Annotated in this window: 200 protein-coding genes, 10 tRNA genes and 10 pseudogenes (2 of these 220 cut by a window edge); 69 read left to right on the forward strand and 151 right to left on the reverse strand. The window is 58.9% G+C overall.

Features of this window, described 5'->3' with window-relative positions:
- From FQ185_RS08105 to FQ185_RS08115, 3 genes are all read right to left on the reverse strand, one after another.
- Positions 1-792: the 5' portion of a VOC family protein gene (locus tag FQ185_RS08105; protein WP_032904513.1), read on the reverse strand. Its footprint begins 159 nt before the window's first position; only the first 792 of its 951 coding nucleotides appear in the window; the start codon lies at positions 790-792; the stop codon falls past the left edge of the window.
- Positions 793-858: 66 nt separating this feature from the next.
- Entirely contained in the window at positions 859-1,617 is a 759-nt protein-coding gene (locus FQ185_RS08110) for an SDR family NAD(P)-dependent oxidoreductase (RefSeq protein WP_020300796.1), read from the reverse strand.
- Positions 1,618-1,669: 52 nt separating this feature from the next.
- Positions 1,670-1,906, reverse strand: a complete 237-nt coding sequence (locus tag FQ185_RS08115; protein WP_020300797.1) for a ferredoxin — start codon at positions 1,904-1,906, stop codon at positions 1,670-1,672.
- Positions 1,907-2,267: 361 nt separating this feature from the next.
- On the opposite strand from FQ185_RS08115, the gene FQ185_RS08120 reads away from it, so the two are divergent.
- The 4 genes from FQ185_RS08120 to FQ185_RS08135 all read left to right on the forward strand — a co-directional run bounded on the left by FQ185_RS08120 (position 2,268) and on the right by FQ185_RS08135 (position 6,053).
- Positions 2,268-3,530: an MFS transporter gene (locus FQ185_RS08120; RefSeq protein WP_020300798.1), complete on the forward strand. Its 1,263-nt coding sequence runs from the start codon at positions 2,268-2,270 to the stop codon at positions 3,528-3,530.
- Between the two features lie 27 nt (positions 3,531-3,557).
- Entirely contained in the window at positions 3,558-3,878 is a 321-nt protein-coding gene (locus tag FQ185_RS08125; RefSeq protein WP_020300799.1) for a 2Fe-2S iron-sulfur cluster-binding protein, read from the forward strand.
- A gap of 20 nt (positions 3,879-3,898) precedes the next feature.
- A complete protein-coding gene (locus FQ185_RS08130; RefSeq protein ID WP_020300800.1) occupies positions 3,899-5,134 on the forward strand; it encodes an NAD(P)/FAD-dependent oxidoreductase in 1,236 nt (411 codons plus the stop codon).
- Positions 5,135-5,219: 85 nt separating this feature from the next.
- The gene (locus tag FQ185_RS08135; RefSeq protein WP_020300801.1) at positions 5,220-6,053 is read left to right on the forward strand and encodes an oxidoreductase; all 834 of its coding nucleotides are present in this window, start codon (positions 5,220-5,222) and stop codon (positions 6,051-6,053) included.
- 43 nt (positions 6,054-6,096) lie between these two features.
- On the opposite strand, the gene FQ185_RS08140 is transcribed toward FQ185_RS08135, so the two are convergent.
- From FQ185_RS08140 to FQ185_RS08165, 5 genes are all read right to left on the reverse strand, one after another.
- Positions 6,097-6,447, reverse strand: a complete 351-nt coding sequence (locus tag FQ185_RS08140; RefSeq protein ID WP_020300802.1) for a nuclear transport factor 2 family protein — start codon at positions 6,445-6,447, stop codon at positions 6,097-6,099.
- 23 nt (positions 6,448-6,470) lie between these two features.
- Complete coding sequence (locus FQ185_RS08145) at positions 6,471-7,772, reverse strand: MFS transporter (RefSeq protein ID WP_057005043.1); 1,302 nt, start codon at positions 7,770-7,772, stop codon at positions 6,471-6,473.
- A gap of 32 nt (positions 7,773-7,804) precedes the next feature.
- The gene (locus FQ185_RS08150) at positions 7,805-8,593 is read right to left on the reverse strand and encodes an SDR family NAD(P)-dependent oxidoreductase (RefSeq protein ID WP_020300804.1); all 789 of its coding nucleotides are present in this window, start codon (positions 8,591-8,593) and stop codon (positions 7,805-7,807) included.
- A 166-nt stretch (positions 8,594-8,759) separates the two neighbouring features.
- On the reverse strand, positions 8,760-9,791 hold the full coding sequence (locus FQ185_RS08160) for a hypothetical protein (protein WP_020300805.1): 1,032 nt from the start codon (positions 9,789-9,791) through the stop codon (positions 8,760-8,762).
- A gap of 51 nt (positions 9,792-9,842) precedes the next feature.
- On the reverse strand, positions 9,843-11,120 hold the full coding sequence (locus tag FQ185_RS08165) for a cytochrome P450 (RefSeq protein ID WP_020300806.1): 1,278 nt from the start codon (positions 11,118-11,120) through the stop codon (positions 9,843-9,845).
- A gap of 182 nt (positions 11,121-11,302) precedes the next feature.
- Between FQ185_RS08165 and FQ185_RS08170 the strand changes: the two genes are divergently transcribed.
- Positions 11,303-11,968, forward strand: coding sequence for a TetR/AcrR family transcriptional regulator (locus tag FQ185_RS08170; protein ID WP_020300807.1), 666 nt, complete (start codon positions 11,303-11,305; stop codon positions 11,966-11,968).
- A 99-nt stretch (positions 11,969-12,067) separates the two neighbouring features.
- On the opposite strand, the gene FQ185_RS08175 is transcribed toward FQ185_RS08170, so the two are convergent.
- The 8 genes from FQ185_RS08175 to FQ185_RS08210 form a co-directional block, all read right to left on the reverse strand.
- Entirely contained in the window at positions 12,068-13,672 is a 1,605-nt protein-coding gene (locus FQ185_RS08175; RefSeq protein WP_020300808.1) for an NAD(P)/FAD-dependent oxidoreductase, read from the reverse strand.
- 97 nt (positions 13,673-13,769) lie between these two features.
- Entirely contained in the window at positions 13,770-14,591 is an 822-nt protein-coding gene (locus tag FQ185_RS08180) for an SDR family NAD(P)-dependent oxidoreductase (RefSeq protein WP_032904481.1), read from the reverse strand.
- A gap of 30 nt (positions 14,592-14,621) precedes the next feature.
- Positions 14,622-15,440 carry an enoyl-CoA hydratase/isomerase family protein gene (locus FQ185_RS08185; protein WP_057005042.1) on the reverse strand — a complete coding sequence of 273 codons (819 nt, stop codon included), beginning with the start codon at positions 15,438-15,440 and terminating at the stop codon, positions 14,622-14,624.
- Complete coding sequence (locus tag FQ185_RS08190; protein ID WP_020300811.1) at positions 15,437-16,408, reverse strand: hypothetical protein; 972 nt, start codon at positions 16,406-16,408, stop codon at positions 15,437-15,439. Before FQ185_RS08190 ends, FQ185_RS08185 begins: the two co-directional genes overlap by 4 nt.
- A 46-nt stretch (positions 16,409-16,454) precedes the next feature.
- Positions 16,455-18,986, reverse strand: a complete 2,532-nt coding sequence (locus tag FQ185_RS08195; protein WP_020300812.1) for an RND family transporter — start codon at positions 18,984-18,986, stop codon at positions 16,455-16,457.
- 35 nt (positions 18,987-19,021) lie between these two features.
- A complete protein-coding gene (locus FQ185_RS08200; RefSeq protein WP_020300813.1) occupies positions 19,022-20,152 on the reverse strand; it encodes a YCF48-related protein in 1,131 nt (376 codons plus the stop codon).
- Positions 20,153-20,247: 95 nt separating this feature from the next.
- Positions 20,248-21,615 carry a DUF1329 domain-containing protein gene (locus FQ185_RS08205; protein ID WP_020300814.1) on the reverse strand — a complete coding sequence of 456 codons (1,368 nt, stop codon included), beginning with the start codon at positions 21,613-21,615 and terminating at the stop codon, positions 20,248-20,250.
- Positions 21,616-21,645: 30 nt separating this feature from the next.
- On the reverse strand, positions 21,646-23,307 hold the full coding sequence (locus FQ185_RS08210; protein ID WP_149417026.1) for a DUF1302 domain-containing protein: 1,662 nt from the start codon (positions 23,305-23,307) through the stop codon (positions 21,646-21,648).
- Positions 23,308-23,726: 419 nt separating this feature from the next.
- On the opposite strand from FQ185_RS08210, the gene FQ185_RS08215 reads away from it, so the two are divergent.
- A complete protein-coding gene (locus tag FQ185_RS08215) occupies positions 23,727-24,572 on the forward strand; it encodes an SDR family oxidoreductase (RefSeq protein ID WP_020300816.1) in 846 nt (281 codons plus the stop codon).
- Between the two features lie 64 nt (positions 24,573-24,636).
- Positions 24,637-25,521 carry a DMT family transporter gene (locus tag FQ185_RS08220; RefSeq protein WP_020300817.1) on the forward strand — a complete coding sequence of 295 codons (885 nt, stop codon included), beginning with the start codon at positions 24,637-24,639 and terminating at the stop codon, positions 25,519-25,521.
- Here FQ185_RS08220 and FQ185_RS08225 read toward each other — a convergent pair.
- The 8 genes from FQ185_RS08225 to FQ185_RS08260 all read right to left on the reverse strand — a co-directional run bounded on the left by FQ185_RS08225 (position 25,518) and on the right by FQ185_RS08260 (position 35,268).
- A complete protein-coding gene (locus FQ185_RS08225; RefSeq protein WP_020300818.1) occupies positions 25,518-26,303 on the reverse strand; it encodes a tyrosine-protein phosphatase in 786 nt (261 codons plus the stop codon). The two genes, FQ185_RS08220 and FQ185_RS08225, sit on opposite strands and share 4 nt — an antisense overlap.
- A 2-nt stretch (positions 26,304-26,305) precedes the next feature.
- A complete protein-coding gene (locus FQ185_RS08230; RefSeq protein WP_082643858.1) occupies positions 26,306-27,493 on the reverse strand; it encodes a phosphotransferase in 1,188 nt (395 codons plus the stop codon).
- On the reverse strand, positions 27,490-28,527 hold the full coding sequence (locus FQ185_RS08235) for an amidohydrolase family protein (RefSeq protein WP_020300820.1): 1,038 nt from the start codon (positions 28,525-28,527) through the stop codon (positions 27,490-27,492). Before FQ185_RS08235 ends, FQ185_RS08230 begins: the two co-directional genes overlap by 4 nt.
- Positions 28,528-28,736: 209 nt before the next feature.
- A complete protein-coding gene (locus FQ185_RS08240; RefSeq protein WP_020300821.1) occupies positions 28,737-30,098 on the reverse strand; it encodes a DUF1329 domain-containing protein in 1,362 nt (453 codons plus the stop codon).
- Positions 30,099-30,125: 27 nt separating this feature from the next.
- The gene (locus FQ185_RS08245; protein ID WP_020300822.1) at positions 30,126-31,793 is read right to left on the reverse strand and encodes a DUF1302 domain-containing protein; all 1,668 of its coding nucleotides are present in this window, start codon (positions 31,791-31,793) and stop codon (positions 30,126-30,128) included.
- Positions 31,794-31,857: 64 nt separating this feature from the next.
- Complete coding sequence (locus FQ185_RS08250) at positions 31,858-33,348, reverse strand: aldehyde dehydrogenase family protein (protein ID WP_020300823.1); 1,491 nt, start codon at positions 33,346-33,348, stop codon at positions 31,858-31,860.
- Positions 33,345-34,964, reverse strand: a complete 1,620-nt coding sequence (locus FQ185_RS08255) for a GMC family oxidoreductase (RefSeq protein ID WP_149417027.1) — start codon at positions 34,962-34,964, stop codon at positions 33,345-33,347. The genes FQ185_RS08250 and FQ185_RS08255 overlap by 4 nt, the downstream gene beginning before the upstream one ends.
- 52 nt (positions 34,965-35,016) lie before the next feature.
- Complete coding sequence (locus FQ185_RS08260) at positions 35,017-35,268, reverse strand: ferredoxin (protein WP_154220403.1); 252 nt, start codon at positions 35,266-35,268, stop codon at positions 35,017-35,019.
- Between the two features lie 294 nt (positions 35,269-35,562).
- On the opposite strand from FQ185_RS08260, the gene FQ185_RS08270 reads away from it, so the two are divergent.
- The gene (locus FQ185_RS08270; RefSeq protein ID WP_032904483.1) at positions 35,563-36,186 is read left to right on the forward strand and encodes a TetR/AcrR family transcriptional regulator; all 624 of its coding nucleotides are present in this window, start codon (positions 35,563-35,565) and stop codon (positions 36,184-36,186) included.
- A 5-nt stretch (positions 36,187-36,191) separates the two neighbouring features.
- Here the strand turns inward: FQ185_RS08270 and FQ185_RS08275 are convergent, their stop codons facing one another.
- Positions 36,192-37,103 carry a LysR family transcriptional regulator gene (locus tag FQ185_RS08275; RefSeq protein WP_020300825.1) on the reverse strand — a complete coding sequence of 304 codons (912 nt, stop codon included), beginning with the start codon at positions 37,101-37,103 and terminating at the stop codon, positions 36,192-36,194.
- Positions 37,104-37,245: 142 nt separating this feature from the next.
- Here FQ185_RS08275 and FQ185_RS08280 point away from each other — a divergent pair, with 142 nt between their 5' ends.
- On the forward strand, positions 37,246-38,151 hold the full coding sequence (locus FQ185_RS08280) for an AraC family transcriptional regulator (protein ID WP_020300826.1): 906 nt from the start codon (positions 37,246-37,248) through the stop codon (positions 38,149-38,151).
- 39 nt (positions 38,152-38,190) lie between these two features.
- On the opposite strand, the gene FQ185_RS08285 is transcribed toward FQ185_RS08280, so the two are convergent.
- From FQ185_RS08285 to FQ185_RS08320, 8 genes are all read right to left on the reverse strand, one after another.
- On the reverse strand, positions 38,191-39,117 hold the full coding sequence (locus FQ185_RS08285) for a zinc-binding dehydrogenase (RefSeq protein ID WP_020300827.1): 927 nt from the start codon (positions 39,115-39,117) through the stop codon (positions 38,191-38,193).
- A gap of 94 nt (positions 39,118-39,211) precedes the next feature.
- Positions 39,212-40,459 carry an MFS transporter gene (locus FQ185_RS08290; RefSeq protein WP_020300828.1) on the reverse strand — a complete coding sequence of 416 codons (1,248 nt, stop codon included), beginning with the start codon at positions 40,457-40,459 and terminating at the stop codon, positions 39,212-39,214.
- 11 nt (positions 40,460-40,470) lie between these two features.
- Positions 40,471-41,292, reverse strand: a complete 822-nt coding sequence (locus tag FQ185_RS08295) for an SDR family oxidoreductase (RefSeq protein ID WP_149417028.1) — start codon at positions 41,290-41,292, stop codon at positions 40,471-40,473.
- 59 nt (positions 41,293-41,351) lie between these two features.
- Complete coding sequence (locus FQ185_RS08300; protein ID WP_020300830.1) at positions 41,352-42,716, reverse strand: phosphotransferase family protein; 1,365 nt, start codon at positions 42,714-42,716, stop codon at positions 41,352-41,354.
- Positions 42,717-42,754: 38 nt separating this feature from the next.
- Positions 42,755-43,204: a nuclear transport factor 2 family protein gene (locus tag FQ185_RS08305; RefSeq protein ID WP_020300831.1), complete on the reverse strand. Its 450-nt coding sequence runs from the start codon at positions 43,202-43,204 to the stop codon at positions 42,755-42,757.
- Between the two features lie 33 nt (positions 43,205-43,237).
- The gene (locus tag FQ185_RS08310; RefSeq protein WP_020300832.1) at positions 43,238-44,056 is read right to left on the reverse strand and encodes an SDR family NAD(P)-dependent oxidoreductase; all 819 of its coding nucleotides are present in this window, start codon (positions 44,054-44,056) and stop codon (positions 43,238-43,240) included.
- A 64-nt stretch (positions 44,057-44,120) separates the two neighbouring features.
- Positions 44,121-45,473, reverse strand: coding sequence for a DUF1329 domain-containing protein (locus FQ185_RS08315; RefSeq protein ID WP_057005036.1), 1,353 nt, complete (start codon positions 45,471-45,473; stop codon positions 44,121-44,123).
- Positions 45,474-45,539: 66 nt separating this feature from the next.
- Positions 45,540-47,210 carry a DUF1302 domain-containing protein gene (locus FQ185_RS08320; protein WP_090234955.1) on the reverse strand — a complete coding sequence of 557 codons (1,671 nt, stop codon included), beginning with the start codon at positions 47,208-47,210 and terminating at the stop codon, positions 45,540-45,542.
- A gap of 229 nt (positions 47,211-47,439) precedes the next feature.
- Between FQ185_RS08320 and FQ185_RS08325 the strand changes: the two genes are divergently transcribed.
- The 3 genes from FQ185_RS08325 (at position 47,440) to folE (ending at position 52,290) form a co-directional block, all read left to right on the forward strand.
- Complete coding sequence (locus FQ185_RS08325; protein WP_082643857.1) at positions 47,440-47,889, forward strand: hypothetical protein; 450 nt, start codon at positions 47,440-47,442, stop codon at positions 47,887-47,889.
- Between the two features lie 195 nt (positions 47,890-48,084).
- On the forward strand, positions 48,085-51,648 hold the full coding sequence (locus FQ185_RS08330) for an indolepyruvate ferredoxin oxidoreductase family protein (protein WP_057005035.1): 3,564 nt from the start codon (positions 48,085-48,087) through the stop codon (positions 51,646-51,648).
- 84 nt (positions 51,649-51,732) lie between these two features.
- Positions 51,733-52,290 carry a GTP cyclohydrolase I FolE gene (gene folE, locus FQ185_RS08335; protein ID WP_057005034.1) on the forward strand — a complete coding sequence of 186 codons (558 nt, stop codon included), beginning with the start codon at positions 51,733-51,735 and terminating at the stop codon, positions 52,288-52,290.
- Positions 52,291-52,318: 28 nt separating this feature from the next.
- Here the strand turns inward: folE and FQ185_RS08340 are convergent, their stop codons facing one another.
- The 5 genes from FQ185_RS08340 to FQ185_RS08360 are packed head-to-tail and all read right to left on the reverse strand — an operon-like array spanning position 52,319 to position 58,487.
- Positions 52,319-53,074 carry an SDR family NAD(P)-dependent oxidoreductase gene (locus FQ185_RS08340; protein WP_126588869.1) on the reverse strand — a complete coding sequence of 252 codons (756 nt, stop codon included), beginning with the start codon at positions 53,072-53,074 and terminating at the stop codon, positions 52,319-52,321.
- Between the two features lie 18 nt (positions 53,075-53,092).
- Positions 53,093-54,145: a phosphotransferase family protein gene (locus FQ185_RS08345; protein WP_126588868.1), complete on the reverse strand. Its 1,053-nt coding sequence runs from the start codon at positions 54,143-54,145 to the stop codon at positions 53,093-53,095.
- Positions 54,142-55,437, reverse strand: coding sequence for an acyl-CoA dehydrogenase family protein (locus FQ185_RS08350; protein ID WP_057005031.1), 1,296 nt, complete (start codon positions 55,435-55,437; stop codon positions 54,142-54,144). The genes FQ185_RS08345 and FQ185_RS08350 overlap by 4 nt, the downstream gene beginning before the upstream one ends.
- A gap of 24 nt (positions 55,438-55,461) precedes the next feature.
- Complete coding sequence (locus FQ185_RS08355; RefSeq protein WP_126588867.1) at positions 55,462-56,199, reverse strand: SDR family NAD(P)-dependent oxidoreductase; 738 nt, start codon at positions 56,197-56,199, stop codon at positions 55,462-55,464.
- A 50-nt stretch (positions 56,200-56,249) separates the two neighbouring features.
- On the reverse strand, positions 56,250-58,487 hold the full coding sequence (locus FQ185_RS08360) for a CoA transferase (protein WP_057005029.1): 2,238 nt from the start codon (positions 58,485-58,487) through the stop codon (positions 56,250-56,252).
- 192 nt (positions 58,488-58,679) lie between these two features.
- Here FQ185_RS08360 and FQ185_RS08365 point away from each other — a divergent pair, with 192 nt between their 5' ends.
- Positions 58,680-59,087 carry a VOC family protein gene (locus tag FQ185_RS08365; RefSeq protein WP_057005028.1) on the forward strand — a complete coding sequence of 136 codons (408 nt, stop codon included), beginning with the start codon at positions 58,680-58,682 and terminating at the stop codon, positions 59,085-59,087.
- Here FQ185_RS08365 and FQ185_RS08370 read toward each other — a convergent pair.
- From FQ185_RS08370 to FQ185_RS08380, 3 genes are read right to left on the reverse strand one after another with little or no spacing between them, the layout of a single operon-like run.
- Positions 59,084-59,863 (reverse strand): SDR family oxidoreductase, encoded by a 780-nt coding sequence (locus FQ185_RS08370; RefSeq protein ID WP_057005027.1) that lies wholly within the window; start codon positions 59,861-59,863, stop codon positions 59,084-59,086. The genes FQ185_RS08365 and FQ185_RS08370 overlap by 4 nt on opposite strands.
- 24 nt (positions 59,864-59,887) lie before the next feature.
- Positions 59,888-60,916 carry an aromatic ring-hydroxylating dioxygenase subunit alpha gene (locus tag FQ185_RS08375; RefSeq protein WP_057005026.1) on the reverse strand — a complete coding sequence of 343 codons (1,029 nt, stop codon included), beginning with the start codon at positions 60,914-60,916 and terminating at the stop codon, positions 59,888-59,890.
- 17 nt (positions 60,917-60,933) lie between these two features.
- On the reverse strand, positions 60,934-61,875 hold the full coding sequence (locus tag FQ185_RS08380; RefSeq protein ID WP_126588865.1) for a Rieske 2Fe-2S domain-containing protein: 942 nt from the start codon (positions 61,873-61,875) through the stop codon (positions 60,934-60,936).
- A gap of 376 nt (positions 61,876-62,251) precedes the next feature.
- On the opposite strand from FQ185_RS08380, the gene FQ185_RS08385 reads away from it, so the two are divergent.
- Complete coding sequence (locus FQ185_RS08385) at positions 62,252-63,433, forward strand: HlyD family secretion protein (RefSeq protein ID WP_057005024.1); 1,182 nt, start codon at positions 62,252-62,254, stop codon at positions 63,431-63,433.
- The gene (locus FQ185_RS08390) at positions 63,426-64,952 is read left to right on the forward strand and encodes a DHA2 family efflux MFS transporter permease subunit (RefSeq protein WP_057005023.1); all 1,527 of its coding nucleotides are present in this window, start codon (positions 63,426-63,428) and stop codon (positions 64,950-64,952) included. The genes FQ185_RS08385 and FQ185_RS08390 overlap by 8 nt, the downstream gene beginning before the upstream one ends.
- Here the strand turns inward: FQ185_RS08390 and FQ185_RS31010 are convergent.
- The 11 genes and pseudogenes from FQ185_RS31010 to thrS form a co-directional block, all read right to left on the reverse strand.
- Positions 64,940-65,785, reverse strand: a complete 846-nt coding sequence (locus tag FQ185_RS31010; protein ID WP_371926605.1) for a methyl-accepting chemotaxis protein — start codon at positions 65,783-65,785, stop codon at positions 64,940-64,942. The genes FQ185_RS08390 and FQ185_RS31010 overlap by 13 nt on opposite strands.
- Positions 65,786-65,803: 18 nt before the next feature.
- Positions 65,804-66,592, reverse strand: a pseudogene (locus FQ185_RS31015) (HAMP domain-containing protein); the annotation flags it as partial.
- A gap of 757 nt (positions 66,593-67,349) precedes the next feature.
- A tRNA-Pro gene (locus FQ185_RS08400) sits at positions 67,350-67,426 on the reverse strand.
- Positions 67,427-67,515: 89 nt separating this feature from the next.
- Positions 67,516-67,872 (reverse strand): MerR family transcriptional regulator, encoded by a 357-nt coding sequence (locus tag FQ185_RS08405; protein WP_003179985.1) that lies wholly within the window; start codon positions 67,870-67,872, stop codon positions 67,516-67,518.
- Positions 67,853-68,155 (reverse strand): integration host factor subunit alpha, encoded by a 303-nt coding sequence (gene ihfA, locus FQ185_RS08410; protein WP_002553164.1) that lies wholly within the window; start codon positions 68,153-68,155, stop codon positions 67,853-67,855. The genes FQ185_RS08405 and ihfA overlap by 20 nt, the downstream gene beginning before the upstream one ends.
- 3 nt (positions 68,156-68,158) lie before the next feature.
- Positions 68,159-70,540: a phenylalanine--tRNA ligase subunit beta gene (pheT, locus tag FQ185_RS08415; RefSeq protein WP_149417030.1), complete on the reverse strand. Its 2,382-nt coding sequence runs from the start codon at positions 70,538-70,540 to the stop codon at positions 68,159-68,161.
- A 26-nt stretch (positions 70,541-70,566) separates the two neighbouring features.
- The gene (gene pheS / locus FQ185_RS08420) at positions 70,567-71,583 is read right to left on the reverse strand and encodes a phenylalanine--tRNA ligase subunit alpha (protein WP_149417031.1); all 1,017 of its coding nucleotides are present in this window, start codon (positions 71,581-71,583) and stop codon (positions 70,567-70,569) included.
- Between the two features lie 109 nt (positions 71,584-71,692).
- Entirely contained in the window at positions 71,693-72,049 is a 357-nt protein-coding gene (rplT, locus tag FQ185_RS08425; protein WP_007905879.1) for a 50S ribosomal protein L20, read from the reverse strand.
- 27 nt (positions 72,050-72,076) lie between these two features.
- Positions 72,077-72,271 (reverse strand): 50S ribosomal protein L35, encoded by a 195-nt coding sequence (gene rpmI, locus FQ185_RS08430; RefSeq protein WP_008145659.1) that lies wholly within the window; start codon positions 72,269-72,271, stop codon positions 72,077-72,079.
- 60 nt (positions 72,272-72,331) lie between these two features.
- Positions 72,332-72,883, reverse strand: coding sequence for a translation initiation factor IF-3 (gene infC / locus FQ185_RS08435; RefSeq protein WP_172435341.1), 552 nt, complete (start codon positions 72,881-72,883; stop codon positions 72,332-72,334).
- The gene (thrS, locus tag FQ185_RS08440; protein WP_149417032.1) at positions 72,883-74,805 is read right to left on the reverse strand and encodes a threonine--tRNA ligase; all 1,923 of its coding nucleotides are present in this window, start codon (positions 74,803-74,805) and stop codon (positions 72,883-72,885) included. The genes infC and thrS overlap by 1 nt, the downstream gene beginning before the upstream one ends.
- Positions 74,806-75,179: 374 nt before the next feature.
- Between thrS and FQ185_RS08445 the strand changes: the two genes are divergently transcribed.
- Positions 75,180-75,482, forward strand: coding sequence for a hypothetical protein (locus tag FQ185_RS08445; RefSeq protein ID WP_149417033.1), 303 nt, complete (start codon positions 75,180-75,182; stop codon positions 75,480-75,482).
- Between the two features lie 280 nt (positions 75,483-75,762).
- Positions 75,763-75,975 (forward strand): cold-shock protein, encoded by a 213-nt coding sequence (locus tag FQ185_RS08450; RefSeq protein WP_007905882.1) that lies wholly within the window; start codon positions 75,763-75,765, stop codon positions 75,973-75,975.
- 74 nt (positions 75,976-76,049) lie between these two features.
- On the opposite strand, the gene FQ185_RS08455 is transcribed toward FQ185_RS08450, so the two are convergent.
- Positions 76,050-76,370: an I78 family peptidase inhibitor gene (locus FQ185_RS08455; RefSeq protein WP_149417034.1), complete on the reverse strand. Its 321-nt coding sequence runs from the start codon at positions 76,368-76,370 to the stop codon at positions 76,050-76,052.
- 166 nt (positions 76,371-76,536) lie between these two features.
- Positions 76,537-76,842 carry a hypothetical protein gene (locus tag FQ185_RS08460; protein ID WP_149417035.1) on the reverse strand — a complete coding sequence of 102 codons (306 nt, stop codon included), beginning with the start codon at positions 76,840-76,842 and terminating at the stop codon, positions 76,537-76,539.
- A gap of 133 nt (positions 76,843-76,975) precedes the next feature.
- Here FQ185_RS08460 and FQ185_RS08465 point away from each other — a divergent pair, with 133 nt between their 5' ends.
- Positions 76,976-77,188, forward strand: coding sequence for a hypothetical protein (locus FQ185_RS08465; RefSeq protein ID WP_149417036.1), 213 nt, complete (start codon positions 76,976-76,978; stop codon positions 77,186-77,188).
- 32 nt (positions 77,189-77,220) lie between these two features.
- Here the strand turns inward: FQ185_RS08465 and FQ185_RS08470 are convergent, their stop codons facing one another.
- The 8 genes from FQ185_RS08470 to FQ185_RS08505 form a co-directional block, all read right to left on the reverse strand.
- A complete protein-coding gene (locus tag FQ185_RS08470; RefSeq protein ID WP_149417037.1) occupies positions 77,221-78,249 on the reverse strand; it encodes a nucleoside hydrolase in 1,029 nt (342 codons plus the stop codon).
- A gap of 43 nt (positions 78,250-78,292) precedes the next feature.
- The gene (rbsD, locus tag FQ185_RS08475) at positions 78,293-78,697 is read right to left on the reverse strand and encodes a D-ribose pyranase (protein WP_149417038.1); all 405 of its coding nucleotides are present in this window, start codon (positions 78,695-78,697) and stop codon (positions 78,293-78,295) included.
- Positions 78,694-79,611 (reverse strand): ribokinase, encoded by a 918-nt coding sequence (gene rbsK / locus FQ185_RS08480; protein WP_149417039.1) that lies wholly within the window; start codon positions 79,609-79,611, stop codon positions 78,694-78,696. The genes rbsD and rbsK overlap by 4 nt, the downstream gene beginning before the upstream one ends.
- A gap of 57 nt (positions 79,612-79,668) precedes the next feature.
- Complete coding sequence (locus FQ185_RS08485) at positions 79,669-80,688, reverse strand: LacI family DNA-binding transcriptional regulator (RefSeq protein WP_149417040.1); 1,020 nt, start codon at positions 80,686-80,688, stop codon at positions 79,669-79,671.
- 3 nt (positions 80,689-80,691) lie between these two features.
- On the reverse strand, positions 80,692-81,669 hold the full coding sequence (locus FQ185_RS08490; RefSeq protein ID WP_149417041.1) for an ABC transporter permease: 978 nt from the start codon (positions 81,667-81,669) through the stop codon (positions 80,692-80,694).
- Entirely contained in the window at positions 81,666-83,219 is a 1,554-nt protein-coding gene (locus FQ185_RS08495; RefSeq protein ID WP_149417042.1) for a sugar ABC transporter ATP-binding protein, read from the reverse strand. The genes FQ185_RS08490 and FQ185_RS08495 overlap by 4 nt, the downstream gene beginning before the upstream one ends.
- A 56-nt stretch (positions 83,220-83,275) precedes the next feature.
- A complete protein-coding gene (locus FQ185_RS08500) occupies positions 83,276-84,232 on the reverse strand; it encodes a sugar ABC transporter substrate-binding protein (protein WP_149417043.1) in 957 nt (318 codons plus the stop codon).
- 193 nt (positions 84,233-84,425) lie between these two features.
- Positions 84,426-84,884: a hypothetical protein gene (locus FQ185_RS08505; protein WP_149417044.1), complete on the reverse strand. Its 459-nt coding sequence runs from the start codon at positions 84,882-84,884 to the stop codon at positions 84,426-84,428.
- A gap of 350 nt (positions 84,885-85,234) precedes the next feature.
- Between FQ185_RS08505 and FQ185_RS08510 the strand changes: the two genes are divergently transcribed.
- The 3 genes from FQ185_RS08510 to FQ185_RS08520 all read left to right on the forward strand — a co-directional run bounded on the left by FQ185_RS08510 (position 85,235) and on the right by FQ185_RS08520 (position 87,467).
- Entirely contained in the window at positions 85,235-86,323 is a 1,089-nt protein-coding gene (locus tag FQ185_RS08510; RefSeq protein ID WP_149417045.1) for an asparaginase, read from the forward strand.
- Between the two features lie 159 nt (positions 86,324-86,482).
- Positions 86,483-86,773: a DUF1654 domain-containing protein gene (locus FQ185_RS08515; protein ID WP_149417046.1), complete on the forward strand. Its 291-nt coding sequence runs from the start codon at positions 86,483-86,485 to the stop codon at positions 86,771-86,773.
- 4 nt (positions 86,774-86,777) lie between these two features.
- Complete coding sequence (locus FQ185_RS08520) at positions 86,778-87,467, forward strand: endonuclease (protein WP_149417047.1); 690 nt, start codon at positions 86,778-86,780, stop codon at positions 87,465-87,467.
- Positions 87,468-87,534: 67 nt separating this feature from the next.
- On the opposite strand, the gene FQ185_RS08525 is transcribed toward FQ185_RS08520, so the two are convergent.
- Both FQ185_RS08525 and FQ185_RS08530 read right to left on the reverse strand, forming a co-directional pair.
- A complete protein-coding gene (locus FQ185_RS08525; protein ID WP_256730389.1) occupies positions 87,535-87,717 on the reverse strand; it encodes an SIP domain-containing protein in 183 nt (60 codons plus the stop codon).
- A 115-nt stretch (positions 87,718-87,832) separates the two neighbouring features.
- Positions 87,833-88,201: an SPOR domain-containing protein gene (locus FQ185_RS08530; RefSeq protein ID WP_149417048.1), complete on the reverse strand. Its 369-nt coding sequence runs from the start codon at positions 88,199-88,201 to the stop codon at positions 87,833-87,835.
- Positions 88,202-88,451: 250 nt separating this feature from the next.
- Between FQ185_RS08530 and csrA the strand changes: the two genes are divergently transcribed.
- Positions 88,452-88,646 (forward strand): carbon storage regulator CsrA, encoded by a 195-nt coding sequence (gene csrA / locus FQ185_RS08535; protein ID WP_007938114.1) that lies wholly within the window; start codon positions 88,452-88,454, stop codon positions 88,644-88,646.
- A 219-nt stretch (positions 88,647-88,865) separates the two neighbouring features.
- Here csrA and FQ185_RS08540 read toward each other — a convergent pair whose 3' ends face one another.
- The 4 genes and pseudogenes from FQ185_RS08540 to FQ185_RS08555 form a co-directional block, all read right to left on the reverse strand.
- On the reverse strand, positions 88,866-89,321 hold the full coding sequence (locus FQ185_RS08540) for a DUF2214 family protein (protein ID WP_149417049.1): 456 nt from the start codon (positions 89,319-89,321) through the stop codon (positions 88,866-88,868).
- A gap of 196 nt (positions 89,322-89,517) precedes the next feature.
- The gene (locus tag FQ185_RS08545) at positions 89,518-89,712 is read right to left on the reverse strand and encodes a hypothetical protein (RefSeq protein WP_149417050.1); all 195 of its coding nucleotides are present in this window, start codon (positions 89,710-89,712) and stop codon (positions 89,518-89,520) included.
- A 64-nt stretch (positions 89,713-89,776) separates the two neighbouring features.
- A pseudogene (locus FQ185_RS30850) lies at positions 89,777-90,050 on the reverse strand (serine protease); the annotation flags it as partial.
- 384 nt (positions 90,051-90,434) lie between these two features.
- Positions 90,435-90,511: transfer RNA gene (locus FQ185_RS08555), tRNA-Val, on the reverse strand.
- 183 nt (positions 90,512-90,694) lie between these two features.
- Here FQ185_RS08555 and FQ185_RS08560 point away from each other — a divergent pair.
- Positions 90,695-91,978, forward strand: a complete 1,284-nt coding sequence (locus tag FQ185_RS08560; RefSeq protein WP_149417051.1) for an FAD-binding oxidoreductase — start codon at positions 90,695-90,697, stop codon at positions 91,976-91,978.
- 24 nt (positions 91,979-92,002) lie between these two features.
- Here FQ185_RS08560 and FQ185_RS08565 read toward each other — a convergent pair.
- The 3 genes and pseudogenes from FQ185_RS08565 to FQ185_RS08575 form a co-directional block, all read right to left on the reverse strand.
- A pseudogene (locus tag FQ185_RS08565) lies at positions 92,003-92,119 on the reverse strand (XdhC family protein); the annotation flags it as partial.
- A pseudogene (locus FQ185_RS08570) lies at positions 92,118-92,891 on the reverse strand (xanthine dehydrogenase family protein molybdopterin-binding subunit); the annotation flags it as partial. The pseudogenes FQ185_RS08565 and FQ185_RS08570, both read right to left, overlap by 2 nt.
- 223 nt (positions 92,892-93,114) lie before the next feature.
- The gene (locus FQ185_RS08575) at positions 93,115-94,056 is read right to left on the reverse strand and encodes a LysR family transcriptional regulator (protein ID WP_149417052.1); all 942 of its coding nucleotides are present in this window, start codon (positions 94,054-94,056) and stop codon (positions 93,115-93,117) included.
- Between the two features lie 125 nt (positions 94,057-94,181).
- Between FQ185_RS08575 and FQ185_RS08580 the strand changes: the two genes are divergently transcribed.
- From FQ185_RS08580 to aldA, 4 genes are read left to right on the forward strand one after another with little or no spacing between them, the layout of a single operon-like run.
- A complete protein-coding gene (locus FQ185_RS08580; protein ID WP_149417053.1) occupies positions 94,182-95,477 on the forward strand; it encodes an MFS transporter in 1,296 nt (431 codons plus the stop codon).
- A gap of 17 nt (positions 95,478-95,494) precedes the next feature.
- A complete protein-coding gene (gene rhmD, locus FQ185_RS08585; protein ID WP_149417054.1) occupies positions 95,495-96,679 on the forward strand; it encodes an L-rhamnonate dehydratase in 1,185 nt (394 codons plus the stop codon).
- Between the two features lie 14 nt (positions 96,680-96,693).
- Complete coding sequence (locus tag FQ185_RS08590) at positions 96,694-97,494, forward strand: aldolase/citrate lyase family protein (protein WP_149417055.1); 801 nt, start codon at positions 96,694-96,696, stop codon at positions 97,492-97,494.
- A 20-nt stretch (positions 97,495-97,514) separates the two neighbouring features.
- Positions 97,515-98,948: an aldehyde dehydrogenase gene (gene aldA / locus FQ185_RS08595; protein ID WP_149417056.1), complete on the forward strand. Its 1,434-nt coding sequence runs from the start codon at positions 97,515-97,517 to the stop codon at positions 98,946-98,948.
- A 10-nt stretch (positions 98,949-98,958) separates the two neighbouring features.
- Here the strand turns inward: aldA and FQ185_RS08600 are convergent, their stop codons facing one another.
- The 35 genes from FQ185_RS08600 to leuC form a co-directional block, all read right to left on the reverse strand.
- Positions 98,959-99,591, reverse strand: coding sequence for an RraA family protein (locus FQ185_RS08600; RefSeq protein ID WP_149417057.1), 633 nt, complete (start codon positions 99,589-99,591; stop codon positions 98,959-98,961).
- The gene (locus FQ185_RS08605; RefSeq protein WP_149417058.1) at positions 99,582-100,367 is read right to left on the reverse strand and encodes an IucA/IucC family C-terminal-domain containing protein; all 786 of its coding nucleotides are present in this window, start codon (positions 100,365-100,367) and stop codon (positions 99,582-99,584) included. The genes FQ185_RS08600 and FQ185_RS08605 overlap by 10 nt, the downstream gene beginning before the upstream one ends.
- Complete coding sequence (locus FQ185_RS08610; protein WP_149417059.1) at positions 100,364-101,155, reverse strand: ABC transporter ATP-binding protein; 792 nt, start codon at positions 101,153-101,155, stop codon at positions 100,364-100,366. The genes FQ185_RS08605 and FQ185_RS08610 overlap by 4 nt, the downstream gene beginning before the upstream one ends.
- Positions 101,156-101,167: 12 nt before the next feature.
- Positions 101,168-102,199: an iron chelate uptake ABC transporter family permease subunit gene (locus FQ185_RS08615; protein WP_149417060.1), complete on the reverse strand. Its 1,032-nt coding sequence runs from the start codon at positions 102,197-102,199 to the stop codon at positions 101,168-101,170.
- Positions 102,192-103,181 (reverse strand): iron ABC transporter permease, encoded by a 990-nt coding sequence (locus FQ185_RS08620; RefSeq protein WP_149417061.1) that lies wholly within the window; start codon positions 103,179-103,181, stop codon positions 102,192-102,194. Before FQ185_RS08620 ends, FQ185_RS08615 begins: the two co-directional genes overlap by 8 nt.
- Positions 103,178-104,101, reverse strand: a complete 924-nt coding sequence (locus FQ185_RS08625) for an ABC transporter substrate-binding protein (protein WP_149417062.1) — start codon at positions 104,099-104,101, stop codon at positions 103,178-103,180. Before FQ185_RS08625 ends, FQ185_RS08620 begins: the two co-directional genes overlap by 4 nt.
- Complete coding sequence (locus FQ185_RS08630; RefSeq protein ID WP_149417063.1) at positions 104,091-105,932, reverse strand: IucA/IucC family siderophore biosynthesis protein; 1,842 nt, start codon at positions 105,930-105,932, stop codon at positions 104,091-104,093. The genes FQ185_RS08625 and FQ185_RS08630 overlap by 11 nt, the downstream gene beginning before the upstream one ends.
- 4 nt (positions 105,933-105,936) lie before the next feature.
- Positions 105,937-106,710: an HpcH/HpaI aldolase/citrate lyase family protein gene (locus FQ185_RS08635; RefSeq protein ID WP_178113510.1), complete on the reverse strand. Its 774-nt coding sequence runs from the start codon at positions 106,708-106,710 to the stop codon at positions 105,937-105,939.
- A complete protein-coding gene (locus FQ185_RS08640; RefSeq protein ID WP_371926603.1) occupies positions 106,704-108,569 on the reverse strand; it encodes an IucA/IucC family siderophore biosynthesis protein in 1,866 nt (621 codons plus the stop codon). Before FQ185_RS08640 ends, FQ185_RS08635 begins: the two co-directional genes overlap by 7 nt.
- 24 nt (positions 108,570-108,593) lie before the next feature.
- Positions 108,594-110,021 carry a DHA2 family efflux MFS transporter permease subunit gene (locus tag FQ185_RS08645; protein ID WP_149417222.1) on the reverse strand — a complete coding sequence of 476 codons (1,428 nt, stop codon included), beginning with the start codon at positions 110,019-110,021 and terminating at the stop codon, positions 108,594-108,596.
- Positions 110,018-111,229: a type III PLP-dependent enzyme gene (locus FQ185_RS08650; RefSeq protein WP_149417066.1), complete on the reverse strand. Its 1,212-nt coding sequence runs from the start codon at positions 111,227-111,229 to the stop codon at positions 110,018-110,020. The genes FQ185_RS08645 and FQ185_RS08650 overlap by 4 nt, the downstream gene beginning before the upstream one ends.
- Complete coding sequence (locus FQ185_RS08655) at positions 111,222-113,003, reverse strand: IucA/IucC family siderophore biosynthesis protein (RefSeq protein ID WP_149417067.1); 1,782 nt, start codon at positions 113,001-113,003, stop codon at positions 111,222-111,224. The genes FQ185_RS08650 and FQ185_RS08655 overlap by 8 nt, the downstream gene beginning before the upstream one ends.
- A 211-nt stretch (positions 113,004-113,214) precedes the next feature.
- Positions 113,215-114,591: a diaminobutyrate--2-oxoglutarate transaminase gene (locus tag FQ185_RS08660; RefSeq protein WP_149417223.1), complete on the reverse strand. Its 1,377-nt coding sequence runs from the start codon at positions 114,589-114,591 to the stop codon at positions 113,215-113,217.
- A 356-nt stretch (positions 114,592-114,947) separates the two neighbouring features.
- Positions 114,948-117,371, reverse strand: a complete 2,424-nt coding sequence (locus tag FQ185_RS08665; RefSeq protein ID WP_149417068.1) for a TonB-dependent receptor — start codon at positions 117,369-117,371, stop codon at positions 114,948-114,950.
- Positions 117,372-117,438: 67 nt separating this feature from the next.
- Positions 117,439-118,389, reverse strand: a complete 951-nt coding sequence (locus FQ185_RS08670; protein ID WP_149417069.1) for a FecR domain-containing protein — start codon at positions 118,387-118,389, stop codon at positions 117,439-117,441.
- Positions 118,386-118,895 (reverse strand): sigma-70 family RNA polymerase sigma factor, encoded by a 510-nt coding sequence (locus tag FQ185_RS08675; RefSeq protein ID WP_149417070.1) that lies wholly within the window; start codon positions 118,893-118,895, stop codon positions 118,386-118,388. Before FQ185_RS08675 ends, FQ185_RS08670 begins: the two co-directional genes overlap by 4 nt.
- Before the next feature lie 391 nt (positions 118,896-119,286).
- A tRNA-Asp gene (locus tag FQ185_RS08680) sits at positions 119,287-119,363 on the reverse strand.
- A gap of 92 nt (positions 119,364-119,455) precedes the next feature.
- Positions 119,456-119,532: transfer RNA gene (locus FQ185_RS08685), tRNA-Asp, on the reverse strand.
- Positions 119,533-119,586: 54 nt separating this feature from the next.
- Positions 119,587-119,662 (reverse strand) — tRNA-Val (locus FQ185_RS08690).
- 158 nt (positions 119,663-119,820) lie between these two features.
- Complete coding sequence (locus FQ185_RS08695) at positions 119,821-120,597, reverse strand: SDR family oxidoreductase (protein ID WP_149417071.1); 777 nt, start codon at positions 120,595-120,597, stop codon at positions 119,821-119,823.
- Complete coding sequence (locus tag FQ185_RS08700; protein WP_149417072.1) at positions 120,594-121,805, reverse strand: O-succinylhomoserine sulfhydrylase; 1,212 nt, start codon at positions 121,803-121,805, stop codon at positions 120,594-120,596. Before FQ185_RS08700 ends, FQ185_RS08695 begins: the two co-directional genes overlap by 4 nt.
- Before the next feature lie 64 nt (positions 121,806-121,869).
- Positions 121,870-123,375 (reverse strand): amidophosphoribosyltransferase, encoded by a 1,506-nt coding sequence (gene purF / locus FQ185_RS08705; RefSeq protein WP_149417073.1) that lies wholly within the window; start codon positions 123,373-123,375, stop codon positions 121,870-121,872.
- 41 nt (positions 123,376-123,416) lie between these two features.
- The gene (locus tag FQ185_RS08710; protein WP_149417074.1) at positions 123,417-123,977 is read right to left on the reverse strand and encodes a CvpA family protein; all 561 of its coding nucleotides are present in this window, start codon (positions 123,975-123,977) and stop codon (positions 123,417-123,419) included.
- A 98-nt stretch (positions 123,978-124,075) separates the two neighbouring features.
- Entirely contained in the window at positions 124,076-124,747 is a 672-nt protein-coding gene (locus tag FQ185_RS08715; RefSeq protein ID WP_149417075.1) for an SPOR domain-containing protein, read from the reverse strand.
- Positions 124,731-126,038: a bifunctional tetrahydrofolate synthase/dihydrofolate synthase gene (gene folC, locus FQ185_RS08720; protein WP_149417076.1), complete on the reverse strand. Its 1,308-nt coding sequence runs from the start codon at positions 126,036-126,038 to the stop codon at positions 124,731-124,733. Before folC ends, FQ185_RS08715 begins: the two co-directional genes overlap by 17 nt.
- Positions 126,035-126,955, reverse strand: coding sequence for an acetyl-CoA carboxylase, carboxyltransferase subunit beta (accD, locus tag FQ185_RS08725; protein WP_149417077.1), 921 nt, complete (start codon positions 126,953-126,955; stop codon positions 126,035-126,037). Before accD ends, folC begins: the two co-directional genes overlap by 4 nt.
- A gap of 208 nt (positions 126,956-127,163) precedes the next feature.
- On the reverse strand, positions 127,164-127,787 hold the full coding sequence (locus FQ185_RS08730) for a phosphoribosylanthranilate isomerase (RefSeq protein WP_149417078.1): 624 nt from the start codon (positions 127,785-127,787) through the stop codon (positions 127,164-127,166).
- Positions 127,788-127,850: 63 nt separating this feature from the next.
- A complete protein-coding gene (gene truA / locus FQ185_RS08735; protein WP_149417079.1) occupies positions 127,851-128,705 on the reverse strand; it encodes a tRNA pseudouridine(38-40) synthase TruA in 855 nt (284 codons plus the stop codon).
- 258 nt (positions 128,706-128,963) lie between these two features.
- Positions 128,964-131,666 carry a FimV/HubP family polar landmark protein gene (locus FQ185_RS08740; RefSeq protein WP_149417080.1) on the reverse strand — a complete coding sequence of 901 codons (2,703 nt, stop codon included), beginning with the start codon at positions 131,664-131,666 and terminating at the stop codon, positions 128,964-128,966.
- Positions 131,667-131,874: 208 nt separating this feature from the next.
- Complete coding sequence (locus FQ185_RS08745; protein WP_149417081.1) at positions 131,875-132,885, reverse strand: aspartate-semialdehyde dehydrogenase; 1,011 nt, start codon at positions 132,883-132,885, stop codon at positions 131,875-131,877.
- A gap of 269 nt (positions 132,886-133,154) precedes the next feature.
- Entirely contained in the window at positions 133,155-134,267 is a 1,113-nt protein-coding gene (gene asd / locus FQ185_RS08750; protein ID WP_149417082.1) for an aspartate-semialdehyde dehydrogenase, read from the reverse strand.
- Between the two features lie 69 nt (positions 134,268-134,336).
- On the reverse strand, positions 134,337-135,419 hold the full coding sequence (gene leuB / locus FQ185_RS08755) for a 3-isopropylmalate dehydrogenase (RefSeq protein ID WP_149417083.1): 1,083 nt from the start codon (positions 135,417-135,419) through the stop codon (positions 134,337-134,339).
- A 61-nt stretch (positions 135,420-135,480) separates the two neighbouring features.
- On the reverse strand, positions 135,481-136,248 hold the full coding sequence (locus FQ185_RS08760) for a class I SAM-dependent methyltransferase (protein WP_149417084.1): 768 nt from the start codon (positions 136,246-136,248) through the stop codon (positions 135,481-135,483).
- Positions 136,249-136,391: 143 nt separating this feature from the next.
- Complete coding sequence (leuD, locus tag FQ185_RS08765; RefSeq protein ID WP_149417085.1) at positions 136,392-137,036, reverse strand: 3-isopropylmalate dehydratase small subunit; 645 nt, start codon at positions 137,034-137,036, stop codon at positions 136,392-136,394.
- A gap of 10 nt (positions 137,037-137,046) precedes the next feature.
- The gene (gene leuC, locus FQ185_RS08770; RefSeq protein WP_149417086.1) at positions 137,047-138,465 is read right to left on the reverse strand and encodes a 3-isopropylmalate dehydratase large subunit; all 1,419 of its coding nucleotides are present in this window, start codon (positions 138,463-138,465) and stop codon (positions 137,047-137,049) included.
- A 147-nt stretch (positions 138,466-138,612) separates the two neighbouring features.
- On the opposite strand from leuC, the gene FQ185_RS08775 reads away from it, so the two are divergent.
- Complete coding sequence (locus tag FQ185_RS08775; RefSeq protein ID WP_149417087.1) at positions 138,613-139,503, forward strand: LysR family transcriptional regulator; 891 nt, start codon at positions 138,613-138,615, stop codon at positions 139,501-139,503.
- A gap of 66 nt (positions 139,504-139,569) precedes the next feature.
- Entirely contained in the window at positions 139,570-142,848 is a 3,279-nt protein-coding gene (locus tag FQ185_RS08780; protein WP_149417088.1) for a PAS domain S-box protein, read from the forward strand.
- A gap of 46 nt (positions 142,849-142,894) precedes the next feature.
- Here the strand turns inward: FQ185_RS08780 and FQ185_RS08785 are convergent, their stop codons facing one another.
- The 10 genes from FQ185_RS08785 to gltX all read right to left on the reverse strand — a co-directional run bounded on the left by FQ185_RS08785 (position 142,895) and on the right by gltX (position 148,825).
- On the reverse strand, positions 142,895-143,341 hold the full coding sequence (locus FQ185_RS08785) for an Hsp20 family protein (RefSeq protein WP_149417089.1): 447 nt from the start codon (positions 143,339-143,341) through the stop codon (positions 142,895-142,897).
- 118 nt (positions 143,342-143,459) lie between these two features.
- Positions 143,460-144,419, reverse strand: coding sequence for a tRNA-dihydrouridine synthase (locus FQ185_RS08790; protein WP_149417090.1), 960 nt, complete (start codon positions 144,417-144,419; stop codon positions 143,460-143,462).
- 51 nt (positions 144,420-144,470) lie between these two features.
- Positions 144,471-144,908, reverse strand: coding sequence for a thioesterase family protein (locus tag FQ185_RS08795; RefSeq protein ID WP_123365482.1), 438 nt, complete (start codon positions 144,906-144,908; stop codon positions 144,471-144,473).
- A gap of 48 nt (positions 144,909-144,956) precedes the next feature.
- On the reverse strand, positions 144,957-145,790 hold the full coding sequence (locus tag FQ185_RS08800; RefSeq protein WP_149417091.1) for an alpha/beta fold hydrolase: 834 nt from the start codon (positions 145,788-145,790) through the stop codon (positions 144,957-144,959).
- 31 nt (positions 145,791-145,821) lie between these two features.
- The gene (locus FQ185_RS08805) at positions 145,822-146,361 is read right to left on the reverse strand and encodes a TetR/AcrR family transcriptional regulator (protein ID WP_122838200.1); all 540 of its coding nucleotides are present in this window, start codon (positions 146,359-146,361) and stop codon (positions 145,822-145,824) included.
- Positions 146,362-146,545: 184 nt separating this feature from the next.
- Positions 146,546-146,621 (reverse strand) — tRNA-Glu (locus FQ185_RS08810).
- 80 nt (positions 146,622-146,701) lie between these two features.
- Positions 146,702-146,777 (reverse strand) — tRNA-Ala (locus FQ185_RS08815).
- Positions 146,778-146,830: 53 nt separating this feature from the next.
- Positions 146,831-146,906: transfer RNA gene (locus FQ185_RS08820), tRNA-Glu, on the reverse strand.
- A 79-nt stretch (positions 146,907-146,985) separates the two neighbouring features.
- Positions 146,986-147,061, reverse strand: a tRNA-Ala gene (locus FQ185_RS08825).
- A gap of 282 nt (positions 147,062-147,343) precedes the next feature.
- Positions 147,344-148,825 carry a glutamate--tRNA ligase gene (gltX, locus tag FQ185_RS08830; RefSeq protein WP_149417092.1) on the reverse strand — a complete coding sequence of 494 codons (1,482 nt, stop codon included), beginning with the start codon at positions 148,823-148,825 and terminating at the stop codon, positions 147,344-147,346.
- A 219-nt stretch (positions 148,826-149,044) separates the two neighbouring features.
- On the opposite strand from gltX, the pseudogene FQ185_RS08835 reads away from it, so the two are divergent.
- Positions 149,045-149,921: pseudogene (locus FQ185_RS08835) on the forward strand (HlyD family secretion protein).
- A gap of 61 nt (positions 149,922-149,982) precedes the next feature.
- Positions 149,983-151,461: pseudogene (locus FQ185_RS08840) on the forward strand (MDR family MFS transporter).
- A 66-nt stretch (positions 151,462-151,527) separates the two neighbouring features.
- Here FQ185_RS08840 and uvrB read toward each other — a convergent pair.
- A complete protein-coding gene (gene uvrB / locus FQ185_RS08845; protein ID WP_149417093.1) occupies positions 151,528-153,543 on the reverse strand; it encodes an excinuclease ABC subunit UvrB in 2,016 nt (671 codons plus the stop codon).
- A gap of 353 nt (positions 153,544-153,896) precedes the next feature.
- Between uvrB and FQ185_RS08850 the strand changes: the two genes are divergently transcribed.
- Together FQ185_RS08850 and FQ185_RS08855 are read left to right on the forward strand one after the other, a co-directional pair.
- The gene (locus tag FQ185_RS08850; protein WP_149417094.1) at positions 153,897-155,093 is read left to right on the forward strand and encodes an amino acid aminotransferase; all 1,197 of its coding nucleotides are present in this window, start codon (positions 153,897-153,899) and stop codon (positions 155,091-155,093) included.
- A gap of 235 nt (positions 155,094-155,328) precedes the next feature.
- Entirely contained in the window at positions 155,329-155,529 is a 201-nt protein-coding gene (locus FQ185_RS08855) for a hypothetical protein (RefSeq protein ID WP_149417095.1), read from the forward strand.
- Here FQ185_RS08855 and FQ185_RS08860 read toward each other — a convergent pair.
- Positions 155,526-155,756 (reverse strand): hypothetical protein, encoded by a 231-nt coding sequence (locus FQ185_RS08860; RefSeq protein WP_008007186.1) that lies wholly within the window; start codon positions 155,754-155,756, stop codon positions 155,526-155,528. The genes FQ185_RS08855 and FQ185_RS08860 overlap by 4 nt on opposite strands.
- 227 nt (positions 155,757-155,983) lie before the next feature.
- Between FQ185_RS08860 and FQ185_RS08865 the strand changes: the two genes are divergently transcribed.
- The 4 genes from FQ185_RS08865 to FQ185_RS08885 all read left to right on the forward strand — a co-directional run bounded on the left by FQ185_RS08865 (position 155,984) and on the right by FQ185_RS08885 (position 159,718).
- Positions 155,984-156,059, forward strand: a tRNA-Asn gene (locus tag FQ185_RS08865).
- 171 nt (positions 156,060-156,230) lie between these two features.
- Positions 156,231-157,553 carry an integrase arm-type DNA-binding domain-containing protein gene (locus FQ185_RS08870; RefSeq protein ID WP_149417096.1) on the forward strand — a complete coding sequence of 441 codons (1,323 nt, stop codon included), beginning with the start codon at positions 156,231-156,233 and terminating at the stop codon, positions 157,551-157,553.
- A 912-nt stretch (positions 157,554-158,465) separates the two neighbouring features.
- The gene (locus FQ185_RS08880) at positions 158,466-159,446 is read left to right on the forward strand and encodes an integrase domain-containing protein (RefSeq protein ID WP_149417097.1); all 981 of its coding nucleotides are present in this window, start codon (positions 158,466-158,468) and stop codon (positions 159,444-159,446) included.
- Positions 159,443-159,718 carry a hypothetical protein gene (locus FQ185_RS08885; protein WP_149417098.1) on the forward strand — a complete coding sequence of 92 codons (276 nt, stop codon included), beginning with the start codon at positions 159,443-159,445 and terminating at the stop codon, positions 159,716-159,718. Before FQ185_RS08880 ends, FQ185_RS08885 begins: the two co-directional genes overlap by 4 nt.
- Before the next feature lie 242 nt (positions 159,719-159,960).
- On the opposite strand, the gene FQ185_RS08890 is transcribed toward FQ185_RS08885, so the two are convergent.
- Positions 159,961-160,971, reverse strand: a complete 1,011-nt coding sequence (locus tag FQ185_RS08890; protein WP_149417099.1) for an NAD(P)-dependent alcohol dehydrogenase — start codon at positions 160,969-160,971, stop codon at positions 159,961-159,963.
- Between the two features lie 179 nt (positions 160,972-161,150).
- Here FQ185_RS08890 and FQ185_RS08895 point away from each other — a divergent pair, with 179 nt between their 5' ends.
- Positions 161,151-162,065 carry a LysR family transcriptional regulator gene (locus tag FQ185_RS08895; protein WP_149417100.1) on the forward strand — a complete coding sequence of 305 codons (915 nt, stop codon included), beginning with the start codon at positions 161,151-161,153 and terminating at the stop codon, positions 162,063-162,065.
- Positions 162,066-162,093: 28 nt separating this feature from the next.
- Positions 162,094-162,189 (forward strand): annotated as a pseudogene (locus FQ185_RS30505) (integrase); the annotation flags it as partial.
- A gap of 308 nt (positions 162,190-162,497) precedes the next feature.
- Here FQ185_RS30505 and FQ185_RS08905 read toward each other — a convergent pair.
- Complete coding sequence (locus FQ185_RS08905; protein WP_256730390.1) at positions 162,498-164,504, reverse strand: YncE family protein; 2,007 nt, start codon at positions 164,502-164,504, stop codon at positions 162,498-162,500.
- A gap of 70 nt (positions 164,505-164,574) precedes the next feature.
- Positions 164,575-170,322 (reverse strand): manganese-oxidizing multicopper oxidase MnxG, encoded by a 5,748-nt coding sequence (gene mnxG / locus FQ185_RS08910; RefSeq protein ID WP_256730396.1) that lies wholly within the window; start codon positions 170,320-170,322, stop codon positions 164,575-164,577.
- 281 nt (positions 170,323-170,603) lie between these two features.
- On the opposite strand from mnxG, the pseudogene FQ185_RS30510 reads away from it, so the two are divergent.
- From FQ185_RS30510 to FQ185_RS08950, 8 genes and pseudogenes are all read left to right on the forward strand, one after another.
- Positions 170,604-170,776 (forward strand): annotated as a pseudogene (locus tag FQ185_RS30510) (integrase); the annotation flags it as partial.
- Between the two features lie 653 nt (positions 170,777-171,429).
- The gene (locus FQ185_RS08920; protein ID WP_178113511.1) at positions 171,430-171,849 is read left to right on the forward strand and encodes a CsgE family curli-type amyloid fiber assembly protein; all 420 of its coding nucleotides are present in this window, start codon (positions 171,430-171,432) and stop codon (positions 171,847-171,849) included.
- 11 nt (positions 171,850-171,860) lie between these two features.
- Complete coding sequence (locus tag FQ185_RS08925) at positions 171,861-172,286, forward strand: curli assembly protein CsgF (RefSeq protein ID WP_149417103.1); 426 nt, start codon at positions 171,861-171,863, stop codon at positions 172,284-172,286.
- A 68-nt stretch (positions 172,287-172,354) separates the two neighbouring features.
- Entirely contained in the window at positions 172,355-173,344 is a 990-nt protein-coding gene (locus tag FQ185_RS08930; protein WP_149417104.1) for a hypothetical protein, read from the forward strand.
- A gap of 55 nt (positions 173,345-173,399) precedes the next feature.
- Positions 173,400-174,299, forward strand: a complete 900-nt coding sequence (locus FQ185_RS08935) for a CsgG/HfaB family protein (RefSeq protein WP_149417225.1) — start codon at positions 173,400-173,402, stop codon at positions 174,297-174,299.
- Entirely contained in the window at positions 174,283-174,792 is a 510-nt protein-coding gene (locus FQ185_RS08940; RefSeq protein WP_149417105.1) for a curlin-associated protein, read from the forward strand. Before FQ185_RS08935 ends, FQ185_RS08940 begins: the two co-directional genes overlap by 17 nt.
- Before the next feature lie 41 nt (positions 174,793-174,833).
- Entirely contained in the window at positions 174,834-175,118 is a 285-nt protein-coding gene (gene csgH, locus FQ185_RS08945; RefSeq protein WP_306108875.1) for a curli-like amyloid fiber formation chaperone CsgH, read from the forward strand.
- 147 nt (positions 175,119-175,265) lie between these two features.
- Positions 175,266-175,484, forward strand: a pseudogene (locus FQ185_RS08950) (IS3 family transposase); the annotation flags it as partial.
- Between the two features lie 417 nt (positions 175,485-175,901).
- On the opposite strand, the gene FQ185_RS08955 reads toward FQ185_RS08950, so the two are convergent.
- From FQ185_RS08955 to FQ185_RS08970, 4 genes are all read right to left on the reverse strand, one after another.
- The gene (locus FQ185_RS08955; RefSeq protein WP_149417107.1) at positions 175,902-176,237 is read right to left on the reverse strand and encodes a cupin domain-containing protein; all 336 of its coding nucleotides are present in this window, start codon (positions 176,235-176,237) and stop codon (positions 175,902-175,904) included.
- Between the two features lie 948 nt (positions 176,238-177,185).
- Complete coding sequence (locus FQ185_RS08960; RefSeq protein WP_149417108.1) at positions 177,186-178,703, reverse strand: nucleobase:cation symporter-2 family protein; 1,518 nt, start codon at positions 178,701-178,703, stop codon at positions 177,186-177,188.
- A gap of 483 nt (positions 178,704-179,186) precedes the next feature.
- On the reverse strand, positions 179,187-180,014 hold the full coding sequence (locus FQ185_RS08965) for an arylamine N-acetyltransferase (RefSeq protein WP_149417109.1): 828 nt from the start codon (positions 180,012-180,014) through the stop codon (positions 179,187-179,189).
- Positions 180,015-180,126: 112 nt separating this feature from the next.
- A complete protein-coding gene (locus FQ185_RS08970) occupies positions 180,127-180,921 on the reverse strand; it encodes an exodeoxyribonuclease III (RefSeq protein ID WP_149417110.1) in 795 nt (264 codons plus the stop codon).
- A 127-nt stretch (positions 180,922-181,048) separates the two neighbouring features.
- On the opposite strand from FQ185_RS08970, the gene FQ185_RS08975 reads away from it, so the two are divergent.
- Complete coding sequence (locus FQ185_RS08975) at positions 181,049-181,447, forward strand: hypothetical protein (RefSeq protein WP_149417111.1); 399 nt, start codon at positions 181,049-181,051, stop codon at positions 181,445-181,447.
- Positions 181,448-181,546: 99 nt separating this feature from the next.
- Positions 181,547-181,882 (forward strand): hypothetical protein, encoded by a 336-nt coding sequence (locus tag FQ185_RS08980; RefSeq protein WP_149417112.1) that lies wholly within the window; start codon positions 181,547-181,549, stop codon positions 181,880-181,882.
- A gap of 59 nt (positions 181,883-181,941) precedes the next feature.
- Here FQ185_RS08980 and FQ185_RS08985 read toward each other — a convergent pair.
- The 4 genes and pseudogenes from FQ185_RS08985 to FQ185_RS09000 all read right to left on the reverse strand — a co-directional run.
- Positions 181,942-182,995, reverse strand: a pseudogene (locus FQ185_RS08985) (DUF1254 domain-containing protein); the annotation flags it as partial.
- A 136-nt stretch (positions 182,996-183,131) separates the two neighbouring features.
- Positions 183,132-184,703 (reverse strand): GGDEF domain-containing protein, encoded by a 1,572-nt coding sequence (locus FQ185_RS08990; RefSeq protein ID WP_149417113.1) that lies wholly within the window; start codon positions 184,701-184,703, stop codon positions 183,132-183,134.
- Between the two features lie 65 nt (positions 184,704-184,768).
- Positions 184,769-185,560 carry an aldolase gene (locus FQ185_RS08995; protein ID WP_149417114.1) on the reverse strand — a complete coding sequence of 264 codons (792 nt, stop codon included), beginning with the start codon at positions 185,558-185,560 and terminating at the stop codon, positions 184,769-184,771.
- 17 nt (positions 185,561-185,577) lie between these two features.
- The gene (locus tag FQ185_RS09000; RefSeq protein ID WP_149417115.1) at positions 185,578-186,282 is read right to left on the reverse strand and encodes a haloacid dehalogenase type II; all 705 of its coding nucleotides are present in this window, start codon (positions 186,280-186,282) and stop codon (positions 185,578-185,580) included.
- A gap of 108 nt (positions 186,283-186,390) precedes the next feature.
- Here FQ185_RS09000 and FQ185_RS09005 point away from each other — a divergent pair, with 108 nt between their 5' ends.
- Positions 186,391-187,233, forward strand: a complete 843-nt coding sequence (locus tag FQ185_RS09005; RefSeq protein ID WP_149417116.1) for a LysR substrate-binding domain-containing protein — start codon at positions 186,391-186,393, stop codon at positions 187,231-187,233.
- Between the two features lie 125 nt (positions 187,234-187,358).
- Here FQ185_RS09005 and FQ185_RS09010 read toward each other — a convergent pair whose 3' ends face one another.
- Together FQ185_RS09010 and FQ185_RS09015 are read right to left on the reverse strand one after the other, a co-directional pair.
- Positions 187,359-187,769 (reverse strand): hypothetical protein, encoded by a 411-nt coding sequence (locus FQ185_RS09010; RefSeq protein ID WP_178113512.1) that lies wholly within the window; start codon positions 187,767-187,769, stop codon positions 187,359-187,361.
- Positions 187,770-187,858: 89 nt separating this feature from the next.
- Positions 187,859-189,628, reverse strand: a complete 1,770-nt coding sequence (locus tag FQ185_RS09015) for a murein L,D-transpeptidase (protein ID WP_149417117.1) — start codon at positions 189,626-189,628, stop codon at positions 187,859-187,861.
- A gap of 81 nt (positions 189,629-189,709) precedes the next feature.
- Between FQ185_RS09015 and FQ185_RS09020 the strand changes: the two genes are divergently transcribed.
- The 3 genes from FQ185_RS09020 (at position 189,710) to FQ185_RS09030 (ending at position 191,964) form a co-directional block, all read left to right on the forward strand.
- The gene (locus FQ185_RS09020) at positions 189,710-190,411 is read left to right on the forward strand and encodes a murein L,D-transpeptidase catalytic domain family protein (RefSeq protein WP_149417118.1); all 702 of its coding nucleotides are present in this window, start codon (positions 189,710-189,712) and stop codon (positions 190,409-190,411) included.
- Between the two features lie 233 nt (positions 190,412-190,644).
- The gene (locus FQ185_RS09025; RefSeq protein ID WP_149417119.1) at positions 190,645-191,112 is read left to right on the forward strand and encodes a hypothetical protein; all 468 of its coding nucleotides are present in this window, start codon (positions 190,645-190,647) and stop codon (positions 191,110-191,112) included.
- 60 nt (positions 191,113-191,172) lie between these two features.
- Positions 191,173-191,964, forward strand: a complete 792-nt coding sequence (locus FQ185_RS09030; RefSeq protein ID WP_149417120.1) for a transporter substrate-binding domain-containing protein — start codon at positions 191,173-191,175, stop codon at positions 191,962-191,964.
- 127 nt (positions 191,965-192,091) lie between these two features.
- Here the strand turns inward: FQ185_RS09030 and FQ185_RS09035 are convergent, their stop codons facing one another.
- On the reverse strand, positions 192,092-192,310 hold the full coding sequence (locus FQ185_RS09035) for a hypothetical protein (RefSeq protein WP_149417121.1): 219 nt from the start codon (positions 192,308-192,310) through the stop codon (positions 192,092-192,094).
- Between the two features lie 473 nt (positions 192,311-192,783).
- Here FQ185_RS09035 and FQ185_RS09040 point away from each other — a divergent pair, with 473 nt between their 5' ends.
- From FQ185_RS09040 to tal, 3 genes are all read left to right on the forward strand, one after another.
- The gene (locus FQ185_RS09040) at positions 192,784-193,053 is read left to right on the forward strand and encodes a short-chain dehydrogenase (RefSeq protein WP_149417122.1); all 270 of its coding nucleotides are present in this window, start codon (positions 192,784-192,786) and stop codon (positions 193,051-193,053) included.
- A gap of 238 nt (positions 193,054-193,291) precedes the next feature.
- Positions 193,292-194,287 carry a tRNA dihydrouridine(20/20a) synthase DusA gene (dusA, locus tag FQ185_RS09045; RefSeq protein WP_149417123.1) on the forward strand — a complete coding sequence of 332 codons (996 nt, stop codon included), beginning with the start codon at positions 193,292-193,294 and terminating at the stop codon, positions 194,285-194,287.
- A 178-nt stretch (positions 194,288-194,465) separates the two neighbouring features.
- Positions 194,466-195,392 (forward strand): transaldolase, encoded by a 927-nt coding sequence (tal, locus tag FQ185_RS09050; protein ID WP_149417124.1) that lies wholly within the window; start codon positions 194,466-194,468, stop codon positions 195,390-195,392.
- A gap of 72 nt (positions 195,393-195,464) precedes the next feature.
- Here the strand turns inward: tal and rssC are convergent, their stop codons facing one another.
- The 3 genes from rssC to FQ185_RS09065 all read right to left on the reverse strand — a co-directional run bounded on the left by rssC (position 195,465) and on the right by FQ185_RS09065 (position 198,165).
- The gene (gene rssC / locus FQ185_RS09055; RefSeq protein WP_007935262.1) at positions 195,465-195,947 is read right to left on the reverse strand and encodes an anti-sigma factor antagonist RssC; all 483 of its coding nucleotides are present in this window, start codon (positions 195,945-195,947) and stop codon (positions 195,465-195,467) included.
- Positions 195,947-197,128 carry a two-component system response regulator RssB gene (gene rssB / locus FQ185_RS09060; RefSeq protein WP_149417125.1) on the reverse strand — a complete coding sequence of 394 codons (1,182 nt, stop codon included), beginning with the start codon at positions 197,126-197,128 and terminating at the stop codon, positions 195,947-195,949. Before rssB ends, rssC begins: the two co-directional genes overlap by 1 nt.
- A 347-nt stretch (positions 197,129-197,475) precedes the next feature.
- A complete protein-coding gene (locus FQ185_RS09065; RefSeq protein WP_149417126.1) occupies positions 197,476-198,165 on the reverse strand; it encodes a VacJ family lipoprotein in 690 nt (229 codons plus the stop codon).
- A gap of 199 nt (positions 198,166-198,364) precedes the next feature.
- Here FQ185_RS09065 and FQ185_RS09070 point away from each other — a divergent pair, with 199 nt between their 5' ends.
- Positions 198,365-198,985, forward strand: coding sequence for an HAD family phosphatase (locus FQ185_RS09070; protein WP_149417127.1), 621 nt, complete (start codon positions 198,365-198,367; stop codon positions 198,983-198,985).
- A gap of 109 nt (positions 198,986-199,094) precedes the next feature.
- Entirely contained in the window at positions 199,095-199,358 is a 264-nt protein-coding gene (locus FQ185_RS09075) for a DUF4404 family protein (protein ID WP_149417128.1), read from the forward strand.
- Positions 199,359-199,530: 172 nt separating this feature from the next.
- On the opposite strand, the gene queF is transcribed toward FQ185_RS09075, so the two are convergent.
- Positions 199,531-200,361: an NADPH-dependent 7-cyano-7-deazaguanine reductase QueF gene (gene queF / locus FQ185_RS09085; RefSeq protein ID WP_149417129.1), complete on the reverse strand. Its 831-nt coding sequence runs from the start codon at positions 200,359-200,361 to the stop codon at positions 199,531-199,533.
- Between the two features lie 61 nt (positions 200,362-200,422).
- Positions 200,423-200,947 (reverse strand): plastocyanin/azurin family copper-binding protein, encoded by a 525-nt coding sequence (locus FQ185_RS09090; RefSeq protein WP_149417130.1) that lies wholly within the window; start codon positions 200,945-200,947, stop codon positions 200,423-200,425.
- 155 nt (positions 200,948-201,102) lie between these two features.
- On the opposite strand from FQ185_RS09090, the gene FQ185_RS09095 reads away from it, so the two are divergent.
- The 3 genes from FQ185_RS09095 (at position 201,103) to FQ185_RS09105 (ending at position 203,720) form a co-directional block, all read left to right on the forward strand.
- Positions 201,103-201,783, forward strand: a complete 681-nt coding sequence (locus FQ185_RS09095) for a heavy metal response regulator transcription factor (protein ID WP_149417131.1) — start codon at positions 201,103-201,105, stop codon at positions 201,781-201,783.
- On the forward strand, positions 201,783-203,135 hold the full coding sequence (locus tag FQ185_RS09100) for a heavy metal sensor histidine kinase (RefSeq protein ID WP_149417132.1): 1,353 nt from the start codon (positions 201,783-201,785) through the stop codon (positions 203,133-203,135). Before FQ185_RS09095 ends, FQ185_RS09100 begins: the two co-directional genes overlap by 1 nt.
- Before the next feature lie 129 nt (positions 203,136-203,264).
- On the forward strand, positions 203,265-203,720 hold the full coding sequence (locus FQ185_RS09105) for a hypothetical protein (protein WP_149417133.1): 456 nt from the start codon (positions 203,265-203,267) through the stop codon (positions 203,718-203,720).
- A 107-nt stretch (positions 203,721-203,827) separates the two neighbouring features.
- On the opposite strand, the gene FQ185_RS09110 is transcribed toward FQ185_RS09105, so the two are convergent.
- From FQ185_RS09110 to FQ185_RS09120, 3 genes are all read right to left on the reverse strand, one after another.
- Positions 203,828-205,072, reverse strand: coding sequence for a lipoprotein-releasing ABC transporter permease subunit (locus FQ185_RS09110; protein WP_149417134.1), 1,245 nt, complete (start codon positions 205,070-205,072; stop codon positions 203,828-203,830).
- Between the two features lie 66 nt (positions 205,073-205,138).
- Positions 205,139-205,822, reverse strand: a complete 684-nt coding sequence (lolD, locus tag FQ185_RS09115) for a lipoprotein-releasing ABC transporter ATP-binding protein LolD (protein WP_178113513.1) — start codon at positions 205,820-205,822, stop codon at positions 205,139-205,141.
- Between the two features lie 7 nt (positions 205,823-205,829).
- Complete coding sequence (locus FQ185_RS09120; RefSeq protein ID WP_149417136.1) at positions 205,830-207,080, reverse strand: lipoprotein-releasing ABC transporter permease subunit; 1,251 nt, start codon at positions 207,078-207,080, stop codon at positions 205,830-205,832.
- Positions 207,081-207,174: 94 nt separating this feature from the next.
- Between FQ185_RS09120 and FQ185_RS09125 the strand changes: the two genes are divergently transcribed.
- Both FQ185_RS09125 and FQ185_RS09130 read left to right on the forward strand, forming a co-directional pair.
- A complete protein-coding gene (locus FQ185_RS09125) occupies positions 207,175-207,756 on the forward strand; it encodes a PilZ domain-containing protein (protein ID WP_149417137.1) in 582 nt (193 codons plus the stop codon).
- A gap of 14 nt (positions 207,757-207,770) precedes the next feature.
- On the forward strand, positions 207,771-208,493 hold the full coding sequence (locus FQ185_RS09130; RefSeq protein WP_149417138.1) for a glycerophosphodiester phosphodiesterase family protein: 723 nt from the start codon (positions 207,771-207,773) through the stop codon (positions 208,491-208,493).
- A gap of 42 nt (positions 208,494-208,535) precedes the next feature.
- On the opposite strand, the gene sthA is transcribed toward FQ185_RS09130, so the two are convergent.
- Both sthA and FQ185_RS09140 read right to left on the reverse strand, forming a co-directional pair.
- Complete coding sequence (gene sthA, locus FQ185_RS09135) at positions 208,536-209,930, reverse strand: Si-specific NAD(P)(+) transhydrogenase (protein ID WP_149417139.1); 1,395 nt, start codon at positions 209,928-209,930, stop codon at positions 208,536-208,538.
- A 206-nt stretch (positions 209,931-210,136) separates the two neighbouring features.
- Positions 210,137-211,123 carry an FAD:protein FMN transferase gene (locus FQ185_RS09140; protein WP_256730393.1) on the reverse strand — a complete coding sequence of 329 codons (987 nt, stop codon included), beginning with the start codon at positions 211,121-211,123 and terminating at the stop codon, positions 210,137-210,139.
- A gap of 204 nt (positions 211,124-211,327) precedes the next feature.
- Between FQ185_RS09140 and FQ185_RS09145 the strand changes: the two genes are divergently transcribed.
- The gene (locus tag FQ185_RS09145; RefSeq protein ID WP_149417141.1) at positions 211,328-212,626 is read left to right on the forward strand and encodes an MFS transporter; all 1,299 of its coding nucleotides are present in this window, start codon (positions 211,328-211,330) and stop codon (positions 212,624-212,626) included.
- Between the two features lie 188 nt (positions 212,627-212,814).
- Here FQ185_RS09145 and FQ185_RS09150 read toward each other — a convergent pair whose 3' ends face one another.
- A complete protein-coding gene (locus tag FQ185_RS09150) occupies positions 212,815-214,278 on the reverse strand; it encodes a glyceraldehyde-3-phosphate dehydrogenase (protein WP_149417142.1) in 1,464 nt (487 codons plus the stop codon).
- A 365-nt stretch (positions 214,279-214,643) separates the two neighbouring features.
- Here FQ185_RS09150 and mfd point away from each other — a divergent pair, with 365 nt between their 5' ends.
- From mfd to FQ185_RS09165, 3 genes are read left to right on the forward strand one after another with little or no spacing between them, the layout of a single operon-like run.
- Positions 214,644-218,093, forward strand: a complete 3,450-nt coding sequence (gene mfd, locus FQ185_RS09155; protein ID WP_149417143.1) for a transcription-repair coupling factor — start codon at positions 214,644-214,646, stop codon at positions 218,091-218,093.
- 10 nt (positions 218,094-218,103) lie between these two features.
- Positions 218,104-218,670, forward strand: coding sequence for a CsiV family protein (locus FQ185_RS09160; RefSeq protein ID WP_149417144.1), 567 nt, complete (start codon positions 218,104-218,106; stop codon positions 218,668-218,670).
- A gap of 11 nt (positions 218,671-218,681) precedes the next feature.
- On the forward strand, positions 218,682-221,372 hold the full coding sequence (locus tag FQ185_RS09165; protein WP_149417145.1) for a DEAD/DEAH box helicase: 2,691 nt from the start codon (positions 218,682-218,684) through the stop codon (positions 221,370-221,372).
- A 108-nt stretch (positions 221,373-221,480) separates the two neighbouring features.
- Here FQ185_RS09165 and FQ185_RS09170 read toward each other — a convergent pair whose 3' ends face one another.
- The 3 genes from FQ185_RS09170 to FQ185_RS09180 form a co-directional block, all read right to left on the reverse strand.
- The gene (locus FQ185_RS09170) at positions 221,481-222,218 is read right to left on the reverse strand and encodes an S-methyl-5'-thioinosine phosphorylase (RefSeq protein ID WP_149417146.1); all 738 of its coding nucleotides are present in this window, start codon (positions 222,216-222,218) and stop codon (positions 221,481-221,483) included.
- Positions 222,219-222,230: 12 nt separating this feature from the next.
- On the reverse strand, positions 222,231-223,229 hold the full coding sequence (gene nagZ, locus FQ185_RS09175) for a beta-N-acetylhexosaminidase (RefSeq protein ID WP_178113517.1): 999 nt from the start codon (positions 223,227-223,229) through the stop codon (positions 222,231-222,233).
- A 168-nt stretch (positions 223,230-223,397) separates the two neighbouring features.
- The gene (locus FQ185_RS09180) at positions 223,398-224,105 is read right to left on the reverse strand and encodes a TetR/AcrR family transcriptional regulator (RefSeq protein WP_149417148.1); all 708 of its coding nucleotides are present in this window, start codon (positions 224,103-224,105) and stop codon (positions 223,398-223,400) included.
- Positions 224,106-224,334: 229 nt separating this feature from the next.
- Between FQ185_RS09180 and lexA the strand changes: the two genes are divergently transcribed.
- Both lexA and sulA read left to right on the forward strand, forming a co-directional pair.
- On the forward strand, positions 224,335-224,943 hold the full coding sequence (lexA, locus tag FQ185_RS09185; protein WP_007907770.1) for a transcriptional repressor LexA: 609 nt from the start codon (positions 224,335-224,337) through the stop codon (positions 224,941-224,943).
- Between the two features lie 10 nt (positions 224,944-224,953).
- Positions 224,954-225,427 carry an SOS-induced cell division inhibitor SulA gene (gene sulA, locus FQ185_RS09190; protein WP_149417149.1) on the forward strand — a complete coding sequence of 158 codons (474 nt, stop codon included), beginning with the start codon at positions 224,954-224,956 and terminating at the stop codon, positions 225,425-225,427.
- A 94-nt stretch (positions 225,428-225,521) separates the two neighbouring features.
- Here the strand turns inward: sulA and FQ185_RS09195 are convergent, their stop codons facing one another.
- The 5 genes from FQ185_RS09195 to fadA form a co-directional block, all read right to left on the reverse strand.
- Positions 225,522-225,755: a hypothetical protein gene (locus FQ185_RS09195; protein WP_149417150.1), complete on the reverse strand. Its 234-nt coding sequence runs from the start codon at positions 225,753-225,755 to the stop codon at positions 225,522-225,524.
- Between the two features lie 155 nt (positions 225,756-225,910).
- Positions 225,911-226,435: a DUF6586 family protein gene (locus FQ185_RS09200; RefSeq protein WP_149417151.1), complete on the reverse strand. Its 525-nt coding sequence runs from the start codon at positions 226,433-226,435 to the stop codon at positions 225,911-225,913.
- Positions 226,436-226,574: 139 nt separating this feature from the next.
- On the reverse strand, positions 226,575-229,202 hold the full coding sequence (gene topA / locus FQ185_RS09205) for a type I DNA topoisomerase (protein WP_149417152.1): 2,628 nt from the start codon (positions 229,200-229,202) through the stop codon (positions 226,575-226,577).
- Positions 229,203-229,316: 114 nt separating this feature from the next.
- Entirely contained in the window at positions 229,317-229,553 is a 237-nt protein-coding gene (locus FQ185_RS09210; protein ID WP_046047845.1) for a DUF1653 domain-containing protein, read from the reverse strand.
- A gap of 88 nt (positions 229,554-229,641) precedes the next feature.
- Positions 229,642-230,686: the 3' portion of an acetyl-CoA C-acyltransferase FadA gene (gene fadA / locus FQ185_RS09215; RefSeq protein WP_010456360.1), read on the reverse strand. Its footprint extends 131 nt past the window's final position; 1,045 of the gene's 1,176 nt are visible here — the last part of the coding sequence; its start codon lies off the right edge, out of view; it ends in the stop codon at positions 229,642-229,644.

Consider the following 230,686-nt stretch of genomic DNA (forward strand, 5'->3'; position numbering starts at 1 on the left):
AGCAATGGTCTCGAAGGCGAACCCGGACGGATTGAAATGGTAGAACGACAGATGGGGGTCCTGGGCATGTTGGCCGAGGGTCATCATCATCGGCAGTTCACGCTGACGCACGATGTCGTAGGTCTCACCGACATCACGCACGTTGCGTACAAACAGCCCGACATGCTGCACGCCCATGCGACCCGGTCCGTGACCATAAGCGATGTCATGGCTGGTGTGATGGTTGAGTTTGGAGCGGAAGAAACCGGTTCGTCCCTTGCCCGCACCAGCGCCATACCAGCTGAAACCCATGACATTAAGCAGGAAGTCTTCCAGTTCCGGAGTGTAGTCCGGGGTGATCAGCACCACATGACCCGCACCCCGTTCGTCGGCAAGGAAACCACTGTGCGGGCGGCCCGGCTGGAACGAGCGCGGCAGCCATTTTTGCCCGTAAAACAATTCGTGCTGATACCCCACCGGGTCACGAAAACGCACTAATTCACGCACGCCACGCTTTTCGCACAGCTCAGCATCACCGCGAGTGAAGTCGACATTGGCGGCTGCCAGCTTCTTGATGCCGTCCTCGAACGCCATGCGCCCCACCGCTTCCCAACCGATGTAGACAATGCGGTCTACCTTGCCAGGATGAAAAGCGAAGCGATGCCGACGATCATCGATCTTGAAGTACAGCGAATCGGGATCACTCTCGGGGTTCTTGCCTATGCCAAAACCCATCACCTGAGGGCCGTACTCACGCCACGCTTGGAGATTGGGGGTCTCAAAGCCCATGTAACCGATACCGATGATGTCCACGTTATTCACCTTGTTATTGTTCGAGATGAAAGGGTGCCGGTAGCCCATGCCAGGGCGCCGCGCGTGCTAGATCGCGAGTAACCCGCCATCGATGACGAAGTCCGAACCGGTAATGAATGAAGCCTCATCCGAGGCGACAAAGACCGCCATTGCCACCACTTCCTCGGGTTCGCCGGGGCGATCCATCAATACGCCATCCAGCAGCATGGCGCGCATTTTGGGGTCTTCCAGAAAAGGCCGGGTGCCAGGCGTCGCGACAAATCCCGGGCTCAAACTGACCGCACGTATACCGAACGGCGCCCCTTCTACCGCCAACTGGCGAGTGAAGGACACCACAGCGCCCTTTGCAGCCGAATGCGCGGAAATGCCGGCCACTTTCGAGCCACCCCATGCAGCGGTGGACGATACATTGATGATCACTCCGCGCTGTTCGGCCAAGTGGTGCCATGCATATTTGGTGGTATAGAACAGCAGGTCGATTTCGTTGCGCATGGTGTACTGCCAATCTTCGATCGACAGCTCGCTGACCAGCCCGAAGCGTGCGGCGGAAGCGTTGTTGTACAGGATGTCGATGCGCCCGTGTTCAGCCACGGCGGCATCGATCCAGGCCTTGGCCTGTTCATGATCACCCAGGTCCACGGGTGCCGAGCCGTACAGGGTAAAACCCTCGGCCTGCATCAACGCTGCAGTCTCCTCGTGACCTTCGGCATTGAAATCGCAACCGACCACAATCGCCCCTTCACGGGCAAAACGTAGCGCCGCAGCCCTGCCCTGGCCGCCGCCTGTACCGGTTATCAGCGCGACCTTGTTTGGTAATCGACCCATTAGCACATCCTCACCTCAGTGGTTATCACGTTTGCGGCAGGCGCTCACGCCATCAAACGGCTTCGTCATCCGGGGTGATGGGCTCAAGCCAGATGGCCTCCGCGGGGCAAGCGGCTGCACCCTCACGAGCCTCCTCCTCCAACTCCGGCGGCACGCGGGCATCGTCGAGGTACACCATGCCATCGGCATCAAGCTTGTACAGGCTGGGGCAAATCGCAGCACACAAACCATAACCACAGCAGCGGCTTCGGTCGGCCACCGCTTTGAACTGCGCTTTTTCTGAACTCATTTTTTTCTCCTTTATCAGGTTCAGCTTTTGCAAATTATGAACACTTATTTATTTTATGTGCAATTAATTTTTAACGCGGATATGCTGAGGCTCATCCGCTGTCCCTGATCATTGCCTTGGCTTAAAAAAAGGGAATCGCAGCAGGATGTTGAACACGGCTGGCTTCAGAGTGATTCAACCGTGGGTGCAACGCATGAAATTCGTTTGTCCGTTAGTCAGATAGCTGCGCTGGACAAAGCCGAATTTCTGATTTTATTCTGATTAAAAAACCAGATTCTGTTCAAAGAATCTGCTGGCGGTGATTCACATCACCACTTGTAGCAGTGCTTGGCTCAACAAAACCTATAAGGAAGCCAACTCCATGCACCCGTCTAGAAACGAAGCGGCAATCGATCTGCGCGAATTCCGCCAAAGCTGGAAAATCCTGATTTTGTCGGTCGCCGGAGTGGCCATCAGCATCAACGCCGCCCTGCTCTATGGTTTCGGCACACTGGTCGTGCCGCTCGGCGATGCCTTTGGCTGGAGCAAAAGTGAGCTGCAAGCCTGCATCACCTTTCTGTTTGGCGGCGCGGTGGTGTCATTGCAGTTGGTGGGTTGGTTCAACCTGCGCTACGGCATGAAGCGCGTTACCGTTATTTCCCTGCTGTTGTTGTCACTCGGTTACCTGGCAACCACGCAGCTGACCCAATCGATCTGGTCGATGTACATCGCCTTTGCACTGCTGCCCATCGTCGGCATGGGCGCGCTGGCCGTAACCTGGACCCAGCTGATCAGTCTTTGGTTCGACAGCAATCGCGGCCTGGCGCTCGCCATTGGTCTGTCCGGGACTGGTGTCACTGCCGCCATCATTCCCCGGCTGATGGCCTGGGGCATCGAGCAATGGGACTGGCGCGCGGCCTTCGTGATTCTCGCGCTGCTCAATCTGTTGGTGCTGCTGCCGCTGATTCTGCTGTGGTTCAAACTACCCTCTGTTGCCGGTCACCGTGACGGCGGGCGTGCGCTGGAGCAATTGCCCGGCATGTCTTTTCGTGAAGGCATGGGCTCGCTGAAATTCTGGACCTGTAACCTGGCGCTCAGCCTGGTGATTTCTTCGATTGTCGGCATGGTCACCAGCACCGTGCCCATGCTGCAAGCCCGAGGCCTATCCGCGGGGGACGCGGCCACCATTTTCAGCTGCTTTGGTATTTCGCTGATCTTCGGCCGCATGCTTATCGGCTATCTGCTCGATCGTCTGTGGCCGCCGATTGTGTCTGCGATCAGCCTGGTGCTGCCCGCTATCGGTTGTTTCATCTACCTGAGCCCGACCACCGAATTTGCCCCGCTCATGCTGGCGGCGGTGCTGGTTGGTTTTGGCGCCGGGGCGGAGTTCGATATTGCCGCGTTCCTGATTGCCCGCTACTTCGGCTTGCGCGAATACGGCCGCCTGTTCGGCGTGCATCAGGGCCTCAATACCGTGGCTTCGGCGCTGGCGCCGTTGCTCTTTGCGTACATGCTGGCGCGCACCGGATCGTATAACGCCATGCTGGTTTATAGCGCCGCCTGCTGCCTGATCGGTCCGCTGTTGCTACTGACCCTTGGGCGAGTGCCGCACTTCAACGTGCAAACCATTCCCAGCCAATCCTGAGCCCCCTAACAAGAATCGGAGCAGAACATGCCCACATTGACATTTATTGAACACAACGGCACCGCCCATCAAGTCAAAGGCGACATCGGCCAGTCGGTGATGCAAGCCGCGACCTTCGCCTCGGTGCCGGGTATTTCTGCCGACTGCGGTGGTGCCTGCAGTTGCGCCACCTGTCACACCTATGTCGACGAGGCCTGGCTGGGCAAGGTGCAAGCGGCGGAAGGCATGGAGAACGACATGCTCGAGTACGCTTTCGAACGTCGCGACAGCAGCCGCTTGAGCTGTCAAATGATCATCAGCGAAGACATGGACGGCATGGTTTTGCACCTGCCGTCGTCGCAATTCTGAATGCGCGTGAAGGAGTTCCCATGACCCTCGCCTCAGTCGTTATCGTCGGTGCTGGCCAGGCCGGATTTCAGGTCGCTGCCTCCCTGCGCCAGGAAGGCTTTGACGGGCGCATCACCCTGATCGGCGATGAGCCAGGCCTGCCCTACCAGCGCCCGCCATTGTCCAAAGCCTATCTGCTCGGCAAGATCCAGGCGACCAATCTGCTGTTTCGTCCTGCTGATTTCTACACCACCCAGCGCATTGAACTGCTGCATGACCAGGCGACCGCGATCGACCGCCTGAACCGACGCGTGGTGTTAGCCTCGGGTGCTGCTGTCAGTTACGACCATCTGGTACTGGCGACCGGAGCCCACAACCGCCCCCTGCCGGTTCCCGGCGCAGAGTTGCCGCAAGTGTTCGGTATCAAAACCAAAGCCGATGCCGACGCCCTGGCGCCGCTGGCGAAAGAAGCGCGCAACGTGGTGGTGATTGGAGCCGGGTTTATCGGCCTCGAGTTTGCGGCGGTGGCCGCTGCCCTAGGGGCTAATGTGCACGTACTGGAGCTGGGCGAGCGTCCCATGGCTCGTGCCGTGTCGCGGGAAATGTCGGAATTGTTTCGCCAGGCCCATGAAGCGTGGGGCGTCCATTTTGACTTCCGCCAGGGTTTAAGCCGCATCGACGGCGATAACGGCAAGGTGTGCGCGGTACAAACCGGTGACGGACGTGCACTCCCTGCTGACCTGGTGGTGTTTGGTATCGGTGTGATTCCCAATGCGCAGCTGGCGACTGAAGCCGGTCTGGACATCGAGAACGGCATCAAGGTGGACGCCAGCCTGCTGACCTCTGACCCGCAAATTTCCGCGGTAGGCGATGTCGCCAGCTTCCCGTGCCTGCAAAACAATGAGTTACACACCCGCCTCGAGTCGGTGCAGAACGCCATCGACCAGGCCCGCACAGTGGCTGCACGCTTGATGGGTAAACCGGCACCTTATAGCGCCCTGCCCTGGTTCTGGACCGATCAAGGCAACTTGAAACTGCAGATCGCCGGACTCTCGCATGGCTATGACAGTACCGTCGTGCTCGGTTCAGTCGAAGAACATCAAGCGTCTGTGCTGTGTTTCCGCAATGACCGTCTGGTGGCCGTGGAGTCCTGCAATCGCATGGGCGATCACATGGCGGCGCGCAAGATTCTTGCTCGCGCGCCCAAGCTGACGGCAGTTGAGGCCGCCACTGACGGGTTCGATCTGAAAGCTTGGGAAGCGGCCAACCGCGACTGAACGTCGTACTGATCTTTCACACCCGCTGCCGCGCCCGCCTTAAAGCTGACGCGGCATTTTTTTGCACAACGACTGGAGCGATGCAATGAACAAAGTCTGGTTTATTACCGGTGCGGCCCGAGGCTTGGGTGCTGCCATTGCCAAAGCCGCATTGGCTGATGGTGACAGCGTGGTGGTCAGCGCCCGGCGTATCGAACCGCTGGAAATTGTCTTTGCCGAGTACGGCGAACGCGTGCTGGCAGTGGCCCTGGATGTGACCGACGAAGCCCAGGCACTGGCTGCCGTAGAAACTGCCGTGGCGCGTTTTGGCCGAATCGATGTGCTGGTCAACAACGCCGGTTATGGACAACTGGCGCCGTTTGAAGACAATTTCGCCAGCGACGCCGACCAGCAGTTCGCGACCAATGTGTTCGGTGTGTTCAACGTCTGCCGCGCCGTGCTGCCTGTCATGCGTCAGCAACGCAGTGGCCGGGTGTTCAACGTGTCTTCAATGGGTGGCATGGTCGGGATGGGTGGTGCGGCGCTGTACTGCGCGTCTAAATTTGCTGTGGAAGGTTTTTCCGAATCCCTGGCCCAGGAAGTGGCGCAGTTCGGGATCAAGGTCACGCTGGTGGAGCCCGGGGTTTTCCGTACCGACTTTCTCGACCCCAGCTCCGCGGTCTTCGGTACACGCGGGTTGGAGGATTACGCTGCATTCACCGCCAAGGTCAAAGGCGCTTCGGCCGCCTACAACCATCAGCAAACCGGCAACCCGGCTAAACTGGGCGATGCGCTGGTGCTCCTGGCCAACAGCGAACATCCACCGTTGCGTTACCTGGCGGGTTCAGACGCTTATCAGCAGGTCAGCGACAAGCTCAACAGGATGCTCGCGGAAATCGAGCAATGGCAGCAGCTGTCCCATTCCACCGATGGCGTCTAGGCGACGACGCGCACAGCCTTTCTGACAAGGCTGTGCGCAACGATTACTGGTTGATGAAGTAACGTACGGACAACTTTCCTTCTTCAAACCGATACAACTCGATCGTCTCGATACCGCCTTCCTGCTCGCGAAAGGCGTTCAGGTGATGGCACGCCGCTTCATTGCCATTGACGATGCACTGGCGCACTTCAACGCGAATCTTCGGTTGCTGCTGCGCCCACATGCCTTCCAGTACCTGCCAGGCATCGGCCTGGGGCTTGCCGACGTATTCGATACTCAAGCCGTTGGCCGAGACGCTGCGGTAGTGAGCGAAAAAGCCGTCTTTGTCGCCCCGGTTCCAGCAGTCGATCTGCCCGTGCAGAAAGTGCTCGATGGTGTGTTTGTCCATGCTCATTTCACGTTCATCCTCAAGTGGGTTCAGGCATGTGGTCGTAGCTGGAGGTTTTGCTGACGGGCGAGGAATTTTGGCTCCATTCTCAACCACAGCAGAATGGTCGGGCCGACAATGGCGCAGCAGAAACAGCACACCAGCACAGCGGAATAGCTGCCGTACAGGTCATAGAGATGGCCGAACAGCATGGGTACCAGACCGGAGACAATGGTGATCAGGCACAGGTGCAGACCAAATATCCGCGCGTAGTCTTTCAAGCCGAAATAGCGCGCCATCAGGAATGCCGCCAGATCGAACTCAGCTCCGGCACTGGCGCCGATGCACAGGGTCGCCAGCACCAGCAACGGTGTGTTTTGCGCCCCGCCAAAGAGAAAGATCGCGCAGCCCAATGCGGGTAGCGCCAGGCTCACGGCGGCCACTACTGAAGGTGAATAGCGGTCCAGCAGATAACCCACCAACAAGCGCCCGCCGATGATGGAAATACCAAAGGTACTGAAGATCTGACTGGCTTGCTGCGCACTCAGGCCCTTGCTTTGCAGCATCGGCACCATGTTGGTGACCATGCCGACGGTCAACGACACCGACAATATCAATGCAACGTTAAAGCCCCAGTACATCCCTGAGCGCACTGCTTGTTTGAAGGACATGCCGGACAGCTCCGGAAGTTCCTTCTGCGTTGTCGCGTCAGGACTGGCGAGCAGCGCCGGCATGCGCAGCCACATCAATGACAAGGGCAACGTAAACAACAAAGGCATCGCCCCCAGCGCAATAAACCCGGCTTGCCAACCGTAGGCGGCAATCAGCCGCGACAACAGCGGTGGCAGAATCATCGCCATCAGCCCGGTGCCACACAGAATCACGGCCAGCGCCAAACCACGGTTACGCTCGAACCAGAGGTTGACCAGTTGCGTCCAGGTGATCGCAATGGTTCCGGCACAAATGATCGGCATGCTGAAAAACGCCAGGTACAACCAGCCGATCGAACCCTCAATCCGCGTGATCGCAAAGTAACCGACGATCTGCAGCACGATCGAAACAATCGCTACCCGGCGCAGCCCGAACCGACGGTACAGCCAGCCGACCAGTTGCGTGGAAATCGCCACACCGGCGAACAGAAAGGTGATGGAGGCCTGCAAGTCGCCCCGGCTCCAGCCGAACGCCTGTTCCAGCGGAATCACCAGGGTGCCGAAGGCGTACAGCAACGCAGCGGTAATACTGGTGCAGATGCCAAACAGGCCCAGGACAACCACGCGCCAGCCGCGCTTGAACTCGGAAAAATCATTGCCGGCGTGGGCCGTGGTGTTGCTACTGCGTGTATCCGATGTCATGACCTGACTCCCATCGCGGACGTGCGGGTTGATTAATGGCCCTTGAGGATTTCTTCGACCTTGGGCAGCGCGATCATGGTGGCGCCGCCATCCACCAGCAGCGAAGTGCCAGTGATATAGGAAGCCTCGTTGGAGGTCAGAAACAGCACGGCGTTGGCAATGTCGGCGGACTCGCCCAGACGCCCTACCGGGAAATGTGCAGCGAGTTTATGCGGCAGTTCATTGCCCAGGGTTTCGAGCATGTGATCAGTGCCGATCAGTCCGGGCTCGACGACGTTGACCAGAATATTCATGGCACCGAATTCCACCGCCAGGCCGCGGGCGAAGGCATTCATGAAGGCTTTGCTGGAACCATAGGCAATCAGGCGAGGGGTGTATTTGCGGTTGGCTTCGCCGGACGAGATGAAAATCAGCCGGCCTTTGTCGGCTGCTTTCGACAGATAAGGTGCGCAGTCCTTGGCCAACCAGAACAACGATTGAATATTGCTGCGAACGATGTGATCAAACGTATCATCGGCCATTTCGGCGATCAGCCCGTGACTGGTATCGGCAGCGCAATGCACCACGATGTCCAGGCCACCAAAGTGCTCTACACCATCTTGCACCATTGACTTGATCGCCTCGCGGTCGGCGATGTCGCCACCGACCAGGCAGGCTTGCGCGCCCAGGGCCTTGATCTGTGCGATCGTTTCTTCACCGTATCGAGCGGTGCGTGCCGACACCACCACCTTGGCGCCTTCTCGGGCATAGGCCAGGGCAATGGCGCGACCCATGCCTCGACCTGCACCGGTGACCAGCACGACTTTGTCGCGGAATTTCATCGTGATTCCTCATTGTTGTTATTGGTGGAGGCTACTGATACAACGCGTACGCTCCCCTGTAGGAGCTGCCGAAGGCTGCGATCTTTTGATCTTGCCTTCAAAAGTCAAAGTCAAAAGATCGCAGCCTTCGGCAGCTCCTACAGGGGTAAAGGTTTCGGTCAACTGTTTACAGGTCTTTGCCTGGCACATTGCGGGCCGAGCCATTACGCCGGTCCGATTCACCCCAGCCCAGCCAGTGTGAAGGCTCACGGGTATCGCCAACCCGACGCCAACGGCCTTCCTGCTGCGCAGTGATCGGGAAGCCACCGACGAAGTCGATCATCTCGCCCTTCTCATCAGGCAAAAACTCCCACTCTTCCTTGCCTTCCAGCACGATTTTCGCGGATTTGAGGAAGTAGCTTCCGTCCTTGTGTTCGGTGTTTCCTTCGATATCGGTGGTGACCCGAACCTCGCCTTTTTCATTGTTGAAAATGGCGTAGCCCAAGTGGTCGTGACCGACCATGAAAGAGCCGGTATCCCAGGTGCCATCTTTATAAACGGTGACGAAGGACCACCAGATCACATGCTTGTTGTTGTTCACCACCAAGTCTTTCTTGAAGTGAATGGCGCCGCCTTCGGCCATGTAGAACTGGTCCAGCGCCATGGCGCCTTTCACCGGACGCCCCTCGCAGACACCGGCGATATCCCACAACTGCGAAACATAAAAGGTGCCCCATTCCACGCCTGGCAGGTACCACTGCAAACCTGGGCCAAGCAGTCGGCCTTCGAGGTGAAACAGGCCTTCTTCCTTCCAGGTCAGGCGTTCGCTGCTGGCGGTGATCTCCCAAGAGTTGCCGGGTTCGCCCGGGTGGCTGGCCCAACGTGCGACATCGCCTTCCAGGCTGTGTACCGGCAGTGGTGTCAGCGCCTGGCGGGCCATTTTTTCGTGGTCCATGCGCAGGTTGACGTTATCGACGTGATTGTTCAGGTAGAAGAACTTGGTTGGGTTGGGGGTGCCATTGGGCGCCATCAGCGACCGTACGAATGAGTAAATGTTGCCTTGCTCATCGCGCACAGAACCGAACGGCGAACTTTTGCTCAGGTGCAGGCCGAAGAAGCCGCGTTCGGCTGACATCGAAGCGCCGGTGACCTTGTGCGGCCCAACCAGTTGTTGAAAGCCGAAATCACCGCGTTCTGGAATGGTTTTAAACGTTCTCATGATGCCCTCTGTTGTTTTTGTTGAGGCAGGGAAACGGGATTACAGCGTGATTCAGTCCCAGATCACCGGGAGCGTGGACACGCCTCGCAATTGCGCTCCGCCGATCTGCGGGACGGGTTGGCTCGGGTCGAGTCGCAAGTTGGGAAAGAGGTCGAGGATGGCGTTGACAGCGCAGCTGATTTCCACTTTGGCGACGAACTGACCGATACACATGTGCGGGCCGAAGCCAAAACCAAAGGAGGGTTTTGGCTTGCGATCAATGTCGAATACCTCAGGGTTTTCAAACGCATCTTCGTCGCGGTTGGCGGACACCACCATGCACTGGACGAACGAACCCTTGGGGATTTTCACGCCGTGAAATTCCACTTCCCGGGCGGTTTCGCGCACCTTGAAAGTGGCCACGGGTTCAAAGCGCGTGGTTTCGTCCATCAGCTTGCCGATCAATGAGCGGTCGGCCTTGACGCGTTCCAGCAAGCCGGGCGTGGTCAAGAGCAAAGTCATTACCGAGCCAAACATGCGCGTGGTGGTTTCGCCCGCGGCTGGCAAAAGCGAGCGAGTGAAGGTGATCACCTCGTGGTCATCCAGCGTGCGCCCTTCGTACTCCGCGCGCAGCAAACGCCCGACCACATCATCGCCCTGGCTGCCCTCGGCACGACGTTGCACCACCACCTCGGCAAGCGCGTCGTACAGACCTTTGACAGCGATGCCGGCCTGACGTCGCGCTTCAACCATTTTGCTCGGGTCAATCTGGTTGCCGCCGACAATGGCCAAGGCCCACGCGGCGTATTGCTTGTACTTGGAGGGCTCATCCGAGGGGAAGCCCATCAAAGCGTACATGACGCGAATCGGCAGCTCGAGGCCGAACTTCATCAAGTCGGCCTTCTTTGCCGGCAACATCGGCTGGATGTACTCCTCGCGAATCACTTGATCGATCTGCGGGCGCCACTTGTTCACGGTCTCCGGCATAAAGGCCGGTTGCAGCAAGGCGCGCACCTTACGGTGCTCGTCACCGTCCATGGCAAGAATGATCAAACCATCGAAAAACGCGCCAAGACCTTCGGCAATAAAACCGCTGGTATAGGTCGCACCATCGCGCAGGACAGTCATTACATCCTGGTATTTGAACAAGGCGAAGGTCGGGCGAGTGCCCTGCTGGGTGCCGGCATTCGTCGGCACGCCAAACTGGGTGATGAAGTCGCCTTCATAGATGGGCGATTTCAGCCGTTGCTCGCGGCACACCGCGTGAATATCCAGGTCGGTGCCCCGATACATTTCCGACACAGCGGAGTATGCGGTTGCCAGGTCCAGTGCTGCGCTTTCGTTGCTCATCAGGAGCTCCTGTCTTGTTTTTATTCTTCTTGCACACCAAGATTGTCCGGCTGCCGACCCATGGTATGTGGTTGTGTCTGCGCCGGTAGTCCGCTTCGTTTGACTTGGGGTCAAACGAAGGCCCCCGGGGAAATGCTTCAAGGTGTGAATAACCTGGCCAAAACTGGCATGAGGAGGACGAGGTGGCGGTAAAGGCAGGAGAAGGTGGCGAACAGGGCAAACGCAATACGATGAATCGCCTGCTCGCGGCAGCGCGCGTGGAGTTCGCCAGAAAAGGCCTGGCCGGTGCGCGCGTGGAAGAAATTGCCCGGGAAGCCGGCGTTACCAAACAGCTGGTCTACCACTACTACAACTCCAAGGAAGGCCTGTTTGTAGCGGTACTGGATGAGTCTTCGGACAACATCATGTCCGAGCTGGTCAACCTCAATGTCGAAGAGCTTTCACCGCCAGTGGCGATGCGCGCCGTGCTCAACCATTTTTTTGACCAGTACCGTCTGGACCCCTTCCTCGGCAGCCTGGCGCTGGAAGGCATTCGCTACCATGACACCCACGAAACACCTCGCAACCATTTTCTGGAAATGGCACCGAAGCTGATCGCCAAGCTCGACGCGATTTTGTTGCGGGGTGCGGCCAGTGGTGATTTTCGCGCAGACATCAACCCGCGCCTGTTGTTGGCCAGCGCTTCGCTGGTGACTACTGGCTGGTTCACCAACCGCTATTCGATGTCGGCACTTGCCGGGCTGGATACGGACTCGGAGCAAGGCATGGCCACCTGGCGTCAGTACTCGGCGGATTTTGTGCTGGCGAGTATTTCGCTGGGCGCAGAAAAAAACGTCGACGGCGTTTAAGCACCGTTCACACACTCTCGCCCAATGAGCTTTCCCTGTGGAAGCAGGCTTGTTCCCACAGGGGGGGGTTGCTTAGGGGCTTGGAATCAGCGACCCGCTTCAGTCAGCCTTTTTACGCAAATACTTGCTCACCCGCTTGGCCGCCAACCGCCCGGCCATGCCGTTTACCCCACCGCCCGGATGAATGCCGGCACTCCCTAAATACAGTCCCGCCACCGGCAAGGTATCGCCTCCCAAACCGTACGCCGGGCGCATGGTGCTCGAGCGCATCGAGGTGGTGTCGATATGCACCACGCAGCCATTCACCGTGTTCAAGCGCGCAGTAAAATCCGGAGCAGCCTCGATATGTCGGCCAATCACCTGCCCCTCGATCCCATCGATGTAGTCATACAGCTGTTCCTGCACCTGGTCGGCCACCCGCTCACGCAGCGCGTCCCAACCTTCATTGGGATTCACCGGCATCACCGGCGGATAGATGTACAACACATCCTGCCCGGTTGGCGCTTGTGAAGGGTCGGCCGCACTGGGTGCGGCCACGGTGATATAGGGCAACTTCGGTACTTCACCACGGGCGCAGGCGGCGAAGTTTTCCAGCACGGCTTCTTCGGTGCCGATCAGCATGACGGTTTTACGCAAATCCACGCCATCGCCGCGAATGGCAGCAAAACGCGGCAAAGAAATCTGCCCACGCAGGGCAACATCCACCTTCAATGGTCCCGACCCTCTGCCGTTAGCAGGTGCCATGGCGATACGGGTCAGCAGGTGTTGAGGGATTTCACCACGGGTAACCATGTCCAACGCCGGCTTGGGGTGGCAGCCGGCAATGACCGCACGTGCGGTGAACTGACGACCATCAGCCAGTTTCACGCCTTTGATCAGACCGTCCCTGGCAACGATTTCACTGACGCTGGCCGACACCAGCACTTGCCCGCCCAGCTCTTCCAGTCGAGTCTGCATGGCATTGCTCAACTGCTGCATGCCACCCAATACCCGGCCCACGCCAAAACGATGAAGGAAACCGAGCAAGGCGTAATAGATGCCACCGCCATCGGCGCTGATATCCCCTGCCAGCCCAGTGAGTGCACACATCGCGGAAATGGTCACCGGATGCTCGAAGCGCTCACGTGCCGCCTGCAACGCGGAGCCTGTCATCAGCGCCATCAGCTCGGGTTTCAGCGCTTTGTGTTTGATGGCGGTGCCAAGCATTTTCAGCTTCACGCCGAGGTTTGTTTTGGCCGGGTCGACACGCATCATCGGCAGCGCGATATCGAGGAACATGTCGATGACTTTCATGAACTGCAGAAACGCCTCGGCATCCTTGCTGCTGAACCGGCGGATCTCGGCGGCGGTTTTCTCGCGATCGCGCCAGAAGATCAGAGATTGGCCATCCGGATGCAAGTACACATACCCCGGCGCAAGCTCTATCGATTTGAAACCGTGTCGATCAAGTCCCAGCTCCGCTGGCACATGGGAATGCACGCGCATCGACATCATGTCCAGGGCACAGGGATGAACCAGATGCTGCGGCGCTTCGGGTATCAGGTAACCCGAGGAGGCCATCCCGCCGACCTTGTCCAATGCCTCCAGAACCAGCACCTTCTTGCCTTCCAGGCCCAGGTAGCAGCCAGCCGAAAGGCCATTGGTGCCACCGCCGACGATGATCACATCAAAATCCGTAGTGCTCGCATTTTGGTTCTGGTTCATCAATTAATTCCAAGTCGAGTTCAACCACAGCGGCGCGCGGCGGCTATGGCGGCAAAGATCAGCCGCGGCGCACCGCACGGGATGCGCCGGGCAAGGGTTACATGCCGGTGCGGCCCATCTGCGCAAACAGCGCGCGCATCGCCACCAGGGAGGGGGTGTGGCTGCTGAAACCACCATCAGCGACCAGCGTGGTGCCCGTGACAAATGAGGATTCGTCACTGGCCAGGAACGCCACCACATCGGCAATCTGCCGAGGCGTGCCCAGCTCGGCAGTGCAGTGGTTGTCGCGCAGGATGTCGAGCAAGGGTTCAGGCATGGCGTGTTCCGAAGGCGCCAGGCCGATCTGCACGGCGTTGCCGCGAATGCCTTGTTTGCCGTATTGCGAGGCGACCATGCGCGGCAGCATCATCAGCCCCGCCTTGGAGGTGGCGTAGCCGGTCAGGGACATATCGCCCTGCATGCCCAGACCCGAGGTGGCGAAGATAATCGAGCCCTTGCCGTTCTCCAGCATGACCGGAATCACATGCTTGGTGCACAGCACCGCGCCACGCAGGTTGACGGCGATGGCGCGGTCCCAGGCCTGCATGTCGAGGTTGACGAAATCGCGGTCTAGCTGACGTTGCTCGGCGTTCAGGATCGCCGCGTTGTTGTGCAGAATGTCGATACGGCCGAAATGCTGTTTAACCTGAGCAACCATCGCGCGCACGGCGTCTTCCGAGGAGACGTCGGTGGCGATCGCCAAGGCTTGATGCCCCTCGGCGAGGAGTGACTGGGCCACAGCTGTGGCCCCCTCGAAATTGATATCGACCACCGCAATACTTGCACCATGCGACGCCAGCACCCGTGCGCACTCAGCGCCCAGGCCGCCACCGGAGCCGGTAATAATGGCCACTCGTCCTGCCAGTTTTCCTGTGCTCATGCTCTGTTCCTTATTGTTTTGAGTGGCGCTTTACTCGCCGGTAAATCGCGGTTCGCGCCGTTCACTGAACGCCTGGGCCGCCTCGCGGGCATCCTTGGTCGGGGCCAGCAAGGCGAACAGATCAAGCTCCAGGTCCAGGCCACGTTTGAGGTCCATGTCCAGCGCCGCCCGTGCTGCCTGTTTGACAAACGCCGACGCGGTGGGTGGTTTGACGGCGATGCGCTGAGCAAAGGCCCGTACTTCGTCCAGCAGGCTGGCGTTGTCGCTGGCCAGGCGGCTGACCAGACCAATGCGCTGCGCTTGTTCGGCGCCCACCCGGTCACCGGTGAGCAACATGTCCAATGCCTGACCCGGCGCCACCACTCGGGACAGTCGTTGCGTACCGCCGCCGCCGGGAATCAGCCCCAGGCCGGTTTCCGGCAGGGCGAACACGGCATCGGGCGCGGCGAAGCGGATGTCACACGCCAGCACCAGTTCCAACCCACCGCCCATGCAATAACCATGAATGGCAGCGATCACCGGTTTGCTGATGCCATCCAGCGCTTCGATCCAGCGCACCTGTTCCATGCGCTGCCGCACTTGCAGGCTCGATTCCGGGCCACGACGCTCCTTGATATCAGCACCCGCACAAAAGCCTCGCTCACCTTCCCCGCGAATCACGATCACGCGAATGTCCGGGTCTTGCTGCAACAGCGCCAGTGCTTGCGGCACGCCCTGACGAATATCGTCGTTGATGGCGTTGATCTGCCGGGGCCGGGTCAGTACCACCCAACCCACCATGGCATCACGCTCAAGGCGCACCGCATCGTTGATCAAAACGGGAGACTGCGGTTCTTGCGCTGTGCTCATACAGGGCACTCCTCGAACTCGAAGACCTGGCCATTGAGTTCTTGTGGGTCGATCTTGATCAACGCACGGCCGCCGACGGCCTCGGAGGATTCGATCCACTGGAACCGCGTGCCGCGTGACCGCAGATCCTCGGCCTTGGCAGCCAGATCGTTGACACCGATGCGGATGTAGTACGGACCCGGCCCCCAGTTATTGACGTAGTGGCCGGCGTCGGTGTTCCAGTAGGTCGCCTCGAGGACATCGAGGGTGGCACTGTTCGGCACGGTGAAACCCATACGCGCACGGCGGTAACCTTCGCTGCCGATGCTCTCGACCGGCCCGCTCGGTTCCCAATCGAGGTTGGTCGAGACCTTACGCAGGGTTTCATCGAGGTCGCGTACCAGGAAGCCACGGGCGGTGACGCGGACCATGTCGCCGGGCTTGAGATCACGCGGCTGCATCGGTGGCAACTGATACGTTTCCGGCGGCATCTGCAAAGGCTCGGTCGGCATGATCTCAATGCACAAACCGCCATCCACCGTGGGCTGGTAATACGGTTGCTCGGGAGTGGCACCCAGCCATAAGCGGTCGAAGGGCATTTCCGGGGTGCGCTGCGCCATGCGGAAAGGCAAGCGACGACGCATCAGTTTGTCTACCAGCGCGTCGAACTTGTCCCCGTGCAGGGCCAGCACGATGGAGTGCGTGATCATCGGCCGATGATGCCCCTGGAAATCCTTCAGGCTTTCCAGAAAGTCATGGAACAACGGATCACCGGGGTTCGGCCGATCCAGGTGCCACTGCGGTTCGATGCGCGTAGGCGACACCGCGAGGGATTTGTGTACCCGCAGGAAATGCGCAATATACGGGTGATTATCGAACGCCTGGCGCCAGCGTTCGTGTTTGTAGATGCCGAGCTTGTCGACCAACATTTCCGTCATGCCGTCCGGGTCCGGAACCATCATGTCGGCACTCATCAATAACTCGAACATTGTTCTCTCCTTGCAGTTGCCAGCCAGGTCTGTGCCCGGCTATTAGTCAGCGGACACGCCGGGGTAAGGCGAGCTCGGTCAATTGGGGTGCAGGTGCGCTGGCCGCGGGTTTGCGCGGTTCCTGTTGGGCGCGCGCGTCCTCCAGATCGAGGGTCACGCCGGCCTTGGAGTTGCCTTTCGGGTTGAGCAGGTAATGCGAGAGGGCCGGGATCAGCACCAGCGCACCGAGCATGTTCCACAGGAACATGAAGGTCAGCAGAATGCCCATGTCCGCCTGGAACTTGATCGGCGACCAGGCCCAGGTAATCACCCCGGCGGCCATGGTCAGGCCAACGAGCGCCACGACCCGACCGGTGAAATCCAGCGAGCGGCGATACGCAACCGCCAGGCTTCCACCGCGTTCCTGCACCGCCAGTTGCACACTGAGCAGATACAGCGCGTAGTCCACGCCGACACCGACACCCACGGCGATTACCGGCAAGGTGGCTACTTTCAGGCCGATCCCCAACCAGACCATCAGCGCCTTGCAGATGATCGTAGTCATCAGCAAAGGAATCAGCGCCACCAGGGTTGCGCGCCAACTGCGGAAGGTCAGCAGGCAGAGCAAGGCCGTAGCGCCATACACGGCCAGGTACATGGTGATGATGCCCTTCTCTACCTCAATGTTAGTGGCGGCCTCGATCCCGGCATTACCCGCAGCCAGGAGGAATTCCACAGGCTGCTCGGCGCCAGCGGGTGTGTTGTTTTCCTTGGCGAACTCTTCAGAAACTTTCAACACCCGGCTCAGTGTGTCGGCTTTGTGATCAGCCAGGTAGGCGATCAATGGAGTGACCGAGCACTGCTGGTTGGTGATGCCCGGTGCAGAAATCATCGCGGCATCCACCGCCGAGTTGGTGATCGCCTGGTCGCGGCTGATGCTCAACCATTTCGGGCTGCCTTCAGCCATGCCGGAGCTGATCATGCGCACGGTTTCGGCCAGCGACTGGGTGGTTTGTACACCAGGCGTCTGGCGCAGGCGCCAGGCCAGTTTGTCCATGCTTTGCAGCGACTGGTACAGACGGCAGCTGTCTTCGTTGGTCTTCATGATGACCACGAACTGGTCACTGGAAAGTCCGTAGTGGCTGGTGATGTAGGCGTTATCGCGGTTATAGCGCGAATCCGCACGCAACTCCGGTGCACCGGGATCCAGATCACCGACCTTGAGGTGCATCATCACCACGCTGCCAATCAGCGTCACCACCAGCGATACGGCAATCACCGCCGTGGCCATCGGCCGTTCGGTGAAGCGATCCAGGCCGCTCCACAGACGCCCGAGAAAACCGCGGTTTTCTGCGCCGGCCTGATCTTTGGCGATGGCGATACGCGCGGCTTTCTTACTGACGCCCAGGTACGACAACGCCACCGGAATCAGCAGCAACTTGGTGAAAATCAGCACGGCGACACCAATGCTGGTGGTCAGTGCCAGGTCGCGAATCACCGGAATATCAATGATCACCAGCACGGCAAAACCAACGATATTGGTCAGGAGCGCAGTCAAGCCAGTGAGAAACAAGCGGCGGAAGGTATAGCGCGCAGCAATGTATTTATGGGTGCCACGGCCAATGTCCTGAAGAATGCCGTTCATTTTTTGCGTGCCGTGGGAGATCCCGATGGCAAAAATCAGGAACGGCACCAGGATGGAGTAAGGGTCCAGTTCGTAGCCGAGGAGTTGCATCAAACCCAGCAACCACACCACCCCCGCCACTGCCACGCTCACCAGCAGCAAGGTACTGCGCAGGCAGCGTGTATAGAAATAGACGAACAACCCGGCGATCAGTACCGATGCGCCAAAGAACAGCATGACCGAATACAGGCCGTCGATCAGGTCGCCCACCAGCTTGCTGAAACCCACAATGTGGATGCCCACTTTGTCACTTTCCAGCGAGCGAATCTGCGCTTCCAGTTGCTTGGAAAAATCACCGTAATCCAGGGGTTGTCCGGTCTGCGGATTGGTATCGAGCAGCGGCGCGACAATCATGCTCGACCGGCCGTCGTTCGCCACCAGGTTGCCAATGATCCCGGAACGCATAATGTTGCGGCGCAAGGCCGTGATCGATTTGTCACTGCCGTCGTAATCCGATGGCATGACCGCACCGCCATCAATGCCCTCCTCCGTCACTTCTTTCCAGCGAACGATGGGCATCCACAGCGATTTCATCCAGGAGCGGTCGATGCCTGGAATCAGGTACAGGGTGTCGTTGACCTTTTGCAGCGCCAGCAGATAGTCGGCGTCGTAGATATCACCGGATTTGTTTTCCACCACGACGCGAATGCTGTTGCCCAGGCCTGGCAACTGGTTTTTATACGCCAGGTAATTCTTGATGTAAGGGCTGGAGCTGGGAATCATTTTTTCGAAGCTGGCATTGACTTGCAGCCGTGTAGCGAAGAAGCCCAGCACCACAGTGGCGAGCAAGCAGGCAACGACGACCACCATGCGATGACGGAATATGACCCGTTCAAACCAGCCACCGGAGTTTTTGTCAAAGTCCTCCAGGTTGGCAATCACTGGCATCCCGCTGTTGAATTTTTGCTCGACCATTTTTTCTTTCTCGTAGGGGAATCGTGCCGGGGGCTTTAGTTGGCCTGGGCGATATCGATGACCTTGGCGCCGCTGAAGCGCGTGACAAGCAGGCTCCCAGCCTGTTTGGTGGCACTGGCTGCATACACCTCGCCTACCCGCGCATCTGCCAGCGGGGTGACCTGCAAACTCTGCCGGTCAACGCTGACCAGTTGCCCACCCTGGCTCACGACGATCAAGGCATCACCCTGCTCGACAATGCTGACCAGGCTGCTATTGAGATTGGTTGCCACAGGCTGCCATTGCTGGCCGTCATCACGGCTGGCAAACAGGTTGCCGCGCAGCCCGTACGCCAGCAGCAGACCGTCGAAGGCGCGGACGCCGAAGTAAGTGCCGGTGTAGGGCGTATCGATTTTCACGAAACGTTGTTGCGGACCATCCAGACGCAGCAGCAAACCCTGCTCCCCGCCGATGTAAAAAGTGCCCGCTTGTTCCGCCAGTCCATACAGGTGCATGCGCCGATCGTTATCACTGCGCTCGGTCCACGGCTGCCAGTTCTGGCCGTCATCCGTGCTGTGCAACAACATGCCGAAGGCACCCACGGCAAATCCGTTGCCGTGCTCATCGAACATCACATCGAGAAAGGGTGCGGCCAACACGTCCGGCGTCGCCGAGGTACTGGCGGCCATAGCCACTTCCTTAAGCATCTGGGCTGCGGCTTCATCACCTTGTTCGGCCCGTGGGCCGTAGTAAGCGTTGAGCAAGGTCAACAAGCGGCGCCCGTCGAGCTGCACTTGCCAGCTTTGACCGCCATCGGTGGTGTGCATGACCACCGCATCGTGACCGACGATCCAGCCATGACGCTCGTCGCGAAACCGCACTTGCACAAGATCGCTGGACACCGGGCTATCGACCTGTTGCCAGGTGCGGCCCTCATCGATGGAGCGCTGGATCAACCCGTGCAGGCCGACGCCAATCATCGCGTCGCCCGCTGTGGCGACCGACAGCAAGGGTGCGGGCAGGTGTTCATCGATCCGCTGCGCCGGCACGTCGAGCGAATCGGCCGACAACGCGACGGCGCTGTAGGCAGGCGTCGTCAGCAATGAGCTCGCGCCGACCGCAAACGCGACTGCCAGGAGCAGACGCGAAGTGCAGAGAAGAAAAGAAGCAGGGCAAGGGCTAGTCATTATTTTTATTCCTTAACCATCCCGCGTGGCAAACACACCTGTTCTGCCTGCCCGGCTTGATGCGCAAACCGGCAGGCAGAACAGGCGAAATCACATCAGCGCTGGGTGACCCGAGCCACAATGGCTTCAGGATTCATGTCACGCTCGGAGAGTGGTTTGTCGATGAACTTGTAGCCGCCCTTCAAACCATCGTTGAGCAACGCGTACATGCCTTTGTTGAAGTCATACACGACGTTTTTCACGTTATAGGGAATGTTTTTGTCGTAGAGCTGGACGCCGCTGAGGAAGATCGAGCGATACAACGCGCCGCTCTTGTCCCAGGCGTCATACAGGCCGACGCCGAAAGTATCTTCATCCAGGTAGTAGGTGCGTTTGCTGTAGACATGGCGCATACCCGGCTTCAACGTGGCTTCCACGACCCACACCCGATGCAGCTCCCAACGCTCGTTCGCCGGGTTGGCGTGGTGCGGCATGAACTGGTCTTCCTGCTTGCCGACGCCGAAGTAGAATTTGTAGGCGTTGTACGGGATGTACATTTCCTTGCGACCGACCAGCTTGTAGTCAAAGCGGTCCTGGCTCCCGGAAAACATTTGCAGTTCGTCGAACAGCGTCACGCCACCCTGGCTGGCAACGGGTGTATCAAAGGCAAATTCCGGTGCGAGTTTTACCCGGCGCTGGCCTGGGGAATAACTGAACGAACGACGGGCCTTCGCCAATGGATCGAGGAAGTCAGTGAGCACCACCACTTCACCGGAGCGCCGCGCCGGATAGTCGTTGCGCGAGAACACTCGTGCGTACATCAGTGGATCGCGATCCGCCTGAGTCACCTGGTAGTACGGGGTTTCTTCGAATGTCGCCTGTTCAGCGGTCTTGGTGATCGAGCCGTTGGCGTCGACTACCCAGCTGTTGGACGAAGTCGTGGTCGAGTAGCCGGTGCCGATTTTGTAGCGCACCTGCTGGTTCCACATCACTTCATTGCCGGTCTTCGGAATCGGGAACGGCAGGCCGCCACGGCAAGATGGATCAACGGCCAGGCCATCTTTCTGGATCGCGCAGCTGCTGGCGTTTCGCACGGTGGCATCGAGTACCGCTTTGGGATAGGCAGTCGTGCGATGGCTTGGGTAAATGTCGATGTAGTAAGTCGGGTATTTCTTGATCAGGGTTTTCTGCCCCTCACTGAGCTTGTCCGCATACTTGTCGACGTTTTTGGCGTCAATGCGAAACAGTGGCTTTTCATCTTTGAACGGATCAACCCAAAACCCGCTGTCGGGCTTGAAACCCGCCGGAGCGGTGGTAAGGCCGCCCTCGTAAGCGGGGATCGTGCCATCGGCGTTACCGGCCTGAATCGCTCCGAACTGCGTCAGGCTCTTACCCAGGTCCGAGGCGTCGCCAGCAGCGGCGGCTGTGAGGCTACAGGTCGCAAAACTCATCAGGACGGCAGTTAATGCAAGTGGACGTTTCATGAACACGTTCTCCGATTCTTGTTTGATTTATCAGAAGGAGGTCTTGAAGGTAAAAGCCAGCCAGCCGCGGTCTTCACCGCCTACGTTGCCGTTACCGGCGACGGTGCCATTGGCCAGGTTCTTCGGTTGGGCCGCTGTGTCGGCATAACGCAGGCCGAACTCATACAGCTGGGCATAAGTGAGTTTGACGCCGACGGAGTAAGCCAGCGCGCCTTCGCTGCCGCCACCGGCTGTTGGTGCGTTGCCATGCAGGCCGTAGTTGACGGTGAGAGGTACATCCATGTCCCAGGAGGGGAAGATCGAGATGTATTGCGGAGTGTAGTTGACCGCGACCGCATAATAATCTTTCGAGGAGCAGCCATCCGACTCGCTGCCGGACCCGGCGATACCTGGCGTTCTGGCATTGGTACAAGCGGCTTTTCCGACACCTTTATAGAGCTCTTCGTGTTCAGTCACGCGATCCAGGTGGCTGTAGGCGAACTCACCCACTAGGGTCGCGTTGTTCGAAATGAAGTTACGCGGCACGCCGTAAACGGCGTTGGCAATAAAGTGAATGGTGTCGCCGCGCGGGCCTTCGTCGTCCAGCGCGCTGACGCCAGTGGCATTCAAGGCACCGTTCATGCGGTAGGACAGTTCAGAGCCGACCGCAACCGTGTTGAAAACCCGAGCAAAACTGACGCCTGCCAGCTTCACGCCACGCGGGTAAACAACCCGGTACGAACCCAGCGCTGCCTTGACCTGTGGGGCCAGCCAAGGCTGGTAGTCGTCGAACTGGCGATAGTAGGCGCCGAACGTCGATTCGACATCTTCAACGTTGAGTTTGGCCATCACGCCCCAGTTTTTGCCATCGCGACCGAAGCGCGAATCCTGACGCTGCAACGTCGCTCCGTTAGGCGCTACCGGCAGTTGGTCCGGACCTTCGAACAAAGGGTCGGCCGCGCCGAAATAGGTACCCCCATAAGGAATGCGCGTGGGCTCCCATTCGTAGAAGTATTGACCGGCAACCGAAAGGTGATCAGTGACCTGGGCCTTGGCCGAGATCTGCCCCACCGGCAGAAACACTTCCTTGGTTTCGATACCCGGGCTGGTCGAGGCTTTCACGCCATCGCTGGGGGCCTGGGAGTAGGACACGGCGTGAGCGCCGAACAACAGGCTTTCACCCCAATAGTTGGTGTGACGACCGACTTTCACGTTGACCGGTGTGTCGCCGATGTTGAAGTTGCGCCAGACAAAGGCATCGAGAATCTCTCCCGACGGGCCGTTCATGTAGCGCTTCACTTCGTCGCTGTAACGATTGTTGTGATAGCTGGTGGCGTAGCCGGGAACGTTACTTTTCACATCGTGATCGTTATAGGCCTGGTCAAACCAGCCGGCACCACTGAGGCGTCCACCCCACTCGTTGAGGTAGGAAAAGTCGAGTTCGCTCAACACATCGAGACGATTTGTAACAATGTCGCCTTTATCGAACTTGCCGTCGGACTCGTCGAAGTTCGGCGTGTTCATGATGCGACTGTCCTGACTGTCAGTCCGCATGCCCAGGTTGTAGCGGACCGTGTTGTCCCAACGCAGGCGATAATCAGGGTTCGGCAGATCGAAAGAGAGCGCCATGACGCCTTGAGAGCCGCCAACCATCATCAGCGTAAGCGCACCTTGAGCCAGTACCAGCCGACTCTGCTTGGTCTTATGATTCATACACACTACCTTTTATTGTTATTTTCAGTCGCTATGTGCGTTCAAACGGTCGCTCCAGCGATATGCGCTACCCCACAATATCGTTGAATGTCTCGCCTGGACAGTCCGCTGAAGAGGTCTGGCACGCATCCAGACCCACTTTCCTCCTCAGTTGAAAGTCACCGTAACGGATCACAAAATAAAATTCCACATAAAGATTTGCATTCTCCATATAGAATTTCACACCCGTCAAGGTGAAGAATCGTTCCAGCAAAGGCGTTTCGCCGGTAAATACTGCACACAAAACAGATAAACGTTCAAATAAACTTTGACGCTTTTGTGCTTTGGGCTTTCAATAGCCCCTGCCATCCCACAGAACGCCTGGCGTTGCGCGGGTAAAACGGCAGTGAACCGCCAGAAGAAAAACAAGAGGAGCCACCATGAATATTGATTTGAGTGCCAAACGCGTGATCATCACGGGCGCTTCGCGGGGCATTGGTCTGGCCATCGCCCGGGCATTCGCAGCTGAAGGGGCGCGGGTAGCGATATGCGCCCGTAGTGCGTCAGACGTCCGGGAAGTCGGCGCGCAACTTGCGGAACACGCCCAGGCGGTGATTGCCCGGGCTGTCGACGTGACGGACAGTGAGGGGGTCAAGGCGTTTGTTGCTGAAGTTGCACACGCGTGGGGCGGGGTCGATGTGTTGGTGAACAACGCCGGTCAAGGCCGTGGCGGCAACCTCGACACCCTCACTCCGGAAGTCATCCTCGAACATGCCAACATTCTGCAGATGGGGCATTTCCGATTCGTGCAGGCGGTGGTGCCGTTCATGCGTGAACAGCGCTGGGGACGGATCATCGAAATCAACGCCTTGGCCGGGGTGATTCCGACGCCCGACGGAATTCCCTCAGTAATCAATCGCGCATCGTGCATCGCCCTCTCCCGCTCATTGGGCATGTCACTGCCCAAAGACAATATCCTGGTCAACAGCCTGAACATGGGTTGGATCGATACCGGTCAATGGGATCGTCACTACAAGGAAATGGGACCTGGCGTCAGTCGCGAGGAGTTCGACGCCATGGTGATGAAGGTGGTACCGCTCGGGCGTTATGGCAAACCTGAAGACGTTGCCGGTATGGCGCTGTTCCTGGCCAGTGAATATGCCAGCTTCATCAGCGCCGCCTCGATTGACATTGCCGGCGGCATGGGTGGGCAGATTGCCTACTTTCCAACCCTCAAACGCGATTTTGCCGCGACGATTGCGGCACGTAACGCTGCCAGCGAATAACACCAAAACATATCGACAAACTCTCCGGTGCGTAGTGCGCACCCTCAACGTTGGCGCCCCCGTGATGAACTTGCTGTTCCCTGTTCTTGCCACGCTGATCTGGGCCGCCAGTACCGTGGTCAATCGCCTTTCGGTTGGGGTGATTGACCCCGCAGCCATTTCCTTTTACCGCTGGCTGGTCGCGTTGCTGGTGTTGTCACCGGTGATGTTGCCCAAGGTCTGGCGGTTGCGGCAGCAGATTCGGCCGCACCTGCCCAAGTTGTGGCTGCTGGGCTTGCTCGGCATGTCGCTGTACCAGTCGCTGGCCTATTTCGCCGCGCACACTGTCAGCGCCACTTCCATGGGCCTGATCCTGGCGACCATGCCCCTGCTCACCGTGCTGCTCGCCTTTCCCCTGCTCAATACCCAACCGACCGCGACGTTATTGGTCGGTGCTCTGGTGTCGTTTGCCGGGCTGACGTGGTTGCTGGCCGCAGGCGACCTGCCCTCGCTCTGGGCACACGGGGTTGGCCAAGGGGAATTGATGATGTTGCTGGCCTCGCTGTCGTACGCGTTGTACTGCGTGCTGGTCAAGCGCTGGCAGATTCCCCTGCCGACCTGGGAAAGCCTTTACGTGCAAATAATCTGCGGCACCCTGCTGTTGGTGCCGCCCTTTGTGCTGGCCCCTTCGATAGCCCTGACAACCGCAAATGTCCCGCTGGTGTTGTTCGCGGGTCTGTTTGCCTCAGCGCTGGCGCCCGGCTTGTGGATGCGTGGTTTGCAAACCCTGGGGCCAGAAAAAACCGCCGTGCTGATGAACCTGGTCCCGTTATTTACCGCGGTGTTGGCGATTGTGTTGCTGGGGGAAACATTGCACCTGTACCACGCGGTCGGAGGCGGATTGATTTTACTGGGAATTGGATTGGCGCAATGGAAACCCGCGCGGGTAGTGACCGAAGTCGTGACCTAGGCGACCAGCAAGGTATCGCGCAATGTCTGCAAGCCTTTCTGGCTCAAACCACTGAAGCGCTGCAGGTAAAGATCCAGTCCACCGTACTCGGCGTCGATCACTGCATACGCAGCATTCAAGTACTCGGGACGGGCATCCAGCACTGCATCAATGGCCGCCTCGCTGACCGCTTGGCCGACCAGGTGGCTCACCGTGGTGCTCATGGCCTGCTGACGCGCCACCTCCAGCTGACTGAAGCGACGTGCCGAGAGCACATAGTCGGCCATGATGTGCTCCGGTGCGACGCCCAGTGCGTGCAGCAGCAACATCACCGCGACCCCGGTGCGGTCCTTGCCCGCCGTGCAATGAATGAGCACCGATGCATTGCGGGTAGAGAACAGCTCGAACAGCGCTGGCAACAACGGCGCCAACAGGTGCGGAAGTTGCCGGTAGACCTCCAACATCATGTTTCGCGCGCCCTGAGTCTCTGGATTATCAGCGAGCATGGCGGCAATCCGTGGGTCGGCACGAACATCACCAAGCACCTCCAGGTGGAGTTGCGCGATAGCCGAATCGGGTACGCCGCTCGGGTAACGCTCACGCTCTGCGGCGCTGCGTAAATCGCAGACGGTTGTCAGGCCGATCCGCCGCAAGGTCTGCCAGTCTTCAGCGGTCAGTCGATCCAGCTGTTCTGCCCGTAACAGGTAATGGTCGCCGATACGACGACCACAACCGGTGGGAATACCTTTGAGGCTGCGAAAGTTATCCGCACCCTGCAAGCGCAACTCTTCCTGCCCGACCATTCTCAATCCTCCAGTAGATGTTGATAGGCCTGCGTTAACGGACGCGCGCCCTGCCCCAGTGTCGGCGTACGGCGAGGCTTACGCCCATGTGTGAGCAAACGCACGGTATCAAAATCTTCTGCAGCGGCGAAGAAACGTTCCACCATCGGCAAACCGTCCTGCCCCCAGTCATCCATATTCGACATCCAGGTCTGCATCCCCCAAACCGGCCAACGGCGAAACTGTTCCCAGGCAGCGTCCTGGTCAAGCACGCCTTCGGCACCGAGGCTGATCAGTTTTTCGCGGTACACCCGCAGCAGGCGTTGCGCATCGGCGCGCCGTTCCTCGACGGTTAAGGCCCCCAGCATAAAATAGGCGATATCGCGCCATGGCCGGCCACGCCTCGACAGTTGCCAATCCAGCCAGATACGTTGGCCGTCGCTGCGTAAAAAACTGTTGCCCTGATGCGAATCACCATGGATCAGGCAGCTGGGTGACGACTGTTCGCGCTCGAAAGCTGCCAATTCATCAAACGCATGGCTGAACAACTCCGGTGTCTCATACATCCATTTCGGCAACAGGCGTTGGTACTCCGGTTTGCGCAGATTGACCTTGATGTAGTTGTACATACGCAGCAGGCCGTCGCAGTCCACCGGGTTGGCCATCGACACCGGCAGCCAGCCCTGGCCCCGTAGCTGCGGACTGTTCCAGGTGGCAGCATGCAACGTCGCCAGTGACTCCAGCCCCCGAGCGACGCCATCCACGCCCAGGTGATCGGTGCTATGGCCAAATTTCCCGGCGGCCAGACCAAGGTCTTCCATCATCACCACGCCTCGACCGCCGCCATCGGCGTCCCAGTCGGTGAGATAGGTGTCTGGCAGTGGCGCATCGGACCAGCCGTGCGCCAAATGATAAAAGCGCGCTTCCAGCTCACAGATATCGCCGCTCTCGAAACCCTCGGACCAATTCGACTTCAGGCACACGTGCGCAGGAATACCCGCGTGCTGACCGACCTCATTCAACTCAAGCCTGACGCGGAATTTGGTGGTGTGACCGTTTCGAACTTCCACTGCCGTTAACGCCAGCACCTCGACGCCCGGATAACGCGGCTGCAATAGCTGAGTTAGCCAGGCTGCGGTAATTTCGCTCAGGTGCCGTGGCAACCGTCCGCTGCGCTGCGGGTAGGGCCGCCCCAGCGAGCTATCCGTCACGGCGTCAGCACCCGACCAGCGTTGGCCGGCACCTTCAGCTTGAGCAGTTCGATCGCGTTACCGCTGCGAATCCGCTCGCGGTCTTCAGCGGACAAGCCGATGCCTTCGGTCAGATCGCCATGGTCGTAGGCCCCGCCAAAGTTAGTGCCGTACAACAGGCGCTCCGCCCCCACCACCTCGGCAACGCCACGACGCAAGCCCGGCGCATGAACGTCAAGGTCGAAGTAAAAGTTCTGCAGGTAATCCATCAACGGACGCTGATTGCGCGAGTCCGGTGCCATGGCCCGGTTCAGTTCGCTCAGGCGCCCCAACTGGAAAACCGCCATGCCACCGGCATGGGTGATGTAGGTTTTCAAGGTCGGGAAAACATCCAGCGCGCCACCGCAGATCAGGTACCAGAAGAACAGTGTTTCATCGACGCAGTCACCGACGATGGAGGTGGTTTCAAACTTGTCGTCCGTGTGTTTTTCGCCCCAGTAAATCGACTGATTGAAGCCATGCACCATGATCGGTACATCCAGCTGGGTGAGTTTTTCCCAGACGGGGAACAGGCGTTCGTCGTGAGCCTCCAGGCCATTGAAGTTGGCCCCGCCGACGCACACACCCTTGGCGCCCAACTGAGTCACTGCGCGTTCAATTTCCTTGGCCGCATTCAGCGGATCCGCGAGGTTGGCGTGGCACCAGAAATCGAAGTGGTCGGGATCAGCCCGACAAAATGCCGACAACTCGTCATTGCAGATGCGCGCGTATTCGTTAGCGAAATCTCCCGCCCAATACATAAAGCAATGAGACGGCGTGGACATCACCAGTTTGTCGACACCCCGCTCGGCCATCAGCTGGCGACGGCTGGCGTGGCTCATGCGCGCGAGGATATTGGCCTGCGCTTCGGCATCCGTCGCGGCTTTGACCGGTTGCTTGGTGCCGAGGGAAAAATGCCCCACGGTCAGCCCCTGCACTTTCATGAATGGCCCCCAGAACTCGTGACGGTTCAGCATGCCCTCAGTCAGCAAGTGGGCGTGGACATCAATCAGCATGGCGTTCTCCTTGTTGTAATTAGCCAGCAGACCGAACGACCCGCTCGCAGGGCATCCGGATCAATTTAAGGGATAACTGCACCCTCAATAATATAAACACATTTCTAATATGTGTTCATTTAAATATGAGTCGCAGGGCTACCTTTTATAAAATCCGCACAAAAAAAAGCGGCCCTCTCAGGCCGCAAATGCGTGTTCAACCGATGAAATCAGCGTTGGGTCTCCTGGGAAACAATCGACTCAGGCTTCATGTCACGCTCCGATAACGGCGTGTCGTGCACCCGATATCCGCCCTTGAGGCCATCGTTGAGCAAAGACCACATGCCTTTGTTGAAGTCATAGCTGACGTTTTTTACCGTGTACGGCAGGTTTTTGTCGTACAGCTGCACGCCACTCTGGAACAGCGCGCGATACAGCACCCCGCCCTGGTCCCAGGCGTCATACAGGCCGGCACCAAACGTGTCTTCGTCGAGGTAGTAGGTGCGCTTGCTGTAGACGTGGCGTTTGCCCGGTTTCAGAGTCGCTTCCACCACCCACACCCGGTGCAGTTCCCAGCGCTCGCAAGCCGGGTTGGCATGATGCGGCTTGAACTGTTCTTCCTGGCCGCAACTGAAGTAGAACTTGTAGGCGTTGTACGGGATATACATCTCCTTGCGGCCCACCAGTTTGTAGTCGAAACGGTCCTGGCTACCGGAGAACATCTGCAATTCGTCGAACAGGTTCACACCGCCCTGGTTGGGCACCGGCGTGTCGTAGGCGAACTCCGGCGCCAACTTGATGCGGCGCATGCCTGGGGTGTAGCTCCAGGCACGCCGTGGCTGGCTTTGCGGGTCGAGGTAGTCAGCGAGGATGATCAGTTGCCCGGCGCTGCGGGCCGGATAACTGTCCAGTGCCCAGGCGCGGTAGTACAACTGCGGATCGCGATCGGTCTGTTGAGTCTGGTAGTACGGCGCCTCCTCCATGGTCGCGGACTCGGCGGTCTTGGTCACCGAACCCTGAGAATCCACTACCCAACTGTTGGACGAAGCCGTGGTGGTGTAACCCGTTCCCTTGTAGCGCAGTTGTTGATTCCAGATGACTTCATTGCCGTTCTGCGGAAGCGGGAACGGCAGCCCGCCTCGGCATGCCGGATCGACTGCGAGGTTGTCCTTGGTCGTGCGGCAGTTACTGGCGTTGCGCACAGAGGCATCGAGCAACGCTTGCGGGTACGCCGCGGTCCGGTGGGTCGGGTAAATATCCAGGTAGTAGTCGGGAAATTTACTCAGCAGCATTTTTTGCCCGCCGCTCAAGCGGTCGGCGTATTGCTCCATGTTTTTCGAGTTGATCCGCAGCAGCGGTTTTTCATCCTCGAAGGGGTCGGCCCAGAAGCCGCTGTCGGGCTTGAAGCCTGGCGGGCTCTGCGTCAGGCCGCCGGTATAGGGAGGAATGCTGCCATCGGCATTGCCCGCGATAATTGCGCCGAACGGCGTCAGGGTTTTTCCGATCTGTGCAACCTGGTCGGCCGGTGCCGCAGCCAGGCTGGCGGTGGCGATGCTCAACAGCGCCACCGCCCATGCAAATTGTCCTTTCATAAACAGATACTCCGCTTCTTGGCTTTTTTAGATGGAGGTTTTGAAGGTGAAGGCCAGCCAGCCACGGTCGGTTCCGCCCACGGCGCCGTTGCCCCCGACGGTGTCCCCGGGAATGTTCTTCGTTTGAGCGTCTGTATCGGAATAACGCAAACCAAATTCATAACGCTGGGCATACGTCATCTGCACGCCGGCAGACCAGGTCAGCGCGCCTTCGTTACCACCGCCGGCACTGGCTGCGTTGCCCGACAGGCCATAATTGACGGTCAACGGTACGGTCATGTCCCAGGACGGGAGTACCGACAGGTATTGCGGTGTGTAATTGACGGCGATGGCCGCGTAATCCCGGGTCGAACAACCGTCGCGCTTGTCCCCTGAACCGGGTGTGCCGACGCGGGGGTCAACGCAGTTATTGTTGTTTTCACCCAGATAAAGCTCTTCGTGCTCGGTCACTTTGCGCAGGTGGCTGTAGGCGAACTCGCCGATCAGCGTGGCGTTGTTGGCGATAAAGTTACGCGGCACGCCATACACAGCGTTGGCGACGAAGTGGTACGTATCGCCACGCGGTCCTTCGTTGTCGGAAGGATCAACGCCGACCGCGTTCAACGCACCGCCCTTGCGATAGGAGATCTCGCTGCCGATCGACACCGTGTCGAGCACGGTCGAAAGACTCAGGCCGACCAGTTTGACGCTGCGCGGGTACACCAGGCGGTAGCTGCCGGTAGCGGCCGAAACTTCTGGCGCCAACCAGGGTTGGTAGTCATCGAACTGGCGGTAGTAAGCGCCCACCGTCGATTGAATCGCCTCGACGTCGTATTTGGCCATTACGCCCCAGTTGGCGGAGTCACGACCGTATTTGGACTTCTCCCGGTTAAAGGAAAAACCAGGTGCTACAGGCAAACGGTCCGGGCCTTCGAAGAACGGGTCCGCTGCGCCGAAGTAGGTGCCGCCGTACGGAATGCGCGTGTAGTCCCATTCGTAGAAATATTGAGCGGCCAGTGTCAGGTTGTCGGTGGCCTGAGCTTTGACGGATATCTGCCCGATGGGCAAGAACACTTCCTTGGTTTCAATGCCAGGACTGGTCACTGCCTTGGCACCATCCAGAGGCGCTTGCGAGTAGGAAATCGCATGGGCACCGAACAGTAGCCCCTCGCCCCAGTAATTGGTATGCCGGCCGATCTTGACGTTCACCGAAGCATCGCCCAGGCGCAGGTTTTTCCAGACGAAGGCATCGAGGATTTCCCCTGAAGGGCCTTCGACGTAACGCTTCACTTCAGAGCTGTAGTGGTCGTTGTCGTAGCTGGTCTGGTACCCGGCAACATGACTGCGCACCGTGTCATTGTGGTACGCCTGGTCGTACCAGCCGGCGGCGCTGAGGCGTGCCCCCCAGTCTTTACGGTAGGCAAAATCGAGTTCAGTGAGCAAGTCGATGCGGTTGGTGACGATGTCACCCTTGTCGAACTTGCCGTCCGATTCATCGTAGTTAGGGTTGTTCATGATGCGCCGGTCTTGCCCCTCCGTTCGCATCCCCAGGTTGTAGCGCAGGGTGTTATCCCAACGCAGATGAAAGTCTGGATTAGCCAGTTCGATCGGCGCAGCCATCACCGCTCCACCGTAACCAAACGCCATTTTCCCTACCGCCAGCAGTACCATGGCCCGCTGGGCTCGCATGCGTCCCTGTTTGCTCATCTTTTTCATGCAAACCACCTTTTGTTTTTATTGTCAGTCGTTTTGTCTGCTCCCCGCTCGCGGGGTGTCATGGCTAGCGGCCGATGGGGTAGATGATGGATTTCTCCTGGGTGAATTCTTTAAGCCAGTTCGGCCCGAACTCACGGCCCAGTCCTGAACGTTTGAAGCCGCCGATGGGCGCATAAGGCAAGCTGCCGCTACCCCCATTGAGGTACACACTGCCGGCACGAATTCGTCGAGCCATGGCATAGGCGGTGGCGGCATCTGCAGAGGAAACAGCGGCGTTGAGGCCAAACCGCGAATCGTTGGCAATGGCAACCGCCTCGTCATCACTGTCGAAACCGATCACCACCCCCACCGGCCCGAAGATTTCCTCCTGGGCGATGAGCATGTCGTTGCTTACGTCATCGAACAGGGTGATGTCGCTGAAGAAGCCCTGGCGCAGATGCGCAGGTCGTCCACCACCGCAGACCAGCGTGGCCCCGGCGTCGCGGCCGCTGGCGATGAAATGCTCGACCTTGGCGCGCTGCGACTCGCGGATCAGCGGGCCCATCATCACGCTCGGGTCCGCCGGGTCACCGACCTTCCACTGCCCGGCAATGGCTTTGGCGCACTGCACGAATTGCTCGCGTACCGAGTGATGCACAACGAAGCGGGTGAGCAATGCACAGCCCTGCCCCGCGTTGACCGCCAGCCCGGCGACAGCTCCCAGCGCGGTGGCCTGAATGTCGGCATCGGCGCGCACGATCAACGCCGATTTGCCGCCCAGTTCCAGATGCACGCGCTTCAGGGTCGGCGCCGCCTGACTCATGATGCTCATGCCGACCGTTTCCGAACCGGTGAACGAGACCATGTCCACCCGCGGGTCGCTGCTCAACAAGCCGCCCACTTCAATACCGCCGGTGACAATGTTGAGTACGCCCTGGGGCAGGCCGATTTCTTCAGCGATCTGACCGAACAACAGCGCCGAGTACGGGGTAAATGGCGAAGGCTTGAGCACCAGGGTGTTGCCGGCCAGCAAGGCCGGAAACACCTTGGCCAGGTTAAGAAGAAACGGAAAGTTATAGCCGGTGATGCCGGCCACCACGCCGATGGCCTCACGCTCCACCGTGCCGCTGCCGAGAATCATCGGCCCTGCCGGGTTGAACGGATTGGGATTGGCCTGCACCGGAATCTGCAAGCTGTCGCTGTGCACAGACTGCTCGATCGCGGTCAGCACATGGCCCAGCGGCATGTCCACCTGCATGGCATAAGTCACGCCTTGGGAACAGCCGACCTCAGCGATAATCAGCGCGGCAATTTCCTCCCTTTTTGCCACCAAAGCTGCGTGCATCCGCCGCATGTACCCGGCCCGTTCGGCCATGCTCAACCAGGGCCAAGGGCCGTTATCAAAGGCGTTGCGTGCGGCGGCGATGGCTGCGTCGGCGCTCTGCAGATCACCATTCGGTGCATGACCGATGACCGCTTCGGTGGCCGGGTTGAGCACTGCTTCGCGCGGACCGTCAACATCCACCCACGCGCCATCGATGTACAGCTTGTCCAGCTGGGTAAAGGGAACACTCATGGTGTTGGATCTCCTGAGACTTTGCCGGTGATAATTTCTGCAGCGCGCATGGCAATGGCCATGGCCGGGGCATTGGTGTTACCGGAAACCAGGCACGGCATCACCGAAGTGTCGACCACACGCAGGCCCTCGACGCCGCGCACACGCAGTTGCGGATCGAGCACCGACGCGCTGTCGGCACCCATGCGACAGGTCCCGGAAACGTGATAGGCGGTCTGGCCGAAGCGGCGGAACGCAGCAAGAATTTGCGCGTCGCTTTCTACCTCCGGTCCCGGTGTCAGCTCGCCGACAATGAATGGCTTGAGCACCGGCTGTGCAGCCAGACGGCGGAACCAGCGAAACAAGGCAATTGCGGAAGTGCGATCGATCTCGGCGCTCAAATAATTGGCGTTGATCCGGGGTGGAACCGTGGCGTCCGCCGATTGAATGCGCACCTCACCCTGGCTCTGCGGACGCAGGAAATAGCCACCGATGGTCAGGCCGGGCTCCTTGTCGATTTCGACCTTGTTACCGTCGCCATCCATGGAATAGAGGCTGACGCCGATTTGCGCGTCCGGACGATCCAGCTCCGGGCGCGTCTTGATGAAACCACCGGCCTCGTGAGCGGCGTGGGTCATCGGTCCTTTCTTGCGCAAAAAGTATTGGGCCACTGCACCGAGTAACCCAATCCCATGGAAGCAGTGATTGAAGCTGCCACGGGTGACCCGATACTGCATGGCCATGTACACGTGCTCACGCAGGTTACGCCCGACCTCGGGGGCGTCGTGCAGCACACTGATACCCAGCGAGTTCAACAGTGCGGCCGGGCCGATGCCAGACAGTTGCAACAGCTTCGGCGATTCAATGGCACCGGCGCACAACAACATCTCGCGGCGCACTTCGAAGCGTTCCTTGCCGGCGCTGTTGTTGACCTGCACGGCACAGGCACGGTGATTGCTGAACTCGATGCGTTGAACATCCGTGCCGGTCATTAACGTCAAATTCGGACGTGCGCGCACCGGATCGAGAAAGGCCTTGGCGGCACTGAATCGCTGGCCTTTCCAGGTGGTTTGCGGCTGATAGCCGAAGCCACCCTGAGTGACCGAGTCGATATGATTGGTGTCTTCAGTGCGCGCCACACCCAGCTCACCGGCCGCGCTGATGACGGCATCGCACAGGGCGTGGCCCGATGGGTGCACCGTGACTTTGAGCGGGCCACCGACTCCGCGCCATTGGCTCTTGCCCAACTGGTGGTCTTCGAGGGCGACAAACTGCCGGCCCATGTCTTTCCAGCCCCAGCCCGCGCAGCCTTGCGCTTCCCAATGATCATAATCAGCGGGTGCTCCCCGTACATAGACCATGCCGTTGACCGAACTGGAGCCGCCAATCGTTTTGCCTTTGAGCCATTGCTCATCGCTCATACCCTCACCGCGTGCAGCCTTGTAGCTCCACACATGCGGATTGCCGGGGCTGAGCAGTTTGCCAATGCCACGGGGCATGGCAATCAACGGACTGGTGTGATCCGGTCCGCTCTCGATCAGCAGCACCGAAACGTTCGTGTCGGCAGACAAGCGATTGGCCAGGACGCAGCCGGATGACCCCGCACCGATGATGATGTAGTCGTAGGTTTTGCTCATTGTTGTTCTTCTTTTGCGGGTTGCTGAAAGTCTTCCATTACCAAGGCGGCACTCACCGGTGTTCGTCGGATGTATCGCGAACCTCGATGACCCGTTCCGGGCAGGCACGGGCACCGCGGGTTGCCAGCCGCTCTTGCCCAATCGGCACACTTAAGCCGTTGCTGGCGATGTAGCCGTTGTTATCGAGTGGATAGAGCGCGGGCGCGACGTTGTTGCAGCGGGCATGACCTACGCAGCCGGATTGGTTGATAGGCGTTTTCGCCGTGGGCGGTGAGCTCTGCCCATAGATCGAAATCGCGGGCAAGGTGCTTGGGAATGTGCGCAGGAACAGGTGCAGGCGTTTCAGGAGCGTTATTCATTATTGTTCTCCAGGTCTCTATCGGACTGGAGAAACGGTAAGGCCGCAGACGCAAAGCCACAACGAACAGAAGCGCAAATCTGTACGGCATAGACGGAATTAATTAACACTTTCGCCGAATATGTTCTAAAAATAATCCTGCTGGTGCAAAAAATCCTCTGTCATTGTGTTCTGATCACCGCCGGGAAGCTCTTGTACCCGCCGTCATGAAACCAATAAAAAGCGCTGCCGAGGTTAAGAATGTCTCACCTAGCTTCCGTGCAAACAGCCGATAAAAATCACGCCAGTCAACGCCACGCCTTGCGTTCCCAACGCACCCGGGAATTGTTGCTGGACCACATGTATCGCCTGGCGCTGGAAAAGGGCTACGAAGGAATTACGGTCCAGCAATTACTGGACAGTACAGGGGTCGCGCGCTCCACCTTCTACGCGCACTTTCGCGACAAGGAGGACCTGATCGTCGCCGGGTACGAAGCCATTGGCGTTCCCTCGACCAAGGTCACCGAAGTTGATGGCGACCGCCGTGTCCTGCTGGATGTTTCGGCCTGGCTGTTCAGCGCCACCGAACGTCATGCGGCACTGACAACGGCGTTCTTCAGCGGCCCGGGACAGAACGTGATTCTCGCGCACCTGGAAAATATCCTGATCATCCAGGTCCGGGAACACTACCGGAAACAGGGCCTGTACCAAATCGATCAACTGCGTGGCGAGGCCGCCGTGCGCTGTTTCGTCGGTGCCCTGGTGGGGCTGTGGTTGTGGTGGGTGCGCCACGACTATCCGAACCCGGCGCGGGAAATGACCGAAACCTTCGACAGCCTGATGAACAACGGCACCTGGCCGCCTGACAACAACGTGCGCCAGTAGCGGGATCAAGAGGCGCAGGCCATGATCAGAAACTGTCGGAATGCCTGGGTCGGTGCCGACAAACAGTTATCCGGCAGCCAGATCAGCCCCAGTTCCATGGGTGGAATCACATCCACCAGCGGCCGGATTTCAATCTTCTTGCCTTCCAGAGACCAGGCCCGGTACAGCATGTCCGAGAGAATGGTCACACCGAAACCATGCCCCACCAGCCCGCGCAATGCCTCCATGGATGAGGTACGAAAAGCCACCTTGGGTGCCAGTCCGCGGGATTCCCAATAGCGCATGGTCGAGGTCTCCCCCTCATCGACCGTGGCCAGGATATAGGCATGCTCGGCGACGTCTTCGAGATTGATCGAGGTGGCAGACATCAATGGGTGCTGACTTGCCAGCCAGAGTTGGCGGCGCGAACGAATTAGCACATGGTGAGCGAAACCGTGCAAGTTCGGCGTATTGGAGACAATTGCCAGGCCCAAGTCGAGGTCGCCATTGCTCAGGGCCGCTTCAATGCTCTGGCGGTCCATGTCGATCAGGTCGATCTCTACCTGAGGGTAGCTACGTTTGAAGCGTGCCAGCAGCGCTGGCAGAAAGTAACCGAGCACCGTGTAGGAGGCACCCACACGCACGGTTCCTTGCATCGCATGGCCGAGAAACAGCGGTTCACTGAGAGCGTCCTGCAGCGTGTCGAGAATGTGCCGCGCATGCTGGGAAAACTTGTTGCCTTCAGCGGTCAGCGCCACGCCATGGGGCAAGCGGTCGAACAAGCTGACGCCCAAGGACTGTTCCAGATGCAACACCGCCGCAGTAATCGCCGACTGCGATACATGCGCCTTCAGCGCCGCCTGGGAAAACTGGCCGGCGTCGGCGGCGGCAACGAAATAGCGCAGTTGGCGCATGGAAATATCTTTGCCTTTCGTCATCTGATTTTCTGATACCTGCCGCCTGAATATATGAAACAGCTCGGTCCACGGGCTGGTTACACTCGAGACCGGGTAGCTGCCCTGACGTATCGTTATCCTTCGAATTTCAGCGCCAATAATAAAAATGGCTGAAGGTTGAAAAATGAACGCGATCCACTACAGCGAGTACGACTGTGAAGCGTCAGGTAATTTCCTGACCGAAGCTTCATTGGCCAGGCAAGGCTTCGACATCCGGGTTGAACACGCGCAATGGTCCAACACTGGCACTGCCTTGATAGAAACCGGCGACAGTTGCCTGTTGCGCTTGATGCTGCCGGCCAGCTCGCAGATCAAGCCTAACTGCGGCGGTTTTTCCAGCCACGGTGCGCCTCAATTCCAACCCCTGGGCAAGCTGTTGTTCATTCCCCATGGCACCGAGTTCCACCTGCGTCACGATGCCGGAGAGCAAAAGGCCCTTGTGTGTCTATTCGACCCCTCCTCACTCGGCGTCCTGGGCAGCTATCGCTGGAACTGGCAGGACAACGTCAGCGCAGCCATGCTCAACCTGCAAAGCGGCTACTTGCACGCCTCGTTGCAACGGCTGGCCGAAGAAGTCGCCAACCCCGGCTTCGCCAGCGAGCTGCACACCGAGTGCCTGCTCACCAGCATTGCCCTGGACCTGCGCCGCGAATTTATCGACGCGCCCGACGATGCCACTTGTTCCTCACACTGCGCTGAAAAACTCAGCCATCGTCAACTCAACATCCTGCGTGAATTGCTCGACAGCGCCAGTGACGAAGGCCGCTCACTGGGCCACTTGGCGCGGGCCTGCGAACTGCCGTTGCGGACCCTGTCCAGTCGCTGCAAAAACACCACCGGCATGACCTTGCGCCAGTACGCCGCGCAAACCCGTTTGCAAAAAGCCGTGGCGCTGTTGGCTGACCCACGGTTGCTGATCAAACAAGTGGCCTATCAGGCCGGCTTCAACAACGCCGCCGCTTTCAGCGCGGCCTTCCGTAAAGAGCTCGGTGTCACACCCGAGGAATTTCGCCACCAGCGCCAGCGCTGAAAGGCACCCGGACAAGGGCGCCTTCCAGCAATACGGGCTTTAACGACGAATCGTGGCGGTGATTTTGGCGTGTGGCCCATTGACCTGCGCGGCCCAGGCTTCAGCCGCCTGATCGAGGGTAAAATCCAGGTAATCCACCTGAATCTGCTGCTCTTTGGCGATCTTCAGCAGACGCAGCCAGATCTGTTCACGGTCTGCGGGCGGGCGCTGGCCAGTGCCGATGCACGACAGATTGCGAAACAACAGATCGGCAATATCCAGATTGAGCTGGCGGCCGGCTCCCGTGCCAATGGTCATGATCCGTGCGCCCCAGTTGGTGGCCTTCAGCGACGTCAACATCGGTTGACCGCACACGAGGTCGAGCACCACATCAAATCCGCCATCGGCCGCATCCTTGAGCGCCGCGACGTCATCGCTGCCACCCAGGGTCACCACTTCATCGGCAAGGCCTCGCGACTTCAACCGCCCCAGTGCTTCAGCGGACCGGGCAGCACCGACCACTTTGCCTGCACCCAGACCGCGCGCCAGTTGCAGGGCGATCTGGCCGAGCGTGCCGGTGGCGCCCAGGATCAGCACCTTCTCACCCTTCTGAATCGCGGCTTTTTCCAGGGGCACGATGGCGCCGGTCGCAGCGATGCCCATGCTGATCGCGGTTTTATCGTCCACGTCGTCCGGCACATTCCATACTTCGGCTTGCGGCACCAGGGTGCGCTCTGCCCAGGCACCAAACGGCAACACCGAGCGCTCGCCGAAATACACCCGGCGGCCATCCGGCGCACGGCCAACGCCTTCTCCGCGAATGACACAGGGATATTCAACACCCAGACGGTAGGCGCCGAGTACATCCCAGCCACCAAGGCCAGCGGTATCGACATCGATCAGCACCGAGCCGTCTAGCGGCTGCGGATCACGAAACTCGCCCACTACCGGCGGCGCATTGCGCTCGGAAATGATTGCTGCACGCATGGCATTCTCCTTGTCTGTTTTATTGTCAGGCTGCACTCGAGGCAATAATTGAACATTATTCTGTTATTTGTCTATATTTACTTCGGCAGCTTCTCTAACTGGCAACTAATGGCTCGGACTGATATCGCGGATACCCACCCAATGTCAGCAGCAGCAATGGGCCGACGACAAAGCAGATAAAACTGAACAGCAGCATGGCCGAGTAGCCACCGGTGAGCTTGAACAACCCGGCGAACAGTAACGGCGAGATCGCCGCACCTGCGGTAATCAAGCCCAGGTGCGCGCCAAACAAGCGGCCGTAGTCGCGCATGCCGAAGTAACGGGCGATCAGGAAAGCAGCGATATCGAACTCGGCACCGGCACCCACGCCGACCAGCAACGTGGCGAGGGTGTACATCGCAATACTGGAATCCCCATAGGCAAAAATGCCGCAGGCAAATGCCGGCATCAGCAGCGCGACAGAGGCAACACCGGGCGCCCACAACCGGTCAATCAGGTAGCCCACCAATAGTCGGCCAAGGATCAGCGACACGCCGAAGCTGGCGAAAATCTGACTGGCCTGCAGGGCGCTCAGGCCACGGTCCTGCAGCAACGGCACAATGTTGGTGACCATGCCCACCACGCACGACACCACCAACGTCATCGACAGGTTGCACACCCAGAAACGCCAGGAGCGCATCGCCTCGCGCAGCAGTAGACCGCCGGTTTGTTCGCTGGTGGCGGGGAGTTGCGTCGAGTTGTGGCTGACATTGGTGGTCGGCAACAACCAGCGTAAGGCCAAGGGCAACGCCAGCAGCACCGGCAATACACCCAGCGCGAGGAATCCCGCCTGCCAATTCCACCGGCTGATCGCCCAGGCGGTGATCAGCGGAAGCATGATGGCCGCCAGTCCGGAGCCACTGAGGATGATCGCCAGCGCCAGACCACGGTTTTCCTCGAACCACAAGTTCACCAGGTGCGACCAGGTCACCTGCAACGTACCCAGCCCGGCTAGCGGCACCAGGAAAAAGCCAAGGTAGAGGGTCCAGATCGAGCCATTGATACAGGTCAGGGTGAAGACACTCAGGGACAACGCGAGCAGCGACAGCAACGTGACCCGGCGCAAGCCGTAGCGCGAGTTGAGCCAGCCGGCCAATTGCGACGCGACGATGGTGCCCAGCGATAACGCGGTGATCGCCGCCTGCAACTCCGCCCTGCCCCAGCCCATGGCCTGTTCCAGCGGAATCACCATGGAGCTGAAGCTGTACAGCAGCAACGAACTGGAACTGGTGGCAACGCCCACCAGCGCCAGAATCAGCACCCGCCAGCCGCGTTTGAATTCTGCGTTATCAAAGCCTTTCATGGTGTGTGACCTCAGTCGTTGCCAATAAACACAGCCGCTTGCGCGCTCTTGCTCAGTACCTGGGCACGACGTGCCGGGCCAGGTGCGGTCTCGACCTGAACAAGGGTGTCTTCGGGGTGAATCAGCGTCGGGCCATTACCCAGTTGCTCAAGCGCCAGAAGCGCCAAGTCATCTGCTTTGGGCAAGGTCATGGTCAGGGCGTCGGCAATGTTCAGTTTGACCATGGCATCGCGCATGGTGGGTGTGTCGACAGTGCCGATGACCAAATTGAGCACGTCGACGCCACAGTCTTTCCACTCCGCCCATAACGATTCGCCGAGGTTCAGCGCAAACCCTTTGGTGGCGGTGTACATCGCCAGTTTGCGAATACCCCCCAATGCAGCCTGGGAACCCACCAACAGCAAGCCGCCCTGCCCGCGCTCCAGCATCGCGGCACCAAAGGCATGGCTGCATTGCATCACGGTCAAGCAATTGAGGCGCAGCAACGCGCCCCAGTCCTCGGTCGAGGTATCGAGGAAGCGCGTGATGTAGGGATCGCCACCCGCGTTGTAGATAAACAGACCAACTTGACGTTCACCGACAGCCGCGAGCAATCGCTCACAGGCATCGGGCTGAGAAAGGTCCTGGATTACCACCAGCACTTCGATGGCGTAACGTTGCTCCAATTCGCCTTTCAATTGCGCCAGGGCGTCGCCACGGCGCGCCACCAGGACGCAGTTGAGGCTACGCTCGGCGAGGGCACGGGCAAACGCCGCGCCCACACCATGGGAGGCACCGGCAATCACCGCCCACGGACCATACCGATGCAGGAAGGCATTATCAGGAACAGACATAAACACTCCGAATACGAAGGCCCGGCGACCAGCCACCGGGCGAGAAAGGTTTCACCCTGTCAGGCCACGGGTGGCAGGTCGATGTGGCGGGCGGAGGCGCCAATGGCGGTGCTGCCGTAGACCAGGACGCGCCGCTCGATGTGCGCCATGAACAGGCGCAGCAAAGGCCCGTCGTATTCAGGCCCGGCGCTTTTGACAAAGGCTTCCAGCGCTGCATCAATCTCGCTGTAGTCACTGAAGGTGCGGTCCAGCAGGACTTGCGCCTCCTGTTGTTCCAGCTCGCGCAAGTGCAATTCCATGGCATCGCCACGGCCCAGGTACTCCACCAGTTTGCTCACGGCGCGCAGCTTGGTTTTCTGGAAGTCACTGCCGACTTCCACCTGCGCCAGGGCATCGGCGAGCATGGTCAGCAACTGGGCATTCGGGCCGCTGCTGACCATGTCCAGTTTCGGCGTTTGCAGAGGCACACCCATGGCTTCGGCCAGCGCATGCACCACCACCCGGCGCAGGGCGATGTCAAACTCGGTGTAGGTGTCATGTGGGTCGCCCGGTTGTGGCGTGGCCACCGACGCCGAGAACTGCATCGTGCTGACGGTGGCAAACAGTGCCGTGTGGTAACGCACCACATCGGGCTCCGCCGGTTCGCCGGTTACTTGCTGGTAGTAGCGATACAGGGCGGCGAAGCTGTCCCCGAGCGGCTCGTAATTGTCACGCATGCGCGCCGACGCCAGGTCGGCCAAGGGATCGCCGATCATGGCAAATTCGAAATCGTAGAGACCCTGTACCTGTCCGCTCTCGAACAGATATTGCCCTGAATCGTACTGCACGAAAGCAGGCCGGATACGGTGCTGCGGCACATTGCGGCGCAACCAGCCGAGGGCGAATTCAACCAGCGGCTGAGGCCTGGTTTTATTGCGTGCATACAGCGGGTAGTAAGCTTCCAGACCTGCGAGGGTAATGTCCTCGGCACTGGTCGGCAGGTGAATGCCCTGCTCAATGAAGGGTTGCAACGGCAATTGGTGCATGCGCGCCATGGCGTCGACCCACTGGCGTGCGACAGCATGGCGCTCGGCATCACTGATCGCCGTGCTGATATCACGACTGCCCGGCACTAACTCCATCACGATGGCTTGCGGGTCTTCGCAGAAGCCGTAGATACGCGGCACCGGCACACCTTGCTGGCCGAGCAAGGTGAGAATATCCGCCTCCCGGCGCAGATCCGGGAATGGGCTGACATCACCACCTCGCTCGCCACGAATATGCAATTGAAGGGTTTCGCCATCGCGTTGCAGTTCAAGGTTCCACGCCGGACGCCAGCGCAGCAGGCGTTGCATGGCCGTGATGTTTCCGCCCAGCAGCCCTTCGACAAAGGTGCGCAGCTTTTCTTCGACCGGATCAACAGTCGTATTTATTGTTGTTGGCATACGGGGTCTTCCTCAGGCGCTGATGTCCAGCGCCGCTCTCAATGGGTGCTGGTGCTACCAGCGTTCGGCCCGCCTACCTGCTCCAGCGGCACGCCCTTTTTCTTCGCCAGGTCGGCGGTGTCCAGGTACTCGCGCCAGGCACAGATCAGTCCGTGTTCGTCCAGCTCATACACCGCCACCATCGAGTGCGGCATGGGGACGCCGTTGCTGACGCAGTAATCGTCGCGTTCGGTCATCACCACGCGCTCCGAAGAGACGATGTGGCGCGTGGTGCAACGGTTATGCGTGACATAACTCATCTGTCGCTCTATCTCCCGGCGTAACGCATCGCGCCCCCGGATCACGGGACCACCGGGCACCCACAGTTGCCAGACGGCGTCGTCGGCGAAGGTGGCCATGATGCGTTCGATATCGGGGCGGCTGCCGTCGCTGCCATCGCCCCAGGCGGCCAGCATGTCGAGGATGAAGCGTTCCTGTTCGAGTGCCATGAAACGGGCTCCAGTGCAGTGAATGGATCGGGATCAGACCGAGGTTTGAGGCAGCAGGAAGTTGCGCACCACCGGCACCATCGGTGTGCCGCAACTCATACCGCCGTCCACGCGCATCAGCGTCCCGTTGACATAGGCGGCGTCGTCGCTGGCGAGGAAAGCGGCCATGGCGGCGATGTCTTCCGGCTCGCCCAGTTGCGGTACGTTTTGCAGGTCGAGAAAGGCCGACTTCATCGCCTCGTTGGCCCAACTTTCCATGGCTGGCGTGCGAATCACTCCCGGCAGGATGCCGTTGCAACGAATGCCGCGTTTGCCAAAGGTGGCGGCAATGCTTTGCACGTACCAGTTGAGCGCGGCCTTGGAGGCGCCGTAGCTGAACTGAGAAATTTCGCCGGCAATCGAGCTGGTGGACGAGGTGAACAGAATCGAACCGCTGCCCTGGGCGAGCATGTGCGGCAAGGCGTATTTGCACGCCAACACGCCACCCAACACGTTGACCCGCATGCAGTTGTGGAACAGCTCGGTGTTGAAGTTGATGAAGTCGATATCGCGGGTGGTGGCCGGGTTTCTGTACACGGCGTTATTGAACAACACGTCGATACGACCGAAGGTCTCGACAGTCTGCTCGACCATCTCCCGCAAGGCGCCTTCCTCACCAACATCCACTTGCATGGCCATTGCCTTGGCACCTATTTCAGCTGCCACGGCCTGCGCCGATTCGGCGAAAAGGTCGGTGACCACTACCGTGGCGCCCTCCCGGGCAAAACGCAGTGCCGAGGCGCGGCCGATGCCACTGCCGGCGCCTGTGATGACGCAGACCTTGCCGTCTAAACGTTGCACAATCTCGCTCATAAAAGGGTCTCGGGACGGATAAAAAAATCGGCGCCTGTGACAAGCGCCGAAAAGGAGCATGAGGTCAGCGGGTCTGGCCACCGGCAATGGTCTGCGGATTGGCTTCACGCTCGGCGACCGGTTCCTGGCGGTAGCGCGTCGGGCCGTTGCCGAACATGCCGTACTGGTCACGGGTGAAGTCGTACAACGAGTAGGAATCCTGTTGCGGGTTATTGGGAATGCCATACGCCTCGATGTTGTATTGCGAGCCGGTACGGAACAGCGCGCCGCTGTCGTCCCAGGCGTCGTAGACCGCAGCACCAAAGGTGTCCTCGTCGATGTAGTAGCGGCGTTTTTTCTGCGCGTGGCGGACGCCGTCCTTGCGGGTCGCTTCCACCACCCAGACACGGTGCAGTTCCCAGCGTTCACACGCGGGATTGATGTGTTTGGGCATGAGTTTCTTGTCCATGTCGCAACCCCATTTCAGCGTGTAGTTGCTGTAGGGGATGAACATTTCCTTTTTACCCACCAGCTTCCAGTCGAAACGGTCCATCTTTCCGGAGAACAGGAAGATTTCGTCGTAGAACGCCACCCCGCCGAACGCCGAGTTGGGGGTGTCGTAGTTGAATTCCGGAGCCTTGCGCACGCGGCGCTGGCCGGTGCTGTAGCTCCAGGCGTAGCGGGAGTCGGCGACCGGGTCGAGATAATCCCAATACCCGGATGCCTGGCCGGCCGTACGGGCCGGCGCGACGATGCGCGACCAGATACGCTGGGCGATTTTCGGATCACGCCCGGGAACATCCATCTGGTAGAAGGGTTTTTCGCCGGTGGACCGATTGGTGTTGGTTAGCGTCGCGTGGCCTTCATTAACCACGTAGGCACTGTGGTTCCAGTCCCAGCCATTCACGCCCTGATAGTTGAGGATGTAGTTCCACATCAATTCCCGGCCATCTCGCGGCAGCGGGAATGGCAGGCCGCCCCGGCACCCTTCGCTGATCGACAGCCCGTCGTTCTCGGTTTTGCAGTCCTTGCGGCTGGCGTTGCGCTGGGTGGCTGCCAGGAAATTCGCCGGAAAGGTTGCCGTCCTGTGGGTGGGGTACACCTCAAGATAATAAGTGTCGGGGTTCTGCTTGAGCAGTTGCAGCTGCCCGGCCGCCAATTGGTCGGCGTACTGGTCGGCGTTAGCCGCCGTAATGCGCAAGCGGGGTTTTTCATTGGCAAACGGGTTGGGCCAGTTGCCGTCGCCGGGCACCAGCCCTGCGGGCACTTTCAGGCCACCGTCGTAGGGCGGAATAGTGCCTGCCGCGTTACCCGCCACAATCGCGCCAAAGCTCGTGAGCTTACCGCCCAGGTCGGCGGTGGTAGCGCCCTCATCGGCCACAGCCGCCCCCGCCAAAGCAATGGCCACAAGGCCCATCGCATATGCATTAACCGTCATAACGTTCTCCATTCAGATGGGTGATCGCCGAGTCCGGTGATCACTGCATTGCAGTTCAGGCGCGGCTCAGAACGCAGTGCTGAGGGTCAGCGAGACCCAGTTGCGGTCGGTCAGGCCGACGTCGCCGGTGCCCCCGACGACGGTTTTTCCGACGCCGGCAACGTCTGCATATTTGCGTTCGCTGCCGTAGCCGATGTACGACAGAGTCACGTCGACGCGCTCGTCGTAGGTGCCCTTCACACCTGCTTTCCAGGTGTATTTGCCTTCGTTGCCACCGCCCGTGGCGGCATTGCCGTTGACGCCGTAATCCACACTCATGGGCGTGGAAATATTCCAGCCAGGGAACACCCCAAGCCATTGCGGCGCAAAGCTAACGGCCAGGCCGACATAGTTCTTGGTAGCGCAGCCGTAATGCTTGTCCTGCCCCGCCGGGCAGCCGCCATAGCCTTCTCCTTTGAACAGTTCCTCGTGCTTGGTCACCCGTTGCACATGACTGAACGCCATTTCGGTGATCAGGCTGCCGGTGTCGAAGTAATCGGTGCGCGGCAGCAACCACAGGCCGTTGACCACCATGTGCCACGTGTCACCGCGAGCGCCCTGATTGTCGGCAGTGCTGATGTTGCTGGAGACCAGCGAGGTGTTCTGGCGATACGACAGGTCGACGCCGAGGGAACCTCCGCCCAATACCGGACCTGCGGAGTAACCCAGGCCATAGAGCTTGACGTTCTCGGCGTACACGTAACGGGCGAAGGTCGGCGCTACTTGCAGGCCCCACGGGTTGTAGTCATCGAACTCGCGATAGAACGCGCTGACCTCCGAATGCAGGAAGTCGAAGCTGTAGGTGCCCATCACGCCCCAGTTGCCCCTGTCCTTGGGTTTGACCGGATCAATCAACGGCCGCGAAACACCGCTGAACAATGGCAAACGGTCCGGCCCTTCCAGGGCGACGTCGGCGGAGGCCAGATAGGTACCGCCTTCAGGCGCGCGCGTGGTGTCCCATTCGAAGAAGTATTGCGCTGCCAGCGACAACTTGTCGGTGACCTGAGCCTGGGTTGAAATCTGCGTCAGCGGCAGGAAGATTTCACGGGTCTCGGTACCAGGGTTGCTCACCGCCTTGCGCCCATCCAACGGTGCTTGCGAGTAGGACACCGCATGCCCGGCAATCAGCAGGCCGTTGCCCCAGTACACGGTATGCCGGCCGGCACGCACGCTGACCGGAATCTCACCCAGGTCGAAGCGGGTAAACGCAAAGGCGTCCAGCAACTCGCCGCTAGGGCCACGGTGATAGCGTTTGGTGAAGCTGGAGTATTTACCGTTGTTGTAGCTCGGCGTGCTGGTACCGGGGAACGCACCTGGGTAGTAAACATTGCCGGGGCTGGTTTCGACATCAGTGTTTTCATATGCCTGGTCGTACCAGCCAGCGCCGCTGATGCGAAAGCCGTTGTACTGCTTGTACGCGACCTCCATTTCGCTCATCAAATCGACACGATTGGTCACCACATCGCCCCGATCAAACTTGGCGTCGGACTCGTCGTAGCTGGCGTTATTGGCCAACGCGGAGTCGCGCCCCTCGGCCCGTATGCCCAGGTTGTAACGTACGGTGTTGTCCCAGCGCGCGGTCCAGTCCGGATTGCCGGTATCAAACTCGGCGGCCTGCACAGCGCCAACAGTCAAGGCACACCCGGTCACGCTGAACCAGACAGCCAGGCTTAACGGCTTTAGCTTTGCGTCGATCATCAACACTCCCATTACTTTTTATTGTTGTTGGCAGCCGAAGCGTTGGGCCGTCTGGACCGCGCCAATGAGCGCTCGTCTGTGGGCTTTCGGTATGGACTGAAGTAGACGGGACGGGGAGGTTCGAGACAACGATTGGGAGTATTGCTGAAATGCATTTTGGTATTGGTCAAATACTCCCGACCTATACTCAAAGGTCCTGGATCGTACTTTTTGAGTACAGGAGGTGACCATGAAATCGGGAACCCGGACAGCGACACTCCTAGCCGCTGCGATGATCGTCGGCTGTACGACTTCATCAAGCCAGACAGTGACTGTTCCCTTGAACGCTACACCACGCAACGGCGGTCAGATCGCCAATGCAACGCTGGCCGTTCAGGGCAATGAGACAGCGTTTTCCTTTGTCGTCAGTGGAGTTCCAAGCGGCACCCTTCGGCCCTTGAATCTCTACACCTTTATCAACAAAGGCAGCTGCGAGCGCCCCGGGACTGTCGCCTATGCAATGAATGACCGGATCAACACCAATCGCATTTCTGCAACGCGCGGCTGGACCTATTCACGAAGTGCGCCAGTGACGCTGGCAGAGCTGCTTTCTGGTGGATATTACTTAGTAATAAGGACCACTCCGGCCGATGGCAACGTGGATATTTTCTGTGGGGATATCAAGCCCGAAACAAGGTGAAATGACACCAGACCGATAACCGGCTTTATCTACAACAGCGTGAAGAACAGTGTGCGTTGCGGTATTTGAATATCCGATACCGCCCCATTGTTTTTGTGATTTTACGATGGCAAAACTGCTCCCTAGACTCCAGCCAATAACTAGGCAACGCCGCTCTCCTGGCGCCGCCATGACAATAAAGCCTGGAGGATGAACATGAGTGCGCCCCCGTCTCTGGATGACAAGTACGTCCAGCACACTGGAAAAGTTTTGCTCACCGGGATTCAGGCGCTGGTGCGTCTGCCGCTGATGCAGCGCCAACGCGATCTGGCCAATGGCTTGAATACCGCCGGTTTTATTTCCGGGTACCGTGGCTCGCCGCTGGGTGGTTTCGACCAGGCATTGTGGAAGGCGCGCGACTACCTCAAGGAACACCACACGGTGTTCCATCCAGGCATGAACGAAGACCTCGCTGCTACCTCAATCTGGGGTACGCAACAGGTCAATCTCTTCGAAGGCGCCACCTACGATGGCGTGTTTGGCATGTGGTACGGCAAGGGTCCGGGCGTCGATCGCTGCGGCGATGTGTTCCGCCACGCCAACGCCGCCGGCACCTCGAAATTTGGCGGCGTGCTGGCCATTGCCGGCGACGACCATGGCGCACGCTCCTCCTCGCTACCGCACCAGACCGAACACATTTTCAAAGCGGTGATGATGCCGGTGCTGGCGCCATCGGGGGTGCAGGAATACCTCGACTACGGCATGCATGGCTGGGCCATGTCGCGCTATTCCGGCTGCTGGGTCGCCCTCAAAGCGGTGGCCGATACCGTAGAGAGCGCGGCCGTCGTCGACATCGACATTCATCGCGTACAACCGATCATTCCCGATATCCCGCTGCCCGAAGGTGGCTTGAATATCCGTTGGCCGGACCCGCCCCTGGCACAGGAACAGCGCCTGCTGGAACACAAGCTATATGCTGCCCTCGCCTATGCACGGGCCAACCGCCTCGACCGTGTCGTGATGGACTCAGCGAAAGCGCGCATCGGCATCATCACGTCAGGCAAATCGTACCTCGACGTTTGCCAGGCACTGAAAATCCTCGGCATCGACGAAACACTCGCCCAGCAGATTGGCCTGCGGGTCTACAAGGTCGGCATGGTTTGGCCGCTGGAGGCTGAAGGCGTCCGGCAGTTCGCCGAGGGCCTGGAAGAAATCGTGGTGGTGGAAGAAAAACGCCACATGATCGAGTACCAGTTGAAGGAAGAACTCTACAACTGGCGCGAGGATGTGCGCCCGCGCATCGTCGGCAAGTTTGACGACAAGGGTGAGTGGAGCCTGCCGCACACGGGTTGGTTGCTACCCGCCATCAACGACCTGACCCCGGCTATGATCGCCCGGGCGCTGGCCAAACGCATTTTGCGCCTGCATCAAAGTGGCCCGCTGCAAGTGCGCCTGGCGGTGCTGGATGCGCAATTGGCGAGCAAAGACCAGTTCAGTAACCTGATGGAACGCGTGCCCCACTACTGTTCCGGTTGCCCGCACAACACCTCGACCAAAGTCCCGCAGGGCAGTCGCGCATTGGCCGGCATCGGCTGCCATTACATGGCCGCCTGGATCTACCCGCAGACCCAGACGTTCAGTCAGATGGGGGGCGAAGGCGTGGCGTGGATCGGCCAGGCACCGTTTACCACTACTCAACATGTGTTCGCCAACCTCGGTGACGGAACCTATTTCCACTCCGGCATTCTCGCGATTCGGGCTGCCATCGCGGCCAAGGTGCAGATCACCTACAAGATTCTCTACAACGACGCCGTGGCCATGACCGGCGGCCAACCAGTGGACGGCAGCCTCAGCGTGGCGCAAATCAGCCGGCAACTCGTTGCAGAAGGCGTGCAGCGTGTGGTGGTGGTCAGCGAAGATGTCGAGAAGTATCAGCACATCCATGATCTGGCAGACGGCGTGCCGGTGCTGCGTCGCGACCAGATGGACGAAGTGCAGGAACAGCTGCGCCAGTTCCAGGGCGTATCCGCAATCATCTATGACCAGACCTGCGCTGCGGAAAAGCGTCGGCGTCGCAAGCGCGGCAAGTTTCCGGATCCGGCACGCCGTGTCGTAATCAATGAAGCAGTGTGTGAAGGCTGTGGCGATTGCAGCAGCAAATCCAACTGTATGTCGGTGGTGGCGGTGGAAACCGAGTTCGGCCGCAAGCGTGAAATCGACCAGTCCTCTTGCAACAAAGACTTCACGTGTCTCAACGGTTTTTGCCCGAGTTTTGTCACGGTCGAAGGTGGCACCTTGCGCAAACCCAAGGCCTTGGCGGCCGCGAAGGATGACGTGTGGGATTTGCCGACGCCCGCGACCGTCGCGCTGGATGAGCCTTACAGCATCCTGATCACTGGCGTGGGCGGTACGGGCGTGGTGACCATCGGTGCCCTGCTGGGGATGGCGGCGTTCATCGAAGGTAAAGGCACGCTCAATCTGGACATGGCCGGCATGGCGCAAAAAGGCGGCGCGGTGTGGTCGCACATCCGCATCGCCGCGCACCAGGAACAATTGTTTGCACCGCGGATTGCCGAGGGTGAAGCGGGCTTGCTGCTGGGTTGCGACCTGGTGGTCAGTGCCAACACCGAAACCTTGTCCAAGCTGCGTCACGGCGTCACCCATGCCGTGGTCAACAGCGAGGAAAGCATTACCAGCGCTTTTGTGCGCACCTTCGCCCAGCAAGCGGAAAGTGGTGATTTGCTCAAACACCCGGACCCGAAATTCCAGACCCAGAGCATGTCGGCACAAATTGTCGAAGCAGTGGGCTCCGACCAGGCGGACTTTGTCGACGCCAGCAAAATTGCCACGGCGTTGTTGGGTGATTCGATAGCCACGAACACCTTCATGCTCGGCTATGCCTACCAGAAAGGCTGGTTGCCGGTGGGTAAAGCGGCGCTGCTACAGGCCATCGAACTGAACGGCACCGCGGTGCCCTTCAACCTCTCGGCCTTTGACTGGGGCCGGTGCAGCGCCCATGACTTGCCACGGGTTTTACGCAAACTGGAAGCCGGCAAGGTGCAAAGCCCGGACCGCTTACTGTCGCAAAGCCTGGAAGAAACGCTGGCACGGCGCATGGAGTTTCTCACTGCGTACCAGAACTACGCCTATGCCCAACGCTACCGGTTTCGTGTCGAGCAATTCATCAAGGCGGAAACCGCACTGTTCGGACAACCCGGCAAGCTGTCGGCGAGTGTCGCCCGATATTACTTCAAAGTGCTGGCGATCAAGGATGAATACGAAGTGGCGCGCCTGTTTACCGATGGACAATTCCTGGAAAAAATCCAGGCCGGCTTCGAGGGCGACTACCGCCTGCGCTTCCACCTGGCACCACCGCTGCTGAACGATAACGGCTCCGGTCGCGAACCGAAAAAACGCAGCTTCGGCCCGTGGATGCTGCAAGGCTTCAAGCTGCTGGCCAGGCTCAAGTTCCTGCGTAATACCTGGCTTGATCCGTTCGGTCGTACCCATGAACGCAAGGTGGAACGCAACTGGCTGGCCAGTTACGAACGCGTCCTCGATGAAGTACTCACTGGCTTGACGGCCGACAAGCTGAGCCTTGCTCAGGAGTTGGCGGAGTTGCCAGACAGCGTTCGCGGTTATGGTCCGGTGAAAGAGCGTTTCCTCGGCCACGCCGAAAAGCGCCAGGCGCAATTGCTTGAGCAATGGCGTAATGGTCCGAGTGTCACGTTTCACGATGCCAGCCAGGTCACCGGCAAAATCGCCATCACTCAACTGTAAATATCCCGGCCCTGGGCCAGGTGCCAGGACCCGGGTTGCATGCGATGCCGCCCGGGAAGTTGGCTAAAACAATAAGGTCGACCCATGAACGAAGAGCTGGCCAGAAACTACCGGGAGATTCTTCACGGAGTGGGCGAAGATCCAGAGCGAGAAGGCTTGCTGGACACGCCAAAACGCGCGGCGAAAGCCATGCAGTACCTGTGTCATGGCTATCAGCAAAGCCTCGAACAGATCGTCAACGGCGCGTTGTTTGAATCGGACAACGATGAGATGGTCATCGTCCGTGACATCGAACTGTACTCACTCTGCGAACACCACCTCCTGCCGTTTATTGGCAAGGCCCATGTCGCCTATATTCCCACTGGTAAGGTGCTGGGGCTGTCGAAAGTGGCCCGCATTGTCGATATGTTCGCTCGCCGTTTGCAGATTCAGGAAAACCTGACACGGCAGATTGCCGACGCGATTTCCCTAGTGACCGATGCCGCCGGAGTGGCGGTAGTGATCGAGGCAAAACACATGTGCATGATGATGCGCGGTGTGGAGAAGCAGAACTCGGTGATGAGCACCTCGGTAATGCTCGGCGCGTTCCGCGAGTCGTACAACACCCGCCAGGAGTTTTTGCAGTTGATCCGCGGTCGCTAGGAGAGGCGCCAGGCGCCCCACCTTCAACTCAACTGAGCATCAGCATGCCGCCATCAATCATCAACGTTTGCCCGGTGACAAATCGCGAACCGTCTCCGGCAAGAAATACCAGCACAGGCGCCAGATCCCGGGCCGGTTCACCCAGCTGTCCGCCGATGGGCACTTGCCTTGTCATGTAGGCATCGTGCTGCTGCAATTGCTCGGTGCTCATGCTCGCGCGAGTCGCCTCGTACATCGGCGTCCACATCGCCGGGGCGATAGCGTTGACGGTAATGCCCAAGGGGCCCCATTCCCGCGCCACCGTGCGCGTCCACGCCAGCACCGCCCCCTTGCTGGCCGCGTAATGGGCTTTGCCGGGCTGTCCGATGACGCCTGCCGCAGAGGCGAAGTTGATGATCCGCCCACCGCTGCCCTTCAGCAGCTCATAGGCCGCGCGGTTGGTCAGGAATGTGCCACGGGTATTCACCGCAAAGACTTTTTCCCACTCGTCCAGCGTGATGCTGTCGGCACTGGCATTCGGCGCGATACCCGCAGCATGTACCAGCACATCCAGACCATTGAGCCGTTCGTTGGCCCAGGCGAAAGCGGCATCCACGGATTGGCTGTCAGCGATATCGCAGACTCGTGTATGCGCCCACCCGCCACCGTCCCCCGTCATCAAGGCGGCTTCGCCCAGGTCGAGGCTGACGACATAGGCTCCCTCCTCCACAAATGCTTTGACCACTGCCGCGCCGATACCCCTGGCGCCTCCCGTGACGATGATTCGTTTACCGGCCAGTTGCATGGGCTTTCCCTCTGGTTATCAGGCGGTTTGATCGATGCGCTGCAACGCCGTAGCGAATAGATGCAACGCTGAGGCGTGGTGTTTTTCACCCGTGACCATCGAGGCTTTACCCGCACACGCACGGGCGTAACTGACTTCGAGAAAGATGCCGAGTTTGAAACCCGCCAACACCAGGTACCAGGTGAAGTCCGCCAACGAGCGCGAGCTGCCGGCGTGGTAATGGGCGACCAGTTCGTCGCTGCTGCAAAAGCCGTCCCAGGGATGCACTTCGATGGTGCCGGCACCACGACCGTCGGCACAGGGCCAGGTGACCACCAGCCAGGCAAGGTCGAGCAACGGATCACCGATGGTCGCCAGCTCCCAATCGACGACCGCGGCCAACTCCCCGCAGTCATGCCGGAACATGACGTTGGACAGGTGAAAGTCGCCATGTTGAATACCGGCCTCAAACTGCTGCGGGCAATGATCGCTCAGCCAATTGGCCAAACGTGCAAGTCCCGGCAGGCTGCTCGCCCCCGGCCAACCGGGGTAGTCTTTGACGCTGTCCAAGTGTGCCAGCCAGCGTGAGACCTGACGCTGATGAAAACCGTCCGGGCGGCCAAAGTCCGCCAGCCCCACCGCCTGGTAGTCAATGTCGCCCAGACGCAATAGCGCATCCACCATGGCAAAGCCCATGCGCCTGCGCAGCGCCGGCCGTTCAGCATGGGGTGCTGGCAATCCTGCGGCGCTATTGGGGTTGAAGCCCTGCACTGGTTCCATTAAATAAAAACTGGAGCCCAGAACGGCCTGGTCAGTACAGTCGGCGATCAAACCGGCATGGGGCACTTGCGATCCGGCCAATACCTTGAGCAGGCGCGCTTCACGGACGATGGTTTTACCGCCGACTTCGCGCAGTTCCAGGGAAGGCCGGCGCAACACGAATTCACGCACGCCTCGCCGAAAGCGCAGCAGCAGATTCTGCGTGCCGCCGGCTAAACGTACCGCAGCCTTGATCGGGCCACTTTCCAGGTCTTGGGTGTCCATCCAGTCGGCCAGGCGCTCGAGGTCGACCAGATCCTGCCAATCGTTCATACGTCGCGCTCGCCGAGACTGGCCAGCACGCCGGCGTATTTTTCCCGGGCGCGGGCCGCGGCGGTGGGCCGATGGTAATCGGGGAACAACTCGTCGCAGGGCTGATAGTCGCGCAGCAGCTGTTTGGCCACCGTGACTTTGTGCACTTCGGTGGGCCCGTCGGCCAGCCCCATCTGGAAGGAGCGGACGATGTACCCGGTAAACGGCATTTCTTCGCATACCCCTAACGAGCCATGTACATGCAGGGCGCGCGCGGCGATGTCATGCAACACCTTGGGCATGGCGGCTTTCACCGCAGCGATGTCCTTGCGCACCCGCTTGTAGTCCTGATACTGATCGATGCGCCACGCCGTACGCATCACCAGCAAGCGAAACTGCTCCAGTTCGATCCACGAATCGGCAATTTTTTCCTGGACCATCTGCTTGTCCGCCAGGCGGCTGCCCTGGGTACTACGCGACAGGGATCGTTCACAGAGTGCATCAAGGGCTTTTTGCGCCTGGCCGATCACCCGCATGGCATGGTGCACGCGGCCACCACCGAGCCGCACCTGAGCCACGACAAATGCCTGGCCGGGCGCACCGAGCATGTCGCCCGCAGGCACTCGCACCTTGTCGAATGACAGGTAAGCATGGGTGGCGGCGGGGTCATCGGCGATACCGACGTTACGGATAATGCTCACCCCGGGCGCGTCAGCGGCGACGATGAACATCGACATGCCTTCATACACCGATACGCTTTTATCAGTGACCGCCATCACGATATAGAACGCTGCGTAGCGGGCATTGGAGGCGAACCATTTTTCGCCGTTCAGCAGCCAGTCATCGCCATCGCGCACCGCTTCGGTGGTGAACACGGCAGGATCCGCGCCACCTTGCGGCTCGGTCATGGCGAAGCAGGACACGATATCGCCATCGAGCAACGGTTGCAGGTAGCGCTGCTTCTGCGCCGGGGTGCCGTAATGGGCGAGGATTTCCCCGTTGCCTGAATCGGGGGCCTGGCAGCCAAACACAATCGGGCCGAACAGCGAGCGGCCGAGAATTTCATTGATCAATGCCAGGCGCACCTGGCCATACCCTGCCCCGCCCAGTTCCGGGCCCAGGTGACACGCCCACAACTTGCGAGCCTTCACCTGCGCTTGCAGCGGTTTGACCAGTTGCTTGAACAACGGATCGTGGATATTCCACGGGCTGCCCAGCACATGATCGAGGGGCTCGACTTCCTCCCGTACAAACTGCTCGATCCAATCCAGTTCCGCCTGTATCTCGGGGTCGGTCTGAAAGTCCCAGGCCATGGTGTGTCTCCTAGCAAATAGCGATCAGGCCAGCAGCATGCCGCCGTCGACCAACAGGGTTTGGCCGAGCACATAGCTGGCCAGCGGCGAGGCAAGGAACAGGGCCACGTTGGCCATGTCCTGGGGCGTGCCCAAGCGCCCTTGAGGAATGGCGCGCAATGCGCCTTCGAGGCGCTTGGGGTTGCTGGTGGTCACCCGCGTCAGCTTGGTTTCCACCAAACCGGGGGCAATGCCATTCACCCGGATGCCGTCACGTGCCCAGGCTTCGGCCAGGGTGCGAGTCAGTCCGAAAGCACCGGTTTTCGAGGCGTTGTAGGCCGGGTTGCCACGCGTGGAGTGGAAGGCGGCAGCGGAGCTGACAGTGATCATCGAACCCTTGGCCTGCATCAGCAGTGGGTGAAATTTCTGCGCGCACACCATCAGGCTGGTGAGGTTGACGTCGAGTACTCGCTTGAAACCCTCGGTGAGAAATTCCTGACGGTCGTAGAGCACCGTGCCTTGTGCCTGCACCAACACATCCAGGCGGGTGAATGGCACACAGACCCCTTCGATCAATGCCGCATCCGCGACGTCTACCTGGGCGTAATGCAGGCCTTCAAGATTAGAGTCAGGTGAGTCGTTATAGGCCGCCGCCGAGGCACGCGTACCCCAGACATGCACCTCGGCACCGCGCTGGCGAAAGTTCTGCGCAATGCCATTGCCGATGCCACTGGACCCGCCAACTACCAGCACGGTTTTACCGCTGAAATCCAACTCGTACATGGGTATTCCTTGTGCTTGTCGAAAAATCCTGTCGGGCAATAGGCCCACCGTTACAGCGCCACCAGGCCAACCGAGGCCAATCGTTCGAGCTCGCTGCCGGTAAAGCCGAGGCCTTCCAGAACTTGCCGGGTATGTTGGCCGAGGGCGGGTGGCGGACGCTGCAGCGATAACGGCAAGTTGCCGAAGTCCCAGAACGCGCCGATCTGTTGCAGGTCACCGTAAACAGCATGTGAGTAATGAGCGTGCAGACCCGCTTCGGCGTGTTCGGGGCTGTCGAGAAAGGCATCCATCTGCGCTTCCAGCACTGCCTGTGCAGGAACCTGCGCTGCGACCAATGAGGCGAGCGCCGCTTGCCGGGTCTGATCGGCAAACCAGGTTTCGGGCTGATCATCCACCAGCCTCTCGAAACGTTGCACCTCATCCGGTTGCAGCGCTGCCACCACCAGCCAGGAATCGCTACACCGATACAAACGATGGGCATCACTCAGACCGGTCTGTTGCGCGTCCAAATGATCGATTGGTGTGAGGCTGCCGTCTTCCAGCACCACCGCTTCGCTCATCGACAGCATCGTGGCGCCCAGCAATGACGAGCTGACCATTTGTCCGACGCCACTGCGGTTGCGCTCATACAACCCCAGGAGCAAGGCGTAGAGCGAGGACAGACCGGCAAAAAAATCACCCACGCCGAAGCGCAGCCACATGGGCGCCTGGCCCTCACCGCCCTGCTCGACTTCCCAGCCGCAAGAGGCCTGCATCAGTTGGTCAAAGCCCGGCCAATCCGTGCGCGGTCCGGTCGGTCCGTAGGCACTGACATGGCAATACACCAGCTGCGGGTTGAGCGCTTTGAGGCTCTCGTAGTCGACCTTGAGCTTGCGTGCGGCGGGAAGCCGCATGTTGTGGTGTACCACATCGGCCCAACGTGCCAACGCCTCTACGGCGGGCTCGGTCTGCCGATCGCCCAACTGCAACGCGACGCCCAATTTGCCACGCTGGGTACCGCTGAAAATCCGCTCCAGGCGGCGCATGGCATCGCCCTTGGGCGCCTCGATTTTAATGACTTCTGCCCCCAGGTCCGCCAGCAACATGCAGGCAAACGGCCCGGCCAGATAGGCGCCCAGATCCAGTACTTTCAGACCGTGCAGCGGAGGCAAGGGCGCCGGACTCGACCTGGGCAGTTGCGAAGGGATCACAGCATCGGCGCCAGACAGTCCGGCGTTCCCCTCACCTGCCAGAGGTGCGCTACCGCCAACTCGTGCGGGTGGCTGCACCTGCCAGGCAGGGCCTGGTTGCAGTGTTTTGCCCAACTGCACATCGTCGACTTCAACCACATAGCCATTCAGGCGTGCTTGTTCGTCGAAGTAGATATCGCCAAATGGAGCGGCAATTTGCGCAGCAACGTCGTGCTGCCAGAAATGCTCGACCCATTCCTGTGCCGACCGTGTGGCAATGATCGCCTTGTTGGCGCCGAAGTTTGGCGCCACATGGCTCGATGGCCACAGCGCGTTCAAGCGAGCCACTTCGGTTTCGCCGAACTCACTGAGTGCCGCGGCCATCCAAGGGGATTTGTCCGGCGAATAATGCACATGCAACCAGCGGCCATCAGCGCACTGGTGCAATGGAATTGGAATGTGTTTATCCAGACCTTTGGCAAAGGCCGGGGTCGGTGTTTGTGCGCGGTTCCAATGCATGGTCATTGGCACCAAGGCTGCCTGAGCCAAACTCGTATGAGCGATGCCGCCGCAGCCGTCACGGTCGCGCGCCAGTAACCGCGCCATCACCCCGACCACACACAGCCAGCTGGCCAGCCAATTGGCAAATGGCATGCGTACGAACACCGGGCCGGGGCGATGCGCCGGCTGTTCGTCCAACAGGCCCAGGCGCGCCAGGATAAGCGTTTCCCGGGGAATGGAATTCGCCAGTGCATGCCGATGGGGCCAGCCGCTGATCGCTGAGATAACCAATCGAGGGAAGTCTGCAGTGAGCTGCGCGTCTGCCAGACCATGGGCCTGCGCTACCGCGGGGGTGAAGTCATGCAGCAGCACATCGGCGCTGGCTAGCAACGAGTTCAGTTGCTGGCGATCTGCGGCATTTTCCAGGCAGAGGATGACACTTCGTTTGCCACGGTTAAGCACAGCAAACAGCGCCTGTTTCTCTCTGGCACGGTTGGCGGGTGGCTCGATCATCACCACTTCGGCACCCGCTTCGCAAAGATGCATGCCAGCGGCAGATCCGGCAATGCCGGAACACAGACTGATGACGCGAATTCCTTCGAGGATTGCCTGGCTCATTCAGCACCTGTCTTCTTCTGCGCTTAGCGTTTTGCAGCAGAGCTGCAGAACGAATCCATGGCGTTACCCTAAGCGATCGGCGATAAATTCCATAGATAGATTAGTATTCCGAATATAGAATCATAAGCATGAATATGAACAATAAATAACAATTCGTCTAAATATCACTAAAAGCCGATTAAGGGCGTTGCGATGATCCTGCGCATGGACCACTTCACCATCGTCTCCGACCAACTGGAGGCGACACGAAATTTCTATGTTGGAGTACTCGGGTTGGTGGAGGGGCCACGCCCGCCCTTCCCGGTTCCCGGATTCTGGCTGTACACCCAGGAACAACCAGTTCTGCATGTGGTGGGCGTATCACAAATGCCGGAGCCGCGACGTGGCGTGCTTGACCATATGGCGTTTCATGCCCAGGGCTTGCAGAGGATGTGGAAACACCTGAGTGAGCACGGCGTGCGATTCAAAGTGATCCGTGCGCCCGGCGCCGAGCGCACGTGGCAGCTGTTCATCCAGGACCCCAATGGGGTTGAAGTGGAGTTGGATTTCGACGCCAGCGAAGTGCCGCCCGCCGACTGGAAAGAACGCCGGGGTGGCTAAATCAATCCGGCATAGCTGCCGCCGTCGATCTGCAAATTTTGCCCGGTGATATAGCCGGCTTGCGCCGAACAGAGAAATGCGCAGGCCGCTGCCAGTTCGCTCGGCTGGCCAAATCGTCGTGCGGCTATCGGCTTGAGCATTTCCACCCGTGCTTGCTCAAAACTGAGCTGGCGAAGTTCCGCCAGTTGCTCGGTCATAAAGCGCAGACGGTCCGTCTCAATGCGCTCCGGCAGCAGATTGTTGATCGTCACATTGTCCCGCACCACCTCGACCGACAGAGCTTTGCAAAAAGCGGTCAGCCCCGCACGCGCCGCCGTGGACAAACCCAATGGCAACCGGGGCGACTTAACCATCGCCGAGGTGATATTGACGATACGGCCGAAACCTCGCGCACGCATACCAACGACCACCGCCTGAATCAGCAGGATACCCGAGAGCATGTTGGCCTCAATGGCCGCCAGCCAGGCAGCATGATCCCAATCCTCCGGACGACCCGGCTCTGGCCCGCCGTTGTTGGTCACCAGAATATCCATCACCGGACAGGCAGCCAGCAGCGCCTGTCGCCCGGCGGCGGTGGACAGGTCGGCCACCACGGTGCGCGGCAGCCGGCCGGTGCTGCGCAAGATGTCCTGCGCAGTGTGTTCCAGGCTCTCGGCATCGCGGCCGTTGATCAGCACCTCACAGCCCTCCTGCGCCAATGCCAGCGCACAGGCTTTGCCAAGTCCCCGAGAGGATGCGCACACCAGAGCAATACGTCCGCCAATACCCAGATCCATTGCAGCACTCCTCGTACATTGGTGTCAGTCGTTCATGCCGAGCAAGGCCGTGATGTCGCGCCCGGGTTCAGCATCGCCGCCGTAGGTGAATTGGCCAGCGCGCTGGCGTTCGGCCAACTGCTCCATCTGGTAGCGATAACGGGTACCCGGCGTATCGAAGCGCGAGTGCAGGTCGCGACGTGGGTCGACCTCGAAATAACGTTGGTTCTGCGGGCGCACCACCGAGTTGTCCTGGGGCTGGATGATGTAGTTGATGCGCGGCATCACATAACGAAAAGGTGCGGGTGCAGCGGTGGTGTTGAAGGTGACGTCACACCGCGAGCGATGCTTGCCCACCGGCAGGAAGGGTTGCAGGTTGGGCACGTCGTAACCGGGGCGAAAGCGCGGATAGGAGATGCATACGTTGCTGCGTAGATGAATGTGCAGCACGGCGCGAAAATCCTGATACCTGGCGCGCACGCCGCCGACCCAGCGCATGATCGGCGCCACTGACTTTTGCGCCACGGTACGGGTGCGAGTCACGGTCTCGGAGGTCCATTGCACTTCCACCACGTCCGACTCGCTTACACCGTCGCCAATGGTATTGGCATGCAGGAAATCGGCATGGGTCAGATCAATCAGGTTTTCCACCGACAGCGCCGAGGTCGCATCAAACCGCACGGTTCGCTGGGTGTAACCGGGAAGACTGCCATCCTGGGGTAGAAACGGAATATGCGGGAGCAACTGCATGTCGGCAGCGTCCGGATTACCGTACCAGACCCAGATGTACCCGTAGCGCTCAACCAGCGGATAAAAGCCCCGTCCCCCGGTAAACGCTGTGAGTGTCAGCTCTTTATGGGGGAAATGCGGGTGAAACTCGGCCGCCACCGCACGCCCGTTGTCGCGCCACAGGTAATAGGGCTGAGCATGAATGATCCGGCGAATGGGCCGGGTACCCAGGTCGCGGCTATGGGACACCGGGAACCAGGTGTCACGCAGGTCGTAGTTGATTGGCGTCCAGTCACCCCGAACTTTGCCAGGGATCGTATCGGTGGAGGAAGGCACGGCATGCATGGTGGGAGCTCCTGTGCTCAGACGACTGCGCTGACGGGAATCAGGGTCGGTTGGCGCAACTCACGCAGTTCGCGGGATGAGGTTTGCAACAAGGCCGCGACGGCTGTGCCGTCGATCCGGCTGTTCACCTGGAACGGCGCCTGTTTGCGCAGGCGGGCCAGACGCCAACGCAGGGGTGCCCTGAGGTGTACGTGCTCATGCACAAAACCACGCCAGCACAAACTGGTTGTGCCACGACGGTTGGCACCGGTGGCGATCATCAGCGTCACCAGCGGCAATTCATCTTCGCTCAGCAAATCCACTCGAACAGTACCGCCGTTAAAGGGGACCGCGGTGCGCACGATCAAGGGGTAATCCACCACAAACTGCGAAGGCAGGATTTGTGTGGTCCATACCGCACCTCGCTCCAGAACCACCCGCCCCTGCTCGCTGCGCAGATCGCCAAGGAAAAAATCGGTGAGGCGCACATGGGCAAACCCGAGCAAGCATTCCGGGCCGTCGAGCATCGCGTCCAGGTACTGGTCGTGACTCATGTTGACGATGGTGGAACCGGTAAATTCGCGTCCGCCCGGTTGGTAGTCGCTGCTGGGCAATTGCCCTTGCGGTGCCCCTTCACCCAACCACACATGGACAAAACCATTCGCCTCGCTGACCGCAAAGGCACGCGCGGCATAACGTGCAGGCACACGCTCATCGGTATGCAGGTTGGGGATCTGCGTACAGCCACCACTGGCGCCATCAAAGGTCCAGCCGTGATAACCGCACTGCAGACCGGACTCGACGACTCGCCCCAAAGCCAGCGGCACCCGCCGATGTGGGCAACGGTCTTCCAGGGCAAAGGCCTGGCCGGCTGCGTTTCGGAACAGGACCAGTTCCTCGCCGGCAAAGGCCACGGCCAATGGCACTTGATCTTTCACGGCCTCGCAAAGCGCCATGGCCCACCAGCCAGGGGTCATCATCGGGCTGCCTCTTTGTTATTGGTCTTGGGCAAATGCGTTGAACGCAGTCAGCGCTAACGGTAGTGCTTCGCGGCAGAGAGAGCAAACACAAATAAACAGTATTTTGTTTTCTGTTGAAATTATTTACAGCCAACGAAAACCGCAAGATGTGGCCACAACCCTCTACGAACCTTGGTTCAATAGACACATTGCCGCTCTTTAGGCCACCTACAAATGGACATTTCTTCTATTAGTGATCATGTTCTAATGGAAAATAGCTAGCGAGCAATCCATAAGCCTGATTACCATTAGCTTGCTCATTAACTCCAAGGTGCGCTGACGATGACCCAATCCACCCTCGGCTTTGTCCTCCATGACGTTGCGCGCGAGGTGAAACATGGCTGAGCCGACATTGCAGCGCCCTGCCGTGCACGCCGAAGCCCGACCGCTCGAGCCCGTGGAAAAACCCCGGATGCAGGCGCCCGAGGCTTCCGCCCTTGATGGCGATGCTCAAGAACCGAATGACACGGCGCGCCAACGCTGGCGCATCGGTCTGTTTTTGCTGGCACCGATCAGTGTCGTGGCCTGCGCCGCCTGGTATGTGTTGGGTGGCCAGGTCGTGAGTACCGACAACGCTTATATCCAGGCCGAGCGGGTGGGAGTTTCAACCGATGTCGCCGGGATCGTCGCGGCCATTGAAGTCAGTGACAACCAGACCGTGAGCAAAGGCCAGGTCTTGTTCCGCCTCAAGCCCGAGCCGTTTGAAATCGCCGTGGCCAGCGCCAGGGCGCAGCTGGAGAACGCGCGCAACCAGATCCTCTACCTCAAGGCGAGCTACAACCAATCTCTGGCCGAAATCGCCCAGGCTGAAGCCAAATTGCCGTTTTACCAGACCAATCTGCAACGGCTGGAAAAGCTGGTCAGCGTTGCCGCCGTCTCAAGGACTATCTACGACGACGCCCACCAGGACCTCGACAATACCCGTCAGCAAGTATCGGTCGCCAAGGCCCAGGCTGCCGCGGCGTTGGCCCAACTGGGTGGGCGCCTGGACAGACCACTTGAGCAGCATCCTTCCTACTTGCAGGCGCTGGCGGCCCTGAATGAAGCCGAACGCAACCTGCGAAACTCCGTGGTCATCGCCCCGTTCGACGGCGTCGTCACCAACGTTGACTCGCTGCAAGTGGGCGCGTATCTGCAACCACCCCAATCGGGCTTCAGCCTGGTCTCCAGCGAGCGACTGTGGGTCGCGGCGTCCCCGAAAGAAACCGAGCTGACCAACGCCCGGATTGGCCAGGGCGTCACCATCGAGGTAGACACTTATCCGGGTATCACCTGGCATGGCACCGTGGAAAGCATCAGCCCGGCCTCCAGTTCGAGCTTCTCCCTGCTGCCGGCCCAGAACACCACGGGCAACTGGGTGAAAGTCGTGCAGCGCATTCCGGTACGCATCCATATCGACGATGCTGTCGGCAAACCGGCGCTGCGCCATGGCATGAGCGCCGTGGTAGATATCGACACCGGCACCGCACGAGGCCTGCCCAAGCCACTGGCAAACCTGCTCGCACGCCATCATGAATGACGTGTCCGGACCGCTGCCGCCCTCGCCGCTGCGGGTACTGATCACACTGTGCGTGGTGCTGGCGGTGGTCATGCAGGCGCTGGACACCACCATCGCCAACGTCGCACTGCCCTTTATGCAGGGCAGCGTATCGGCCAGCGCCGATCAGATTAACTGGGTGCTGACTTCCTACATCGTCGCCACAGCCATCATGACGCCGCCCTCGGCATTCCTTGCCCGACGCTTCGGTCGCAAGCGCGTATTGCTGTGGTCGATCTTCGGTTTTGTATTGGCCTCGGTGCTCTGTGGCATCGCCCGCTCCCTGGAAGAAATCATCCTGTTCCGCCTGCTGCAAGGGGTGGCCGGGGCGGCATTGGTGCCCTTATCGCAAGGCATTCTGCTGGATATTTACCCGCAGAAAGACCGAGGGTCGGCAGTGGCCCTGTTCGGGGTATCGGTCATGGTCGGCCCGGTATTAGGTCCGATGCTCGGCGGCTGGCTGACGGAACACCTCAGCTGGCGCTGGGTGTTCTTCATCAACCTGCCTATCGGGTTGCTGGCCTTTATCGGCATGACCCGCTTCATACGGGAAACCCCGGCCGACAAGACTGCACGCCTGGACTGGCTGGGCTTTGGCTCGCTCAGCGTGGCGATCATGTCGATTCAATTGTTCCTCGACCGCGGCGAACAACTGGGCTGGTTCGACTCCGGGGAAATCATCCTGGAAGCGCTGGTGGCCGCCGTCGCTTCGTACATCTTCATTGTCCACACCTTCACTCATGACAAGCCCTTTATCAGCCTGAAGCTGTTCAAAGATCGCAATTACTCGGTGGCGGTGGTGTTTATCTTTATCATTGGCATCACCTACCTGGCCTCGCTGGCACTGATGACACCCTACCTGCAAACCCTGATGGGGTACCCGGTGCTCACCGCCGGCATGGTCATGGGGCCACGCGGACTGGGGACGATGCTCAGCATGTTCCTTGCCGGGAAGATCATCGGCAAAGTGGATATTCGCTGGATACTGTTTTGCGGTTTGTTGCTGTCCGCCTGGTCGATGTACATGATGACCGGCTGGACGCCGGCCGTGTCCATCGACACCATCATCTACGTCGGCTTTATTCAGGGCGCGAGCCTGGGTCTGTTGTTCGTCCCGCTGACCACCATCGCCTTTACCACCCTGCCCCCGCATTTGCGAGGCGAAGCCACGGGCCTGTACAACCTGTCACGCAACGTCGGTTCGAGCGTTGGCATCTCGATCGTTACGGTGCTGCTGGCGCAAAACACCCAGATAAACCATGCCGAAATCGGTGCATACGTGACGCCGTTCAACCGCCTGTTCGATGCCTGGCCTGTCAACCATCAGCTCAATCCATTGACCGCCAGCGGGCGTGCAGCACTGGATGGCTTGATCACTGTGCAGGCCAGCTGGGTGGCTTACCTGGATGACTTCAAGCTGCTGATGTGGTTATCCATCGGAGTCATACCGCTGCTGCTGATATTCAGGACGGCGAAGTCTCAAGCGAATCAGGCCTCGTAGCGAAAACGTCCCACCGCCACATTCAGCTCATCGGACAGCTCGCGCAAAGACACCACGGCTCCGGATACCTGATGGGTGATCGCATCACCCTCGCCGGCCATGCGTGCGATGTGCTCGACGTTGGCCACGATGCCTCGCCCACCCTCGCTCTGCACGCTTACCGCATCGGCGATCCGGTCAACCCCGCGCGTAGAGTCACCCACCAGTTCCGTTGCCTGCTGCAGGGTGCTTTCCAACTCACTCAGCAGCCGGCCGCTTTCTTCCAATGCCACAGTGCCCGCGCTCAATGCCTGGTCGACGATCCCGGACTGGCTCTCCAGCTTCAACGTCAGCTGGTTGATCGAGTTGGCCGCCAGCGCAGAGCGTTGTGCCAGGTTACGCACTTCGTCGGCCACCACGCTGAAGCCGCGCCCCCTCTCTCCGGCACGCGCCGCTTCGATGGCCGCATTGAGCGCCAGCATGCCCGTCTGCGCGGAGAGGTCCTTGACCTGACCGATGCTGGCGGTAATCGCTGTCGTACTTTCGACAAAATCGCCCACCGAGCCGCGGATCGCGGAGAAGGCATGGCGCACGCTGTCGATTTTCTCAAGCAGTCGCGATAAGGCCAAGTGTCCATCCTGCGCACCGCGCAAACTGGCTTCGGCGCAGCTGCGCAGGCTTTCAGCATGACTGGAGATTGCCGCAATACCGTCGCTCATCTGCTCGATGGTCATCGACACCGCGCCCACCGCACCGGCCTGCGCCGTAGAGCTTTGCGCCACCCGCGCCGAAGCGCCCACCAGCTCCTCTGCCGAGGCGCCGACCGATGCCGCGACTCCGGCAACCTGGCGCATGGCCTGCTGGAAGCTATCGATGAGTTCGTTGAATGCTTGAGCCGTATGGGCAATCTCGTCTCGACCCATGACCCGCACGCGTCGGGTCAGGTCGCCATCGCGCAACTCGATCGACGCCCTCTCGATTTCCCGGATGGGCCGGATGATTTGCGCACGCAACAAAAGACTGACTAACACAGCCATTAAGCTGCCACCCAGCAGCACCGCCACGAGCATCCGTGAGACCTGCTGTTGTGTTGCGCCCGCCTCAGCGAAGGCGCCAGAGGTCAGCTCGGCTTGTAGACCCAACAGCCGGTTGAATTGACCTTGCAAGCCATTGTTGTCGGCACGCACCCGACCCAGCAGCGAGGCAGCCTGTATCTGGTCGCTCAAAGCAGTGCGCTTGAATTCGGCAAGCCCCTCGCCGACCACTGCGGCCTGCTCCTGCACCGCTTGATAGAGCGCTCTCTCCTCTTTGCCCAAGCGAGTTTCACGGGCCACTTTGTCCAGCCCGGCACGCATGTCGTCGACACTGGCCTGCATATCCTCAAGATATGACTCAAGGTCCTCCGCAGAAGCTTGACCACTGGATTCAAGGATGCGCGCGCCTGTGGCATAGGCGCCGACCATCGCCGCCTGCGAGGCGGCCGAGGTTTCTAACACTTGCCGATACTGCTGGAAACGCAACTGGTCGATTTCCTCGATTACCGCTTGTTGCTTGGCCAGCCCGCGATAGGCCAGACCCGAGACAACCAGAAGAGCGAGCACAAATAACCCGGGCAGCACGAGGAGCTTGGCGCCGATTGAGAAGCCTTTCAGAAATGGCATGTTGGTTACCGTTTTTGTTTTTATAGAGCATGACTAGGCAGGCAGTTTATCCTGCATTATTCTTTATACAGTATTTAATTCTATTATCAGAACGATATTGAAGGTTTGATGTCCCGCCATAGCGCCTTGCCTCCGCCCTGCAACTAACGCCTGGCGTAACCAAAGCCAGCCAACCAGCACTGGAACGAACAGCCCAGGTAAGCAGCGGCATTGCAAAGACCAAGGTCAGGTTCGATACCGCCCCCCACAGAATCGCCAGCGCCTTGATTAATTCCGCCGCCAGTACCGATGAATGCCGCAGCCCTGCGGCCTCATCGAGCCCGCGGCGACCTGCTCAGCCGTAAGCGAACGTCCATGTGAGGCTTTCAGCAAGTACTTACCTATTCAGGCGAGGGGAAGTTTTTCAATGAAGGCCGTGAATTCCGTTAAATGCGGAGTCACCGGGCAAGCAGGGAGGAACCCGCACCCTTCACGTAACGAAAAAATCGACGCTGACTGGTGTCCCCAATTGCAGACAAGTTTTTGAATGGCGCGGCCGAGGTACTGTGCTCAACAGGTGAGCCAACATCGAAGGATCGAAGTCGAAGGTCAGAAACCGAGATGAGCGAGGCAGTAAGGTTAGGACCGGATGTGAATACTTAATATGCAGTGGTCCATGCCCACTTCAGAGGAACAACTGCAAGTAATTTTGTGGGGGTAAAAAGAACAAAAATAAAAAAGGGTCGCGAGATAAAATCTCGCAACCCCTTGAATTATATGGTCGGGACGGAGTGATTCGAACACTCGACCCCTAGCACCCCATGCTAGTGCGCTACCGGACTGCGCTACGCCCCGACTAGGCGTGAAACTTCTTCCTCTTCTCGAGGAACGCTCAAGAATATATCGCAAGCTTTTGAAAACTGGAAGTATTCAAACGCAGTAAATTATTTCTTGAGAACGACCAGCACATCTTCCAGTTCGGCAATCATCTGCCGAATCATCTGTTTGTACTGGGTAGTGTCGTCTTTGGCCTCATCACCGGACAATCGCAAGCGTGCGCCGCCGATGGTGAACCCTTGATCGTAAAGAAGCGCGCGGATCTGCCGGATCATCAGCACGTCTTGTCGCTGATAATACCGGCGGTTTCCGCGGCGTTTGACGGGGTTGAGTTGAGGAAACTCCTGTTCCCAATAGCGCAGCACGTGTGGTTTTACCGCACACAGCTCGCTGACTTCACCAATGGTGAAGTAGCGTTTGCCTGGGATGACGGGAAGCTCGTCGTTATGACTTGGTTCCAGCATAAGCCTCAACTCGGGCCTTCAACTTCTGCCCTGGACGAAAGGTGACCACACGGCGAGCCGTGATCGGGATTTCTTCACCCGTTTTCGGATTGCGGCCAGGCCGCTGGCGTTTGTCCCGAAGGTCGAAATTGCCGAAACCGGACAATTTGACTTGTTCGTTGTCTTCAAGAGCGTGCCTGATTTCCTCGAAAAACAGTTCGACCAATTCCTTGGCCTCCCGTTTATTCAGGCCCAACTCCTCATACAGACGTTCCGCCATCTCAGCTTTCGTCAGAGCCCCCATACGTCACTTCCTTAACGTGGCGTTCAACCTTTGTTCGAGCGAGGTGAGGATGTTTTGCGTCGTGGTATTCACCTCATCGTCATTAAGAGTGCGCGATGGATGCTGCCAGGTCAAGCCGACTGCAAGGCTTTTTCTATCAGGATCAATGCCTTTACCCTGATACACGTCAAATAGCCTGAGGTCCGTCAGCCATTCCCCTGCATTTTCACGGATTACGTCCAGTACAGCACTGGCTGCGACGTCTTTTTCGGCGATCAGTGCAAGATCACGACGTACTTCAGGAAAGCGTGATAACTCTTGGAATTTAGGCATTTTACCCAGAGCGACTTCAGCCAGAACCAGCTCGAAGACGAAGACCGGACGGTCCAGCCCCAAAGATTTCGACAATTCAGGGTGGATAGCGCCGACGAAACCGACCAGACGACCTTCACGCTCGATACGCGCGGTTTGACCCGGGTGCAATGCGGGGTGTTTGCCCGGCACGAATGTGAACGAATTCAATGCACCGGCAAAGCCCAGCACAGCTTCCACATCAGCCTTGACGTCGAAAAAATCCACGACATCGCGACCTTGTGCCCAACCTTCCGGCAGACGGCTACCGCAAACCACACCCGCCAGCATCGGCTCTTGCTTCAAGCCATCCAGTTGACCGACGAAGCGCAGACCGCTTTCGAACAGCCGGACGCGATCCTGTTGACGGTTCAGGTTGTGCTGAAGCGCCTTCACCAGACCTGGCCACAGGGACGAGCGCATGGCGGCCATATCATTCGAAATAGGGTTAGCCAGCAGCAGCGGTTCTACACCCGGATTAAACAGTTCGAACTGTTTCGGATCGATGAAGCTGTAAGTGATCGCTTCCTGATAACCACGGGCTACCAGTAGCCGACGCAGCTCAGGCAGGTCGCTACGCGCTTCAGCCTTGGCTTGCGGCGCCAGACGGGCTTGCGGGTAACGAACCGGCAGGCGGTTGTAACCGTACAGACGGGCCAGCTCTTCGATCAGATCGACTTCCAGGCTGATGTCGAAGCGATGGCTTGGCACTTCAACGCGCCACTGCCCTGCTCCATCAGCAGAAACGCTCAGGCCCAAAGCGTTGAGCAGGCGCTCGACTTCGGCCGAGTCCATTTCCATGCCCAGCATCTGGGTGATGCGTTGAGCACGCAGGGTAACCGGCGCGATCTTCGGCAGGTGTTGCTCGCTGACGGTTTCGATGATCGGGCCAGCTTCACCGCCAGTGATTTCCAGCAGCAGGCCAGTGGCGCGCTCCATGGCTTCACGGGCCAACTGCCAGTCCACACCACGCTCGTAGCGGTGCGAAGCGTCGGTGTGCAGGCCATAGGAACGCGCCTTGCCAGCAACGGCAATCTGATCGAAGAACGCACTCTCAAGGAAAATGTCGCGAGTGGTCGCGGTGTTGACGCCGCTGTGCTCGCCCCCCATGACGCCGGCAATTGCCAGGGCGCGGGTGTGGTCGGCAATCACCAGCGTATCGCTACGCAGGCTGACTTCCTGACCGTCGAGCAGCACCAGCTTCTCGCCTTCTTCTGCCATGCGCACGCGGATGCCGCCATTGATTTCGGCGAGATCGAACGCGTGCAGCGGCTGGCCCAACTCCAGCATCACATAGTTGGTGATGTCGACGGCAGCGTCGATGCTGCGCACGTCGGCACGACGCAGACGCTCGACCATCCACAGCGGCGTAAGCTTGGACAGGTCGACATTACGGATCACACGACCCAGGTAACGCGGGCAAGCAGCCGGCGCCAGCACTTCAACCGAACGCACTTCATCGTGCACTGCTGGAACGGTAGCAACGACCGGCCGGGTGACTTCGGCGGCGTACAGCGCGCCAACTTCACGGGCCAGGCCTGCCAGGGACAGGCAATCGCCGCGGTTCGGGGTCAGGTCGACCTCGATGCTGGCGTCATCCAGGCTCAGGTATTCACGAATATCCAGACCGACCGGCGCATCGGCCGGCAATTCCATCAGGCCATCGTTGCCTTCACCGACTTGCAACTCAGCTTGCGAGCACAGCATGCCGTTGGATTCAACGCCACGCAGCTTGGCTTTCTTGATTTTGAAGTCGCCCGGCAGCTCGGCACCGATCATGGCGAACGGGATCTTCAGGCCCGGGCGCACGTTTGGCGCACCGCACACGACCTGGAAGGTCTCCGAGCCATTGCTGACCTGGCAAACACGCAGCTTGTCGGCATCCGGGTGCTGCTCGGTGCTCAGCACCTCACCAACCACCACACCACTGAATTCACCGGCGGCCAGCGTAACGCTATCAACCTCAAGACCGGCCATCGACAGACGAGCAACCAGCTCATCGCGACTTACCTGCGGGCTTACCCAGCCACGCAGCCATTGTTCACTGAATTTCATCCTGCTCTCCTAAGAATTCGTTACGACTAGCGAAATTGCGCGAGGAACCGCAAGTCGTTGTCGAAGAACAGACGCAAGTCGTTCACGCCGTAACGCAGCATGGCCAGACGCTCAACGCCCATGCCGAAGGCAAAGCCCGAAAACTCTTCCGGGTCGATCCCGGACATGCGAAGCACGTTCGGGTGAACCATGCCGCAGCCCATTACTTCCAGCCAGCCAGTCTGTTTGCAGACACGGCAGCCTTTACCGCTGCACATCACGCACTCCATGTCGACTTCAGCGGATGGCTCGGTGAACGGGAAGTACGAAGGACGGAAACGCACGGCCAGTTCTTTTTCGAAGAACACGCGCAGGAACTCTTCGATGGTGCCTTTCAGGTCGGCGAAGTTGATATCACGGTCGACCAGCAGGCCTTCGACTTGATGGAACATCGGCGAGTGGGTGATATCGGAGTCGCTGCGGTACACACGGCCTGGGCAGACGATGCGGATCGGCGGCTGTTTCGATTCCATGGTGCGGACCTGTACCGGCGAGGTATGGGTGCGCAGCAACATGTTGGCATTGAAATAGAAGGTGTCATGCATCGACCGGGCCGGGTGATGGCCAGGGATGTTGAGCGCTTCGAAGTTGTGGTAATCGTCTTCCACCTCAGGGCCTTCGGCGATGCCGTAGCCGATGTGGGTGAAGAACTGTTCGATACGTTCCAGAGTGCGAGTAACCGGATGCAGACCACCCGAGTTCTGGCCACGGCCAGGCAGGGTCACGTCAATGGACTCGGCAGACAGTTTGGCGGCCAGGTCGGCCTCTTCAAACAGTGCCTTGCGGGCATTGAGAACCTCTGTGACACGCTCCTTGGCAACGTTGATCAGGGCACCGACTTGCGGACGCTCTTCTGCCGGCAAATTCCCCAGGGTCTTCATCACCTGAGTCAATTCGCCCTTCTTGCCAAGGTAGTGAACCCGGATTTGCTCCAGGGCATTGATATCTTCAGCGCTTTGCACAGCCTCTAGTGCTTGAGAGACGAGCGCATCCAGGTTTTCCATGTACAGACTCCAGATACAAAATAGGGGAAGAGCTTGAAGGCTCTTCCCCTATTTATGACGTTTAACACCTGGCCCCACAGAGGTGAGGCCCGGTGACTGTCGGGGGTACTTAAGCCAAGGTGGCTTTAGCTTTCTCGACAATCGCAGCAAACGCCGCTTTTTCGTTCACTGCCAGATCAGCCAGAACCTTACGGTCGATCTCGATGGACGCTTTTTTCAGGCCGGCGATGAAACGGCTGTAGGACAGACCGTTGATACGTGCACCAGCGTTGATACGAGCGATCCACAGAGCGCGGAACTGACGTTTTTTCTGACGACGGTCACGGTAGGCGTATTGGCCTGCCTTGATTACCGCTTGCTTGGCAACACGGAATACGCGCGAGCGAGCGCCGTAGTAGCCTTTAGCAAGTTTCAGAATTTTTTTGTGACGTTTACGGGCAATGACGCCACGCTTTACACGAGCCATGAGTTACTTCCTCTATTCTTGACTAAATTAACGAAGGCGCAGCATGCGCTCGACTTTTGCCACGTCACACGGTGCCAGCAAGCTGCTACCGCGCAGTTGACGCTTACGCTTGGTCGACATTTTAGTCAGGATGTGGCTCTTGAAAGCGTGCTTGTGCTTGATACCGTTAGCAGTTTTCAGAAACCGCTTAGCAGCACCACTTTTAGTTTTCATTTTTGGCATGTTCGGATACTCCGCATTCAGTTGATAAACATAATCAGAAGGCCTGCCGTGCCCTATTGATTACTTCTTCTTTTTCGGGGCGATGACCATGATCAGTTGGCGTCCTTCCATCTTAGGATGCTGTTCGACCGAACCGTACTCGAGCAAGTCACCTTCAACTCGCTTGAGGAGTTCCATCCCCAGCTCCTGGTGGGCCATCTCACGGCCGCGGAATCGCAAGGATACCTTGGCCCTGTCCCCATCACTCAGGAAACGTACCAGGTTGCGCAGTTTTACCTGGTAATCCCCTTCCTCCGTCCCTGGACGAAACTTGATTTCTTTAACCTGAATCTGCTTCTGGTTTTTCTTGGCCGCGGCAATCTGCTTCTTCTTCTCGAAGATCGATTTGCCGTAGTCCATCAGCTTGCAAACAGGGGGTACTGCATCGGCGGAAATTTCCACCAGATCCAGTTTGGCTTCTTCAGCCTTAAGAAGCGCGTCTTCAATTGACACAATCCCAAGCTGCTCACCCTCAGCTCCAATTAACCGAACCTCGCGTGCCGAGATATTCTCGTTGATCGGGGCTTTCGGTGCAGCTCGTTTATCTTGTCTCATTTCACGCTTAATAATAATTACTCCGAATCTGGGCGACCACGCCGGGAAACCGCTTGCGCGAGAAACTCAGCGAACTGGGCGACGGGCATCGAGCCCAGGTCAGCACCTTCACGAGTACGCACAGCGACAGTCTGCATCTCGACTTCCCGATCTCCGATAACCAAGAGATAGGGAACCTTGAGCAAAGTATGCTCGCGGATTTTAAAGCCGATCTTTTCATTTCTCAAGTCAGACTTGGCACGAAATCCGCTTTCATTGAGGGTTTTTTCAACCTCAGCGGCAAAATCAGCCTGTTTATCAGTGATATTCATGATCACTGCCTGGGTCGGAGCCAGCCACGCGGGGAACGCACCCTCGTAGTGCTCGATCAGAATTCCGACGAAACGTTCGAAGGAACCCAGGATCGCCCGGTGCAACATAACCGGGTGCTTGCGACTGTTGTCTTCGGAGACGTATTCGGCTCCCAGACGGACAGGCAGGTTAAAATCGAGCTGAAGGGTACCACATTGCCAGACGCGGCCGAGGCAATCTTTCAGCGAGAACTCGATCTTCGGACCGTAGAACGCACCTTCGCCCGGCTGCAGATCGTACGACAGGCCAGCGCTATCAAGGGCTGCAGCCAGTGCTGCTTCGGCGCGATCCCACAGCTCGTCGGAACCAACACGTTTTTCCGGACGAGTGGACAGCTTCATTTCGACGTCTTTAAAGCCGAAGTCGGCATAAACGTCCATGGTCAGCTTGATGAACGCAGCGGATTCAGCCTGCATCTGCTCTTCAGTGCAGAAGATGTGGGCGTCGTCCTGAGTGAACGCACGCACGCGCATGATGCCGTGCAGCGCACCCGATGGCTCGTTACGGTGACAGGCACCGAATTCGGCCAGACGCATCGGCAGTTCGCGGTAGCTTTTCAGGCCTTGATTGAACACTTGCACGTGGCAAGGGCAGTTCATTGGCTTGATCGCGTAATCGCGGTTTTCCGACTGGGTGGTAAACATGTTGTCGGCGTAGTTGGCCCAGTGCCCGGATTTCTCCCACAGGCTGCGGTCAACGACCTGCGGAGTTTTGATCTCCAAGTAACCGTTGTCGCGCTGAACCTTGCGCATGTACTGCTCGAGCACCTGGTACAAAGTCCAGCCGTTCGGGTGCCAGAACACCATGCCCGGCGACTCTTCCTGGGTGTGAAACAGGCCCAGGCGCTTGCCGATCTTGCGATGATCGCGCTTTTCAGCTTCTTCGATGCGCTGGATGTAAGCCGCCAGCTGCTTCTTGTCAGCCCATGCGGTGCCGTAAACGCGCTGCAATTGCTCGTTCTTGGCATCACCACGCCAGTAGGCGCCGGACAACTTGGTCAGTTTGAAGGATTTCAGGAAACGCGTGTTCGGCACGTGCGGACCGCGGCACATGTCGACGTATTCTTCGTGATAGTACAGACCCATGGCCTGCTCGTTCGGCATGTCCTCGACCAGGCGCAGCTTGTAGTCTTCGCCGCGGGCCTTGAACACTTCGATCACTTCGGCGCGCGGAGTGACTTTCTTGATCACGTCGTAATCTTTTTCGATCAGCTGCTGCATGCGCTGTTCGATAGCGGCCAGGTCGTCCGGTGTAAAAGGACGTTCGAAAGCAATGTCGTAATAGAAGCCTTCGTCGATGACCGGGCCGATGACCATTTTGGCCGTCGGGTACAGCTGCTTGACCGCGTGGCCAACCAGGTGGGCGCAAGAGTGGCGAATGATCTCCAGCCCCTCTTCATCCTTTGGCGTAATGATGTGCAGCGTGGAATCGCTGTCGATGATGTCGCTGGCGTCGACCAGCTTGCCATTGACCTTGCCGGCCACGGTGGCTTTGGCCAGACCTGCACCAATGGATGCGGCGACCTCGGCTACGGAAACCGGGTGATCGAATGAACGTTGACTGCCGTCGGGAAGAGTAATAGTTGGCATGGCGCCTCCTCTCCTAGTGGTGACCCCTACCAAAGGTCACGTGGGTTGGGATGAGCCAGTACAAGATCCGATCCAGGCCATTCAATGACGAACGCCTGCCTTACAGCGGCAGGAGCCTTGCGGCCAACCGGAAAACCGAACCAGAGTGACTGGGATTCAAATCAGGGTTATTCGCACATCTGCTGCCACCGGGACTGAAGGTCATCCGGAGCCTGCAAACGCCCGAGCGAGGCATGCTAGCACAGATGAACGGTCGTCGATGCACACAGGCTTTCAGCTGGGGCAAATCGGGCATTTTTATGCCAGAGTGCTGAACTTGAACCCCGCTTTACCCCTCAGATAACAAGACATTGACCCACAAGGAGCATCCCAGCATGCGTCTGAATCGTTTATTCGCAATAGTCGCCCCCATCGTTTTGCTGCTGCCACTGGCCGCCCATGCCGATTGGCCAAAGGGCGAGCGCGAGAAATACATGGCTCAGTGCACTCAGGCAGCCACCCCCCAGATCGGTGCTGCAGCGGCCAAAGCTCACTGCGCTTGTGGTGCCGATGCAATCAAATCGTATCCGGCCGGCGACATCCAGGCACTGATGGACAACACAGCCAGTGATGCCCTGAAACAAAAAGCACTGACGCAAATTTCGTCCTGCAAAGCCGATAACAAGGCGAAAAAATAAGCCCGCCAGAGCGCTTTGAAGGCCTGCAAAGCCTCTGAAAACCGCTATTTCGTACAAATTATGCAGGTTTTACAGGTTTTTTTAATGTCTTTACTTTTGGCTGAAAGCCTTTTAAAACGGGGCTTGCAGCCAAACAAAGCAGCAAACAGAACGCGACTGCAGGGCAAACAGCACGTCCGGGGGGCTCCCAAAGCGAACATTTCGACTATGATACCCCGGTGTGCCCAGTTGGCCTGAGCAGCACAGTACTGAAAAAATATATGTTTCTTGGAGATACACCATGTCTAATCGCCAAACCGGCACCGTTAAGTGGTTCAACGATGAAAAAGGCTTCGGCTTCATCACTCCTCAAGGTGGCGGTGACGACCTGTTCGTACACTTCAAAGCTATCGAAAGCGACGGTTTCAAAAGCCTGAAAGAAGGCCAGACCGTTTCCTTCGTGGCTGAGAAAGGCCAAAAGGGTATGCAAGCTGCACAAGTCCGCGCTGAGTAATTTTTCAGCCGCACTAAAAAACCCCGTCCATGTGACGGGGTTTTTTATGGGTGAAACAAAAGCCTGAAGCTCGATCAGCCGCAGTTGGCGCGGGTGACGACCCGATTGGCATCGGTGTTCAGGTTCAAGCGATCAGAGCGGTACTCCAGAGTCACCATGTCGGTGGGCAAGAGGAACCGTGCATTCTGTGCGCCTGCGCGGGTACGCGCCTGTTCCAGCAACTCAGGCGAAGCCTTTTTGCCAATGGTGAATTCGGCCGCCTTTGCCTCGCAACGGCTATGGCCAGTGTCAGTCGTCGCCGCGGAGTCTGTTGCCGACTCGGTGGAGGTAGTGCTGCAACCGGCCAGCATGGCAACGGCCAACAAAGCACCCAATGACGCGAACTTCCAAGGCATGAAGCCTCCTTTTTTCAATAGTTAAGCTGAGATCGTGCGACCGCCAATCTGGCGTTTGGTTTCACGGGGAGTGCTAGCACCCTGCCCTCAACCTGGACAAGCGGCGAGTTTGCCTGAGCATCACCCTGCCGTTCATCACTCAATCGTGACTGAATATGAACAGCGCTCAATAGACGTCGATGTAGTCGTAGAGCGGATTTGGCCAGTTCTCTTTCAGTGCATTGAAGATTTGCATGACCCAGACCTCGTCGCTGGCCGCGACCAATCCTACATAACCGGAACCCTTGGCCCATGTCTCCAGGCGAAACAGCAGCCCACCGATATCGTTCCCGCCTACGACACCCGAAGAAATATAGGCGATACCACCCTTGGTCACCCGCAACTGAGTGTGCTCATCGTCACTGGCCGAGGCAAGCAGCTGACGCACTGCCTCAAGGGTCAAGCCGTCAGGCGTGTTCAAATCGATCCGCACGGCACGTGTCCTTGAAAAATCATTAAAGACCAAGTGTCGCATAGCCCTCCTCTCATGCCTAAGTCGGAGTGCCAAACGCCGCGCAAAATGGTTAACTCGACACTCAGACTTTCCCGACTTCACGAGCGCCATCATGTCCACCATAAGCATCGACGCCAACATCACAGTCAAGTGGCCACAGGGTCACAGCTCTTACAGCCCGGGCAGCCCGGAAGAGTTGGCAATCATTGGTATCGATCTATTGGTCAAGGAGCTGGGAACTGAAGCGGCGAGGAAATTCATCGCGCAGATATTCGAGAAGTACCCTGCCGACTATATGGGCTTGACAGAGAACGAGCGCGCGTAAAACCCGCAGGCTGGCACCTGCGGGCCGATGGATTACTTCAGACGAGCCAGCCGCTCGGTCAGCAGGTCAAAGAAGCCCTGGGCGTCGCCGCTTTCAACCCAAAAAGCATTCTTCGGTGCCTTCAGGCCGTCATACCAGTCAACGATGGTTTGACCAAAGGTCGGGCCTTCGCGGCTATCCACGACCACGTTGACCGTGCGACCGGTGAACAACGCAGGCTTGAGCAAGTAGGCGATTACGGTCGCGTCATGCACCGGGCCACCCGGAATGCCATAGTGCTCCATGTCGCCTTTGACGTATTCATTGAGAATATCGCCCACCAGTTTGCTGGCAGTGTTGTTGATGGCGGCGATCTGCTTCAGGCGCGCTTCGCTGGTGAGGATCTTGTGGGTCACGTCCAGCGGCAGGTACGTCAGCTTCACACCACTTTTGAGCACCACCTCAGCAGCCTGCGGGTCGGCGAACAGGTTGAACTCGGCCACCGGGGTGATGTTGCCGCCGTTGAAGTGCGCACCGCCCATGATCACCACTTCCTTGATTCCCTGAACGATTTCAGGTTCCTGGATCAGCGCCAAGGCCAGATTGGTCTGCGGACCCAGCATGGCGATGGTGATGCTATGGGGCTTGGCGGCTTTCAAGGTATCGATCAGGTAATTGACCGCATTGCCTTCGGCCAGTCCTTTCTTCGGTTCATGTACGGTGACGCCCGACAGGCCTTCCTTGCCATGAATGTTCTCGGCGTAAATCGGCGTACGCATCAGCGGTTTCGGCGCACCGGCGTAGACCGGCACCTCCTCGCGCCCCGCCCACTCACGGGCCAGCCGCGCATTACGCGAAGTCTTGTCCAGACGCACATTGCCGGCGACGGTCGTCAGCGCACGAATGTTCAGCTCTTCCGGCGATGCCAGGGCAAACAGCAAGGCAACTACGTCATCGGCACCCGGGTCGGTGTCGATGATCAAGTCGATCTTTTCCGCCGCCTGGGCGCTTGTTGCGGTAATCAGGGACAAAAGCAGCAGACTCCGGAGAAGGTGTTGCAGTTTCTGAGCATAGCGGTGCATAGCGCACTCCTTGTGCGTGGGACAGCAGAAAGACAACAGCGAGTTAGAACGTTACCCCCGCCACCAGCACGATGTTGCAGTACGGCTGGCATTCGCCTGTACGAACAATCGCCCGTGCCTGTCGGCTGAGGACTTTGAATTGGTCATGACTGAGCAGCTCACGCTGACCTAGCGCACCTTCAGCATTCAGCTCATCGAGCGTCGCCAACGCCGAAGGTCTCTTGTCCAGGATCTCCTGGGCCAGCACATGGCTTTCGACCTGCATTTCGCTGAGTACGACGTTCAAGGTGCTGACGAAATCCGGAATGCCGTGGGTCAAGGCCAGGTCAATCAGCTCAACGCCCGGCGGCACTGGCAGCCCTGCATCGCCGATCACCACCATGTCGCCATGGCCCAGGGATGCGATTAGCCGCGACAGCGCGACGTTGAGCAAAGGTGTCTTTTTCATGGTGCTTTAAAGGCCTGTACGTCGGACAAGGTGGGGATCGAGGGTTGTGCACCGGCACGGGTGACCGACAGTGCCGCAGCGACCTGACCGAAACGGATCGCTTCTGCTTCGGTTTTGCCAGCCGACAGGGCCGCCGCAAAACCGCCGACAAACGTATCGCCGGCAGCCGTTGTGTCGACCGCCTTCACTTTTGGCGCGGGGAAATGCTCGAAGCTTTTGCCGTTGGCGAATATCGACCCTTGGGCACCGAGGGTGATGATTACCTTGCCGGCGCCCATGTCGATCAACCGGGTCGCTGCGGTTTCGGCGGTTTGCAGTGAGTCCACTGGCAAACCGCTCAGGGCCGAGGCTTCGCTTTCGTTGGGAATCAGGTAATCGATGGATGCATACCAATCCGCCGGCAACGGGCGACTGGCCGGCGCCGGATTGAGGATCACAGTCTTGCCCAACTCACGGCCACGTTTCAGCGCATGGCCGACGGTGGCATCCGGCACTTCCAGCTGACAGATGATCACATCCGCCGCCTGCAACACCGAGTCGAAACGGTCGATCACTTCCGGCGTCAGCGCACCGTTGGCACCGGCAACGATTACTATCGCGTTCTGACTGTTGTCGTCGACCACAATCAACGCCACGCCACTGGAATCGTCGACGGTGCTGACCGCCTGACAATCGATCTGCTCGGCCAATAACGCACCACGCAATTGCTCGCCATAAGCATCGCTGCCGACGCAACCGACCATCGAAACCCGGGAACCAAGACGCGCCGCGGCAACGGCCTGATTCGCGCCCTTGCCGCCGGAAACCGTGGCAAACGACTCGCCGATCAGCGTTTCACCACCACGGGGCAGCCTTGGCGCCCGGGTGACCAGGTCCATGTTCAGGCTGCCTATTACCACTACTCTTGCTGGCATACATTGCTACTCATTAATTCTATTCAGCGGTGCTTTTGGTTTAGCGGCTTTCGATTTTCAACGGAATTGAGCGAACAGACCGGCCAGCGGCGCAGTCGACTCCCGCAAGACAATACTGGGCGTCACGATTCGTTGATCGGTGGCCATATCCGGCGTGGCGATCCTGCGCAAAAGCACTTCGGCCGCCATCTCACCGAGCTGCAGGATCGACTGACCCACAGTGGTCAGCGCCGGGTACACATAACGGCTCATCTGAATATCGTCGAAGCCAATCACCGACAACTCGGTCGGTACACGAATATTGCGCTCGGCGGCAGCGCGCAGCACACCGATACCGATCATGTCGTTACCGGCGAAGATCGCGCTGGGCGGGTTTTCTTCCAGCAGGATCGCCGCAGCGCTGTAACCGCCGGTGCTGGTAAAGTCGCTTTCCAGCATGCGCTCGCGAGACACTTCGACACCTGCCTCTTTCAGGGCGCGGCAATAACCGGCCAGACGCATCTGCGCCACACTGGTACTCGCGGGGCCGCCGATAGTGGCGATGTCCCGATGCCCCAACTCCAGAAGGTGCCGGGTCGCCAGGTAGGCGCCGTATTCGTGGTCGATTCGCACCAGGTCGGCATTCACACCTTCCAGTCCGCGGTCGGCGATCACCATCGGGGTCTTCACTCCTGCCAGGCCTTCTGCCAGCCCCGCGTCGCCACCTGCCGACGCCACGATCAACCCGTCGATGCGTTTTTCCAGCAGCACCCGCAGGTAGCTGCGTTGCTTGTCCGGATTGTCGTCGGAGTTGCAGAGGATCACGCAGTAGCCATTGCGCTCGCAGTAATCTTCGATGCCACGTGCCAATTCGGCAAAGTAGGGGTTGAGGCTATTAGGCACCAACAGACCGATAGTCGCCGTCGTTTTAGCCTTCAGTGACCGGGCCACGGCACTGGGCACGTAGTCGAGGGTTTTGATTGCCGCTTCAACCTTGACCCGCACTTCGTCACTGACCGGCCGGGTCTTGTTCACCACATGGGAAACCGTGGTGTAGGAAATCCCCGCGAGCGCTGCCACATCCTTGATCGTTGCCATGACTCAGGTCCGCCGGCTTGCGCGCTGACTGCGATAAGTATCAAGCACCACCGCTACCACGATGACCGCGCCGGTGATGATGCGTTTGGTCGGTTCGGTCGCGCCGATCTGCGCCAGACCGGCCGCCAATACGGAAATGATCAGAACCCCAAAGAACGTACTGATCACCGAACCACGGCCACCCATCAGGCTGGTGCCGCCAATGACCACAGCCGCGATCACTTGCAACTCCAGACCGGAACCGGCATTCGGGTCCGCCGCTTCCAGACGGGAAATCTGAAACAGCGCAGCGATACCGGCCAGCAACCCCATCAGACTGAATACCAGGATCTTGTAGGGCTTGGGATTGATCCCTGCCAGACGCACCGCCTCTTCGTTGGTGCCGATGCCGATCAGGTAACGACCGAACACGGTACGCGTCAACACGGCCTGGGCGACGATGATGATCAGCAAGGCAATGATGAACGACGGCGAAATACCGAAGGCGATCGGGTTGGACAACCAGGCAAAGGCATCACCGATATAAGCCGTGCGCGAGCCGGTCATCTGATACGCCACACCGCGGGCCATTTCCAGCACCCCGAGAGACACGATGAATGACGGAATCCGCCACGCCACGGTGATCGAACCGGTGATGGTCCCGGCCAGCGCCGCAGCTCCCATCCCCAACAACGCGGCAGGCAGCACACTCCAGCCCCAGCCGAGAATCGCCACACTGACCGTCGACGCCGCGAGGGCCAACACCGAGCCCACCGACAGGTCGATGCCACCGATGATCAACACGAACGTCATGCCGACCGCCAGCACCATCAAATCCGGAATCTGGTTGGCCAGGGTACTGAAGGTGTCGTAAGACAGAAAATGGCTGCTCAGGACCGAGAACAGCGCGACCATGGCCAGCAAGGCACCGGCCAGACCCAGATAGGTACCGAGGCCGTAAAAGTTGCCACTACGTTTGCCAGCGGACGTTGCAGTAATCATGGAAGATCCCTAGGCGCTGCTTCGTTGAGCAACGCATCACGTTTTTGATAGCCGGCGAACGCGGCGGCAAGCAAGTCATCCTGGGTCCAGCTGTCGCGCTCAAAGGTCTCGATCAGACGCCCCGCCGAGAGCACGCCGATCCGGTCACAGATCAACATCAGTTCACGCAAGTCGCTGGACACCACCACCAGCGCTTTGCCCTGGCGGGTCAGCTCACCGAGCAGCGCATAGATGTCGAACTTGGCACCGACATCGATGCCACGGGTTGGCTCGTCGAACAGCATCACCGAACAATCGCGCTCCAGCCAACGGCCGATCACGACTTTCTGCTGGTTACCGCCGGACAGTTCCGACACCAGTTGCGTGGGGCTGGAACTGCGGATGCGCATGACGTCAATCTGCCGCTGGGCCAGGGCCATCTCGTCACCATTGTTGACGACGCCACCACTGGAAATGACCGGCATGTTGCCCAGCGCTATGTTGGCGCTGATCGATTGAGTCAGCAGCAGGCCTTCACCCTTGCGATCTTCGGTGATCAGGGCGATGCCGTGACCGACTGCATCAGCCGGTGAACGGATGCTGACAACTTGCGCCGGCGAACCTAGCGCGACAGTGCCGCTGTCCGCGGTGTCGGCACCGAAGATCAGTCGCAGCAACTCTGTGCGCCCTGCCCCGATCAGGCCGGAAATCCCGTAGATCTCACCAGCGCGCACTTCGAACGACACGTCGCGAACCTTGTCGGCGCGGGTCAGCCCTTTGACCGTCAACGCCGGAGCGCCGATTTTGCGCGACCCCATGTCGATGTGTTCGCCGAGCTCACGACCGACCATCAGCGTGACCAGTTGCTCACTGTTGTAATTGGCCATCGGCTCGACACACACCAGGTTGCCGTCGCGCAATACCGCGATGCGCTGAGCCACCCGTGCCAGTTCTTCGAGGCGGTGGGAGATATAGATGATCGACACACCGCGAGCCTGCAGGCGGGTGATCTGCTCGAACAGCATCTCGACTTCACGAGCCGTCAACATCGCGGTGGGTTCGTCGAGGATCAGTACGTGGCAATCGCCGATCAGGTTACGGGCGATCTCAACCATTTGCTGGTGACCGATGCCCAGTTCGCCGACCAGGGTGTCCGGATCGATCGCGTCGAGCCCGACTTGAGCCATGGCCTCGATCGCGGCCTTGCGCAGTTGCTTGCGGCTGATCCAGCCGCCGCTGCTGGGCAAGTTATCGAGAAACAGGTTTTCCGCCACTGACAGAGTCGGCAACAGATTGAGTTCTTGCATGACCATGCGGATGCCCAGGTCTTCGGCCTGGGTCCGGCTGCCGGGGCGGTAATCCTGACCCTGGAATTGCATCTGGCCGGTGGTCGGCGTGACCAGCCCGCCAATGATCTTCGACAGGGTGCTTTTGCCGGCGCCGTTCTCGCCGGTCAGCGCCAGCACTTCACCGCGCATCAGCGTCAGGTCAATGCCGGTCAGGACCGGTTGGGCGTAGGTCTTGCCGATACCGCTGACCGACAGGACAGCGTTCGGGGCGCAAACTGACATAAAAACTCTCCATGCGCTCGCCCGGACGGACGAGCACCGTTGTGTCGCCAGAAGGACTACTTGGTGACCAGCTCTACCGGAGTTTCGATCACGCCATTGGTGCCGCTGTCGACTTTCTCACCTTTGATGATCTTCAGCGCAGTCTCGATGCCGAATACAGCTTGTTTGGCTGCGAACTGGTCAGCGGTGGCCAGGACGCGGCCATCCTTGAGCATTGGTTTGATGGCGTTGATGTTGTCGTAACCGATCACTTGCACCTTGCCAGCCTTGCCCGCGGCGCGTACGGCGGAGACCGCACCGACGGCCATGCTGTCGTTACCCGCCAGCAGGGCTTTGACTTGCGGGTATTCGCTGAGGATCGAGGCAGCAACCTTGTTGCCTTTGTCGATTTCCCAGTCACCAGACTGCAAAGAGACGACCTTGATCTGCGCCGCTTCCATCGCATCCTTGAAGCCTGCAGTTCGCTGCTGTGCGTTGGTGGTGGTGGAAACGCCTTCGATGATGCCGACTTCGTCGCCGGCCTTCAGTTGCTTGGCCAGGTACTCGCCTACCAGGCGCGCGCCTTTGCGGTTATCCGGGCCTACGAACGGTACGGTGATGTTTTTGCTTTTGACCACCGCCGGGTCCAGCTGGTTGTCGATGTTGATCACGGTGATACCGGCATCGATGGCTTTCTTGATCACTGGAACCATGGCCTTGGAGTCAGCCGGCGCGATGACCAGCGCATTGACCTTGGCCAGAATCATTTGCTCGACGATGCGCGTCTGGCCAGCCGTGTCGGTTTCGTCTTTGATACCGTTGGAGATCAGCTCGAAATCGCCGGAGTGGTCTTTCTGATAGGCCTTGGCGCCGTCTTCCATGGTCAAAAAAAATTCGTTGGCCAGGGATTTCATCACCAGGGCGACTTTAGGTTTTTCAGGAGTCTCGGCGAAAGCCGAAGAGACAGGCAATGCGGCGGATGCAGCAGCCAACATAGCGACAGCGAGAAGACGTCCAGCGAATGGCAGCTTCATGGTTCACTCCGATCTTATGATTATTGTGAGCAACGCTTGCGCTGGCGTAGGCTTCGTAGCGCGCACCGACGGATATGACATCGGGAGCGCAGCGCAAACGTTTGCGTAGACCGAACTATGCGAACCCTGCAGAGATTTGTCAACGACCAGAAAAGCCGTTTTGAGAGCGCCCGGCGAAAGCCGGACATCTACGTCATGCCGTGGTGTTGACCACCGCTCCACTGGCGGAGCCTTTGGCAATTTCCTTGTACAAGCTGTTGGCCGTTTCCATTATCGCAGCGTTGGTATTGGCTATTTGCCCCTGAATCGCCATCACTGCGGTGGTCTTCGCTTCGGGTGTCGGGTAAGACGCCGCTTGAGCCGCGGCCAATTGTTTCTGTTGCTCACGCAGTTGCTCTTGCAGTTCTTTGAGACGCTCGAGCAAAACCTTTTCCGCCACACTGGCGTTGTCGGGGCCATCCTTTTCAGTGGACGCGTCCACTTTATCCAGGCCCACAGCTCCGGTTCTGACTTGCTTGGCGTCACTGTCCTTGATACCCAGCGCTTGATTCGCGGCGTCGGCCGTTTCATCGCTTAACGCTCGAATCGTTGCGGCGGACTTGCCGCCGATGGTGACGCCTGCAGCACTTGAGATACCAACGGATAACGACATGTGAGCTCCTGAAAAGAAAGATCCTTCAAAGGATCATCGACCTGAGCGTAGGTTTCTTTAGCACTGATTCGCAATCTGGCAAGGCGATTTAATCTACGGAGTTCGTAGTACTTTTCGGAGAGCCGAACAAAAACGCTCAACGTGTTCGGAAACCCGGACAACAGACTGTGTAACCATTCCGGCTCTTCCGATAAATACTGATATAAATCAGCAGATTAAAAGTTTTTCTTATTCAAAGTACGACTGGTACAGATCCTGCTCTGATTAATACACCCCAAGCGTTCAGACCGACCTGGGGCGTATCTAGATGAACCTGCATCAGCACCGTCTCACTACTAGAGAGAAAAATAATGACATCTGCTTTCAAGACCTTCGTTCCGGGCGCTTTGGCCCTCTTGCTGCTCCTGCCCACCGCCCTTCAGGCAAAAGAAGTCGAAACCCAACAGAAACTGGCCAATGTGGTGATCCTGGCCACCGGCGGCACCATTGCCGGCGCCGGCGCCAGCGCTGCAAACAGCGCGACCTATCAAGCGGCGAAAGTCGGCATCGAACAATTGATCGCCGGGGTTCCGGAACTGAGCCAATTGGCGAACGTACGTGGCGAACAGGTCATGCAGATCGCGTCCGAAAGCATCACTAACGACAACCTGCTGCAACTGGGTCGCCGCGTGGCCGAACTGGCTGACAGCAAAGACGTCGACGGCATCGTCATCACCCACGGCACCGACACCCTGGAAGAAACCGCTTACTTCCTGAACCTGGTGGAAAAAACCGATAAGCCGATCATCGTCGTCGGCTCCATGCGTCCAGGCACTGCAATGTCCGCCGACGGCATGCTGAATCTGTACAACGCCGTGGCCGTAGCCAGCAGCAAAGAGGCGCGCGGCAAAGGTGTACTGGTGACCATGAACGATGAAATCCAGTCGGGTCGCGACGTCAGCAAAATGATCAACATCAAGACCGAGGCATTCAAAAGTGCCTGGGGCCCACTCGGCATGGTGGTTGAAGGCAAATCCTACTGGTTCCGCCTGCCGGCCAAGCGCCACACAATGGACTCGGAATTCGACATCAAAACCATCAAGAGCCTGCCTGACGTAGAAATCGCCTATTCCTACGGCAACGTCAGCGATACAGCCTACAAAGCCCTGGCTCAGTCGGGCGCCAAAGCCATCATCCATGCCGGCACTGGCAATGGCTCGGTGTCTTCGCGCGTTGTTCCAGCCCTGCAGGCCCTGCGCAAGGACGGCGTGCAAATCATCCGTTCTTCTCACGTCAACGCGGGTGGTTTTGTACTGCGTAACGCCGAGCAGCCTGATGACAAGTACGACTGGGTCGTGGCGCATGACCTGAATCCGCAAAAAGCTCGCATTCTGGCCATGGTCGCGCTGACCAAGACTAATGACAGCAAAGAGCTGCAGCGGATGTTCTGGGAATACTGATTTACCTCGCCCGACCGATTCCGGTCGGGCACTGCGTTCACCACTCGCCAGTCTTGGCGAGTGGTCACACCTCTCATCGAATAAAAAACTCCCTCGTCCTACACCAAACGGTAAAAACTGCTGTCAGAGGATTTTCTTGAATTTTAAGCAGTTGCGAAAATGCTTACAGTTAAATACTGTATGCACGTACAGCTTAATAAGGATAACTCCGTGGCCACTACCTCCACCTCTCCTGACTCCTATGAACGCATGGGCATACGCGTTCAGAAAATCATCAACTCCCCCACCGCTCAGAAAGCCAAAGCAGCACTGATCTTCCGTCTTGCGGATGAGCCAGTGGATGAGTGGGAACGCTTGCTCGAAGAAATCGATGAGAACGACAACGTCACCCTCGCCTATCGCGACGATGGCGGTGTGCAGATTTTCTGGGTTGTGCCGAAGGAAGATTGAGTCAATGAGTGTCCGTTGTTTTGCATTGCTGTTTCTGTTTATCGCCATGGGTGCCCAGGCTGGCGCCCCACGTACTTTCAGCGAAGCCAAGAAAGTCGCCTGGAAGCTTTACGCACCGCAATCCACCGAGTTCTATTGCGGCTGCAAATACACCGGCAACAAGGTTGATCTTGCAGCCTGCGGATATGTACCGCGCAAAAACGCCAAGCGCGCTTCTCGCATCGAGTGGGAACACATTGTTCCGGCCTGGCAGATCGGCCATCAGCGTCAATGCTGGCAAGAAGGCGGACGCAAGAACTGCACACGCTACGATCCGACCTATCAGAAGGCCGAGGCCGATCTGCATAACCTGGTGCCGAGCATCGGAGAGGTGAACGGCGATCGCAGTAATTTCAGTTTTGGCTGGTTGCCGGTGCAATCCGGCCAATACGGATCGTGCCTGACCCAGGTCGACTTCAAGGCGAAGAAGGTCATGCCCCGCCCTTCCATTCGCGGCATGATCGCCCGGACTTATTTCTACATGAGCAAGCAGTACGGTTTGCGCCTGTCAAAACAGGATCGACAACTGTATGAAGCCTGGAACAAGACCTATCCAGTACAGGCCTGGGAGCGTCAGCGTAACCAGGGCGTGGCCTGCGTAATGGGGCGCGGGAACGTGTTTGTCGGCCCGGTAGACATGAAAACCTGCGGTTAAGCGCTCGCTGGAAACACAAAGGCCTCGGGTTTGACACCCGAGGCCTTTTTCGTTTCTAACCGCCGATTTAGTTGTAGCGCCAGTAGCCCATCAGGTTGAGTGACTCCGGGGCAATACCGCGCTCCTTGATCAAGTGTTTGCGCAAGCTCATCACGGCGACCGTTTCCCCGGCAACCCAGCCAAAGAATCCATCACTGGCCGACTCCGATGTTTCCCACAGCATGTCTTCATCCACATCGACGTCGGCCAACTCCTGCGCTTTGAATGCTGTGGAGGGGAATGACGGCAGATTCGCACGTCTAGAAACGAGTCAATGTGGATCCCCCCTTTAAGGCGTTCCGTCGAAAGCTCCCTGAAAAAGACCGTTACCGGGTTACTGGATGTTCGACAATCAGTAATTCGATGTTCTGTTTCTTCGCTCGAGTCAGTGCCGCCCGCACCTGTGCCTGCTTCGCCTCGGCCTCGGCTTTCGAGCTGAATGGCCCGAGCAGAACCCGGGTCTTTCCGTTTTCCTTGACGACATTGGAAATGAAACTGTGCTCAATCAACCACCCGCTCAAATCGCTGACAGCCTGAGTGGTTTCGCCCCGCATTTCCAGATCCCATCGTGGTGCGGACGCCTGCGCGGGTGCCGTTGCCGCCGCTGCCGGTTGCGGCTTTTGGGCGTCAACGCCCTTGCCCTCACCGCATCCCGCCAACGCCAGTACCGCGATTACCAAGACCATTTTGCGCACAACGCTTCCCTCTGAATGCTTAAAGCGGCGATTTTAACATTCATGAATACTTTCTGAGTGCCGCAAAATGGGCTCAAAACAACGAGAATCATGATTGCGGCCTCTGTATAGTTACACCTTGGGAATTAATGCAGCATCTGCGCGTCAGAAAGAGGCACCCAAACCGTGAGACTTAGCACTAATCTATACATACCACCGACCTCTGCACTGTTCGAATCAGGTGCCCTACAAAGCAATCAAGGAGAAGACCATGCTGATACTCACCCGCAAAGTCGGTGAAAGCATAAACATTGGTGATGACATCACGATCACCATTCTGGGCGTTAGCGGCCAGCAAGTCAGAATTGGCATCAACGCCCCGAAAGACGTTGCGGTGCACCGCGAAGAAATTTATCAACGCATTCAGGCTGGTCTGACCGCTCCGGACAAACCACAAACGCCCTGAATCCTGTTGCAGTCAGTAGCCAGCCCGTTCGCTCCGGAACCACGGCTGGCTGAGATTCAAGCGCCGCATCGCCCTCCGTTTACGTGCTCACCCATTCTCTGGAAGTCCTGGCATTTTCCTGCGATACGGTCGGGAACCTGAAGTCGATACTACCGATAAATCTCGCGTCATGACTGTCAGACGTTTCGGTTTAATCCCGAGGAAGTCCCGACACCTCGGCTATCCGAACGTCACCCCACGCGCCATACCCGTGGCCGCCACGACCATCAGCAACACCAGCAACGCTTCGATATGACTGATCCGTGCAAACAACTTCGCACGGCCGGTATCGATAGCCGCACCACGCCCCAGCGCAATCCGCCATTTGATCAGCGTCACCATCGGTACAACTTCAAGCAACAGGATGAGGATAAAAAACGTCATCTTGAGGTGGAAGAGCGGCTGATGAAGGTAGTAGTCACTGCCCTTTTCGTATCCGCCAAAGGCCCGCATCCCACCAGTGATCAGGAGAATGACGGCAGAAATGCCCCACAGATTATCCGCGATCAATACGCTGCGAGCCTCTCCAGCCCCGGCAGCCAGGCGCCGAAACGCAGTGCCACGAGTCAGCACGGCCCAGAAGCCCAGTGCAAACGCCAGAAGATGAACCGCCGCAAGAAACCAGTGAGCCAGCATCGAAATACTCCAGTCAGGACGAAGTTGAAACAGCCTGTCAGTAGTAGCCCATGAAACGACGGTTTGCATCGCGTGCCGGACATTTCGCGATTGTTAAGGCGTTCTGACACCGTATCGCCCTCGAGTACGCGTTGACACGGTTCGAGTCGATCTTTTCATCAGATGGAAAAAGCCCAGCGCGAAGGCTGGGCTCTGGTTATTTTCTGTTTTCCATCATCTTGTCAGCGAGCGCTTTGGCTCGTTCAATCAACAGGTTCTGCCTGTCTTCGTGAGTAGCCCCTCCTACTACAGGGGCCGTCAGATTGCTTTCTGCAATCAACGCAGCGCAGAAGTATTGATCCCAGACGGCTCTGTCCTCAGAGGCCAGTTTGTTCAGTTGGTCGGCGATCATATACGGCTCCTTTTGATGAGGTAGCTCGGCTAGTTTACGCCCGAATCACAAATAAACCGCCCCTTGAAAGGTAGCGGCCATTGGCTTTGTGTTGGATGAAGACGAGGTCACAGCCTGTGCTGCAACTGTATTTCACGTTGGAGAGCAATGGGGTATGGCGGGTGGTGACGGCGTAGCCCTCGTTCTATTGCACAGCCAAAGCCATGTATACATACGGCAAAGGAAAGCCTGAGAAGACTAAAAAGTATGAATCGTTAGTGCGCCCCGATAGGTCCGCTTTGACGAAGCCATTTGCATCCTGCAGTGAGAACTCCTATTAAAAAGCAGGCCATGATCATGAAAAATCACCGACTTGTTAGGAAAATATGACTGTTTTTTGTTGTCAGTTATTTGTCATTGCCGGGTAGAAGATTTCCTCACTGCGGATCCACTTAGACGATTTGTTATTTAGGGTTGAGGTTGTAATGACGCGCATGAATGAATCGCGCTAAGGCTAATTGCTTTTTGATCCATCCTAAGATTTCAAATATTTGCCGCTGGGAAATCGTCAGAGACAAGAGCACGACTTGGCTGAAATTAATGCCAATTTGAAGATATTGAAGTGGGTCGCCAAGTTGGTGTTTTGAGTGAGTTTTTGCAATCGTTTTGAAAATCGCAAACAACAAAAAAGGGCCCACCTTTCGGTGAGCCCTTCTAGACCGCCCAGCAGAGCGGATTTTGTTTGGTAGGCGCGATTGGACTCGAACCAACGACCCCCACCATGTCAAGGTGGTGCTCTAACCAACTGAGCTACGTGCCTGCTGTGAGGCGGCATTCTACGGAATTCCGAAGGGGTGTCAACACCTTTTTTCGAGCTAACCCTATGAATATGCAAAATATTTAATTTCGCTGCTGCAAAGAAGATTTTGCGGTGGCTGGCGGCCGATTTTTAACTCGGGTAGGATCGGTGCACTCGTAAAATATATTAAACAGAGGCTGCAGGATGGCGAACACCCCCTACCCAGAGTCCTATTACGCCGCATCGGCTAATGCGGTTCCGCCGCGCCCGGCCTTACAGGATGACGTGGAGACTGACGTCTGTGTGATCGGCGCCGGTTATACCGGACTGTCCTCTGCCCTGTTTCTGCTGGAGAACGGTTTTCGGGTGACGGTTCTGGAAGCGGCCAAGGTGGGGTTTGGTGCGTCAGGGCGTAATGGCGGCCAGATCGTCAACAGCTATAGCCGTGACATTGATGTGATCGAACGCAGTGTCGGTCCCAAGCAGGCTCAGTTGCTGGGACAGATGGCGTTCGAAGGGGCCCGGATCATTCGTGAGCGAGTCGCCAATTACAATATTCAGTGCGACTTGAAGGACGGTGGTGTGTTCGCGGCCATCACTGCCAAGCAGATGGGTCACCTGGAATCCCAAAAACGCCTGTGGGAACGTTTTGGTCACACGCAACTTGAACTGATGGATCAACGCCGCATCCGCGAAGTGGTGGCCTGCGATCAGTATGTCGGCGGCATGCTCGACATGAGCGGCGGGCACATTCATCCGTTGAACCTGGCGCTCGGTGAAGCGGCGGCTGTGGAGTCATTGGGCGGCACTATCTATGAACAGTCGCCGGCGGTGCGCATCGAGCGCGGTGCGAACCCGGTGGTGCATACGCCGCAAGGCAAAGTCAGGGCCAAATTCATCATCGTTGCCGGCAATGCTTACCTCGGTAATCTGGTGCCAGAGCTGGCGGCCAAGTCGATGCCGTGCGGGACTCAGGTCATCACCACCGAACCCCTGGGCGATGAATTGGCGAAAAGACTGTTGCCACAGGATTACTGCGTCGAAGACTGTAACTACCTGCTCGACTACTACCGTCTGACCGGTGACAAGCGTCTGGTCTTCGGCGGCGGCGTTGTGTATGGCGCGCGGGATCCGGCGAACATTGAGGCGATCATCCGGCCGAAAATGCTCAAGGCCTTCCCGCAGCTAAAAGACGTGAAGATTGACTACGCCTGGACCGGCAATTTCCTGCTGACCCTGTCGCGTCTTCCTCAGGTCGGACGGCTGGGTGACAACATCTACTACTCCCAGGGTTGCAGCGGCCACGGCGTGACCTACACGCACCTGGCAGGCAAGGTGCTGGCCGAAGCGCTGCGTGGCCAGGCCGAGCGTTTCGACGCATTTGCCGACCTGCCGCACTACCCGTTCCCCGGCGGACAGCTGCTGCGCACACCGTTTGCGGCGTTGGGCGCTTGGTATTACGGCTTGCGAGACAAGTTCGGGTACTAAGCGACACCACAGGGGGAATGGCGTTTAGAGCTGATCCCGCGCTCTGTCATTACTAATCCGCAGGATGTCGGCGAGTACAGCAAGGGCGATTTCAGCCGGGGTCTTGCTGCCGAGGTTCAGACCGATCGGGGCGTGAATCCGTCGCCGGGTCGTACCAGCCGTTGCCGTTGTCCGGCTCCATCGCAGCGGGTTCGATCGATGGGGTTTTGTAGCGCTCGTCGAACACCAGCCAATTGTCCGGCGGGGTGTTGATCTGCTGCTTCATGCGCTCGGCATAAAACAGCCCGCGCTCGGTCAGGTTGCCATGCAGGTTCGGTTGGGAATTCCACACCCGGCGACGGTTGCGCAGCATCGGGAACAGGATCGAATCCTTGAGGCTGGCGAATTCATCTTCGTCCGCCGAGGTCGCGCCGCCAACCCGCACGTAGCGGAAGCTGCCGTAGGGATCGCCTTCGTAGAACGGCGCTATATCACCGTGGCGGATTGCTTTGTCATTGAACTTGAGTTTGGCCTTGGCCTGGCGGAAACGCTCGAAGTCGTTCCAGATCAGGATCGCCACCGGGTGACCGATGAACATCGGCACCTTGCCTTCCGGCAGCAGCGGATCAGGCGCGTGCTCTTCCGGGAAGACGATGCCGTCCTTGTCCAGGTCGGCGGCGATGACGATGCGGTCGGGCTGCAAGTCAGCGCCGAGCCATGACAGGTCGTAGCCTGCATAAATACGATCGGCCTTGATGGTTTTCAGCAACATGACGTGGCCCTGCTGCTGGGGCCAGCCCGGCATGTCCTTGACGCGGATGTCGCGGGCAAAGACTTTGCTGCCGCAGACCTTGGACAAGGCATCGTTACGCGAGCGCGCCTTGCCGTTGTTGCCGAGCCACTGCTCGGACGGCACGGTCACGCTGTTTTCCATCAAGGCCGCCAGCGCCGGGATATTTCACGGTTGGACATGGATCATCCTCTGGGCGGTTAGGGGTCCGCGCTTCTGGTTATGTTCTGGGGAATCTCGAGTCTTGCAGAGGCCTTTTTGACGAGGCAAAAGGGTGTATTGACAGTACAAAGCTGACCGAAAGGTTAACTTTAAAGGTTTCTGCGCTTGTGAAAAAACAACTGGTTACAAATAACTGACCAAAGAATCAAAGTACTGCCGCTTTGCGCCTCAACAAATCGATGAACAGCCCCAACTCCCGACTGATGTGTTCGCCCTTGCGCAGCAGCAATCCGAACGGCGCCAGTTGCACGTCCAGCTCCACCGGTAGCGCCACCACCAGCCCCATTTTCAGGTAATCGCGCAAAGCGGTTTCCGACAACACCATGATCGCGTCGGTCAGCTGAATCAGTTGCTGCATGGAATACACCGAGCTGCACTCGATGATGTCGGCCGGTAGCGGTAAGGCCAGGCGTTGCAAGGCTTGATCGAGGCCAATTCGCGCGGGGCTGGTTTCCGGTTGCAGGATCCATGGCCAGCCGCTGACCAATTCCGACAACTCGAGTTTTTCCCGCTGGACCAGTGGATGACCGGCGTGAACCACCACCAGCAGGCGTTCGTTGCCCAATTGCTCGAACGCGTAATGCTCGCTGTCAGTGGAGGCATTGCGCCGGGCAATGGCGAGGTCGATGCGGCCCTGCTCCAGCAACTGGATCACCTGATCGCTGGTGTCGCCCATGATACGAATCCGCAGTTGCGGATTGAGCGCTTTGATTTCAGCAATCGAATCCATCACCAGGTCCGGCGCGGCGCCCATGATGGTACCGATCGAGAGATAGCCATAACCACCTTGCTGACGCGCCATCAGGTCTTCGGCGCAGCGATCGAGGCCGCTGATTGCCGACTCGGCGAAACGGATCAACTCACTGCCCAGCGCCGTCGGACGCATCCCGCGCGGCAGGCGCTCGAACAGATCGCAACCGAACATGTCTTCAATCTCATGCAGCATGCGGGTGGCGGCCGGTTGCGACATGTTCAGGCTTTGCGAGGCGCGGTGCAGGTTCTGACTGCTGCTGAGCGCCACCAGCATGTGCAAATGCTTGTAACGCAGGCGGTTGAGCAGGCTGCGAGAGATGATCGGCGTGGTCATGACGGGCCTTTTTTATCGATACCCTGAAGGTATCAGTTGTTAGCTAGATTCGATTTGTAACGCATCGATCCTCGGCCGTACAGTCATTCCCATAAGAACAAATGCCCTACCCAAGGAAAACTGCGATGACGACTCTACCCGCGCCTCTGCTCGCCAAAATTTCCTGGCGGCTCCTGCCCTTCCTGCTGCTGATGTACATCATGGCTTTTCTCGACCGCGCCAACGTCGGGTTCGCCAAGCAAGCCTTCCAGGCCGACACCAATATCAGCGACGCCGCTTTCGCTTTCGGCGCCGGGGTGTTCTTCGTCGGTTATGCGCTGCTCGAAGTCCCGAGCAATCTGATCCTGCACCGCGTCGGCGCCCGTCTGTGGATGTGCCGCATCATGGTCACCTGGGGCCTGGTCTCCGCGGCCATGGTCTTCGCTCACACCGAAACCAGTTTCTACGTCCTGCGCTTTTTGCTGGGTGTGGCCGAAGCCGGCTTCTTCCCCGGCGTCATTCTTTACCTCACCTACTGGTTCCCCAACGCGGTACGCGGCAAGGCCATGGGCTTCTTCTACTTCGGCGCGCCGCTGGCCTTCATCTTTGGCAGCCCGTTGTCCGGCCTGCTGCTGGAACTGGATGGATTTGCCGGCGTCCACGGCTGGCAATGGCTGTTTGCTGTTGAAGGCTTGATGGCAACGGCGGTGGGCGTCTGGGCCTACTGGTACCTGGACAATCGCCCGGCGGATGCGAAGTGGTTGACCGTAGAAGAACGCCAGCAAGTGCAGACCCTGCTCGACCAGGAGGACAGCCATAAGCAAAACCACGGCCGCAGCCTGCTCAACGTCCTGTGCCAACCTTCGGTGCTGTACTTGTGCCTGATCTATCTGCTGATCCAGGCGAGCGTTTACGGTGTGGTTTTCTATCTGCCCACTCAGGTTGGCGGCTTGCTGGGCACCAAAGTCGGGCTGATGGTCGGACTGGTCACCGCGATCCCGTGGATCTGCGCGTTGGTGGCCGCTTATTTGATTCCCGGCTATAGCGACCGCACCGGCGAACGTCGCCGCACCGCCTGCCTGACCTTGCTGATGGCCGCCGCCGGGATCGCGTGCTCGGTGACCTTCAGCAGTCCGTTCCTGGGCATCGTCGCCTTGTGCTTCGCCGCCTCCGGCTTCATCGCCGTGCAACCGGTGTTCTGGACCTTCCCTTCCAGCTACCTCGCCGGCAGCGCCGCTGCGGCCGGGATCGCCCTGATCAATTCGTTCGGCGCCCTCGGCGGCTTCATCGCCCCGGTGCTGAAAAACTGGGCTGAAGGCGCCTTTCATTCGCCGGCCGCAGGTTTGTACGTGCTCGCCGCTACCACCGTAATCGCCGCTTTTCTGGTCCTGGGCATCCGCTCGCCCGTCCAGAAATCTTCAAACAAGCCGGCCACCGTTTAAACCTGAGGAGTCACACCATGGGCATTCCAACCATCAAACACGTCCGCGCCTTCACCCTGCGAGGCGGCGGCGCCGATTATCACGATCAGGCGGACGGCCACTGGATCGACGATCACATTGCCACGCCGATGAGCAAATACCCCGAGTACCGCCAGAGCCGCCGCACCTTCGGCATCAACGTGCTCGGCACCCTGGTGGTCGAGATTGAAGCCAGCGACGGCACGGTCGGTTTTGCCGTGACCACGGGCGGTGAACCCGCTGCGTACATCGTCGAAAAGCATCTGGCGCGTTTCCTTGAAGGCGCACGGGTCACCGACATTGAAAAAATCTGGGACCAGATGTACCAATCGACCCTGTATTACGGCCGCAAAGGGATCGTGATCAACACGATCTCCGGCGTCGACCTGGCGCTCTGGGACCTGCTCGGCAAAATTCGCAAAGAGCCGGTGCATCAATTGCTCGGCGGTGCGGTGCGCGACGAATTGCAGTTCTACGCCACCGGCGCCCGTCCGGACCTGGCGCAGAAAATGGGTTTCATCGGCGGCAAGATGCCGTTGCACCACGGCCCCGCCGAAGGTGAAGAAGGCCTGCGCAAGAACCTCGAAGAACTGGCGACCATGCGCGAGCGGGTCGGCCCGGACTTCTGGCTGATGCTCGATTGCTGGATGAGCCTGGACCTCAACTACGCCACCAAACTGGCGGTCGGTGCCCACGAATATGGTTTGAAGTGGATCGAAGAGGCACTGCCGCCTGACGATTACTGGGGCTACGCGGCCCTGCGCAACAACGTGCCCAAAGGCATGCTGGTCACCACCGGCGAACACGAAGCGACCCGTTGGGGTTTCCGCATGCTGCTGGAGATGGGCTGCTGCGACATCATCCAGCCGGACGTTGGCTGGTGCGGCGGGATCACCGAACTGGTGAAGATTTCCGCGCTGGCCGACGCCCATAACGCGCTGGTCATTCCCCACGGTTCTTCGGTCTACAGCTATCACTTTGTCGCCACCCGGCATAACAGCCCGTTCGCCGAGTTCCTGATGATGGCGCCCAAAGCCGATGAAGTGGTGCCGATGTTCCACCCGCAACTGCTCGGCGAACCGGTACCGGTGAACGGCCGCATGCGCCTGTCGGAACTCGACAAGCCAGGCTTCGGCGTGACCCTCAACCCGGAATGCCAACTGCATCGGCCGTATAACCGCTGAGAAAGGACCCCGTCATGAACATGCCGCACAACGCTTTCAAAGCCGCGCTCAAAAACAGCTCAACCCAGTATGGAATCTGGGCCGGATTCGCCACCGGCTACGCCGCCGAGATCGTCGCCACCACCGGTTATGACTGGATGCTGATCGACGGCGAACATGCGCCGAACACCGTGCCCGGCGTACTCGCCCAATTGCAGGCGGTCGCGCCCTACTCCACCGCGCCGGTCGTGCGTGCGGTAACGGGCGACACCAACCTGATCAAGCAACTGCTGGATATCGGCGCGCAGACGCTGATGATCCCGATGGTCGAAACCGCCGAACAAGCCGCCGCGCTGGTGCGCGCCATGCGTTACCCGCCGCACGGCATTCGCGGCGTCGGCGGCGGTCTGACCCGCGCTACACGCTGGGACGCAGTTCCCGACTATCTGAACACCGCCCATGAGCAGTTGTGCCTGATCGTTCAGGTGGAGTCGCGCACTGGCGTGGAAAACGTCGAAGCGATTGCTGCCGTCGAAGGCGTGGACGCGGTGTTCATCGGCCCGGCGGATTTATCCATTGGCCTCGGTCATGCCGGCAACCCTGGCCACCCCGAGGTGCAAGAACGCATTCAACACGCGGTAAAAGCCACCCTCGCGGCGGGCAAGGCCTGCGGAATCCTTGCACCGAACGAAGAAGACGCACGCCGCTATCAGCGCTGGGGCTGCCAGTTCATTGCAGTCGCCATCGACATCAGCCTGCTGCGCCAAAGCGCCACGGCCACCCTCGCGCGCTACCGCACACCGGCCACCGCGCAAGCGCCATCGCGCACCTATTGATCAGCCAAGGAGTCGTCCCCATGTCGTCCGTGCCTGTTTACGAAAACTTCATCAACGGCCAATTCGTGGCCAGCGCTGCTCATCTCGAGGTGATCAACCCGGCCACTGGTGCCGTGTTGTCGAAAGTCCCGGCCTCGACGGCCGACGACGTCGACCGCGCCCTTGCCGCCGCACGCGCTGCGCAAAAAGACTGGTCGCGCAAACCGGCGATTGAACGCGCCGGGCATCTGCGGCGGATCGCCGCCAAGTTGAGGGAAAACGTCACCCATCTGGCGCGTACCATCACGCTGGAACAAGGCAAGGTCAGCGGCCTCGCCGAAGTCGAAGTCAATTTCACCGCCGACTACCTCGACTACATGGCCGAGTGGGCCCGACGCATCGAAGGTGAAATCATCACCAGCGACCGCCAGAACGAAAACATCTTCCTGTTCCGCAAACCGCTGGGTGTAGTCGCCGGGATTCTGCCGTGGAATTTCCCGTTCTTCCTGATCGCCCGCAAAATGGCGCCAGCCCTGCTGACCGGCAATACCATCGTGATCAAGCCCAGCGAAGAAACCCCGAACAACTGCTTCGAATTCGCCCGACTGGTCGCCGAAACCGACCTGCCGGCCGGCGTGTTCAACGTGGTCTGCGGCGATGGCCGAGTCGGTGCGGCGCTGAGCGCGCACAAGGGCGTGGACATGATCAGCTTCACCGGCAGCGTCGACACCGGCTCGCGGATCATGGCCGCTGCGGCGCCGAACATCACCAAGCTCAATCTGGAGCTGGGCGGCAAGGCACCGGCCATCGTGCTGGCGGATGCCGACCTGGAGCTGGCGGTGAAAGCCATCCGCGATTCACGCATCATCAACAGCGGTCAGGTGTGCAACTGCGCCGAGCGGGTGTACGTGGAACGCAAGGTCGCCGACCCGTTTATCGAGCGCATCGCGGCGGCGATGAGTGCTACCCGCTACGGCGATCCGATCGCCCAACCGGATATCGAAATGGGCCCGCTGATCAACCGTCAGGGGCTCGACAGCGTCAACCGTAAAGTCCGCACCGCGTTGAGCCAGGGCGCGAGTCTGATCAGCGGCGGGCAGATTGCCGACCTGCCCAACGGCTTCCATTTTCAGCCCACGGTGCTCGCCGGTTGCCACGCCGAAATGGAGATCATGCGCGAAGAAATTTTCGGCCCGGTGCTGCCGATCCAGATCGTCGATGACCTCGACGAAGCCATCGCTCTGGCCAACGACTGCGACTATGGCCTGACGTCGTCGATCTACACCCGCGACCTGAGCAAAACCATGCACGCGATGCGCGAGCTGGATTTTGGCGAAACCTACGTCAATCGCGAGAACTTCGAAGCCATGCAAGGGTTCCACGCTGGGGTACGCAAGTCAGGCATCGGTGGCGCGGATGGCAAGCACGGGCTGTACGAATACACCCATACCCATGCGGTGTATCTGCAAGGCTGATCATGCAGCCTCAGGTCAGGCGGGCGTCGAGTCTCTGGAGGAATTCCAAACGGCGGCGTTGATCGGTTTCTTCCTTGGCCAATAACTCGGGCAGCAGCTCGGCTGCTCGCCCGGCATCAAGGATGAAGACGCCGTCATCGTCACCAATGGCCAGGTCTCCCGGTTGTACCCGAACTTCGCCGACCCGGATCGGCTGATTAACTTCACCCTGGGCACCGATGCCGCGTGTGGTGAACGCACTGACGTCGCGACAAAACACCGGCAGCCCGTGAAGTCGCAAGGCGCTCACATCGGTAACAGCACCAGACACCACCACGCCGGCCAACCCCTTGATCAATCCGGCCAGGGTCCGCAGTTCGCCCCAACAGCCGCACTCGGCGTCACCCACGCATTCGATCACCAGCACATCGCCCGGCTCACTCAGCAACAGCGCTTCGCGCAAAACACTGCCATCGGGCGGGAAGACTTTGACGGTGACCACGTTGCCGGCCATGCGGATGTTGTTGAACAGTGGTTTGATCCCACGCAGGAATCCTTGGTCGGAAAAGTGGCCGATGGTGGACGACGGGATTGATCGGTATTTTTCGAGCAACTCGGGACTGACCAATTGCTGGCGAGGGGTGATCTGGTAGCTCATCGGCATTTTTTCCCCGGACGTAGCAGTGGGCAGGTCGAGCAGTATTCCGCGGGTTCCGTGGCCAGGTAATAGAAGCAGCAGGTTCGACGAAAACGAATGCTCCGTTGCCCCTCGTCCACCAGCGTCGGCGGCCGACGAAAATGGCTCAGCGGGTTGTAATCGAGGCCGAACAGCGCCGGCTCGGCTCGGGTCAGCAACCATTGAAAGTCAGCTTCATAGCGCTCGCGCACCATCGGATCGTCGATCTTTGCCATGCGTTTTTCATACAGCGAATACACGCGTACGGCGGTGTTTTCCCAAAGGATGCGCCGGGACACGCCTGTAACGCGATTGAAGGTTTGCCACAGCGGTTTCAGTAATCCAGCGAACAGCGCCTGTACCAAGGCTTCGCGCCAGGCCTCGCGCTCATTCACCCCATAGGTCAGCGGCTGACCGTGATGCAGCGGCATCGAAGACGTCCACAGCCCGTCATCGTGGCCGTATTCGATCACCGTGTTGTCGAGGGTCAGCAACAGCCCTTTGTCATACACCGACATCGCATACAAACAGGCGCCGGTCGCCAGAAACGACAATCGCTTGCCCAGCAACGAGGCGGTGATCGCACGGGTTGGCGAGCCGATCACCGGGCCCAAGGCATCCAGCAATTGCACGCACACGTCTTCTTGCAACAAGTCCCGGGCCATCAGCGAACGCAACGGGTCGCGCTCTTCGCTGTTTTTGAGCCGCAAACCACCGGACAACACCGCCCACTCTGGCGCCGTGAAATGACCCGGCAGATTCATTGCGGCAGTTCCCGGCCAAATGGAATGCACAGCGGCGTTCCGAAAAACGGATCGGGGATGATCCGGCAATTGAGATCGAACACGGTTTTGACCAACGCCTCGGTCAACACCTCGTCGGGCCGTCCTTGGGCGAACGCGGTCTGGTTGTGCACCGCGACCATGTGGTCGGCGTAACGACAGGCCAGGTTGAGGTCGTGCAGCACCATGATGATGGTTTTGTTTTCGAGCCGGTTGAGGTCGCGCAGCAGGTCCAGCACTTCGATCTGGTGCGCCAGGTCGAGGAAGGTCGTCGGCTCGTCGAGCAATACGATGCCGGTGTCCTGGGCCAGGGTCATGGCGATCCAGGCACGTTGGCGCTGCCCGCCGGACAACGCGTCCACCGGCCGATCCGCCAGGGCCAGCAGGCTGGTCTGCGCCAGTGCGCGGTTGACCATGGCCTCGTCTTCCGCCGACCACTGTTGCATCCAGCTCTGATAGGGATAACGCCCCAGCGCCACCAACTGGCGGACAGTAATCCCCTCCGGCGCGCTCGGGGTCTGCGGCAAAATCGCCAACTCCCGGGCCACGGCGGCGGTGGATTTGTGCTGGATATCCACCCCATTGAGAATCACCGAACCCTGCTGCGGTTTCAGCAGTCGGGCGAAGGATTTGAGCAAGGTGCTTTTGCCGCAGCCGTTGCTGCCAATCAATACCGAAATCTTGCCTTTGGGCAGTTGCATGTCCAGCGCGTCAATAATCACCTGGCGCTGATAACTCAGGGTCAGGCCGCGACTTGCAATCGACGTCATACGTTGAATTCCTTAATGACGCTGTTTAATCAATAAATAGAGAAAAAAGGGTGTGCCCAGCACCGCGACAAAAATCCCGGCCGGCAGGTCCAGCGGCAAAAACAGCGTGCGCCCGGCCAGGTCGGCCAGCACCACAAGATTCGCCCCGACCAGCGCCGCCATCACCGCTTGACCACCGAAACCCGGCGCCACCAGACGCTTGGCAATGTGCGGCGCGATCAGCCCGACAAACGCGATCGCCCCGCCCCAGGCAATCGCTGCACCGGCCAACGCGACGCTGACCAGCAACAAACCGGCGCGCAACCACTGCACGCGCACACCAATCCCCTGAGCCAGGTTGTCATCCAGTTGTTGCACCATCACCTGACGGGCGAGCAGCACCAGCAACGGACAAATGCACAACAGCCAGCGACCCAGCGCCAGCGGTTCCGGCCAACTGGCACCGTACACGCTACCGGTCAGCCAGACGTAGGCCGACAGGGTGGTGGTCAGCGGACTGAAGACCAGAATGAAGGTGGTCGCGGCGGTCAACATCGCCGAGATGCCAACACCGATCAACACCAGCCGCAGTGGCGAAGCCCCCTGTTTCCACGCCAGCAAATAGATCGCCAACGCCGCCAGCCCCGCACCAAGCATCGCTGCCAACGGCAGATATTGTTGACCCAGCGCCACCGAGAAAAACGACAAATAAAGCACCGCCGCGGTACTGGCGCCACTGGTAATGCCCAGCAGGTCAGGCGAGGCCAGCGGGTTGCGGATGATGCTTTGCAGAATCAGCCCCGACACCGACAACGCCGCCCCCACCAGCGCCGCCAGCAGCATGCGTGGAAAGCGCAGTTGCTCGACGATAAACGTCAGGCTGGCGTCCTGGCTCGACAGCAATATCCGCAGCACCTCCAGCGGCGACAGTATGACTTTGCCCAGCGACAGCGAGCCGAGCATGATCAGCGCCGTGACCATCAGCGCCGCGAGCAATCGCCACAACGTGGCGACATTGATCCGTCGGGAAAACCCGCTGAGACGCCAGGTCAGGACCTTATCCATACCGACCTCCACGCCGGGCGAGCATGATAAAAAACGGCGCACCGAACAGCGCCGTCATCACGCCCACCGGCACTTCCTGAGGCAAGATCAGCACCCGCGACAAGGTATCGGCCAGCAACAGCAGAATCGCGCCGAGCAGCGCGCATCCCGGCAGCAACCAGCGATGGTCGATGGACAATCCCTTGCGCACCATGTGCGGCACCAGCAAACCGATGAAACCGATGCTGCCGGCCAACGCCACCGCACTGCCCGCCAGGCAGACGACCAGCACGCTCATCATCAGCCGAATCAACCCCGTTCGCTGTCCAAGGCCGGTAGCAATTTCTTCCCCGGCGTTCAGCACATTGACCTGCCCCGCCAGCAACATCGCGCCGAACAAACCGAGCACACCGCACAACAGTAACGGCGCGGCGACTGACAGGCTGCGTTCGGTCAACGAACCCGCCAGCCAAAACAGCACCGTGTCCAGCCCATCCTGATTGACCACCAGCAGCGCCTGGCTGAACGCCGAAAACAACGCCGCCATCGCCGCGCCCGCCAGCACGATGCGCAACGGGCTGAGACTGCCCTGCCCCATGTTGCCGATCAGCCACACCAGGCTGCCGGCCACCGCAGCACCGAAGAACGCGCACCACAGCCAGGCATCGGGGGACGCCAGGGAGAACACCGCGGAAAACAGGATGATAAAAAACGTCGCCCCGGCGTTGATCCCGAACAGCCCGGGGGACGCCAGCGGATTGCGCGTCAGCGCCTGCATCAAGGCGCCCGCCACCGCCAGGCTCGCGCCCACGGCTATCGCCATCAAGGTGCGCGACAGGCGCGTGGTGGTTACCAGCACATGGCTGACGCTCAACGGATCGGGATGCACGAACGCCGCCGCAATCTGCGACAACGGAATCCAGGTCGCCCCGACCGCCAGGCTCAGCACGCAGCTCAACAGCAACACGACGCCCGCACTCCACATCTTCAACGCATTGCTCATGAGGCCACGTCCGCCGTGACCAGACGAGCAACGTCATCGAGCATCAGGTTCGCCCCGAGCATGCCGCCCGACAGGCTCCAGACCACGCTGTCGACCCGCCACACTCGCCCTTGCTGCGGCGCGCGCATTTGCTGCCACAGCGGATGCTGCACCAGGCTTTCATAGTTTCGCTGCACTGCCGCTTTCTCCGCGCGCAAGAAGACAAAGAAAATATCGGCATTCACCACCGCAAGACTTTCCTTGCTGGTGAGTTTGATCGACACCCCTCCCGCCGCCCGACTGGCCTCACTCCAGTCGAAACCCAGCTCGGTGATCACCGAACCCGGGAAACTGGCCGGCAGGTAACTGCGGATGTGGTCCTCGCGGACATCCAGAATCGACACCGTGGGCGGCCAGCGCCCGGCAAACTTCTGCTGCAATTGCAGACGCAGTTGCGCCACTCGCAGTTGCCACTGAGTCAGCACCTCGTCAGCCCGCTGCTTGCGGTACAAGGCAACGCCCATCAGCGCCAGGGTCTTTTTGAACTCGAACACTTCCTCCAGCATCACCACCGGGGCGATTTGCTTGAGCAGTGGCGCGATGCGTTCATGGCGAAAGCGCGAGGCGAAGATCACGTCCGGTTTCAGCAGCGCGATGTCCTCCAGGCTGGGTTGGGTTTCCAGCCCGACATGGGGCACCTGCTCCAGCGCCCAACGCAAATAGTGATAGGTCGGCTTCTCGCTCCAGGAATCAACGATGCCGCACGGCGTAACGCCCAACGCCACGGCGCTGTCGGTGGCCCCCTGAAACAGGGTGATCACCCGCAGCGGCGCGGCGTCGGTTTGCGCCAACGCAGGCATGGAAAACCTGAGTGCGAGCATCCCCAGGGACAGGCGCAACAGCGTGCGCCTGGAGGGATGACATCGAGGGTCAGGCTTCATTATTCAACCGGTGGAAAGGGTTCACCACCTGCCCTTTGCCAAACGGCATGCTACCCGGGCCGCCCGCCCGCTCGATCATCGGCGTGAGCAGCAGCTTCTGCGGCCAGTGGGGTGCTTCGAACAATTGCTGTTTAATCATGGCGCGAGCTTCGTCGTCGAACTCGATGGTGTCAATCAACTCGTTCAACACTTCGCCCATCGCCGTCCACAAACGGTTGGCTGGCAATGAGTAAACCTGCGCCAGCGTCTCGATGATGGAGCGGAAGTTGACCTGGATTCCTAGGGTCTGCAACCAGAACAGCAGGTCTTGCGCACGCTCGTGATACAGCGTGTTGGCGTGCCCCTTCTTCAACCGGTAAGCCGGATCGGCCAGGCCATTGCGTTCCAGCCAAGGCACAAAGATGCGCAACGAATCGTGATCGCGCAGCAACAGCCCTTGGGCGTAACCGGCCTTCCACACCAGCACCGCGTTCTGCCCGTGAATTTCCCCCAACATGCCGATGCGGAACATCCGCAGGTTGATGTCGAAGAAGCTGTGGCACAGCTCGCGGAACAGCGTCATTACCGATGCGGCGTTGGCCGGCAGTTGACGGTAGGCCATCCAGTCATCGAAAAAGTGCTGATTACTGCCGGGCAGCGGCGTGCCGAGGGCGGCCATGGGCACCAGTCGGGTGTCCGGATCTTCCAGCAACGCTGGCGGATAACCACGGACCATGGCCGCCAGATGACGCGGCGCTTCGTCGAACAGCGTGGCGTCCGGCGGCATGAACGCCCACCACTTGGTTTCATCGCACAGGTGCAGGGATTGTTGCAGGGTTTCATCTTTGCCCAGCGCCTGACGCAATAGCGCTTCACTCAAGCCGCCGTTGATCATTTTCACCGCTGGCAGGTAACGCGAGGCACCGAGGGAATAGATCGCCATCGGCAACTTGAGGTAGTCGGCGCTGTTGAAGCACGGGGTCATCGAGCGCAACGACGAGGTGGCGAAGAAATCACCGTCAGTGAAATCCAGTCGCTGGCAATCACCCTTGGCGAAGGCATCGCCCAGTTGCGCCTCCAGCACGTGGTCGAACTGCCACGGATGCACCGGCAACGCGACATGGCTATCGGCAATGCCCCGTTGTTGCAGCTCCTGTAGCAAGTCGGCCTGCAACAGTGGCGGCAGCAGATATTGGGCCGGATAACTTTGCGCCAGGTTGGTCACACCGTCGCCGCATTGCAGCAATGTGCGGTCGATGGCTACCCAGTTCAGCGTCACCGGCCGGGCGAATTCGGCCTGATAGTGTTGATACTCGGCGTCGTTCAAACCTTGCTTGGCTTTGGCCAGTGGATGGTAGGGACGATCACGCAGCGAAGCCCACTGCTCCATGGTCAGGAAAAAGTCCGCGTTGCTCTTTTCCAGCAAACGCTCGCTGTCGACCCGATGAGCCAGGGACAGCTCGGTTTGGCGGACGCTGGTGCGCAGCACGTCGAGGAACAGCGCAAAGCCCTTTTCATTGTCCTGATAGCGGTCGGTCATACCGGCCAATACCTGGGTCATGAAAGCTTCCGGCGACAGTTCCGTCAGTTGCTCATTCTGGCGACCCAACACCGGCGTACCCGGTACTTTTTCCCATTGCTGAGTGAGGCCGGGACGCAGGGCCAAAAGAATCGAACCCTGCGGCTCGTTGTGCCATTCCCAAATGCGCTGTTCGGCACTCAATCCGGTAAACGGCTGGTCGGCTGCGGGCGCCGCCAGGTTCAGCGGCTCAGTCCCGAAAAAATGTTCGGCCAGCAAACAATCGACCAGATCCTGCATCACCCTGTCGGCGGCCAATGTGGTGAAGTTCATCGGATTATTTTCCTTCTGCTGAAGTGGCGGCCAATCTGGCCTGGAGGGCACGAAAAGCGATGCCACGCTCGTCACCCAAAACAAAACTTTTTACGCCCCGGGCTAACCACCGTTCGTGGTCGCCCGGCTGGCGTGGAATCGCGCAATACGGCACACCCGCCGCGTTGGCGGCTTGCCAACTGCTGAGCAATGCGTCTTGTACTTCGGGCCGGTCGATCTGCCAGGGCATGCCCAGCGATTGCGACAAATCCGCCGCGCCTTCGAGGATCATGTCGAGGCCCGGCACGGCGGCAATCTCTGCCGCACGTCGCACGCCTTCGGCACTTTCGATCATCGCCACGATCATGATTTGCTCGTTGGCCAACCCGATGTATTGCGCCAGGCTGTGTTTGCCAAACGCACCGGGGCGCCCGGCATTCAGGCTGCGGGAGCCCTGCGGGTGGTATTTACAGGCGCGAATGCTTTCGGCCAAGGACTCGGGGCCTTCGATCATCGGCAACACGATCCCCTGGGCGCCACCATCGAGCAGGCGCAGAAGGGTTTTCGGGTTGAGATCCGCCACCCGCACCAGCGGCGTGATCGCATAGCTTTCGGCGGTGCGGATCATGTTCTCCACAGTTTCGGGATTAATCAGCACGTGTTCCATGTCGATGATCACGAAATCGAAACCGGCTTCGGCAATCAATTCGATGGCCGCCGGCGACGGAATCGAGCTGATCAAACCGTAGGCCGGCGCACCCGCGGTGAGTTTCTGCTTGAGCAGATTGGTCCTCAGCATGATTGTGGCCGGAAGGCGTGCAGCGGATTGGGCACCGATTTGAAACGACGTTCGCCATCGCCCAGCAGGCGGCGCTTGGTCAGTTCTTCGACTTCATAGAACGGCGCGAACACATCAAACGCTGCATAACGCGCACGGTGTTGCGGATGGTCGGCCTGATAACCAGTAATCACCTCGGCAGTCATCTGCCAGAACTCGGTTTCTGCCAGTTGATAGTGCTGATGCAGGAAGATCGCCATCTCGGCCATGGCGATGAAAAAGAACGAATCACAGGAGAAGTCGCGTACCGCATCGACGTCGTCGGTGAGGATGAACGAGTTGCGGTTGAGCTTGGCATGGCTGGCGGGCAGCGGCACCAGGGTCGGGGCCAATTCCGGGCGCCCGAGGTGCTGCGGCGAATAACGTACGCCGTCGTGGAAGTCTTTCAGGGCAATGCGTTGCGGCCAGCCTTGCTTGACGATCAGGACGATGTTCTGGCCGTGGGACTCCATGCCGATCCCTTCGGCGTAGAGCATGTGAATAATCGGCGACACCGCGACTTGCAGCAGTTGGCGGGTCCAGGCGTGCAAGCCGTATTGCTTGATCCAGGCATCGATAAACGGCGTCTGTTCACCGCGGCCATAACGATTGTCCACGGAACTCAAACCGTTGAACGGCACCGCTTGCTCATCGTCTTCAAGGTATTGGTGAATGCTTTCGCGCCACAGCGTGCCCATGGTGCCGTAGGCCTGGGACATGCGCGTGGCGGGCAGGTGATCGTAGTCGAAGCTGACGCCGACCACCTCACCGAGAATCACAAAACCAAGGTCGCGGGCGGTGCTGTCGCTGCGGATCAACTGGTGCAGCCAGTCGGTGATAATCGGGCCATTCATCACCGTGTGCCGGGCCAGGATGCGCGTACTGGAGGTGTTGGTCATGCTCAGCGCGAGCTTGACGTAGGGCCGCTGTTTTTCCGTGACGTTGGCCAGGGTGCGGATCGACTGCTGCGCCTGATAGCGATCGTCGGTGGTGCCCAGATGGATCACTTCACCGCTGACCAGCTCCGGGTAAAACACCGGAACAACAACGTTTTCCCACTGCCACGGATGCACCGGCATCAGCCAGTAATCGCCCATCGACTTGCCCTGGTCGGTGAGACTTTCAGCGAGTGCCTGCCAGCGCTGCAGACCGAACTCCTGCTGGATAAAGTCGTCGTAATTCAGGTGCCGGGAGATGTTCATCGCCCCGCAAGTTTTGGCCACTGCCAGCCATACGATGGCGACAGGCGCGGCAAACTCCGGACCGTAGTTGGCGTTGTCTTTCAGCGAGAAACCAATGCGCGATTTGTAGCAAGGGTGATAGCTGTGGGCGTCCATGAAATGCTGTTCCAGCGCATCGACGTCCAGCTGATACGGCGGCTTTTCCGCCTCATAACCCTGGCTGCGCGATTGCAGATCCTTGAGCAGGGTCTGTTCCAGTTCATGGGTGAAGCGTGGCAGGTGCGGGCTGTCCTGAAGGTCGCTCAACAGTTCAGCCAGCGCCTGATGCAGGTGCGGCTGGCTGGGCTTGCCATTGGCATCTACGCGCTCGAGGCTGGAGTAATCGAGGCGGATCAGTTCGAAACTGGCGCTGAGCAAGCCTGTGCAGTGGTACTCCACCGGCTGTTGCTGCGCATCGACGCCGCTGACGACAAAACGGTATTGGCTGCCCGTTAACGGTGAATGGCGGTACGGCAGCACGTTTTCATACAGCAGGGTTTGCAGCAGTTGGCCGACTACCCGCTGTTCCACTTGTTGGTAGCGTTGCGTGTCGGCGGTCGCCAGCCAGACGCCTGGCGCGCGATCTTGAGCCTGATGTGTTGCCTGAGAAGAGGTCGCCATTGTCATACCTTGTCGATTAAAGAATTAACGTTGTTCGAGGGCCGGGGGCAGTGCCTCGGCCGGCTCGTCGGATGCGTGAACGGGAAAGCGCCAGGCGCAGGGCAGCGCCAGCAGGATAAGGATGCCGGTGGCCATGAACACTTCGCTGATAGCCCCCGGGGTGCCGGTTTGATGAACCCCGGCCCCCGTCTCTGCCGCCAGACGAAACTCCAGCCACAGCGAAGCGATGACGATGGCCAGTGACGACACGAGACGGCGGGAAATGTTGTTCATCGCCGCGCCTTGAGTGACCATCGGTTCGGGCAATGCATTGAGCCCGGCGGTGGTAATCGGGATGTAAGACAGGCCCAGCCCCGCACCGCGAACCATCATCAGGAAAAACACCATGCCGATTGAGGCGCCGGCCCCGAGCAGGCCCAGGCCCAGTGTCGCGGCGCCGGTCAGCAGCAGCCCCCAGAGCACCACGCCCCGTGGTCCGTGGCGGTCCAGCCAGCGGCCGCCGATATGCCCGAACAGGCTGGCAAACAGCGCCGTGCATAGCAGCGACAAACCGGTCCAGATCGCGCTGTAGCCCATCACCACTTGCACCAGCAACGGCAACAACACCAGGCACTCGAACATGCCCACCGACTGCACCACCGCGATGATCACGCTCAAGCGATAACCGCGCAGCGCGAAGATTCGCAGGTTGAGCAGTGGCGAAGTCCGGTTCAGTTCCAGTCGTACAAATGCGATCAGGCACAGGATCGCTGCCAGCAACATGCCAAGATTGAGCGGGTCGGTCAGGGCATCAGCGTGACGCAGCCGACCCACCGCAATCATCAACAGGCCAATGCCTGCCGCAATCAGCAGGTAACCCGCCAGATCGAACGGTTTGCGCTCGGATGCTTCAGAGTCCGGCAGCACGACCACACCGAGAATCAGTGCGACGAGACCGATCGGCACGTTCATCAGGAACAGCGACCGCCAACTGAACCACTCCAGCATCAAGCTGCCGCACAACGGTCCCAACGCCGGTGCCAGCATCACCGCCGCGCCCCACAATCCAGTGACCCGACCACGCTCGCCTTTGGCGTACACCGAAAAAATGATCGCCAGCGACAACGGAATCATCAGTCCGCTGGCAATGCCTTGCACCACACGAGCAGTGATCACCAGCGCGATGGAGTTGGCCAGCGCGCCCATCAGCGAGCCGCAGACAAACAACGCCACGCCCCACAGGTAGAGTCGCTTGCGCCCTACCCGCTGGCTGAGAAAACTGGTGAGCGGCATGGTCATGCCCATGCTCACCATGAACGCGGCCACGATCCACGTCGCCAGCACCGGCCCGATGTCGAAGGCAGTCATGAACGCCGGCAATGCCGGGTTGAGCGAGCTGTTATTGAGGCTGACAGTCAGGGTGCCAAGCAGCACATTGACCACCACCAACCAGCGTGGAGCGGCAACCGTCAAACCCAAGATGCGCCTCCTGCACCCTGCACGAACAGTTGCGGCGGTCGCGGATGGCAAAGAAAATCGGCGTGGGAGATGTTGTAACCGTAGGCGCCGGCCAGCGGCAGGACCAGCATGTCGCCAACTTCGACGCCGCTCAGCGGGCAGTCGCGACTCAGTACATCCTTGGGCGTGCAGAGTTGCCCGACCACGGTCCACTTCTGCTCCACTGCGCCAGGTACTGCATTGTGCCGAGGCAGGTGAATGACCGGGTGATCATGCCCCTGGGCAACCGGCAGACGGAACTGATGGGTGCCGCCGCGACAGACCAGGAAGTGCTTGCCGTGACTGGTTTTGCTGTCCAGCACTTCGATGGCGTAGTAGCCGCAATACGCACTGATGAAACGACCGGGTTCAAAACGCACGATCGGCGCATCGGCACACGCCGCCAGGGACTGGCCCAAGTGCGCGCACAACCGCTGCCAATCGAATTGCTGCGGACCGAGGTAATTGACACCGATGCCGCCGCCCACATTGAGGTGGGTGATCGTTTCGGTGTGAGCCGATAACGCTTTCCACTGCGGCCAGCGTTCCAGGTACAGATCGAGCAGTTGTTCGTGGCGCTCCACCCGCGACTGATGGGACATCGCATGCACATGGAAGCCCTTGAGCCGCAGATGACTCGCGTTATCCACCCAGCTCACGGCCTGGGCCAGCTCTGACTCGTCAATCCCGAATGGCGTGGCGGTGCCGGCCATCGCGAGTTTGCTCGACAGCGGCGACGGCAGTTCAGGGTTGATGCGCAACAACACGTCCTGCACCCGCCCCGCTTCCAGGGCCAGTCGTTGCAGGCGGACGATTTCATTCAGGCTTTCGATGTGAATCGCTTCGACCTGATGTTGCAACGCCGAACGCAGATCGGAATCCAGTTTGCCGGGGCCGGAGAAGATGAATGGCTTAGGCGTCGGGCAAGCCTGGAGACGATCGATCTCGCCGCCGGAAGAAATCTCGAAACCGTGCACCAATGGCGCCACGGTGGCGAGGATCTGCGGCTCGCTATTGGCCTTGATCGCGTAGTAAAGCTCGACGCCTTCGGGCAGTGCGGCCATCACTTGCGTGACGTGCTGTTTCAGCGCATCCAGGTCATAGACGAACAGCGCCAGCGGGTCGATCTGTTGCGTTCGGGCTTCGTCGATGGCGGCCAATACCGCGGCGGGCAGCTTATCCATGCGTGGCCGCCTTGCCCCATGGGGACACCAGCGTGACGTAGCCGGCCTGGCGATCAGCCTTGGCTGCCAGACGCACCTTCAGATTGGTTTTGCAGGCAATCGGTTGACCGGCGATCAGAGCATCCAGCTCCGGTGCCGCGCGGGTCAATTCGGCGCGGATGCCGATCAATTGCTGCTCGACCCGTTGCCACATCAGTGGCGCCAGGTGCGGACGCTCCCAGCTCAGGGCTAGCACGGCCTCGGACAAGTTGTTGACGAACAGGCAATAGACGATGCGGTTCCAACCCTGCTGGCGGGAATAGAGCAGCGACTCACGGACCCGTGGATGAACGTCGGCGTCGATCTTCGAAGCACCCAGTTCGTCGGTCAGTTTGACCCCTTCGAAATCCCGCAGCAGCAAGCGTTGCGGGCGACCGTTGTCATGCACCAGCACGCTGTTCTGCAGATGCGGCTCCATGACGATGCCGTGGTTGAAAAACAGCGCCAGCACCGGCCTTAGCAGCAGCGCCTGATAGTCGTCGAACCAGCTCAACAGCTGTTGATTGTCGATATCGTTGCCGTTGAACCGGCTCAGGAACTCATGCACCAACGGCCGCAAATGCAGGCCCCGGGCAAACAGCGTTCCGGCCATGATGCTGCAGTCGGTGCCGGTGTCGAGGCAGAAGTTCTCCCGCAGGATCGCCCCGGTCTGTTCACGGAACCAATGGCTATCGGCTTCGCTGGCGCTTTGCGGCGCCCAGCTCAACAGGCCCGGCTCCGCCACCACCGACAAACCACCGAGGGTCTCGGGCTGGGTCAGTTGCAGGTTGCGGAAAATGCGGTCGATCATCAGCGCGCTTTCCAACTCGTACCAGGCGTTTTTCCTGACGCAATTGGTAATGCGCACGTTCAGCGAGCCCTTGACGAAGAACTCATGCCCCTCGATGTACCAAGTGCGGATGGACGCCGTGGGATTGGCCATAAACCCGGTGGCGCCAAGGTCGACGATGGCCGCGGATTTCAATAAACGCTGCACCCGGCCGTCCTGCATGAACAACTGCGCCTGTACCGGGTGCATGCAGATCACCGCATGCCCTGGCCGCGCTTGTGCCTGATCGGCAAAACCGCCCAGCACCTGGACTTTGCTCAGGCCGTTGGCCCCGACACTCAGCCCTTCCAGCGGCACCTCGAACAGATGCAGCGGCGTGCGTGCCTGGAATTCCGGGGCGTAGGTTTCCTGGGCCAGATGAGCTGGCCACAGACGCGCCTTGGGTGCCGGGTGGTTCGGGTGACCAAACCACAAGCCCTGCTCGCTGGCCAGATAACCGCTGAGCGGGTCCGAGTCCATCGGCGTGTTGTGGCCGACGATGGCCGCGGTCAGCAACTGGCTTTGCAACACTTGATCCAGCAACTCGTCGTTGCTGGCACGGGTCATGTGTTCGCAAGCCGCGAGCAACTGCTCGACGAATTCGGCAAACCTCAGGCTCGACCAGTCACCCTCGCCGCGCCGGGCATAGACGTCCGACAGGTAACGATGACTGCCCAGACCGTCACGGCGGTCCACCATCACAAAGAACTGTTGCTGGTTGGGCAGGTTGATGGTCAGGGGAATGCCCTTCCATTCCAGGCCATCAAGGTAACTGCCGGGGGCGATACCTTGCATCTGCGTCGGCCAACTGTAACTGAGGCAGTTTTCCGGCAAGGCGAACTCTTTGATCAAACAATTAAGCAACGCGCACGTCGTCGCCAATTCACTGACCATATTCGGTAAAACATTGCGATTTGGATGATTCATGGGTGCTCCACAGTAGCCCGCGAGGCCACTGGACACGTTATATGGCGAAAAAATTAGTTGCTGATCGGCCGATTTGACAGCCGACGAAACTCCACGTAACGACATCACTTCATTGAACCTTTTAAATACCCGGACGACTACCAAAGTTACTGACGCCAACGCCATCAAACTGCGACCTGGCGGACGGTTAACGCAACTTCGATTGATTAACTCAAGCGCGCGACTGCAATAAAGCCGCCGCCATTGCGTTATCAAAACGCTGGATCACTTGCTGGCATTGTTCTTCGTCGATAATCAATGGCGGCAACAAACGGATGACATTGCCTTTGCGCCCGCCGCGTTCCAGCAACAGGCCTTGTTTGAAGCACTGTTGCTGGATGGCCACGGCCAGTGCCGGGTCCATCGGGAAATGCCCGTGGCGATCAGCCGATTGGCGCTCGTCGACAATCTCGATGCCCAGCATCAGGCCACGACCGCGCACTTGGCCAAGGGCCGGATAATGCGCCTGCAACTCGACCAGTCGGTCCTTGAGCCACTGGCCACGGCGCTCGGCCTGAGCGGCGAGATTTTGCTGTTGCAGCACCTGCAACGTGGCCAGCCCGGTGGCCATGGCCATCTGGTTGCCGCGGAAGGTGCCGGCGTGGTTGCCCGGCTCCCAGGCGTCGAATTCACGACGGATGCCCAGTACCGCCATGGGCAAACCGCCACCGACGGCTTTGGACATGACTATCAGGTCGGGTTCGATTTCAGCGTGTTCAAAGGCAAACATCTTGCCGGTGCGACCGAAACCGGTCTGCACTTCATCGAGGATCAGCACAATGCCGTGCTTGCGCGTCACTTCGCGGATCGCCCGCAGCCAGTTCGCCGGGGCGCAGTTGACACCGCCCTCGCCTTGCACGGCCTCAAGAATGACCGCTGCCGGCAGTGACACGCCGCTTTCGACGTCTTCGATGAACTGGGTGAAATAGTGGGTCAAGGCCTCGACCCCGGCCGCACCGCCGATGCCCAGCGGGCAACGGTATTCGTGGGGGAACGGCATGAACTGCACCCCGGGCATCAGACTGGCGATGGCATTCTTCGGCGCCGTATTGCCGGTCAGGGCCAGGGCGCCGTGGGTCATGCCATGGTAGGCCCCGGAGAAACTGATGATGTTGTTGCGGCCGGTGTAGGTCTTGGCCAGTTTCAGCGCGGCTTCGACCGCATCGGCCCCGGACGGCCCGCAAAATTGCAGGCAGTAATCACGACCCTGGTTCGGTAACAGGCTGAGCAAGGTTTCGCTGAAGGCGTCCTTGACCGCTGTGGTCAGATCCAGGGTGTGCATCGGCAGGCCGGAGGCGAGAAAGCTGTCGAGACTGGCCATGATGGCCGGATGATTGTGTCCCAAGGCTAATGTGCCAGCGCCGGCCAGGCAGTCGAGGTAAGTATTGCCCTCGACGTCGGTGACCCAGAGCCCGTGAGCCTTGGCGATTGCCAGGGGTAACTTGCGTGGATAACTGCGTACATTAGATTCAAACTTGCTTTGTCGAGCCAGATAGTCGGCATTGGTTTTTTGCAAAGTGTTAGAGTGCAATACGCCATCATTCAACATCGCTTCACCCTCGTTAATTTCGATATGCAACTTATTCTCATTAACAAATGGTTGCAACTAATTCTTTGGACTTATTTGGAAAGGTACGTATAGCGATTTGAACTACTTTAAAAATTTTCAGACACGCCAAAAACCAAGTTAATAAACTTGGCATAACTTCGGGATGTGCCATGATCTAGCCATGATCTTGTAATGCAACTGATAACTTCGGAATAGATTACCGACAGTCAGCTGACTTATAGGGTAGTGCCTTGATCTTTCATTAACTGATGGTGTTCATATGTCCTTCCTCTATACGAATCAGGTCATGGCCCAACAAAGGCGCCCCGGTCCCTGGGGCGCATGACACGGGTTAATCAGAAGTCGACGGTCGCGGAAAGGAGATAGGTGCGCGGGGTAGACAGCGTCAAGCCAGGCTCGCTGTCATCCGAGGCACCGGCCGAGCTCCAGTAGCGCTTGTCCGCCACGTTCTCGACATTGGCACGCAGGGTGATGTTCTTTTCATCGATCTTGAACGCATAACGTGCGCCCACATCGAAACGCTCCCAGGAATCGATTTCCTTAACGTTAGACTGGTCCAGATACTGCGAGCTGGAATAGATGCCGCGGCTGGTCAGGGTCAGGCCCTGCACGGTCGGAACGTCCCACTCGGCGCCCAGATTGACGTTGTATTTGGGCGTGGCAGGCGCACGGTTGCCGTCGAAGGTGCCACCGGTGGTTTTGGCCAGCTCGCTGTCGATGTACATCACTCCGCCAAGCAGACGGAAACCATCGATCGGCTCACCGAACACACTCAGTTCGACACCGGTGTTCTCACGCTTGCCGTTCGGGCCGAAGACGCGCGTCGTGGCGTTGGTCTCGTAGGCCGGTTGCTTGATCCGGAACACGGCGGCGGTGACGGCGAACGCACCGGCGTCATACTTGGCGCCGACTTCGACCTGGCGGCTGATGAACGGCGGGAAGATCTCGTCCTCGTTCACCGATGTCGACGGTGCGATCTTGCCTTGGCTCAGGCCTTCCATGTAGTTGGCATACAGCGACAGCTTATCGGTTGCCTTGAACAGGATACCGCCAGACGGCGAAACCTTTTCCTCGTCGTAGGCGGTATCGCCTCTGACGTTATCGGTCCAGTCGTCAACCTTCACGCGCTGCCAGCGGGCGCCGAGAGTCAGCAGCAGCCGGTCATCGAAGAAGCCCAAGGTGTCGGACAACGCCACACCGGTGGAACGGTTTTCGGTATAGACCTCCGAATCCTGTCGCGTAGGCCTAACCGGCGTTGGTGTTACAACGGGGTTGTAAATGTTGCTATTGCCCGCGGCATAGCGGGCGCCGCCGTTTTCGAAATCCATGTAGAAATAGCTGGCAGCCAGGTTGACTTCATGGCTTACCGGGCCCGTATGGAACCAGTTGCGCACCCCAGCCGTGGCCGTCCGGACATTTTCGTCACGGGTGAAGTCACGCGGTTGAACGCTGAAATTGCCGGCGTCGTTGGTGACGGAAACGGCATGACGGAGGAAGTCATGGTTACTTTTGCGCGCGCCCACGCCGCCGTACAGCATGACGTTGTCGCTGACATCGAATTCGCCGTTCACCGTGCCGAACGTATCGTTGGTACTTGCCTGGCTCCAGGGCTGCGCATAGTTGCGGCGCACATCGTTCGGATTCGGCACCTTCGCGTTGGCGTTGACCTGCACGCGTTCTTGCGGGGCATCGGTATCACGCTCGGTACGCCCGATGTCCGTCGAGAGTCGCAGGCGTTCACCGCGAAAATCCAGGCCCAGCACAGCCATCTCACGGTCGACATTCTGGTGATCCCATTCGGTATCGCCGGACTGCTTCACGCCGTTGAAACGAAGACCGAACTTGTTGTCTTCACCAAAGCGCCGGCCGACATCCACGGCACCACCGACCTGGCTGTCGGAAGCGTAACTGCCGGTGAATGAAGTAATGGGCTTGTCGGTCGCGCGCTTGGGCACCACGTTGATCCCGCCACCAACGCTGCCCCGCGGCGAGATGCCGTTGATGAGCTGGCTCGGGCCTTTGAGGACGTCGACGCGGTCGGCCATCTCCATGTCGATCGAATAAGTCGGCAGGACGCCGTAGAGACCGTTGTAGGCAACATCACTGTTGAACAGGCTCATCCCGCGAATGGTGAACTGCTCATAGCGCCCACCCGCCGGGTTGGTGGCGCGAACCGAAGGATCGTTGGCGATCACGTCGCCCAAGGTACGCGCCTGCTGGTTTTTGACCACCTCACTGGTGTAGGTGGTCATGCTGAACGGCGTTTCCATGAAATCTTTCGAGCCCAGCAAGCCTTGCGAACCACGGCGCGCAACCTGGCCGCCGGCATACGGTTCGCCGTGCTCTGAGTCAGCGGCACCGACAATCGAGGTGGCCCCCAGCTGCAGGCTGCTGCCTTCTGGCACCGGGGTCAGGAAGTAGGCTAGTTCACCCGCCGGCTGCAGTTGCAGACCGGAACCCTGCAACAGCCGGGCAAAGCCCTCCTCGACCGCGTATTCGCCTGAAAGCCCGGGACTGTTGCGGCCACTGACCAGTGCGGGATCCACCGAAAGGTTGACCCCGGCCAATCCGGCGAAGCGGGTCAACGCGGCGCTGAGGCTTCCTGCCGGCACCTGATAACTGCGTCTTGACGCGTCATCGGCCCAACCAGCGGTGATGAACAACGGACAGGCACTCAGGCTCAACAACAGACTCAAGTGCATCAACGGGCGCAGCCTGGAAGAACCCAGACGCGTACTGCAGGGCATCACTACGGGCATTGAGAATCTCTCTGATTTCGTTTCACTTGCCTTGAATGACAAGCGACTCGAAGAAAGGGGACACGCTTTAAACACTATTTTTGCGTGGCAGCAGCGTTACCCAATAGCGCGTACGCGAATGCACCTCCAGCGGCAGGCTGGCCGCGAGCAGCGCCAGGATACGATCGGTATCTTGCAGACGAAAACTACCGGTGACGCGCAAGGATTCCAGTTCTGGCTCCCAGCGCAACACGCCCGGGCGATAGGTGCTGAGCTCGCGCAGAAAATCCCCCAAAGGCTGGTTCTGCGCCATCAACACACCTTCACGCCAGCCTGGGGCGAGCACGTCGAATGGCTCGACGCTGCCTGCACCCGCTGCCAGAAGGCTGACTTGCTGGCCTCCCCGCAACGAAAAGACCGATCCGCGCAAAGGCTGCAACTGCACCGTGCCTTTAAGCACTGACACCTTGCAGCCCGCCGGGCCCTGACGCACGCACACTTCGCTCTGACTGACGATCACTTGCCCGAAGTGCGTCAGGATCGTAAACGGCGAGGTCCCCGGCACATCCAGCGCTATCTCGCCTTCCACGAGCGTCAGTCGCCGGTTCTTCAGGTCAATATCGACCGCACTCGCGGTGTTCAATTGCAGCGAGCTGCCATCGGCCAGTTGGACTTTTTTGTCCTCACCGGTCGCAGTCCGCAGATCGGCGCTCCAGACATCCAAGGGTAACTGTCGACTGATCAGCCAGGCCGTCGGCACCAGCGCAACCGCCCCGACGGCGCGTTTGAGCACTGTGCGCCGATTCATTTGCTGCCGATCCAGACTGGCCATCGCCAGTGCCGACGGCAGGCCGGCAAAGCGTTGGCGCAAGAGTTGAGCTTTCTGCCAGGCTTGCTCATGACTGCTGTGGCTGTCGCGCCAGCTTTGCAGCTCAGCACGATCTCGCTCATTAGCCGAGCCGGATTCCATGAGCGCCAGCCACTGCGCGGCGGCCCGCACGACCTGGCGGGCTTCGGCCGAAGGTGCAGAACCGATCACAGCTCCACCAGCAGGCAGTGCTCGTAGGCTTGCGCCATGTAGCGCTTGACCGTGCGTTCCGAGACTTGCAGGCGCTCGGCGATCTCTTGATAACCCAGGCCTTCCAGTTGGCTCCAGAGGAACGCGCGCCGCACCGGGGTCGGCAGTCCATCGAGCAATTCGTCCATGGCTTGCAGGGTTTCCAACAGAATCCAGCGTTGTTCAGGGGACGGCACGCAGTCCTCAGGCAACAGCGCCAATGCACTGACGTAGGCCTGCTCAAGGCTTCGACGCTTATAGAAGTTGGTCAGCAGCCGCTTGCCCACTGTCGCCAGATAGGCGCGAGGCTCCTGCAGGTCGGCAATGCTCTGCGAGCTGGCGAGTAACCGCACAAACGTATCCTGACTCAGGTCCGCCGCATCACTGCCATTGCTCATACGCCGTCTCAACCAGCTTTCGAGCCAGCCACGATGGTCGCGGTACAGGTCGTGGAAATTTTGCGCCGCCGGCATCGCTGCATCACTCATATCAAGGAACCCTGCGCGAAGAAATATTTTAAATGCGACTCATTCTAATTAGTGATGTGACTCCAATCCAAGCCCTTTGTGCGATTTACACTGAGGAAACGCTTTAATAAGTGATTGAGAGGCGGACATTTCGGCCACGCAAGCCGCAGCTAAACGGCTCTGAGCGTTTTGAGAGGATTATTAAAAAAAGACAGGATTCATTGCTTATCCACACGGGTCGGCGGACGCAAAGACGTGAGGCTGCGAGAGAAAGAGAGGAAAAGCCAAATCGCAGACACAAAAAACCCCGATCTTTCGACCAGGGTCTTTGCTATCGACTCGAAGTAGACACTGGCTATACCAGTAGCTTTCTTCGTAGCTCCAAGGCGTTCAGCGGGCCTTGAGGCAGATATGGCGCAGCGGACGGGACTCGAACCCGCGACCCCCGGCGTGACAGGCCGGTATTCTAACCGACTGAACTACCGCTGCGTATCGCTTTGGACTTGCGTCCAGTTAACTCGTCTGATTGAAGGCTTCGAGGCTTTCAATCTCGAATCAGAGTAAATCTGACCCGGAAAATATGGCGCAGCGGACGGGACTCGAACCCGCGACCCCCGGCGTGACAGGCCGGTATTCTAACCGACTGAACTACCGCTGCGCGTCGGTGGAGGCTTTTTACAGCTTCCTTCCTGCTTTCGCAAGACTCAAGAAGTGGTGGGTGATGACGGGATCGAACCGCCGACATTCTGCTTGTAAGGCAGACGCTCTCCCAGCTGAGCTAATCACCCTTTGCTTCTCTGAGGCCGCGAAATTTACGCAGGTACCGAAGCTAAGTCAATAGCCTGCTTGAAGTTTTTCTGAAAAAGACAAAATCGTGTCATTTCCCGCAGGACTACCAACGGCCGCCTGCAACCTCAAGCCGCACCTGCCGCGGCCTCGGCTCTGACTACTCGCTGTAAATCATCTTCTTGGTCATGCCGCCATCGACCACGAACTCCTGGCCAGTGACAAAACCGGCGTTCTTCGACAGCAGCCAGGCCACCATCGCCGCTACGTCCTCGACCGTCCCTACCCTGCCCGCCGGATGCTGGGCATGGTCGGCATCGGTCAGCGGCTCTGCACGCCGAACAGACGGGTCTCGCGTATCGATCCAGCCGGGACTGACGGCATTGACGCGGATTTCCGGGCCAAGGCTGATGGCCAGAGCGTGAGTCAGGGCCAACAGGCCGCCCTTGCTCGCCGCGTAAGCTTCTGTGTCAGGCTCCGACTGCCCGGCGCGGGTCGAGGCCAGATTGACGATTGCACCGCTGTGAGCACGCAGATACGGCGCACAGTGCTTGGCTAGCAGCATTGGCCCACCGAGGTTCACCGCCAACACCCGATTCCAGTAAGCCAGATCGAGGCTCTCCAGGGTGATGTTGTGCGGATCGGCAACCGCCGCATTGCACACCAGCGCATCCAGACGCCCAAACTGCCCCAGCACCTCCGCGACGCCCAACGCCACCTGCCCTTCGTTCGCTACGTCCATGGCGATGAACCAGGCGTTGTCGCCGAGCACCTTCGCCACTTTCGAACCGCGCACTCGATCCAGATCCGTAAGCACCACTTGCCAGCCTTCGCTGATCAACCAGGCGGCGATACCCAGACCAATGCCCCGCGCAGCACCGGTGACCAGCGCAACGCGGCCATTGGTGCCGGTGCCCGGCGTGGACAACTCGATCACAAGGCGGCCAACCCGCGCGCCAGATCGGCTTGCAGGTCTGCCACGTCTTCCAGGCCGACCGCGATGCGGATCAGGCTGTCACGAATGCCCGCCGCTTCACGCTCTTGCGGCGCCAGACGGCCATGGGAGGTGGTGCTCGGGTGTGTGATGGTGGTCTTGGTGTCGCCGAGGTTGGCGGTGATGGAAATCAGACGGGTTGCATCGATGAAGCGCCAGGCGCCCTCTTTACCGCCCTTGACCTCGAAACTCACGACCGCACCGAAGCCCTTCTGCTGACGCTGGGCCAGTTCGTGCTGCGGATGGCTCTTGAGGCCGGCGTAATGGACTTTCTCGATGCCGTCCTGCTGCTCCAGCCATTCGGCCAGTTGCTGGGCGTTGGCGCAGTGCGCCTTCATGCGCAGGCCCAGCGTTTCCAGGCCCTTGAGAAAAATCCAGGCATTGAACGGGCTAAGGGTCGGCCCGGCGGTGCGCAGGAAACCGACCACTTCTTTCATCTGTTCGCTGCGACCGGCCACAACGCCCCCCATGCAACGACCCTGGCCGTCGATGAACTTGGTCGCCGAGTGCACGACGATGTCCGCGCCCATCTTCAGTGGCTGCTGCAAGGCAGGTGTGCAGAAGCAGTTGTCGACCACCAGCATCGCACCTTTGGCGTGAGCGATTTTCGACAGCTCGGCGATGTCCACCAACTCGGCCAATGGGTTGGATGGCGATTCGACGAACAGCAATTTGGTGTTGGGCTTGATCGCCGCATCCCAGCCGGACAAGTCCGCCAAAGGCACGTAATCGACTTCGATGCCGAAGCGCTTAAAGTACTTTTCGAACAGGCTGATGGTCGAACCGAACACGCTGCGTGACACCAGTACATGATCACCGGCGCTGCACAGGCTCATCACCACCGCCATGATCGCGGCCATGCCGGTGGCCGTGGCCACGGCTTGCTCGGCGCTCTCTAGCGCAGCGATGCGTTCTTCGAACGCGCGTACGGTCGGGTTGGTGTAGCGCGAGTAAACGTTGCCCGGCACTTCCCCGGCAAAGCGCGCCGCCGCGTCAGCAGCGGTACGGAATACATAGCTGGAAGTGAAGAACATCGGATCACCGTGTTCACCTTCCGGCGTACGGTGCTGACCGGCGCGAACGGCCAGGGTATCGAACGCTACGCCTTCGAGGTCGCTGTCCAGCCGACCGGCATCCCAATCCTGACTCATGCTGTCACTCCTTGCCTTGCTCGTTTGGTAGATACAAAACCGGCCCCTCAGGGCCGGTAGTTACTCAGTTGTTATACAGATCGATGATCGCACTGACTGCCTGCGTCTTGACCTTGGAAGCATCATTACGTGCCTGCTCGATCTTGTTCAGGTAAGCCTCGTCGATGTCGCCGGTCACGTATTCGCCGTCGAACACCGCGCAATCGAACTTCTCGATCTTGATCTTGCCGCCACCAACCGCTTCGATCAAGTCAGGCAAGTCCTGATAGATCAGCCAGTCAGCGCCGATCAGGTCGGCCACGTCCTGGGTCGAACGGTTGTGCGCGATCAGCTCATGGGCACTCGGCATGTCAATGCCGTAGACGTTCGGGTAGCGAACGGCCGGTGCCGCGGAGCAGAAGTAGACGTTTTTGGCGCCGGCTTCGCGAGCCATCTGGATGATCTGCTTGCAAGTGGTGCCGCGAACGATCGAGTCGTCGACCAGCATCACGTTCTTGCCGCGGAATTCCAGTTCGATGGCGTTGAGCTTCTGGCGTACGGATTTTTTCCGTGCGGCCTGGCCCGGCATGATAAAGGTGCGGCCGATGTAGCGGTTCTTCACGAAGCCTTCTCGGAACTTGACGCCCAGGTGGTTCGCCAGTTCCAGGGCCGCCGTGCGGCTGGTGTCCGGGATCGGGATGACCACGTCGATGTCGTGCTCCGGACGCTCGCGCAGGATCTTCTCGGCGAGTTTCTCGCCCATGCGCAGACGGGCCTTGTAGACCGACACGCCGTCGATGATCGAGTCCGGACGCGCCAGGTAGACGTGTTCGAAAATGCATGGGGTCAGGGACGGGTTGGTCGCACATTGACGGGTATGCAGCTTGCCGTCTTCAGTGATGTAGACCGCTTCGCCCGGCGCCAAGTCGCGAATCAGGGTGAAACCGAGCACATCCAGGGAAACACTTTCGGAGGCGATCATGTACTCGACGCCTTCGTCGGTGTGACGCTGACCAAAGACGATCGGGCGGATGCCGTGCGGGTCGCGGAAACCGACGATGCCGTAACCGGTGATCATCGCCACGACCGCGTAACCACCAACGCAACGGTTGTGCACGTCAGTGACGGCAGCGAACACGTCTTCTTCGGTTGGCTGCAACTTGCCGCGCTGGGCCAGTTCGTGTGCGAACACGTTGAGCAGCACTTCCGAATCGGAATTGGTGTTGACGTGGCGCAGGTCAGATTCGTAAATCTCCTTGGCCAGCTGTTCAACGTTGGTCAGGTTACCGTTATGCGCCAGGGTGATGCCATAAGGCGAGTTGACGTAAAACGGTTGAGCTTCGGCCGAGGTCGAACTGCCCGCGGTCGGGTAACGCACATGGCCAATACCCATGTGGCCGACCAGGCGCTGCATGTGACGCTGATGGAACACGTCACGCACCAGGCCATTGTCCTTGCGCAGGAATAACCGGCCATCATGGCTGGTCACGATACCGGCAGCGTCCTGGCCGCGGTGCTGGAGGACGGTTAGCGCGTCATACAGCGCCTGATTGACGTTCGACTTACCGACGATACCGACGATGCCACACATGCGACGCAACCCCTACTTAATGGATCTGAACTGAACACAACTCACTGAGGCGTTTTGGCCATCGGCAAGAGGTGTTCCTTGAACGGTATATCAGCGGGTACGCTGATTCCGCTGGCAAGCCACTGACTGCTCCACCCGAGGATCAGGTTTTTGGACCAGTCTGCAACCAATAGAAATTTTGGCACGAGCTGTGACTCTTTCCACCACCCGTCCTGCTGTACCGGCCCCAGGCTCAACAGCCCGACCGCCACAACCACCAGCAACACGCCACGCGCGGCGCCGAAGGCCATGCCGAGGAATCGATCGGTCCCGGACAGCCCGGTGACGCGAACCAACTCGCCGATAAGATAATTGATCATTGCGCCTACGATTAACGTGGCGACAAACATGATGGCACAGCCCGTGATCACACGAGCCGATGGCGTTTCGATGTATCCGGCGAGGTACTCGGACAATGAACCACCGAACATCCAGGCGACGACTCCTGCGATGATCCAGGTCACCAGCGATAATGCTTCTTTGACGAAGCCGCGGCTCAGACTGATCAACGCGGAGATGGCGACGATTGCAACGATCGCCCAGTCAACCCAGGTAAATGGCACAGTGCAGCCTACAGACGGATAAGGCGGCGCATTTTAGCAGAGCCCGTGCTTATCGGTAAGCTGCGATTTTCAGTGCATTTCAAATCGGGGCGATAGTTTTAACCACGCTCAGGCTGGAAACGCACCACAAAACCCTTGAGGTTCTTCTGGCGGCCCAACAAGTCACGCAGACGATCGGCTTCTGCCCGCTCGATCAGCGGCCCGACAAACACCCGATTCTTGCCATCGGCGGTGCGGATATAGGCGTTATAGCCCTCACTGCGCAGGGTTTTCTGGAGGCTTTCTGCACTCGCACGGCTCGTCAGACTGGCCAGTTGCACCGACCAGCTGACCGACAGGCCATTGGCATCGACGCGGCTTTGGCTGGCGTCCGGCTTGCCCGGTGCGGCCGCGATTGGCTGGGAAGGCGCCGTTGCAGGTTTGGCGGCCAACGCAGGCGCCGGCGCAGGTGGCGGCGTGACCGGTTTGGCGGCAGGTGCCGGAGCCACGGGTGCGCTCGGCGCAATCGGCGCAGAGGGCGCTTCCTGCTGAGCGATTTCGTCGTCGCTAGGCACGGGTTCCTGCGGCAAGGCTTGCGGCTCAGGCACCACCACCGGCTCGACCTGAACTTGCGGCACTGAAGGCGCTTGCGGCGCCGCCGGGGCTTCGACCGTGACCTGACGCTGCTCATCCTGACGGGAAAACAGCATCGGCAGGAAAATCACCGCCAACGCCACCAGAACCAGGGCGCCAACCATGCGCTGTTTGTATGACTTATCCAGCAATGCCATTTGCCGCTTCCTCCGTGGAGCGCCGGGCCAGCCATTCCAGGGCCTCGGCGACACAATAAAATGATCCGAACAACAGAATCTCGTCGTCGCTCGACGCCAGTGCGCACTGCCCTTCCAGGGCGGCGGCCACACTGTCATAGGACGTTACCGAAGCACCAAGGTTCTGCAACGCCCCGTACAAATCGGCAACCGGGCGTGCCCGCGGCGAATCCAGCGGCGCAACCGCCCAATGCTGGACACTAGCATTCAATTCGCCGATAACACCATCCAGATCCTTGTCCGAAAGCAATCCGAACACGGCCAGACGCTTGCCGGCCGGCGGTCGACTGGCCAGACGGCGAGCCAGATATTCTGCCGCGTGCGGGTTATGCCCCACATCCAGCAACAGGTTCAGACGCTTGCCCTGCCAGTCGAACTGGCGGCGATCGAGACGACCGACCACCCGCGTCGCTGTCAGCGCATCAACAATTTGCGCATCCACCCAAGGCAAACCGAGCAACAGGTACGCCTGCAACGCCAGCGCAGCGTTTTCCATCGGCAGATCGAGCAGCGGCAGATCATGCAGCTCAACCACACGCCCTTGCACATCAAGACCGCGCCATTGCCAGTTGTGATTGGTGATGCCGAGGTCAAAATCGCGTCCGCGCAGGAAAAACGGGCAATTGAGTTCGCGCGCCTTATCCAGCAGAGGTTGTGGGGGATTCAGATCGCCACAGAGCGCAGGCGCGCCCTGGCGGAAGATGCCGGCTTTTTCGTAAGCCACAGATTCACGGGTATCGCCAAGGTAGTCCGCATGATCGACGCCAATGCTGGTGACCAGCGCCATATCGGCATCCACCACGTTGACCGTGTCCAGACGTCCACCCAGGCCGACTTCCAGCACCACGGCATCGAGACCGGCCTGTTGAAACAGCCAGAACGCCGCCAGGGTACCCATTTCGAAATAAGTCAGGGAAGTGTCGCCACGGCCCGCCTCGACCGCCACGAAGGCTTCGCACAGCTCGGCGTCAGTGGCTTCGACGCCATTGACCTGCACCCGCTCGTTGTAACGCAGCAGGTGCGGAGAATTGTAGACACCGACTTTCAGGCCCTGCGCACGTAGCAACGAAGCCACGAATGCGCAGGTAGAACCCTTGCCGTTGGTGCCGGTGACCGTGATCACCCGAGGCGCCGGCTTGCCCAGTCCCATGCGGGACGCTACCTGTTGCGAGCGCTCAAGGCCCATGTCGATGGCCGAAGGGTGCAACTGCTCAAGGTAGGCGAGCCACTCGCCAAGGGTACGTTGGGTCATATGTTGGCAGGCACCGGCGGAACCACGATTGGCTCGATGGGTGCGGCGATGAATTTCGGCGTCGGCAGGCCCATCATTTGTGCCAGCAGGTTGCCCAGACGCGGACGCAGTTCCTGACGATGAATGATCATGTCGATTGCACCGTGCTCCAGCAAGAATTCGCTGCGCTGGAAGCCTTCCGGCAGTTTTTCACGCACGGTTTGCTCGATCACGCGCGGACCGGCAAAGCCGATCAGGGCTTTCGGCTCACCGACAATCACGTCGCCCAGCATTGCCAGACTGGCGGAAACACCACCGTAGACCGGGTCGGTCAGGACGGAGATGAACGGAATGCCTTCTTCGCGCAGACGCGCCAGTACCGCGGAGGTCTTGGCCATTTGCATCAGCGAGATCAGGGCTTCCTGCATCCGCGCACCACCGGAGGCGGCGAAGCAGATCATCGGGCAACGGTTTTCCAGCGCGTAGTTGGCAGCGCGAACGAAGCGCTCACCGACGATGGCACCCATCGAACCACCCATGAAGGAGAATTCGAAAGCCGACACCACAACCGGCATGCCCAGCAGGGAGCCACTCATGGAGATCAGTGCGTCTTTTTCGCCGGTCGCTTTTTGCGCGGCGGTCAGGCGATCCTTGTACTTCTTGCCGTCGCGGAATTTCAGACGGTCAACCGGCTCCAGGTCCGCGCCCAGTTCGGCACGGCCTTCAGCGTCGAGGAAAATGTCGATGCGCGCGCGTGCGCCGATACGCATGTGGTGGTTGCACTTGGGGCAGACGTCCAGGGTCTTTTCCAGCTCCGGACGATACAGCACAGCCTCGCAAGACGGGCATTTGTGCCACAGACCTTCAGGCACCGAGCTCTTCTTGACCTCGGAACGCATGATCGAAGGGATCAGTTTGTCTACTAACCAGTTGCTCATGCTTTCTTTCTCCAGTACCGGCGGCCCGAACGCTCTGTTCGCAGCCCCGCGTATGCCCTTGAGCTAAATTCATGTGTGTGGCGATGATCAATGAATGGCCGGGTCAGTGAAGCGTGACCTGCGTACAACCCATCAATCCTCAGCCGTACCTGCTTTGTGCAGCGCAGTGCATTTTGGGACGGCGGCAGTCTGCCAGCCGTCACATCAACTACGTGCTACTACGTACAGCTTTAATGAATGCCTGAATCTTTGCGTGATCCTTGATGCCCTTGCTCGCCTCTACCCCACCGCTGACATCGACCGCGTACGGCCGAACCCGAGCAATTGCCTCGGCGACGTTATCCGCAGTCAAACCGCCAGCGAGGATGATCGGCTTGCTCACGCCTTGCGGTATCAGTGACCAGTCGAATGCTTCGCCGGTTCCGCCGGGAACGCCTTCGACATAGGTGTCGAGCAAAATACCGCTGGCGCTGGCATAAGCGTCGCAACCGGCCGCGATGTCATCTCCGGCCTTGACCCGCAGCGCCTTGATGTACGGCCGGTGCCAGCCTTCGCAGTCAGCCGCGCTTTCGTCACCATGGAACTGCAACAGGTCCAGCGGCACGGCATCGAGGATTTCCCCCAGTTCGCAGCGGCTGGCATTGACGAACAAACCCACGGTGGTCACGAACGGCGGCAGCGCCTTGATGATCGAGCGCGCCTGCTGAAACGTCACGGCCCGCGGGCTTTTGGCGTAGAACACAAACCCGATGGCATCGGCCCCGGCTTCGACCGCTGCCAACGCATCTTCTATGCGGGTAATCCCACAAATCTTGCTGCGAACGGCCGACATGTCGATAGAACCCCAAGGTAATTCCGAGAAAGTCCCGGATGGTAACAAAAGCGTTCGAGGGCGTCAGCCGTCAAGTTCCGAGAAGCCGGTCAGGAAGTGTGGGCCGATGTAACGCTCGGGCAGTTGGAACTCGTCGCGGTACTCGACCTGCACCAGGTACAGGCCATACGGATGCGCCGTCACCCCACCGGAACGGCGAATGCGGCTCTCCAGCACTTCTTTCATCCACTCCACCGGGCGCTCGCCAGCACCAATGGTCATCAGCACGCCGGCGATATTGCGCACCATGTGGTGCAGAAATGCACTGGCGCGGATGTCCAGCACGATCATCTTGCCGTGGCGCGTGACGCGCAGGTGATGCAGCTCCTTGATCGGCGACTTGGCCTGGCACTGCCCAGCGCGGAACGCACTGAAGTCATGGGTGCCGACCAGATACTGCGCCGCCTCGGCCATGCGCTCGACGTCGAGCGGACGGTGGTTCCAGGTAATTTCTTCGTTCAGGTGCGCCGGACGGATCTGATCGTTGTAGATCACGTAGCGATAGCGCCTGGCGATCGCCTTGAACCGCGCATGAAAATGCGCCGGCATGACCTTGGCCCAGCTGACACTGACGTCGTGGGGCAAGTTGATATTGGCGCCCATGACCCAGGCTTTCATCGAGCGCTCGACCTGAGTATCGAAATGCACCACCTGGCCGCAGGCATGCACGCCGGCATCGGTACGCCCGGCGCAGAGCAGCGACACGGGCGAGTCGGCGACTTTGGACAAGGCCTTTTCGAGGGTTTCCTGCACGGTGAGCACGCCGGAGGCCTGGCGTTGCCAGCCGCGGTAACGCGAGCCTTTATATTCAACGCCCAACGCGATCCGGAAAAAGCCGTCGGCCGCCAGTTCGGCGGCCGGATTATCTATATTTGCCAAGGAGTGACAGCCTGCTGATGTACGCAAAGGCGGGCATTATAAGGCTGCTGGACCGGGACGCCAGTGCAACAGCGGTTGATCGTTCCCACGCTCTGCGTGGAAATGACTTCAGGGACGCTCCGCGTTCCGCTTGTGGAGGTGACGCAGAGCGTCACGGGATGCATTCCCACGCAGGAGCGTGGGAACGATCTGTCGTGGACTTGAAACAAAAACGGCAGCCTCGATGGGCTGCCGCTTTGTTTACGCCTTACCGATCAATCAAGCCAGACGCGAAAGCATGTCCTTGGCTTCGCTCTTCTGACCGTCGTCACCCTCGGTCACCACTTCGTTGAGGATGTCCCGGGCGCCGTCGGCGTCGCCCATGTCAATGTAGGCCTGCGCCAGATCGAGTTTGGTCGCGACTTCGTCGGTGCCGGAAAGGAAGTCGAATTCCGGCTCGTCAGCCGCGGAGGCCATAGCGTCTTCCGCGGTGAAGGTCGGCTCACCAATGCTCTGGGACAGACGATCCAGCTCGGCGTTGACGTCTTCCAGTTCGGCTGCAAACGCGTCCGGAGCTTCAGGGGCATCCATTTCATCGGCCAGCGACAGGTCGAAATCGGCCGGCAGCTCCAGATCATCCAGTACAACTTCCGGGACGACCGGCGCATCAGCGACAGGCAAGTCCTTGACGTCGTCATCGAGGCTCAACAGGAAATCGTCTTCGGCCAGGGTCGCTGGAGAGGCATTGCCACCGAGGTCCATGTCCAGATCGAAGTCCGAGAGGTCGTCGAGGTTTTCCTTGATTTCGGTTTGCTGCTGCAACACCGACTCGAAGCTCAAGTCGTCGTCCAGCGGGAAGTCTTCCAGCTCGGCCGCAGTCTCAGGCTCGGGTGCAGCAACCAGCGCCGGAGAAGCAGCTTCCAGATCATCCAGACTCAGATCATCGTCCAGCGGGAAGTCTTCCAGCTCTGCCACGGTCTCTGGTTCTGGTGCAGCCACCGCCGGTGGAACGGTTTCCAGATCATCCAGACTCAAATCGAAGGCGCTGTCGAAGTCGTCATCAGTCAATGCCGGTGCAGGCGCTTCAGGCTCATCCAGCAACAGGTCCTTGACGTATTGCGCGTCCAGCTCGGCGGCGATGGCAGCGGCAGCGATACCGCCGGCAGCAGCAATGGCCATGGCCGGGAAGCGGCTTTTCAGTTTCTCGACCTGGGAGAAGTTGTCACCGTTGGCCACCAGCTGACGCTCCTGGGCGACGAACGCATCACGGTCGCCCTGCTGACCGTAGACTTCCATCAGCTTGAGGCGCAGGTCACTGCGCTGCGGCTCTTGCTTGATGCCATCTTCGAGCAATGCGGCCGCCTGATTCAGACGACCGGCAGTGATGTGCGACTGCGCCTTGCTCAACACGTCGGCATCGCGTTCGGCAGCAGGCGATACCAGAGGCGCAGCGATCGGCGGCGTTACCACGACCGGAGCGATTACCGGAGCGGGCGCCGGGGCTGGAGCAGGCGTTGGCGCGGTCGCGAGCTTCACGCTCGGCGACGGTACTTCCAGACCTTCGAAGCTGTTTTCTGGCAGGTCGTGGTCAACGGAAAACTCCTGCTCCTCAGACAAGGCACGAGCCATGCGCAGATGCTTCTCGGCTTCTTGCTGGGCTTTGCGACGACGGGCCAGCAACAACAACAAGAGCAGCAGAACCACCGCACCGCCGCCGACCAGACCCAGCAGCACCGGATTGGTCAGCAGTTCGTTGAATTTCTGATCGTCCGAGACCGCAGGCGTTGGTTCGACTGGTTTCTCGACCGGAGCCGGAGTTGCCTCTGGCGCAGCAGCCTCAGGTGCAGGCGTTGCAGCAGGATTGGCTGCCAATTCCGCCGATATCGCCGGAGTAGTAGCAGTAGCAGCCGGGGCACCCGCAGCACCTTCAGCCTGCAACTTGGCCAATTGATTGTTCTTCAACTCGATCAGACGCTGCAGCTTGTCCAGCTGACTTTGCAGATCAGTCATGCGGCTTTTCAGTTCGGCGTTGTCACGACGGGTCGTGTCGAGGCTTTCCTGGGTCACGGCCAGCTTGTTGCTCAAATTCTTGGCATCACCGGCGGCGCCTTTGCCACCGGCCTTGCCGGACTCGGCAGAGACCAGGCTCAGCTTGTCCGTAGCCGCTTGCGACGACGGGCCCTCACCACGAGCGCGGTTGGTGGCATCAAGTTGCTGCTGCCCGGAGCCAGGCTTGGCGACATAGCGACGCCCCTGACGCCACGCCGTGTTCTGCGCGTGCACTTCGGCAATGGCTTTAGGTTGCGGCAGGTTGGTGCTCTGGGCCTGATCCGGCAGACGCAGCACCTGACCGGTTTTCAATCGGTTGATGTTGCCGTCGATAAAGGCATCCGGGTTCAGTGCCTGGATGGCCAGCATGGTTTGTTGAACCGAGCCGCCATTGCGCGCCTTCGCAGCGATTTCCCATAGGGTATCGCGCGGCGTGGTGGTGTACTGGGTCGGTTTGGTCGCGCCGGTCACTGGCGCAGTGACGGTTTGAGTCGGCGCAGGCTGCGCAGCCGCGTCAGCGGTCTGCGGCGAGAATTTGGACGGATCGAGCAGCACGCTGTAATCGCGCAACAGACGACCGTTGGGCCACATCACTTGAACCAGGAATTTCACCATCGGTTCGGAGAGGGGTTTGCTGGACGTCACCCGCAGGATGCTTTTGCCGCTGGCGTTGAGCACCGGGGTAAAGGTCAGGTCATTGAGAAACGCCTGGCGATCGACACCGGCCTTGGCGAAATCTTCGGGCGAAGCCAGGCTCGGCACCACTTCGGCAGCGGTGAGGCCCTTGACGTCGAGCAACTCGATTTCTGCCACCAGGGGCTGGTTCAGCGTCGACTTCAGGGTCAGTTCCCCGAGCCCGAGGGCATGCGCCATACCGGAGGACAGCGCCGAGGCGGCCGCTATTGCTAACACCAGTTTGCGAACTTGAACCATAGCCTCATCCTTTGTTTGAACATTCCTCGGCCAGCGAGAAGGTGTTGAAAGTCGCTGCCGTAAGGCATTGCGCGCGGCGGCGAAGAGTCGTCGCGCGCGATCGTTTCATTCATGCCCCGGAAAGCCCCGCAGGGTGGCCCGCCATCAGCAGTCCGGCCAAGCATAGCGCCTGACTGGATTGATTCGAAAAATTGTTGCCAAGTATCTTTTACAGCAGGTCTTTTATCAACAATTCAGCCACCTGCACAGCATTGAGCGCGGCACCCTTGCGTACGTTATCTGACGTCAGCCACAAATTAAGTTCCGACAGGTCGTCGATACCATGGCGAACCCGACCAACGTAGACCACGTCCTGCCCTACCGCATCGCCTACCGGCGTCGGGTAATCACCTGCTTCTACCAGCTCTATACCGGGAGCGTCTTCCAGGGCGGCGTTGACTTTCGCCAGATCGATGTCACTCGCGGACTGCAAGGTCACGCTAAAGCTATCGCCAAAAAACACCGGGGCTTGAATGCAAGTGACGGAAATCTTTAATAAAGGCAGCGCCATGACCTGTCGCACTTCACGCACCAGACGTTTTTCCAACAACGTATGACCTTGCTCATCCGGCTTGCCGACCTGCGCCAACAGGTTGAAGGCCATCTGCCGATCAAAGAATGTCGGCTCCAACGGACGCACATTCAGCAGCTCGGCGGTTTGCCGGGCCAGCTCGGTCACGGCTTCGCGGCCCTGGGCAGACACCGCCAGGCTGGCGGTCAGGTTGATGCGTTGCAGGTCGAGCAAACCGAGCAGCGGCGCCAGTACCACCGCCAGCGTGGTGGCTGACGGGCTTGGGCTGCTGACCTGGAACGGTTTTTTCAGACCGGTCAGCACCTGCGCATTGGCTTCAGGCACGACTTGTGGTGCCTGATCAGCCGGCAAGGCGCCGGACAAGTCGATCAGCGAGCAACCGGCCGCCGTGGCACGCGACGCGAAACTCAGGGTCACCGCCGGGCCGGCAGCGAAGAACACCAACTGCACTTTGCTGAAATCGAACTCATCGACTTCCCGCACCCGTACGTTCTTGCCGCGAAACGGCACCGAATGCCCGGCCGATTCGCTGCTGGCCAGCAGGTGCAGATTGCCGACCGGGAAGTCGCGCTCTTCAAGAATCTGCACGAGCGTTTCGCCGACAGTACCGGTGGCGCCGATCACGGCAATATCAAAGGACTGGCTCATGGTTCTACCTCTGGCGAAACGGGGGGAGCGGCACTTTACCGGGTGGTTGGCGCACAGGCAATTATGTGGCGTCTGTACCGGCCTCATCGCGGGCAAGCCCGCCCCCACAGGTTTAGTGTTGCCCCCAGATTCTTCGTACGACACAAACCTTGTGGGAGCGGGCTTGCTCGCGATGACGGCCGATCAGACACCCAAGAAGCCACAGACTGCCGGGAATAAAAAAACCCGCACCTCTTTCAAGGCACGGGTTCGTTCATTACTTCAATCGATCAACGCTCAAGCAGAATCCGCAGCATGCGACGCAACGGTTCGGCCGCGCCCCACAGCAGTTGGTCGCCGACAGTGAACGCGCCGACGTACTGCGTGCCCATGTTGAGCTTGCGCAGACGGCCAACCGGTACGTTCAGGGTGCCGGTGACTTTCGTCGGGCTCAGTTCCTGGATGCTGGCTTCGCGGTTGTTCGGCACCAGCTTGACCCAAGGGTTGTGCTGGCTGATCAGCCCTTCGATGTCGGCGATCGGCACGTCTTTGTTCAGCTTGATGGTCAGCGCCTGGCTGTGGCAACGCATGGCGCCGATGCGCACGCAGATGCCATCCACCGGGATCGGGCTCTTGAAGCGACCGAGGATCTTGTTGGTCTCGGCCTGGGCTTTCCACTCTTCGCGGCTCTGGCCGTTCGGCAGTTCCTTGTCGATCCACGGGATCAGGCTGCCGGCCAGCGGTACGCCGAAGTTTTCGGTCGGGTACGCGTCGCTGCGCATGGCTTCGGCCACACGGCGGTCGATTTCGAGGATGGCGCTGGCCGGGTCGGCCAGTTGATCGGCGACAGCAGCGTGGGTCGCGCCCATCTGCTTGATCAGTTCACGCATGTTCTGCGCGCCGGCACCGGAGGCCGCCTGATAGGTCATGGCGCTCATCCACTCGACCAGACCGGCTTCGAACAGACCACCCAGCCCCATCAGCATCAGGCTGACAGTGCAGTTGCCGCCGATGTAGTTCTTGGTGCCCGCGTCGAGCTGCTGGTCGATGACCTTGCGGTTCACCGGGTCCAGCACGATCACCGCGTCGTCCTGCATGCGCAGGCTGGAAGCGGCGTCGATCCAGTAACCCTGCCAGCCGGCTTCGCGCAGTTTCGGGAAAACTTCGCTGGTGTAGTCGCCACCCTGGCAGGTCAGAATCACGTCGAGGGTTTTCAGCTCTTCAATGCTGTAAGCGTCCTTGAGCGGAGCAATGTCCTTGCCCACGGACGGGCCTTGGCCACCGACATTGGAAGTGGTGAAAAACACCGGCTCAATAAGATCGAAATCCTGCTCTTCCAGCATCCGCTGCATGAGCACGGAACCGACCATACCGCGCCAACCGATCAGACCTACACGTTTCATCGCAACTACACCTTCTTTAAAAAGTGGGCCGCTGCTTTCAAGAGTGAAAGTTGCAGCGGGCCCGAGAGATTACAGATTCCGCAGCGCGGCGACTACTGCGTCGCCCATTTCCTGCGTACCGACTTTAGTGCAACCGGCCGACCAGATGTCGCCCGTGCGCAGACCTTGGTCCAATACCAGACTAACGGCCTTCTCGATCGCGTCGGCCGCACCCTGCTGATTGAAGCTGTAACGCAACATCATCGACACCGACAAAATGGTCGCCAACGGGTTGGCAATGCCTTTGCCCGCGATGTCCGGCGCAGAGCCGTGGCACGGCTCGTACATGCCTTTGTTATGGGTATCCAGCGACGCCGACGGCAGCATGCCGATGGAACCGGTGAGCATCGACGCCTGGTCGGACAGGATGTCGCCGAACAGGTTGTCGGTGACGATCACGTCGAACTGCTTCGGCGCACGCACCAACTGCATTGCAGCGTTATCGACGTACATGTGGCTCAGTTCGACTTCAGGGTAATCCTTGGCCACTTCTTCGACGATTTCACGCCACAGCTGGCTTGAGGCCAGCACATTGGCCTTGTCCACCGAGCACAGCTTCTTGCCGCGGACCATGGCCATGTCGAAACCGACACGGGCGATACGGCGGATTTCGCTTTCGCTGTAAGGCAGCGTGTCGTAGGACTGACGCTCGCCGTTTTCCAGCGTGCGAGTGCCACGCGGAGCGCCGAAGTAGATGCCGCCGGTCAGTTCGCGGACGATCAGGATGTCCAGGCCAGCCACGATTTCAGGCTTCAGGCTCGACGCCTCGGCCAGTTGCGGGTACAGGATCGCCGGACGCAGGTTGCCGAACAGGCCCAGTTGCGCACGGATTTTCAGCAGGCCGCGCTCAGGGCGGATGTCACGCTCGATTGCGTCCCATTTCGGACCGCCCACCGCGCCCAGCAGAACAGCATCAGCCGCACGGGCACGTTCCAGGGTTTCGTCAGCCAGCGGCACGCCGTGCTTGTCGATGGCTGCGCCGCCAATTACGTCATGGCTCAGCTCGAAGCCCAGGCTGTACTTGTCGTTCGCCAGTTCCAGCACCTTGACTGCTTCGGCCATGATTTCCGGGCCAATACCGTCACCTGGGAGAATCAGAATCTGCTTGCTCATGCTTTCCTCATGTCATCAGTCGGTGCGCCCATGGGCACGCCCGGAAAAAGTCGTTTGACGCTTATTTTTCAGCCATCAGTACCAGCACGTCGGTACTGAACGAACCATCGGCCTCAATCTCAAAATATTCGCGCACTTCATTACCCATCGATTGCTGCAACTCGCGGATTGCCGCACGCATCACTTCTGGCGTGCGCATGCGCTCGACCCAGGAGGTGTACTCCAGACGCAGCCGTTGACGGGTGGTGCTACGGGTATGCAACCCCGCTTCACTGACCTGACGCAACCACTCGCCGGCGGAATAATCGCGCACGTGACTGGTGTCGCGCAGCACTTCGACGCTTTGCAGGTAAGTGTCGAACAATGGACTGCCCGGTGACAACACGTCGATGAACGCCGCCACCCCGCCCGGTTTCAGCACCCGACGCACTTCCCGCAGGGCCAGGCCGAGATCGCTCCAGTGGTGTGCCGAATAGCGACTGAAGACGAAATCGAACTCGCCATCGGCGAATGGCAGGCGCTCGGCGGCACCATTAACCGTGGACACGTTGCTCAAACCGCGATCGACGGCGGCCGCAGTGACCACATCGAGCATTTGCTGCGACAGATCGTAAGCCACCACTTCCTTGACCAACGATGCCACGTGGAAACTCACATGACCGGCGCCGCAACCCAGGTCCAGCACTCGAGCATCGCCCTGCCCTGCCAGTTCGGCCTGTAGCAGTGCGAATTCGGTGCCTTGAGCGTGTACGGCGCTGCTCAGGTAGGCCGAGGCCTGTTCACCGAATTGCTTTTGTACAACCTGGCTGTGCTGGGCGTTGCTGGTCATGGGGACTTCCTTTTGGGGTTTAGCCTTGTGGTGTCAGTTCTGGCCTCATCGCGGGCAAGCCCGCTCCCACAGTGATTTTCGCCGTTCACAAAACCTGTGGGAGCGGGCTTGCCCGCGATGGCGTAATTACGCCTTACACAAAATCAAACGTCACGAAACAACCACGGCTGGCTCGCCCGGTGTTTGCTTTCAAACGATGCAATCGCTTCGTGATCCATCAACGTCAGGCCGATGTCATCCAGACCATTCACCAGGCAATGCTTGCGGAACTCGTCCAATTCGAATTTGTAGGCCTTGCCATCAGGCCGGGTCACGGTCTGGGCTTGCAGGTCAACCGTCAACTCGTAGCCAGGATTCGCCTCGACCTGCTGGAACAGCTCATCCACTTCAGCGTCGCTCAAGATGATCGGCAGCAAGCCGTTCTTGAAGCTGTTGTTGTAGAAGATGTCGGCATAGCTCGGAGCGATGATGCTGCGGAAACCGTACTCTTCCAACGCCCATGGCGCGTGCTCACGGCTGGAGCCGCAACCGAAGTTCTCGCGGGCCAGCAGCACGCTGGCGCCTTGATAACGCTCGGCGTTGAGCACGAAATCCTTGTTCAGCGGACGCTTGGAGTTGTCCTGGTAGGCATAGCCCACGTCCAGGTAACGCCATTCGTCAAACAGGTTCGGGCCAAAACCGGTGCGCTTGATCGACTTCAAGAATTGCTTCGGAATGATCTGATCGGTGTCGACGTTGGCACGGTCCAATGGCGCGACCAAACCGGTGTGTTGGGTAAAAGCTCTCATGTGCGGTTCCTCAGATCAGTTCGCGAACGTCGATGAAACGACCGTTGACGGCAGCCGCCGCGGCCATGGCCGGGCTGACCAGGTGCGTACGGCCACCGGCACCCTGACGCCCTTCGAAGTTGCGGTTGGAGGTCGATGCGCAATGCTCGCCCGACTCCAAACGGTCCGGGTTCATCGCCAGGCACATCGAGCAACCCGGTTCACGCCACTCGAAACCGGCTTCGAGGAAAATCTTGTCCAGGCCTTCAGCCTCGGCTTGCGCCTTCACCAGGCCCGAGCCCGGCACCACGATGGCCTGCTTGATGGTCGAAGCCACCTTGCGGCCTTTGGCGATCACCGCAGCAGCGCGCAGGTCTTCGATCCGTGAGTTGGTGCAGGAACCGATAAATACACGGTCCAGCTGAATGTCGGTGATCGCCTGATTGGCGCTCAAACCCATGTATTTCAAGGCGCGTTCGATGGAGCCGCGTTTGACGAGGTCCATTTCCTTCGCCGGGTCCGGCACGTTCTGATCAACCGCCAAGACCATCTCGGGCGAAGTGCCCCAACTGACTTGTGGTTTGATCTGAGTCGCGTCGAGCTCGACCACGGTGTCGAATACTGCATCGGTGTCGGAGACCAAATCTTTCCAGGCCTCGACCGCCATGTCCCATTCCGCACCTTTCGGGGCAAATGGACGGCCCTTGACGTAAGCCACGGTTTTTTCGTCGGCAGCCACCAGCCCAACACGAGCACCGGCCTCGATGGACATGTTGCAGATGGTCATGCGGCCTTCGACGGACAAATCGCGAATCGCGCTGCCAGCGAACTCGATGGCGTGGCCGTTACCGCCGGCGGTGCCGATCTTGCCGATAACGGCCAGCACGATGTCTTTGGCGGTCACGCCGAACGGCAATTTGCCCTCGACCGACACCAGCATGTTTTTCATTTTCTTGGCCACCAGGCATTGCGTGGCGAACACATGCTCGACCTCGGAAGTGCCGATGCCGTGGGCCAAGGCACCAAACGCACCGTGAGTGGAAGTGTGCGAGTCGCCGCAAACCACGGTCATGCCCGGCAAGGTGGCACCCTGCTCCGGGCCGATCACATGAACGATGCCCTGACGCACGTCATTCATTTTGAATTCAGTGATGCCATATTCGTCGCAGTAGTCATCGAGGGTTTGCACCTGCAAACGCGAGACCTGGTCGGTAATCGCTTCGATGCCGCCCTTGCGATCCGGCGTGGTCGGCACGTTGTGGTCCGGGGTGGCGATGATCGAATCAACGCGCCAAGGCTTGCGCCCGGCCAGGCGCAGGCCTTCGAAAGCTTGGGGCGAAGTCACTTCATGGATGATGTGGCGGTCGATATAGATCAGCGACGACCCATCGTCGCGCCGTTTCACTTCATGGGAGTCCCAGAGCTTGTCGTAAAGCGTTTTGCCGGCCATCAGACGGTTCCTCATCAGCTTGTTTCTATGCCCTGGGTCTTGAGTGATTCAATAACCCCTTGGCTTGTGAGGTCGATCCTAGGGGGTTACATTAAATAACTCAAATTCATATTTTTTATACTTTGGATAACCAACTGGAATACAACAATGGATCTGGCCAACCTCAATGCTTTTATCGCGATTGCCGAGACCGGGAGCTTCTCCGGTGCTGGTGAACGACTGCACCTGACGCAACCGGCCATCAGTAAACGTATCGCCGGGCTGGAGCAACAATTGAAAGTGCGTCTGTTTGATCGCCTCGGTCGTGAGGTGGGCCTGACCGAGGCCGGACGCGCTTTGCTGCCGCGCGCCTATCAGATCCTCAACGTGCTCGATGACACCCGCCGCGCCCTGACCAACCTGAGCGGCGAAGTGTCCGGCCGCCTGACCCTGGCCACCAGCCACCACATCGGCCTGCACCGCTTGCCGCCCTTATTAAGGGAGTTCACCCGACGTTACCCACAGGTGGCGCTGGATATTCAGTTTCTGGATTCGGAAGTGGCCTACGAAGAAATCCTCCACGGCCGCGCCGAATTGGCGGTCATCACCCTGGCGCCAGAACCTCACGCACTGGTTAAAGCCACGCCAGTGTGGGATGACCCGCTGGATTTCGTGGTCGCCCCGGAGCATTCGCTGATCAGCAACGGCCCGGTCACTTTGACGGATATCGCCCTGCATCCCGCGGTATTCCCCGGCGGCAATACCTTTACTCACCACATTGTCCGTCGTCTGTTCGAGACTCAGGGCCTGACGCCCAACATCGCCATGAGCACCAACTATCTGGAAACCATCAAGATGATGGTATCGATCGGCCTGGCCTGGAGCGTATTGCCGCGCACCATGCTCGATGATCAAGTTGCACGAATACCTTTGCCGGGCATACAACTCACTCGCCAGCTAGGCTATATCCTGCACACCGAACGGACGCTGTCGAATGCCGCAAGGGCTTTTATGGCCTTGCTGGATGCACAAAACGATCTGCCAGGGACTCAAGGCTAAGTTGTGCTACTGCTATAGAGCCGCGAATTCCTGTGCCTAACGCCCAATTCAGCCCAAGGCTTGCCAATGCCGAAATCTGTTGACCGTATTCCGCCGATGCCGCGTATACAAGCGCTTGACCCAAAACGGTCGGAGCAGAGCTGGGAAAGTGCGCCGCAATTGCTGGCCGCCCTCAACGGGGCACGGTTGGGTGCCTGGTATTGGGACATCGAACGCGGGCAGATCAGTTGGTCCCGGGGCACCCAGGCGTTGTTCGGTTTCGATCCCAGGCAGCCATTGCCGGCCGATCTGGAATACCTCGATTTGTTGCCGCCGGAGGATCGGGCGAAAACCATACGCGCCTTCGACGCGGTGATTGCCGGTGCGCCGCTGGAACAGGCAATGCACCACCGCATTCGCTGGCCCGACGGCAGCCTGCACTGGCTGGAGATCAACGGCAGCCTGCTGCCGGACAAACATGGCCGGCCGCGCATGATCGGGGTGATCCGCGAAATCACCCATCAGCGCCAGCGCGAACAGGCGCTGAGCAGCTCGGAAAAACGCTTCGCGACGCTGTTTCACCTGTGCCCGAACATGGTGCTGCTGACCCGTCAGGAAGACGGCTTGATCACCGAAGCCAACCAGTATTTCGAAAGCCTGTTCGGCTGGCCGGTGCAGGACGCCATTGGCCGCACCACCGTGGAACTGGGCCTGTGGGTGCACCCGGAGCAACGGGCACAACTGGTCAAGGCCACCAAGGCCAAAGGCGAACTGGTCAGCATGGAGGTGCAGTTTCGCGCCAGCAATGGCCAAGTCCATGACGGCATCCTCAGCGCTCAAAAGGTCGAACTCGAAGGCCAGCCGTTTCTGCTGAGTACGTTTCTCGACACCACCGAACGCAAAGCCGCCGAGCTTGCCCTGAAAGACAGCCAGGAGCGCCTCGACCTGGCGCTGGACTCGGCGCAACTCGGCACCTGGGACTGGCATATTCCCAGCGGCATGCTTTACGGCTCGGCCCGCGCCGCGCAATTGCACGGACTGGAAGCCAAACCCTTCCATGAATCCTTCGATGCGTTTTTCGAAGGCGTACCCGATGAAGAACGCGGCAGCATGCGCGATGCCTACCGCAGTCTGCGCGAAGGCCCGGCCGGCAACTATCAGCTGACCTACCGCGTGCAGCTGGCGGATGGCAGTTCGCGCTATCTGGAAAGCCGCGCGCGGCTCTACCGCGATGAAAATGGTGCCCCGCTGCGCATGGCCGGCACCCTGCTCGACATCACCGATCAGGTGGAGCGCGAACAGCGGCTGGTGGCGTCCGAAGAGAAATTCGCCACTTTGTTCCAGGTCAGCCCGGACCCGATCTGCGTGACTCACCAGGACTCCGGCCAGTTCATCGAAATCAACTCCAGTTTTTCGCAGACCTTTGGCTGGAGCGCCACCGACGTGATTGGCCGCAGTGGCGACGAAATCGGCTTGTGGGACGCCTCGGCGAAAAGCCTGCGACGGATCGAACAAGTGATCCGCGAACAAGGGCTGAACAACGTAGCCATCGTCGTTCAGCACAAGGACGGGCAATCCCTGACCTGCGTGATTTCCAGCCGACAGATCAGCGTCGGCGACCAACCGTGCATCGTCACGACCCTGCGCGATATCACCCAGCAACAACGCTCGGAAGCGGCGCTCAAGGCCAGCGAAGAGAAATTCGCCAAGGCGTTCCACTCAAGCCCCGACGCCATCACCATCACCGAGCGAGACACCGGGCGCTATCTGGAGGTCAACGACGGCTTCTGCCGTCTGACGGGCTACCGCGCCGATGAAGTGGTCGGCCGCACGGTGTATCAGGTGGGTATTTGGGCAGAAGAGAAACAACGCTCGGAGCTGCTGGCTGAACTGCAGATCAAGGGCCGGGTACACCATCAGGAAATGCTTGGGCGCAACAAGCGCGGCGAGTTGCTGACCGTCGAAGTCTCGGTGGAGCCGATCACCCTCAACGAAACTGCTTGCCTGCTATTGACCGCTCGCGACGTCAGCCTGCTGAAAAACGCTGAAGCGCAGATCCGTCACCTGGCCTACCACGACCCGCTGACCAACCTGCCCAATCGCGCGCTGCTGATGGACCGCCTGAGCCAGCAGATTGCCCTGCTCAAGCGCCACAACCTGCGCGGAGCCTTGATGTTTCTCGACCTCGATCACTTCAAGCACATCAATGATTCGCTCGGCCATCCGGTGGGCGATACGGTGTTGAAAATCATCACTGCGCGCCTTGAAGCCAGCGTGCGCATGGAGGACACCGTCGCACGGCTGGGCGGTGACGAATTCGTGGTGCTGCTCAGCGGCCTCGAAGGCTCGCGCAACGAAGTCAGCGAACAGGTTCGGGAGCTGGCGGACACCTTGCGTGAACTGCTGTCGGAGCCGATGTTCCTCGACGGACAACGCCTGCAAGTGACCCCGAGCATCGGCATCGCGCTGATCCCCGATCACGGCTCGACCCCGACCGACCTGCTCAAACGCGCCGACATCGCCCTCTACCGGGCCAAGGATTCAGGCCGCAATACCACGCAGATGTACCACAACACCATGCAAAAAGCGGCGAGCGAACGCCTGCGCATGGAAACCGACCTGCGCCTGGCCCTTTCCCGGGGCGAGTTCCGCGTGCACTACCAACCACAGGTGGACGCCCGGAGCGACCGCATCGTCGGCGCCGAAGCGCTTGTGCGCTGGAACCACCCCGAACTCGGCGCGCAATCACCCACCGAGTTCATCAAAGTGCTGGAGGACAGCGGGCTGATTCTGGAAGTCGGTACCTGGATCATCGATGACGCCTGCGAGGCGTTCAAACAATTGACCGCCAAAGGCCTGCTGGACCCGCTCGACTTCAGCTTGTGCGTCAATATCAGCCCGCGGCAATTCCGCCAGAACGATTTCGTCGAGCGTATCGAACACAGCCTCGTCAGCCACGGCCTGCCCTGCTCGCTGCTGAAACTGGAAATCACCGAAGGCATCGTCATCCAGAACCTGGAAGACACCATCAGCAAAATGCGTCGCCTGAAAAAACTCGGGGTGAGCTTTGCGATGGACGATTTCGGCACCGGTTATTCTTCGCTGACCTACCTCAAGCGCCTGCCGGTCGACACCCTGAAAATCGACCAGTCGTTTATCCGCGATGCCACCACCGACCCCAACGACGCCGAGATCATCCGCGCGATCGTCGCCATGGCTCGGAGCCTGGAATTGAAAGTGATTGCCGAAGGGGTGGAGACGCCAGAACAGCTGGAATTCTTGCAGGGGCTGGGCTGCCATTTTTATCAAGGGTATTTGCACAGCCCACCGCTGCCAGTGGATGAGTTTCAAAAACTGCTCAAGTGACGGGCACAAAAAAGGGCGCCAGTGGCGCCCTTTTCATTGCTCTGACTCAGTGCTGCAGAGCTGGTTTTTGCGTCCCGTTGATCGGGATGCGTTTGGCTTTCGCCTCTTCCGGAATCATGCGCAGCAGGTCGATGCTCAACAGTCCGTTGCGCAGGTCAGCGGTCTTGATCTCGATGTGATCCGCCAAGCGGAACGACAGCTTGAACGCACGCTGGGCGATGCCTTGATGCAGGAACGTCACGCCTTCAGTCGCGTCACGTTTACCGCCACTGATGGTCAGCACGCCCTTCTCGACTTGCAGCTCCAGGTCTTCTTCCTGGAAACCGGCGGCCGCGACGACGATGCGGTATTGGTCGTCACCGTGTTTTTCGACGTTGTAAGGTGGGTAGGCGCTGCCCGGCTCGTTGCGCAGAGCGGTTTCGAACAAGTCATTGAAACGGTCGAAACCTACCGAGGAACGGAACAGCGGTGCCATGGAAAATGCAGTAGTCATGATTCAAATCTCCTGAAAAGATCAGCAAGTTTTTTGTCTCCGCGACCCGAATTCGGCATCGCGTAATCCTTAAATAAGGACCGCTGATTGCTTTTCAAGAGATTGATTTCAGATTTTTTCAGGCGGCTTCGAGTACCCGAAGACCCAGTAAACGCGAGACCTGATCCAGGTCGGTCTCACGACGCAGCACGGTGAACAGCTCGACCGCTTCGGGATAATTACGGGTCAGCATCGCCAGCCACTGCTTCAAGCGACCCGGCGATTGGCGTGGTGTCATCTGCGCCTTGGCTTGCAGCCAGAAGTCCTGAATCAATGGCAGCAGCTCGGCCCAGGTCATCTCGACGACGTCCTCACCAGCCCGCGCCATTACGATTTGCCGCGCCAAATCCGGGCGCGAAACCAGGCCGCGACCGAGCATGATGTCCTCGACGCCGCTGATTTCGCGGCAACGACGCCAGTCCTCGACGCTCCAGATGTCGCCATTGGCGAACACCGGAACCTTGACCACGTCCTGTACCCGGGGGATCCATTCCCAGTGGGCCGGCGGCTTGTAGCCGTCGGTTTTAGTCCGCGCATGCACCACGATGTGCGCCGCGCCACCTTCGGCCAGGGCGGTGGCGCAGACCAGCGCACCATCCGGGCTGTCGAAACCGAGGCGCATCTTGGCGGTCACCGGAATGTGCGCCGGAACAGCGCGACGCACGTGTTCGACGATCTCGTTGAGCAGTTCAGGTTCTTTGAGCAGCACCGCGCCGCCGCGGGACTTGTTGACGGTCTTGGCCGGGCAGCCGAAATTCAGGTCGATAACTTCGGAACCCAATTCGCAAGCCAGCGCCGCGTTTTCCGCCAGGCACACTGGATCGGAACCCAACAGCTGAACCCGCAACGGCACGCCCGACGCGGTGCGCGCGCCGTTCAGCAGTTCCGGGCCGAACTTGTGGTAATAGGCAGGCGTTAGCAATTGATCGTTGATCCGAATGAACTCGGTCACGCACCAATCGATACCGCCCACACGAGTCAGCACGTCCCGCAGGATGTTGTCGACCAACCCCTCCATGGGCGCCAAAGCAATTTGCATGAAAAACACACTCAACGAAAAAACGTGCGGCAGTTTACTCGAAAGCGTCGATTAGATCGCGACTTGCAACGCGGGGCCGTAGCCCTCGATGAATTCCGCTGGCATGCGCTTGGGCTTGCCGGTCGACAGTTCGATGCAAACGAACGTGGTTTGCGCCCGCAACAGCGTGGTGTTATCGCTAGGGCGTTTCAGCTGGAAGTGCCGGGTCATTTTCAGGCGCTGGTCCCAATCGACGATCCAGGTCGCCAATTGCAACTCATCGCCTTCATAGGCGGCCGCCAGGTAATCGATCTCGTGCCGCACCACCGCCATCGCCCGATCCAGCCGACGGTACTCGACCAGGTCCAGGCCGAGCCGCTGAGAGTGGCGCCAGGCACAGCGTTCGAGCCAGGTCACGTACACCGCGTTATTGGCGTGCCCCAACCCATCGATGTCTTCGGCGCCGACTTCCAGATCAATGATAAATGGCGTTGCCCGATCCCAGCCCATGCCCCACTCCCGGTCAGATGATTTCAACCGGGGCAGTGTAACGGATGCTCAGGCCGATTGGCGCGATTGCAGACTGCGACCGGCCAACAGTGATAGCACGCCATCAATCACCCGAGGATCCGCCAGTACCCGCTGATGACCACCCTCCTCCAGGCGCAACAGGCGACTGTCGAACCAGGCCTCGTTGATCAACTGGGACTCCTTGACCGAAACGTAGTGGTCATCTTCGGCGTGAACGATCAAGCCAGGCATGTCGAGCTGATAGTGCGCGACATCCAGCGTCGCAGCGCGCATGCCGACGTCTTTCTCGACCTGACGAATGAACGCTGAACGGGCCTTCGGTGGCAGCCCCACATAGCGCGCGAAACCGCGCAGTACACCGAGAATGCGCGCTGGAGCGGCGATTGTGACCAGGGTTTCGGTGCGCAAGCCCAGCTGGACTGCGAGCATGGCACTGGCGCCGCCCATGGAGTGACCGATGACCGCTTGCAGAGGTGGCAACTCGGCCGCCGCTTCAAGCATGGCTCGGGCGAACAGCACCACATTGGCCTCGTTACCAGGAGAGCGACCGTGAGCCGGACCGTCCAGCGCAACCACGGTGTAACCGGCATCGACCAGTGCGTTGATGAGGCTGGCAAACTGCGTTGGCCGACCTTCCCAACCGTGCATCAATAACACCGCAGGGCCTTGCCCCCAACGCAGCGCCGAGAGACCGAAGCGCAGGGTGATGCGTTCCGATTTGGCCAGCAGCGGCAGCTCCCAGTCACGCGGCGGAAAGTCCCGTGGCGTCATGAATGCCAGTCGCATTTTGCTCGCCACCAGTTTCGGTGCAAACCAGCCCAAGGTGCCATTAACGCCACGAACCCACTTCAACGTGCTCATCGCTCTCACTCCTCAGGCTAATGCCTTTAGGTCACAGCACCGCAGACTTGGCGGCGCGTAGCAATCGGTCGGACAACTCTCCTGGCCCAAGCGCCCGTGCCAGGGCCAAACCACCGACCATCAAGGCCATGTCGGCCAAAGCTTTGTCGGTCTCTTCCGGACTGGCCGCCAATTGCGCGACCATCATTTCCACGTGCTCATTCAACGCCACACGAAATTCGTCCGGCAAACGACCCAGCTCACCGACCGAGGCCGGGATCGGGCACGCTGAATCAGAGGAGTCACGGTGTTTGCGCGACAGGTAAAACGCAGCCACCAGTGCGCGACGTTCTTCGCCGGTCAATTCGGCATCCATGTCGGCGATCAAGCCACGACGGTGACCGAGCAACTGCTTGAACGCTTCCAGCATCATCGCGTCCTTGCTTTCGAAGTGTGCGTAGAAGCCGCCGACGGTCAGGCCGGCCGCGCCCATCACTTCGCCCACGCTCGGTTCGGCCGGGCCACGCTGAATCAGCGCTGCGCTGGCGGCCTTAAGGATGCGTTCGCGGGTTTGAGCTTTTTTATCGTTCATCGTTGCCTCCGAATATTACGACTAGAATATTATTCTCATAATAATTTTCCGCAAGTCGTGGATGTGACCGCTGGTCTGAAGAACAGTTTGAAAGAAATGAGGGATTTTGGCCAAACGCCAGACAAACAAAAGGGCCATTCAATAATTGAATGACCCTTATAAAATCCCGCAGAGCGGGTAATCGTGGCGTCCCCTAGGGGACTCGAACCCCTGTTACCGCCGTGAAAGGGCGGTGTCCTAGGCCACTAGACGAAGGGGACGCAAAACCTTCTATACAACTGATCAGTGCTGAGAGCTGATCGATTCAAGGCCGGTGTGGCCAGACCTTGAACTGTAAAATTGGTGGAGCTTAGCGGGATCGAACCGCTGACCTCCTGCATGCCATGCAGGCGCTCTCCCAGCTGAGCTAAAGCCCCGGATTTTTCGCCTCGCGGCGGAGCGACATCTTGCAACATCGCTTCTGTAAAACTGGCGTCCCCTAGGGGACTCGAACCCCTGTTACCGCCGTGAAAGGGCGGTGTCCTAGGCCACTAGACGAAGGGGACGCAAACCCTTCTATACAACAGATCAACCCTTAGAGTTGATCGCTTCAAGACCGGTGTGGCCAGACCTTGAAGTGTAAATTGGTGGAGCTAGACGGGATCGAACCGTCGACCTCTTGCATGCCATGCAAGCGCTCTCCCAGCTGAGCTATAGCCCCTCATCGCTGAGGACGGGGCGAATCTTAATGGCGCATCGGAAGGCTGTCAAACTTATTTTTAAAATATTTCAAAGTTTTTTGCCGACATAACAATCACTTACCGCCCTTCCCCGTAAATCCGGGGTGTATCCGTCCCTGTAGCAGCTGCCGCAGGCTGCGTTCGCGTGCGCAGCGCTCGCAATCCGGGCGCCCTGCCCTTTCGGAAAGATTGCGCAGCGGCCTTTGGGGCCGCTGCGCAGCCCAACGCAGCCTTCGGCAGCTGCTACAGGGGAACGCTGGGAATCAGGCGATGTTGCCCAACAGTTTTTCCCACTCCTTGTTTTCCTTCTTCGACACGCCGCCCAGCAAGTCGATCGCCTGGCGCAGACGGAAACGAGTCAAATCCGGACCGAGGATTTCCATCGCATCGAGCACCGACACCGAACTGGCCTGGCCAGTGATCGAGGCAAACATCAGCGGCATGGCGTCACGCAGCTTCAGCTCCAGGGATTCGACCACCGCTTGAATCGTTGCGGTGATGCTGTCCTTCTCCCACTGACGCAGGCTTTCCAGTTTCCACAGAATCAACTGCATCAACTGACGAACCTGATCGCTCGAGAGCTTCTTGGATTCGAACAGCTTGGCGTCCGGGCTCACGCCACCGGCGAAGAAGAACCCGGCCAGCGGTGCGACCTGGCTGAAGGTTTCAACCCGGCCCTGCACGTGCGGTGCGATTTTCATCATGTATTCCGGGTTCAGCGCCCAGGTCTGCAGCCGGGAGGCGAACTCTTCCACCGGTAGGTCACGCAGCCACTGGCCGTTAAGCCACGACAGCTTCTCGATGTCGAAAATCGGCCCGCCCAGGGAGACACGGCTCAGATCAAAGTTATCGACCATTTCCTGCAACGAGAACTTCTCGCGCTCGTCCGGCATCGACCAGCCCATGCGGCCCAAATAGTTGAGCATCGCTTCCGGCATGAAACCCATGCGCTCATAGAACGTCACCGAGGTCGGGTTCTTGCGCTTGGACAGCTTGCTCTTGTCCGGGTTACGCAGCAGCGGCATATAGCACAGCTGCGGTTGTTCCCAGCCGAAATATTCGTAAAGCAGAATCAGTTTTGGCGCCGATGGCAGCCACTCTTCACCGCGCAGAACATGGGTGATGCCCATCAGATGGTCATCGACCACGTTGGCCAGGAAGTATGTCGGCAGGCCGTCGGTCTTCATCAGCACTTGCATGTCCATGCGATCCCACGGGATCTCGACGTCGCCACGCAGCATGTCCGGCACCACACAAACACCTTCGCTCGGCACTTTCATGCGGATCACGTGAGGTTCGCCAGCGGCCAGACGGCGCGCGACTTCTTCCTTGGACAGCAACAGCGCACGGCCGTCGTAACGCGGGGTTTCACCGCGGGCCATTTGCTCGGCGCGCATCTGGTCCAGCTCTTCAGCTGTACAGAAGCACGGGAAAGCGTGGCCCATTTCGACCAGCTGCTGGCAGTACTTCTGATAGATGTCGCCGCGCTCGCTCTGACGGTAAGGACCGTGCGGGCCGCCAACGTCCGGGCCTTCGCTCCAGTCGATACCCAACCAGCGCAAGGCGTCGAAAATTTGTTGTTCGGATTCGCGGGTCGAGCGCAATTGGTCAGTGTCTTCGATCCGCAGGATGAACTCACCGCCGTGCTGCTTGGCAAAGCAGTAGTTGAACAAAGCGATGTAAGCGGTACCTACGTGGGGGTCCCCGGTAGGCGATGGCGCGATGCGAGTGCGGACGGTGGTCATGGCAAGTCTCGAAATGAAGATAAAACAAAGGGCGAATGGTAACAGGCGTTGCCCGCCCGGCTCCAGTGAGCTGGGCATTTAAGCCAAGGTTGCGTCTACAACGCGCTCCAGCCTTGGTGAATGGCCGATTATCAGCCGATGGCATTTACCCATCATTCGCTGTATGCCAGATTTGACCGCCGATAACTTTCCTTACAATTTCTCGACTACCGTCTGCCCGTGCCGGCCCAACTCAAGCGTCGCCTGTTTATTTTCCTGTTGATCGTCCTGATGATTGCCGGGGGCTTTTTTGCCCAGTGGTTCTTCAAGGGACGGTTTTATGAAAGCACCGACAACGCTTATGTCCAGGGCGAAATCACCCGCGTGTCGAGCCAACTGGGCGCACGTATCGATCAAGTACTGGTGCAGGACAACCAGCACGTCGAGAAAGGTCAGCTGCTGATCAAGCTCGAAGGCGATGACTTCCACCTCGCCGTCGACCGCGCCAACGCCACCCTCGCCACCCGCGAAGCCGAACGCCTGCAAGCCCGAATCAAACTGACTCAGCAAGCCAGCCTGATTGCCGCCAGCGACGCGCAAGTCGCCTCCAGCCAAGCCAGCCTCGGTCGTTCGCAGATCGATTTGTCTCGCGCGCAAACCCTGCGCAAACCCGGCTATGTCTCAGAAGAACGGGTGACCACCCTCTCCGCCGACAACCACATCGCCCGCTCGCAAGTGACCAAGGCCCAGGCAGACGCACAAAGTCAGCGTCAACAAATCACCTCCCTGGCCGCCGAGATCAAACGCCTCGACGCCATGATCGCCAACGCCAAAACCGATCTCGCCCAGGCTGAGCTGAACCTGACCCGCAGCGAAATCCACGCGCCCATCAGCGGCCTGATCGGCCAGCGCGCCGCCCGCGAAGGTCAGTACGTGCAGGTGGGTGCTTATCTGATGTCGATCGTCCCCGACCAAGACATCTGGATTCAGGCCAACTTCACGGATTCCGGTAAAACTGACCTTCGCCGCGGACAACCCGCTGCACGGCAAGATCCGCCCGGGCATGTCACTCACCGCAAAAGTGAACATCAAAGACGCCTCTGACGATGGGCGGTGATCAACTGATCCGCCCCGTCGGCGAACCGACCCGACGGGACTGGATCGCTGTAATGAGCGTCATGCTCGGCGCCTTCATGGCGGTTCTCGACATCCAGATCACCAACTCATCGCTCAAGGACATTCAGGGCGCACTGTCGGCGACCCTGGAAGAAGGCTCATGGATTTCCACGTCGTACCTGGTGGCGGAAATCATCATGATCCCGCTGACCGCCTGGCTGGTGCAGTTGCTCTCGGCGCGGCGACTGGCGGTGTGGGTGTCCCTCGGGTTTCTCGCCGCGTCCCTGCTCTGCTCCATGGCCTGGAGCCTGGAAAGCATGATTGTCTTCCGCGCCTTGCAGGGCTTCACCGGGCGGTGCGCTGATTCCGCTGGCGTTCACCCTCACGCTGATCAAACTCCCCGAACACCACCGCGCCAAAGGCATGGCGATGTTCGCGATGACCGCGACCTTCGCCCCCTCAATCGGCCCGACGCTAGGCGGCTGGCTGACCGAGAACTGGGGTTGGGAATACATTTTCTACATCAACATACCACCCGGCCTGCTCATGATCGCCGGCCTGATGTATGGCCTGGAGAAGAAAGAAGCCCACTGGGAACTGCTGAAAAGCACCGACTACCTGAGCATTCTTACACTGGGCGTAGGCCTCGGTTGTTTGCAGGTGTTTCTGGAAGAAGGCCATCGCAAGGACTGGCTGGAATCGAGTCTGATCGTGACGCTGGGCAGCATTGCGCTGGTCAGCCTGATTACCTTTGTGATCGTGCAGTTCTCCAAGCCCAACCCGCTGATCAATCTCGGCATCCTGGGTAATCGCAATTTCGGTTTATCGAGCATTTCCAGTATCGGAATAGGGGTCGGGTTATACGGCTCGATCTATCTGTTGCCGCTGTACCTGGCGCAGATCCAGAACTACAACGCCTTGCAGATTGGCGAAGTGATCATGTGGATGGGTGTGCCGCAGCTGTTTCTGATTCCGCTGGTGCCGAAGCTGATGAAGTACGTCTCGCCGAAATGGCTGTGCACGCTGGGTTTCGGATTGTTCGGGCTGGCGAGTTTTTCATCCGGGGTATTAAACCCGGACTTCGCCGGGCCGCAGTTCAATCAGATCCAGCTCATCCGCGCGCTGGGCCAGCCGTTGATCATGGTGACCATCTCGTTGATCGCCACGGCGTACATCCTGCCGCAGGACGCGGGTTCGGCGTCGAGCCTGTTCAACATCCTGCGCAACCTTGGCGGCGCGATTGGCATCGCCCTCCTCGCCACGCTGCTGGATGCGCGAACCAAGACCTACTTTGATTATTTGCGTGAAGCCATTGTGCCAACCAACCCGCAGGTGGCGGAGCGGATGGCGTCGTTGACGAATCGGTTTGGCAACGAGACGGCGGCGCTGGGCAAGCTCAGTGAATTGCGCATCAGCAGGCGTCGATCATGGCTTACAACGATGCGTTTCACTTTGTCGGGATTGCACTGGGGATCAGCATGTTGGCGGTGTTGTTGACCAAGGCGTTACCGGCGGGCCTGAAGGCAGGGGAAGCGCATTAAGCACCGCCGATCGTTCCCATGCTCCGCGTGGGAATGATCACCGCGAGGTATGGGAACGATCACCTGTCAAACGGTGATCAACCGATCCCGCAACTTGCCAATCTCATCGCGCATCTGCGCCGCGGCTTCAAATTCCAGATCCCGCGCTAACGCGTACATCTTCTCTTCCAGGGCTTTAATACGCTTGGCGATTTCGCCCGGTGAGCGCAATTCGGCTTCGTACTTGGCGTTTTCTTCGGCAGCCTTGGCCATGCCTTTGCGCTTCTTGCTGCGCGAACCCGGCACGGTCGCGCCTTCCATGATGTCGGCAACGTCCTTGAACACACCTTTGGGTGTAATGCCGTTGGCCAGGTTGAAGGCAATCTGCTTGTCGCGACGACGCTCGGTTTCGCCGATCGCTCGCTCCATCGAGCCGGTGATGCGATCCGCATAGAGAATCGCCCGGCCATTGAGGTTCCGCGCCGCGCGACCGATGGTCTGGATCAGCGAGCGTTCGGAACGCAGGAAGCCTTCCTTGTCCGCATCGAGAATCGCCACCAGCGAGACTTCCGGCATGTCCAGACCTTCGCGCAGCAGGTTGATCCCCACCAGCACATCGAAAGTGCCCAGGCGCAAATCGCGGATGATCTCGACCCGTTCCACAGTATCGATGTCCGAGTGCAGATACCGCACGCGCACGCCGTGATCAGCGAGGTAATCGGTCAAGTCTTCGGACATGCGCTTGGTCAGCGTGGTAACCAGCACCCGCTCCTCCAGCGCCACGCGCTTGCCGATTTCCGAGAGCAGATCGTCGACCTGGGTCAGCGCCGGACGGATCTCAATTTGCGGGTCCACCAAGCCAGTCGGACGAACCAATTGTTCGACCACACGACCCGCGTGTTCCGCCTCGTAATTGCCCGGCGTGGCCGAGACAAAGATTGTCTGCGGGCTGATGTTTTCGAACTCGTCGAAACGCATCGGCCGGTTATCCAGCGCGGACGGCAGACGGAAACCATATTCCACCAGCGTCTCTTTACGCGAACGATCACCCTTATACATGGCGCCGACCTGCGGCACGCTGACGTGGGATTCGTCGATCACCAGCAAGGCGTCGGCCGGCAGGTAGTCAAACAAGGTCGGTGGCGCCTCGCCGGAGGCACGGCCCGACAGGTAGCGCGAGTAGTTTTCGATGCCGTTGCAGTAACCCAGTTCGAGAATCATCTCCAGGTCAAAGCGGGTGCGCTGTTCAAGACGCTGCGCTTCCACCAGTTTATTGTTGGAACGCAGGTAGTCCAGGCGCTCCTGAAGCTCGACCTTGATCCCTTCGATGGCGCCCAGCAGGGTTTCCCGTGGCGTCACGTAGTGGCTTTTCGGATAGAAAGTGAATCGCGGCAACTGCCGGGTGACTTCGCCGGTCAACGGATCGAATGCGGAAATCTTCTCGACTTCATCATCGAAGAGTTCGATGCGGATCGCTTCGAAATCGGATTCCGCCGGGTGGATATCAATCACATCGCCGCGCACCCGGAAAGTCGCACGGGCGAAATCCATGTCGTTGCGGGTGTATTGCAAGTCGGCGAGACGACGCAGCAACGCGCGCTGATCGAGCTTGTCGCCGCGATCCACGTGCAGCACCATCTTCAAATAGGTTTCCGGGCTGCCCAAGCCATAGATGCACGACACCGTGGTGACGATGATCGCGTCCTTGCGCTCCAGCAACGCCTTGGTCGCGGAGAGCCGCATCTGCTCGATGTGGTCGTTGATCGAGGCATCTTTCTCGATGAAGGTATCGGACGACGGCACATAGGCTTCGGGCTGGTAGTAGTCGTAGTAGGAGACGAAATATTCGACGGCGTTGTTCGGGAAGAACGCCTTGAATTCACCGTACAACTGCGCGGCCAGGGTCTTGTTCGGCGCCAGCACCAAGGTCGGGCGCTGAACCTGGGCGATCACGTTGGCGATGCTGAAGGTCTTGCCCGAGCCGGTCACACCGAGCAACGTCTGGTGCGCCAACCCGGCCTCGATACCCTCGACCATCAGGCGGATGGCTTCCGGCTGATCGCCGGCGGGCTCAAAGCGGGTGACTAGCTGGAATTCAGACATGAAATACCTCTCGGTTTTCGGAGCAAGGGCCGCGCCTTGCACGGTCAAACCGGACAGGAACGAGAAGGACCGCAAACGACCGACGTCGCCCGAGGAAAAAACTGGATTGTGCTCAATGTGGAGCCGATTGCCCTCGCTTTCAAGGCAAACGTCCTACATCCCTTGAAGTCTTTGACGCAGCCATTCGACTAACGGTCGAAAAATAATCGGAAAAACTTACGTTAGAAGCGGAATTGCCTGTCGCCTTCAATTGCAGATGGCCTCTATACTAGCTCCCCGTTTGTGCACCGCTCTAGTGCATTCGGCTGGAGCGCGACACGTCCCTCCACACTCCATTCAGAGCCGCCGCAAAAATGAGCCTGTTCTCCGCTGTCGAAATGGCACCACGCGATCCAATCCTGGGCCTCAACGAAGCATTCAACGCCGATACCCGTACCAACAAGGTCAACCTGGGGGTCGGTGTTTACTGCAACGAGGAGGGGCGAATTCCACTCCTGCGCGCCGTTGTCGAAGCCGAGACGATTCGCGTCGCTCAGCACGCTTCCCGTGGCTACCTGCCAATCGACGGTATTGCCGCCTACGACCAGGCCGTGCAAAAACTGCTGTTCGGCAATGATTCGCCGCTGATCGCTTCCGGCCGCGTAATCACCACCCAGGCCGTTGGCGGTACTGGCGCCCTGAAAATCGGTGCCGACTTCCTCAAGCAACTGCTGCCGAACGCCGTCGTGGCGATCAGCGACCCAAGCTGGGAAAACCACCGCGCACTGTTCGAAACCGCTGGCTTCCCGGTGCAGAACTATCGCTACTACGACGCCGCCACCCACGACGTGAACCGTGCTGGCTTGCTGGAAGACCTGAACGCCCTGCCGTCCGGCTCCATCGTTGTGCTGCACGCTTGCTGCCACAACCCGACCGGCGTTGACCTGAGTCCGGCGGACTGGAAAAACGTCCTGGAAGTCGTGAAAGCCAAAGGTCACGTACCGTTCCTCGACATGGCCTACCAGGGCTTTGGCGACGGCATCGACGAAGACGCTGCGGCTGTGCGCCTGTTCGCTGAATCGGGCCTGACTTTCTTCGTCTCCAGCTCGTTCTCCAAGTCCTTCTCGCTGTACGGCGAGCGCGTTGGCGCCCTGTCGATCGTCAGCGAAACGAAAGAAGAAAGCGCGCGCGTGCTGTCGCAAGTCAAACGCGTGATCCGCACCAACTACTCCAACCCGCCGACCCACGGTGCAAGCATCGTCGCCGCTGTATTGAACAGCCCGGAATTGCGCGCTCAATGGGAAGAAGAACTGGCTGAAATGCGTCTGCGGATTCGCGGCATGCGCATCCAGATGGTCGACCTGCTGGCGAAAAACGCGCCACAACGCGACTTCAGCTTCGTCGGTCGTCAACGCGGTATGTTTTCCTACTCCGGCCTGACGGTTGAGCAAGTGACCCGTCTGCGCAACGAGTTCGGCATCTACGCCCTGGACACCGGCCGCATCTGCGTGGCTGCGTTGAACCAGAGCAACATCGACGTTGTGACCAAGGCCATTGTTGCGGTGATTTGAGTCGTCGAGTGATACGAAAAACGGGAAGCCAAATGGCTTCCCGTTTTTGTTTGTCAGAGATAATTCTCAAAGCAACGACCGAGGGCTCTAGACTGCACATAGATCAAATGTGGGAGCGAGCTTGCTCGCGATAGCGGTCGTCCTGCCAACATCCCTGTTGAATGTGAAGCCCTCATCGCGAGCAAGCTCGCTCCCACGGGTTTTGTGTACACCCCGAATTCTTACGAGAACCAACATGAAAAACGATAACCTACGCGCCGACCGCGACGAGCTGGACCACTTCGTGCCCCGCTCCTCGGCCAAACGCGGTAATAACCTGGTGCTGCAAGTGGCTGCGGGCGTGTTCCTTGGCGGCCTGGCGTTGTGGCTGGTGCAACTGGTCGCCACGATGGCGTACGCCAAGCTGATGCTCGGCACCATTACCTTCGGCGGTTAAGCCAATTCGGTCGCGCGCTGGCTGGCCGCGTCGTCGTAGGCTACGTAAAGCGACTCGGCCACCTGGCTTTTGATAGCCTTGGTGCTTTCCAGGCCCAGGACAAAACCTTCGGCCTTGCCGCCAGCACGGTTCAGCTCGTCAGCAGTGCTGGCCTGAGTAATTGCGTCGAACAACTTCTCGGCGTGCGGGCCGACACCTTTGGGCAGACTGATCTGGGCGATGCTCATGCGAACACCCCATTGTGTTGAGGTGTGAGGATTGGGTGATTCATGGCGCGTACCTTTTCGGCGAATGGCCGGTAGCGCGTGTAACCACTTCCGGGCGGCCATGGTAGACCTCTGAGGCGATTCTGGTAACCGCCAATGGCCGATAAACCACCGTCCGTCACCATGAATCCGTCAAGTCGCCAACAGATGCTTGACTTCTCTTTTTGAATCAGTAACATACAAGCCATTCCGCGATAGCTCAGTTGGTAGAGCAAGTGACTGTTAATCACTGGGTCCCTGGTTCGAGTCCAGGTCGTGGAGCCATACAAGGTTCCAGAGAAGTCTTCTAAAATCTCTGTAACCCCCGAAAAACCCGCCTTCTGGTGGGTTTTTTCGTTTTGGCGCTCGTCGGATTCCGGTGAATTCTGGTGGATTCCAACCGTTTTAAGGGTAGAGTTTGGGGTAAAGGTCACTTCGATAAAAGGGAGTACCCTTATGTCGCGCACCACTGCTCCACTCTCCGATTCCGCTTGCCGTTCGGCCAAGCCCACAGACCGCGCCTACAAGCTTTTCGACGGCGACGGCCTTTACCTTCTAGTCCAACCCAATGGCCGCAAAGGCTGGCGGCTCAGATACGTCAAACCTGATGGACGCGAAGGACTGACCTCGTTCGGTAACTACCCGGTCGTTGGCCTTGCCGATGCGCGCCGCAAGCGCTTGGAGGTCAAGCGAATGCTGGCGGATGGCATTGATCCCATAGGAGCCAAAAACCAAGCCAAGACGGAAGCCCTGATCAAAGGCCGCACCTTTGAAAGCGTTGCGCTGGACTGGCACACGGAAATGTCAGCCAAGTGGGCACCAGACTATTCCAAGACAGTGATGAGTCGCCTCAAAACCCACCTCTTCCCGCTGATCGGCACCCGCGCCATTGTCGACCTAGACACCCACGACCTTATGCAGCCCTTGGAAGCGATCAAGAAGCGCGGAACGATAGACGTTGCTTTAAGGGTACAAAACTACCTGCAGAGCATCATGCGCGAGGCAAAGCGCCTCCGGCTTATCACCGTAAACCCTGCTTACGACCTCGAAGGCTCGATCAAAGCCCCGCGGGTCGTCCACCGCCCCGCTTTACCCTTATCGCGCTTACCTGAATTGCAAGAACGGATCGACACCTATAACGGCCGCGCACTTACCCGGCTGACGGTCATGCTATCTCTGCATGTGTTTGTACGCTCCAGCGAACTGCGCTTCGCCCGCTGGAGCGAGTTCGACCTCAAGCGTGGCGTCTGGGAAATACCCGACACGCGGCCAGCGCTGGAAGGCGTACCCTTTTCCACAAGAGGTACGAAGATGGCAGGTGATATCCATCTTGTACCCTTATCGCCGCAAGCGGTCGCCCTGCTCGAGCAGATCCGCGAAATCACAGGCAAATTTGACTTGGTCTTCGCAGGCGACACCAATTCTTGGAAACCGATGTCCGAAAACACTGTGAACAGCGCGCTTCGGAAGATGGGGTACGACACCAAAACCGAGATCTGCGGGCATGGCTTTCGTTCGATGGCCTGCAGCGCACTGATTGAGTCGGGTTTGTGGACGGATACAGCCATCGAGCGGCAGATGAGCCACAAGGAACGCAACAACGTCCGAGCGGCCTACATCCACAAGGCCGAGTTCATCGAGGAGCGCAGGCTGATCATGAACTGGTGGAGTCGGTACCTTGAGGCTAATCAGCAGGAGCATGTCAGCCCACGCGAATTCGCCAATCAGACGGGTGCGAACGTCACTCGACTAAAAGCAAAACATGGCGCAACCGAGTAAGCGCTCGGTCTTCATATCTCGGTGATCCGCTTGTCCACGCGGGTCCATCCAAGCAGGGCTGCAAAGCCGCCCTGCTTGGATGGACCTCACTTAAAAAATCTCAAAGCCCACGCAACCGTCTGCAGAAAACCACGGACTTCCAGAGGTGGATAATTTCATCCGCAGCCGCAGAATTCTCGAAAATTCGAGCCTTGACCCTACCTATCCGCAGGCGTAGAAAAGATCGTGCAAGCGCTGTCGTTGACAGCAACCCAGGTAGCCAGAACCTTTAAGGCTACGCCACACCGTGGTGGTTCTCCCCTAAGTGCGATTAGCGTCCGGCAGCTCGCACGGTCACTACCCATGTGATGGATGCCTACTTCTTCGCTTTGCCTACTGCGGCAAAACCCACCCTACCCAGCTGTCCTGCAGCAACCTATCCGCTTGGCCATTTCACTGCGCCAACCTGCGTCCGTCTCTTTCTTCCAGAAAGAGACGGACGCTCCTACCGCTGCTGCAGCCCAACTCGTACAAGGCTTTGCGGCATTCCCCTTCGTGACAATCGGCGTGACAAACACCGAATGCTCACCAGCAACAGCGATGCAGATGATGATGCCGCAGCCCACGGAATGGACTGCACCTGGCTGACAGTCAGGCATGCCCCAGTCATCGCATCCCTGCCATCACCCGACTCAGGATCTCGCGGCGCTGGTTTAGTCAGCCAGCGCAGCCTCCACCCGCCCACTTCTTCGGAAGTGCTCAGAAGGCCAGATCATGAGATGCCCAAGCTCCCGGTCGTAAAGAGCCGCCAGTCCCACGTTAGTGGACAACCCTCACAGGTCGCAGGGGCCTTGATCCCTGATAACACTCAACATTCTTGGCGGGATGACGTGGGGATGGTTTTAAAGGTTTGGCTTCGAGAGGAGTTTGATCATGGCATTGGTAGGTAGACGGGACGGGCGAAATTTTGGATGGGGTCGGCAACTGAGCTATGCCGGGCCGCAGGCATTGTGCGATATGTTTGGCGGCGGGCATTACGGCACGGTCAAAGCACACAGTGATCGGTGGCAGGCGTTTGTGCGCTGGTGTCGGTCGGAGGATGGGCCAGGGGTTAACGATGCACGAAAAATTGATCGGCAGACCTTGCTGGACTACGCCGGGCATCTGCGGCAGCAAGTCGAACAAGGCGCTATCGGCATCGCCACCGCGCAAAATCGGTTGTCCAGCGTGAACCGAACCATGGCGGCGCTTCGCGGTGATCAGTATGTGAAAGTGCCGAGTCCGAGCAAGGCGCTGGGAATGCGGCGCACCAGTGTTCGTCGCTCGGTGCCGCAAGGCCAAGACCGCGAACACGTGAAGCGGATCATCGACGTGCTCTGCGAACACCAAATGCCGCGCGCCGCGGCCATCGCGCAGCTGGCACGAGCCACCGGTATGCGCTTGCGCGAGGCCATTCTGGCCGACCTTCCACGCCTAAAACGTGAGGCCGAACAATACGGCAAGATCAACATCCAGGATGGCACCAAAGGTGGTCGCTCAGGTGCGTCGGCACCTCGTTGGATTACGGTGGATGAGCATATTCGTGACGCGCTGAGGTTTGCCGAACAGGTCTCGCCCGACGGCAGCCGCAACCTGCTTGCACCGGATGAACGCTACCTCGATTTCCAACGGGGAGTCGTTCGTCCCGCACGGATCATCCTCCATCAGCACAAGCTCAAAGGCTTCCACGAGTTACGAGCCGCCTATGCGTGCGAACGCTACGAGCACATGACTGGCCGTCTCGCCCCCATCAATGGTGGCCGTTGCTATCAACTCGACCGACATCTCGATCGGAAGGCACGAGGCCAAGTCAGCTATGAGCTGGGGCACGGCCGTATCGACGTGGTGTCGGCTTACATTGGCGGTCGAACATGAGCCAACCATTTGATATGGAGCTGTTCCTGGCCGGCGTTCTGACCGGGTCGCATTCCACACGCCAACGCCACCTTCGTCAGGCGGAGGCTATCCAAACAGCAATCGCTGAGCGCTGGCAACGCGACAATCCATGGACTTGGCAGAGAAAACATCTTGCGTGGTTTTTAAATCACCACCTAAACCAGCGCACTGACTCGACGCGCTATTACTATTTGCTGACCATGCAATTACTCACTTATCGCCTAGGAAAATCCTGGCAGTTCAACCGTTAAGCGAAGGTCAGAAAACGGCCAAAAGCAGACGATTACGATTGGATTTTTACTCCGCCATCAGTGATGGAAAAAGGCGCCTTTTCGGCCAATGCCAGTCAGTTAAGGGCAAATCGGACATGTATGAGCCAGGCTTGCCGGCGAAGGCGTCCGTAAGAGCGCTTTCGCCGGCAAGCCTGGCTCCAACGAAAAGCGGTTTGCTCGCTTAACTGCCTGGCATTAGCCTTTTCGACGCCTTAAAGTTATTAAGCGATCTTGATGACCACTTTCCCAAACGCACCCCTGGCGAGATGCTCGTAGGCTTCACGTGCCTGTTCAAATGGATAGACATGATCGATGACAGGTCGGATCTTGTGTTCGTTCAAGAATGCATTCATTCGGTCAAACGACGAGCGCGGTGCTACGGCGATACCGCGAATGGTTGTCTGGCGAAAGATGAGTGGCATCAGATTCAGTTGGACGGTTTGCCCAGTCAAAAATCCAATCTGCGCAATGCGACCGGCTGCCTTGGTGGCCGCGACAGACTGGTTGATGCCGCTGCCGCCCGCCACATCAAGCAGCAGGTCGACGCCTTTGCCCTCGGTCAGCTTCAGCACTTCTTCTTCCCAGTTTGGCGTGCTTCGGTAGTTGATCCCAGCCACGGCCCCCAGGCCCTTGACGGTTTGCAGATTCTGGTCGCTGCTGGAGGTCGCGAGGACCTTCGCGCCAAGCGCCGTAGCGATTTGCACAGCAAAAATGGACACGCCGCCGGTGCCCTGGACCAGCACGGTTTGCCCCGGCTGAATGTGTCCGAAATCGACCAGCGAATACCACGCCGTGAGCGCCGCAATGGGCAAGGTGGCCGCCTCCTCGTCGCTCATGTTGTCCGGCGCACCCACGGCGCTGTCCTCGTGGATGATCATGTATTCAGCCAACCCGCCGGGCAGCGGAGAGCCGAAGCAGTAATCGGGTTCATGTGGGCCTGGTTCACCGTCCAGCCACCGGGAGTACAGGTGCGAATTGACCCGATCACCCACCTTGAAGCGCGTGACACCGTCGCCGAGCGCAACCACAGTGCCGGCGGCGTCGCTGACCGGGATCAGGTTTTTCGGAACCTTGTGCGGCTCATAGATGCCATCGACGATGGCTTTGTCGCGAAAGTTGAGCGAGACGGCGCCGACTTTTACCAGCAGCTCGCCAGCCTTTGGTTCAGGGGTCGAAACTTCACTCATCTGAAGATTGTTGAGTCCGAAATCTTTCAGTAACCAAGCCTTCATTGCGATCTCCAAAAAACGTAGTCAGGGGTGGCACGACTTGAACCTGTTGTGCCCTGAACCCATGATTGGCTTTTATTGAGGCGCAATAAATGCACGAAAAATGACATGTTTGTTGTATTTACAGGCAACAAACGTCACGTTCGCATGAGGTCAACAGCGCAGGCTGCAGAGGAAAGGTCATGGAACTGCTTCAATCGATGCAACTGTTCGCCCGGCTTGCCGAACTCGGCAGTTTCACCAAAGCTGCCGAATCGCTGGATATCGGGCGTCCGCAAGTCACCCGGTACATTCAGGAGCTGGAGATGTCATTGGGTGTGCGCCTGTTCCAGCGCACCACGCGAAAGGTGACGCTCACCGCAGAAGGTGAGCGTTTCTACGAGCGAGTGCAGGACATTCTCGGAAGCGTCTCCGCTGCGACCTCCATGTTTGACCGATCCAGAATGACCCTGGAGGGGCGACTGCGTATCGATATACCGACCGCCTTTGCCCAGGTTGAATTCATGGAAAGCCTGAAAGCGTTTACCACCGCTTTCCCGAGAATCAGCATGGTGCTGGGCGTCACCGACAGGACCGTTGATCTGGTGGGAGAAGGCATTGATTGCGCGTTGCGCATCGGCGAGCTACCGGATTCAACCTTGATCGCGCGCCCTGTTGGCGTAGCGACAATGGTGACTTGCGCCGCCCCCCAATACCTTCATGACCACGGCGAACCCGAAACGCTGGAGGATCTGAATTCACATCAAGGCGTCAACTTCCTGTCCGGACAAAGCAACAGGACACTGCCGTGGCACTTCTCGGTTGGGGGCAAGGACAGGGCTTATACCAGCAACGCCGGAATCACCGTTACGGAGTCAAACGCGTACGTGCAATGTGGCGCGGCAGGGTTCGGAATCATTCAAGCACCGGGCATTGCGGTAAGCCAATACCTGAACAGCGGCGCCTTGGTGGAGATTCTAAGACCCTATCGCCCTGCCCCTCGTCCTGTGACGGTGCTGTACCCAAGCCGGACGCACCTGGCGCCGCAGGTACAAGTTTTTATTGAATGGTTGCAAGAGCGTTTTCCGCAGCTCCATTCTGACTGGCTGGAACAATAGGCGATCAAGAAATCTGTGCCGTCAATGGCTGCAACTTGGCCATACGAAGCTTGAAAGCACCGTCAGATACCTCGGAATTGAGGTCGATGATGCACTTGAAATGGCGGAACAGACGGAAGTCTAAATTTCCACCGCGACGGTCGAGGCTAGACCGTCGCTGTCAGGCCAAAAACAGTCAGTCCCAGCCGTTAAAAGCTCATCATTTGACCCTCTCGATATCGGTCATCTTCCAGCTTTTTGAATATCGAGCCCGCTCCTGTGCTCGGAAGTGGGTTTTCACGTACCTGAACTGACGTTTCAACAACGTACTCGAAGTCGCAAAAGCGCATCTGGCTCATGGGCAGCTCGCTCAGGTAGTGAGGACGTACTTCAGCACATACGAGGACCTATTCGGAGAGTCCTTAGTGCAAGCGTTGCGCTGGCCGAGGACATTCATATCCCGGGCTCTACCGGGTTACGCTCGACTACATTTCTCACGCTCGGCAAAACACGCAGGCTGGCATAGCTTCGCTCATCGCCATCGAGCTGCAGTGAAGCTGAGCGTACGTGCAGGTAGTAGGCGCCAACCTTTTTCAAGTACAGCGGCGCTTCATAGATACCCGCCTCGACTTCTTGGGCAACGGCGACCTCCGGCCACGAGGATGGTGCCAGAAAGTAGCGAATCTGCAGATCTTTGATCCCGCCCCAGGGGGCTCCGCTTCCACCCCGGACCACGCGTAAGCGCGCCATGACCGGTTCGTTGCCAACGGGTACGGTTGGCGAGTCGAAAAGGAACTCAATCTGGACGTGGGCCCGCAGTTTCTCCAGTTCGGGGTTCTGACGTACCACGGTGCTGAAGCAGTGAGTCATCTCCGGCTGGTTGAGCATAAAGGCCACATCGAGCTTGCCGGCAGCCGGTAGTTTGACCCGCGCACCGAATACACCCGGGCGCAATTCGCGCAAGCTGCGATCAATGACCAAGGCCGCTCTTGAGGTATGGCCGCGGTTGAGGTATCCCGACATTGGCGCGTTCATCCCTTCCATATAAAAGTACGCAGTGTTGTCCACCGGGTTGACCACAAACACTGCCGCCTCGTCCCGCGCTGGGGTCAGGCTGTCAGCCAGCGGCAGGTTACCAGCCAGTTTGGGGGCGGACGGGCCCGCTTCGAAGGCCTGTACAATGGGCTGCTTGCCTTGCCCCATCGAGGCGAGGTTGATCATGCTAACCCGTGACGAAGCCAGCCCACGGACATAGGCGTAGGCTCGGGTGAATATCAGTTGGTAGGGCTCAGCGCTGACCTGCAGTGTGTGGATCAGTTGGTCGTTGCCTGCATCGATCACCAGGGCACTGTCCTCCAGAAGATTGAGGACCAGGCCGTAGCGGCCATCCGGGGTAAAACGCATCGGCCCCAAGCCTTGGCCAGCCTCAATCACCTTACGCACAGTCAGGCTGCGGGCGTCGATGACGCTGATAGTCCCAACCTTGCCGTCAGCAACGTAAACCGCCCGGGCCAATGATGAATAGGCAACCGACAGCGGGTTCGGACCGGTAGGGATGTCGCGCAGATGGCGTCGCTCGGCGATGTCGAACACGCTCAGGGTGCCGCTGTCGCGATTGCTGACGAAGGCGTACCGGGAGTCCTCGCTGAAGGCGATCTCATGATGGCCGCGACCGGTTGGCACATTGAAGACAGTCTCCAGCGTCCGCGTGTCAATCACGGTCACTCCACTGTTCGCCTCGTCAGTAGCGTTGTTGCCGACCCACAGGTAGTGGCCGTCGGGCTGCAGGGCAACGCGCACGGGGTTGCGACCGGCGGAAACATAGCGCAGCACCTGGAAACTGTCGGTGTCGATCACGGCGATTTCGTCCGCATCCGGCAGAGAAACGTACAGGCGCTTATTGTCCTGACTGGCAACCCAGTCCATGGGCGTACGCTTGAGCGCAATACGACTCAGGGTGCTGGTGATGCCACCGACCGAGATCGACGGGTCGATCACCGAGATACTCGGGTCCTTGTTCAGCAGCAACAGGTAATAGCTGTTCAAGTCGAGCAACGGCCGCGCGCCCATTACACCTTTGAGGTAAACGCCGATACGCGCCTTGCAATCGAGTTGCCGACCATCGCGAGCGGCCCCCTCACGCACCTGTGCCGGGTCCATCCAGACACCCGGCGCCAGGCCCGCGAGTGGCTGGCCGGTGGCCGCGCTGCTGATATGAAATCGCACATCCGCCAGCGTACCTTCGGTGAGCTGACCGTCGGGGCTCAGTGGTAACAGCTCGAACTCAATCGCCACACCGTCGCGCACCAGCCGCTGACGATCACTGGACGAAGGCTCATCGAGCGCAGGGGACGCTACTGCCCCCTGCTCGTTACCCTGCCCGCCAAGACAGAGGCCCGCCTCCGCCAGCAGCGCGACTGAAATGATTACAGCCATCCAACGCTTGCGTACAGCTTCCATCGCTCGACCCTCCGTGCTCGAATACCAGACTCCCCTGCATCACCGGGGCGTAAGTCATTCATCGGAACCACTAAGGCGATACAGGGGGTTCCGGCTCATTGCTCACCCGCAACAGGCCCCACAGGCCTCCGACGTTGCCAAAGGCGGCGTAGTCCCGGTACAGGTAATCGCCAGGTATTGCATTACTGCCTCCCGCGGAAGGAAACATGAAACTGAAGTGGGCTGCCGGCAGCACGCTTTCCTGGGCACCGATGTACATCGCCAAGGGGTTGTAACCGAAGCGTACCGAGCCAATCCCCGCGTCTCGCATTGGGTAACCGTAGAGATCAACCCGCTCCGCCTGGAAGGGGTTGAATGCCCATACGTGGCCGTCCAGCTGGAAGGTCGCGCCACGGCTACCGCCCGAAGGCATCATCACGTGAGTGCGAAACGGTTGACCAGGTTTGACGCGCAGGATCGGCGTCACCGGATCTCCACCCACCAAGACATTGCTATAGGCCATATGGGCGTTGGTCACCGCACCCAAACCATTGCCGCCGGCCAAACCGAAAGGTGCGTTCGGCGCACGAGCGAAGCGATACCAGAGCGGCTCGGTCTTGTAGTTGATGGCCATGTCCGAGTTGTCCTTGGGATCGTTAGGGATGCCCGGACCTTCCGAGGACATGTTCTCGACCGGTCGACCGTTTGCCCAGCGCATGTTCAATGATTTCTGCCAGACCATGGCAAAGTCACGGTAGGCAGTCCCCCCACTGGGTTGTACCGTCGCAGAGGCTCGCGAACTGGCGTCCTCTTGCCAAGTCGCGCCCTGGGGTACGATTGACATGGCGCCGACCAGGCCTTTCTGCGGCTGCTTGATCGGGTCGGCCGGCATCAGGTTCAGACCGCCGAATTCGATGGGCGTAGCATTGATAACGTCAACGTTGCGACCCAGTTGCGAGGCCACCGGTTGGCCGGCGCGCTCAAAGTGCCCGGCGTAGTATTGGTAGGTTCGGCTGGGCCAGGCACCGCTGCTGCCCAGACGCGGCGCAACAGTCTGCACCGGGTTGCTGCCGACGTTGAAGCCGTCCGACTTGGTGATGTCGTAGGTCAGCAGTTGCGCATGCAGGCCGACGTGACTGGACGGGCGCATCAGATTGTTGTTGAACGTAGTCGATCCTTGCGCCCCAAGGCGATCCCGTTTGACTGTGCCCTGCATGACCGCGAAGTTAGGCAGGTCCGGCATGACGATCGGCAGGCGGTTTTCCAGGGTAATGTTGATGCAGTCGCCCGCCGCTGCCCGCAGCACCAGAGGTTCCACTGGAACGCCCGCCTTCAGCTTGCCAGTGAGTGGATCGAGGTCCGTCTTGCGCACATAGAGGATTGCCGTCGGGTCGTGCAGCGGGCCGGACTGCCCACCGATGGTGAACGTCTCGCCATCCTCCGGATCGAACACGCTGACCATCGGGATGGACACCGGCCGAGGGTTGTAGACCAGCGTGCCACCGAGCGGATTTAGCGGACCGCCGACATGCTGGCCGGCCCCCGCCGGATCGCCGATGGTCAGGTTCAACGGGTTGCCGAGAATGTCATTGGCCAGCGCCGCCACGATCTCATAGTTGCGCTGCACGGTGGGCCGGGTGCCGATGCCGTTCGGATTGGGCGTGATACGTGGGCATACGCCGTTGAAGTTCACCGTGTTGCGTGCCGCTACCGGCCTTGGATTGTTGGGCACGACGAACAGGTCATTGCGCGGTTGTGTGTAATTGCGCATAACACCCCACAGTCCGCTCCAGTAACCCTCGAGCGAGGCATCCATGGAATACAGGTAGTCGCCGGTATCGCTGCTGGCGCTGGACATCATTGCCACCGGCGCCATGAAACCGAGCTGCTCGGAAATACCCACCATCTGCGCCGCCTTCCAGCCGGTGTTGGAGCTGTTGCCGAAGCCGCTACCGGAATGCAGCCATTTCACTCCGTGGAGGGTGACGTTGTGTTCCTCTTCGTGGCCGCCGGCATTCACCCGCAGGCGCACGTTGTCGCCTGAATAGGTGCGCAACATCGGAGTGAAGGGGTCACCCGGCAGGTCGCCGCGATTGATGTGCGGTGGGAACCGGGTGATCCCACCCGTGGGGCCCGTCGCCGCGCTGATCTTGCCAGGCTCCAGGTTGAATGCCGGGATAGCGCGATCGGTACGGTTTTGCAGGGCATAGGCAAGGTCGCCACCCAGGCCATCGGCCTGCATGCCACGGTTGCCATCCGGGGCCGTTTTGCCAGGATCATAGATGCGCAGTCCCAACGGCTCGTGGCGGTAGTTGACCACGAAGATACCCGGGTCGGAGGCCGAGATAGCCTGCGGACAAGGTCGCAGCGGGCACGTCAGCAGAGTGCCCCCGGCGCCTTCCACCACCGAGTCCAGCAGGTTGCCGGCGTTCGCCCTCGCGGGTGGGTTGATCGCAAAGCGGAAGCTGTCCGCGGTTGCCGGATAGGCCGCCGCGTCGGGAATGCCATCCGGACCTGCCCCCACATACACACCTGCTTCATAGGCATGCTGGTAGTCGCTGAACTCGAGGAAGAACTCACGGAAGCTGTCGTTCTTGCCGTCGCCGTTGTGATCGCCGGTGGCGATCACCGCCTGCCAGGAAGTCGGCCCACCGTCCTGGCGACCGCCACCGTTGTACAAGGGTTCGCCCGTCTCGGCATGGAACCAGCTGGAACCGGCAGGTTCGGCGAGTACCGTCGCATAGAGACCGACCTGCTGGTGAGTTGAGGGGCCAAAATGGTCATGGGTGAAGATATTGCCCAGACCCCGGTCGATGTTGTGAATGTTCACCACCGGGTCGGCGAACCAACGCTGCAGGGTGGTACGTGCGCCGAGCCAGTCAGCCCGGTTGAACCGCCCGAAGTACGGATGGGGCTTGGCTACGGGACAGTCAGCCGTGCCCTCGCGCGAATCGCCATCCTGACAACTGTTGAAAACTCTGATCGCGTGAATCCGCTCGACCACGCTGGACGGCGAAAGCACACCATCTTCATAGTTCCAGCCATTGGCCGAACCATCGGCGGAGGTCAGGTCCCACTTCGGCAGGTGGATGTGCTGGCCGATGATATCGGTGGGCGTGCGGACCTGGTAATCATCCAGTTCGTATACCGACGGCACCAGATTCGTGTGGTGGTACATCGTGCAGTCAAATGTATTCATGCGCATCACCAGCGGTTCCGGTGGACGCTGCTTGTTGATCACCGGCCAGGCGTCTTCCCACAGGGTCAGGATACGGGTCTGCGGGAAGTGGTAACCGACCTTGTTGAACACCGCATCGAACTGGATGTTGGCGCCCTTGTAGACGCGCGGGTGGTCAGCACTGTAGGGCGAGGATCCTGTGAAGGAGCGACCATCGAGCCGTTCGCCACTGTTGAAGTAACCCGCTCCGGCGCTTCGGGTCAGGCGCATCTGGCGGTCATCCATGCAGGGTTCGAAGAAGGGCGCCCCCGTCACCGGCGGCGCTCCGTTGGTGAGGAAACTGCGCGGCTGCAACTGGCCGCTCGGCAGCGCGGCATAGCTGGCGTGCGCGGGCTGGGCGTGGAAGGCCATCGCCGATTGTTCGACCTCGGTGCCCTCCTCGGGGAAATACACCGGTTTGGCGCGCTGGACCTCTTTGCTCATGTCCAATGCGCTAGTGGCCACATGCGCTTCGCCGCCCGCGGCCCAGCCATCCAGGGCATGCCGTGGCAGGCCACCATCCCAACCGCCCGCCTGGGCTGGATCGAGTGCGGCCCATAGGGCCTTGCCGGTATCGCGCAAGGCCTGGGCTTTTTGCGCATCGAGCATGTCCAGTGGCGGTGTGGGCGGACGTTGGCCAACGGTGCTTTCCAGCCCGCCGATCCAGAACGGATAACCCGGATTTTTCAGGCTTCCATCCGCATTTCGGTTGGCTTCGCTTCGGTCGACCAACGCCAGGGAACCGACAACACGACCCTGGGCAGGGTTGTCCGAACCGGAATCGTCGCCAGATTCATCCTCTTGCTCCTCGGCGTCGGCTATCTGCTCGCCGCTGATTTTGGGGATCACCACTACTTTGCCAGGCATTGGCGCCAAGGCCTTGCCCGGCAATGGCACGATGGCCGGGATCGGCGTGCCGGCGATGATCTCGCCGTCCGGCAGTGCCCGCGCCTGCTGGGCCGGCAGGCCGCTGCGCAAGGCAAAGGGTTCGTCATGGAATCCGGCCTCGCCGTCTTCAGTGACGGCCAGCCGGGTGCCCTCCTCGAACACATCATGGATGCGCCACATGGCCCACATGCCTTGGGCGAAGTGGGGATAGAAATGGCAGTGATAGATGGCATCGCCGACCACCCGATTGCGGTTCCCCGAACCGCCGTTGGCGATTTCATAGGTATAACCCGAACCCGGGCCAACGCCCTGCGCATCCATGTAGTCGGAGTTATCGTCGTTGGGGTTGAACAGCCACTGGTGACCATGAAGGTGGAACACGTGCTGCTCGTAGCCAACACTGATATTTCGGAACTTGACCGCATCCCCCAGGTAACTGTGGTTGACATTGGACGGTTCGGCCGGATACAGCGCCATGCTCGCCTTGATGCCAATGCTTTGCGCCAGCGGTACCTGGCCGGGTGCCAACTGTTCGAGGCCGACGTTGGCCGGCACGTCCACCAGCATGGCGATGTCACCCACTGTGTGGGCGCTGAGGAAGAATTCTTCGTAGGAGCAGGACAGGCAGTCATGCATCGGACCGACACCCAGACGGTTGGCGATCACCTCTGCCCCCATACCGCCAGCACCATAGTTGACCATAAAGGCATCGCGAGCCGGGTCGAGCATTTGGCCAAATACCGGGTCGCCCCAGTAACCAGGGAATGCCTGGACGACTGCGGACTGGTCGTGAAACACGGCGGCAAAGTCGCGAAACGGTTCCAGCCGGTTGGGGATGGCAGGATTGCGTTTGCCCTGACTCTCCAGCGGATAGGTAGACGCGGGGAAACTACCGTCGGTATTCGGGCCCATGACCAGGGCATCGGTATTGCTGGCGATGATTTCACTGCCATCGACCATGTTGAGAATCGGCTTGCCGGCCTTGCCTTCCGAAATCCACGGCTCGCGGCTCGGATAGCGCGCTTCATAGTCAATGATTGGCTGACCGGCCGGAGTCCGTCCCCGAGTCGCCAGACGCATTTCTTCCTCGGTCACCGTGTTGTGGTAGGCGCGTCCGCCCTTGGGCAAGACCACTAACTGGCCAAACAGGCCATTACCCACGTTGCCTGAGGAACCCTCACTACCGAATGTTGCGCCGTAGCTGGTCGCGACGAAAGTGCCCTCTCGCTCGGCATAAAGGGTATAGCTTCGGCTTCCCCCCGGTGCCAGCAAGCTGTTGTCATTGCGTCCGGTGTTGGCGGCAATGTCATTGATCGAAGTCACTGCCTGCAGGCCTGTGACCTGGAAGCCGACATGGCGATCCAGAACCTGATTGTCGACATGCAGTTCACCGCCACCAGCCCCCTCCTGGTGATCGTCCTGTCCGTTGGGGTTGGCCTGGAAGGCCAGCAAGTTCTGCAAATTGACCGTCAGGCAATCGCCAGCGGCGACCCGCAACACCAGAGGCCGCGGTCGCTTGTCCGGACGTAGAATGACGCGCCCTGGTACGACTGAACCGCCTTGCGTAATCAGCACACCATTGTTATCCACGACATCGCCGCGCAGGGCGAACATCATGCCATTGACGTTCTGCGCACCGAGCCGATTGAACATCAGCGGCTGGTCCATTGCGACGACATTGGCCACTAACGTGCGCTGACACTGGATCGCCGCCTCCGCTCCCGGGTTGACCATCAGCCAGAGAAAACCGATCAAGCCAACAAAAACCGGCGCCTTCAGTCCAGGGTTATTACCCTTGATGTCAGAGCTATGGGGGCGAAGCGAACCAATCATCATCGTGTCCTCCAAGTCGTTGAACCTTGGCTACATGGTCATTCAGCAAGCCCCATGCCACAAATCACTGGTATTGAATTCAACAAGTTAAAGCCTGCTACCCTCAAAAGTGAGGAATTTCCCCACCCACTTCCCCGATCATGGGCGCAATGGCCCCCATCGGCCTTGATCCCACCCCCAGGTTCTATGGTACCCACACGATGCGTCGCACTAAGGCATCACTGATTTATCGACTAACCAAAAACCTCAGAGCGGTCCAGATACTGCTTGGCCACACCAAACTCGAGGTACAGTCAGATACCTCGGCATCGAAGTAGATGGCGCGCTTGAGATGGCTGAACGAACAGAGGCTTGAATGAAACTCAGCGACGAGCTGCCCAGACGTCGCTATCGGCCAGAAGCAGACATTGCACATGCCGTTCGGCCAGTCAATTCTTGACGCCGCTTTGTAGATCACAGGTTTACAGACTCTGGTAGCGCCCTTCGAAATCACTGGCCGGCTGTTCAAGCGTGACGCTTCTTAGGCGATCTATAAGCAATGCCTGCGCCGCGTCAAACGCTTCGGTTAACCATCACACCACTAATGCCGGTGTTTCCCGGCTACGCGGTTGATTCGCACCATACCTAACGCTGGCACGAAGCAGACGGGGCGAACCCCTGTGGGAAAAGCAAAAGTAAAGCCGGTATTAAGATGGCTTTTGCTTGAAAAGGGTACGAGGTGCGAGCCGGCGAATTGTCCAGCACCTCCATTAAAGGTCGCCAAGTTTATGTGTAATAAAAAATAGGGGCGTACGTTTTTGGTGATTGCGAAAAATTGACGCCATATTTCCGCTTCCGTATTGATTAGCGCTCTATCAATAAAACTAAAATAACCAACAAAAATTGACGCCAATAAAAAATATTAATTAAGTTTAAAATTATAGTGGCGTAATACCATTATTCGTATATACATACTCTTATACCTGTAACGATGGCTTAACAACTATGACTTGCACTCAAGTTCTCGGCGTGTTTGCTCTGCAAATGTGTGTTGTTTCTACCGTGATTGCCCAAGCGAGCGTGAACAGTACTGCAACCGTCGATCAACATCGAACGCTTAACCACAAAGACGTTGGCGGTGTTGTCATTGGACAGACAATTACCCTGGCGGGGCGCGCGTTTTACGACAGTTTTGCCATCGCATGGAGTGAAAAAGACGAGACCGGAAATTTCACTGTCGCCATTACTGAGCGACCGACCGCGCGCCTGGGCAGTCAGGTGTTCGTCGACTACGGCAACCGTCGCCTGTTCCAGATGTTTCTTCCGCCAAACCGCACGCTCATCCCTGCCATCGGCACTGACGCAGCTGCTCAGGTGTACCAGGCAATTCTTGACTACCAACTCGCACAGTTTTTTGGCGATCCGGACCTGGGGCGCGACGAACTATGAAAGGTACCTGCATGCACCCTATATCGCGGGCTGTCATCAGCCTGACGCTCCTGTCTGGCTTGACGCATACCGCACACGCCAGCGAGCTCGCATACGTGCCCAATAACCCTTCGTTCGGCGGCAACCCGCTGAATGGCCCGGTACTGTTGAACCAGGCGCAGGCGCAAAATCGCTTTGTTGAAAAGTCATCGACCTCCACTTCGGGGCAAACTGCCCTGACTCAATTCAACAGTATGTTGCAGAGCGCCATTCTCAGTCGGGTGTCTTCTGCCGTGACCTCCAGCATCGTCGGCACGAACGGCCAACTCGTTCCAGGGGTTGTCGAGACCACCGACTTCCGCATTGCAATTACTAATCTTCAAAGTGGCCTGCTGCAAATCGTTACCACCGATAAGAACACCGGGCAGACCACCCAGTTTCAAGTTAATCAACCATGAATTCTGTTGTAAAAACCAATACGCAACACCCCTACCTGTAAGCACTACACTTAAAAAGGAAGTTTATAATGCACGCACGTAAATCACTCCTGTCGCTCGCAATTCTGGTTGCACTGTCCGGCTCGGCCATGGCTGATTCCAGCAGCGTCAGCACTTCGCAAAACGGTTCCCGTAACGTATTGAACGTTGACCAGCGAGGCGCGACCGAGTCGTCGATCAACATCAACCAGACTGGCAACAACAACACTGCTGGCACCGGCTCGGCACACGGTTCGCCGATCAGCCAGACCGCCACCTACAGTGCCCTGGGCATCAATCAAAATGGCGCTTACAACAGTGCCGCCGCCAATCAGGCCGGTAACAACAACAGGGCGGCCATCAACCAGACGGGCACCGGCGTTCAGCGTGCCGATCTGACTCAGGCAGGCGGCTACAGCAACGCGACAATCGCGCAGGACTACAACAGCAACACATCGGCCACTATCAACCAGGGTGGGGGCAACAATAACGCCGCGACCACTTCTCAGAGCAGCAACCGTGGCACGGGCGCCACTATTACTCAATCCGGCAGCTACACCACTGGCACCATCTATCAGCAAGACAACACCGGCGCAGTGGCCAGCCTTCGTCAAACAGGCAATGGCAACACCGGTACCGTGGCTCAGCAAAATAACACCCTGGTTTCGGCCAGCCTGCAGCAAAGCGGCAACCACAACACCGGCGTTGTGCAGCAAGTCAACTCTGGCTTCAGTTCGGCCAGGGCCCTGCAATCGGGTGATTACAACAGCGCCAATGTTTACCAGAACGGCAGCGTCCTGAATGCTGACATTAAACAGTATGGCAACAACAACTACGTATCCAGCACCCAGACCGGTTCCTTCAACGAAGAGTCGCTGCTGCAAAACGGCAACAACAACCGCGCAGTTGTCAGCCAGACCGGCGCAGGTTCACTCTTTGCCGCCAACACCGTCGGCCTGACCCAGGCAGGCACCAACCTGACTGCTAACGTCAGCCAGACTGGCGGCAGCGGTAACGTCGCCACTATCTACCAGCACTAAGATGTTTTACCCCGCCGGTTTTCCGGCGGGGTTTCTTTGCAGGAAGAGAGCCCGTATGCGCGTCCGTTCGCTATCGTTGATTGTATTTGCATCGCTACTCGTTGGTTGCGTCACGTCCCGCCCGGCGTCGACCATATCCCCGGCTACACTGGCACCGCCTACACAGAGCCTGCGTGATTTGACACACCTGCCAGCGCCTGCTGGACCTATCAGCGTCGCGGTGTACAGCTTGCGAGACCAAACCGGTCAGTACAAGCCGTCGCCTGACAGCTCGTTTTCAACCTCGGTGACCCAAGGGGCAGCATCGCTCTTGATCACCGCGCTGCGCGATTCGCGCTGGTTCCAGCCGGTCGAACGCGAAAACCTGCAAGACCTGCTTACCGAACGCAAAATCATCCGGGCGCTGGAGCAGCCGCAAGATAAGGCCCAAGTTCAGTTGCCGGCATTACGGCCGGCCAACATGCTGATTGAAGGCGCCATCGTCGCCTATGAAAGCAACGTCAGAACAGGCGGCATTGGCGTTCGTTATCTAGGGGTCGGGCCATCGGAGCTGTACCGGCAAGACCAGGTGACCGTCAACCTGAGGGCGGTCGACATCCGAACCGGTGACATCATTCAGAGCATCACGACGACCAAGACAGTGTTTTCGATTCAGGTCGATTTCGGCATTTTCCGTTTTGTCTCACTCAAGCACCTGCTGGAAGTCGAAACAGGGCTGTCGCGCAACGAACCCGTTCAGCAATGCGTGCGCGAAGCGATTGAAACCGCACTGATTCACATGATTGCCCAAGGCGTCCGCGACGGTAGCTGGAGCCTGAAAAACCCGGACGATCTCAACAAACCGTTGCTGCAAAGCTATCTGCAAAGCTACGACGAACTAATGACCACTTTGCCGATTGCCGCAACCGATAGAGAACTGCTTCCAAACGGAGACAACAATGGCACTCAAAAATAATCGACACTGGTATTTGGCCGCCGCGCTGTCCGCCATCAGCGGTCTATGCCAGGCCGCCGACCTGATGCCCGAGACGCGCTATGCCGGCATAACCGTGGGCAACAGCGTCGCCACCATTTCGCAGATCGGCTCGAACAACAACACACGAGTCGATCAGAGTGGTGGCGCACAGCGCCTGGTTCAAAGTCAGGTGGGACATCTCAATCAGGCAGCGATCAACCAAGGCGGGGTCAGCAACTCGACTTCTGCACAGCAGGCAGGATTGAACAATAGTTTGGAGATCAACCAGTCTGGTGGCTACAACCAGGCCGGCGTGGTGCAGCAGGGCGCTTACAATCTGGCCAGCGTCGTCCAGAACGGTGCGTACAATCAGGCGTTTGTCGGCCAATACGGGCAAGCTAACCAGGCGACAGTGAGCCAGTCCGGGTTCGGCGGCACGGTCTCGATCACCCAGCATGGCAACAATATGAGCGCCAACGCGACGCAGAGGTAAACCCTATGATGGATTTCTCCCAGTTGGCCGTGTCGATCGAAATGCAACGCAACGCAGGAATTGTAATGATCCGTCCGCACATCGAGAACCCCACACCTCTGTCACTTCAGTATCGAATGACAGTGCGCCAAAGCAGCTCGAACGGAAGCACCGGTATCAGTCAGCAGGGTGAAGTTCAGAGCGGTGTTTCGTCCAACGGCGTAAGCCTGAGCATGCCTGAGGGCGCAACCTGCCAAGTGCATCTGGAAATTTTTCAGAACGACACGCTGCTCAAAGAGATCGATAGTTCGTGCAACGGCCCGTCTGGGGCGCCGCTGCAAAAGTAGCCAACGCCAAGACCACCCTCCATCAGAGCAAGTAGCCCGTTGCTTGCGCACCGACTCGGCTCGATCGTGTTGACATAGGAGCGTCAACGCGCCGATGGAGCGTGTGTTGGGGGGCGGTAGAAATCTTGGACTACTTGGAGGTAGTTCATGTATTCATACGAAGACCGCATCCGAGCAGTCAAGCTCTACATCAAACTGGGGAAGCACACCGGGACAACTATTCGTCAGTTGGGCTACCCGACGAAGAACTCTCTGAAGAGCTGGCATGAAGAGTACGAGCGATGCCCCGACCTGTCGCGTGGCTACGTGCTCTCGAAGCCGAAGTACTCACTGGCCCAAAGGGAAAAGGCTGTCGGGTACTATCTCTGTTGCCGCCGACGTATTTTTCACCCACATGCCGGAATTTCATTGACCCAGTTTCGAACACCGAACTCGTTGTTGAATTTCGCTTTCAGACTGCTGGATTGGATCAAAATAGCGTCGGCACAAGGGTCAAAAATGCATTGGCGGTAACAATCAGGGTGCCGTGAGTCCACTTGTTGACGCTGGGAAAGGTATGCGCAGGCCTAGCAGACCGGCGCCGAACATCGTGAACAGCGCACTCCCGATGGTCCAGTGCAGAGCCAGTTTGTTCAGGTGTCAACCTGCTGATGGTCTGGGACTGACCGGCTTCATGGGCGCAACCTACTGGATGGTGCCGGACGAATCGCGCACTGAGCTGTACAGCATGCATTGACCGTACCGGTACCGTGCCGCGCTGATCGTTCGCGTGTTGGAGATCGACTATCGGTCCGGCAGCCGAAAGATAGTCACCAGAACGATCGCGTCGGTAAGAGCGTGCAAGGCATGCTCCGCCCCGCCTTCGACGTACATCAGATCGCTTTCGCTCATCGTCTGCCAGACCCCACCTGCCCGGACTTCGACCGAACCCTGATGACAGTAAAGCGTGATAGGACCAGCGACAGCGTGAGGAGGAAGCTGTTTGCCAGCTTTCAGAATCAAACGCATTAACTCGATCTCTGGGCTGCTGACGAGCGCCTGGGAGATCGGGGCCTGCGATGATTCGGCTGAGCTGAGCAGACTGATCACCTCAGCCGATTTGGCATGTTTTAAAGCCACGTTTATATCCGATTATTATAGGAGGGTAGTCGCTAGTCAGGCCTATGGCCACAACCGGAACGATTTAGGCTACTTTCTACGATCAATGTCAAAGCCGTACGGCCGATAGTAGGACGACTTCACTGGGGTGTATACCTAATACCGTTTAATCGCTCGGGTAATCGTCGTCCATATATGGGTGCCTGTTTGCCTGTTTGCCTGATCGAACGATGGCCGAGCAAGCGCTCCAGTTTTGGTAGTACCGATGTAGAAGGAACGTAAAATAATGACGGTGAACATTCCGATTCTTTTGGTTGCAATTTATCACGATAACGAGTCAGACCAGAAGGTGCCGTGCGCATGTGATCTTTAGGCCGAGCTTTAGACCTTCCGCGTCAGTAAAAGGTAGCTTCGTGAACGGTCGCTCTTGGCCGATTTCTGCCTGTCGCCATCGGCAGCTATGGGCAGCTCACTGCCGGTCACCTTCTCTACGAGTATCGGTCAAGTCGGATGCAAACGATGGTCAGCATCAATGCCATTGATTGGCCAGCAGGAACGCAAACCACGAATCAAAACCTGTCGAACTTCAGGACGTCTTTCTCAATACCTAAACCACCCCACTAAAGTCAGTCCGAAACGGACGGACACAGTGATCACGAGGAAACGAACTACTGCAGTGATCGGTAGGCGGGACGGACGCAACTGCCGTGCTCATGGGGATCCATAGAGTTCGCATAAAATCTGGGATTTATTAGGATAATCGTAGGGATAGAAATTTTAGAAATCGGCATAATGTCATTGTAAAACAGGTACTTATTTCTACATTCGATTCCAGGTCGTGCCAGACAGCAAAAACCGAAAAGCCCCTGAATCGAAAGATCCAGGGGCTTTTTTGTGGCTGACGGAAAGACAAAGAAAAAAGCCGATCTGTCTATTCAACAGATCGGCCGTCTTTAGCGAGTATTGCCGTCAGACATGCTCACTGCTTTTCGCATGCGCGGTCCGCGGCTCTGCATGCTCATGGTCCGTCTCCAGCACCGGGATCTCCTTCCCGTCGCAGTCATGCAGTTTGCCTTCGCTGAAGTAATCCCCTTCGCGCAACGCTGCCAGGTCCTGATAACGCAACACGCGTTCAGTACCGGCCGCAAACACCGATTGCTGATCCGAGTTACCGGCAGTGAGATGGTTGAAGGTCAGGTTCAGCACGATGGCCATGATCGCCGAGGAGCTGATGCCCGAGTGGAAGATCGTTGCGAACCAGCTTGGGAAGTGGTCGTAGAAGTTCGGCGCAGCGATAGGGATCATGCCGAAGCCGATGGAGGTGGCAACGATGATCAGGTTGACGTTGTTGCGATAGTCGACCTTGGACAGCGTACGAATACCGCTGGCCGCCACGGTACCGAACAGTACGATGCCAGCACCACCGAGCACCGAAGTCGGTACGGCGGCGATGACCCGGCCCATGAATGGCAGCAATCCAAGGATCACCAGAAACAAACCGCCGGTAGCCACTACGAAGCGGCTCTTGATCCCGGTCACCGCCACCAGCCCGACGTTCTGGGCGAAGGCACTTTGGGTGAAGGAACCGAAGATCGGCGCGAACATGCTCGACAGCATGTCGGCGCGCAGGCCGTTGCCCAGGCGTTTGGAGTCGACCTTGGTGCCGATGATTTCACCCACCGCCAGGATGTCCGCCGAGGTTTCCACCAGGGTCACCATGACCACGATGCACATCGACAGGATCGCGGCGAAGTGGAAGGTCGGCATGCCAAAGTGAAACGGCGTCGGGAAGCCGAACATCGGGCCCTGGGTGACGGACGAGAAGTCTGCCATGCCCAGGAACACCGCGATCACCGTACCGATAACCATCGCCAACAGGATCGACAAACGAGAGATGCTCGCGCTGCCAACCTTGCTCAGCAGCAGAACCAGCACCAGCGTTACCGCCGCCAGACCGATGTTCGACATGCTGCCGAAGTCTGGGGCATGGCTGTTGCCGCCCATGGCCCAGCGTGCGGCAACGGGCATCAGCGTCAGTCCAATGGTCGTGATCACAATGCCCGTGACCAGCGGCGGGAAAAACTTGGTAATGCGTGAGAACACCGGTGTGATCAACAGGCCGATTAACGACGCTGCAATCACCGCGCCCAGAATCGACTGAAACCCGCCCTCACCGCCGCTGCTGACAATTGCCACCATCGTCGCAACGCCAGAGAACGACACGCCCTGTACCAGCGGCAACTGACAACCGAAAAACGGTAAGCCCAGGGTTTGCAGCAACGTGGCCAGCCCCCCTGCAAACAACGAAGCAGCAATCAACAAACCGATGTCCGCCGGCGAGAGCCCGGCCGCCTGGCCGATGATCAAAGGCACCGCGACAATACCGCCGTACATGGTCAGAACGTGTTGCAGGCCGTAAGCCATATTCGCGCCGATCCCGAGATTTTCGTCCTCAGGCCGTTGGTGTGAAACATGGGGCGTTTTCATGTTGGGGGGTTCCCTGGTTTTTGTTATGCGCACACTGTATGCAAGACCCAGGACAAATGTCTATAGAGTTGTATACAACTTGTCAGTCACATTATGGACACATAGCCACGAACCCCTGTGTTCACGCCACCGCCCCTCAAGAAAAAATTCTTGAAATACATCCTGCCTCAATCTTTTCCCTTCCCCGGCTAGCCTTTTGAGTTCCTGGTGACCACCGGCATGGCCGCCATAAAGACAACACCGCAGAGCCCGTCACGAATACCGGGCATCTGAAAAAAGGAATAACGGCTTCCGAGCTGAAAGTCCTGGAGAAAAAATTGTCGGAAGCCCTCAACGAAATCCATCGCGTGATGGAATCCGAAGTACGGCCCTAGGCAGAAATCCGAGCCACTTTCGCGATGCCCATCGGCTGAGTATCGAGCAAATGAAAAAGGGACAGACTCATCGAAGCTGTCCCTTTTTCCGTGGCGCTCCATTGGCGTCCTACGCGGGCTCCATCACCCGCTCAAGCACTCGCTTCAACGCCTCTTGCACCGGCACCCGAATCCCGAACTCGCTCTCCAGCACTTCGATCAGTTCATCCACACCCGCCACCTGCCGCCGCTCGCTCTCACTGCCGATGCGATGAATCGCAAAACTGCTGTTGTTCAACGTGCGCCGCCAGCCATCCCCGGTGCGCGCCACCATCAATTGTTTGGTGAAAGACGATTCAGGATGGGTCGAGACGTACCAATTGCCGACGGCGTAATCGATGTCTTCCTGACGCTGCAGATCGAAGATGTACATTGCCTTCCATTCGCCAGCGACTTTGGCGCGAAGGGTGTAGCCGTCCTCATGCTGTTCGATGCGATAGGGTTCATGAGGGGTGAGTTGTTCCGCCTGATTATCAAGCAGCAATGGCGCGGTCGGCACCATGCCGCCGAAGCCGACGTCGGTGATATAGCGCACGCCGTCCAGGGTTACCAGGCTCAAGCGGTGAGTCCGGGCGGTCCACGCGCCTTCGGGATGGCCCATAACCACTCGGCCGGACATGCCGCGAGCGTCAAAGCCCAGGTCCTGAAGCAAGGCCAGGAATAGGTGGTTGAGTTCGTAGCAGTAACCACCGCGACCATCGTGCAGGACTTTTTGCTCGATGGACGGCAAGTCGATGAGCACCGGCTCGCCCAATAACGTGGTGATATTTTCGAACGGAAAAGCACCGGTGTGACGCAACTGAAGGGTGCGCAGGGTTTCCAGGGTCGGCGCCGGAGGCGCATCGAAGCCCAGGCGTTGCAGGTACAACGCACGGTTGATCAGGCGTGGCTCGCTCATTGCTCTGTCCTTATGCATGGGGCCGCGGATCGCTCCGCTGATGGACGCCATGTATAAGGGATAAACCGGTTTGACCGACAATTGATTTAGCCAATCGCCACCCATGGACACCTCAACGCCGCTTGCGCGAGCCCAGCCGAATCCATGTCGGTGCGTGGTCGCTGGCATGCGGTTCGTTGCGAACCCACGCATCGACTCCGGCCTCATGCAGATAAGGGCTCAACGCAGGGTTGAGCAACAGATGATCGATGCGCAGCCCCGAGTTCTTCTGCCAGTGCTGCCGAAAATAATCCCAGAAGGTGTAAAGCCGATCCTCCGGATACAGATGCCGCAGGGAATCGGTCCAGCCCTGATCCAGCAGGCGCTGATAACACTCGCGGCTCTCCGGTTGCAGCAACGCATCCTTGAGCCAGGAGCGTGGGTTGTAGATGTCCATATCGGTGGGCACCACGTTGTAGTCACCGGCCAGCACCACCGGATGCTCGCTGTCCTGAAGCGTCTGCGCGTAAGCGATCAACCGTTCGAACCAGGCCAGTTTGTAATCGAACTTCGGCCCCGGTTGCGGGTTGCCGTTGGGCAGATACAGGCAGCCCACCACTATGCCGTGCACGGCGGCTTCCAGATATCGGCTATGAGTGTCGCCGTCATCACCCGCAAGACCGCGGCGACTCTCGAGCGGTTGCGCATCCCGCGCCAGAATCGCCACCCCGTTCCACGACGACTGCCCTTGCCAGATCGCGCCGTAGCCAGCGGCCTCAAGCTCGGCGGCTGGAAAGGCGCTGTCGACCGACTTCAGTTCCTGCAAACAAGCGATGTCCGGTTGCTCTCGCTCGAGCCAGGCCAGCAGGTTCGGCAGGCGGGCGCGTATGCCGTTGACGTTGAACGTCGCGATTCGCAAATTCTTCATGGGCCAACGCTCCTGACGGCGAGGTGTCTTGTGTGTGACACCTGCACGTTTCGGTGGTTGCGTCGGCGGCACCCTATACGTCGTAATAGGCCAGTGATTCAACCTTCCAGACGATGCGGGACTAAACATGGACGAAATCATCGCCCACATAGGCAAATGGCTGAGCGAGATTCACGGATCGGGCCGGCACCAAATGTATGGCGCCTTTCAACTGCTCGCCGTGGGCGTAGCCATCACAGCCGCGCTCACGGCCAAGGATTACGCCAAGAAACGCAAACAATTGAAGGAACGTCAGACGACCACGCTGGCAACCGACTGTCTGTCGATGACGCTCTTGTCCAATGAGGGTGGCGAACCTGTTAAATACGTTGCAACGCTCTTGCGGGAAAACGAAGGCTATCGACTCATGCTGAAGACATCCGGCGCATCCCGGGAAATGACTGTCAGTGAACCGTTCAAGACGCTGGATGAGGCCGAAAATCATCTCAGACTAAACACCCCGTTCCTGTTGTCCGATTTCAAATAACGACATTCAGCCCTCACCCACCACTCGTCATCCAGCCGGCACCAACGGCCCTGCCCCTCACACCAACATCAGGTAACGACTCATCTTTGGAGACGCACCATGATGAACATCAAAATCACCTCGCTGTTGTTGGCTGGATTGCTGTCGGCCGCCTCCGTAGCGACTTTTGCGGCGTCCGGCGATGGCGCTGATGCGACCGGCACCAAATCGGGCGCTACCAGCGGCTCGACCATGCCACCCGACAACAGCACCCCGGGAGAACCGGGCGGGAATAATTCCAACGGCGATAATCGCGGCTCGGGTTCGTCGAGTGGCGCCAGTGGCGGCAGTGGCGGCAGTGGCGGTAATGCTGGCAGCAGTGGCTCCGGCGCGGGCGGCGGCACCGGTGCTGCGGGTGGTGGAACGGGCGGTGCCGGAGGCGGGACTGGCAGCTGAACGCGTAAAAGCGGCCGATGATGGTGAGAGTCATCGGCCGCTTTCCAATCGGGGCTATTTCATAGCTGCGTGACCGCCGGCGGGTTCCATTTGCCGTTCAAGATCTCGGACTTCGGACCGTACAAACGCATGGTCAGGTTGAACGGCCCCGTGGGTGCCGGCAACCAATTGGCCTCGAGGTCCTTGCCGGGGTTTTCGTTCTGGAAGTAGATGTCCAGCGAACCGTCAGCGTTAGTCTTGAACGGCATCCAGCTACTGACCGCAAAGCGGTTGAGCGCATTGCCGACCTGGAAACCTTCGGGGTCGTATAAGGTGATCGACCAGAAGGCGTTCACCGGCGGCGCCTCGCCCTTGTCGAAATGCAGCACGTACCTGTTGGCACCGTCGAGTGGCTTGCCTTGGTCGTCACCGATGTTCAACGGGTAAATGGCATCCTCGGGCAAGTTGGCGCCGAGTCCAAGTTGCGTGACGATCGCTCGCTTCAAATAGTAGTTGCCGTAGACGCCCATGGTGTCGGTGTTCATCGACCAGCCATTGACCACACGAGCGAGGGTGGCAACCTTCCATTTCATCAGCGCCTGTGCTTCCTCAGGCACAGTCTGCAATGCTGCTTTGATTTCCGGAGCCAGCGCATCCATGTTGAACGACTTGCCGGGTTCGATACCGATACGCTGCATCTGCGCGAGGATTGGTTGATCGGTGATGTGCGCTGGGTGCACTTTGAGCAATTCGGCGGCGTAGGCGAAGTAGTCGGCCGCCGACAGTGTGTCGACCTGGCTCTTCGCCGGAGTCTTTATGTCCACGGCCGGGTCGACGATCACGCTGACCGTTCAATCCGGCAGGCACCGTCCCGGCCCAGCCCGGTGGCGTCACCAGAAACTGCCCGGCCTCGGTACCCGTGGTGCGCCAGCCCGGCGAGGCGAACACATCGGTCCACATGTCGAGCATCGGCAGCAAGTAGAAACGCCCGGCCGTATCGGGCGCAGCGATTACCAGCGGTTCTTTGGTCAGGTCCAGCCAGGCAATGGAATACAACGTGTCGAAGTTGGAGCGCACCACGCCTTTGAAATCGGCAGGGGGATACTCCGGCACACTGACAAACATGTTCATCGGATCGTCCGTGCGATGGAGAGATCTGCCGGAACCGGCAGAGCTAACGCAACTCTAGACGATCAATTCAACAGAATCTGACAGGCAGACGGCCGGCTGGACGGGGTGTTGCGCGGGTGAAACAACCTCGCCTAACCTCTCAACGATCCGAGCGCATCAGGGCCTCGACACCGCCCTCCATCGACAGCACCGCCGAGCGGTTTCTCCCCGAATGCTTGGCCTGATACAGCGCCGCGTCCGCACGCTGGAGGAACACTTCCATGCTGTCGCGGCCCGTCGGCATAAACGAATAACAACCGAGGCTGACCGTCACGTAACCCGTGGGTGAACCGCTGTGGGTGATGTTTTTGTCCATGACGCTGCGGCGGATCTGCTCGGCAATCACCAACGCGCCGTGAAGGTCAGTGTCGGGCAGCAATACCGCAAACTCCTCACCGCCGTAACGCACCGCCAAATCGGCTTTTCGATGGCAGCATCCCTTCACCGCTCGCGCCACTTCAGCCAGGCAATGGTCTCCTGCTACGTGGCCATAAGTGTCGTTGTAGCGCTTGAAGTAATCGATATCGAGCATGATCAGGCTCAGCGAACTCGACTGCCGGGCGCCACGACCGAACTCGATGTCCAGCGCCCGTTCGAACAGCCATCGATTGGCCAGCCCGGTCAGGCTGTCGTGGGTCGCGATCAGTTTCAGCGCGTCCTTGGCCTCGCGCAAATGTGCCTCGACCCGTTCACCGACGCGCACCTGATGAATGAACACCCAACCGAACAGCCCCACGCCCAGCACCACCAGCGCAACGATAATGCTGGATTGAAGGGCTGTGGCGTACCAATCCTTGAGAATCGCATCCTTGGACGATGCCGCAGACACCACCAGCGGATAGGCGTCGAGCTGCCGATAGCCATACAACCGGACGATACCGTCCACCACCGAACTGAACATCGCGTTGCCGGCCGGCGCATTGGGCAGGAGCTTTTGGAAGATCTCTCCCTTGGCCAGTGAAGTGCCGATCTGCGCTTCCACAAAGGGGCGACGTGCCAGTAACGTTCCGTCGATCGAGGCCAAAAACATCGAACCGTTGTCATCGATGTTGAAGCTTTTGAAGAACTGATCGAAGTACGACATCTTGATCCCGGCCAGCAAGACGCCCTGGAAATTGCCGCTCTTGTCGTTCACCCGTTTGGAAACCGGAATGATCCACTCGCCATTTTTCCGACTGCGAATTGCCGGCCCGATGTGTGCGACAGAAGAAGCATTTTGCTGGTGGAACTTGAAGTACTCCCGATCAGAGACACCAGTGTCGTGCGGCATATCCTTGAAAGAAGTAACGACCCACTGCCCCTTCTGGTCGAACAGAAATATCCCGTGCAACTGACTCAGTGCCTGCACCTGTCGGGCGAACGTTTTCTGCAAACGTGGTTTTTGCGGCCCGCCAAAACCGTCGGCCTGAATCCAGTCCACCAGATTGGTCAACACCAGATCGGCTTTCATGAAGGTATCTTCGGCCTGCTGCGCCATGGCACGGGTCAGGTTCGACGACACCACTTGCGCCGCCGTCAGGTCGTGACGACGCGACTGCTCCAGTTGCAGGTAAAGCAAACCGCACAGGCACAGGCACACGACGGCGATAAACAGCACCGCTGCCTTGCGCAGAGGAAAGCGTTTCATCGCAACGCCGGTGGCGCTGTGCGCGTCGTCAAGGGGGGTAGGCAAAAGCTCGTCCTGTAAGGGTAAGGCATGGGCAAAGGCCCAAAACCCTTATTTTTTGTGAGCTTAGTCTACGGGGTGGTCAGGGGCAAACGTCCATTGGATAGCCGCCGCATCGCGCTCTGTAAATGCGCACGTGCGCTTTCGGCATCCCCCAGGCGCATTTGCTCATAAGCCCGCTGGGCGATCTCATGGGGCACCGGTTTGAGCTCTCGCTGAGTCGCCATCGCCAACAGCTGCACCTGTGCGGCGCGCTCCAGGTAATACAGGTCATCCCAGGCCTCGGCAATGGTGGGGCCGGCAACAATGACTCCGTGGTTTTTCAGAAACAGGATGTCGGCATTACCCATGACGCTGGCAATCCGGTCGCCTTCGGACTCATCGAGGGCCAGGCCGTTGTAGTCCTCATCCACTGCCGTTCGGCCGTAAAACTTCAAGGCCGTCTGCCCCAGCCATAACAGCGGCGGACCTTGCAGCAGACACAACGCCGTGGCGTGTGGCATATGCGTGTGAAACGCCACTTTCACCCTCGGCAGCTGTTTGTGCAGTCGGGCGTGGATGTAGAACGCGGTCGCTTCCGGTTGCCCTTCGCCGTCCACGACATTGCCGTGAAAGTCGCAGACCAACAGATTTTGCGCAGTCACCTCCGCGAACGCATACCCGTAGGGGTTCACGAAAAACAGATCATCCCGGCCCGGCACCATGGCGGAAAAGTGGTTGCAGATGCCCTCCTCCAAACCATTGAGCGCCGCCAGTTGAAAACACGCCGCCAACTCCGTACGAGCGGTGATGGCGGCCTCGGCGTCCAGATTGAGATCGCTGCAACGCGATGGCCGGGAACTGCCTGCAAGGGTGTGTGCCATGACGATGACTCCGTGGTTTACCAGCCAAGGGACGTGAACAAGGGCACGACCTGATCCAGCGTGTTCAATATCGCATCGGGTCGATAGTCCGCCAGCAATTGCCGACCGGTGCCACGGTCAATCCAGACACAACGAAAGTGCATGTCCCGGGCGGCGGTGTGGTCCAGCATCGGGCTCGCGCAGATATGCACCACCTGCTCGCGACTGACACCCAGCTGTTCATGAGCGTAGTCAAACAACCGCGGATCCGGCTTGTAAGCACCAGCCTGCTGGGCGGTGATGACCCGGTCGATGTGTCCGCCGAGTTGCGCGACATTGCCGGCAATGATGTCGTCATCGGTGTTGGAGACGATGCACAACTTGAATCCCATTTCCTTGAGCTTCGCGAGCGTCCCGATCACTTCCGGGAACGGCGGCATCTGCGGGATCGCCCCGGCCAGGCGCTGGCTGTCCTGGCGCGCGCTGGCCAACCCCAACTCCTCCAGGGCCAGGTGCAAACCGAGCGTGCTCAGTTGGCGGAACGAGCGATGCGGCGGCGTCTGCTCCAGGCGATGTTCCTGCCGGTCGTACACCTCGATCAGTCGATCGACATCAACGGCGTGATCACCTTTGTCGCGCAGAATCTCGGCGGCCACGACCTTCAAGCCTTCATCCCACTGAATCAGCGTGCCATAGCAATCGAAGGTCAGCCATTCGGGGCGCGGGGTGTTTTTGAGCGTCATGGTCGTATCCTCTGAAGGGTGACCTTCAGATTACGAGCCCTTAGTGATAGTGTGAAATTAAATTAATATCTATCCGTCAGTGGCAAATCAAATATCAAGGAAACCGCCGTGCTCGACCTCGAATTGCTCAAGACCTTCGTCTGCGTGGTCGATGAAGGCAGCTTCACCCGCGCCGCCGAGCGGGTGCATCGGACCCAATCCACCGTCAGCCAGCAGGTTCGCAAACTGGAAGAACTGGTCGGCAATCCTTTATTGCTTCGCGACCGAACCGGGCAGAACGTCAACGTCACCGAGCATGGCGAACTGCTGATTCACTACGCACGACGCTTGCTGGCCTTGTCCTCGGAGGCGTTGGAAGCCCTCGCCAGCGACCTCGATCTGGAGATCCTGCGCATCGGCGTGCCGGAAGACTTCGACGCCCGGCGCATGGCGCTTATCCTCGCCGGGTTCAATCGGGCCAGGCCGCAGGCGCGCCTGGAAACCGTCAGCGGCATGAGCACCGATCTCAAGCAGAAACTCGCCACGGGTGAGATTGACATCGCACTGGTCAAGCGCGAGCCGGACAGCGGGCCGTGCTGGGCGGCCTGGCCGGAAGTGCTGGTGTGGGTCAAAGGTGTCGGCGTCGACTCTGCCAACGGGGTATTGCCCTTGGCACTGTTTCCGCAGGGGTGCATTTACCGGCAGCGGGCAATCCGCCTGCTGGATGTGGCGCAACGACCCTGGCGGGTTGCGTTCGGCAGCCATAGCCTGACGGGCATTCAGGCCGCGGTGGCGTGCGGACTGGGCGTCTCGGTGCTGCCTGCTTCGGCGGTATTGCCTGAGCACAGTGTATGCACCGATCTGCCCGAACTGCCGCCGACGGAGTTGGCGTTGATCAGCGGCGAAGGCGCACTGACCGGGTTGCAACGGGCATTGGTGGGTTTTTTGCGGGAGGAGTTGGACAAGGCGTGAAAATTGGGGGCCTGAAGTGCACCCACTTCAATAAAGCACGCACAACTGTCAGATCAACTTGTCGATCTCATCCACCATCACCCGGGGAACGAGGTCCGCCGGAATCCGAGAGGACTTCTGACGGGTTATTTATCGCCGCCGAAAAACATCTCGAGCCAGGAGAGCTTCGACGCCTTGGTCACAAAATGCAGTTCGCCCTGCGGCGTAACCGTCAAATGCCTGATGTGGTCTTCCGACAAGGCAACACGCTGGCTGATGCGCATGGCTTCTGAAAACAGTTCAGGTTGCTTTCGGGAAAAGTCTAGATCCGTGCAGGCATAAAAGAACGGTTTGACAGCCGACCCGATGAACATCGAGATGGCCCCGTTCATGGTAATCATCGGAACGCCGGCATATTTCTCAAACGGAAACTCTTTAGCAGAGACCCCCGAGGCGATGACAAAAACAGCACCTTTTTGAATGTTGCGGCAATCATCCAGGTCATGCACATGAAGCGGACCTGTGGCGCGTGATGATTTCTTTTGCGCAACATCCATTTTCAAACTCCCTGTCCCACTGGGTCGTTCTCAATGACTATTTGCATCCCGCGTATAGGGGACAGACTTTTTTAACCAAGCCTGATCCCCTACTGCTGACTCGGCCCCGCCGCCACCACCGAACCCGCCGAACCCGCCGAACCCGCCGATGTGTGTAAATCCAGTACCGGCATTTGCGAAGGCCGATTCAATGCGCGCAACACCGGCGCATCGTATCCATACACGTCAGGCTTGAACGCCACCCGACCATCACTGCCCAGATCCACGGTCCAGTACGCCAGCAACACCGGCACTTTCACCGGAAGCCGGATGTTCTCGGTCTTGCCGTTAGCCAGTTGCTTTTGAATGCCTTCGCTATTCCAGCGGACCGGGTCATTGAATAACAGCTCCACGAGTTGCAGCGGGTTCTCTACCCGAATGCAGCCCGAACTGGTGGCACGGACGGTTTTGGCAAACAGCTCGCGGTGCGGTGTGTCGTGGAGGTAAATCGCATAGTCGTTGGGAAACCGGATCACCACCTGACCGAGCGAGCTGTCAGGCCCGGCGTCCTGACGCAGGACGAGACCGCGCGGATTGCTCCAGTCAACGGTCGACGGATCAAGCACATTGCCTTCTCGATCAAGCACGCGAATCCGGTTGGCGGCGAGGTAACCTGGATCGTTCTGAACTTTTGGCAACACATCCTGCTTGAGGATCGTCGGCGGCACGGTCCAGGTCGGGTTGAACGTGATGTAAGAAATCTCGGCCTGAAATACCGGAGTATTGCGCACCGGTTTACCGACCTGCACCCGAGAACGCCAGATCGGGTGACCGTCGCGATACATCGCAACCTTGTAGCCGGCGATATCCACGATGACGAACGTGCCCTGAAGTTTGTAAAGCAGCCAACGCGCCCGTTCCATGTTCACCCGCACCTGATCGATGCGCGCGTCAACGGACACATTCAGCGCGGCCAACGTCGCCGCGCCCGCCATACCATCGGCCCCAAGGTATTGCTCGGTTTGATACTTTTTCACGGCAGCGGTGACGGCGGCGTCGTAATTCGTCCCGCGCGTAATTCGCGGATCAAGAAAACCACCTGCAGCCAACCTTGCCCGCAACTGCGCGACAGCGGGTTCGTCCATGCCAGGCTTGAGGGAATGGCCTTCAGCAACCTTCGGCCAGCCGCCCATGTCACGAACCTTGCGCAGTTGCGCCAAGGCTTGACGCAAGCCAACGTAAACCGCTTCCTGCGGCGGCGCCTGAGCAAAGGCCCGGGCGACATCATGGTTGTCGAGGGCGGCGAAAAAGTTATTGACGTCGGCGCGGGGATCGACGCCCGACGGGTCGAAATTCCAATGGATGTCGAGCCGCGAAGGATCGACTTTGCCCCGCCGCAATTGCAGCAGTGCGGTGATGAACGTATGAGTCGTCGCCATATCAAAGGCTGCCCGTTGCTCGGGCGTGGCCGGCGTGACCTGCATTGCTGACTGAGACCTGACCAGTTCATCAATATGGAAATCCGCCGGGTTCAGACCGTCGAACTGTGTATCGTTCAGGCTTTTGATTAACTGGGTAACGTCGCTGTCATTGGACCAGGCCGCTCGATAGGCGCGATGCGTATAAAAATCCATCACCAGGCGGCTGACATCCACCCGCCGATGGCGCGGTGAAGTGAGCAACGGTGGAAATGCGGTTTTCAGCGGAGCAAGCGTGGCCTGAATCGCCTGTGCGACATTATCGTCCGCTGCGGCCTCGATAACGGTGCTCGGCTCAATTGTCAGCTCAATCGGCGAAGTTTCGGCGATTGCTGCACCGCTGATCAGAAAGCCCATAAAAAAGATGCGGCTTATGACGAATAACCTTGTTAACTGCCCCATAGATAATCCTTAATCTCCCGCATTCAACGGCTAGCTTTCCACACACTGCTAGACTCGAAACTATCATGATGAGACATCTATATGGCGCCAGAACGCTTCGGCCTCCTACTCACGGCACTGCTACTGACGATAACGTCAGTACCGTCAGCCTACGCCGATTCGCTCGCGGCCGCCCTCATCAAAGCGGCCCCCAATGCTAACGCCAAGGTAATTGGGCTGGCCGTACGTGCATCCCAGTGCAGCATTGCTCAAGGCAAAGCACCTGTCCAAAGACTCGCCGTCATCGACTACTCTCTGCCTTCGACCGAACAACGGTTGTGGGTGTTCGATTTAAAGAAGCGCAAGTTGCTGTTTCATGAACTGGTGGCCCACGGGCGCAACAGCGGCGAGAACATGGCCGTCAACTTCTCCAACCAGAATGAAAGCTTTGCCACCAGTATCGGCTTGTACCGCACTCAACAGAGCTATGTCGGACAGAACGGCTATTCGTTGCGCATGGAAGGCCTGGAAGCGGGTTTCAATGACAATGCGTTTGACCGGGCAATCGTGATTCATGGCGCACCTTATGTCAGCCCGGTGCTCGCCCGTGCAAATGGACGGATTGGCCGAAGTTTGGGCTGCCCTGCCGTACGGCCGGCGATTGCTCATCGGCTGATTGATTCGATGAAGGATGGGCAGTTGTTGTTTTCGTATTACCCGGATCAGCGTTGGTTGAAGTCTTCTTCGTATATCAATTGCGGCAGCGGCACTGTAGCGGATGCGTCCAGGCCGAATAAGATCTGATAAAAAAAGGGCAGCCGGTCAGGTTGCCCTACTTCGTAACACTACATCCCCTTCATTGAATTCATGTCATGCGTCGCAGTAGCGCAAACCACCTGCGCAGCCTTTGCTACGGGGGCAGCCACGCTTTTTTTAAGACAAAAAGGCGCGCGCTCGCAGACAGACATGACGCAAGGCAAAACCTGCATTACCTTGAACGAGTTACGATTACGCTTACATCACGACAGGGAATCGAAATGAGTAAAGCAGACGAACTCGCCACGAAACTGAAACAAACCCGGCAGACCAGCGGTGATCATGCAATCGACAGTTGGCCCGTCCAGGTCTACGAGCTGTATCACCAGATCGAGGTGTGGCTGTCGCCACTGACCGAAGTGGGCCTGATCCTGCGGCGCAATTCCACTCATGTGATCGAAAGCAAACCGGACGGGGAAATTTTCGACTATGCCATCGACCAATTGATCATTGAGGGCAACAGTCACACGCTTACTTTCGATCCTGTCGCGCGCTTTACTGCGGATGGCGAGGGACGTGTCGAAGTCCACTCCAAAGGCAAAGAACTAGCGCTGCTGCGAACCGTGGATGAGCATGGCGAGACGCATTGGTGGCTGCAGACCATCGAGAGTTCGGGGCAACAACCGGACGCAGTAGCGCTGACTGAGCACAATCTGCTGGCGGTGGTGCAAGAAGGGCTGGAGCTCTAGACCCACGCCACTACACCAACTGCGTTTTGCACCCTACTCCCTCACAAAAGCCCGAGAACAATGAAGAACATAAAAAACACGATGATGCTCGGTGGCCTGCTCGCTCTATCCCTTGGCGTCCAGGCACAGGAAGGCCCTTCACATCTGGACAGCGTCATCCAAAAAGGCCAACTGCGCGTATGTACGACCGGCGACTACAAACCCTATACCTACAAAGCCGAGGACGGCGAATACAGCGGGATCGACATCGCCATGGCTCGCTCGCTGGCTGACAGCCTCGGCGTGAAAGTTGAGTGGGTGCAGACCACCTGGAAAACCCTGATGCCCGACATGTTGGCGGGCAAGTGCGACATTGGCGCCGGCGGGATCTCGGTCACGCTGGAACGTCAGAAAAAGGCTTTCTTCAGCACCACGCTGGATGTCGACGGCAAGGTTCCACTGGTGCGCTGCGAAGATCAGGCGCAGTACCAGACCGTCGAGCAAATCAACCAGCCTTCGGTTCGCTTGGTTGAACCGGCGGGTGGAACTAACGAGGCGTTTGTTCACGCGTTCCTGCCCAAGGCGCAGTTGCGGCTGCATGACAACGTGACGATCTTTCAGGAACTGCTGGATAAGAAGGCTGACGTAATGATCACCGATGCTTCGGAGGCGTTGTATCAGCAGAAGCTAAAACCCGGTTTGTGCGCGGTGAATCCGAGCCATTTCATGCAGTACGGCGAAAAGGCCTACTTGCTGCCCCGCGACGATATGACTTGGAAGTTGTATGTGGATCAGTGGCTGCACCTGGCCAAGGTGACGGGGAATTACCAGAAAGTTTTGGGCCAGTGGATAGCGACGCCCGAGTCGAAATAGCCTGTTATTCACCGCTACATTTTCCATGTAGCTGCTGGCGAAGCCTGCGTCCGACTGCGAAGCAGTTGCCAACCCAAAGCACACGGCACATCAGGCAAAACGCAAAACGGCGGAAATACTTCCGCCGTTAATCGTCGTGCAACAACCCCGAACCGTACTCGCCGAAGCTGTTGCCGAGCGCACTGCCATGGAAATTCATCTTATTGGGGTTGTTGGTAGGCCCCGGACCAAAACCGGCAGACGGCAGGGTGGCTTCCGAGTATTCGCTATGAGTGCTTGCACCCGAACAGGCGCTCAATAGCAACGCACCACCGACCAGCACGACTTTTAAGAGATTCGAGATCATTTTTCAGTTTCCTGTGGGTTGGAAGCGCGGTGACCTTAGGTCGTTATGCTATGCCGCATGACCAACAGGCATTATGAAATTTGGCTGGGCGACAGCGTTGGTTCAGGTAGCGATTGCTTGAGGCAAAAAAGGGTGTTCCCCGGACAAACTGTCAAAAGAGCAACGTCCTACACGACTCTGGGAATTGTCCGTACACTTGCGCATTGCTGTGCCTTTGTCACGAGGCCTATAGTCCACCCAACGCCAAAATGGCGTGTCGGGTTTGGCGACTCGATGGCAATTGAACTGAAACCTTCGAGCATTTTCGGAGCGTTTCGGAACGCACTTAGCTGCCTGTTTTATGGTGGCTGTGCGCGGGAGACCTTAGGGTCTGCCGGTTTCTCCATTGCCCGGTTCGCCAACCCGCGTACGGCTACCACCCATTCGTTTGGCGACGATTGAGTAGTAGTTTTCTCAAATTAATGGAGCTTCACATGAAAGAATTTATGGCTTTAACCAGCAACGCCGACGACCTTCCCTCGCTGTATGTAAACACCACCCAACCGCTGCACTCACTGCTTAGCACCGCACGCTACCGAATTGGTGCGGTAACGCAGATCCTGGAAAACCTCGCGATGCGCGGCGACATCACCACGGACTCGGTGATTCTCAGTGACTTCGCAATGCTTTGCTGCATACCGTTGCGCGATGGCTGTGATGTGCTGGATGTCATTGCTCGACGTATGGATGCGCAACCGTCCTGACGTCACAACGGGGCGCCCTCCTCGGACGCCCCTTCGGATTTATGGAAGCTGGCAGCGAAAAGAAGTTCCGCGTAAATGCCCCCAATCACCGCCACACCCGCGCCGCTTCTCCGTAGCCCCGATTACCTCTTATGCCGTTGTTCAGATGCCCTGAACAACAGCAAGACTCGCCTAAGCCCCGCAACCCCAATCCTGATAAACTCCCCACCTCCCAGCCTCACCCATCTCAGAATCGCCAATGCCCCCAATCACCGCCACACCCGCCCCGATCTCCCGCCGCTTCTCCGTCGCCCCGATGATGGATTGGACTGATAGGCATTGCCGTTTTTTCCTACGCCTACTCTCCAAGCACGCCCTCCTCTACACCGAAATGGTCACCACCGGCGCGCTCCTCAACGGCGATCACGACCGCTTCCTGCGTCACAACGAGGCCGAACACCCGCTCGCCCTGCAGCTCGGCGGCAGTGTGCCGCTGGACCTGGCGATGTGTGCGCGCATGGCGCAGGACCACGGCTACGACGAGGTGAACCTGAATGTCGGCTGCCCGAGTGATCGGGTGCAGAACAATATGATCGGCGCTTGCCTGATGGGGCATCCGCAGTTGGTGGCCGATTGTGTGAAGGCGATGCGCGATGCGGTGTCGATTCCGGTGACGGTGAAGCACCGTATCGGGATTAATGGGCGGGACAGTTACGAGGAGTTGTGTGATTTCGTCGGCACGGTTCGGGATGCCGGGTGCACGAGTTTTACGGTGCATGCACGGATTGCGATTCTGGAGGGGTTGTCGCCGAAGGAGAATCGCGATATTCCGCCGCTGCGTTATGACGTGGCGGCGCGGTTGAAAACAGATTTTCCGGAGTTGGAGATTATTCTCAACGGCGGGATCAAGACGCTGGAAGCCTGTCACGAACATTTGCAGACGTTCGACGGCGTTATGCTGGGTCGCGAGGCTTATCACAACCCTTATGTGATGGCTGAGGTGGATCAGCAGCTGTTCGGCAGCACGGCGCCGGTGATCAGCCGGGCTCAGGCACTGGCGCAATTGCGACCTTATATAGCGGCGCACATCGATGCGGGTGGTTCGATGCACCATATCACTCGGCATGTGCTGGGGCTGGGCACCGGGTTTCCCGGGGCGCGCAAGTTTCGGCAGTTGTTGTCGGTGGATATTCACAAGGCTAAAGAGCCTTTGGTACTGCTGGATCAGGCGGCAGAGTTGCTTGAGGGGCGTTAACGGTCGCTTGGGTTGAACCTGTGGTCTGATTTGGCATCGTATTTACCGATACCGCGCCCCGCCTTTCAAACATCCGTTTTCCGGTTGTTTCCGCTGGGGCCGTCCATACGTACACGCACCCTTGAGTGGCTGTCAGCGCTCGGGTAATGTCAACAGACCCATAGGACAGAGCACGCCCATGACTTCCAAGCTGGAACAACTCAAACAAATGACCACCGTGGTTGCCGACACCGGCGACTTCGAAGCTATCGCTCGCGTTAAACCCGTGGACGCCACCACCAACCCTTCTCTGCTGCTCAAAGCGGCGGCCATTCCCGGTTATGCCGAGTTGCTGAACGCGTGCGTCAGTGACTGCAACGGCGATGTCGGCTTGGCCAGCGACCGTTTTGGTGTCGCGGTAGGGCAAGAAATCCTGAAAGTGATCCCCGGCCGCATTTCCACCGAAGTGGATGCACGTCTGTCGTTCGACACTGACGCCGTATTGAAGCGCGCGCACCGTCTGATCGACCTGTACGACAAGGCCGGCATTGGCCGCGACCGTGTGCTGATCAAGATCGCCTCTACCTGGGAAGGCATCCGCGCCGCCGAGACGCTGGAAAAAGAAGGTATCCAGACCAACCTGACCCTGCTGTTCTCCTTCGCTCAGGCTGCCGCTTGTGCCGACGCTGGAGTATTCCTGATTTCGCCGTTCGTGGGTCGTATCTACGACTGGTACAAAAAGGCCAACGGCAACGACTACACCGGCGCGGATGATCCGGGCGTGCAGTCGGTAACGCGCATCTACAACTACTACAAGGCCAATGACTACAAGACCGTTGTCATGGGCGCGAGCTTCCGTAATCTGAATCAGATCGAGCAACTGGCCGGTTGCGACCGCCTGACCATCAGCCCCGATCTGCTGGAAAAACTGGCCGCGGATACTGGCAAGCTGGAGCGTAAGCTGGCACCGGGTCATACCGGTGAAGCGCGTCTAAGCCTCAATGAAGCGCAGTTCCGTTGGTTGTCCAACGAGGATGCGATGGCGACCGAGAAACTGGCTGAAGGTATTCGTCAGTTCGCTCGCGACCAGGAAAAACTCGAAGCATTGCTGCAAGCCAAGCTCTGATCCACCAAGAGCAAACGCAAAAGGGCGAACCCTCACAGGTTCGCCCTTTTTTGTATGCGCTCAGTTATGGAATCAGTGACGCTCCAACGCATTCACCAAATCATGGAACGCTTCACGATTGGAGTCGTTCAGGCCCATGAGGATCTTGTGCGCTTCGAGCACTTTGATCCGCACCACTTCTTCGGACTGATCCTGGTCTGGCAGGTCGGTCAGGCACTCAGGGCAGGGGATCGGACGGTCAACGATGTTGAACACCTGCTCGAAGCCCATGGACTGCAACAGACGGGTGATGTCTTCGTGGGTGGTGACAACGGTCGGCAGCAGGCCGACCTTTTGCCGCGACAGGATCGACAATTTGGCCAGCAGGCCAAGGGTGGTGCTGTCGATGCTGCGGGTTTCGGTCAGGTCAATCACGATTGCGTTGAAGTTCAACGCGGTGAAGATCCGCTCAATAGTCGCATCCAACGCCGAACACAGGGTCAGGCGAACTTCACCGACGAACTTCAGGACGAAGGTGCCGTCCTGCTCGGCGAACTGGATTCTACCGGTACTCATTAAAGATTCCTGCTCAACACCAACAGGGCGATATCATCCGGCATCTCCCCTAGCGTGGCCAATCCAAAAACCTGCCGCAGACCATCCAGGCTGCCGCCCGCTGCCTTGACCCGTTGGGGCAAAGCCGCCTCTTTTTCTTTGAGTGTAGGTTCTGGCAAAAGGTCCAGAATGCCATCGGACATCAACGTCAGGCTGAACGTCGGCGGCAGTTCCAGTACGTGATCTTCGTAGGTGGCTTCATTGAAGAGGCCCACCGGCAGACCACGTCCTTCCAGATAACGAACACTGTCTGGCGTGTACAACACAGGCAACGGCAAATGACCACCGATGCTATAGGTCAACAAACCTGTCTCCTCGTCGATGACTCCACCGACCATTGTGACGTGTTTACCCAGCTTACAACTGATCAGGCCTCGGTTGATATGACCAAGGACCTCTGAAGGCTTGAATTCCGGCAATGTACCGCTGCGCTTGGATTCGAACAGCAAACGCGTGGTCATGAACTTCAGCAGCACCGTAACGAAGGCTGAAGAGGCGCCATGGCCGGAAACGTCCGCCAGGTAGAAGGCTACCCGACGCTCGTCAACCCGAAAGTAGTCAACGAAATCACCCGACAAGTACAACGACGGGATGATCTGATGAGCAAACTGGAACTCGTCGATGGTCCAGGGACTGACCGGCAGCATGTTCATCTGCACCTGGCGACCGGCGTTCTGGTCTTCCTGGAGCAGGTTCAGGCTGGCGGCGAGCTCGCGGTTGGCCTTTTCCAGCTTCTCGCGGTAGCGCTGGTTTTCCAGCAGCAGACGCGCACGATCCAGGGCCCGGCGCACAGAGTGCTCGAGCACAGCCAGATCTTCGAGAGGCTTGATCAGATAGTCCGCCGCGCCAAGGCGCAGGGCCTCGACCGCGTCATTCATCACGCCGGCGCCCGAAACCACGATCACCGGGGTTTGCGGCGACCGCTCGGTGACCTGACGGATGAGTTCGAGTCCGCCCATCTGCGGCATGCGCAGATCGCAGATGACCAAGTCGGGCTTGTCTTGCTCGAATACCTGAAGACCCTGCTGGCCATTGCTGGCCTGCAAGACGCTGAAACCACTGTCTTCCAAATAGGCGGCGAGGCTCGCGCGCACTACTTCGTCATCATCGATTATCAGCAGCGTGGCACTGGTTTTTGGCATGTGGGCAAACGGCGCCAGAATTAGGTTGGCGTAGCAGGCAGGGGTTTTGTCCCGGCTCACACTACTGGATTCGCTTTCTAGCCTCTCTGCTGCACTGTTTTCGAGCGCTTGCCCTACACACAGGTACACCAGAGGTGCCCTTCTAAGGCGCAGACGGTACTCCCATCCGCGGGGCGTTTCAAGCTCACGCCGATGGTCGCTTGACGTCTTTCCATTTCAAATCACCGGGAGTTATAAGAACGGGTAAAACCGTAACTCAATGGAAGGTTCCAGCGGATGAGTCGAACCGCCCAAGTCAAACAAAAGAAGGCGACCCAATGGCCGCCTTCTGCGTTTTACCGGTCGGATCAAAAATCGTCTTCGACCTGGCCGTCTTTGACTTTGAATTCGCGGTTCTGCAGATACGCATTGCGAATGAAGATGTACTTGTCGCCGCTGATCAGCTTCTCGCTCGACAACAGGCTGGCGCGGGTATCGACGATGTTCAGGCCGAAGATCGAATTACGAACCGGCACGTCGTTGATGTAACGGTACGGGCCGGTGTAACCGTCGATGTACTTGGAAGGCGCGTCACGCAGGGTGCTTGGGCCCAACAGCGGCAGCATTACGTAAGGGCCGCTGCCTACGCCCCAATAGCCGAGGGTCTGGCCAAAGTCTTCGTCGTTACGTTGCAGGCCCATCTGCGTGCCCACATCGAAGAAGCCCAGCAGGCCGAAGGTGGTGTTGAAGATCAGGCGTGCAGTGTCGACGCCAGCGGCCGCCGGTTTGGCTTGCAAGACGTTGTTGGCAAGGTTGGTAACATCACCGACGTTGCGGAACATATTGTGGATGCCGTCTTCAAGAAACTGCGGCGTGACGAACTGATAGCCCTGGGCCAAAGGCTTCAGTGCATAGGTATCGAGAACGTCGTTGAACTTGTAAATCGGACGGTTGATGCTTTCCCAAGGATCATCTTCAGAGGCTGCCTGAGCAACGAACGGAACCAGCAGCACACTGGCGCACACACAAAGCTGAGCTAGATGATTGCTCCAGCGCATAGAAAACTCCTTGGATTGTACTGGCGCGGGCACTGGGCCCAAGCGATAAGCTGGCTAGTATAAGACGGAAAAGTCGCTTTAGGCAGCATCGCGCGAGGCATCCTGTAGACGATGCGCGATGACTGTGAGCGATTCACATCAGTGTCACTCAACTGTCACCATCACCCCCTAGCCTTGAAGCTATTTCAGGGACGTTGATATGCCGCACGCCGAAACCTTGCCCCTCGCTGCACCCAGCCTGACCGCCGTGCTGTTCGGTCTCAGTGGTTGCCTGGTGGATTTCGGCGCACGCACGCGCTCGCACGGCAGCCACACTGCCGAGCACGCCGAGGTCACCCCCGGCGCTTTGGATAGCCTGCGCAGCTTGCAGCACCAGCAGATACCCTGCGCCTGGCTCGATGAACTGCCCCCAGTCCTCAGCCATTCCCTGGCCACCGCACTGCCGGAATGGATCAAATCTTCGCAACACCCCGCAACAAACAATCCATGGCCGGCACCGCACGCTTGCTGGCAAGCCTTGATGCTGTTGAATGTCGAACGGCTCGATGGTTGTGTGCTGGTCAGCGGCGAACCGCGGCTGCTGCAATCGGGGCTGAATGCCGGAATGTGGACGATTGGCCTGGCGTCCTGTGGCTCACTCTGCGGGCTGGCACCCAATGAATGGCAGGCACTGACCCAACAGGAACGCGAACTCAAACGCGGCAAGGCGACGGTGCAGTTGTTCGGTCTGGGCGTGCACTCGGTGATCGACCACCTCGGTGAACTCGATACCTGCCTGGCAGACATCAGCCTGCGCCGGTTCAAGGGCGAAAAGCCCTGATCGAGATCATGCAGGTTGCGCGCGAGTGGATTAATCTAAAGGTCAGCCATAGACCTTTGGCGTGCCGCTGCGGTCTATGCCAGTGCCTATCGATAAAAGGAAGAACGCCATGCCTGCCCGCGAACTGCAAGAACAGCTCAATACTCTGCGCGAGCAATTGGAACAGAACCCACCGCTGACGGAAGCCGAGCGCGAGGACCTGCACGCGCTGATGCAACAGATCGAACTCGAACTTGAGCTCGAAACCAAAACCCAGGACTCCAGCCTCTCCGACAATGTGAACCTGGCCGTCGAGCGCTTCGAACTCGAACACCCTACCCTTGCCGGCACCTTGCGCAACATCGTGCAAACCCTGGGCAACATGGGGATCTGAACCCGCCGGATACAAAAAAGCCCTGCTATTGATAGCGGGGCTTTTTATTGTCTGCGATTTGAAATGCAATCCCCAGTGGGAGCGAGCTCGCTCGCGATGGCTAAGTATCAGTCCGCATCAATGTTGAATGTGCCGACCTCATCGCGAGCAAGCTGGCTCCCACATTGGTTCTTTATTGGCGGACCAGCCGGTGATTCGGCAGTTGCACTTCTTCAGTGCTGCGATACGGGTTGATATCCAACCCGCCGCGACGCACATACCGCGCATACACGGTCAATTTTTCTGGCTTCAGCAGCCGTTGCAGATCGAGGAAAATCCGTTCCACGCACTGTTCATGGAAGTCCGAATGCTGACGGAAGCTGACGATATACTCCAGCAAGCTCGCATGATCCAGCGCCGCGCCACGGTATTCCACCGCCACGCTGCCCCAGTCTGGCTGACTGGTCACCGGGCAGTTGGATTTAAGCAAATGGCTGTGCACGCGCTCTTCAACAATGCGCGACTCATCGCAGCGCAGCAGTTCCGGACGCGGATGCTCATAGTTGCTGACACTGATATCCAGATCATCAATGCACACGCCCGGCAACGCCACGACGCCTTCTGCCTCGACCTCTTTCAGGCTGCGAATCCGCACGCCAACCGGTTTACCGGCAGCAGCCGACAGGTCTTTGGCCAGCGTCGTTTCAAGGCTTGCAGTATCGGCAAACGGCGATTGGTTCAGGGAGTTCAAATACAGTTTGAACGACTTCGATTCGATGATATTTGGCGAATCCGCCGGGATGCTGAATTCGCCAATCGCCACCACCGGCTTGCCCGACGGCAATAGCCACGACAGCTCGAAGCAGTTCCAGAAGTCGACGCCTTTGTAAGGCAGTGTTTCAGCCGTCAGGCCCAGCTCGGCCCATTTCGCAGTGCGCGGGATAGGGAACAGCAATGATGGCGTGTAGGTGGCGATGTATTCGCTGGACTTGCCCAGCGGCGAGTGTTCGGCTGCGGGATGCATGGCGGAAACCTGACTGAAGAATCAGCGGATTCTACCAGCCTTTGCTCCCGCCTTTGAGTGCTTACTGACTGACAGTCAACTTGCCGACCATACCCGCCTGGTAATGACCGGGGATGTTGCAGGCAAATTCGAGGTTGGTGGTTTTGGTGAAGGTCCAGGTCAACTCGGCTGTTTTGCCCGGTTCCACCAGTACGCTGTTCGGGTCATCATGCTTCATTGCATGCCTTTCCATACCAGCCATAGAGCCGTGGTCCATTTCCTTCATGCCTGTAGGTGTAAGCATGCCGCTCTGCTGCATCTTTATCATTTCCTGCTGGTGCTTGGCATGCATCGCCGCGTCACCCAGGTTGAATTCGTGCAGTAACTGACCTTTATTCACCAGCACGAAACGCACTGTCTCCCCGGCCTTGATATCGATGGCCTTGGGCGTAAAGGACATGTCGCCCATCACCACTTCAATGCTGCGGGTCGCCTTGGCAGCCGGCGCCGGTTGACCGAAGTCATAGGTATGCCCCGGCGCGGCCTCCAGCTGCAAGCTGAGCACTAGCAAGCAACCGGCCAGCACCAGACGATTTCGCAAAAACATAGTCGCACTCCAACAAGATGAGGTTCAGCCTGTGGGAAACTCTAACCCGGTGCCGCTGCCAGCCACCTGACAGGCAGATTACAACTTTGTCAGGTTGGCCTGCACCGGTGTTGCCCACGGTATAAAGCTTTCGTTCCATTTGCCCTGAGTCGCCCATGAAACTGCTGATCGTCGAAGACCAAACGAAAACCGGCCACTACCTGCGCCAAGGCCTGACCGAGGCCGGCTTCAACACCGAACTGGTGGCCGATGGCAGCACGGGCCAGCATTTGGCCTTGAGCGGCGATTACGCCTTGTTGATTCTCGACGTGATGCTGCCCGGTCGCGATGGCTGGCAAATCCTGCAAGCGGTGCGGGGTGCTGGCCTGGACACGCCGGTATTGTTTCTTACAGCACGAGACGCAGTGGAGGACAGGGTCCACGGCCTCGAATTGGGCGCCGATGATTATCTGGTCAAGCCTTTCGCTTTTTCCGAATTGCTCGCCCGAGTCCGCAGCCTGTTGCGGCGCGGCAGTGCCACGTCACAGGAAACCAGCCTGCAACTGGCCGATTTACGCCTGGACCTGATCCGTCGCCGGGTTGAACGCAGCGGTCAGCGCATCGACCTGACGGCCAAGGAATTTGCCCTGCTGGAAATGCTCCTGCGCCGTCAGGGCGAAGTACTGCCCAAGTCGCTTATCGCTTCTCAGGTCTGGGACATGAATTTCGACAGCGACACCAACGTCATCGAAGTGGCGATCCGCCGTCTGCGTCTTAAGATCGACGATGATTTCCCAAACAAGTTGATCCACACCGTGCGCGGCATGGGTTACGTCCTTGAAGAGCGCCCCGCCTGATGCGTCGACTTTCGCTAAGCAGTCGTCTGGCGCTGCTGTTTGCCGCCTGCACCGCCGTGGTGTCGTTGTTTGCCGGGGTGCTGTTCAGCCGTGCCAGTGAGGCGCATTTCATTGAACTCGATCAGCAGTTGCTGGATGGCAAATTGATTGGTTTGCGCCGTGCGCTTCACGACCTTCAGTCGAGTGAAAGCGAAATCAACCTGGCCGATGAATTGAGTCGACAGGCTGATCTGTCGCTGCGAATCACCGGCAGCGACGGCACACGATGGTATGACAGCTCGACGCGTTTACCGAAGGAGTTGTCTCGTCAGCCTGGCCTGTCCACGGTGAGCGACGAAGGCACTGACTATCGTGTTTTGAATGCCCCGTTGTACCCCGAGCAACCCGACTCACCGCACCTGACCCTGCTGCTGGACATCACCCATCACCAGCATTTTCTGCAACGTATGCAGCGCCTGATCTGGTTGACAGTAGGTTTGTCGGCGCTGGCCACAGCCCTGCTCGGTGCCTGGGCGGCGCGCAGTGGGTTACTGCCGTTGCGGCGCATGAGTGCGGTCGCCAGCGGCGTTTCGGCACACTCGCTCAATGCGCGCCTGCCTGAAGAAAACATGCCGCCGGAACTCGCGGAAATGGCCCACAACTTCAACGCCATGCTCGGACGCCTCGACGACTCTTTTCAAAGACTCTCGGCGTTCTCCGCCGACATCGCCCACGAACTACGCACGCCATTGTCGAACCTGCTGACCCACACCCAGGTCACCCTCACCCGCCCACGGCCGATCGAGGATTACCGCGAAGCACTTCACAGCAACCTCGAAGAACTGCAATGGATGGCGCAACTGGTGAACGACATGTTGTACCTGGCCAAAGCTGACCACGGGCTGTTGATGCCAAAGTGCGAACCGCTGGAGTTGGCCACCGAAGTTGATTTCTTGCTGGATTTTTTTGCGCCACTGGCCGAGGACTCGCAGATCGGATTGAGTCGCGAAGGCAATGCCCTCTTTAAAGGTGATCGCAACATGTTGCGTCGAGCCTTCTCCAATTTACTGGACAATGCACTGCGTTTTACACCACCTGCGGGCCAGATTCGGGTGTCTATTGTCGACGCGACTGACAGTGTGAGCCTACGTATTGAAAACACCGGGGATCGCATTTCCGGGACACTCCTGCCGCGGCTGTTCGATCGCTTCTATCGTGCCGACCCGGCACGCCGCAAAGGCACCAGTGAACACGCTGGCCTGGGGCTGGCAATTACGCTGTCAATTGTCCAGGCACATGGCGGCGAAATCACGTGCACATCCAGCGAGCAATGGACTTCGTTTATCATTCAATTCAACAAGTGCCCAAAGTAACCAATCACCATCACCACATATGCCATTACAAACACCTCCCCACTACGGACAACAAACCAAACTGTCTTGCGATATAGTAATTTAACTCTTGAACGAGAACTTACTAACACTTATCGAAAGAAGAACATCATGGAAGAAATAACAATCGCAACACCAGCAACTCCATCAGTCCGCCTGAGTACTTTCAATGCACAGCTGGGTAATCGCGGAGCTTTCGCCGATGACAGGCCTCGCATCGCAATCCTCGCCGGTGGCGGGCTGGCGCTGACCGCCACGCAAAACAACAGCTCGGCACCACACGGTCAATTGTTCTATTTCGGACTGAATCCAAACATTCGCAGCGGCACCCACACCATTCCCGGCCCGATGATTAAAAGCCTGGCCTATCAGGAAAGGAACAGGGACCTCGATAATCAGTGGACGGTATTCGGCGCAGTCAGCGGCACATTGACTCTGGAACTGAATCCAACAAACAAACGTTTCAAAGCGATGTGTAAGTTTATTGTTAAAAACAACAAAAATGAATCAATTGAGGGATCTGCCAATATGGATATTTATATTAGCGAGTGGCCAACAGCAACATAAGGTTGCGGCCACTTAGCGGGCAAGTTCCGCTCCAACAGGTTTACACTTTCCCCTGTCAGGGCGCGCGGTGCGGCGATCCGACTTGCCCGCGATGGAGATATCCGGGCTTACGAGTACCGCAGCGCGTGAGCCGGCTCGATCTTCGCCGCACGCCACGCCGGATACACCGTCGCCAAAAAGCTCAGAATGAAGCCGGCCGAGCAGATCAACAGCACATCCCCGCCTTGCAATTCAGACGGCAAATTACTGACGAAGTACACATCAGAACTGAAGATGTGCTGTCCGCTGACTCGCTCCATCCAGCCCACCAGTTCACTGACATTCAGCGCTGCAATCACACCAAGCACACCACCGATCAAGGTGCCGACAATCCCGATCACGGTGCCCTGCACCATGAAGATCGCCATGATCTGCCCCGGCGTGGCGCCGATGGTGCGCAGGATCGCGATGTCCGCGCCCTTGTCGTTCACCACCATGATCAAGGTCGCGATGATGTTGAACGCCGCCACAGCGACAATCATCAGCAACAGCAGGCCGATCATGGTTTTTTCCATCTTCATCGCGCTGAACAGACTGCCCTGGGTGTGGGTCCAGTCGTCAGCCTTGTACGCGCTACCCAACCCGCCAGCAATATCGCTGGAGACCTGCGGCGCAGCGTACAAATCCTTCACTGCCAAACGCACACTCTGCACCTGGTTTGGTTCCCAGTGCTGCATCTGCGCAGCATCGGCAACATGAATCAGCGCCATGGAACCGTCCAGCTCGGCACCGACCTTGAACACGCCGACCACGTTCAACCGCTGCATGCGCGGGGTGATGCCGCCCGGTGCAGTGCTGATTTCCGGCACGATCAGGGTGATCTTGTCACCGACGTTCAATCGGAAGCGGCGTGCGGTAATTTCACCGACCACCACGCCGAACTCACCCGGCTTCAAGGCATCGAGACGACCCTGAACAATGTGCTTGGCGACGATCGACACCTTGCCTTCCAGAGCCGGATCGACACCGCTGACCTGGATCGGCTGCATCGTGCCTTTGTAGGACAGCATGCCTTCCATCTCGGTGAACGGCACGGCCGCGGTCACTTCCGGATTTTTCATCGCGGCCGCAGCAACCGGCTGCCAATCATCAATCGGATTGACACCGACGATGGTCGCATGAGGCACCATGCCGAGGATGCGCGAGCTCATTTCGCGCTGGAAACCGTTCATCACCGAGAGCACCACGATCATCGCCAACACGCCGAGGGCGAGCCCGATCATCGAGGTCATCGAGATGAAAGAAACAAAGCGATTGCGGCGCTTGGCGCGGGTATAGCGCGCGCCGATAAAGATCGATAACGGTCTGAACATTCGCTGGGGCACCGTATAAAAATAAAAGACCCGGCGCACTTTTCAGTGACGTCAGGTTTCGGCCAATCAGATGGGTGTCAGGCAACCTTCTTGCAAATGCAGGACGCGATCCATCTGGCGAGCCAGGTTCATGTCGTGGGTCACCACCAAGAACGCAGTGCGCATCGAGGTGCTGAGTTCCAGCATCAAATCCTGAATGCCTTGGGCGGTGTGGGAGTCGAGATTGCCGGTTGGCTCATCGAGCATCACCAGACCTGGTTTGTTCACCAGGGCGCGGGCGATGGCCACGCGCTGACGTTCGCCACCGGACAGTTCCGACGGCTTATGTTCCAGGCGATGGCCCAGCCCTACCCGCTCCAGCAACGCGGTGGCACGCTGACGCGCTTCCGGGATCGCAGTTTTACCGATCAGCAGCGGCATGCAGACGTTTTCCAGCGCGGTGAACTCCGGCAGCAAGTGGTGGAACTGGTACACGAACCCAAGGGAACGGTTACGCAGCAATCCACGATTCTTCTCACTCAGTGCCGACAGTTCTTCGCCGTCGAGCCAGACGCTGCCCTTGGTGGGCGTATCGAGGCCACCTAGCAGGTTGAGCAAGGTACTCTTGCCCGAACCCGAGGTACCGACAATCGCCACGCGCTCACCCGGATGCAACTCCAGTTGCAGACCGGACAGAACCTCTACCGACTCCGGGCCTTCCTCGTAGGATTTGCCCAGGTTGCGGCAGCTCAAGATTGCTTTATCACTCATGCCCGACTCACTCATAACGTAGCGCCTCCGCAGGCTGGGTGCGCGCGGCACGCCAGGCTGGATACAGGGTGGCGAGGAAACTCAGGACCAACGCGGCGGCGCAGACCATCAATACGTCCTGGCTCTGCACTTGCGAGGGCAGGTAATCGATGAAGTACACGTCGGCGTTCAGGAATTTATGCCCGATCAGGCCTTCGAGGGCCGAGATCGCGGCGCTGACGTTCAGCGCAGCAAAGATCCCGACCACAGCGCCGATCAGCGTACCGATCACACCGATGACCGTGCCCTGGACCATGAAGATCGCCATGATCTGCCCCGGCGTGGAACCCAGGGTGCGCAGAATCGCAATGTCGCCCTTCTTGTCGTTCACCACCATCACCAGCGTGGAGATGATGTTGAAGGCCGCGACCGCAACGATCAGCAGCAACAGCAAACCGATCATGGCTTTTTCCATGCGGATCGCCTGATACAGATTGCCGTGGGTACGGGTCCAGTCACGCGCGTAGAAATGGTCTTCGCCGAGCTGCTGGGCGATGTTCCACGCGGTACGTGGCGCCTGGAACAGGTCGTCGAACTTCAGGCGGATGCCCTGGACCTGATCCGGTTTCCAGCGATGCAGCCTGGCCAGATCCTGAAGATTGGTGATGCCCAGATAGCCGTCGAGCTCACCGGCGCCAACATGGAAGATGCCGACCACGGTAAAGCGTTTCATGCGCGGGAACATCCCGGCCGGGGTGACGGTGACTTCCGGCGCCACGAACGTCAGCTTGTCACCGATCGCCGCGCCTAGCTTGGCCGCAGCCTTGTCACCGATGACGATGCCGAAACTGCCCGGCGCCAAATCGTCGAGTTTGCCCTGCTGCATGAAGTTATCAATGATCGAGACCTGCCGTTCCAGCGCAGGGTCGATGGCATTGAGCAGGACTTTGGAGACCTTGCCGTTATTGGTCAGCAAACCCTGCATCTGAGTGAACGGCGCAACGGCCGTCACCTGCGGGTTCTGCTTGACCTTGGCGGCCAGGCTTTGCCAGTCGCTGATCGGCTCGCCAGACTCGATGGTCGCGTGGGGCACCATGCCCAGCACGCGGGTGCGCATCTCATGATCGAAGCCATTCATGACCGAAAGCACGACGATCATCACGACTACGCCAAGGGCGAGCCCGATCATCGAGGTCAGGGAAATGAATGACACAAAATGATTGCGGCGCTTTGCACGGGTATAACGCGTGCCAATAAATACGAAGAGAGGTCTGAACATGTCGGGGCTTGTTCGGAGGGAAAAGGAACGTCCTTGTGGCGGGGGTCGATAACCAGCTTTACACTCAGACCACCGCCGCTACCATGGGTTCGCCATGTCGACATTAGATGAAGAAGATCGCCGCGAATACTACCGTATCGAGGACTCGATCGCACTGGAAATTCGGCCCCTGTCTGCTCCCGAAGCCGCAGGCCAGGAAGTGTTGCAGGATGCTTCCCCGCTCTTCAACTTGCTCAGCGAACTGCACCTGAGCGAATTCGAGTCGCAACACCTGTTGCGCCAGATCAGTGAACGCGACCGCAACCTGGCCGCATTCCTGAAATCCCAGAACAAACGCATCGACTTGCTGAGCCAGGTGGTCGCCGTAACCGTGCTCGGGCAGATCGGCGAGCCGCAGCCAGTCATCATTTCCGAAGGTGGCATCGACTTCCAGTACCCGACTCCGATTGCCGCGGGCGCACACCTGTCGGTCAAACTGGTACTGATGCCGCAAGCCCTCGGTCTGTTGCTGCGGGCACGCGTCACCCATTGCGATCCCAAGGGCGACGGCTATGACATCGGCACCGAGTTCGAGTACCCGACCGATGCCCAGCGCCAGTTGCTGGCCCGCTACATCTTGCAGAAGCAGGCCCAGGAACGACGCCTGGCCCGCGAACAAAACGAATCAGGCATTTAATTTAAGGAAGAACCGTGACCCTCATCTACGGCCATCGCGGCGCCAAAGGCGAAGCACCGGAAAACACCCTGACCAGCTTTCAGGAATGCCTCAAGCACGGCGTGCGCCGCTGCGAACTGGACCTGCATCTGTCCATGGACAACGAGTTGATGGTCATCCATGACCCGACACTCAAGCGCACCACCGACCGGCGCGGCAAGGTTGTTGAACACACAGCAAAGGAACTGGTGACCTACGACGCGCGCCAGGGTGGTCCCGGCTGGATCAAGCCGTGCCCGATTCCAACGCTGGAAGAGTTGTTCGAGAAATGCGATTTCGAGCACTGGCAACTCGAAGTCAAAAGCAATTCACGCACACGTGCCGTCACCACCGTGCTGGCGATTCGGGAAATGGCTCAGCGTTTCGGCATGGTCGACAAGGTAACGATCACCTCGAGTTCGCGGGAAGTGTTGAAAGCGGCGCTGGACCTGGTGCCAGACGTGTCCCGCGGACTGGTTGCCGAGTACGCCTGGCTCGACCCGCTGAAGGTCGCGCAGAGCTATGGCTGTGAGATTCTGGCGCTGAACTGGACCCTGTGTACGCCGGAACGCCTGCAGAAGGCGCAGCGTCAGGGGCTGCATGTGTCGGTATGGACAGTCAACGAGCCCGCGCTAATGCGCAGACTCGCCGACTTCGGCGTTGACAGCCTGATTACAGACTTTCCCGGTTTGGCCAGCGCCACTCTCGAGAATTGCTGAAATCGGTCTCCCCGGCCGGCTCAGGCCACCGGCCGGAGCCGCTCAAAAAAGCCGGTTGAGGCCATCGTACGCCGCTACCCGATAGGCTTCGGCCATGGTCGGGTAGTTGAACGTCGTGTTGACGAAGTACTTCAGCGTGTTCAAGTCGCCCGGCTGGTTCATGATCGCCTGACCGATGTGAACGATCTCCGACGCCTGATAACCGAAGCAGTGAACGCCCAGCACTTCCAGCGTTTCGCGGTGAAACAGAATCTTCAGCATGCCCTGCGGCTCGCCGGCGATCTGCGCACGCGCCATGCCTTTGAAGAACGCCTTGCCCACTTCGTACGGCACCTTGGCCTGAGTCAGCTCCTGCTCGTTCTTGCCGATCGAGCTGATCTCCGGAATGGTGTAGATGCCGGTCGGCACGTCGTTGACGAAGCGCCAGCTTTGGTTGTCAACGATGCTGCCAGCGGCCGAACGGCCCTGGTCGTGAGCAGCACTGGCCAGGCTCGGCCAACCAATCACGTCACCGGCGCCGTAGATGTTCGGCTTGCAGGTACGGTAGGCCTCGTCGACCTCGATCTGGCCACGGCTGTTGACCTTCACGCCGATGTTTTCCAGACCCAACTGATCGGTGTTACCGGTACGGCCGTTGCACCAGAGCAAGGCGTCGGCCTTGATCTTCTTGCCGGACTTGAGGTGCAGGATCACACCGCTGTCCACGCCTTCGACGCGGTCGTAGTCTTCGTTGTGGCGAACCGTGATGTTGTTGTTGCTGAAGTGATAGCTCAGGGCCTGGGAAATTTCCGAGTCGAGGAAGCTCAGCAGCTGACCGCGGTTATCCACCAGTTCAACCAGTACACCCAGACCGCTGAAGATCGAGGCGTATTCGCAACCAATCACACCGGCGCCGTAAACGATGAGTTTGCGCGGGGTGTGGCCGAGGCTGAGGATGGTGTCGCTATCGTAGATACGCGGGTGATGGAAATCGATGTCCACCGGGCGATACGGGCGCGAGCCGGTGGCGATGATGATGTGCTTGGCCACCAGTTTTTCGACCACACCGTTGGCGCAGACCACTTCGATGGTTTGCTCGTCGGCGAAGCTGCCGGTGCCGAAGAACACGTCGACGCGGTTACGGGCGTAGTAGCCGGTGCGCGATGCGACTTGTTTGGCGATGACTTTTTCAGCGCTTTTCAGCACGTCCGGAAACGAGAACCAGCGTGGTTCACCAATGGCCCGGAACATCGGGTTGGTGTTGAACTGCATGATCTGCCGGACCGAGTGACGCAGTGCCTTGGACGGGATGGTGCCCAGGTGAGTGCAGTTGCCGCCGACCTGGCGACGGCTATCGACCATCGCCACCTTGCGCCCTGCTTTGGCGGCGTTCATTGCCGCGCCTTCTCCCGCCGGGCCGGAACCCAGCACCACCACGTCGTAGTTGTAGACAGCCATGCGTACTCCTCAGAACAGGCCGCGGCGCCATCGGCACCTGCGGCTAAATCACGCCGATCTGCGGCGTGAAGGAACAATTTGGGGCCAGTACAGAACCCGGACACAGTCTATATAAGCGTCAACGCCGCGCACATTAACCCTTGGTCGCGTCGTAGGCTACTTTTGCCTGCGCTACAACGCCAGTCATCAATGTTAAATCGCCGTGATCACTCGGTTCTTCCGCCGCTCAAGCGTTCAAAAGCCTGATTGGTTCGTGTGACGAAACCTGTATCGGCACGAATCACAAAGAATGCACCGATGTCATGTTTTTCTGCGTAGTCCCAACCGCGCTCCGGGCCGAGAATCAACAACAGCGTCGATAATCCATCAGCCATCAGCGCCGAAGGATTAATCACCGTGACGGACGCCAGGTTGTGTGAGACCGGCGCAACGGTGCGGGCATCGAAGGTGTGGGAATAGCGCCGGCCATCCTGCTCGAAATAGTTGCGGTAGTCACCGGAAGTGGAAACGCCGTAGCCATCGACGGCGATGATGCGCTCGGCCACTTGTTGGTCGTCACGAGGTTCTTCCAGGGCAATGCGCCACGGCGAACCGTCGAGCTTCTTGCCGGCTGCCTTGAGTTCGCCGGTGGCTTCGACGAGGTAGTTGTGGATGCCCATCGCTACGAGTTTTGCGGCAATCGTGTCGACCGCATAACCGGCGGCGATGCTGTTGAAATCGACTTCGACCGCGGCATCCTTGCACAACTGATCACCGTCTATGCGCAAGTGCGCGTGACCGACTCGCAGCGTCGCCTCGGCAAGCGCTTCGGCAGTCGGGACTTTTTCCTCACGAGACTGCGGGCCGAAACCCCAAAGGTTGAGCAGCGGCTCCACGGTCAAGTCGAAGGAGCCTTCGCTTTGCTGCGACAGTTGCTCGCCGACGCGAACCAATTCCAGGATCGGCGCGGGCATTTTCTGACAGCGGTTGGCGGGCAAGTCGTTGAAGCGCTCGATGTCCGAGTCACTGCGGTAGGTCGACATTTGCTGGTCGACTTCAGCGAGGATTTTTTCGACCTGGATGCGGACTTCTGCGGGGGCTGGAAGACCGGCGTGGCGCACGTATTTGATTGAATACGTGCTGCCCATGGTCGGGCCGCTGAAGCTTTCCATGGAGTCGCTGTTGCCGCAGCCGGACAAGGCGCCGACCAGCATCACAATCCCAGCCCACCGTCTAGTTAACAAATCTTCATCTCCCCTAAAAACCGCGCCCGCCATTATGGGCTTCAGAGCGCATGGGAGCCAGATCTGCCTCATCTGCCTTTCAGACGCAAAACCTGCTCGCGCAAGTCCCTTCGCCACATAGGCCCGCACAGGCCAGCGTTTTCGAACAAGATTTACCAGAGTGAGTATCTACAAATGTCCTCCAACACGAGCAAAGGCAAGGCGATTTTTCGCGTTGTCAGCGGCAACTTTCTCGAAATGTTCGATTTTATGGTCTACGGCTTTTACGCCACGGCCATTGCCAAAACCTTCTTCCCTGCCGACAGTGCTTTCGCTTCCCTCATGTTATCGCTGGCCACCTTTGGTGCCGGCTTCCTGATGCGCCCGCTGGGAGCGATTTTCCTCGGTGCCTATATCGACCGCCATGGTCGCCGCAAAGGCCTGATCATCACATTGGCGATGATGGCTGCCGGTACGGTGCTGATCGCTTGCGTGCCGGGTTACGCCACATTCGGCGTGGCCGCGCCGCTGATTGTGCTGTTCGGTCGTCTGCTGCAAGGTTTCTCGGCCGGCGTGGAACTCGGTGGCGTGTCGGTGTACCTGGCCGAAATCTCCACCCCGGGCCGCAAAGGTTTCTTTGTCAGTTGGCAGTCTGCCAGTCAGCAAGCGGCGGTAGTTTTTGCCGGCCTGCTCGGGGTGGGTTTGAACCACTGGCTCAGCCCCGAACAAATGGGTGACTGGGGCTGGCGCGCGCCGTTCCTGATCGGTTGCATGATCGTTCCGGTGATCTTCGTGATTCGACGCTCGCTGGAAGAAACACCTGAATTCCAGGCGCGAAAATTCCGCCCAACCCTGAGAGACGTCATGCGTTCGATCAGTCAGAATTTCGGCATTGTCATCGCCGGCATGGCATTGGTGGTGATGACCACTGTGTCGTTCTACCTGATCACCGCCTACACCCCGACTTTCGGCAAAGCCGAGTTGCATCTGTCGGATCTGGATGCGTTGCTGGTGACGGTGTGTATTGGTCTGTCGAACTTCTTTTGGTTGCCGGTGATGGGCGCGTTTTCCGACAAGATCGGACGAAAACCCTTGCTGCTGGCAGCGACTATTCTGGCGATCCTCACCGCCTACCCTGCGCTTTCGTGGCTGGTGGCGAACCCTAGTTTCAGCCACTTGCTGATTGTCGAGTTGTGGCTGTCTTTCCTGTATGGCTCGTACAACGGCGCCATGGTGGTGGCGCTGACCGAGATCATGCCGGTGGAAGTTCGTACGACTGGCTTCTCTTTGGCCTATAGCCTGGCGACCGCGACTTTCGGTGGGTTTACGCCAGCGGCCTGTACGTACCTGATCCACGTGCTGGACAACAAGGCTGCACCGGGGATCTGGCTCAGTGGTGCGGCGGTGTTAGGGTTGATTGCGACGCTGGTATTGTTCAAAGGCAACCGGCATGAACTGCGCACGGCGCAAGCGGCGGTGGTCGGCGGCGCTTGATAGATCGCTCGCTCCAACAAGATCGTTCCCACGCTCTGCGTGGGAATGCCGCAATAGACGCTCAGCGTCCGCTTCGGCAGGGACGCGGAGCGTCCCGGGATGCATTCCCACGCGGAGCATGGGAACGATCACCGCACAAACAAAAACGCCCCGACCTAAGTCGGGGCGTTTTCATGTGCGGCTATCGCTTAGCGCGGGAATGCTGGCGGGTTTACACCGGCCATGTCTTCCATCACGCGAACCACCTGGCAGCTGTAACCGAATTCGTTGTCGTACCAAACGTACAGAACAACGCGGTTGTCTTGGCTGATAGTCGCTTCAGCGTCCACAACGCCGGCGTGGCGCGAGCCAACGAAGTCGGTGGAAACCACTTCCTGCGAGTTGACGAAGTCGATTTGCTTATGCAGATCGGAATGCAACGCCATGTAACGCAGGTAATCGTTCATCTCTTCACGGGTGGCGGCTTTCTCAAGGTTCAGATTGAGAATGGCCATCGACACGTTTGGCGTCGGAACGCGGATCGCGTTCCCGGTCAGCTTGCCGGCCAGCTCAGGCAGAGCCTTGGCAGCAGCGGTGGCAGCACCGGTCTCGGTGATTACCATGTTCAGCGCGGCGCTACGGCCACGGCGATCGCCTTTGTGGAAGTTGTCGATCAGGTTCTGGTCGTTGGTGTACGAGTGAACCGTTTCAACGTGACCGTTGATGATGCCGAACTTGTCGTTGACTGCTTTCAGCACCGGCACGATGGCGTTGGTGGTGCAGGAAGCCGCGGAAACAATCTTGTCATCAGCGGTGATTTCACCGTGGTTGATGCCGTGAACGATGTTCTTCAGCTTGCCTTTGCCAGGCGCGGTCAGAACAACGCGATCGATACCCGGGCAAGCCAGGTGCTGGCCCAGACCGTCGGCGTCACGCCATACACCGGTGTTGTCCACCAGCAGCGCGTCTTTGATGCCGTACTGGGTGTAGTCCACTTCAGTCGGGTTCTTCGCGTAGATAACCTGGATCAGGTTGCCGTTGGCGGTGATGGTGTTGTTGGCTTCGTCGATGGTGATGGTGCCATTGAACGAACCGTGTACCGAATCGCGACGCAGCAGGCTGGCGCGTTTGACCAGATCGTTTTCGGCGCCCTTGCGGACAACGATGGCGCGCAGACGCAGGCCGTCGCCACCACCGGTTTTCTCGATCAGGATGCGCGCCAGCAGACGGCCGATACGACCGAAGCCGTACAGGACAACGTCGGTGCCTTTGCGGGCGGAAACATTTTGCTGACCAACGACGTCAGCCAGTTCTTCACGGACGAACTGCTCGGCGGTGCGGCCATTGCCTTCAGCCTTGAACTTGACTGCAAGCTTGCCCAGGTCTACCGAAGCAGCGCCGAGCTTGAGCTCGCTCATTGCCTTGAGCAGCGGGAATGTTTCGTGGACGGAGAGTTCGCTGTCATCGGTCTGACGATGACGAGCAAAGCGGTGAGCTTTGAGAATCGCGATGACAGACTGGTTGATCAGGCTGCGGCCATAGATCGAGCTCACCACGTTGTTGTTGCGGTAGAGCTGACCGATAAGCGGAATCATCGCTTCTGCGAGTGCTTCACGGTCGATCCATTCACCAAGACACTGGTCGGGCTTCTGAGTCACGGGAACCTTCCACATATGTAGGGGCAGAAAAAAGGGGCTACATTATGCCGCCGAGTGCCTCCCGTAGCAATGCGCGCCTGTCGCGCGACCGGTAACAAAATCCTGTTCAAAAAAATAACGCCTCGCTCCAACCCAGTAAAACCGGGGCTTTCAGCACTGTCAAAATTCCGGAGATATCGCTGTCTTGTCTGTAACCCTCCGTAACACGCGCTCGTTTTGCCACTACATATTCAGTAATTTCCACCAAAAAACCGCCTGATTTTGTCTTTACCACTACATTTCATCCAACCTGTGTAATAGACACAGTCTGCAACTGACAGGCGGCACCCGGGACCGCTACAATTACCGACTTTGTCGCAACGCTTGGAGCTCAACCTTCCGTGCCCGTTCTGCGTCTACCGCTTCTCCCTGCCGCGGCAGGTAAACAGCACTGGGGCAACCTGCCCGGTGCCGCCCTGAGCCTGGCCATCGCCGAGGCCGCCAGCGCTGCCAAGCGCTTTACCCTGCTGCTGACCGCCGACAGCCAAAGTGCCGAACGGCTGGAACAGGAGCTGAGTTTCTTCGCCCCGGATTTGCCAGTGCTGCATTTCCCGGACTGGGAAACCCTGCCCTACGATCTGTTTTCGCCTCACCAGGACATCATTTCCCAGCGTATCTCCGCCCTGTATCGGTTGCCGGAGCTGAGTCATGGCGTTTTGGTGGTGCCGATCACGACGGCCCTGCATCGCCTGGCGCCGACCAAGTTCCTGCTCGGCAGCAGCCTGGTGCTGGACATCGGCCAGAAGCTTGATGTCGAGCAAATGCGCACCCGGCTAGAGGCCAGCGGCTATCGCTACGTCGATACGGTGTACGAGCACGGCGAATTTACCGTACGTGGTTCGCTGATCGATCTGTTCCCGATGGGCAGCAAATTACCTTTTCGGATCGACCTCTTCGACGACGAAATCGAGACCCTTCGTACATTCGACCCGGAAAACCAGCGATCCATCGACAAGGTGCAAACCGTTCGCCTGTTGCCGGCCCGCGAGTTCCCGCTGCAAAAGGATGCGGTCACCCGCTTCAAGGCGCGCTTCCGTGAGCGTTTCGATGTCGACTTCCGTCGCTGCCCGATCTTTCAGGATTTGAGCAGCGGGATTACACCGGCTGGTATCGAGTACTACCTGCCGTTGTTCTTCGATGAAACCTCCACGCTGTTCGATTATCTGCCCCAGGACACGCAAGTGTTTTCCCTACCGGGCATCGAGCAGGCGGCGGAAAACTTCTGGAATGATGTACGCAATCGCTATGAAGAACGTCGCGTCGATCCGGCCCGTCCTTTATTGCCACCGGCTGAACTGTTCCTGCCAGTGGAAGATTGCTTTGCGCGCCTGAAGAACTGGCCGCGCGTCGTCGCCAGCCAACAGGACGTGGAAACCGGCGTCGGCCGCGAGCGCTTCCCCGCTCGGGAGCTGCCGAACCTGGCGATCGAAGCCAAGGCCACCCAGCCATTGGCGGCGCTGGCAGGCTTCCTCGACGAGTTCCCCGGTCGCGTGTTGTTTACCGCCGAGTCTGCGGGTCGCCGTGAAGTACTGCTGGAACTGCTTGAACGCCTGAAGCTGCGGCCGAAGACCGTCGATAGCTGGCCGGATTTTGTCGCGAGCAAGGAGCGCCTGGCGATCACCATCGCTCCGCTCGACGAAGGTCTGGTACTCGACGACCCGGCGCTTGCGCTGGTGGCCGAAAGCCCATTGTTTGGCCAGCGCGTGATGCAGCGCCGTCGTCGCGAAAAACGCGCCGATGCCAACAACGATGCCGTCATCAAAAACCTCACCGAGCTGCGCGAAGGCGCGCCGGTGGTGCACATCGATCACGGTGTCGGCCGCTATCTTGGGTTGACGATCCTGGAAATCGACAACCAGGCTGCCGAATTCCTGACCCTCGAATACGCCGAGAATGCCAAGCTCTACGTGCCGGTGGCCAACCTGCACCTGATCGCCCGCTATACCGGCAGCGACGATGCCCTGGCCCCGCTGCACCGCCTCGGCTCCGAGACCTGGCAGAAAGCCAAACGCAAAGCCGCCGAACAGGTGCGCGACGTGGCCGCCGAGTTGCTCGACATCTACGCTCGCCGCGCCGCTCGCGAAGGCCATGCTTTCGCCGACCCGAAAGCCGATTACGCGACCTTCAGCGCCGGTTTCCCGTTCGAAGAAACACCGGATCAGCAAACCACCATCGACGCGGTACGCGCTGACATGCTCGCGCCGAAGCCGATGGACCGCCTTGTCTGCGGCGACGTCGGTTTCGGCAAGACCGAAGTGGCGATGCGCGCAGCCTTCATCGCGGTACACGGCGGTCGGCAGGTGGCGATCCTGGTGCCGACCACCCTGCTCGCCCAACAGCATTACAACAGCTTCCGCGACCGCTTCGCCGACTGGCCGGTGAGCGTAGAAGTGATGAGCCGTTTCAAGTCGACCAAGGAAGTGAACGCCGCCATCGCTGACTTGGCCGAAGGCAAGATCGACATCGTCATCGGTACTCATAAATTGCTGTCCGACGATGTAAAAATCAAAAACCTCGGGCTGGTGATCATCGACGAAGAGCACCGTTTCGGTGTCCGTCAGAAAGAACAGCTCAAGGCCCTGCGCAGTGAAGTCGATATTCTCACCCTGACCGCCACACCGATTCCGCGCACGCTGAACATGGCGGTCTCGGGCATGCGCGACCTGTCGATCATTGCCACACCGCCGGCCCGTCGCCTGTCGGTGCGCACCTTTGTCATGGAGCAGAACAAGAGCACGGTCAAAGAGGCTTTGCTGCGTGAGTTGCTGCGTGGCGGTCAGGTCTATTACCTGCACAACGACGTCAAGACCATCGAGAAATGCGCCGCCGACCTCGCCGAACTGGTGCCGGAAGCACGGATCGGTATCGGCCACGGGCAGATGCGCGAACGCGATCTCGAACAGGTGATGAGCGACTTCTACCACAAGCGCTTCAATGTGCTGATCGCCTCGACCATCATCGAGACCGGCATCGACGTGCCGAGCGCCAATACCATCATCATCGAGCGTGCCGATAAGTTTGGTCTGGCACAGCTGCACCAGCTGCGTGGTCGCGTCGGTCGCAGTCACCACCAGGCGTATGCTTACCTGCTCACCCCGCCACGTCAGCAAATCACCCCGGACGCGGAAAAGCGTCTGGAAGCGATCGCTAACACCCAAGACCTCGGCGCAGGCTTCGTGCTCGCCACCAACGACCTGGAAATCCGTGGCGCTGGCGAATTGCTCGGCGACGGACAGAGCGGGCAGATCCAGGCCGTCGGTTTCACGCTGTACATGGAAATGCTCGAGCGCGCGGTGAAGTCGATCCGCAAGGGTGAACAACCGAACCTCGATCAACCGCTCGGTGGCGGCCCGGAAGTCAATCTGCGTGTACCGGCGTTGATTCCCGAAGACTATCTGCCGGACGTTCATGCCCGACTGATTCTCTACAAACGCATCGCCTCGGCCGCCGATGAGGAAGGCCTCAAGGACTTGCAAGTGGAGATGATCGACCGTTTCGGCCTGTTGCCGGAGCCGACCAAAAACCTGATGCGTATCACTGCGCTGAAATTGCAGGCCGAGTTACTGGGCATCAAGAAAGTCGACGGCGGTCCGCAAGGCGGCCGAATCGAGTTCGCGACGCAAACCCCGGTCGATCCGCTGACACTGATCAAACTTATTCAGAGCCAGCCCAAGCGCTATAAATTCGAAGGCGCCACGATGTTTAAATTCCAGGTGCCGATGGAACGCTCGGAAGAGCGCTTTAATACTGTAGAGGCGCTGTTCGAGCGCCTCATTCCGAAAACTGCTTGAAGGACGCCGCATGCGCCTGTTCCGCTCACTGACCTTGTTGATTGCCCTGGTCACCCCTACGGCGTTTGCCGATGACCTGTATCAGGTCGAAATGATTCTGGTGCGGCAAAACGCCGTGCCGGCGATTGTCAGCCGTGCAGCGCCGGAAGACTGGGCTGCCGGTGCCCAGCGCATCAGCCCCGATAGCTTTCGCACGCCAAGCCTGAACCCCGAAGTTGAAAAGCTCACCGCCGATCAAAACTACACGGTGTTGCTGCACAAGGCCTGGCAGCAAACCCTTGGTGAAGAAGCCAGCAAAGTCGCAATCAGCGATGGCACGGAGCAGTTCGGCCAATTCCCGATCGAGGGCACGCTGAACCTGAAGCTGGGCCGCTTCACTGACGTCGACGCGGATTTCTGGGTCAACCAGATCGACGCCAATGGCCTGGTGACTGCCAGCGAACGCTTGAAACAGGAAAGCCACACCAAGAACGGCCAGCTGAACTTCCTCGACAACGGCCACCTCGGCCTGCTGATCAAGATCACCTCGCTGACAGCGCCTGCGCCTCGGCCAGTCCCCGATGAAATTCCGGACTGATTGAAGTCCTTATGCCCCCGACCCTGAGCAAACCCCTGGCACCTTCCTGGGTCAGCCGATTCAAGGAACAGAGTCTGGAGCGTGGCCGCCGCTACGCTTTAGAGAACCGCGTCAGGATCGTCGAGGTCGGCGACGCCACTATCATCGCTGCTTGCGAAGGCTCTGGCGGTAACGTTTACCGTCAGACCATTCGCCTGCGCGAGTCGGCCAAAAGCACTTTGCTGATGATCGACGCCACCTGCACCTGCCCGGTCCACAGCAACTGCAAGCATTGCGCGGCGGTGTTGCTGAAAGTCCAGGAAACCCTCGCCTACCCCGCCGCCGCACAAGACGCCGAACTGCTGGAAAAACTCCAAGCCGTACTGGAAAACCGCAGTCCGAAGGCGCCGCCACAAGTGCTGGTGGATAACGTGCAACCGGTGCCGCGCCTGTGGCTGGCGAGCATCGAGTTCAGCGCCTTCGAACCGCGCAACGGCAAGATGCAGCGCTACATCCAGCATCGTGCGGCGCTGTCCTTCAGCTATCTGGATGAATACGTTTCCGGGCAGAAGAATGCCGACGTGCTGATTCGTCAAGAAACACAGACGCTGCGGATAAAACGTCATCCGGAAGTCGAACAAACCTACAGGGAACAGCTGCGAATCCTCGGTTTCAAGATCGCCACCCGACAAAGCAAGGCCTTGCCGGAAAGTGCGGGCGAACTGTTCGAGATGGTCAACGACAGCGCCTGGCTGACCTTTACCCTGAACGAGCTGCCGAAGCTGCGCACCCAGGGTTGGGAATTGCAGATCGACGAAGATTTCGGTTTCGACCTGACTGCCGTGGACGACTGGTACGCCACCGTCGAACAGGCAGCGGAGCGCGACTGGTTCGATCTGGAACTGGGGATCATCGTCAACGGTGAGCGGCTGAGCCTGTTGCCGATCCTGTTGAACCTGATGCGCTCCCACACCGAAATCCTCAACCCGGAACGCCTCGCCCGACGTCGCGATGACGAGCTGATTCTGGTGAACATCCCCAATCGGCCCAACTCCGAGTACGGCCCGCTGCAAGTCGCCCTGCCCTTTGGTCGTTTGAAACCGGTGCTGGCAACCCTCGGCGAGTTCTATCTGCAAGGGCCCGGCGAAACCACGCTACGCCTGAGCAAAGCTGACGCCACGCGGCTGAATCCGCTGGAAGACATGCCGCTGCTCTGGGAAGGTGGCGAGCAGATCCGCACCTTTGCCCAGCGTTTGCGGGACATCAAGGATTTCACCGCCACCGCACCTGAAGGTTTGAACGCGACCTTGCGTCCGTATCAGCTGGAAGGCTTGAGCTGGATGCAGTCGTTGCGGCAACTGGAAGTGGGCGGAATCCTTGCGGATGACATGGGCCTGGGCAAAACCCTACAGACCCTGGCGCACGTTCTCAGCGAGAAGAACGCCGGGCGCCTTGATCGGCCGTGCATGGTGGTGATGCCTACCAGCCTGATTCCTAACTGGCTCGACGAAGCGGCGCACTTCACACCGCAACTCAAAGTGCTGGCGCTGTACGGTGCCAGTCGCAAAAAGCACTTCGAGAACCTGACCGACTACGACCTGATCCTGACCACCTATGCGCTGCTGCCCAAAGACGTCGAACGTCTGGCCGCACAGCCGTTTCACGTGCTGGTTCTGGATGAAGCGCAATATATCAAGAACCCCAACAGCAAGGCCGCCCAGGCTGCGCGCGCGCTGAATGCTCGCCAGCGCCTGTGCCTGAGCGGCACGCCACTGGAAAACCACTTGGGCGAGCTGTGGTCGCTGTTTCATTTCCTGCTGCCCGGCTGGCTTGGCGATGTGAAAAGTTTCAACCGTGATTACCGCGTGCCGATCGAAAAGCGCGCCAGCGAAGTCAGACTTCAGCATCTCAATGGTCGAATCAAGCCGTTCCTGTTGCGCAGGACCAAGGAACAAGTTGCGACGGAATTACCGCCAAAGACTGAAATCATTCATTGGGTCGAGCTCAACGAAGCCCAGCGCGATGTATACGAAACCATGCGCCTGGCCATGGACAAGAAAGTCCGCGACGAGATCACCCGCAAGGGCGTAGCGCGCAGTCAGATCATCATTCTGGAGGCGCTGCTGAAGCTGCGTCAGGTGTGCTGCGATTTACGCCTGGTCAACGATGCCGTCCTGCCCACTCGCGGCAGCACGTCGGGCAAGCTCGATAGCTTGATGGAAATGCTTGAGGAGCTGTTTGAAGAAGGTCGGCGGATTCTGCTGTTCTCGCAGTTCACCTCAATGCTGGCGTTGATCGAAGACGAACTGAAAAAACGCGGTGTTGAATACGCCTTGTTGACCGGACAGACCCGCGACCGACGCACCCCGGTGAAAGACTTCCAGAGCGGTAAGCGTCAGATCTTTCTGATCAGCCTGAAGGCTGGTGGTGTAGGCCTGAACCTGACTGAGGCCGACACGGTGATTCACTACGACCCTTGGTGGAACCCGGCAACAGAAAACCAGGCCACTGACCGCGCGTATCGCATCGGTCAGGAGAAACCGGTGTTCGTCTACAAAATGATTGCCCGGGGCACGGTGGAAGAGAAGATTCAGCACTTGCAGAAGGAAAAATCCGACTTGGCGGCTGGCGTACTGGATGGGCGCAAGACCGGGGACTGGAAGTTGCAGAGTGATGATATTGAAGCGTTGTTTGCGCCGTTGCCCGACAAGTTCGAAAAATAGCGGCGATTATTAGATCGCTATCGCGGGCAAGTCCGCTCCCACAGGATGATCACTGTACCTGTGGGCGCGGGCTTGCCCGCGATGGGGTCAACTCGGTTTAACGATTGATCAGCCTTTAAGCACCCGCGCCAACGTCGACTTTACCTTTCCCATCCCGCCATGCAACGCCTGCTCGATCTCGGCCATGGTAATCACCGTCGTCGACTTGCCCGCCGCCGGGTTTACCACCAGCGCCAGACAGGCGTAATCCAGTTCCAGCTCACGCGCCAGCGCCGCCTCCGGCATCCCGGTCATTCCGACGATGTCGCAACCGTCACGCTCCAGTTTCGCGATTTCAGCGACGGTTTCCAGCCTAGGCCCCTGAGTGCAGGCATATACGCCTTGACTGCTGTAGCCAACCCCTTCAGCCGCCAACGCCGCGATCAACTGCTGGCGCAGCGGTTCGCTATAGGGATAGCTGAAGTCGATGTGCGTGACCTGCTCCAGGTCATTGGCGAAATAGGTGTGTTCGCGACCGTTGGTGTAGTCAATCAACTGATGGGGTACGCAGAAATGTCCGGTCCCCATCGCAGCATGAATCCCACCCACGGCGTTGACCGCCAGGATCGCTTCAGCACCGGCCTGCTTCAACGCCCAAAGGTTGGCGCGGTAGTTGACCTGGTGCGGCGGAAAACGATGAGGATGACCGTGGCGTGCAAGAAACAGCACTTCCTTGCCCGCGTACTCACCGATCTGCACCTCGGCCGATGGCGCACCGTACGGGGTGTCCACTGCCAATGACTGACGAATGCTCAAGCCTTCGAGTTGCGTCAGGCCAGTGCCGCCGATAATCGCGTAAACCGTCATTACGAAAACCCCTTAATCAATCAGTTGAGCTTCTTTGAGCGCACCGATGGCTGTCAACCAGCGCGGGTCTTGACGGTATTGCGTGCTGGCGTACGACTGGCCGCGCATCCGCGCGATGCGCTCGGACGGCTTGACCTTGAGGCGCTGGGCGGCGCTGAGGGCCAACTCCGCAGCCGCGCGATCGTTGCACACCAGCCCCATGTCGCAACCGGCAGTCAGCGCCGCTTCGATACGGCTGGCTGCATCGCCGACCACGTGGGCACCGGCCATGGACAGGTCATCGCTGAAAATCACGCCATCGAATTGCAGCTCGCCGCGCAGAATGTCCTGCAACCAGCGGCGCGAGAAGCCGGCGGGCTGAGAGTCGACTTGTGGATAAATGACGTGGGCTGGCATGACGGCGGCCAGTTGCTTGCTCAATTTGGCGAACGGCACCAGATCGTTGGCGCGGATCTCATCGAGGCTGCGCTCATCGTTAGGGATCGCGACATGGGAATCCGCCTCGGCCCAGCCGTGACCGGGGAAATGCTTGCCCGTGGCGGCCATGCCGGCGCTGTTCATGCCGCGAATGAAGGCACCGGCCAGCAGCGCTGCACGCTCGGGGTCACCTTCGAACGAGCGGGTGCCGACCACGGCGCTACGCTGATAATCCAGGTCAAGTACCGGCGCAAAACTCAGGTCGAGACCGACAGCCAACACTTCGGTCGCCATGATCCAGCCGCACTGCTCGGCCAGGTATTCGGCATTCGGGTTGTCGGCGATGGCGCGCATGGCCGGCAGGCGCACGAAACCCTGACGCAGGCGCTGAACCCGGCCGCCCTCCTGGTCCACTGCCAGCAGCAGATCGGGGCGAATGGCGCGGATAGCGGCGCTCAACTCACGGACCTGGCGCGGGTGTTCGATGTTGCGGGCAAAAATGATCAGGCCGCCCACTTCGGGCTGACGCAACAATTGGCGATCTTCGGCCGTCAGCCAGGTACCGGCGACGTCCACCATCAACGAGCCTTGCAGGCCAGCAGTCATAGAGATTCCTTGATAACGATAAACCCGGCTCGCACGTATTCACCGCCATGGGCTGTGCCCGGCAGGTCGGTGAACAATAGTGGGAGCGGGTTCAGAACGAGAGTCGGCATGGGCGGCTAGCTTAGCGGATGTCAGCTGCCGCGCCCACCCGTGTGGCTAAACCTTGGCGGCAACCGGAGTCGATTTGCTGCGCGGACGCAACTGCGCGCTGGCCATCGCCGTGTCGGTGACGCCGGTTTCGGCACGCATGCCTGCGGCGAGGAACGGCACCATTAGACGCATCACTTGCTCGATCGAGGTGTTCACACCGAAGTCGGTTTCGGCAATCGCGCGCAACGCTTTGATACCGGACATGCTGAACGCAGCAGCACCCAGCATGAAGTGCACGCGCCAGAACAGCTCAATCGGTGGAATACGCGGCGCGGCTTCGTTGACCAGCATCATGTAACGGCGGAAAACCTTTCCGTACATGTCTTCCAGATAACGACGCAAGTGACCCTGACTCTGACTGAAAGCCAGACCCAGCAAACGCATGAAGATAGAAAGATCATTGCCGCTGCGTGGCTGTACGACCAAGGCTTGCTCGACGAGGATTTCCAGCAGCTCTTCAAGTGTCGGCTTGTTCTCGGGTTTGGCCTGACGTCGCTCCAGCTCTTTATCGAGGCTGATGCAGAACGGCCCGAGAAAGCGTGAGAAGACGGCCTGAATCAACGCCTTCTTCGACCCGAAGTGATAGTTCACCGCCGCCAGATTGACACCGGCCTTGCTGGTAATCAGACGCAACGAGGTTTCAGCGAAACCTTTTTCCGCGAACAACTGCTCGGCAGCATCAAGAATGCGTTCTACGGTTTCCGACTGTGCCATGACTACTCCGCCTGACAAACACTTGTTTGAAACATACGTTTCAGCCTGAGCCTTGTCAAGCCTGGCGGTTCGTTTTGGGAATGGTCGGTCAGCTATTTAACCATACAACGGCGAAGCATCAATAAGCGGGCTGATCGACCGTCTGGCGGTCTGCAAAAAAAGGGGCATTGCCAAGTCGGTTTCACTGTATATAATCCCAGTCACTGTATAAAAAGACAGAGCGATCAATATGCTAAAGCTGACGCCACGCCAAGCAGAGATTCTGGCCTTCATCAAACGCTGCCTAGAAGACAACGGCTACCCGCCAACCCGCGCGGAAATCGCTCAGGAACTGGGTTTCAAGTCGCCCAACGCGGCGGAAGAACACCTCAAAGCGCTGGCCCGCAAGGGTGCAATCGAGATGACGCCTGGCGCCTCCCGTGGTATTCGCATTCCGGGCTTCGAAGCCAAGGCTGACGAATCCTCCCTGCCGATCATTGGCCGAGTGGCTGCTGGTGCCCCAATCCTGGCCCAACAGCACATCGAAGAATCCTGCAACATCAATCCTTCGTTCTTCCATCCGCGCGCTGACTATCTGCTGCGGGTTCATGGCATGAGCATGAAGGATGTGGGTATTTTCGACGGCGACTTGCTGGCCGTCCATACCACCCGTGAAGCCCGCAATGGCCAGATCGTGGTCGCACGGATCGGCGACGAAGTGACCGTCAAACGCTTCAAGCGCGACGGCAGCAAAGTCTGGCTGATTGCCGAAAACCCTGAATTTGCCCCTATCGAAGTGAACCTGAAAGATCAGGAACTGGTGATCGAAGGCTTGAGTGTTGGCGTCATTCGCCGCTAAAGGAGGCTTTATGCAGTTCCCACATACATCACAGCAAGCCCAACTGCCGTTGTTCGAGGCGTTCATGGTGCAGCCGTTGGCGCCGATTCTGAAAGACGTGGTCGAGTCGCCATGGAGCGCCGAACCTGAAGTTTTCAGTGAGCTGTCACTGCGTGGTGCGACCGGGAACTGCCTGAACCTTCTCGCGCCGATCCTCAGGGAGTTGAGTCAGGATCAGGACGCGCGCTGGCTGACACTGATCGCTCCGCCCGCCAGCCTGACCCAGGCCTGGCTGCGGGACGCGGGCTTGAACCGCGAGCGTATCCTGCTGCTGCAACCGCGCGGTACCCAGAGCGCTCAGCAACTGACCTGCGAAGCCCTTCGCCTCGGCCGCAGCCACACGGTAGTCAGCTGGCTCAACCCACTGAGCACAACCTTACGGGCACAGTTGATCAGCGCCGCCCGTACCGGGGATGCACAAAGTCTGAATATTCGTCTGGGTTAACTGACAAGCAATGCGCGCGCTGAACAGCGCGGGGCTTCTCCAAGGATAGAGAAGCCGATCTGTAGCGGTATCCGCAAATAACCGACGGACGGGATCAATGCAGAACCCGCGTGCCCTCATCTGTGTTGAATTCACCTTCAACCAAACGTCCGGCCATCTGAACGCCGACGCTCAACATCGCCTTGGCGACTTCCACGTGCTGGCCTTGCAGGAACGCTTTGGCATCCTCGGAGAAATTCAAAGTAACCAGAGAACCCTCGTCCTCGGCCCTGCGCAATTCGATACGGCCGTCTGGTAACTCGACAATTTCTAGAAAGGACGTTGGCATAAAGATCTGTTCTCCACGAAAGGCGGGGATTATATAGGCATCGGCCAGGCTTCGCTCGGGATCTTGACCAGCTGCTTTTACAAAGGGAAATATCTGACAGCACTCTTCCCTAAAACGGACAGCCCATCGGACCACCCGTCGAAACACTCAATCCTTCAGCACTCGTTCAATCCTTCGCGAAATCGAATCGCCAGACCTTTGAGGTTCTGACGCCAGCTCTCCAACTCTTCCCTGCTCAACTCTTGAGGCATCTCCTCCTCATCCAGGTTAACAGCCAGAATGAGCGGCTGCGTCACGTCACCCTTGGGCTTGTGCGGCGCCCGTGGCGGTTGAAACAGTGCAGCATGGGCGGCCAACAGTTTGGCCAGCCAGGTTTCCGAATTGTTGGCCAACTCGACCATCTCAGCCATTTCAGGAATTGCAATGGCTTCCAGTACTTCGCGGGTCAGCAACATCTCGGCCCGAGGCGCGTTGGCCTGCGGCAGTCGATAGAAACCGGCGATTTCATGGCAAAGCCCCAGCAGAGCACCGTACAGGTGAAACAACGCCGATTCGCGTCCGGCCTGAATCAGCGCCAGGGAGTTCATCGCCCGCCCCTCTTCGGCCCTGGCGAGCGCTTCCAGCGACAGGCCGGCGAAATAGATCTTCTGGTTGGTACGGGTATAGAGTTCGTGGGCCATGACGGCAGCCTCCACTACGAAATAATTGCTTCACACAGATCGGACAGTGTCGTGGATCACCTTCGCTTCCCGCAAGCACAAAACAAAAGGCCGCATGAAAACCCGAGGGTTGTCATGCGGCCTTGTGAATAAGCGCCTTTTAAGCCTTGGCTGCTGGACGCTTGTCTTCAACCTTCCACTTACCGCCGTCGTAATACGCCTTCCAGCCGGTCGGTTTACCCTCGACTTCAGTCTGCACGTATTGCTCTTTGGTCTTGCGGCTATAACGGATCACCGCCGGAAGGCCGTCTGGATCTTTCTTCGGTGCCTCGCAGAGGAAGTGATACTTCGGATCGATCTCATCCTTATGCGGCACAATTTCCATGACCAGCGGAGCACGCGTCTCGCGGTTTTTCGGGAACTGGCTGGCTGCCAGGAACAGACCGGAAGCACCGTCGCGCAGGATGTAGGTGTCGTTGACCTTTTCGCATTTCAGCTCAGGCATCTTCACCGGATCCATTTTCGGTGGCGCCGCATCACCGCTTTTCAGCAATTTACGGGTGTTCTTGCAGGTCGCGTTGGTGCAACCGAAGAACTTGCCAAAACGGCCGGTCTTGAGCTGCATCTCGCTGCCGCACTTGTCGCATTCCAGGCTCGGACCTTCATAGCCCTTGATGCGATAAGAGCCCTCTTCGATTTCGTAGCCGTCGCAATCCGGGTTATTACCGCAGATGTGCAGCTTGCGCTTCTCGTCGAGCAGATAAGCGTCCATCGCCGTGCTGCAGATCGGGCAACGATGCTTCCCACGCAAGACCAGCGACTCCGATTCACCCTCGTCGTCGGCTGCGATTTCATCGCCCGGCACCAGGTTGACGGTAGCCTTGCAGCGTTCTTTCGGCGGCAGGCTGTAACCCGAGCAACCGAGGAACACGCCTGTCGATGCAGTACGAATCTGCATCGGACGACCGCACAACACGCACGGGATATCCGTCATCACCGGCTGGTTGCTGCGCATGCCACCTTCGGCACTTTCGGCTACTTCGAGTTTCTTCTTGAAGTCGCCATAAAACTCGTCGAGCACGTTTTTCCAGTCGCGTTCGCCTTGGGCCACGTCATCGAGGTTCTCTTCCATGCCGGCCGTAAAGCCGTAGTCCATCAGATTGGAGAAGCTCTCGGCGAGGCGCTCGGTCACGATGTCGCCCATCTTTTCCGAGTAGAAACGACGGTTATGCAGCGCCACGTAGCCGCGATCCTGAATGGTCGAAATGATCGCTGCGTAGGTCGAAGGACGGCCGATGCCGCGTTTTTCCATTTCTTTTACCAGGCTCGCTTCCGAGTAACGCGCGGGCGGCTTGGTGAAGTGCTGGGTCGGATCAAGCTTGATCAGCTTCATCGCGTCGCCCTGGGCCATGTCCGGCAGCACGTCGTCATCGCCTGGCTTGGCGATTTGCGGCATGACGCGGGTATAGCCGTCGAATTTCAGGATGCGGCCCTTGGCGCGCAACTCGAAGTCACCGGCACCGACAGTGACAGTGGTCGACAGGTATTGGGCTGGCAGCATCTGGCAAGCGAGAAACTGGCGCCAGATCAGCTCGTAGAGCCGCTCAGCATCACGCTCCATGCCCGACAGCTTGCTTGGCTCGGTATTGGCGTCGGACGGACGAATCGCTTCGTGAGCCTCTTGTGCGCCTTCCTTGCTGCTGTAGACGTTCGGGTTTTCCGGCAGATACTTCTTGCCGAACTCGCTTTCAATATAAGTACGCGCCATCGCCACCGCATCAACCGAGAGGTTGGTGGAGTCGGTACGCATGTACGTGATGTAGCCAGCTTCGTACAGACGCTGGGCCATCATCATGGTTTTCTTCACACCGAAGCCCAGGCGGTTGCTCGCAGCCTGTTGCAGAGTGGAAGTAATGAACGGAGCCGACGGCTTGCTGCTGGTCGGTTTGTCTTCGCGCTTGACGATGCTGTAGCTGGATGCCTTGAGCTTCTCCAGCGCGGCCATGGCCTGGGCTTCGTTCAGCGGCTTGAAGGCTTCGCCTTTCTCGCGGGCCACGTCGAAGCGCACGGTGGCGCCCTTGGCGGTGCCGAGATCGGCGTGGACTTCCCAGTACTCTTCCGGGTTGAACGCGCGAATTTCACGCTCACGCTCAACGACCAGTTTTACCGCGACCGATTGCACGCGACCGGCGGACAGCCCACGGGCGATCTTGGCCCATAGCAACGGTGAAACCATGTAACCCACAACGCGGTCGAGGAAGCGACGCGCCTGCTGGGCGTTCACACGATCGATGTCCAGCTCGCCCGGCTTGGAGAAGGCTTCCTGGATCGCCTTCTTGGTGATCTCGTTGAACACCACGCGTTTGTACCGACTGTCATCACCACCGATGGCTTCGCGCAGGTGCCAGGCAATGGCTTCCCCCTCGCGATCCAAGTCGGTTGCGAGATAGATGGTGTCAGCATCTTTGGCGAGCCGGCGCAGCTCTTCGATGACCTTTTCCTTGCCCGGGAGGATCTCGTACTTGGCTTTCCAGCCATGATCGGGATCGACACCCATGCGCGAGACCAGCTGCTTGCGCGCTTTCTCTTTCGGCGTGAGCACCGGACCTTCACCCGCGGCGGCCTTGCCGCGCTTGGCGGCTGGCTCTTTGCTGGCGCTAGCCGAACCGCTGGTGGGCAGGTCTCGGATATGGCCGATACTCGACTTCACCACGTATTGGTTACCCAGATACTTGTTGATGGTCTTGGCCTTAGCCGGGGATTCCACAATGACCAGCGATTTGCCCATGGATCAGAAAATTCCTGAATTCTAGAAGTGAAAGGCGGTTGGCGCCTGACGCGGCACCGCTATATATAGTGGCTACAAGATGAGGTCAAGCGCAGGGTTCCGCGCGCACTCAGCTTATGGCTTGGAAAAAAGACTCGGTTCGGCTTGCACCAAAGCAAAGCGAGGCACCTGTTCGCCGTCAACCTCGACCGACTCCAGGAACATGCTCAAGGGACGCACCCAAAAGCCGTAATCGCCATACAGGGCTTGGTAGAAGACCACTTCTTCTTCGGTTTCCGAATGCCGCGCAATACTGAATACACGGTACTGCGGACCTTTGTAATGTTGGTAGAGTCCAGGTTGTATCGGCATGGTTTGGCCCTCACACAAAAAAAAAAATAAAAAATTTCAGAAAAACAAAAACCGGGGCACTTGGCCCCGGCTTCCGTCAACGGAACGCTTAAACGCGTTCGAAGACGGTGGAGATGCCTTGGCCGAGACCAATGCACATGGTAGCTACCCCGAAGGTACCGCCATTTTGCTTCATCACGTTCAGCAGAGTGCCGGAGATACGCGCACCGGAGCAACCAAATGGGTGACCCAGGGCAATCGCGCCGCCGTGCAGGTTAACCTTCTCGTTCATCTTGTCGAGTACTTTCAAATCTTTCAGCACTGGCAGGGCCTGTGCGGCGAAAGCTTCGTTGAGCTCGAAGAAGTCGATATCGTTAATGCCAAGACCCGCGCGCTTCAGCGCTTTTTGTGTAGCCGGTACTGGACCATAGCCCATGATTGCCGGGTCCACACCTGCCACTGCCATTGAACGAATCACCGCCAAAGGCTGGATGCCCAGGTCCTGCGCACGCTGCGCCGACATCACGATCATGCACGAAGCACCATCGGTGATCTGCGACGAAGTACCGGCTGTCACGGTGCCGCCCTTAGGGTTGAAAGCAGGCTTGAGAGCCGCCAGGCTTTCCAGGGTAGTTTCCGGACGAATGGTTTCGTCGTAGTCGAACAGTTTCAGGAAACCGTTCTCGTCGTAGCCCTGCATCGGGATGATTTCGTCTTTGAACTTGCCCTCCAGCGTCGCTTTATGAGCGAGCTGGTGGGAGCGCACGCCGAAAGCGTCCTGTTGTTCGCGAGTGATGCCATGCATTTTGCCGAGCATTTCTGCGGTCAGGCCCATCATGCCCGAGGCTTTCGCCGCGTACAGGGACATGTGCGGGTTCGGATCGACACCGTGCATCATGCTCACGTGGCCCATATGCTCGACGCCGCCAACCACGAACACGTCACCGTTGCCGGTCATGATCGCTTGCGCCGCAGTGTGCAGAGCGCTCATCGACGAGCCACACAGACGACTGACGGTCTGGCCGGCAGCAGTGTGCGGGATCTGAGTCATCAGGGACGCCATGCGGGCGATGTTCCAGCCCTGCTCCAGGGTCTGGTTCACACAGCCCCAGATCACGTCTTCGACTTCGTTCGGGTCGACCTTGACGTTGCGT

Origin of the sequence: Pseudomonas sp. ANT_H12B, from assembly GCF_008369325.1 — a bacterium.
In the GTDB taxonomy this organism is placed as follows: domain Bacteria; phylum Pseudomonadota; class Gammaproteobacteria; order Pseudomonadales; family Pseudomonadaceae; genus Aquipseudomonas.

Excerpts from the sequence above, each read along its gene's own strand:
- FQ185_RS08205 (WP_020300814.1), bottom strand. The coding sequence starts at position 21,615 with ATGAAACGTCCACTTGCATTAACTGCCGTCCTGATGAGTTTTGCGACC.
- FQ185_RS09065 (WP_149417126.1), bottom strand. The coding sequence starts at position 198,165 with ATGCGCTGGAGCAATCATCTAGCTCAGCTTTGTGTGTGCGCCAGTGTG.
- FQ185_RS08965 (WP_149417109.1), bottom strand. The coding sequence starts at position 180,014 with ATGAGCGAGCCACGCCTGATCAACCGTGCGTTGTACCTGCAACGCCTG.
- FQ185_RS08275 (WP_020300825.1), bottom strand. The coding sequence starts at position 37,103 with ATGACGAAAGGCAAAGATATTTCCATGCGCCAACTGCGCTATTTCGTT.
- topA (WP_149417152.1), bottom strand. The coding sequence starts at position 229,202 with ATGGGCAAATCGCTGGTCATTGTGGAATCCCCGGCTAAGGCCAAGACC.
- gltX (WP_149417092.1), bottom strand. The coding sequence starts at position 148,825 with ATGACCACCGTCCGCACTCGCATCGCGCCATCGCCTACCGGGGACCCC.
- FQ185_RS08300 (WP_020300830.1), bottom strand. The coding sequence starts at position 42,716 with ATGCCAACAACAATAAATACGACTGTTGATCCGGTCGAAGAAAAGCTG.
- FQ185_RS08635 (WP_178113510.1), bottom strand. The coding sequence starts at position 106,710 with ATGCTGAGGACCAATCTGCTCAAGCAGAAACTCACCGCGGGTGCGCCG.
- FQ185_RS08365 (WP_057005028.1), top strand. The coding sequence starts at position 58,680 with ATGATCCTGCGCATGGACCACTTCACCATCGTCTCCGACCAACTGGAG.
- rbsD (WP_149417038.1), bottom strand. The coding sequence starts at position 78,697 with ATGAAAAAGACACCTTTGCTCAACGTCGCGCTGTCGCGGCTAATCGCA.
- FQ185_RS09170 (WP_149417146.1), bottom strand. The coding sequence starts at position 222,218 with ATGACGGTTTACGCGATTATCGGCGGCACTGGCCTGACGCAACTCGAA.
- FQ185_RS08225 (WP_020300818.1), bottom strand. The coding sequence starts at position 26,303 with ATGGTCGGGCAGGAAGAGTTGCGCTTGCAGGGTGCGGATAACTTTCGC.
- FQ185_RS08785 (WP_149417089.1), bottom strand. The coding sequence starts at position 143,341 with ATGACTACTGCATTTTCCATGGCACCGCTGTTCCGTTCCTCGGTAGGT.
- FQ185_RS08115 (WP_020300797.1), bottom strand. The coding sequence starts at position 1,906 with ATGAGTTCAGAAAAAGCGCAGTTCAAAGCGGTGGCCGACCGAAGCCGC.
- FQ185_RS08330 (WP_057005035.1), top strand. The coding sequence starts at position 48,085 with ATGAGTGCGCCCCCGTCTCTGGATGACAAGTACGTCCAGCACACTGGA.
- FQ185_RS09020 (WP_149417118.1), top strand. The coding sequence starts at position 189,710 with ATGGCGCCAGAACGCTTCGGCCTCCTACTCACGGCACTGCTACTGACG.
- FQ185_RS08295 (WP_149417028.1), bottom strand. The coding sequence starts at position 41,292 with ATGTCTGTTCCTGATAATGCCTTCCTGCATCGGTATGGTCCGTGGGCG.
- FQ185_RS08650 (WP_149417066.1), bottom strand. The coding sequence starts at position 111,229 with ATGGATAAGCTGCCCGCCGCGGTATTGGCCGCCATCGACGAAGCCCGA.
- FQ185_RS08510 (WP_149417045.1), top strand. The coding sequence starts at position 85,235 with ATGACATCTGCTTTCAAGACCTTCGTTCCGGGCGCTTTGGCCCTCTTG.
- FQ185_RS08605 (WP_149417058.1), bottom strand. The coding sequence starts at position 100,367 with ATGAATCTGCCGGGTCATTTCACGGCGCCAGAGTGGGCGGTGTTGTCC.
- FQ185_RS08665 (WP_149417068.1), bottom strand. The coding sequence starts at position 117,371 with ATGCCCGTAGTGATGCCCTGCAGTACGCGTCTGGGTTCTTCCAGGCTG.
- FQ185_RS08175 (WP_020300808.1), bottom strand. The coding sequence starts at position 13,672 with ATGAACCAGAACCAAAATGCGAGCACTACGGATTTTGATGTGATCATC.
- ihfA (WP_002553164.1), bottom strand. The coding sequence starts at position 68,155 with ATGGGGGCTCTGACGAAAGCTGAGATGGCGGAACGTCTGTATGAGGAG.
- FQ185_RS09210 (WP_046047845.1), bottom strand. The coding sequence starts at position 229,553 with ATGCCGATACAACCTGGACTCTACCAACATTACAAAGGTCCGCAGTAC.
- FQ185_RS08455 (WP_149417034.1), bottom strand. The coding sequence starts at position 76,370 with ATGCCTTGGAAGTTCGCGTCATTGGGTGCTTTGTTGGCCGTTGCCATG.
- accD (WP_149417077.1), bottom strand. The coding sequence starts at position 126,955 with ATGAGCAACTGGTTAGTAGACAAACTGATCCCTTCGATCATGCGTTCC.
- FQ185_RS09145 (WP_149417141.1), top strand. The coding sequence starts at position 211,328 with ATGTCCTCCAACACGAGCAAAGGCAAGGCGATTTTTCGCGTTGTCAGC.
- FQ185_RS09075 (WP_149417128.1), top strand. The coding sequence starts at position 199,095 with ATGCCTGCCCGCGAACTGCAAGAACAGCTCAATACTCTGCGCGAGCAA.
- FQ185_RS08190 (WP_020300811.1), bottom strand. The coding sequence starts at position 16,408 with ATGTTCGAGTTATTGATGAGTGCCGACATGATGGTTCCGGACCCGGAC.
- FQ185_RS09150 (WP_149417142.1), bottom strand. The coding sequence starts at position 214,278 with ATGTGGAAGGTTCCCGTGACTCAGAAGCCCGACCAGTGTCTTGGTGAA.
- csrA (WP_007938114.1), top strand. The coding sequence starts at position 88,452 with ATGCTGATACTCACCCGCAAAGTCGGTGAAAGCATAAACATTGGTGAT.
- FQ185_RS09110 (WP_149417134.1), bottom strand. The coding sequence starts at position 205,072 with ATGTTCAGACCGTTATCGATCTTTATCGGCGCGCGCTATACCCGCGCC.
- FQ185_RS08210 (WP_149417026.1), bottom strand. The coding sequence starts at position 23,307 with ATGAATCATAAGACCAAGCAGAGTCGGCTGGTACTGGCTCAAGGTGCG.
- FQ185_RS08490 (WP_149417041.1), bottom strand. The coding sequence starts at position 81,669 with ATGATTACTGCAACGTCCGCTGGCAAACGTAGTGGCAACTTTTACGGC.
- folC (WP_149417076.1), bottom strand. The coding sequence starts at position 126,038 with ATGACCCAACGTACCCTTGGCGAGTGGCTCGCCTACCTTGAGCAGTTG.
- FQ185_RS08285 (WP_020300827.1), bottom strand. The coding sequence starts at position 39,117 with ATGCGTGCAGCAATCATTTCCGAGCGCAATGCGCCGCCGGTAGTGGGC.
- FQ185_RS08640 (WP_371926603.1), bottom strand. The coding sequence starts at position 108,569 with ATGGCGACCTCTTCTCAGGCAACACATCAGGCTCAAGATCGCGCGCCA.
- FQ185_RS08245 (WP_020300822.1), bottom strand. The coding sequence starts at position 31,793 with ATGAAAAAGATGAGCAAACAGGGACGCATGCGAGCCCAGCGGGCCATG.
- FQ185_RS08350 (WP_057005031.1), bottom strand. The coding sequence starts at position 55,437 with ATGGCCTGGGACTTTCAGACCGACCCCGAGATACAGGCGGAACTGGAT.
- FQ185_RS08715 (WP_149417075.1), bottom strand. The coding sequence starts at position 124,747 with ATGGCATTGCTGGATAAGTCATACAAACAGCGCATGGTTGGCGCCCTG.
- FQ185_RS08375 (WP_057005026.1), bottom strand. The coding sequence starts at position 60,916 with ATGCATGCCGTGCCTTCCTCCACCGATACGATCCCTGGCAAAGTTCGG.
- FQ185_RS09010 (WP_178113512.1), bottom strand. The coding sequence starts at position 187,769 with ATGGATGTTGCGCAAAAGAAATCATCACGCGCCACAGGTCCGCTTCAT.
- FQ185_RS08165 (WP_020300806.1), bottom strand. The coding sequence starts at position 11,120 with ATGAGCAACGAAAGCGCAGCACTGGACCTGGCAACCGCATACTCCGCT.
- FQ185_RS09160 (WP_149417144.1), top strand. The coding sequence starts at position 218,104 with ATGCGCCTGTTCCGCTCACTGACCTTGTTGATTGCCCTGGTCACCCCT.
- FQ185_RS08980 (WP_149417112.1), top strand. The coding sequence starts at position 181,547 with ATGATGAACATCAAAATCACCTCGCTGTTGTTGGCTGGATTGCTGTCG.
- FQ185_RS08740 (WP_149417080.1), bottom strand. The coding sequence starts at position 131,666 with ATGGTTCAAGTTCGCAAACTGGTGTTAGCAATAGCGGCCGCCTCGGCG.
- FQ185_RS08580 (WP_149417053.1), top strand. The coding sequence starts at position 94,182 with ATGACGACTCTACCCGCGCCTCTGCTCGCCAAAATTTCCTGGCGGCTC.
- FQ185_RS09195 (WP_149417150.1), bottom strand. The coding sequence starts at position 225,755 with ATGCCAACGTCCTTTCTAGAAATTGTCGAGTTACCAGACGGCCGTATC.
- FQ185_RS08615 (WP_149417060.1), bottom strand. The coding sequence starts at position 102,199 with ATGGATAAGGTCCTGACCTGGCGTCTCAGCGGGTTTTCCCGACGGATC.
- FQ185_RS08855 (WP_149417095.1), top strand. The coding sequence starts at position 155,329 with ATGAAAAACGATAACCTACGCGCCGACCGCGACGAGCTGGACCACTTC.
- FQ185_RS08500 (WP_149417043.1), bottom strand. The coding sequence starts at position 84,232 with ATGAAGCTGCCATTCGCTGGACGTCTTCTCGCTGTCGCTATGTTGGCT.
- FQ185_RS08215 (WP_020300816.1), top strand. The coding sequence starts at position 23,727 with ATGAATATTGATTTGAGTGCCAAACGCGTGATCATCACGGGCGCTTCG.
- FQ185_RS09120 (WP_149417136.1), bottom strand. The coding sequence starts at position 207,080 with ATGTTCAGACCTCTCTTCGTATTTATTGGCACGCGTTATACCCGTGCA.
- FQ185_RS08880 (WP_149417097.1), top strand. The coding sequence starts at position 158,466 with ATGGCATTGGTAGGTAGACGGGACGGGCGAAATTTTGGATGGGGTCGG.
- FQ185_RS08655 (WP_149417067.1), bottom strand. The coding sequence starts at position 113,003 with ATGAATCATCCAAATCGCAATGTTTTACCGAATATGGTCAGTGAATTG.
- FQ185_RS08255 (WP_149417027.1), bottom strand. The coding sequence starts at position 34,964 with ATGAGCAAAACCTACGACTACATCATCATCGGTGCGGGGTCATCCGGC.
- csgH (WP_306108875.1), top strand. The coding sequence starts at position 174,834 with ATGCAACGCAACGCAGGAATTGTAATGATCCGTCCGCACATCGAGAAC.
- FQ185_RS08870 (WP_149417096.1), top strand. The coding sequence starts at position 156,231 with ATGTCGCGCACCACTGCTCCACTCTCCGATTCCGCTTGCCGTTCGGCC.
- FQ185_RS08745 (WP_149417081.1), bottom strand. The coding sequence starts at position 132,885 with ATGAGCCAGTCCTTTGATATTGCCGTGATCGGCGCCACCGGTACTGTC.
- tal (WP_149417124.1), top strand. The coding sequence starts at position 194,466 with ATGACTTCCAAGCTGGAACAACTCAAACAAATGACCACCGTGGTTGCC.
- FQ185_RS08935 (WP_149417225.1), top strand. The coding sequence starts at position 173,400 with ATGCGCGTCCGTTCGCTATCGTTGATTGTATTTGCATCGCTACTCGTT.
- mnxG (WP_256730396.1), bottom strand. The coding sequence starts at position 170,322 with ATGGTCAACCCGGGAGCGGAGGCGGCGATCCAGTGTCAGCGCACGTTA.
- FQ185_RS08610 (WP_149417059.1), bottom strand. The coding sequence starts at position 101,155 with ATGACGTCGATTGCAAGTCGCGGCCTGACCCTGAGTTATCAGCGCCAG.
- FQ185_RS08485 (WP_149417040.1), bottom strand. The coding sequence starts at position 80,688 with ATGGCAACGATCAAGGATGTGGCAGCGCTCGCGGGGATTTCCTACACC.
- FQ185_RS08660 (WP_149417223.1), bottom strand. The coding sequence starts at position 114,591 with ATGTTGAATGATGGCGTATTGCACTCTAACACTTTGCAAAAAACCAAT.
- pheS (WP_149417031.1), bottom strand. The coding sequence starts at position 71,583 with ATGGAAAACCTGGATGCGCTCGTCTCTCAAGCACTAGAGGCTGTGCAA.
- FQ185_RS08390 (WP_057005023.1), top strand. The coding sequence starts at position 63,426 with ATGAATGACGTGTCCGGACCGCTGCCGCCCTCGCCGCTGCGGGTACTG.
- queF (WP_149417129.1), bottom strand. The coding sequence starts at position 200,361 with ATGCATCCCGCAGCCGAACACTCGCCGCTGGGCAAGTCCAGCGAATAC.
- FQ185_RS09200 (WP_149417151.1), bottom strand. The coding sequence starts at position 226,435 with ATGGCCCACGAACTCTATACCCGTACCAACCAGAAGATCTATTTCGCC.
- FQ185_RS08200 (WP_020300813.1), bottom strand. The coding sequence starts at position 20,152 with ATGACTAGCCCTTGCCCTGCTTCTTTTCTTCTCTGCACTTCGCGTCTG.
- FQ185_RS08145 (WP_057005043.1), bottom strand. The coding sequence starts at position 7,772 with ATGACATCGGATACACGCAGTAGCAACACCACGGCCCACGCCGGCAAT.
- rbsK (WP_149417039.1), bottom strand. The coding sequence starts at position 79,611 with ATGCCAGCAAGAGTAGTGGTAATAGGCAGCCTGAACATGGACCTGGTC.
- FQ185_RS08970 (WP_149417110.1), bottom strand. The coding sequence starts at position 180,921 with ATGAAGAATTTGCGAATCGCGACGTTCAACGTCAACGGCATACGCGCC.
- FQ185_RS08240 (WP_020300821.1), bottom strand. The coding sequence starts at position 30,098 with ATGAAAGGACAATTTGCATGGGCGGTGGCGCTGTTGAGCATCGCCACC.
- FQ185_RS08150 (WP_020300804.1), bottom strand. The coding sequence starts at position 8,593 with ATGAAATTCCGCGACAAAGTCGTGCTGGTCACCGGTGCAGGTCGAGGC.
- FQ185_RS08220 (WP_020300817.1), top strand. The coding sequence starts at position 24,637 with ATGAACTTGCTGTTCCCTGTTCTTGCCACGCTGATCTGGGCCGCCAGT.
- leuC (WP_149417086.1), bottom strand. The coding sequence starts at position 138,465 with ATGGCCGGCAAAACGCTTTACGACAAGCTCTGGGACTCCCATGAAGTG.
- FQ185_RS08760 (WP_149417084.1), bottom strand. The coding sequence starts at position 136,248 with ATGACCAGCAACGCCCAGCACAGCCAGGTTGTACAAAAGCAATTCGGT.
- FQ185_RS09105 (WP_149417133.1), top strand. The coding sequence starts at position 203,265 with ATGGAAGAAATAACAATCGCAACACCAGCAACTCCATCAGTCCGCCTG.
- FQ185_RS09070 (WP_149417127.1), top strand. The coding sequence starts at position 198,365 with ATGCCGCACGCCGAAACCTTGCCCCTCGCTGCACCCAGCCTGACCGCC.
- FQ185_RS08315 (WP_057005036.1), bottom strand. The coding sequence starts at position 45,473 with ATGACGGTTAATGCATATGCGATGGGCCTTGTGGCCATTGCTTTGGCG.
- FQ185_RS08675 (WP_149417070.1), bottom strand. The coding sequence starts at position 118,895 with ATGAGTGATGCAGCGATGCCGGCGGCGCAAAATTTCCACGACCTGTAC.
- FQ185_RS08270 (WP_032904483.1), top strand. The coding sequence starts at position 35,563 with ATGTCTCACCTAGCTTCCGTGCAAACAGCCGATAAAAATCACGCCAGT.
- FQ185_RS08445 (WP_149417033.1), top strand. The coding sequence starts at position 75,180 with ATGCGTCTGAATCGTTTATTCGCAATAGTCGCCCCCATCGTTTTGCTG.
- FQ185_RS08250 (WP_020300823.1), bottom strand. The coding sequence starts at position 33,348 with ATGAGTGTTCCCTTTACCCAGCTGGACAAGCTGTACATCGATGGCGCG.
- FQ185_RS08860 (WP_008007186.1), bottom strand. The coding sequence starts at position 155,756 with ATGAGCATCGCCCAGATCAGTCTGCCCAAAGGTGTCGGCCCGCACGCC.
- thrS (WP_149417032.1), bottom strand. The coding sequence starts at position 74,805 with ATGCCAACTATTACTCTTCCCGACGGCAGTCAACGTTCATTCGATCAC.
- rpmI (WP_008145659.1), bottom strand. The coding sequence starts at position 72,271 with ATGCCAAAAATGAAAACTAAAAGTGGTGCTGCTAAGCGGTTTCTGAAA.
- FQ185_RS08625 (WP_149417062.1), bottom strand. The coding sequence starts at position 104,101 with ATGAAGCCTGACCCTCGATGTCATCCCTCCAGGCGCACGCTGTTGCGC.
- uvrB (WP_149417093.1), bottom strand. The coding sequence starts at position 153,543 with ATGTCTGAATTCCAGCTAGTCACCCGCTTTGAGCCCGCCGGCGATCAG.
- FQ185_RS08905 (WP_256730390.1), bottom strand. The coding sequence starts at position 164,504 with ATGGAAGCTGTACGCAAGCGTTGGATGGCTGTAATCATTTCAGTCGCG.
- FQ185_RS08590 (WP_149417055.1), top strand. The coding sequence starts at position 96,694 with ATGAACATGCCGCACAACGCTTTCAAAGCCGCGCTCAAAAACAGCTCA.
- FQ185_RS08185 (WP_057005042.1), bottom strand. The coding sequence starts at position 15,440 with ATGAGCACAGCGCAAGAACCGCAGTCTCCCGTTTTGATCAACGATGCG.
- FQ185_RS08515 (WP_149417046.1), top strand. The coding sequence starts at position 86,483 with ATGCTTACAGTTAAATACTGTATGCACGTACAGCTTAATAAGGATAAC.
- FQ185_RS08195 (WP_020300812.1), bottom strand. The coding sequence starts at position 18,986 with ATGGTCGAGCAAAAATTCAACAGCGGGATGCCAGTGATTGCCAACCTG.
- FQ185_RS08110 (WP_020300796.1), bottom strand. The coding sequence starts at position 1,617 with ATGGGTCGATTACCAAACAAGGTCGCGCTGATAACCGGTACAGGCGGC.
- FQ185_RS09125 (WP_149417137.1), top strand. The coding sequence starts at position 207,175 with ATGTCGACATTAGATGAAGAAGATCGCCGCGAATACTACCGTATCGAG.
- FQ185_RS09015 (WP_149417117.1), bottom strand. The coding sequence starts at position 189,628 with ATGGGGCAGTTAACAAGGTTATTCGTCATAAGCCGCATCTTTTTTATG.
- FQ185_RS08310 (WP_020300832.1), bottom strand. The coding sequence starts at position 44,056 with ATGAGCGAGATTGTGCAACGTTTAGACGGCAAGGTCTGCGTCATCACA.
- FQ185_RS09030 (WP_149417120.1), top strand. The coding sequence starts at position 191,173 with ATGAAGAACATAAAAAACACGATGATGCTCGGTGGCCTGCTCGCTCTA.
- FQ185_RS08405 (WP_003179985.1), bottom strand. The coding sequence starts at position 67,872 with ATGCTGGAACCAAGTCATAACGACGAGCTTCCCGTCATCCCAGGCAAA.
- folE (WP_057005034.1), top strand. The coding sequence starts at position 51,733 with ATGAACGAAGAGCTGGCCAGAAACTACCGGGAGATTCTTCACGGAGTG.
- FQ185_RS08360 (WP_057005029.1), bottom strand. The coding sequence starts at position 58,487 with ATGAGCCAGGCAATCCTCGAAGGAATTCGCGTCATCAGTCTGTGTTCC.
- FQ185_RS08305 (WP_020300831.1), bottom strand. The coding sequence starts at position 43,204 with ATGGCACTCGAACAGGAACGCTTCATCCTCGACATGCTGGCCGCCTGG.
- FQ185_RS08135 (WP_020300801.1), top strand. The coding sequence starts at position 5,220 with ATGAACAAAGTCTGGTTTATTACCGGTGCGGCCCGAGGCTTGGGTGCT.
- pheT (WP_149417030.1), bottom strand. The coding sequence starts at position 70,540 with ATGAAATTCAGTGAACAATGGCTGCGTGGCTGGGTAAGCCCGCAGGTA.
- FQ185_RS08280 (WP_020300826.1), top strand. The coding sequence starts at position 37,246 with ATGAACGCGATCCACTACAGCGAGTACGACTGTGAAGCGTCAGGTAAT.
- FQ185_RS09180 (WP_149417148.1), bottom strand. The coding sequence starts at position 224,105 with ATGGCACAGTCGGAAACCGTAGAACGCATTCTTGATGCTGCCGAGCAG.
- FQ185_RS08730 (WP_149417078.1), bottom strand. The coding sequence starts at position 127,787 with ATGTCGGCCGTTCGCAGCAAGATTTGTGGGATTACCCGCATAGAAGAT.
- FQ185_RS08495 (WP_149417042.1), bottom strand. The coding sequence starts at position 83,219 with ATGTCAGTTTGCGCCCCGAACGCTGTCCTGTCGGTCAGCGGTATCGGC.
- FQ185_RS08130 (WP_020300800.1), top strand. The coding sequence starts at position 3,899 with ATGACCCTCGCCTCAGTCGTTATCGTCGGTGCTGGCCAGGCCGGATTT.
- FQ185_RS08620 (WP_149417061.1), bottom strand. The coding sequence starts at position 103,181 with ATGAGCAATGCGTTGAAGATGTGGAGTGCGGGCGTCGTGTTGCTGTTG.
- FQ185_RS08850 (WP_149417094.1), top strand. The coding sequence starts at position 153,897 with ATGAGCCTGTTCTCCGCTGTCGAAATGGCACCACGCGATCCAATCCTG.
- dusA (WP_149417123.1), top strand. The coding sequence starts at position 193,292 with ATGCCCCCAATCACCGCCACACCCGCCCCGATCTCCCGCCGCTTCTCC.
- FQ185_RS09040 (WP_149417122.1), top strand. The coding sequence starts at position 192,784 with ATGAAAGAATTTATGGCTTTAACCAGCAACGCCGACGACCTTCCCTCG.
- FQ185_RS09000 (WP_149417115.1), bottom strand. The coding sequence starts at position 186,282 with ATGACGCTCAAAAACACCCCGCGCCCCGAATGGCTGACCTTCGATTGC.
- FQ185_RS08380 (WP_126588865.1), bottom strand. The coding sequence starts at position 61,875 with ATGATGACCCCTGGCTGGTGGGCCATGGCGCTTTGCGAGGCCGTGAAA.
- FQ185_RS31010 (WP_371926605.1), bottom strand. The coding sequence starts at position 65,785 with ATGCGCCAGGTTGCCGGAGTCGCGGCATCGGTCGGCGCCTCGGCAGAG.
- FQ185_RS08575 (WP_149417052.1), bottom strand. The coding sequence starts at position 94,056 with ATGACCACGCCGATCATCTCTCGCAGCCTGCTCAACCGCCTGCGTTAC.
- FQ185_RS09035 (WP_149417121.1), bottom strand. The coding sequence starts at position 192,310 with ATGATCTCGAATCTCTTAAAAGTCGTGCTGGTCGGTGGTGCGTTGCTA.
- FQ185_RS08355 (WP_126588867.1), bottom strand. The coding sequence starts at position 56,199 with ATGTACGAGTTGGATTTCAGCGGTAAAACCGTGCTGGTAGTTGGCGGG.
- FQ185_RS08125 (WP_020300799.1), top strand. The coding sequence starts at position 3,558 with ATGCCCACATTGACATTTATTGAACACAACGGCACCGCCCATCAAGTC.
- FQ185_RS08890 (WP_149417099.1), bottom strand. The coding sequence starts at position 160,971 with ATGAAGGCTTGGTTACTGAAAGATTTCGGACTCAACAATCTTCAGATG.
- lexA (WP_007907770.1), top strand. The coding sequence starts at position 224,335 with ATGCTAAAGCTGACGCCACGCCAAGCAGAGATTCTGGCCTTCATCAAA.
- FQ185_RS08795 (WP_123365482.1), bottom strand. The coding sequence starts at position 144,908 with ATGGGCTGGGATCGGGCAACGCCATTTATCATTGATCTGGAAGTCGGC.
- FQ185_RS08470 (WP_149417037.1), bottom strand. The coding sequence starts at position 78,249 with ATGCACCGCTATGCTCAGAAACTGCAACACCTTCTCCGGAGTCTGCTG.
- purF (WP_149417073.1), bottom strand. The coding sequence starts at position 123,375 with ATGTGTGGCATCGTCGGTATCGTCGGTAAGTCGAACGTCAATCAGGCG.
- rplT (WP_007905879.1), bottom strand. The coding sequence starts at position 72,049 with ATGGCTCGTGTAAAGCGTGGCGTCATTGCCCGTAAACGTCACAAAAAA.
- FQ185_RS08895 (WP_149417100.1), top strand. The coding sequence starts at position 161,151 with ATGGAACTGCTTCAATCGATGCAACTGTTCGCCCGGCTTGCCGAACTC.
- FQ185_RS08940 (WP_149417105.1), top strand. The coding sequence starts at position 174,283 with ATGGCACTCAAAAATAATCGACACTGGTATTTGGCCGCCGCGCTGTCC.
- FQ185_RS08160 (WP_020300805.1), bottom strand. The coding sequence starts at position 9,791 with ATGAGAACGTTTAAAACCATTCCAGAACGCGGTGATTTCGGCTTTCAA.
- FQ185_RS08370 (WP_057005027.1), bottom strand. The coding sequence starts at position 59,863 with ATGGATCTGGGTATTGGCGGACGTATTGCTCTGGTGTGCGCATCCTCT.
- FQ185_RS08140 (WP_020300802.1), bottom strand. The coding sequence starts at position 6,447 with ATGAGCATGGACAAACACACCATCGAGCACTTTCTGCACGGGCAGATC.
- FQ185_RS09165 (WP_149417145.1), top strand. The coding sequence starts at position 218,682 with ATGCCCCCGACCCTGAGCAAACCCCTGGCACCTTCCTGGGTCAGCCGA.
- FQ185_RS08930 (WP_149417104.1), top strand. The coding sequence starts at position 172,355 with ATGCACGCACGTAAATCACTCCTGTCGCTCGCAATTCTGGTTGCACTG.
- rhmD (WP_149417054.1), top strand. The coding sequence starts at position 95,495 with ATGGGCATTCCAACCATCAAACACGTCCGCGCCTTCACCCTGCGAGGC.
- FQ185_RS08975 (WP_149417111.1), top strand. The coding sequence starts at position 181,049 with ATGGACGAAATCATCGCCCACATAGGCAAATGGCTGAGCGAGATTCAC.
- asd (WP_149417082.1), bottom strand. The coding sequence starts at position 134,267 with ATGAAACGTGTAGGTCTGATCGGTTGGCGCGGTATGGTCGGTTCCGTG.
- FQ185_RS09100 (WP_149417132.1), top strand. The coding sequence starts at position 201,783 with ATGCGTCGACTTTCGCTAAGCAGTCGTCTGGCGCTGCTGTTTGCCGCC.
- FQ185_RS08560 (WP_149417051.1), top strand. The coding sequence starts at position 90,695 with ATGGCGAACACCCCCTACCCAGAGTCCTATTACGCCGCATCGGCTAAT.
- FQ185_RS08600 (WP_149417057.1), bottom strand. The coding sequence starts at position 99,591 with ATGCCGATGAGCTACCAGATCACCCCTCGCCAGCAATTGGTCAGTCCC.
- FQ185_RS08235 (WP_020300820.1), bottom strand. The coding sequence starts at position 28,527 with ATGCTGATTGATGTCCACGCCCACTTGCTGACTGAGGGCATGCTGAAC.
- FQ185_RS08995 (WP_149417114.1), bottom strand. The coding sequence starts at position 185,560 with ATGGCACACACCCTTGCAGGCAGTTCCCGGCCATCGCGTTGCAGCGAT.
- FQ185_RS08540 (WP_149417049.1), bottom strand. The coding sequence starts at position 89,321 with ATGCTGGCTCACTGGTTTCTTGCGGCGGTTCATCTTCTGGCGTTTGCA.
- leuB (WP_149417083.1), bottom strand. The coding sequence starts at position 135,419 with ATGAGCAAGCAGATTCTGATTCTCCCAGGTGACGGTATTGGCCCGGAA.
- FQ185_RS08805 (WP_122838200.1), bottom strand. The coding sequence starts at position 146,361 with ATGAACGATAAAAAAGCTCAAACCCGCGAACGCATCCTTAAGGCCGCC.
- FQ185_RS09090 (WP_149417130.1), bottom strand. The coding sequence starts at position 200,947 with ATGTTTTTGCGAAATCGTCTGGTGCTGGCCGGTTGCTTGCTAGTGCTC.
- leuD (WP_149417085.1), bottom strand. The coding sequence starts at position 137,036 with ATGAGAGCTTTTACCCAACACACCGGTTTGGTCGCGCCATTGGACCGT.
- FQ185_RS08925 (WP_149417103.1), top strand. The coding sequence starts at position 171,861 with ATGCACCCTATATCGCGGGCTGTCATCAGCCTGACGCTCCTGTCTGGC.
- FQ185_RS08505 (WP_149417044.1), bottom strand. The coding sequence starts at position 84,884 with ATGTCGTTATCCGTTGGTATCTCAAGTGCTGCAGGCGTCACCATCGGC.
- FQ185_RS08700 (WP_149417072.1), bottom strand. The coding sequence starts at position 121,805 with ATGAGTCAGGATTGGGATGCCGGTCGGCTGGACAGCGACCTCGAAGGC.
- FQ185_RS08885 (WP_149417098.1), top strand. The coding sequence starts at position 159,443 with ATGAGCCAACCATTTGATATGGAGCTGTTCCTGGCCGGCGTTCTGACC.
- FQ185_RS08960 (WP_149417108.1), bottom strand. The coding sequence starts at position 178,703 with ATGAAAACGCCCCATGTTTCACACCAACGGCCTGAGGACGAAAATCTC.
- FQ185_RS08320 (WP_090234955.1), bottom strand. The coding sequence starts at position 47,210 with ATGATCGACGCAAAGCTAAAGCCGTTAAGCCTGGCTGTCTGGTTCAGC.
- FQ185_RS08325 (WP_082643857.1), top strand. The coding sequence starts at position 47,440 with ATGAAATCGGGAACCCGGACAGCGACACTCCTAGCCGCTGCGATGATC.
- FQ185_RS08630 (WP_149417063.1), bottom strand. The coding sequence starts at position 105,932 with ATGAACTTCACCACATTGGCCGCCGACAGGGTGATGCAGGATCTGGTC.
- FQ185_RS08180 (WP_032904481.1), bottom strand. The coding sequence starts at position 14,591 with ATGAGCACAGGAAAACTGGCAGGACGAGTGGCCATTATTACCGGCTCC.
- FQ185_RS09025 (WP_149417119.1), top strand. The coding sequence starts at position 190,645 with ATGAGTAAAGCAGACGAACTCGCCACGAAACTGAAACAAACCCGGCAG.
- FQ185_RS08385 (WP_057005024.1), top strand. The coding sequence starts at position 62,252 with ATGGCTGAGCCGACATTGCAGCGCCCTGCCGTGCACGCCGAAGCCCGA.
- FQ185_RS08345 (WP_126588868.1), bottom strand. The coding sequence starts at position 54,145 with ATGAACGATTGGCAGGATCTGGTCGACCTCGAGCGCCTGGCCGACTGG.
- FQ185_RS08790 (WP_149417090.1), bottom strand. The coding sequence starts at position 144,419 with ATGCAAATTGCTTTGGCGCCCATGGAGGGGTTGGTCGACAACATCCTG.
- aldA (WP_149417056.1), top strand. The coding sequence starts at position 97,515 with ATGTCGTCCGTGCCTGTTTACGAAAACTTCATCAACGGCCAATTCGTG.
- FQ185_RS08120 (WP_020300798.1), top strand. The coding sequence starts at position 2,268 with ATGCACCCGTCTAGAAACGAAGCGGCAATCGATCTGCGCGAATTCCGC.
- FQ185_RS08800 (WP_149417091.1), bottom strand. The coding sequence starts at position 145,790 with ATGAGCACGTTGAAGTGGGTTCGTGGCGTTAATGGCACCTTGGGCTGG.
- FQ185_RS08290 (WP_020300828.1), bottom strand. The coding sequence starts at position 40,459 with ATGAAAGGCTTTGATAACGCAGAATTCAAACGCGGCTGGCGGGTGCTG.
- FQ185_RS08340 (WP_126588869.1), bottom strand. The coding sequence starts at position 53,074 with ATGCAACTGGCCGGTAAACGAATCATCGTCACGGGAGGCGCCAGGGGT.
- FQ185_RS08545 (WP_149417050.1), bottom strand. The coding sequence starts at position 89,712 with ATGATCGCCGACCAACTGAACAAACTGGCCTCTGAGGACAGAGCCGTC.
- sthA (WP_149417139.1), bottom strand. The coding sequence starts at position 209,930 with ATGGCTGTCTACAACTACGACGTGGTGGTGCTGGGTTCCGGCCCGGCG.
- FQ185_RS09140 (WP_256730393.1), bottom strand. The coding sequence starts at position 211,123 with ATGCTGGTCGGCGCCTTGTCCGGCTGCGGCAACAGCGACTCCATGGAA.
- FQ185_RS08450 (WP_007905882.1), top strand. The coding sequence starts at position 75,763 with ATGTCTAATCGCCAAACCGGCACCGTTAAGTGGTTCAACGATGAAAAA.
- FQ185_RS08780 (WP_149417088.1), top strand. The coding sequence starts at position 139,570 with ATGCCGAAATCTGTTGACCGTATTCCGCCGATGCCGCGTATACAAGCG.
- rssB (WP_149417125.1), bottom strand. The coding sequence starts at position 197,128 with ATGCCAAAAACCAGTGCCACGCTGCTGATAATCGATGATGACGAAGTA.
- rssC (WP_007935262.1), bottom strand. The coding sequence starts at position 195,947 with ATGAGTACCGGTAGAATCCAGTTCGCCGAGCAGGACGGCACCTTCGTC.
- FQ185_RS08775 (WP_149417087.1), top strand. The coding sequence starts at position 138,613 with ATGGATCTGGCCAACCTCAATGCTTTTATCGCGATTGCCGAGACCGGG.
- FQ185_RS08465 (WP_149417036.1), top strand. The coding sequence starts at position 76,976 with ATGTCCACCATAAGCATCGACGCCAACATCACAGTCAAGTGGCCACAG.
- FQ185_RS08520 (WP_149417047.1), top strand. The coding sequence starts at position 86,778 with ATGAGTGTCCGTTGTTTTGCATTGCTGTTTCTGTTTATCGCCATGGGT.
- lolD (WP_178113513.1), bottom strand. The coding sequence starts at position 205,822 with ATGAGTGATAAAGCAATCTTGAGCTGCCGCAACCTGGGCAAATCCTAC.
- sulA (WP_149417149.1), top strand. The coding sequence starts at position 224,954 with ATGCAGTTCCCACATACATCACAGCAAGCCCAACTGCCGTTGTTCGAG.
- FQ185_RS09095 (WP_149417131.1), top strand. The coding sequence starts at position 201,103 with ATGAAACTGCTGATCGTCGAAGACCAAACGAAAACCGGCCACTACCTG.